Raw genomic sequence first — 226,355 nt, 5'->3', positions numbered from 1 at the left:
CAACGCGCACCCGCACCTGGCCGACGACGACAAGCTCGCGGTCATCCACAACGGCATCATCGAGAACTTCTCGGCCCTGCGCGAAGAGCTGCTCGCCGACGGCGTGGTGTTCCGCAGCGAGACCGACACCGAGGTCGCGGCCGCTCTGCTCGGGCGCGAGTACGCCGGCAACGGCGGCGACCTGCAGCTGGCTTTCCGCAGCGTCGTCAACCGCCTCGAAGGCGCCTTCACCCTCCTCGCGATGCACCAGGACCACCCGGGCCTCGTGGTCGGCGCCCGCCGCAACTCCCCGCTCGTGATCGGGCTCGGCGAGGGCGAGAACTTCCTCGGCTCCGATGTCGCCGCGTTCATCGAATACACCCGCAAGGCGCTGTCGATCGGACAGGACCAGATCGTCTCGATCACGCCGGAGGCCGTCACGGTCACCGACTTCGCCGGCACGCCCGTCGAGGCGGAGCCGTTCGACGTGTCGTGGGACGCCGCCGCCGCCGAGAAGGGCGGATGGTCGAGCTTCATGGCCAAGGAGGTCTCCGAGCAGCCCGAGGCCGTCGCGAACACGATCCGCGGACGCATCCAGGACGGCCAGGTCGTCATCCCCGAGCTCGACGGACTCGACGAGCTGTTCATCGGCATCAACCGCGTCATCATCACCGCCTGCGGCACCGCGTCCTATGCGGCGCTCGTCGGCAAGTACGCGATCGAGCAGTGGGCGCGCGTCGCGGTCGACGTCGAGCTCGCGCACGAGTTCCGCTACCGTGACCCGGTGATCGGAGCCGACACGCTCGTCGTCTCGATCAGCCAGTCCGGCGAGACCATGGACACGCTGATGGCCGTGAAGTACGCCCGCGAGCGCGGCGCACGCACGCTGTCGGTCTGCAACACGCAGGGCGCCACGATCCCGCGCGAGTCGGACGCCGTCGTCTACACCCACGCCGGACCCGAGGTCGCCGTCGCCTCGACCAAGGCGTTCTCGGCGCAGATCACCGCGCTGCTGCTGCTCGGCCTGCACATGGGCCGTGTGCGCGGGGCGATCGCCGACGCATCGACCGACGTGGCCGAGCTCGCAGCTCTCCCGGAGAAGATCGCGAAGGTCCTCGAGAGTGAGCAGGAGCACGTCACCCAGCTGGCCGGCTGGATGGCCGACACCCGTTCGGTGCTGTTCCTCGGTCGCCACGTGGGCTACCCGATCGCGCTCGAGGGTGCGCTCAAGCTCAAGGAGATCTCGTACATCCACGCCGAGGGCTTCGCCGCCGGCGAGCTCAAGCACGGACCGATCGCTCTCATCGAGCCGGGACAGCCGGTGTTCGTGCTGGTGCCGTCTCCGCGTCACTCCGCGCTCGTGCACTCCAAGGTCGTCTCGAACATCCAGGAGATCCGCGCCCGCGGCGCCCGCGTGATCGTGATCGCCGAAGAGGGCGACGCCGCCGTGCTGCCGTTCGCCGACGAGGTCATCCACATCCCGCTGGCCGGCGCGATGTTCGAGCCGCTGCTCGCCGTCGTCCCGCTGCAGATCTTCGCGATGGCGCTCGCCACCGCCAAGGGACTCGACGTCGACCAGCCCCGCAACCTCGCGAAGTCGGTCACGGTCGAGTAAGCCCCTCGACGCATCGCTGCGAATGGCCTCGTTTCCACGGAAACGAGGCCATTCGCACGATTCCGCCGGGATACAGGATCGGTAGGCTGAACGAGTGATCATCGGCACCGGCATCGACCTCGTGGACATCCCGCGATTCGAGCGGACGATGGCCCGCACGCCGCGCCTCCGGGAGCGGCTCTTCGCCCCCTCCGAGCGCACGCTGCGTCTTCCCTCGCTCGCGGCGAGATATGCCGCCAAAGAGGCGCTCATCAAGGCGCTCGGCGGTTCCGACGGCGTGCACTGGACCGAGATCGAGATCGCCTCCGAGCCGTCCGGCCGCCCGCACTTCGTCCTCACCGGTTCGACCGCCGCTGTCGTCGAGGAGCGGGGCATCCGCACGCTGCATCTGACCCTCACCCACGACGCCGGTCTCGCCGCGGCGTTCGTCGTCGCCGAAGGAGCCCCGCTGTGACCGTCCCCTTCCGCGAGGCGACCATCGACCTCGATGCCATCGCCGACAACGTGCGGCACTTCCGCCGACTCACCGGCGTCGAGGTCATCGCCGTCATCAAAGCCAACGCCTACGGGCACGGTGCTGCGGCCACCGCGGTCGCCGCACTCTCCGCCGGTGCCACGCGCCTCGGCGTCGCCGAGATCCCCGAAGCGCTCGAACTGCGCAGGCAGGGCGTGCACGCGCCCCTCATGGCGTGGCTGCACGCACCGGGGGAGAGGTTCGAGCACGCGGCCGCACAGGACATCGAGATCGGCATCTCCTCCTTCGACCAGCTCGAAGCGGCAGCCGCGGCCGCCTCGGTCGACCGCCCCGTGGGCGTGCACCTGAAGTTCGAGACCGGACTCTCGCGCAACGGCATCGCCCCGGCCGACTGGGGGCGCGTGCTCGCCGAGGCCGCACGCTTGGAACGCATCGGACGGCTGCGCATCGTCGGGCTGTTCAGCCATCTCTCGAACACCTCCGCGGACGACGACAGGGCGGCGCTCGCGAAGTTCGAGGAGGGCGTCGCCGCGGCGGCATCGTTCGGCATCCATCCGGAGATCCGCCACATCGCCGCCACCGCCGCGGCCATCGACCTGCCCGAGATGCGACTCGACGCCGTGCGCATCGGTGTCGGCCTGTACGGCCTGTCTCCGTTCGACGACCGCAGCTCCGCCGAGCTCGGATTGCGACCCGCCATGACGCTCCGCGGAGCGATCGCCGCCGTGCGCCGCGTGCCGGCGGGTACGGGCGTCTCCTACGGCTACGACCACCGCACCGACCGCGACACGACACTGGTGCTCGTTCCGCTCGGATACGCCGACGGCGTGCCGCGGAGCGCATCGGGGAAGCTCCCCGTCTCGATCGGCGGACGCCGTTTCGTGAACGTCGGGCGGATCGCGATGGATCAGTTCGTCGTCGACGTCGGCGACACCCCGGTCTCGATCGGCGACGAGGTCGTGCTCTTCGGCGACCCCACCCTCGGCGCGCCCTCCGCCGCCGATTGGGCTGCGGCGGCCGACACCATCAACTACGAGATCGTCACGCGCATCGGCCCCCGAGTTCCCCGGCGGGCATCATGAGCGTCGACCCGGCCTTCCTCGGCCGACGGGAGATCGCGACGACCGAGGCGATGGAACAGCTGGGGTTCCGCATCGGCGAGCAGCTGGAGGCGGGTGACCTCCTGATCCTCACCGGCCCCCTCGGCGCCGGGAAGACCACCTTCACCCGCGGTCTCGCCGAGGGACTCGGGGTGCGCGGGCCCGTGCAGAGCCCGACCTTCGTGATCGCACGCACCCATCCGTCCCTCATCGGCCGGGCCCCGCTCGTGCACGTCGACGCCTACCGCCTCGGGTCGGCAGCCGAGCTCGACGACCTCGACCTGGACCTGGAGCACTCGGTGGTCGTGATCGAGTGGGGACGCGGCATGGCGGAAGAGCTCGCCGATTCATGGTGGGACATCGAGCTGGAGCGGCCGGTCGGCACCTCCGACCTCGATCCCGCCGAGCTCGATCCCGCGGAGCTCGACGCCGACGCCCCGCGGATCGTGACCATCGTGCGCGAGGAGATCACGTGACGGCGGCTGAGCGAACCCCGCTCGTCGCGGTCATCATCGAAGACGACCCCGGGGTCCGCTCGCTCCTGGACGAGGTGTTCCTCGCCGCCGGATTCGAGACCCACCTCGCCGGGTCCGGCCCGGAGGGCATCGCAGCGATCGAGCAGCACCGCCCCGTGATCACCACGCTCGACATCAATCTCCCCGGCATCGACGGGTTCGAGGTCGCCCGACGCATCCGCCGGGTGAGCGACACCTTCATCATCATGCTGTCTGCGCTCTCCGACGAGTCGGACGTGGTCCTGGGGCTCACCTCCGGTGCCGACGAATACCTCGTCAAGCCGTTCCGGCCGCGGGAGCTGCGCGCGCGCATCCAGGCGCTCCTCCGGCGCCCCCACATCGCCGAGATCCACCCGGACACCTCGCCGGCCCCGACCCCGACCGTCGAGCACGAGCCGTCGACCGAAGGCGCCACCGTCCTGACGTGGCGAGGTCTGGTGCACCGCGACCTCAGCCTCGACCTGGACACGCATCTCGTGCTGGTCGGGCAGAAGCGGATCGACCTCACGCCGACCGAGTTCGACCTGCTCGCGGCGATCCTCGATGCCCGGCTCCGAGTGCTCAGCAAGGCGGATCTCGCGCGCGGACTGCGGGGCGCACCCGACGGCGCGAACGACTACGTGAGCGAACCCGACAAACGCGCGATCGAGACGCACATCGCGAATCTGCGGCGCAAACTCGGCGACAGCTCGTCGAGACCGCGCTACATCGAGACCGTGCGCGGAGTCGGCTACCGACTCGCCTCTGCCGACGACAGATCGGGCTGACCGGGGCGGAGCCGCGGTTCCCCAACCGCGGCCCCGATGCCTGCGAATCCCCATTCGCGTGGCCCCAGCTTCTGCGCTATTCCCCAGTCGCAGCGTCGGCCCCCACGTATGAATCTAGGGGTGCGGAGCCGCCTGAAGAGCGGGCTTGTCCGTTCTTTGAGTAATCTTGCGTTAAAGCTGAGGTTCTTGGGGGAGGGCGAGCGTCGATGATCCGCACCGTGTCGATCTGGCGCTGGCAATTGGTCTTCACCGGCAGCATGGTGGCCATCGTCGTGATGGTCGCCGCCTTCAAACCCCAGACCCTCGGAGTCCCCCTGTTCCTGGCGGGGATCACGCTCATCGTGGTCACGACTCTGGCGGCACTGCTCGTCCCCTGGCACCGTCTCCCGCGGACCGCCGTGACCGTCGTGCCCTTCCTCGACGCGCTCGCGGTCGGCCTCACCACCAACGCCCCCGACCTCCGGCTCGGCTTCCTCTGGGTGTTCCCGGTGGTCTGGCTGGCATCGTACTTCTCGATGCCCTGGGTGGTCGCCGGCATCGCCTTCATCAGCCTCTGCCTGGTGCTGTTCGCCGAACGCACCGGCACCCCGGCCGACGTGCTGCTGCGCGTCCTCACCGCGGTCATCACCCTGGGCTTCCTCGGCGTGACGGTGCGGATCGGGGCTCAGCGTGCGCGCGCCTCCCGGCGTCTGCTCCAACGGCGCTCGGAGCAGATCAACCGTGCCGCCGAGCGCGCGGAGACCAACCAGCAGCGGGTGACGCAGATCATCGACGCACTCGGGGTGGCGCTCGCCGTGGTCACGGCGGAGGGACGCATCCTGCAGATGAACGATGCCTACCGGGCCCTGTACGGGCGCGACCGCTTCGGTGCCGCACTGCCCACCGCGGCCGTCGAATACGACGGACGGCGCGGCGCGACAGTGCCACCGGAGCGCACGACGCTCGCTCGTGCGGCGCGAGGTGAGAAGCTGCAGGACGAGAGGGTCTGGCTGTTCGACGGCACCGGGCAGTGGCACGCGCTCGAGGTGACCACGCAGGCGGTGGCCAGCGCGAGAGCGAGCGATCAGATCACCCTCGTCATCATCGACGACGTCACGATGCTTCTGGAAGCAGCCGAGGAGCGGCGCGCGCTCACCGCGATCGTCTCGCACGAGCTGCGCAACCCGCTGACCGCGATCGTCGGCCATGTCGACCTGCTGCGCGAGCGCGAAGACCTCCCCGGTCGCGTGCCCGCGCAGCTCGAGGTCATCGCGAACGCGGGAGAGCGGATGCAGGAACTCGTCACGAACATGTTGGACCAGACGGGACGACCGGCGGAGGACCCGTTCGAGCCGGTGGACCTTCGTCAGGTATTCGAGGCCGCCGCCGCATCCTCCGCCCCGCTGATCACCGCCAACCGTCAGCGACTGGAGGTCACCGGCGTGGACTCGCTGGTGATCTACGGCGATGCGTTCCGGCTCCGTCAGGTGCTCGACAATCTGCTCGGCAACGCCGTCAAGTACACGCCGTCAGGCGGAAGCATCACGGCACGGTTGCGCGCGATGGGTGCGCAGGCCGAACTCGTCCTCTCCGACACGGGTATGGGTGTCGCACCGGACGAGCTTCCGCGACTGTTCCAGCCGTACTTCCGCTCCGACGGCGCCATCCGCGGCGGCATCGCCGGCACCGGTCTCGGCATGGGGATCGCCCGCGAGATCGTGGTCGCGCATGACGGCAGCATCGACGTCGCGAGCGAGCTCGGGCAGGGCACCACCATCACACTCCGCTTCCCCCGCCGTCGCAGGAAAGAGGTGCAGGCATGACGCCTCTCGTACCCGTCAACGTCGACATCACCACGAGCATGGTGGCGGTGGTGACCGTGTTGACCGCCCTGGTGCTGGGGCTGGCCACACTCGCCCGTCCGTCGCGGGCCACGATCGTCTGGGGAACGGCCTTCGGCCTCGGCATGCTCGGCGCCTACCTCTGGCTCGCCGGTCACCAGAGCGACTTCCAGCCGCTGCGCAGCGCGGCATCTGCTCTCCTGCTGTGCGTCGAGCCCTTGATCTGGCTCGGCCTTCGGATGCACTTCGGTCGGCGTGCTCCCTGGTGGCCCGTGCTGACATTCGTGGCCACCGCTCTCGTGCTGCTCGTCGCGACCTCCGACACGGCGTGGTACCTGCCTTCCTTCCACCTCGTCTTCCTCGGCAGCGGCGTCTTCGCCGGGCTGGTCGCCTATGAGCTGCTCCGTGGGCATCCGGTCACGCGAGACATCGTGCTGCCCCTCGCGCTGGCGTCGTGCGGCTTCGTCGTGGTGGCGGTCGCCAGCGCGATCAGCGCGCTCGCGGTGGGCCCTGCGAGCACCGATGAGCAGCTGAGCGCTCTGCGGGGCATGAACGCCGTCGGCACGCTCATCGTGAGTACCTGCGCGGCCTTCACGCTGGTGCTGCTGGTGCGGGTGGGAGCGCCGCAGCAGACCGAGGCCGACGGCGTCGCCCAGCGGGCTCGTCGCAGGCTCCGGAAAGCCGAGGCCCAGAACGATCACGGCTGGTCGGTGCTCGAGGTGCGCCTGGACGACCCCGCCGACCTTCGCGAGGCCACGACCGGCTCGGAGTTCGCCCGCATCGTCGATCGCTTCCACGCCGACATCGAGGAGGCCCTCCCGCCTCTCGCCGACGCCGAGCGGGTCGATGACGGCCGGGCGATCGTGGTGATCCGCGCCAGCGACGAGGCCGTCCGATTCCACATCCGGGCGGTGCTGAGCCGCATCTCCGACATCGATCGCGATGGTGCGGTCGACGGCATCCGCTGCTCGGCCAGCATCGGATGGGCGGCGGCGGACACCTGCGGTTACGACTACGACGCGCTCGTGGCGGAGGCGGCACGCGCGGCCGGACGCGCGCGTGAGGCGGGTGGCGACCAGTGGAAGCGGGCGACAGGGGTGGGCGCCGCCTCCGCCTGATCGGCGAGTGCGGCCGCGCCGATTAGGACGGGCGGGACTCGCGGCCCCTGGCGAGGGCGGCGACGATCGCGTCCTCGGCATCGGCTCCGGTCTCGGCCGCGGCCGACACGTTCTCGGCGACCACGGCTTCGATGATCTCGGTGCGCTGGATGCGCGTCTCTCGCGGCGCCTTCACGCCGATGCGCACGCTGTCGCCTTTGATCTCGAGCAGCGTGATCTCGATGTCGCCGTCGATGCGCACGCTCTCACCGATCCGCCTCGTCAAAACCAGCATTCGTTCAGCCTACTGCCGCGGAGACGGCGCCGATCGACGGCGCAGGCGCATCGCGGACGACACCGACCGTCTCGATCGTCAGCGCGGCGGAGGTCGCCTCCGTGTAGGAGAGCACCGGGAGGCCGTCGGTCTGTGCGGACACGAGTCGTCGCACCGCGGGACGCAGCGACGGGGCGCACACCAGCACCGGTTCGCCGCCTTCGCGCACCGAGGAGACGGCCTGCTTCACCGACTCGACGACGGATTCCATGCGCTGCGGGTCGAAGACGATCTGCGTGCCGTCGTCGCCGGGGCGCAGGTTCTCGAGCATGGCCTGCTCGAGGAGCGGATTGATCATCACCACGCGCAGGATGCCCGCATCGGCGAAGCGCGCGGCGATCGCGGGTCCGAGCGCGGCTCGTGCCGCCTCGATCAGCCCCTCGGGATCGGTCGACGTCCTCGCCCGCAACGCCAGCGCCTCGTAGATGCGGCTGAGGTCGTTGATCGGCACCCGCTCGGCGAGCAGGCCCTGGAGCACGCGCTGGATCTCGGCGAGGGACAGCAGCGCGGGAGTGAGCTCCTCGACGGCGGCCGGGGACGCCTGCTTGAGGGCGTCGGTGAGCTGACGGACATCCTCCCGGCTCAACAGTCGCGCGGCATGGGCATGGATGACGCTGGAGAGGTGCGTGATGATGACGCTGGCCCGGTCGATCACGGTGGCCCCGGCGAACTCGGCGCTGTGCCGCATCTCCAGGGGGATCCACTTGCCCTCCAGGCCGAAGACCGGGTCGAGGGTCGCCGTGCCCGGGAGCGACTCCAGGCCCTGTCCGAGCGCGAGCACAGACCCGACGGGGGCCGTGCCCCTCCCGGTCTCGACGCCGGCGATGCGGATGACGTACGTCGACTGCGCGAGCTCGATGCTGTCGCGCGTGCGCACCGGCGGGGTGATCAGGCCGAGGTCGAGGGCGATCCGACGCCGGAGCGCCTTCACCCGTGCCAGGAGGTCGTCCGGGCCGCCCGTGACCAGATCGACGATGTCGGGGGAGAGGAGGATCTCGAGCGGGTGCACGCGCATCTTCTCGATCAGCTCCTCCGGCTGGTCGGCCGGTAGGGCGGACGGCGTCTGGGCCGCGATCGCCTCCTCGCGCTGCTGGTTCGCTTTGATGCGCTGCGCCACGAACAGCAGGAGGGCGCCGATCGCGACGAACGGCAGCATCGGCATGTGCGGGATCAGCGACATGATGATCGCGGCGCATCCCGCGATGATGAGCGCGTTGCGGGACTGGCCGAGCTGCGCCGACGCCGCCGTCCCCATCTCGGCCTCGGCCGTGGAGCGGGTGACGATCATGCCGGTGGAGACGGCCATCAGCAGCGCGGGGATCTGCGTGACGAGCCCGTCGCCGATCGTGAGGAGGCTGTAGGTGCTCACGGCCTCGTCGATCGACATGCCGTGCTGCACGAGGCCGATCGCGATGCCGCCGACGATGTTGATGATGATGATGACGAGTCCGGCGATCGCATCGCCCTTCACGAACTTCGACGCACCGTCCATCGCGCCGTAGAAGTCGGCCTCGGCCGCGACCTCCGCGCGGCGCTCGCGCGCCTCGGCATCGGTGATGAGCCCGGCGTTGAGGTCAGCGTCGATCGCCATCTGCTTGCCGGGCATGGCGTCGAGGGTGAACCGCGCGCCGACCTCCGCCACGCGCTCCGCACCCTTGGTGACGACCACGAACTGGATGACGACCAGGATGAGGAACACCACGGCGCCGATGATGAGGGAGCCGCCGACGGCGATCGCGCCGAACGCTTCGATCACCTGCCCCGCATACGCCTCGCCGAGCACGAGTCGGGTCGAGGCGACGTTGAGCCCGAGTCGGAACAGCGTCGCCACCAGCAGCAGCGAGGGGAACACCGAGAAGTCGAGCGGCTTCTTCACGAACATCGACGTGAGCAGGATCACGAGGGCGAACATGATGTTCAGGATGATGAGGATGTCGAGCAGGAACGGCGGCACCGGGACGACGAGCAGCATGATGATGCCGACGACCCCGATGGGCACCATGAGCTTGACGAACAGCTGTCTCATGCGGTCCTCCGGTAGGGAAGGGTGTGGATGCCGCGGGCGGCGCCGCGCCGACGCAGGGCGTCGACGAACACGAGCACGCGCGCGACGGCGATGTACAGGTCTTCGGGGATCTCCTGGCCGAGCTCGCACGCGGCGTGCAGGGCGCGGGCGAGCGTGATCTCGCGCACGAGGGGCACACCGGCGCGCACGGCCTCGTCGCGGATGCGCTCCGCGATCACGCCGCTGCCCTTCGCGACGACCTTGGGGGCCGCGCGACCGGGCTCGTACCGGAGGGCGATCGCGATGTGCGTCGGGTTGACGACGACCACATCCGACCCCGCGACCGCGGCGATCATGCGGTTGCGGCTGACGGCGAGCTGCCGGGAGCGTCGCTGCTGACGGATCAGGGGGTCGCCCTCGGAGCTCTTGTTCTCGTCGCGGATCTCGCGCTTGGTCATGCGGGTGTGCTTGCGGTTGCGGCGCATCACGACGAACATGTCGATCGCGGCGAGGACCAGCCCCACGGCGATCGCGGTCTGCAGCAGGGCGGCCGTGCCCTCGGCCGCCGTGCCGAGCAGGCGCGAGATCGAATGGGCGCCGCTGGCGGTGAGCACCGGCATCAGCCCCGCGATGACGACCCAGAGCGCGAGGCCGATCGCCGCGGTCTTCAGGAGCGCCTTGGCGCCCTCCCACAGCGCCTGCAGCCCGAACACGCGACGGATGCCGGTGACGATGTTGAACTGCTCGAAACGTCCGGTGAGCGGTTTCAGGTGCACGCCGCCCTGCACGACGGCGCCGATCAGCGTGACGATCGCGACGGCGGCGAGCATCACCGCGAGGGTCGGCAGCACCGAGGCCAGACCGCGTCCGAGCGCGCCGAGCGCCGCCTCCGGCGTGGGGCTGAACACCAGGGAGGTGACCGTGAGGAGCTGCTCCGTTCCGGCCGCAGCACCGAGCGCGATGGCCGCCGGCATGGCGATGGCCGCGGCACCGATGCCGAGCCACGCCGTGAGGTCCTGGCTGCGTGACAGGCGCCCCTTCTTGCGGGCCTCGTTGAGGTGCTTGTCGGTCGCCTTCTCGCTGCGTTCGCCGGTGTCGGTGCCGCTCACTCGTGCACCCCCTGCATCATCTTCAGCGCCTGCCCGGAGAGGGCGTCGACGATGCCGGGGAGCACGGCGTACACGGCGCCGGCGAGCAGCAGGGTGAGCAGGATCTTCACCGGGAAGCCCATCGCGAACGCGTTGAGCGCGGGAGCGACGCGGGTGATCAGTCCGAGCCCGACATCGGCGAGGAACAGCACCAGCACGAGCGGGCCGGCGATCTGCACGGCGGCCAGGACCATCTGCGACACCCCCTCGATGAGGAGTTCCGCCGGGGCCGCCACCTCGAAGATGCCGTCGACGGGCACCGCCTCGAAGCTGCGGGCGAGGCCGGCGAGGATGAGCTGGTATCCACCGGAGGCGAACAGCAGCGTCAGCGCGGTGATGTGGAACAGCCGGGTGAACTGGGCGCCGTTCACGAGCGAGTGCGGGTCGAAGGCCTGAGCCAGCTGGAAACCGCCGAACACGTCGATCAGGCTGCCGGCGGCCTGCAGAGCCGAGAAGCAGAGCAGCACGAGGAAGCCGAGGAGCGCTCCGGTGAGCACCTGCAGCACCAGGGCGCCGAGGAAGGGCCCGGTGTCGAGGTTCTCGTAGCCGGGAGCGACGGCCGTGCCCGCGGCGAGGGACAGGCCGATCGCGAGCATCGCCTTCACCCGCACCGGGATCGCCCCGTAGGAGAACGGCGGGGCGATCATGATGAACGCCGTGATGCGCACCGCGGCGAGCATGGTCGCCTCGAGCCACGCGAAGTCGATGGGGATGTACACGTCGTCACCCGCTCAGCAGCGAGGGGATGCGGGCGAACATCTCGTTCGTGAAGGCGATCATCTCGGCGATCATCCAGTTGCCGGCGATGAGCAGTGCGATACCCACGGCGACGATCTTCGGCACGAACGACAGCGTCACCTCCTGCACCTGGGTGATGGACTGCAGCAGCGAGATCGCGAAACCCACCACGAGCGCCGTGACGAGCACCGGGGCGGCCAGTTTCGCCGCGATGATCAGGCCCTGGGTGCCGATGTCGATGACCGCTTCCGGGCTCATCCCACACCTCCGTAACTCTCCAGCAGGGCGCGGATGATGAGCCCCCAGCCGTCGACGAGGATGAACAGCAGGATCTTGAAGGGGAGCGAGATCATGACGGGCGGCAGCATCATCATGCCCATCGACATCAGCGCGGCGGCGACGACCAGGTCGATGACCAGGAACGGGATGAAGATGACGAAGCCGATGATGAAGGCGGCTCGCAGCTCGGAGATCATGAACGCGGGGATGAGCGTGTACATCGGCACGCTCGAGGGATCCTCGGGGTTGGGCTGGCCCGCCATCCGAGTCATCAGGGCGAGGTCCTCTTCGCGCGTGAAGCGCAGCATCCACTCCTGCAGCGGCAGCTGACCGACGTCGATCGCCTGAGTGAACGTGAGCGTGCCGTCGATGTACGGCTGCACGGCGACCGTGTTGATCTCGGTCAGCACCGGCCACATGATGAACAGCGACAGGAAGAGCGAGAGCCCGGCCAGCACCTGGTTCGGCGGGATCGTGGGCAGAGACAGGGCGTTCCTGGTCATCGCCAGCACGACGAAGATCTTCGTGAACGACGACATCATCAGCAGGAGCGCGGGGGCGACCGAGAGCAGCGTGATGCCCAGCAGCGTCAGGATCGATCCCGAAGGGCCGCCGTCGACGCCGTTGATGTCGATCGTGACGCCCTCGCCCGGGTCGTCGGGGGTGACCTCGGCGTGGGCGGCGGTGCCGGAGAGCAGCGTGAGCGCCGCGACCAGGACGAGGGCTGCGACGAGGATCAGTGCGACACGTCGCAGCGCGCGGCCGTCGACGACCCCACGGGACGCGCTCATCGCGTGCGCCGGATGGCCTCGGCGGTCTGGCGCCAGGTTTCGGGGGAGAGGATGGAGCCGCGCAGCGGATCGTTCCGGTGACGGACGCGCCGCTGCGGAGTGGGACCCGCCGGTGATGCCGCGGCCGTCTCGGTCCGAGCGGTCGCGGCGAGGATGCGGTCGAACTCCTCGGCATCGGATGCCGCCTCCGACGTCGCCGCCGACCACACGGGACGGGTGTCCTCGTCGGGCTGAGCCGCGGCCTTCACCGGCAGCTTGTCGACCACGCTCACGCCGTGCTCGGTGACACCGAGGACGTAGCGGGCGTCCTCCGTCTGGACCACGACGACCTGCGCCTTCGGACCCACGCCCTGCCGCCCGAGCACCGTGATCACCTCACCGTCGCGACGACGGGCCTGCGTGCGCGCGACGCGACGCTGCAGGAACCACAGCACCCCGAGCACTGCGGCGAGCGAGAGCACGACCCGCAGGCCGAGCAGGAGGTCGTCCAGGGTCAGGCCTCGACGTTCTCGAGGATGCGGGTGATCCGCACCGCGTAGTCCTGGTCGACCACGACCACCTCGCCGTGCGCGATGATGCGGCCGTTGAGCTTGATGTCGGCCGGCGCGCCGGCGGAGCGGTCGAGTTCGACGATGCGGCCCGGCTCCAGGTCGAGCACGTCGCGCACCGCCATCCGGGTGCGGCCGATCTCGACCGTGAGCTCCATCTCGACGCCGGCGATGCGGTGCAGTCGGCGGGACGGGCTCGATGCCGCTGCCGGGGTGCGCGTGACGACGACGGCGAGGCGGCCGATCGTGCGGTCCGTGTCGTCCTGCAGGTCGAACAGCTGCGCCGACGGGTTCGAGAAGAGCGGAGAGGCGTCGCCGATCACGGCCTCGCCCAGCGCGCCGGCTCCCAGCGCGCTCGTGGAGGCTTCCAGGGCATCGCGCAGACGGTCGGCCAGGGGCGCGCCCGCGAGTCCGTCGACCAGGGTCTCGGGGTCGAAGAGCTGCACGGCGAGCTGCGCGCTCGCCTCGCCGACGAACTGCACGATCACGGCGTCGCCGGTGTCTCCGGAGACCTGCGAGGCGCGAGCGGTCAGTGCAGCCGCGGTCGGCAGCGACGCGGCGAAGGCGGCGGCGACGGCGGACTCATAGGTGGTGGTGCTGGTCACGCGGGCTCCTCGGCGAAGACGGGATCGGGGACGGTGGTGGCGACGACGCACGCGAGACGGGCGCCGGCGCTGCCCACGGCGGCGGTGGCGACGGTCTGATCGCCCACGGCGAGCAGCATCGGGCGGTCGGCGGAGTGCGGGAAGGAGACGATGTCGCCGACGGCGAGGTCGAGCACCTCGCGGGGGAGCACCGCGCGCGGAGCGAGCCGCAGCGAGAGCTCGACGGGGGAGACCTCGACCTGGCGTCGGACCAGCCCGGGCGCTGCGGCGCGGTCGGCGTCGGAGGTGCGCACGGTGAAGCCGGCGAGGACCGACGCCGGCAGCATGACGCTCACCGGCACCGCCCGGCCCGCGAGGCGCATCGAGAAGCGGGCGACGATGACCGGTTCGCCCGATGCCGCGACCTGCGCGAACTGCGAGCTGTACTGGATGCCGCTCACGGTCACACCGGCGGGGAGCAGTCCGTCGAGGGAGCCGGTCAGGTGGTCGAGCGCGTCGACGATGAGCGAGCGGATCAGCGCCTGCTCGATCGGGGTGAAGGTGCGGTCCTCCGACGTCGACGATGCGCGCCCGCCGACCATCTGCACGATCCAGGTCGTGGCAGCGGAGGTCGGCAGCTGCACGATGAGCCGCTCGTCGGAATCGGGCAGTGCGCACACGATGAGGGTCGTCGTGGTCGGCAGCGAGGCGGCGTACTCGCCGTAGGTCAACATCCCGACATGCTCGACGGCGATGGTGGCACGCACGTGGATCTTCGCCGAGAGCTGCGCCGACCACTGCCGGGAGAACGTCTCGAAGGCCAGCTCCAGGGCGCGGGTGTGCTCGCGCGAGAGGGTCGCCGAACGGCCGAAGTCGTACACCTCGACTTCGGCGGTCTTCGTCGCCGTCGCTGTGCGCACGTCGGAGCGCACGCTGTCCTCGATCACCACGAACCCGACTATCGGGCGGTGATCGGCGTGCGTTAGGCGGGAACGGTCAGGAGGACGGCTGCGCGGCCTGCGCTTCGGGGATGAGTGCTCGCACCTCCTCCTTCGCATCCGAGAGGACGACGATGTCGACGCGCCGGTTCTGGGCCAGCGCCGCGGGCGAGGAACCCGCCGCGACGGGCCGCGTGTCGCCGAACCCGACCGACTTCAGGTGCCCCGGCGGCAGCCCGGACGACTCGACGAGGTGCCGCAGCACCTGGGTGGATCGGCCGGCCGAGAGCTCCCAGTTCGTCGGGAACGGGGCGACCGATCCGCGGACGTCGGCGTGACCTTCGACCGAGATCTCGTTCGGGGCGGTGACCAGGACCGAGCCGAGTGCATCGAGCACCAGAACCGCCTTCGAGCTGAGGGTGGTGCTGTTCGTGGTGAAGAACGTCTCGGCGCTGACGAGTCCGATCGTCAGGCCCCGCTCGTCGATCGTGAAGGTGACGTCGGCTTCGAGGCCGTTCTCGGCGAGCACCTGGCGCAGACGCTCACGGAGGGCGGAGAGCTCGTCGAACTCGGTCTGCGCGGCCGCCAGGTCGACGTCGGCGAAGTCCTCGCCCTTCTCGTCGACCAGCTCCGGAGGGACGACGACCCCGGTGACGGCATCCACGTCCTCCGACGGCTCCTGACCGAACCCGGTCGCGAGGGAGGCGCTGAGCGCCTCGAACTTCTCCTGGTCGACCGTCGACATCGCGAACAGCACGATGAACATGCACATCAGCACGGTCACCATGTCCATGTAGGACGCCATCCACCGCTCGTCCGGACCGCTGTGCTCCTCCTGGGGCACGCGGCGACGGGCCCGGACGCTCATGACCCCTGCTCCGTCTCCTCGGGTTCCGAGGTGCGAGCCTTCCGGCCGGAGCGGGCGGAGGGGCGCTCGGACACGAGGGCGCGCAGACGTTCGCCGACGAACTGCGGCGGGGCGCCGGCCTGTACGGCCAGCATGCCCTCCATGAGCACGGTCATGCGTTCGAGCTCGAGCTCGCCGAGACGCTGGAGACGTCCGCCGATGGGCAGCCAGATGAAGTTGGCCGACAGGAGACCCCACAGCGTCGCCACGAATGCCGTCGCGATCATGGGACCGAGGGTGTCCGGCTTGTCGAGCTTCTCCAGCACATGCGTGAGGGAGACGACCGTGCCGATGATGCCGACCGTTGGCGCGAAGCCGCCGAGCGTCATGTAGAAGCGTGAGGCGGTGCGGTTACGGGCAGCGGTCGAGGTGAGCTCATCCTCCAGCAGGGTTCGCAGGTCTTCGGCGTCCGTGCCGTCGGCGATGCTCTGCAGCGCCTGGCGCAGGAACGGGTCCTTCTCGTCCTCCAGCCCCTGCTCGAGGGCGAGGAGCCCTTCGGCGCGCGCCTTCTCGGCGTAGCCGACCACCGTGTCGATCATGCTCGACGCGGTGCGGCGCTCGCCGCGGAAGGCGCGGGGGAGCGACTTGACCGCATGCAGCGCATCGCGCACAGTGCCGCTCGCGATGCCGACGGCGATCGTGGCTCCGAAGACCAGCACCATCGGGGCGGGGATCAGCAGCGATCCGATGGTCGCGCCTTCGAGGTTGATCATGGCGATCAAAGCGCCGAACGCGAGGATCAGGCCGAGGATGAGGGACGGATCCATCAGAGACCGACCTCGGGAGTGCGGGAGTCGCCGTCGGGTGCGGCGATCAGGGCGGCAGCAGTGGCGAGCACTCCGGCCCGGAACCGGGTGATCTGCGCGATCACGTCGTCCATCGTCTCGGTGACGACGAACGTCGCACCGTCGACCATGATGAGCGTCGTGTCGGGCGTTGCCTGGACACGTTCGATCAGGTCGGGGTTCACCGCGAACCGGGAACGGTTCAGGCGCGTGAGGACGATCATGGGCTCCATCCTGGAAAGATCCGTCCGCGTTCCGGGGAGCGCGGACCCGACGGCCCGTCCTGGGCTGTCGGAGGTGACTGTCGGCCGGTAGGCGTCGAGCGTTAGCGACAGGACTCGCCGGGCCCGGAACCAGCGCGCTGGTGCCTTAACCCCGAGTACGGGCTCCGTTACTCGTGGTTAAGGGCGCTAAACCTTAGTTTCGAATGGAGCGTCCGTGATAGTGCCCGAACGCAGACCGGGAGGGCTCCCCGCGATCACGCGGAGAACCCTCCCGGGGAAGCAGCGAGCTGCCGCGACTCAGCGCTTGAGGTTCGTGAGCTCCTGCAGCACCTCGTCGCTCGTGGTGATGATGCGGGCGTTCGCCTGGAAACCGCGCTGGGCGACGATCAGGTTGGTGAACTCCTGCGAGAGGTCGACGTTCGACATCTCAAGCGCACCGCTGATGATGCCACCCAGTCCGTCGGTCCCGGCCTGACCGAGCGTCGGCTGGCCCGAGTTGCCGCTGGGACGGAACTGCGAGGACCCGGTCTTCTCCAGGCCGCCCGGGTTCACGAAGCCGGCCAGTGCGATGCGCGCGAGCACCTCGGTGTCGCCGTTGCTGAACGTGCCGACGAGGCTGCCGTCGTTCGTCAGGGCGTAGGAGCTCAGGGTGCCGGCCGGCTTGCCGTTCTGCTCCTTGATGGCGATGTCGCTGACGTCGGCGAAGCCGGTGACCGCCGACAGGTCGACCGTGATGCCGCCGGACACGATCGACGAGGCGCCCGCCTGCTTGCCGTCGGTGAAGGCCAGCGGGGTGCGCGCGCCGGCAGCATCGGTGACGTCCCAGCCGGCGGTCGTGCGGGTGAACGTGAGGCGCATCGAGGTCTCGGTGCCCTGTGCGTCGTAGGTCTTGATGTCGCGCACGAGCGTGTCGCCGATGGCCGCGCCCGAGGGCAGGTTGCCGGTCACCCGCGCGGTGGTCGTCGCGGCGGCGGGGCTCAGCGCGCCCACGGGGAGCGTGATGTCGCCGACGCCCTGACCGGGGACGATCGCTCCGTCGCGCGCGGTCCAGCCCTGCACGAGCGCGCCGTCGGCCGAGACCAGCTTGCCGCTCGCGTCGAACGAGAAGCCGCCGTTGCGGGTGTACAGCGTCTCGCCGCCGGAGCGGACCACGAAGAAGCCGTCGCCGGCGATCATGAGATCGGTGGGGACGCCGGTGGGCTGCGGTGCGCCCGAGGCGAAGTTGGTGCTGATGCCGGCGACCTGCACGCCGAGGCCGACCTGGGCGGGGTTCTGACCGCCGAGGTTCGTCTGCGGCATCATCGAGTTGCGCAGCAGCTGCGAGAGCGAATCCTGGAACTGCACGGCCGAGGCCTTGAAGCCGGTCGTGTTGACGTTGGCGATGTTGTTACCCGTGACGTCGAGCATGGTCTGGTGCGAGCGCAGGCCCGAGATTCCGGCGAAGAGGGAGCGGAGCATGGTGGTGCCTTTCTGGGTGCGGGGCTGATCAGGATTTGGGGACGAGGGAGACGCCGGAGACGGCGTCGAGGGCGATGGTGGCGTCGCCAATGATAACGAGGGGGACGGCGCCCGCATAGGAGACGGAGGTGACGATGCCCTTCTGAGTGACACCGTCTTCGTCGACGTACTGCGCTTCGTGGCCGATCAGGGCGGCGGCGGTCTGCCGCATGCTGAGCGCGAAGCTCTCGGTCGAGGTGGCCGACAGCGCGGTCAACTGCTCCATGGAGGCCAGCTGCGTGGTCTGCGAGATCATCTCGTTGGTGTTCATGGGAGAGCTGGGGTCCTGATTGGTCAGCTGGGTCACCAGCAGCTTCAGGAACACCTCCGAGTCGAGCGTCTTCTTGCGTTCGACCGGGGGCGTGGTGCTGCCGGTCTGCACGCCGCTGGGCGGGATGGTGCCGGTGATGGGGTCGACCGTGGTCATGGGGTTCCTCTCGGATCAGGCGAAGACATCGATGCCGCCGTGCGGCGAGACGAGGGGGACGGGCGGTGTGCCGTCGGGTGCGGAGGGTAGGACGGCCGGGTTCGCTTGTGCGCCCGCGTTCCGGTCGGCGGGTGCGTCGCCGCGGGTCTGCCCGCCGCCCGCGCTCGCCGCGTTGCCGTTCGCAGCGTTGCCGTTTGCTGAGCCGCCGTTCGGTGAGCTCTGCGGGTTCGCCGAGCCGGGGCCGTCGTCCGAGCTCGAGAGCATCAGGGAGGCGTGCGGTGCCGCTGCCGCGAGATCCCGTCGCAGGTCGGCGAGGACGGCACGCAGCGCCTCGCGCCCGAGGTCGTTCGGGGCGTGCAGCTCGATGTGGATGGCGCCTCCGGAGATATGCGCACGCACGGTCACCGGGCCGAGGTTCTCGGGCGACACAGTCAGCGTGAGGCTGTGATCGCCGTCTGCGGCCTGGGCGAGTGCGACGACCGGCGCCGAGATCTGGGGGAGCAGGACCGGCCGGGCGAGCGCCGCTGCGGCGGCAGGAGTGCTCGGGGCGACCGGGGGCGGTGATGCGGGTGCGGTGACGGCGGCGGTCGGGCCGGCGGCGTCTGCGGAGGCGGGTGCGGATGCGGCGGGAGCGGCGACGACCGGAGCCGAGCCGGCAGGGGACGCCACGGTGTCGGGTGCCGTGTCGGGTGCGGTGGCCGTCGCGACCCGGAGTGCCGGGTCGGCGTTCGACGCCGATGCCGGTGCGGGAGCCGCAGCGACGGCACCGTGCTCGCCGGCAGCAGCAGTTGCACTGGAGGGGACGCGGGCGAGGCGGAGAGCGGCATCGGCCGGGACATCGGCCGTCGTGCTGTTCATGTCGGACGCTCCCGCCACCGCGGCGGTGCTGACCGGAAGGGATGCGGCACCGACGCCGGGGCTAGACGAGGTGCGCGGCGATGCCCCGGGGACGGCGGGCGGCGCGGCTGATGCTGCCAGGGCTCCCGCAGATGCCGTGGCGCGTGCCGGATCGACCGATGCGGCGACCGTGCTGGACGCCGCGATCGGCGGGAGGTCGGCGGAGGCCGCAGCGGCATCCACCGCTCCCGCGTCTTCCGCAGCATCCACCGGCGGCTGCATCGGGTCGAGGTCGAGGTCGAGGGTCGCATCCGTGGTGCTTCCCTCGACGGGAGCCGCCGTGCCCGAACCGCTCGGGAGGGGGGCGAGGGGCGCCGGGACCACGGGGAGAACCTGGCCATCGGGCTCGGTGGGGGCTTCCGTCGTGGCGCTTCCCGTCGATGAACCCTCAGCAGGGATGCCGTCGGCGGGGGCGTCATCCGCGCGTTGAGCCCGGGCAGCATCCTGGATCACGTCGGCGAAGGCCGCGGCGCCCGGGGTGGTGCCGCGCGACGGCGAGCCGCCGGTCGGGCGCGACGCGCGAGCGTCGAGCATGTCGACGATGCCGAGGGCGGTCACGACTGCCCCTCCGTATCGGTGCGCGATCCGATCTCGTCGAGCTCCGCCTGCTCGGCGTGCAGCTCGGCAGCCCGCACCCGCGCGGCGTGCGCCTGGGCGAGACGATCGAGTCCGCGCATCGCCCGTCTCGCCTCGGCGTGTTCGGTGCGGGCGTCGTCGACGGTCTGCGCCTGCAGGTGCGACAGCGTCGTCAGGTCGGCGAGGAGCGTCCGACCGGCGACGCGGGCGGCAGCGAGCGCGGCGAGCGAGCGGACGTCGACCGCTTCGCTCCCGGCTCCGGAGAGGTGCGCGCGAAGGGATCGATCGCGTGCCTCGGTGTGCTGGGCGTCGAGCACCGCGCGGGACAGTCGCTGGGCGGCGGCCCGCTCCTGGATCTCGCGCACGCGCAGCAGGCCCGCCAGGGAGAAGGACCGTGTCATGAGAGACCTCCGAAGCCGGAGACGAGTTCGTCGAGGCGACGCCACGATTCGTCGATCCGGCTCGTCTCGTCGAGGGGCTGGGTGAGGAAGGCCGAGATCGCCCGTTCGTGGGTGATGGCCGCGTCGATGCGCGCGTCGGCTCCCGGCTGGTAGGCGCCGATATCGATCAGGTCGTTCGCCCGGCGACGCGCGGCGAGGACCGCTCGCAGCGTCGCCGCGTGCGACCGCTGTTCCGAGGCGGTGATCTTCCCCGCCACGCGAGAGACGGAGCCGAGCACGTCGATCGCCGGATGGTGTCCGGAGAGGGCGAGTGCACGATCGAGCACGACGTGGCCGTCGAGGATCGAGCGCACGGTGTCGGCGATCGGCTCGTTGTGGTCGTCGCCGTCGACGAGCACGGTGTAGACGCCGGTGATCGAGCCGCGTCGATCGGTGCCGGCGCGTTCGAGCAGCCCGGCGAGGAGCGAGAACGTCGACGGCGGATAGCCGCGGGTCGCGGGGGGCTCTCCGGCGGAGAGGCCGATCTCGCGCTGCGCCATCGCGACGCGGGTCAGCGAGTCCATCATGAGGATGGCGTGCGCCCCGTCGTCGCGGAAGGCCTCGGCGATCCTCGTCGCGGTGTACGCCGCCCGGATGCGGGCCATCGCGGGCTGGTCCGAGGTCGAGACGACGACCACGGAACGGGCGAGTCCCTCGGGACCCAGGTCGTCCTCGATGAACTCGCGCACCTCGCGGCCGCGCTCGCCGACGAGGGCGATCACGGTCACCTCGGCCTCGGTGCCGCGCGCGATCATCGACAGCAGCGACGACTTGCCGACCCCCGAGCCGGCGAAGAGCCCGACGCGTTGTCCCCGCCCCACGCTGACGAGCGTGTCGAGCGCGCGCACGCCGAGCGGAAGAGGGGCCTCGATCCGGTCACGCCCCATGATCGACGGCGGAGCGTGATCGAGGCTCACAGGGATCGCGCCCGTCAACGGCCCCTTGCCGTCGATCGGCCGTCCGAGCCCGTCGAGGACTCGTCCGAGCAGGGCTGCGCCGGTCGGCACGCGCAGCGGACCACCCCGTCCGCGCACCGGCGCCCCGACGGTCAGACCGGCGACGGCTCCGAGAGGCATGCACCGCAGGCCGCCCTCACCGATCGCGACGACCTCGGCATCGACCCCGTCGAGGGTCACGACGTCGCCGACGGCGCCGTCGAGGCCGCGCACCTGCACGCTCAGACCGCGCACCTGGGAGACGACGCCGATCCGCTCCGGCCGAACCGCCTCGCGCACGGCTGTCCAGGCCGTCATGACCCGGCCTCGACGAGTGCGCGGCGAGCGCGCTCGAGAGCGCTGCCGATCCGGGCATCGATGTGCCCGTGCGCGAGTGTCGCGACGGCATCCCCGCGCTCGAGCGTGTCATCGCCGACGAGGGCGAACGCGGTCAACTGCGCATCCGCGGTCTGCAGCGTGCGCAGGTCGTCGGGGTGCAGACGCACCTCGCGGATCTCAGCGGGTTCGGCGGCAGCGAGCACTCGCCGGGCTGCTGCCGCCGCAGACGCACCGGCATCCGAGAGTTCGGCGCCGAGGATGAGCTCGGCGAGTTCGATCGCACAGCGCAGCACCTCGTCGTGTGCGGCGCCGGAGAGCTCGCGCTCCCGGTCGCCGAACGAGCGGGCAGCGGCGTGCAGGGCGGACACGGCGGTCTCCATCTCGCGCGCGGCCGCCGCGTCGCGGGCTGCCTGCTCCGCGGCGGCGACCCGCTGCTCCGCCTCGGCTTCGGCCCGCCCGGCACGGTAGCCCTCGGCATGCCCTTCGGCATAGCCCCGCATGCGGGCACGCGCATGCTCCGCGCCGTCCGCGCGTCCGTCGAGACGCGGGAACAGCACGGGAGAGAACGCGTCAGTAGACATATTCATCCTCGTCGGCGCGCTGCACCGTGATGTCGCCGGCGGCCTCGAGCGCGCGGATCGTGCGCACGATCTCGGCTCTGGCCTCCTCGACCTGCGAGATGCGCACCGGCCCGAGGGTCCGTGCTTCCTCGTCCAGGTTCTCGCGGTTGCGCTCCGAGACGTTGCGGCGGATGAGGTCGACGATCGGCTGGTTCGCACCCTTCAGGGCGAGAGCCAACGAGCGGATGTCCATGCCGCGCAGCACCCGCTGCGTGTCGCGGTCGTCGAGCTTGACGATGTCGGCGAAGGTGAACATGCGCGACCGGATGTCTTCCGCGAGGGCGCTGTCGCGGTCCTCGATGCTCGCCAGCAGCGCCTTCTCGACGGTCGCTCCCGACCGGGCGATGATCTCGACGAGCGGCTCGACACCGCCGAGGGTGTCCGGAGCATCACGGCTCGCGAAGCTTCCGGTGCGGGCCTTCAGCGCGTCGGCCACGATAGCGATCGCCTCCTGCGACGCGGTGCCCATGGTCGCGATCGCGTGGGCGACATCGGTGCGGGTCGGATCGGGAAGAGCAGCCAGCACGGCGGCCGCCCGGTCGGTGGGCAGGTGCGCGAGCACCAGGGCGACGGTCTGCGGAAGCTCGCCGTCGAGGAGGGTCGCCAGCTGCGCCGGGTCGGCCGAACCGAGGAACTCGAACGACGAGTTCATCGACGCCGAACCCACCCTGCCGAGCACGGCCGCGGCGCGCTCCGCCCCGAACGAGGCCTCCAGCAGTCCGGCTGCGAGGTCGCGGCCACCGCGGGCGGGCGGCAGGTGCCCGGTCGCGATCCGGTGGAACTGGCCGAGCGCCTGGGCGGTGGTGGCGGCGTCCAGATCCTGCAGCTCGATGATCTCGGCGGCGACGGCCTCGGCCTCCGACTCCGAGAGGTGCTTCATCACCTCGATCGCCTGCGCGCGGTCGAGGTTCATCAGCACGACTGCCGCCGTCTGCCGGTCGGTCAGGCCGCTCATACGTGCTGCCTGTCGTCGATGAGGGTCCGCAGCAGCTCGGCCGTGCGCTTCGGGTCCTGACGCGTCAGCGAGTCGATCTCGGCGCGGCGGCGCTCGAGGCTCACCTGTGCGGGCTCGGGGTCCGGCTCCGGCTCGGGGTCGGGCGTCGTCTCCAGGAAGGCCAGCGGGGTCGTGGGCGCCTGCTCGATGGCGGTGGTGGCCGCACCGGGGTCGAGAGCCGCCGACAGCGGGGCGGGCCGCTCGCCGAACAGCTGGTCGAACTCGGTCGCCGAGTTGGCGCGACGCCGCATGCGAACGAGGGCCGCGATCACGGCCAGCAGCAGCGGCAGAGCGATCGCGGCGGCGATGATCGCGGTGTTCAGGAGCACGGCCTGACGCTCGGCGGCCTCGGCGTCCTTGGCAGCCTGGAGCGCGGCCTGAGCGGCTTCGGCATCCGTCTGGCTGAAGGAGACGAGCTCGACCGCGATGGAGTCTCCGCGTTCGGTGTCGATCCCGGCGGCGGTCTCGACCAGGTCGGTCAGCTGCGCGGTGCTCAGGTCGCCCCCGGCTCCCGCGTCGACGGCGACCGACACCGACTGACGCAGCACGTTCCCCGCCGGGGTCGAGGTGCTCTGGGTGCTCTTGTTGACGGCGTTGGTCTTCGAGGTCTCCGTGGATTCGGACGTGCCGTCCGCGCCGGCCGACGGCACCGCGATGTTGTCCGGTCCGAGCACGCCGGCGTTGGAGCTCGACCCGTTCTGGGTGTCCGTTCGCGACTGCTCGGTCAGCGGAGGTGCGCCCTCCGCCGGGGTGTAGGTTTCTTCGACGCGCTCGTTGACAGAGCGGTCGATCTCGGCGACGACCGTCACGGTGGCGTTGCCCGGTCCGACGACGGTGTCCAGCATCTGCTGCACGCTGGCCGTCACCCGCGCCTCGTAGTCGCCCGCCTGCTGGTCGACACCGCCGGTGGCCCCGACGCCGGCGGCCGAGAGCGTCTGGCCGCTCTGGTCCACGACGGCGACGTTCTCGGGCTTCATGCCGCTGACCGCCGCGGAGGTCAGGTGCACGATCGCCTCGACCTGCTTCGACGTGAGCGACGCGCTGCCGGACGTCTCCACGAACACCGATGCGGTGGAGTCCACCGTCTCCGAGACGAAGACGCTCTCCTCCGGGATGGCCAGCTGCACGGAGGCCGCGGTCACGCCCTCGATCGACGAGATGGTCGCGGCGAGCTCGCCCTCGATGGCGCGCTTGTAGGTCACGGACTGCTGGAACTCCGAGGTGGTCACGCCCATGTCGTCGAGCAGCGAGTATCCGCCGGAGCTCGCACCGGGGAGGCCGGCGGAGGCAGCCGCGAGCCGCTGGTCGTAGACGTCCTTCTCCGGCACGAGCACGGTGGCGCCGCCGTCGGCGAGCTCGTAGGGGACCGACGACGACCGCAGCTGCTCGACGACGGCGTTCGCGTCGGAGGCGCTCATCCCGGAGAACAGCGGGGTGTAGGTCGGGCGGCTCAGCCAACTGGAGAGCGCGACGATTCCGAGCGCGAGCACGGCGACACCGATGATCGCGATCGTGCGCTGCGCGAGGGTGAAGCCCGCGATCACACGTCCGATCCGCTGGAAGACATTGGTCACTGCCTGAGGCATCAGGCCTGCATCCGCATGATCTCGTTGAACGCGTCGACGCCCTTGTTGCGCACGGCGGCGACGAGTTCGAGGGTGACCGAAGCGCGCGAGGAGGCGATCATGGCCGAGTGGATGTCGTCGAGGTCGCCGGTGACGGCGGCGACCTTGAGCGCGTCGGATTCGGACTGCAGGGAGCGCAGTTCGTCGATCGCACCGGTGACGCTGTTCGCGAAGGCGGTGTCGTCCGCCGCCTTCACGGGAGCTGTGGGCGGGGCGAGGGTGAAGGCCGAGGAGATGCCCTCGACGCCGGAGAGGGGATCCATCAGCTGCGTCCGATCTGGAGGGCGGATTCGTAGGCGTTGCGGGCACGGTCGACGATGCCGGCGCTGGCCTGGTAGCCGCGCTGGGCGAGGATGAGCTGGCTCATCTGGTCGCCGAGGTCGATGTCGGGGTAGCGGACGTAGCCGTCGGCGTCGGCGAGCGGGTGGTCGGGCTGATGCACGAGACGGCCCTCGGCGCTGCCCTGCACGGCACCGGCCACATAGACCCCGGGCGACTGGTCGCTGGTCTGGGCGGTGATGTACCGGGCCCGGAAGGCCGCGCCGTCGGTCGCTGTGACGGTGTTGATGTTCGCGATGTTGTCGCTGATGGCGTCGAGCCACTTGCGGTGCACGGTCAGTCCGGTGCTTGCGATGCCGATCGCGTCGAAGGTCATGAGGTCCTCATCGCCGCGCGCATCGAGGCGAACGAGCCGTTCACGGCCTGCGTCGCGAACTGGTAGCGCAGCATCGTGTCGACGCTGGACAGGGTCTCGGTGTCGAGGTTGACGTTGTTGCCGTTCAGACGCGTCGGCTCGAGCGAGGCGCCGACCGTTGCGCCGACGCGTCCGTCGCCCGCCTGGACCGAGTCGGCGAGTGCCTCTTCGAAGCGCACCCGCTTGGCGTGATAGTCGGGGGTGTTGATGTTGGCGATGTTGTCGGCGATCGCCCGCTGACGCAGCGCGAGGCCGTCGAGCGCGCTCGTCAGCGCGTTGATGGTCACAGAATCGAACACGACCGCTCCCCGTGTGTGGTGGTGTGGCCGATCCCTGGCCGAGTCTTGCGAGCCATCCGTGCTCTCCCTGGTCTATCGGCAGGGTCGCGCGCGGCGTTAGGGAGCGGTCTCAGCCGTCCACGTCGAGGTAGGCGGGTGCGTCGGGGCGACGGGCTCCCGGGATTCGATCCACGGCGCCGAGGTGCTGGCGGAGGTCGTCGAGATCCGTGCGGGTGCGTTCCATCGCGAGGCGCTGGCGCTCGATCACTCGGCGGGCGCGGTCGGCGAGGTGCACGGGCAGGGGAGTGCTGGGCGGTGTCCACGGTTCGATGACGGCCGTGTCCGCGGTTCCGGGGGCAGCCGTCAGGATCCGGTCGGCGTCGAGCTCGAGACGATCCAGCAGGTCGGTCCACTCGTCGATGTTCCGCCGGCCGAACTCCTCGGCGGCGCTCACGCCCTGGTCTCCGCAACGGTTCGCGCTGCTTCGTGCCAGGCATCCCGCAGCGGGGCGACGATCCCGTGGCAGGCGCGCGTGCGTTCGGGATCGCGGCCGATGTTGGCACCGATCAGGGTCTGCGACAGGAACACGTACACCGAGCGCAGGCCGGCGCTGCCGTTCCAGTCGTCGGTGAGGGAGGAGGACAGCTCTGCCACGATGGCCTGCGCGTGCTGGAGCTGGGCGTTCGCCTCGGTCCAGTCCTCGGCCCGCTGCGCGGCCTCGCCGCGTTCGATGTCGATCATCAGCCGGTCGTAGAGCAGTGTCACGAGACGCTCGGGCGGTGCCGACAGGACGACGTCGTCCCGGTAACGCTGCTGAGCGCGCAGGGCGGAGTTCATGCTCACTTCCCCGAGCTCGAGGTCGGCAGCGCGGCGATCTGCGAGGACAGGTACGTCGACTGCGACTGCAGCTGTGAGAGCATGACCTCGAGTCGGGCGTAGGTGCGCTCCAGGTTCGCCTTGCGCTGGGCGAGACGCACGTCCCAGCGCTCCATCTGCTCGCCGAGGCTCTTCACCTCGCTCTCCTGTCCGGTGATGCGGGACGTGAGCAGGCCCTCGTACTTGTCGGAGTAGACCTTCGCGGTCTCCTGCACGCGCGAGGCGACGTCGGAGAACAGTCCGGCGACCGCATCCGGGTCCTTCGCGAGGGCTTCGGCGAACTTCTCCTCGTCGAAGCTCAGCACGCCGTACATGTCGGTCGAGATGCCGATGGAGGAGGGGGAGACACCGTCGATCGGATGCTGGATGGCGTCGGCGAGCGCCGTACGCAGCGAGCGGACCGTGCTGTCACCGGTGAAGACGCCCAGTGTCGTCTTCTCGCCCGCGTTCGCGGCGACGGTCGCCTTCGAGCCGTTGTCGATGCGCGTCAGGATGTCTTTGACCGCGGCGATGAACTCGGCGGAGGCTTTCGTGCGGGCCGCGGTGTCGACGGTCACGCCGATCGTGACGAAATCGGCGGATGCCGCGGAGACCGTGACGTCGACGCCGTCGAAGAGGTCGGTGAAGGTGTTGCTCGACGAGGTCAGCACCTGCTCGGCACTGGTGCCGGCCCAGAGCCGCAGCTGCGCGTCGGCGCCCACCGCGATGACGGCCGCTCCCGCTTCGGTGGCGAGGTCGGATGCGGTGCCCGCCTCGACCGCGGCGACATCTCCTCGGTAGGCGCGGAATTGAGCGGCCTCGCCCGAGTCGGCCGCGCGCAGCTGCAGGCGGTGCAGGGGGTTGCCGTCGGCGTCGCGGCCCGCCGGCACCGCCGAGGCGACGACTCCGAAGCCCGCCTCGTTGATGGCCTGGGCGACGTCCTGCATCGAGGCGCCGTCGGCCTCGATCTGCAGACGCTCTCCCTTGGCGTTCTCGAGGGTGATCACGGGCGGGTCGACGGGCCACCCGTTCGATGCGGCCGAGACGATGGTGTGGTTCTTCGCGATCTTGTCGATTACGATCTCCGCCGAGACCGGGGCGGCGCCGGTGCGGGTCGCGACCGTGACGGTGTTCGACGACGACGATGTCGTGAACCGGGCCAGACCGTCGGGCGACGCGGCCTTCCCTGCAGCGGTGGCGAGGTTCTGGATCGCGGTGTTCAGCGTCTGCAGCTGGGCGACGATGCCGTTCTTGTCATCCATCTTCGCCTTGAGCAGCGAGCGCGGGATGGCGTGCACGTCCATCAGGGCCTTGATGACCTCCGTGGTCTTCAGGCCGGAGACGAGGCCGTCGAGCGAGAGAGACATGATCGCCTTTTCAGGTCGGGAGCGGACAGGGTCCGGGCGACGGTCGCAGCCGCCGCCCGGACCCTATGGCGTGGATCAGCGCAGGAGCTGGAGAACGCCCTGGTTGGACTGGTTCGCCTGGGCCAGCATGGCCGTGCCCGCCTGCGACAGGATGTTCGCCGAGGTGAACTTGACCATCTCGGACGCCATGTCGGTGTCGCGGATACGGCTCTCGGCGGCGGACAGGTTCTCTGCCGACACGTTGAGGCTGTTGATGGTCGACTCGAAGCGGTTCTGCAGCGCACCGTAGCCGGCACGTGCGGTCGAGACCGCCTGGATCTGCGTGTCGATGCCCGCGAGCGCGGTGCCGTACGTCGCTGCGTCCGTCATCGTGGCCGCGAGCGTCTTGATGTCGGCACCGAGGGTGTCGAAGTCGGTCAGGGCGACCGAGATCTGGTCCTCTGCGGCGACCGCACCCGCACCGACCTGGAACGTCAGCGTCGTGCCGCCCGAGAGCAGCTTGATGCCGTTGAAGTTCGTGCTGTCGGCGACACGGGTGAGCTCGTCACCCAGGGTGTTGATCTCCTTCTGGATCGCCTCGCGCGACTTCGCGTTGTTCGAGTCGTTCGCGCCCTGAGCGGTCAGGTCGCGCACGCGCTGCAGGATCGAGTGGACCTCGGTCAGGGCGCCTTCCGCGGTCTGGATGACCGAGATGCCGTCCTGGGCGTTGCGGGCCGCGACGTTCAGGCCGTTGACCTGCGAGCGCAGGCCCTCGGAGATCGCGAGGCCGGCGGCGTCGTCCGCTGCACGGTTGATCCGCAGGCCGCTCGACAGCTTCTCGAGCGACTTCGACAGGTCGTTCTGCGTGTTGGACAGGTTGCGGTAGGCGTTGAGCGCCGACACGTTGGTGTTGATCTGCATACCCATAAGGGTTCTCCTCCGTGAATTTCGTTGTGCGGGAGACCATCCGTGGTCTCCCGCACACACCTATCGGCGGAGGGAGCGCGGGCGTTAGCCGAGCGGGTCGAGGCTCTGCGATCTCCCGGCGCTGGAGGCGGAGAGGCCGGTGCGGAACCCTTCCCGCCAGCTCGGGTACCGGGGCGTCCACCCGAGTTCGGCTTTCGCTTTCGCGTTGGAGGAGCCGCGGGCGGTCGTCATCCACGCGACGCCGAAGTCTCCGATGAGGAAACGCGCGAGCCAGGCCGGCACGCGCATCGGGCGCTTCCTGCCCACGATGCTCGCGAGAACGGGCAGCCACTCGGCGACCGGGGCGGGCTCGTCGTCGACGATGTTGTAGACGCCCGCGTCACCCTGCGTGATCGCCGCCACCGTCGCCGCGACGGCGTCGTCGATGTGGCAGAACGACCAGACTCCGGCGCCCGAGCCGACGATGGGCACCTGGCCCTTCTGCACCGACATGAGCATCTCCCCGCCCTCGCCGAGCGACTGCCCTGGCCCGTAGAAGTTGCCGAACCGCAGCGCGAGCCCGCCCGCTTCCACCGCGGCACGCTCGGCATGGGCGATCGCGGCGAGCGTGTTGCGCGCCGTCGGTACCGGGTTCGGGTCGAGGGGGTCGGCCTCGGTCTTCACGGCCGCCCCGGTGTGTTCGTTGGGCCACCCGGTGTAGCCCTGCACCACGATGCGGCCGGTCCCGGCCTCCTTCGCGGCCGCGATCAGCGCGTCGGTGCCGAGCGTGCGCAGCCGGTTGGTGACGGCGAAGGTCTCGTCCAGCCGCTTGAGGTCGAAGCTGCCCGACAGCGCGGTGAGCTGGTGCACGAGCACGTCGGGCTTCGCGTCGAGCACCGCACGGCGGATGGATGCCGGGTCGGTGCCGTCCATGATCACCCCGCGGCCGCCCGCCGCGGCGATCCGCGCCGCGCCCGCTTCGCTGTGCGCCGTCCCTGTGACCTCGTGTCCCGCCGCGACCAGCAGCGGAACCAGCCTCGAGCCGACGGCTCCCGAACCTCCTGCGATGAAGATCTTCATGATGCGTCCTTTCTCTCTCCTCACCCCCTTCGACGAACGACGATGCCGTGGTGTGACAGCCGACGCGAAAGTCGTGTGAAAAGCTGTGCGGATGGTCGATCTCGTCGTCGAGGCCTCTCGGCTCCGCCCCCTCATGTTCTCCATCGCGTACCGCATGCTCGGCAGCGTGAGCGAGGCGGAGGATGTCGTGCAGACCGGGCTCCTGCGCATGCACGAGCGCGTTCAGGGCGGCGTCGCGATCGATCGCGTCGACGCCTTCGCGTCCACTGTCGCGACCCGGCTCTCCATCGACGTGCTCCGCTCGGCGCGTCATACCCGTGAGACATACGTCGGCCCCTGGCTGCCGGAGCCGTTGCTCGCCGACGACGCCGACCCGGCGCACCGCATCGAGCACGACGAGACGTTGTCGTTCGCCGTGCTCACGTTGCTCGAGCGGCTCGGTCCCGTCGAGCGTGCCGTGTTCGTGCTGCACGAGGCACTGGGCTACGACTACGGCGAGATCGCAGAGATGGTCGATCGCGACCCGGCGGCGTGCCGCCAGATCATGCATCGAGCGAAGCAGCGAGTGGCTGCGGGCGACGTACGGTTCCCCGTGGATTCCTCGCATGCGGCTCGGCTCGCCAGCGATTTCCTCGGGGCGCTCCGCGGCGGCGACGTCGACGGCGTCATGCGGCTCCTCGCCGCCGACGTGGTGATGACGGCCGACGGCGGCGGCAACGCGCCCGCGATCCAGCAGCCGGTGTCGGGCGACCTGGCGGTGGCCCGGTTCCTCGTCGGCCTCATGCGGCGCGGCGAGGCGCTCGGCGTCCAGGTCGAGCCGACGATCGCGAACGGCGAGCAGACGCTGCTCTTCCGTGGTCGTGATGGAGCTCTGCTCTCGGTGCTCGCCCTGCACGTCGACAACGGCGCGGTGCGTTCCCTCGCAAACCAGTTGAACCCCGACAAGCTCGGACACCTCGGGCCGGTCGGCGACCTCTTCGCCCTGCTGCGCGACGGCGTCGCGGGCGTGAGTTGAGGCGAGACTCAGCGCACCGGGTCGAGGAAAGTCAGTTGTTGTCCCTCGAGATCAGGCGGGAGCCGATTCGCGGAAGACTCCGGCGATCCGCGCGCTGGCGGCGTCGGCGATCCGCGTGAAGTACGCATCGCGCGCGCTCGCCGACACCCGTGTGGTCGTGGCGGGGGCTGCCCCCTCGGCGAAGTACCGGTCCAGGGCGTCGCGCAGCAGGCGGATGGCTTCCGACCGCTGCTGCGATACGGCGGAATGCGTCACGCCGAGCTCCTCGGCGATCTCCTTCACGGGGCGTTCTTCGAAGTAGACGCTCTGGACGATCCGGCGCATGCGCTCGGGCAGCGCGGCTACGGCCTGCTCCAGCACCTCGCGCCGTTCGCCGACCAGCGCCGATTCCTCGGGCAGCAGGACCTCGGTCGCCACATCGCGTGCGGCGGGATCTTCCAGTGTGGTGACGGTGCGGGCGGCATCGCCGAGGGCTTCGAGGACGACATCCTTCGCGACACCCATGGCCGTGGCGACCTCGGCGGCTGTCGCCGTCCTGCCGAGACCGGCGGTGAGGGTTTCGCGGACGGCGACCGTCTCTTTGATGCGCTTGCGGATGCCGCGGGATGCCCAGTCCATGGAACGCATCTCGTCGGCGAACGCACCGAGGATGCGGCGGCGTGCATAGGCGCCGAAGGGCACGCCCAGAGCCGGGTCGAAGGCGTCGGCGGCGGTCACGAGCGCGAGCGCTCCGACCGACGCCAGCTCGTCACGGGGGATATGAGTGGCTCGAGCGTGCGTTTCGGATGCGAGGTAGCCGACCAGGGGGAGGTTGCTCTCGATGAGGAGATTGCGCTCAGCGCGCGACGACATGGGGGATGATCCACCTCTCTGGATTCACTCCGGAAGCTCCAAGGAGATGAGTAGATGCACATATCACACTTGTCGCGATCTGTACATGGGGAGAACTACCCACCGCCGTTCCACATAGTAACCTTAGGGGCGCGGCAGCCGATAGTGACCTTTGGCCGCGTTAACAGGCGTGGCGATCACTGGGGAAAAGGGGATCATGGGAGCCAACGAACTATCGATACAGCTGTGGCGAGAGCGTGAACTGCTCGAGATGCTGCTCTTCAAACTAGACGAACAGCAGCTGCTGCTCGCCGCCGGACGATCCCAGTGGATCCAGTTTGCCGCCCGCGAGATCGATCAGGTTCTCGATCGCCTGCGTGGTGCAGGACTCGCGCGCACCGTCGAGGTCGCCGCGGTCGCCGAGGAGTGGGGGGCTCCAGAGGGCGCGACGATCCGAGAACTGGTCGCGCATGCGCCGGAGGGAGCCTGGCAGGAGGTGTTCGCAGACCACATGCGGGCGCTGACCAGACTCGCCGCCGAGGTCGAGCAGCTGCGCGACGCCAACACGGAGCAGCTCAGCGGAGTGCTCCGCGCCACTCAGGAGACGCTCGCCGCGCTGGGGCACGAGACGGGCGAATACACGACGAACGGTGACCGCGCACGCGACGACGCAGCGCGCATCATCGACACCGAGATGTGACCGGAAGGGGATCATGTCGACCTTCAGTGGATTGAACACCGCAGCCAGCGGACTCGCGGCCGCGCGACGCGGTATGGATGTGGTCGGGCAGAACATCGCCAACCAGAAGACAGAGGGGTACACCCGTCAGCGGGTGCAGACCTCTGCGGTCGCCGCCATCGCCCAGTCGGGCCGATTCAGCGTCGGCGCCCTCCCCGGGCACGGCGTCTCGATCGACGGCGTGGCCCGGCTCGGTGATGCGCTGCTCGATGCTCGTGTCCGCGACTCGCTCGCCGCATCGGGCTTCTGGTCCACGCGCGCGGTGGCCGCGACCACGATCGAGGCTTCGCTCGCCGAGCCCACCGAGAAGGGACTGGCGGCCCGGCTGTCGAAGTTCTGGTCCGGATGGCAGGACCTCGCGAACACGCCGGACTCCGGCGCGGCGGCGTCCACCATCCTCGAATCCGCGAAGGAGCTCGCCTCCCACATCGCCGGCGGCTACCGCACCGTGGCTTCGCAGTGGAACGATGCGCGCGCGACGGCCGAGCGCACCGTGACCCAGGTGAACGCGGCTGCGGACCAGATCGCCGTGCTCAACGGCGAGATCCGCGACGCCCTCGCCTCCGGCCGCTCGGCGAACGAGCTCATGGACCAGCGCAGCGTCCTCGCGCAGAACGTCGCCCGGATGTCCGGGGCGGCGGCCACGATCGAGAGCGACGGGTCGATGACCCTCCGCGTCGGCGGCAACGCGCTGGTCTCGGGGTCCGATTCCCGACACCTCGCGCTCACCGGTCCGGCCTCGATCGACGCGGGTCAGCGCTTCACCGTCTCGTGGGAGTCCGCCCCCGACCTCCCGGCTTCGATCGACGGCGGCGAGCTCGGTGGTTCGCTCGCCGTGCTCGCACCGGCAGCGGACGGCGGGATGCTCGCTCAGCTCGCCTCGACCTACGACGCGGTGGCGACGGCACTGGCCGGTGCGCTGAACGCGCAGCACCGCGCGGGTGTCACCTCGTCCGGCCAGCCGGGCGGAGACTTCTTCACCCTCCCGACGACCGGTTCGGCCGCGCTCGGACTGCGGGTCGCCGTGACGAGTCCGTCTGAGCTGGCGCTCGCCGCACCGGGCGCCGGTGCGCTGGATGCGACGAATGCCGATCTGATCTCGCAGATCGGGCGGAGCGCCACCTCGCCCGACGCGCTCTGGTCCGATCACGTCACGCGCTTCGGGGTGGCGACGGCCGCCGACGTGCAGCGGGCGAAGGTCTCCGATTCGGCGGCGGTCGCCGCGGTCGGGGCGCAGCAGTCCGTGGCCGCCGTCGACGGCGACGAGGAGACCATCAGTCTGCTCACCTACCAGACCGCTTACCAGGCCGCAGCCCGCGTGATGACGGCGGTGGATGAGGCGCTCGACGTCCTCATCAACCGCACGGGCCTCGTCGGACGCTGATAAAGGAGCATCGTGATCTCTCGAGTGACATCGTCATCCATGACGCAGACGGCGATGCGCCAGCTGCAGTCGAACCTCACGGAGCTGGCACGTCTGCAGGAGCAGGCGACGTCGCAGCGCGCCTTCGCCACTCCGTCCGAAGACCCGGCAGCCGCGGCAGCCGCCCTCGCCCTGCACGCCGAGCAGCGCCGCAACGACCAGTACGCGCGCAACATCGACGACGGGCTCGCGTGGGTCACGGCGGCGGATGTCGCGATCACCGCGAGCACCTCGCTGCTGAGCCGGGTCCGCGACCTCACCTCCCAGGGTGCGAACGACGGTGCACTGGACGCGACCGCCAAGGAGGCCCTGGCCGTCGAGCTCGAGGGCATCCGCAAGGAGCTCCTCACGCAGGCGAACACCCGGCTGCTCGGCCGTTCGGTGTTCGCGGGTACCTCCGACACGGCGGCGTTCGCCGCGGACTACTCGTACAGCGGCGTGGCAGGGTCCGAGGTCAGCCGTCGCGTCTCCGACGCGGCATCCGTCCGGGTCGACACCGACGGCGCCGCGGTGTTCGGCACCGGTGACGACTCGGTGTTCGCGCTGGTCGACAAGATCGTCGCCGACCTGCGCTCCGGAACGAACGTCGGTCCGCGCCTCGCGGAGATCGACGACCGACGCACGGCCATGCTCGGGGTGCAGGGTTCCGTCGGAACCCGCCAGTCTCAGATCGAACGCGCCAAGGAGGCGGCAGTGCAGAATTCCGTGTCCCTCGAATCCCGCCGCACGGCGGTCGAGGACGTCGATTCGATCGAGGTGCTGGTGCGTCTGCAGGCGCAGGAGCTCGTGTACCGCTCCGCGCTCGCCGTCAACGCCCGCGTGCTGCAGCCCTCGCTGATGGACTTCCTGCGATGACCGCCGCACTCAGCTTCCTGACGCCCCCTCCGGGGCTCGCTCCGCACGTCGACTTCGCTCTCGCGCCGGTCGACGGTGCTGACGGTCTGTTCTCGATGCGGGCCGTGGACGACGTGGACCTGCGGCTGTACCTGGTCGACCCCCGGACCGTGCTCGGCGAGTACGCGCCGATCCTCTCCGACGAGCAGGCCGAGAGCCTGGCGCTCGGCTCGGCCGATGATGCGCTGGTCCTCGTGGTAGCCCACCCCTCCGCAGAAGGCGTGAGCGTGAACCTGATGGCTCCCGTGATCGTCAATCGCAGCACAGGAGCCGCGTCGCAGGTGATCCTCGAGGATCAGGACTACCCGCTCCGCGCTCCGCTGGGCTGAGGCGGCGGCAGCGGGCGGCCCGGGCCGCTCTCACAGCGCATGCACGGCTACCCTGGAGACGTGATCCTTGCCGTCGACACCTCCCTGGGTACTGCTGTGGCCCTCATCGATGCCGACGGGGCGCGACGCGCCGAGGCGGCAGCCGTCGACCCGCTGGGCCATGCCGAGGTGATCGGCGACCTGCTCGTCGAGGCGCTCGCCGATGCCGGTCCCGGTGAGGTGACGCATGTCGTCGCGGGCATGGGCCCCGGCCCCTTCACCGGTCTCCGCATCGGCATCGCCGCGGCCCGCGCCTTCGCGCTCGGACGCGACATCCCGGTCGTCCCGGTTCCCAGCCACCTGGCTGCCGCGCTCACCGCGCTCGAGACCGAGACACAGCCGTTCGCGATCGTCACCGACGCCCGCCGTCGCGAGGTCGCGATCACGGTCTTCGACGGGCTGGATGCCGATGGGATCCCGCACGTGGTCGCCGAGACCGTCCTCGTGCGGGCGGCGGACGCCGACGCCCACCTCGAGGGTGTTCGCCGCGTCGACGTCGCGACGCTGTCGGCGGTGGACCTGGCGCGCGTCGGAGCACGCGCCCTCGCCGCCGGCCGAGTGCTCACGGGCGACGAGCCGCTGTACATGCGCCACCCCGACGTGACGGTGCCCGGCGCGCCGAAGAAGGTCGGCTCATGACCCTCCGCGACGCCACCGTGGACGACCTCGACGCGATCATGACGATCGAGGAGCGGTCCTTCCCGACCGACGCGTGGAGCCGCGAGACGATGGCGGCCGAGCTCGCGAGCCCGCACGGCCGCTACCTCGTCGACGAGCACGACGACGCGATCATCGGCTACGGCGGAGTGCGCGCCCTGCGTGGCAGTGCCGACGCCGACATCCAGACCATCGCGCTCCTCGCCGAGCACCGGGGGCAGGGTCGGGGCCGCGCGCTCCTGCGTGCCCTCCTCGCCGCCGCAGCGGAGCGGGGCGCCCGTGAGGTGTTCCTCGAGGTCAGGGCCGACAACCCCGCCGCAGAGGGGCTGTACCTCGCGGAGGGCTTCGAAGAGATCGGCCGCCGTCCCCGCTACTATCAGCCGGACGACGTGGACGCGATCGTGATGCGTCTGGAACTGCGCCGACACCCGGCGTCGCACGACACTTCCGAGGAGGCGAAGGCATGAGCGAGCCGCTGGTCCTCGGCATCGAGACGAGCTGCGACGAGACGGGCATCGGCATCGTCCGCGGGCGCACCCTGCTCTCGAACACCATCGCGTCGAGCATGGACGAGCACGCCCGCTACGGCGGCGTCGTGCCCGAAGTCGCCGCTCGAGCCCACCTCGAGGCACTGCAGCCCGCGATCGATGCGGCGCTCGCCGAGGCGGGGGTGCGTCTCGACGACCTCGATGCCGTCGCCGTCACGAGCGGTCCCGGTCTCGCCGGCGCCCTGATGGTCGGAGTGGGAGCGGCGAAGGGCCTGGCCGTCTCGATCGACAAGCCGCTGTACGCCGTCAACCATCTCGTGGGACACATCGCCGCCGACATCCTCACGGCCGATTCCGCGCCGCTCGAGTACCCGACCATCGCGCTGCTGGTCTCCGGCGGCCACACGTCCCTGCTGCACGTCCGCGACCTCACCACCGACGTCGAACTGCTCGGGGAGACGATGGACGACGCTGCCGGCGAAGCCTTCGACAAGGTCGCCCGCCTGCTGTCGCTGCCGTACCCCGGCGGCCCGGAGATCGACCGAGCGGCGGCCGACGGAGACCCGGATGCGATCCGGTTCCCGCGGGGTCTCTCCCGCGCATCGGATCTGGCGAAGCATCGGTACGACTTCTCGTTCTCGGGGCTGAAGACCGCCGTCGCGCGGTGGGTCGAGCGCTGCGAAGCCGACGGGGTCGAGGTGCCGGTGGCCGATGTGGCCGCGAGTTTCCGCGAGGCGGTCGTCGACGTGCTGGTGACCAAGGCGCTCGCGGCCTGCGCCGATCTGGGGGTGCCGCGCCTGCTCCTGGGCGGCGGGGTGATCGCGAACCGTCGGCTGCGTGAGGTCGCGCTCCGACGTGCCGCCGAGGCGGGTGTCACGGTGAGGATCCCGCCGTTGTCGCTGTGCACCGACAACGGCGCGATGATCGCCGCGCTGGCCGCCGAGCTGATCTCTTCGGGCCGCCGACCGTCGACACTGGCGTTCGGGGCGGACTCGACCCTCCCGGTCACCGAGATCCAGATCGCCGAGGCGGTGCCCGCATGAGCGATGTCTCGGGCTCGCCCGACGCGAAGACTCCCCAGGCGCCGCGGGCGCGCGTCGAACGCGCCAGTCACGAGGTCGAGCAGCATCCCGGAGCAGCGCCTCGGCTGCCGGGCGCCCGGCGCGACGGCTACACGAAACTCCCCACCGGGCCCGTCGGCATCGAGCCGGTGGTGGTGAGCGGGCCCGATATCGATGCCCCGGGCGAGGCGGAGTGGGAGCCGACGACCGGTGCCATCCCCGTCGACGACACCCGGCTCGCACCCTGGGCACTGCTCGCCGCGATCGTCGCCCTCGGGGCGTCGTTCTTCGTCGGCTGGGGGATCCCCGTCGCAGTTGTGGCGGTGATCGCGGCGATCATGTCGCTGCGTCGTCCGCTCGAGAGTCGCGCGATCGCGATGTGGGCGCTCGTGCTCGGGCTCTGCGCGACGGTGTACAGCCTGGGCTGGTTGGTCTGGGCCGGCATGCAGTTCGAGAAGCTCGGCTGAGCGGATGCTCGAGCCGGAGGAGTCGGAGGAGCTGCGCTCCCTGCAGGCACGGGCGTACGGGCGCGATTCCTCGCTGACGGCGGCCGAAGCCGAACGTCTTCGGGAGCTGGAGGACCGTCGACTCGCACCGGCAGCCGGGGCCGGACCGGACGCCGAGCACGCCGTGTCCGACCAGCGCAAGTCGGATGAGGCACCGGCCGATGACGACGCCGATGTCTCCGTCGGCGAGGGTGAGGCGGAGGATGCGGCTGTGGCGGCGTCCGCCGATGCAGCGAGCGATGACGCGGTCGATGCAACCGCATCCGCATCGTCGTCCTGGCGCTCCCTGTTCTCCCTGCTGCGCACGCGCTGGCGGCCGGTCGCCCTCGCAGCCGTCGTGGTGCTCGCGATCGGGGTGGGTGTCGGCTGGCTCGCGTTCGGCCGGTCCGGAGCCGCGGCGGTGGAGCTGACCGCCGAGCAGCAGACATGGCAGAACGAGCTCGTCGCGGCCGGTGTGTACGACCCCGGCTCGATCCGCGCGCTCGGCGTCCAAGAGGACGTGGTCATCTGGACGGCGACGAAGGATGCGAAGGAGCGCACCTGCCTGATCCTGGGCACGGGTGAGGCGACGGTTCCGTCGTGCGACCGTACCGAGGTTCTCGCCGAGACCGGGATCTACGGTTCGATCTCGGTCAAGGGCGATGGAGCTCTGCAGCGAGAGGTCAGTGCGCAGCTGCTGTTCACCGCGTCGGGCGAACCCGCAGTCGCGGTGAGCGCCTACGATTTCGACCCGACCGACAGCGGCATCACCTACGCGAACGAGGCCGAATCGGAGACAGCGGCTCGACTCGCCGAGAACGGGTTCCAGGCCGGTTCGCTCTGGGTGGTCGGCTACGACGGCGACGTGCCCATCTGGACGGCGGTGCAGATCGAGTCGCAGAATCAGTGCCTCATCTACGACGGATCGACCGATGAGGCTCCGGTCGCCTGCGCCGACCCGCAGACCATGCAGGAGCAGGCCTCGAGTCTCGTGCTCAACGTCGTCGACGCCGAGACGGGTGGCGTGACGAACTTCGAGATGAGGTCGAATCAGGGGCCCGGGTATCTGGTGATCACCCGGGAGGGAGGCACCTCCGGTGCCGGGGGCGACTGACACCGCGGAGCTCCGGGCGCTGCAACGGAAGGCCTATGGGCGAGGCGGACAGCCGACGGAGGCGGAATCCGAGCGCCTGCGCGCGCTCGAGGGCGGGGGCACCGCGCAGCCGACCGCGGATGTGGCGGACGCTCCCGACCCGATCCAGCCCCACGGCGCGCCGGAGGCGAAGGCGGAGGAGGCGGAGGAGACGCAGTCGCAGACGCAGGATGCGCAGGAGACGCGGTCGCACACGCGGGGGAGCCGCTGGTCGCCATCCAGCGGTGGGGTGGGGTGGATTCGCTCACGGCCCAGTTCCCCGAAGAGGTGCGCGACCGCGCCGAGTCGCTGTTCACGGATGGCTTCGAACTCGGTCTCTCGCTCGTCGGGACGTTCCGCAGCGCGCCGGTGTGGCTGGCGGATCGGCTCTCGGATGCGGGAGTGACGGAGCGATGCCTGATCGTGGATGCCGCCGGTCCCGTGGTGTGCAAGGGCGTCGACACCGCGGTCGCGGAGGGGCTCGGCATGGAGCTCGTGTCGGTCGACCAGGCGACGGGCGGCACAGAAGCGGTCACAGCGCTCGACCTGCGGTTCACGAGCCAGCACACGCCGTATCTGACGGTCTCGGTCGAGGCCGAGGAACTCGAGACCGAGGAACTCGAGGCCGTCGACGACCCCTACATGATTCAGGTGTCGCCGGGTGAGCAGATCGAGATCCCGGACCCGGGCGACGACGGCTGACCGCGTCCGAGCGCGGTGGCGGTCAGCTTGCGGCAGGAACCCGATCGGCGAGGATCGCCCGCCGCTGGTCGCCGATGCGCGCGAGGATCAGCGTGGCCTCCTGATCGCCGCGCAGCACGAGCTTCTTCCGGAACGTCGCAGGGTCGATGTCGACGCCGCGCTTCTTGATCTCGATGCGACCGATGCCGTGCGCCTTGAGAGCGGCGCTGATGGCCTTGGGGTTGGCGGGCAGGGTCTCGCGCACGCGGAACGACTGCACGAACGGGCTCGTCAGCGCGGCATCCGACGTGAGGTAGGCGATGTGCTCGTCGAGCATCCCGGCATCGAGGCTCCGGGCGACATCGCCGATCAGGCGGGCACGGATCACGGCGCCGTCGGGCTCATGCAAGAAGGCCCCGAGCTCGCGCACCGGCTCGTCGGCGACGTCGGCCGGTGCGGTCATCTCATGCGACCGGTCGCCCCGGATCACGAGCGCCGAGCGCCGCACGCCGTCGCGGGCGAGGGCGCCGCTCCATACGACCAGCTCGACGACGCTGCCGTCGGCGCTCACCCACTGCGCCTCGGCGTCGGCGGGAAGCGCGTCGCGGTCGTGCGCGGGGCCGAGCTTGATGCCCGTCGGCACGCGCGCGGCGACGTCGAACGCCCAGTCCAGCGAGGGGGAGTAGTCGTCGGCGGACACGCGTCGGGTCTCGCTGTGCCCGGAGGTGCGCCGCGCGGGGTCCATCCAGGTCGCGCGCCCGGCCTCCGAGTCGTCGAAGGCGTCCTCCGCCGTGCTGTGCCGCACCACCGCACCCGCTCCGAAGGGCGCGAGGTTGTAGGCCGCGATGGCGGCGGTGACCTCGTCGGCATCGACGGCGAGCACATCGAGCCCGGCTCCGGCGAACGCGAGCGCGTCGCCGCCGATCCCGCACCCGAGGTCGGCCACGGCCGTGAAACCCGCGCTGCGGATCCGCTGTGCATGTCGTGCGGCCACCCCGAGCCGTGTCGCCTGCTCGAGCCCGGCTCTGGTGAAGAGCATCCGCGCGGCGAAGGGGCCGAACTTCGCCGACGCCTTGGATCGCAGATGCGCCTGACCGACGACCGCCGACACCAGCTCGGGGGAGTGACCGGCGGCGCGCAGCCGCGACACGGCGCGCGCGACGTCGGCCGTCGACTCGACGGCCCCGACCGCATCGAGCAGTTCGAGACCGGCGGGGGTCAGCAGGGCACGCAGCTCGGACATCTTCACGCCCTCAGCCTAATTCCCGCCCGTGCCCGTGAATCGCGGCGTGCGTTGGCACTCGCATTGCATGAGTGCCAGCCCAGCGCATAGACTGGATTAGCACTCTCGGGTTGAGAGTGCGAACAAGTCTTTCGTGTCAGTGTCAAGAAAGAAGAGGTAGACCGTGTCGGTTTCCATCAAGCCGCTCGAAGACCGCATCGTCATCCAGCAGGTCGAGGCCGAGCAGACCACCGCGAGTGGCCTGGTCATCCCCGACACCGCCAAGGAGAAGCCCCAGGAGGGCGAGGTCGTGGCTGTCGGCCCCGGCCGCATCGACGACAACGGCAACCGCGTTCCGATCGACGTCGCCGTCGGCGACCGTGTCCTGTACAGCAAGTACGGCGGCACCGAGGTGAAGTTCGGCGCAGACGAGTACCTCGTCCTGTCCGCTCGCGACGTCCTGGCGGTCGTTGTCCGCTGATCTGCTGAACCCGGTTCCGTGCCTCTCGAAGAGGGCGGGCCAGGTCCCAGAAGGGGCTCGGATGCGTGTGCATCCGAGCCCCTTCTGCATCCGCCATCGGGCATCCGATTCCTGCCGATCTCCGCGGGGCGGCCGACCGGCGCACTCCGCGCCTCCACCGCGGGAATAGGGTTGTGCGGTGACCCCCGAGACGACCCGCGCCACTCAGACCGCCGGAGTCGCGTACGCCGGATCCGCCTACCTCCTCTGGGGCGTGCTCCCGCTCTACTTCCTCCTCCTCGTCCCGACCGGTCCGTGGGAGGTCGTCGCGTGGCGGGTGCTGCTGTCGTTCGTCTTCTGCCTCCTGCTGCTCACGGTCACGCGCGGCTGGGCGCCGTTCGGTGTGATCCTGCGGCAGCCGAAGCTGCTGGGGTGGACCGCGCTCGCCGGTCTGCTGATCTACGTCAACTGGCAGGTGTTCCTCATCGGAACCCTCAGCGACAACGTGGTCGAGACGAGCCTGGGCTACTTCATCAACCCGATCACGACCGTGCTGCTGGGTGTCTTCGTGTTGAAGGAGCGCATCCGCAAGCTGCAGTGGGCCGCGATCGCCATCGCCGCGATCGCGGTGGTCGTGATCGTCGTGGCCTACCGCGCCTTCCCGTGGATCGCGCTGTCGCTGACCGCGTCGTTCGGGGTGTACGGGCTCATCAAGAAGAAGATCGGCCCGGCGGTGGACGCCGTCAGCGGTCTGACCCTCGAGTCGTTCTGGCTGATCCCGATCGCCGTCGTGCAGCTCATCGTGGTCGCCTCGACCCCCGCAGGCCTCACGATGGGCGGGAACGGATGGGCCCACGCGGTGCTGCTGGCATTCGCCGGCGTCGCGACGGCGGTCCCTCTGCTGCTGTTCGCGGCGGGCACCCGGAGGATCAACCTCACGGTGATCGGGATGATCCAGTTCATCACCCCGGTGATGCAGTTCGTGATCGGTGTCGCGGTCCTGCACGAGCCCATGCCGCCCGAGCGCTGGGCCGGGTTCATCATCGTCTGGATCGCGATCGGCGTCTTCGTCGTCGACCTGCTGATCGCCGCCCGCCGAGGGCGCAGGATCGCGCAGCCCGAACTGGTGTGAACCCGCGGTTCTCCGGCCCGGAAACCCGGTGTCGGATCGTTAACGCACCGAAATACTTGCACCCCCTGTGCGCGGGCCCCACGCCCTAGTGTTAGAGCACCCGCCCGTGGTCACAATCCACGTTCAGTTACGCAAGGGAGCATCATGAACGCATTGAAGGGTTCGCGCACCGCGAAGGTCTTCGCCGGGATCGCTTTGATCAGCGCATCCGCCATCGTCATCGCCGGCTGCAGCAGCACGCCGAACGCCGAGCCGAGCGAAGGCGGTGAGAAGCCGGCCGTCGATCTGACGCTCAAGCTCGGCTCGCTGCTTCCCGCGACCGGTTCGCTCGCGTTCCTCGGTGCACCGATGGAGGCCGGCGTCCAGCTGGCCGTCAACGAGATCAACGAGGCCGACGCCGGTGTGACCATCGACCTCACCACCGCCGACGAGGGCGACCTCGACAACAAGGCGTACGAGACGTCGATCACCAACCTCCAGAACGAGGGCATCACCGCGATGGTCGGCGCCGCATCGTCGAGCGTCACCAAGCTCATCCTCGACGGCAACGCCGGAGCGGGGATCCTCACCGTCTCGCCGTCGAACACCTCGCCGGACTTCTCGGGCATCAACCCGCTGTACTTCCGCACGGCACCGAGCGACAACCTGCAGGGTGAGGTCCTCGGCAACCAGATCGCCGAAGACGGTCACAAGACCCTCGGCATCATCTACCAGAACGACCCCTACGGCACGGGCCTGTTCGAAGCCATCAAGTCGACGTTCGAGGGCACCGGTGGCGAGGTCGTCGCCGATGCATCCTTCAACCAGGGCGACGGCCAGTTCAACGCTCAGGTCTCCGAGATCGCGGCTGCCAAGCCCGACGCGGTCGCCGTCGTCTCGTACGACCAGTTCGCGACCATCGCGCCGCTGCTCGGCAACGCGGGCGTCGACACGGGCTCGCTGTACCTCGTCGACGGCAACCTGAAGGACTGGGGCACTGACGTCTCGGTCAACCTCGAGGGCTCGAAGGGTACCCGCGCCGGCGCCGAGCTGCCGCAGGACTTCCTCGACCAGCTCAACGAGGTCTGGACCGCCGACGGCAACGACCCCATCGACGCCGTGACCTACTCGGCCGAGGCGTACGACGCCGTCATCCTCATGGCGCTGTCGGCTCTGGCCGCCGGCTCCGTCGAGGGCGCTGACATGGCCGAGCAGATGGCCACCGTGTCCGGCGGCGGCGACGAGGGCGAGAAGTGCACCACGTACGCCGAGTGCGCCGACATCATCAACGGCGGCGGCACGGCGGACTACGACGGCCTCTCCGGTGAGATCACGTTCGACGAGAACAACGACCCGAAGGGCGCCGCCATCGGCGTCTACGAGTTCGGCGCCGACAACACCACCACGCGCCTCAAGTAAGCGCACAGACGAGGCCCCGGATGCTCGGCATCCGGGGCCTTCGTCGTCCCCGGCTCGTCCCCGGCTCGTTCCGGCCCGGTCCGCGTCCGGCTCGTTCCCGGCTCGTTCCCGGCTCGTCCCCGGCTCGTTCCGGCCCGGTCCGCGTCCGGCTCGTTCCCGGCTCGTCCCGGGCTCGTTCCGTCCCGCCCGCGTCCGGTTCCCCGTCCCCGTCCATGTCCCCGGTTCATCCGTCGGGAGTTTGTACGGATGTCGGGAGAAACGCCGGGCGAGTACCCGACGGATGCGCGAACTCCCGACGGATGCGCGCGAGGGCGCCCGACGGATGCTCACGCGAGGGCGCCCGACGGATGCTCACGCATCGGGGGACACACACAGAACGGGGGGATGCCGCGCGGCATCCCCCCGTGTGACGCGCTCAGGCGGCGTCGGTGCCGAGTGTGCCGAGGTACAGACCGATGACCTTGGGGTCGTTCAGCAGTTCACGCCCCGAGCCCTCATAGGCGTCCTTGCCCTGATCGAGCACGTAGCCGCGGTCGCAGATCTGGAGGCAGCGCCGCGCGTTCTGCTCGACCATGATCGTCGTCACGCCCGCCTTGTTGATGTCGGAGACGCGGATGAACGCATCATCCTGACGCACGGGGGAGAGGCCGGCGGAGGGCTCGTCGAGCAGTAGAACAGATGGGTCCATCATCAGCGCCCGCGACATGGCGACCATCTGCCGCTCGCCGCCCGAGAGTGAACCTGCGCGCTGCTTGAGGCGCTTGCCCAGCTCGCCGAAGATGCTGCTGACGAACTCCAGGCGCTCGGCGAAGATCTTGGGGTTCTGGTACAGCCCCATCTCCAGGTTCTCCTGGATCGTGAGCGACGGGAACACGTTGTTCGTCTGCGGCACGAAGGCCACGCCACGGCGCACGAGCTTGTCGGCCTTGAGCCCGACGATGCTCTCGCCCTTCACCGTGACGTCGCCCGAGCGGATCTCGACCATGCCGAAGATCGCCTTGAGCAGCGTCGACTTGCCGGCGCCGTTCGGACCGATGATGCCGATCAGCTCGCCCTTGTGGGCCACGAGGTTGGCGCCGTTGAGGATGTTCACCCCGGGCAGGTACCCGGCATGCACATCGGTCAGCTCGACGATGACGTCGTCGTTCTTGATCTCATTGCGCTCGGCGGGTGCGGGCGCCGGAGTGGGCGCGGATGCGTCGGTCATGCCTTCTCCTCCTCGACGTCTTCGGCCTCGACCTCAGCCTCGACCTCAGCCTCGACCTCGGTCTCGATCTGCTCCCGGATGCGGATCGCGTCCTCCTCCGAGATCACGGGGAGGCGGCCGGTGACGGCCCCGAGATCGACGTCCTGGTGCGCGCCCAGGTAGGCGTCGACCACGGCCGGATCCTCCATGACCTGGTCGGGCGGACCCTCGGCCACCACGCGGCCCTCGGCCATCACGACCACCCAGTCGGCGATGTGCCGGACCATGTGCATGTCGTGCTCGACGAACAGCACCGTCATCCCCAGGTCCTTGAGGTCGAGGATGTGCTCCAGCAGCGACTGCGTGAGCGCGGGGTTCACGCCGGCCATGGGCTCGTCGAGCATCACCAGGGTCGGGTCGCTCATGAGGGCGCGGGCCATCTCGAGCAGCTTGCGCTGACCGCCCGAGAGCGATGCGGCGAAGTCCTGCTCCTTGGCGTCGAGTTTGAAGCGGGTGAGCAGCTCGTGCGCACGCGCCTCGATCTCCTGATCCTGCTTGCGCCAGAGGAAGGGGAACAGCCCCGCCCAGAAGCCCTCGCCGCGCTGATCCTTCGCACCGAGCTTCATGTTCTCGAGCACGGTGAGCAGCGACAGGGACTTGGTCAGCTGGAAGGTGCGGACCTGTCCCATCCGCGCGACCTTGAACGAGGGGATGCCCGACAGGTTGGTGCCGTCGAACGACCAGGTGCCGCTGTTCGGCTTGTCGAAGCCGCACAGCAGGTTGAACAGGGTCGTCTTGCCGGCGCCGTTCGGGCCGATCAGCGCGGTGATCGCGCCGCGCGGGATCTCCAGGTGATCGACGTCGACCGCGGTGAGACCGCCGAAGCGGCGCTCGACGGCATCGACGACGAGGATCGGGTCGACCTTCTTGACGCCCGGCGCTGCGGGTCCAGCGGCGAGCCCCTGGGTCTTCGCGCGGGGCGTGCTCTTCGCGGATGTGACAGCCGCGTCGTCATTACTTGACAAAGGTCATCTCCCTCTTGTTTCCGAGGATGCCCTGCGGGCGGAAAATGACGATCAGCATCAGCACGATGCCGATCACGATGTACCGCACGACGTCGGCCTGTGCGCCGGACATCGGCAGGTATCCGGCGTTCGCCATCGCGGGGAGGAGTGCGCCGAGGAAGGCGAACACCACCCAGAACAGCACCGCGCCGAGCGTCGGTCCGAGCACGGTGGCCGCGCCGCCGAGCAGGAGGATCGTCCACAGGAAGAACGTCAGCGACGTGGAGTAGCTGCCGGGGATCACCGCCGACGGCAGGATGAAGACGATGCCGCCGACGGCGCCGATCACACCACCGACCACGAGTGCCTGCATCTTGTACGCGAAGACGTTCTTGCCGAGCGAGCGCACCGCATCCTCGTCTTCGCGGATGCCCTTGAGCACGCGGCCCCACGGGCTGCGCATGAGCGCCCACACCACGAGCACGGCGATGACGAGCGCGATCAGTCCGACCACGCGCACCCACAGGTCAGTGGCGTTGTACGTCCACGGGCCGAAGCCGTAGGTTCCCGGCGGGAACGGGTTCGAGTCACGGAAGCTCTGGTGGTACCCGGAGAGTCCACCGGCGGAGTTCGTCCAGTCCTTGAAGAGCTCGGTCACGAACATGAGCCGCACCACCTCGGCGGCGGCGATCGTCGCGATGGCGAGATAGTCGGCGCGCAGGCGCAGGGTCGGGATACCGAGGATGAGCGCGAATGCCGCTCCGCCCAGCATGCCGACGAGGACGCCGGCCCACCACGGGAACCCGAAGGTCAGGATCGAGATCGCGTAGCCGTAGCCGCCGATGGCCATGAATGCGGCCATACCGAAGTTGAGCAGGCCGGTGTAGCCGAAGTGCACGGCGAGGCCGGTGGCCGCCAGGGCGTAGGCGATCGTCGTCGGGCTGAAGAGATAGGAGGCGGTGTTGCCGAAGATGCTTCCGAAGTCCATGCGTCAGCCCAACCTTTCCTTGCGTCCGAGGATGCCTTGCGGCCGCACCAGCAGAATGATGATCAGGGCGACGAGTGCCGTGGCGTACTTGAGATCCGACGGCACGCCCAGCAGGGTCGACACCTCGACGGCGAGCCCGACGATGATCGAGCCGATCAGGGCGCCGATCGCCGATCCGAGGCCGCCGAGCGTGATCGCGCAGAACATCAGCAGCAGCATCTGCATGCCCATGTCCCACTTCACGCCGGGGCGGAAGTACGCCCACAGGATGCCGGAGATCGCGGCGAGCGCCCCCGCGAGGATCCACACCGTGCGGATGACCTTGTCGACGTCGATGCCGGATGCCGCGGCCAGTTGCGGGTTGTCCGAGATCGCTCGGGTCGCCTTTCCGGTGCGGGTCCTGGTGAGGAAGAACGCGACACCGAGGATCACGATGATGCTGGTCGCCATCGCGATCATGTCGATGTACGACAGCGAGATGGGTCCGAGGCGGATGGGCTCGGGGCTCGCGCCCGGCAGCTGATAGGTGTTGCCGCCGATGAAGTACTGCATGCCGTATCGGAGGGCGAGGGAGAGGCCGATGCTCACGATCATGAGCTGGACCACACCGAGACCTTTTCGACGCAGGGGCTTCCAGATCCCGGCATCCAGCGCCCACCCGAGCGCGGCTCCGCCGATGACGGCGGCGATGATGCCGAGCCAGAGGGGGAGGTTCCAGAAGGTCGTGCACAGCAGCGCGACCACGGCACCCCACGTGACCATCTCGCCGTGGGCGAAGTTGGAGAGGCGAGTGGTGCCGTAGATGAGCGCGGCACCCATCGACGCGAGTCCGAGGAGGAGCCCGAAGTTCAAGCCGCCGACGATGCGTGACAGGAGCTGATCGAGGAACGACACGGTGACCCGCTCGCCCGCTCCGAGGAAGAAGTTGACGATCTTGGTGCCCGTGAGGCCGAATTCGAGCTCGAACGACGCGGTGGTCCCCGATACGGGCTGGATGCCCTCGGGGAGCTGGGTCGCGTCGACGATGACACCCTTCGGCAGCGTGGATTCGTCCACCGTGAGGGTGTACGTCTCCATCTCCGGCACATAGAGGCGCCATTTGCCTTCGGCGTCGGTCTCGGTCTCGGCTTCGAAGCCGTTGCCCTCGATGGACATGACGACGCCTTCTACCGGTTCATCCGCGTTGGTGACGACACCGGCGAAGTAGAAGTCCGTGACCTCCTGCCCGTCGTCCGTCGTCTCGGCCGACGCCGATGAGGGGGGCAGGAAAAGGAACGCCATGAGCGCCATGAGGATACCGAGGCAGATGACGGCCCAGGGGCGCCTTCGCTGCACGGCGATTGTTGTGGGTCCCACGCAACCTCCACTGTGAGTGCTGTCACTGCGGCATCGGGTATGAACCGCAGGGATGGACGACGCATTTGAGCGTAGTGTGCGATCTGCGAATCACCTACCGTCGGGTCCAACGGTCCGGTAACGGCCGGCTCCGGGAATGTTCTCGGGCGCGTCGCGCTTAGAATCTTCATACGGGCCGCGGCCCCGCAAAGGCCGACGTCGACCGCCCCCCTCGCACCCGGACATGCGCGACTCGCGCAGAAGGAGAATCCATGGAACAGCACGATCCCTTCGGCTTCGTCGGACTGACGTACGACGACGTGCTGCTCCTGCCGGGGCACACCGACGTCATCCCCAGCGAGGCGGATACCTCGTCGCGGATCACCCGCCGGATCTCGGTCGCCACCCCGCTGCTGTCGAGCGCGATGGACACGGTCACCGAGTCCCGCATGGCGATCGCGATGGCGCGCGAGGGCGGCATCGGCATCCTGCACCGCAACCTCTCCATCGCCGACCAGGCCGCGCACGTCGACCGCGTCAAGCGCAGCGAGTCCGGCATGATCACCGACCCGATCACGACGACGCAGGACGCGACCGTCGAAGAGGTCGACAACCTGTGCGCGAAGTACCGCATCTCGGGACTGCCGGTGGTCGACGACGACGGCAAGCTCGTCGGCATCATCACGAACCGCGACATGCGCTTCGTCTCGGGCTTCGAGCGTCAGAGCACCTTCGTGAAAGACGTCATGACGAGCGAGAACCTCGTCACCGCCCCCGTCGGGGTGGCCGCCGGGGAGGTCATCGCGCTCTTCGCGAAGCACCGCGTCGAGAAGCTGCCGCTCATCGATGAAGACGGCAAGCTCGCGGGCCTCATCACCATCAAGGACTTCGACAAGAGCGAGAAGTACCCCCTCGCCACCAAGGACGACCAGGGTCGTCTGCGCGTCGGTGCCGCGATCGGCTTCTTCGGAGACGCGTGGGAGCGTGCCGAGGCTCTGCGCGACGCCGGCGTCGACGTGCTCGTCGTCGACACCGCCAACGGGCAGTCCCAGGGTGTCATCGACCTCGTCCGCCGCCTGAAGGCCGACGCGTCGTTCGAGCACATCGACATCGTCGGCGGCAACGTCGCCACGCGTGAGGGTGCCCAGGCTCTGGTCGACGCGGGCGTCGATGCCGTCAAGGTCGGCGTGGGTCCCGGCTCCATCTGCACGACGCGCGTCGTCGCGGGTGTGGGCGTGCCGCAGGTCACCGCCGTCTACGAGGCCTCTCTGGCGGCTCGCCCGGCCGGCGTGCCGGTGATCGCCGACGGTGGGCTGCAGTACTCCGGCGACATCGCCAAGGCGCTCGTCGCCGGTGCCGATGCGGTCATGCTCGGATCGCTCCTGGCCGGAACCGACGAGTCCCCGGGCGAGATCGTCTTCCAGTCCGGCAAGCAGTTCAAGCAGTACCGCGGCATGGGCTCGCTGGGCGCGATGCAGACGCGTGGCAAGCAGACCTCGTACTCCAAGGACCGCTACTTCCAGGCCGACGTCCCCAGCGACGACAAGCTGATCCCCGAGGGCATCGAGGGGCAGGTCCCCTATCGCGGCCCGCTCGCCGCCGTGGCCTACCAGCTGGTCGGCGGACTCCGTCAGTCGATGTTCTACGTCGGAGCCCGCACGATCGAAGAGCTCAAGACGCGCGGCAAGTTCGTGCGCATCACCTCTGCGGGACTCAAGGAGTCGCACCCGCACGACGTGCAGATCGTCGTCGAGGCGCCGAACTACAAGAAGTAGTCGTCAGACAGCGAGAGGGGCCGGATGCTGTGGGCATCCGGCCCCTCTCGCTGTGTGTCGTCGGTGCAGGTCAGCCGCATCGGTAGGTGATGCCGTCGACCTCCCAGACTCCGGGCCCGAGGTCCGCGCACATGCCGATGAGCGCGGCGAAGGCGGTGAAGAGCACGATCAGGAGGATCACCCAGAAGATCGTGATGAGCGCGCCGACGATGATGCCGGCGATGGCGAGGCCCTTCGGCTGACCGGTCTTGCCGAGCTTCACGGCGGCGACGATGCTGATGATCAGTCCGACCGGTGCCACCACGAACGCGAGCACGAACCCGACGATCGACAGGATCCGCCCCGGAGGCGCGGAGGTGGGTTGCGCGTAGGCCGAGGTGCCGGGCGCCGGATAGTCGGCGGCAGGGGGAGCGGAGTACGTCGCGCCTACGGGGGCCGGGTGGTCGTCTGCGGGGGAGCCGACCCCGGCGCCCGGGACTCCGTCCGGTGCGGTGTTCCAGTCCGGCGTGGGCGCCGAGGGAACATGTTCGGTCGGCGCGGGCGCGGGCGCGGCTGGTGGCGGCGGCGGTGTCTCGGGGACCGAGGAATCGGGGTTGGGCTGTTCGGGGAACGGAGGGTTCGTCATGTTCTGTCCTGTCGACGAGGGAACGAGAAACGTGCTGCGGTTCCGATTGCCCCGAGCGTAGCGAGGGCGGTACCGGTCGCACCATCCCCTCCCTGCTGCGGTACCGGTGCCGCGACCTGCTCCTCTTCCGTCTGTCCGGGACGCGGCGTAGCGTGCCGGTATGTGCCGAAACATCGTCCCGCTGAACAACCTCGAGCCTGCCGCGACCGATGACGAGTGCCACGACGCGGCCCTCCAGTTCGTGCGGAAGATCTCCGGAGCGAACGCGCCGTCGCGTGCCAATCGCGCCGTGTTCGACCGTGCGGTCGCCGAGATCGCGCAGGCGACGAGAGTCCTCCTCGACGAGCTCGTCACGACCGCGCCGCCGAAGAACCGCGACGAGGAGGCGGCCAAGCGCCGCGCCCGCTCGGCCGACCGTTACGAGGCCATCCGCGTCTTCCAGCAGGAGAAGCGCGCTGCGGCGGCCGGATCCTGAGACAGCGCCACGCAGGAGGGGCACGATCGGCGGGTGCGTCGAGGATCGATCTCGTCCATGAACGCATGCGGATGCGCCTCCCTCGGTGCGTGCGGGCCTATGCCAGAATCGACATACCCCGCTCGACTTTCCCAGCGGCCCCGGTGATGAAGGCGCCGAGGTCGCACGACCGATCCCCATCGGTCAGGGAACCTCCCCAAGGAGAGCCGCACCTATGCCAGAGGATGCTCCTCGCGTACTCGTCGTCGACGACGACTCGGACGTCGCCCTGCTCGTGAAGACCGTGCTCGAGAGGCGGGCCGGCTGCATCGTCGACGTCGCCGAGGACGGGAGGGCCGCTGTCGAACGCGTGGCGCAGGTGCGGCCCGACGTCGTCGTGACCGATATCGAGATGCCCGGACTCAACGGGCTCGAGCTTCTCGCCGAGCTCCGTCGCACGGTTCCCACCGTGCCCGTCGTGGTGATGACTGCCCATGTGTCGGTGGAGTACGCGGTCTCGGCGCTGCGCGCGCAGGCGGATGAGTTCCTCACCAAGCCTCTCGACAACGCCAAGCTCGTCGAGTCGGTCACGCGACTGGTCGAAGAAGGCCGCCGCCGCCGCGAGGAAGCACGCCCGAAGGAGCGCGTGCTCGCGATCGGCGCCCATCCCGACGACGTCGAGATCGGGGTCGGGGGACTCCTCGCGGCGCACTCCCGGGCGCAGGACGAGATCACGATCCTCACCCTTTCCCGCGGAGCGCGCGGGGGCGATGCCGAAAGCCGGCAGGACGAGTCGCTGGCGGCGGCGGAGATGCTCGGTGCCCGGCTGTTCCTGAAGGATCTCGTGGACACCGAGATCTCGGGCGGCGGCTCGACGGTGCGCCTCATCGAGGAGGTCGTGCAGGAGATCCAGCCGACGATCGTCTACACGCACTCGAGCAACGACCGCCACCAGGATCACCGCGCAGTGAGCGAGGCCACCATCGTGGCGACCCGCCGAGTGGGAACGGTCGCCTGCTACCAGAGCCCGTCGTCGACGATCGACTTCCGTCCGACCCGGTTCGTGCGGATCGATCAGTATCTCGACGACAAGCTCCGACTGCTGGAGCGCTTCGGCTCGCAGACGGCGAGCCGCGACTATCTGGCGCCCGAGTTCGTCACCGCGACGGCGCGGTACTGGTCGCGGTTCGGGGGCGGAACAGCCGTCGAACCCTTGGAAGTGGTGCGCGAGACAGCCGAGTTCATCGGCGCCCATGAACTCAGCCGACGGGAGAGCTGATGACGAAGCGTGTGCTGGTGACCGGAGCAGGCGGACCGGCCGGAGTCGCCGTGATCCGATCCCTCCTCCGCCGATCCGATCTGACCGTGTTCGCCGCCGACATGGACGGCTGGGCGAGTGGTATCTACCTGGTGCCGGCGGAGCAGCGTCGCCTGGTCCCGCCGGGAAGGGATGACGACTTCGTGCCGGCGATCGCGCGGCTGGTCGAGGCCGATCAGCTCGACCTCGTGATCTCGACGGTCGATGTCGAGCTCATCGCCCTGGCCGAGCGGCGGGAGGAACTCGCGCCCGCCGTGCTCGCGGCCCCGTCGGCAGACACGCTCAACACCGCTCTCGACAAGCTCGCGCTCGCCGAACGGTGCGCGCCGACCGGGCTCACTCCGCGCACGGTCCTCGCCGGCCCCGATGCTCAGGCGGTCGACTGGGAGTTCCCGGTCTTCGCCAAGCCGCGTCAGGGCGCCGGCAGCCGCGGCGTGCGCCTCGTGCCCGACCGGGCGGCACTCGAGGCGCTCCCGACGGACGAGGGTCTCATCGTGCAGGACTTCCTCCCGGGGGAGGAGTACTCGGTCGACGTCATCGCGGATGCGGCGGGACACGTGGTCGCCGCGGTGCCCCGCACCCGCGCGCGGGTCGATTCCGGGGTCGCCATCGCCGGACGTACCGTGCAGAATCCGGAGCTCGAGGACGCGGCGGCAGCGATCGCCCGCGCCATCGGACTCGTCGGAGTCGCGAACGTGCAGCTGCGCCGGGACCGCGCCGACCGGGCCGTGCTGCTCGAGGTCCACCCGCGCTTCCCCGGCGCACTGCCGCTGACGATCGCGGCCGGTGTCGACATCCCGTCACTCGTGGCCGACCTGTTCCTCGGACGCGAGCTGCCGGTGCGCGTGCCGTTCCGCGAGGTCGCGTCGGTGCGCTTCCTGGAGGATGTGATCGTCGAGGTCGACGACGTGCTGGTCTCCGCCCACGCGGGCCATCAGGAGGAGCTGTGAGTCACGCCGTGCTGCGCGGTGACTTCCACGTGCACTCGACCTTCTCGGACGATGCGGTGTCGACCCTCGCCGAGAACGTCGAGGCGGCGGCGGCCGCCGGGCTGACCACACTGCGTCTCGTCGATCATGTGCGCCAGAGCACCACGTGGGTGCCGGAGTACGTGGCTGCCGTCCGCGGGCTGCGGCTGCCCGAGGGACTGACCGTGCTCACGGGCGTGGAGGCCAAGATCCTCGACGCCGCGGGGTCGCTCGACATCCCGGCTCTTCCGAACGGCATCGACCGGATCCTGATCGCCGATCACCAGTTCCCGGGCGTCGACGGCCCGCTCGGCCCCACAGCCGTGCGCGAACGGATGGCCGCGGGCTGGGCCCCCGACGACGTGCTGGACGAGCTGGTCGACGCGCTCATCGCGACGATGCGCCGGCATCCCGGCAACCAGCTCGCGCACTGCTTCTCGATCCTCCCCAAGATCGGTCTGTCCGAGCTCGATCTCGGGCGGGAGCGCACGGAGGAGTGGGCGCGCGCGGCGGCAGAGACCGACACTCTGGTCGAGGTCAATGAGAAGTGGGGGTGCCCCGGCGCCGACGCGCTGTCGGCTCTTCTGCGTGCCGGGGGGGCGATCGTCGCCTCCACCGACAGCCATGATGCCGCCGAGGTCGGCCGATACTCGCGTGTCATCCCCCTGCTCGACGCGGTGGAGGCCTCCTGATGGCCGACCTGACCTGGCTGCAGACCGTCTTCGTGGTCATCCTCCTGCTGTTCGTCCTGGTCGGCACGCTGCCGGTGATCAACACCGGGCTGCAGTTCCTCATGCTTCCGGTGCATGCCTTCCGCAACCACTACGGCAAGGCGGCGCCGTACCATCCGAACGTCGCCGTCATCATCCCGGCGTGGAACGAGGGGGCGGTCATCGGCCCGGCGATCGAGCGGCTGCTCCAGTTGGAGTACCCCGCCGAGCGCCTGCGCGTGTTCGTCGTCGACGACGCGTCCACCGACGACACCCCCGCCATCGTCGCGGCGAAGGCCGATGCCCACCCCGGACGGGTCGTGCACCTGCGTCGGGAGAAGGGTGGCGAGGGCAAGGCTCACACGCTCAACCACGGCCTGGACGTGGTGCTCGCCGATGCCTGGACCGAAGCCGTGCTCATCATGGATGCCGACGTGATCTTCGCGCGCGACTCCCTGCGCAAACTCAGCCGGCATCTCGCCGACGAGAAGGTCGGGGCCGTCACCGCCTATATCGCGGAGGGCAGCCGTGACCGGAACTACCTCACCCGCTTCATCGCGATCGAGTACGTGATCGGCCAGCTGTCCGCTCGCCGTGTGCAGAACGTGGGCGGCGCGATCGCCTGTCTCGCCGGGGGCGCCCAGCTGCATTCGCGGGCGAACCTGGAGGCGATCGGCGGGCGCATCCCGACGGGGACTCTCGCCGAAGACACGATGACGACGTTCGAGGGTCAGCTCAAGGGTCGTCGGATGGTCTTCGAGCCGCACGCCGTCGTGCTGGCCGAAGAGCCCCGGACGATCGACAGCCTCTGGAAGCAGAGACTGCGCTGGGCCCGCGGCAACGTGCAGCTCACCTCGATCTACCGCAAGCTGTGGTTCCGACCGAGCCGGGAGCACAACCTGGGCAGCTTCTCGTTCGGGCTGGCCTGGTTCACCATCCTGCTGCTCCCCGCGTTCATGCTCCTGGCGGCGGCGGGAATGCTCGCCCTGCTCTTCCTGCACAGCGACATCGCGGAGTTCGTCTTCCGCTTCATGTGGATCTCGGCGGCCTGCATCTACCTGTTCTCGATGCTGTACTCGGTGCAGCTCGATCCACGGACGGGCCGGCACTCCTGGCGCGAGGCGATCATGTTCCCGGGGCTGGGGGCGCTCATCCTGATGGCGATCGCCCTGTTCCCCTGGGCTTTCGAGTCCCTCCTCGCCGCTGTGGGGCTGGGCCTCACGGATCAGTCCCGCATCTTCTGGGCCGTGGTGTTCTACCTGTGGGGTCCGATCTCGATGCTCGGGATCTGGCTGGCGCGCGCGGTGGAGCCGCTCCCCGGCGGGCGGTTCTTCGCAGGGCTTCTGCTCTACGTCTGCGGCTACGGCTCCCTGCTGTGTGCCATCACCGTGGATTCCTACATCAAAGAGTGGCGTCGCGCAGACGCCTCCTGGATCAAGACCGAGAAGATCGGACGCGTCGACTCATGACCGCTGCACCGTCACCCGAAGCCGAGCGGGAGGAGATCGTCGCGGATGCCCGACGCGAGCGACGACTGATCCCGCAGGCGGCCCTCGCGCTCGCTGTCGTCATCGTCGTGGTCGTCGTGCGAGAGCTGTTCCTTCGATGACCGGGAGGCCGTTGGCTCTCGTCGTCGAGGACGCCCCCGATCAGGCTGCGCTCCTGCGCCGCTATCTCGAGCGCGAGGGCTTCGACGTCTTCATCGCGCATGACGCCGAGTCGGCGATCGCGGCATTCCCGGAGATCGATCCCGCGGTCGCCGTACTCGATCTGCTGCTTCCGGGGATCTCGGGGCAGGCGTGCGCGCGCCTGGTGCAGGAGCAGTTCCCCGACTGCTTCCTCGTGATCAGCTCGGTGCTCGATGCCGCCGACTACCCGCCGGCGGATGCCGCGCTGCCGAAGCCGATCACGGGCGCGGATCTGCATCGGATCGTGGAGCAGGTGAAGAAGTGAGGGCGACGGCCATCGACCGGGCCGAGAGCCGGTGGTACCGGATGTTCGACAACCCGAGCCCTCTGGTCAAGCAGCTGCCGTCCGCCGCCGCCATCGTCATCGCGGCGCTCCTGTCGTGGGGTAACGCGGACCTGCCGTTCACACATCTCGGCGTCGCCCTCCTGGGGCTCGGACTGGTCCTCGCAGCGACCGTGCAAGCCGTGGTGCTGAGCGCCCGCCATGTCTACGACGGCTGGGTCGTGCTGCTCATCCCCATGGTCGACATCATCGGGTTCGGGCTGTTCCGTGCCGGTACCGGTGGCGCCTCGTCGATCTTCGGCTCGCTGGTCATCCTCCCCGTGGTCTGGATCGCGGCTGCCCCGGGCATCCGCTGGGTCTTCGTCGTCGGCGGACTCACCTCCATCGCACTGCTCATGCCGTACTTCGCCGACCCGCCGTCGACCTCGGTCGAGTGGTTGCGCGGTGTCGTCGGGCCGCTGGTGTTCTCCGCGGTCGCCGCGGTCGTCAACGAGCTGTCCCGCCAGCAGCGCATGCGCGTGGAGCAGGCGGAGGAACTCGTCGTCGAGCGCACCAAGGCGCTGTCGGAGAACGTGGCGATGATCGTGCAGCTGCGCGACAAGGAGCGTCAGTACCGGGAACTGCTGGACTCCTTCGAGAGTCTGTGGGCGTCGATCACGGCGCAGGCGGTGATCGCGACGGACTGCAGCGGGAAGATCACGGCGTGGAACCCCGGAGCCGAGCGCCTGCTGGGGCTCTCGGCGGAGGAAGCGCGCGACGGCGTGCGCATCGACCGCTTCTTCTCCACGGCGGTCCTGTCGATGCTGGCGGCCGACAATGCGGACCGCCCCGGCTCGGACCACGAGCTTCTGCCCGGCTATGCGGATCTCTCGCCCGGAATCCAGGCGCTGTTCGCCCAGGCCGACGCCGGCCTTTCGGTCGACGGAGACATCGAGGTGACGACGGCGGGCGGCACGACGGTTCCCGCTCGGGTCACCGTCACCCCGCACAAAGACGGCGCGGGCGCGCAGCAGGGGTATCTGTTCGTCCTCACCGACGAGACCAGGGCTGTCGAGGTCGCGCGCATGAAGGACGAGTTCGTCGGGATGATCTCCCACGAGCTCCGCACGCCGCTGAGCGCGATCATCGGGTTCCTCGATCTGCTGCAGAACGATCCAGGACAGCCGCTGACCGAGGACCAGCAGGAGTTCGTCGGCATCATCGAGCGCAATGCGAAGCGTCTGCTCAACCTGGTCGGCGACCTGCTGTTCACCGCGCAGGTCGAATCCGGGCGGTTCCCGCTCGAGCGCGAAGAGGCGGATGTCGTCGAACTGGTGCGATCGGCTGTCGTCTCCGCGGGACCGCACGCGCAGCGCGAGGGCATCTCGATCGAAGCCGAGGTGGGGGCCGACGCGATCCCCCTCCTGATCGACTCCGGGCGGATCGGTCAGGCGCTCGACAACCTGCTCTCCAACGCCATCAAGTTCACCCCGCGTGGCGGGCGCGTCAGTGCCCGCGTCCGGGTGGTCGACGGGGGAGTGGAGCTCGCCGTGCAGGACACGGGTGTCGGGATCCCGGAAGACGAGCAGGGGATGCTGTTCACCCGCTTCTTCCGTGCATCGACAGCCACGCGCAACGCCGTGCCGGGTGTCGGGCTCGGTCTCACGATCACGCGGGCGATCGTCCTGGCGCACGGCGGGAGCATGGATGTGACCAGCCAGGAGGGCGTGGGCACCGAGTTCCGCTTCGTCCTGCCGTCCGCACCCCGCACCGAGGTGCTGACGAGTCTGAGCCGCGCCGACTGACCTCCCACCGCCTACTCGCGGGTGGTACCGTGGATGCATGGATACCACGTTCGTCGCACCGATGGGTGATCGCGGCCGTCTGGTCGTCCCCGCGGAGCTCCGCACCCGCCAGAATTGGGAGCAGGGCGTCCCGCTGCTGATGATCGAGACGGCGGGTGGGGTCATCCTCGTCACGCGCGAGCAGGCGAAGGCGCTCGTCAGGTCGCAGCTCGAAGGCAAGGACGCTCTGGAATCGCTCCTCGCCGAACGCCGGGCGGCCGCGAACTCCGAGGACGCCGCTGCGTGATCGTTCTGGATGCGTCCGCACTCCTCGCATTCCTGCAGGGCGAACCCGGAGCTGATCGCGTCGAGGAGGTTCTCGACGAAGCGGTGGTCGGGGCGGCGAACTGGTCCGAGGTCGCCCAGAAGGTGCGGGCTTCCGGTGCCGACTGGGGCGTGGCATCCGGACTGCTGCTCAGCTATCGACTGCGCGTCGAGCCGGTGTCGCACCGTGACGCCGAGGAGGCAGCCCGCCTGTGGAAGCGCGGGAGTGGACTCTCGCTCGGCGATCGACTGTGCCTCGCGGTGGCGGCCCGCCTCGACGCGGTCGCGCTCACGGCGGATCGCGCCTGGGGGGAGTCCGAACGCGTCGAGCAGCTTCGGCGTTGACCTGACGGCGGCGGCCATGCCTGATAGCCTGGTCGGCTCGGCATGCGCGGGCGGAAGGACGGCCACGCACCGTGGGCTACATCGATGTCTCCAGTGTCTCGCTGACGCTCCCCGACGGCAGACCGCTTCTCGACGAGGCGACCTTCCGCGTCCGCGCAGGCTCCACCAGTGCCTTGATCGGCCCGAACGGGGCGGGCAAGACCACGCTGCTGCGCATCATCCGCGGCGATCAGGCGGCCGATGACGGTGTCGTCACGATCGACGGCGGCCTCGGCGTCATGGACCAGTTCGTCGGACACGGCGAGGCGGGCGAGACCGTGCACCAGCTGCTGGTGCGGGTCGCGCCCCGGCGCATCCGCGCGGCGGCCGAAGCCCTGGAGGCGGCGGAGAACGCGCTGATCGAACGCGACGAGCATGACACGCAGATGGCGTACGCGTCGGCGATCGCCGAGTACGCGGATGCCGGCGGCTACGAGCACGAGACCGTCTGGGATCAGTGCACGGTGGCCGCGCTGGGCGTCCCGTTCGAGCGGGCGCGGTATCGCGAGCTCACCACGCTCTCCGGCGGCGAGCAGAAGCGGCTCGCGCTCGAAGCCCTGCTGCGCGGACCCGATGAGGTGCTGCTGCTCGACGAGCCGGACAACTACCTCGATGTGCCGACGAAGCGGTGGCTGGAGGAGCAGCTGCGCCAGACGCCGAAGACCGTGCTGCTCGTGTCACACGACCGTGAGCTGCTCGCGCGCGCCGTCGACCGGCTGATCACGCTGGAGCCGGGCGGCGCCGGTGCCACGGCATGGGTGCACGGCGGTGGCTTCTCGACCTATCAGCAGGCGAGGAGCGACCGGCTGGATCGGCTCGACGAGCTGCGTCGGCGCTGGGACGAACAGCATGAGAAGCTGCGCACGCTCGTCGCGAACCTCAAGGTCAAGGCCTCGGCGAACGACGGCTTCGCCTCGCGCTATCAGGCGGCGCAGACGCGCCTGCGCAAGTTCGAGGAGGCGGGTCCGCCCGAGGAGCGCCCGCCCGCGCAGGACTTCGACATGCGTCTGCGCGGCGCACGCACCGGCAAGCGGGCCGTGGTCGCGCAGCGGCTCGAGCTGACCGGGCTCATGCGTCCCTTCGATGCGGAGGTCTGGTACGGCGACCGGGTCGCGGTGCTCGGATCCAACGGGTCGGGCAAGTCGCACTTCCTGCGGTTGCTCGCCCGCGGCGGCAGCGACCCCGATGCGACTCTCGGTCATGTCACCTCGAGCGGGGAGCAGCTGGGCGCGGTCGAGCACACCGGCACCGCGACTCTCGGTGCCCGCGTCGCGCCCGGGCTGTTCGCCCAGACGCATGCGCATCCGGAGTTCGTCGGGCGCTCGCTCCTGGAGATCCTGCATCGGGGCGACGACCGCCGCGCCGGGATGCCGAGGGACGCCGCGAGTTCGGCGCTGGACCGGTACGGACTCGTGCGGCAGGCGCAGCAGACGTTCGACTCGCTGTCGGGCGGGCAGCAGGCACGGTTCCAGGTGCTGCTGCTCGAGCTCTCCGGGGCGACGCTGCTGTTGCTGGACGAGCCGACCGACAACCTCGACCTGGAGTCGGCGGAGGCGCTGGAGCACGCGCTCGCGCGATTCGAGGGGACCGTGCTGGCTGTCACCCACGACCGGTGGTTCGCCCGGTCGTTCGATCGCTTCCTGGTCTTCGGTGGCGACGGCGACGTCTATGAATCGGACGAGCCCGTGTGGGAAGAGAAGCGGGTGGCTCGCGCACGATGAGGGGTGGACCACGCTGACGCGGACCCACCTGTAAAAGGTGAAATAATACCGAGATGACAGATCTCGGGGACACTCATTCACGCGGGTCCGAGGCGGTTGCGTTCGTGCATCGCAGCGGCCTGGTCGACCGGCCTCGACTGCGGAAGATGTTCGACGCTCTCGAGCAGGGGTTCCGCATCGTGGGCATCTGGGCGCCTGCGGGCTCGGGCAAGTCCGCTCTTCTCGAGCAGTGGACGGCGACGCTCGACGGCGCCGTGTGGATCGCGGACGCCGGCGTCGAGGAACAGGCCCTCGACGCCATCGCGCGGAGCAGGGAATCGGGGGACCCCCGGGTGTACCTCGTCATCGACCAGCTGGATCGCGGGTCGGCGCGCGTGGTGGACGCCATCGCGTCGGCGATCGACAGCGGCGACGCCCGCCTTCGGGTGGTCCTGGCCGGACGATTCGACGCGCTTCCCGCGTCGCCCGCGAGATGGGCGCGGACGCGCGAGATATCCGGAGCAGATCTCGCGTTCACCGCCGAGGAGGCCGCCACACTGTTCGCCGGCGCGATGGATCCGGCCGGGAACACGCTGCGGGGACTCCTCGCACGCACCGGGGGATGGGTGACGGCGCTCGTGCTCGTGCGCCGGCTGCTGGAGACCGGCGACCGTGCGGCGATGGAACGCTTCGACGGCGACAGCCGCCCCGTCGCGGACTACCTCGTCGCCGAGGTGCTGGCCCCGCTCACGCCCGAGCAGGAAGAGGTGCTGGTCTGGTCGGCTGTCGCGAGGACGGTGTCGGCGGCTCTCGCGGTCGAGGTCACGGGGATCCCCGATGCCGGTCGTGTGCTCGATCGGCTCGCGCGGATCACCATGCTCGTGGTGCGCACGAAGGACGATTCCTTCCGTTTCCACCCGATCCTCTGGGCGTTCCTCGCAGCGGAGCAGCGTCGCCGTGACCTCCCGCGAGCGAACAGCGCTCATGCCGCGGCAGCCGAGTGGTTCTCGGCGAGAGGAGACCTGCGCCGCGCCCTCGATCAGGCTGTCCGGGCCTCCGACTCGACCGCTCTCGCTGCGTTCCTCGATCAGCATGGCTACGAGCTGATCTTCCGCGGCGAGTCCGGTTCCGTGATGCGCGCCGTTCGCGCGGTCGCGCAGAAGGATCGCGAGCGGCTGGAGGCGGATATGGGCCTCCTCCTCGCGGTCCCGTACTTCGACGACCGCCGCGGCGCTGCGCAGCTGCTGCGTGTGCGCAGTCGCGCCACGCAGAGAAGGCCTCCGAGCGTGGTGGACGAGATCGTGGACGCTCTCTGGGCGCACGCGAACCGACGGCAGGATGGCACCCGCGACGTGGCACTGCTGCCCGTCGCCGCACGCGTCTCGCGCGGAACCGCGCTCCTGCTCGAGTACGCGCAGGTGTGGACCGCAGGCGCGAGGGACGGCGAGATGGAGGAGAACAGGAGCGCGGCCCTCGTGCAACTCGGCTCGCCGACCGCAGACACCTCGGAACTGCGGTGGCTGCGGATGCTGATCCTGGAGAGTGCGCTGTCGATCGTCTCCCGGGCGCCGAGTCGGATCGGGATGGAGCCCGTCCTCCTTCAGATCGAACGAAACCCGCTCAGTGGTGCCGACGAACGCGACGACGTGGCAGCGCGGGTCGTGTGCCTCCAGGCGACGCAGGCGTACCATCGGGCCGAGCCTCTCGCGGTGAGCGTGCTGCGACGCTGGAGCCCGCGCGCCGGCGCGCGCGTCGATCATCTGACGCAGACGCTCCTCGCGCTCGACGAACTCGCTCGCCGCGGTGGCACCGACGCGCTCGCGCACGTTGCGGCTCTGATCGAGAACGATCTCGCCGACTCGGTCGTCAGCCTCGCCTACGCCGGCATCCCCGCCATGGGCTCCGCCGTCCGTCAGGGTGACGGCCCCCTGGCCGACCGTCTGCTGGCGCGCAGCCGACGCGTCCTCGGCGAGTACAGCATCGAAACGGCGACCGCCGCGTTCCTCCGTCATCCGAATCGGGAGGGCGATCACGCCCTCCGGGAGGCGCTGGCACACGGTGCCCCGCGCTCCGCTCCGCTGACTCTCGCCTCCGCGTGGGTCGCCCTCGCCGTGCACGCGGAGCGGCAGCGTCGCGACGCGTCGGCGACAGCGGCGATCCTGAACGCGCTGATGTGTGCGGCTCCGCTGAGGGCGGTGCGGCCGTTCCTCCAGGAAGGGCAGGAGCCGGCTGCCGTGCTGCGCGCACGCATCGAGCGACTCGGAGCCTGGCGGCCGATGGCGGAGGCGATCCTCGCCCATCCGGACCTGGCGATGTCGGAGCAGACCGCACCCGTCGAGATCGCCAAACTCACGACGCGGGAACACGAGCTGCTGCGTGAGCTTCCCGCGTATCAGAGCATCGCCGAGATCGCAGGACGTCGGTACGTCAGCGCCAATACCGTCAAGTCCCAGCTGCGCAGCATCTACAGCAAGCTGCAGGTCAACGGACGCGCCGAGGCGGTCGAGGCCGCTCGACGCGTGGGTCTCCTCTGATCTCACCGATCGGGGAGGGGCTCGCCGCCATGTGAGACCACGAGCCCCTTCTTCGCATCCGGTCAGCCCGCGAGTACGCGCGTCTTGATCTGCTCGTACTCCGCAGCGTTGATCGTGCCGGCATCGAGGAGGGCCTTCGCCTTCGCGATCTCGTCGCTCGGGCTGCTGCCGGCGACCGACCTGATGTAGTCGGCGGCGGCTGCTTGCGTGGCCTGCGTGTCGCGAGCACCGCGCTCCGCCATTCCGCCCCCACGGGCGATCAGGTAGATCAGGGCGGTGAGGAACGGAACGAAGACCAGGAAGATCAGCCAGGCCGCCTTCGCCCATCCGTTCAGCTTGTGATCGCGGAACAGGTCCGTGATGATCGCGAACAGCGCGAACAGGTACGCGAACAGGACGAACGCTGCCAGGAACCACCAGACGATGTCCCAGAAACCGGCCCAAAGGGTCATGAAGTCACCTCTCATAGAGAACGGGACCCACTCGGATCCCGCGGTCTCAGACTCGCTCCAGCCGATGAGGGGCGTCATCCCCTCATCGGGGTGAAAGGCGGCAGGCCCGCTTCCCGATGCCGTCGCGGACCTTCGCCGCTCCGCACCGTCTCGAGCTCTGCCCGAGGCGACGGCCGCGCCCGGGTAGGCTGGTCGGGTGACCATGGAGATCGAGCTCGGCCGAGGAAAGCGCGCACGTCGCGCGTACACGTTCGATGACATCGCGGTGGTGCCTTCCCGGCGCACGCGCAACCCGGAGGATGTGTCCACCGCCTGGACCATCGACGCCTTCGGGTTCGGCATCCCGGTGCTCGGCGCGCCGATGGATTCGGTCGTCAGCCCGCAGACGGCGATCATGCTGGGCCAGCTGGGCGGGCTGGGCGTGCTCGACCTCGAGGGACTGTGGACGCGGTACGAGAACCCGGAGCCGCTGCTCGCCGAGATCGCCGGCCTCGACGAGGGCACGGCCACGGTCCGCATGCAGGAGCTGTACGCCGAGCCGATCAAGCCCGAGCTCATCACGAGCCGCCTCGCTGAGATCCGCGAGGCGGGCGTCACGGTGGCGGGCTCACTGACGCCGCAGCGCACCCAGGAGTTCTACGACACCGTCGCCCGCGCCGGCGTCGACCTGTTCGTCATCCGCGGCACCACGGTCTCGGCCGAGCACGTGTCGAGCGTCGCCGAACCCCTGAACCTCAAGAAGTTCATCTACGACCTCGATGTCCCGGTCATCGTCGGCGGGGCCGCCACCTACACCGCGGCCCTGCACCTCATGCGCACCGGAGCAGCTGGAGTGCTCGTCGGCTTCGGCGGGGGAGCGGCGTCCACGACGCGTGCGACCCTCGGCATCCACGCGCCGATGGCGACCGCTGTGTCCGACGTCGCCGCCGCGCGACGCGACTACCTCGACGAGTCCGGCGGCCGCTACGTGCACGTGATCGCCGACGGTGGTGTCGGCACCTCCGGCGACATCGTCAAGGCGCTCGCCATGGGTGCGGATGCGGTCATGCTCGGCGTCGCGCTGGCTCGCGCCACCGACGCCCCCGGCCGCGGATTCCACTGGGGCCCGGAAGCCCACCACCCGAAGCTTCCGCGCGGCCGCCGGGTCGAGGTCGGAGGGATCGGCACGCTCGAGGAGATCCTCTACGGTCCCGCTCCGGTCGCCGACGGCACCGCGAACCTCATCGGCGCGCTGCGCAAGTCGATGGCGACCACCGGGTACTCCGACCTCAAGGAGTTCCAGCGGGTCGAGGTCGTGCTCGCGCCGTACGAGGCCTGAGGTTCAGCGCACCACCGTGACCACGCCCGCACTGTTCCCCCCGACCCTTCGTGAGGTCATGCTCCGGGGACGCTGGATCGGCATGCTGCTGCTGTGCCTCCTCGTCGCCGGCGTGTTCGCCTGGCTCGGGCAGTGGCAGCTCGAGCGGGCGATCGAGACGGATCCGCCCGAGCCCGGTGCGACCGAGCAGGTGCAGCAGCTCACCGAGGTCCTCGAGCCGGGGGAGTACCTTCCCGAGCCGCTGGTGGGACAGCGGGTCGAGACGTCCGGGGCCTGGGTGCCCGAGGACTTCATCGTCGTGTCGAGCCGGTTCAACGACGACGTCGAGGGCTACTGGGTCACCGGTCAGCTGCGCGTCGACGAACGGACATCGATCGCGGTCGCGATCGGATGGGCCCCGGATCGCGCGGCGGCGGATGCGGCAGTGACGGAACTCGAGGCCGGTGCCGACGGGTCGGTGGTCGAGATCTCGGGGCGCATCATCTCCGACGAGGGCCCCAAGGTTCCCCCGCACTCCGATCCGGAGCGGTTGGATCGGATGTCGCCGGCTGCTCTCCTCAGTCGTTGGCACGACATCGAGCAGCTCGACGTCTACCGCCCCTACCTGGCCTCGACGACGGCGACCGCCGGCCTGATCGACATCTCGTCGCCGGCGCCCGATGAGATGTCGCCGGTGAACTGGCTCAACGTCTTCTATGCGGTGGAGTGGGCGATCTTCGCGGGCTTCGCGTTCTACCTCTGGTACCGCCTGGCGAAGGATGCCTGGGAGCGCGAGGTCGAGGAGTTCGAAGACGCGGCTGCGGCGAAGACAGCCTGATCATCGCGCGCATCCGCGCGCGAATCGATGCGCAATTGCGTGCCGTCTCTCCGCGATAGCGACCTTCGTCAGGGGTCGTCGAGGCCATCCGGTGAGCGGTCGATGACGAATCGGAAAACTCCGTTGAGGATGTCCGGACCGCTACGTATGCTCGCACCATGTGAGCACGCTGGGAGTTCTCCCTGTGCGCCGTGACAGTCCTGAGAAGTGTCGAACCCGACCGAGGAGACAGCACCGATGATGTCCGCTTCAGACGACGAGAACCGCAGGGTTCCCGTCTCGCACCGTAGAAGTCGGGGGCGCATCGGCGCTCTCGCCGTGACCTGCGTCGCCGCGCTGGGCCTCGGCTCGCTGGCCGCTGTGCCCGCCGCAGCCGACACCACGGGTACGGGGGTGGTGATCAATGAGGCTTATCTCTCCGGCGGCAGCGCGGGGGCGGCGTTCAAGAACAAGTTCATCGAGCTCTACAACCCGACCTCGGCGCCGATCACGCTCGACGGCATGTCGCTGCAGTACCGGTCGGCGACCGGCACCGGCGCCTCCAATGGCGTCGCGCCGCTCACGGGCGTGATCCCGGCCGGCGGCCACTACCTCGTGCAGGGCAACAGCAACGGCGCGAACGGGGCGGAACTGCCGGCTCCCGATGCCACGAGCACCCTGACTCCGAGCGGCACGAACGGCACGCTCGCTCTCGTCAAGGGCACGGCCGCGGTGACTCTCACGCCCGGTTCGGTCGTGGGCGTCGACGGTGTGATCGACGTCCTGGGCTACGGCACGTCCAACACGTTCGAGACCAAGGCGGCGACCCCGCCCGCCGGCAACACCGACGTGAAGTCGCTGAACCGCACCGACGGTGTGGACACCGACGACAACAGCGCCGACTTCACGCTCTCGGCCACGATCACTCCGCAGAACTCCGGCGACACCGACCCGGGCACCGACCCCGGCGGCGAGCCGACAGAGGCGACGATCGCCGAGGTGCAGGGCACGACCGACGTGTCGCCGCTGAGCGGCAAGACCGTGCAGGTCGAGGGCGTCGTCACAGCCGACTACCGCACCGGCGGCTACAAGGGCATCGTCATCCAGACGCAGGGCTCCGGCGGTGCGACGGACGCGACTCCCGGCGCCTCGGACGGCGTGTTCGTCTTCTTGAACGCACTGGCTCCGAGCGTCGAGATCGGAGACCTCGTCTCGGTCACCGGCTCCGTGAGCGAGTACTTCGGGCAGACTCAGCTGAACCCCGCCGCAGCCGCCGACATCGAGGTGCTGACCGCCGGCGTCGGCGTTCCCGCCGTCACGCCGCTGCCCGCCACGGTGCAGGGTGCCGACCGCGAGCAGTACGAGAACATGTACGTCGCTCCCGAGGGCAGCTACCGTCTCGCCTCCAGCCACCAGCTGTTCAACTTCGGCACACTGTGGCTGAATGCCGGTGCCGATCTGGCCGTGAAGAGCACCGAGACCACGCGTCCCGGCGCTGAGGCGGCGGCCATCGCCGCGGCCAACCGCGCCAACCGCATCCTTCTCGACGACGGCTGGTCCATCCAGGTGTCCAACAGCGGGCACCCCGGAGAGCAGCCGTACTTCACCAAGGACACGGTGGTCCGAAACGGCGACACCGTCGACTTCGGCGACAACGGCTACGTGCTGCAGTGGGGCTTCAACGACTGGCGTCTGCAGCCGGTCGTGCCGATCGACGACTCCTCGTCCGCCGACCTCAAGGTCGGGTTCGAGGCGACGAACCCGCGCACCGACTCCGCGCCTGAGGTGGGCGGCGACGTGCAGGTCGCGTCCTTCAACGTCTACAACTACTTCACGACGCCGAAGAGCGAGAACTCCAACGCCCGCGGGGCCGCGAACGCGGCGCAGTTCGCGATCCAGAAGTCCAAGATCGTCGCGGCGATCAACGGACTCGACGCCGAGATCGTCTCCCTCATGGAGATCGAGAATTCGGTCAAGCTGGGCAAGCCCGTCGACACGGCCCTCAAGGACCTGGTCGCCGGACTCAACGCCGACGCCGGCAGCGAGGTGTGGGACTACGTGCCCACGCCCGCCGCGCTGAACGACGCGGCGACGACCGACTACATCACCAACGCGATCATCTACAAGAAGGACGCCGTCGAGACCGTGGGCGACAGCGCCACGGTGACCGACGAGACCGTGTGGGGCAACGCCCGCGAGCCGATCGCGCAGGCGTTCGACATCGACGGCCGCGTCGTCACGGTGGTGGCGAACCACCTGAAGTCGAAGTCGCCGCCCGAGGGCGCAGGTGCCGAGCCGGCAGACGGACAGGGCTTCTTCAACGCCGACCGCGTGAAGCAGGCGAACGCGATCCTGGCCTTCACCGCCGAGCTCGAGGAGACCACCGGCAGCAGCGACATGCTGCTGATCGGCGACTTCAACGCCTATGGCAAAGAAGACCCGATCGACGTGTTCACCTCGAAGGGGTGGAGCGACCTCGTCGCCGACAAGACCGATGGTCAGTACACGTACACGTTCGACGGTGAGCTCGGTTCGCTCGACCACGTGATCGCGTCGCCGTCGCTCACCTCGTCCATCACGGGCGCAGGCGTGTGGGGCATCAACTCGCCGGAGTGGAGCGATCGCGGCTACGCGTACGGCGCCACCGAGTCGGGAACGCCGTACCGGTCCAGTGACCACGACCCGATCATCGTCGGCGTCTCCTCGGAGATCCCGCCGGTGAGCATCGACGTCGTCACGGTCAACGACTTCCACGGTCGGATCGAGGCCGACGGCGCCGCCGCCGGTGCCGCCGTGCTGGCGGGAGCCGTGAAGCAGTTCCGCGACGCGAACCCGAACACGATCTTCGCCGGTGCCGGTGACCTGATCGGTGCATCGACGTTCACCTCGTTCATCAACGACGACAACCCGACGATCGACGCGCTGAACGCGGCCGGTCTCGATGTCAGCGCCGCGGGAAACCACGAGTTCGACCAGGGCTGGGAAGACCTGCGCGATCGCGTGCAGGAGCGCGCGGACTGGGAGTACATCTCCTCGAACGTCTTCGTGACCGAGACGGGCGAGCCCGCGCTCGCACCGGCCTGGGTGAAGGAGCTCGACGGCGTGAAGGTCGGCTTCGTCGGTGCCGTCACCGAAGACCTCGACTCGCTCGTCTCGCCCGAGGGCATCAAGGACCTCGAGGTCCGCAGCATCGCCGACTCCGTGAACGCGGTCGCCGACGATCTGCGCGACGGCGACGAGTCCAACGGCGAGGCGGATGTCGTCATCCTGCTCGTGCACGAGGGCGCTTCCAGCGTCGAGCTGTCGAGCATCACCCCGGATTCGCCGCTCGGCGAGATCGTCTACGGCGTCGACGACGACGTGGACGCGATCGTGTCGGCACACACCCACCTCGCCTACAACCACGTGATCGACGGCCGCCCGGTCGTCTCCGCGGGGCAGTACGGCGAGAACCTGGGCCTGATGAACATCAAGGTCGACCCGAAGACGAAGGACCTGATCTCGATCACCAACGAGATCAAGCCCCTCACCGCGGCGGGCAAGCCGCTGTATCCGGCGGTTCCCGAGGTGCAGGCGATCGTCGACAAGGCCAAGGCCGAGGCCGACGTTCTGGGCGCGATCAAGGTCGGTGACATCACGGCCGACTTCAACCGGGCGCGCCAGAGCGACGGCAAGACGGAGAACCGCGGTGGCGAGTCCACCATCGGCAACTTCGTCGCCGACGTGCAGCAGTGGTCCACGGGCGCCGACCTGGCGCTCATGAACCCCGGCGGCATCCGCGCGAACCTCACCTACGCGTCGTCCAACGCGAACGATCCCGCAGGCAACGTCACCTATCGCGAGGCGGCGACGGTACAGCCGTTCGCGAACACGCTGGTGACGCTGACGCTCACCGGTGCGCAGCTCAAGGGCGTGCTCGAGGAGCAGTGGCAGCCGGCGGGTTCGGCGCGTCCGTTCCTGAAACTCGGAGTCTCGGAGGGTCTGGTCTACACCTACGACCCCGCTGCGGCACAGGGAGCACGGATCACGTCGATCACGCTCAACGGCACGCCGGTGGACCCGGCGGCGAACTACACGGTCGCCGCCAACTCATTCCTCGCCGCGGGTGGAGACAACTTCTTCACCTTCAAGGAGGGCGCAGGCAAGCGCGACACCGGCAAGATCGATCTGCAGTCCATGGTCGACTGGTTCGACGCCAACAAGACCGCGAGCCCCGACTACGCCCAGCGCGCGGTCGGAGTGGCGGTCAGCCCCGCCGATGCCGACGGATACAGCGCCGGCGACCAGGTGACGGTGTCGCTCTCCTCGCTGGCCTTCAGCGCGGGCGAGCCGGCGCCGGGCGAGGTGACGCTCTCGCTGGGCGACACCGTGCTCGCCACCGGAGCCGTCGATCCGGCGGTCGTCGACACCACCGACGAGGGCGGTCGCGCGAGCCTCACCTTCACGGTGCCCTCCGGCGTCTTCGGGGAGCAGTCGCTCACCGTCGCCGTCGCCGGAACCGGGACGACCGTGCAGGTGCCGTTCGCGATCGCCGGTGAAGAGGAGTTCGCCGGCACGATCGCCCTCGGCTCGTCGAAGGTGACCGCGGGCAAGAGCCTCAAGGTCACCGGTGAGGGCTACGTGCCCGGTGAGACGGTGAGCATCGAGCTGCGTCCTAAGAAGGGCAAGCCTGTCCCGGTCGGCACCGTTCAGGTGGGTGCCGACGGCACGTTCAGCACCCAGGTCACCGTGCCGAAGAGCGCGCCGTCGGGCAAGTACACCGTCGCCGCGTCGCAGGCCGACGGGGATGCGGCGACCGCGACGGTCACGGTCAACCGTGCCGGCGGAATCGTCGGCGCGATCCTCGACTGGCTCTGGGAACTGCTCACGCGGTGGTTCTGATCCGGGACGAGTGGTTCTGATCAGATAGCCGGATGACACAGGCGGAGGCCGTCGGGAGTGATCCCGGCGGCCTTCGTCGCGCCCGCCGTCTCCGCCCCCGCTCCTCGGCACAACTTCGGAGTCCGAGGCAGACACGCCGGGCTGAACGCCCGAGGATCGGCGTGTGGCTTCCGATCTCCGAAGTTGTGTCGTCGCGGGTGGGGAGCGCGACCGTCTGCGGCCGGATTCGGCATGATTTCCCGGCGGCTAGACTGGACGCATGCCCGAACCGAAAGTCGCCAGCTTTCCGGCGATCCGCGGTGCGCTGAAGTTCTACCAGATCGCGTCGATCATCACAGGAGTCATGCTGCTCCTGCTGCTGACCGAGATGGTGCTGAAGTACACGCCGATCCACCTCGAGCTCTTCATGGGAGGCTCCGGAGGACCGCTCTGGTTCGCCGGCGTGCTCGCCGGGCCCGACTGCCAGTGGTGGTCGCTGTTCGCCCCGATGACCAACTCCTGCGAGATGACCTCGCTGGGCGACGGGTTCAACCTCTCGCTGTTCATCCTCGTGGCGCACGGCTGGTTCTACGTCGTGTACCTCTTCGCGTGCTTCCGCATGTGGAGCCTGATGCGCTGGCGCTTCCCGCGCTTCATCATGCTCGCGCTCGGCGGCGTCGTGCCGCTGCTGTCGTTCTTCATGGAGGCGGTCGTCGCCCGTGAAGTCAAGACCTATCTCGCCACCAGAGAGGCCGCCGAGGCCTCCACCCCCGCCCCGGAAGGTGTCCGTTGACCGAACAGTCCGAGACCCAGCAGCGTCCTGCGCTCGTCGTCGACTTCGGCGCGCAGTACGCGCAGCTGATCGCCCGTCGTGTGCGCGAGGCCGGCGTCTACAGCGAGATCGTGCCGCACACGGCCACGGCCGAAGAGATCGCCGCCAAGAACCCGGTCGCGATCATCCTCTCCGGCGGTCCCTCGTCGGTGTACGAGGAGGGCGCGCCGAAGCTCGACCCGGCAGTCTTCGACCTCGGGGTTCCGACCCTCGGCATCTGCTACGGCTTCCAGTACATGGCCCAGACGCTGGGCGGCGAGGTCGCGAACACCGGCCTGCGCGAGTACGGCGCGACGGATGCCGCGATCTCCGGCGACGGCGGCACGCTGCTCGGCGGTCAGCCGGTGGAGCAGAACGTGTGGATGAGCCACGGCGACCAGGTCGCCAAGGCCCCCGAAGGCTTCGACGTGCTCGCGACCACGGATGCGACCAAGGTCGCGGCGTTCGCGAATGAGGAGCGCGGGTTCTACGGCGTGCAGTGGCACCCCGAGGTCAAGCACTCCGACCACGGCCAGCGCGTGATCGAGAACTTCCTGCACAAGGGGGCGGGTCTCGCCTCCGACTGGAACAGCGGCAACGTGATCGCCGAGCAGATCGAGCGCATCCGCGAGCAGGTGGGTGACGCCCGCGTCATCTCGGCGCTCTCGGGCGGGGTCGACTCCGCAGTCTCCACGGCCCTCGTGCACAAGGCCATCGGCGACCAGCTCACCGCGGTCTTCGTCGACCACGGCCTTCTCCGCAAGGGCGAGCGCGAGCAGGTCGAGAAGGACTACGTCGAGTCCACCGGCGTGCGTCTCATCACCGTCGACGCGGCAGACACCTTCCTCGGTCACCTCCAGGGTGTGACCGACCCCGAGGAGAAGCGCAAGATCATCGGCCGCGAGTTCATCCGCGCGTTCGAGAAGGTGCAGCTCGATCTCGTCGCCGAGGCGAAGGCTTCGGGCGGCGCTCCCGTCAAGTTCCTCGTGCAGGGAACGCTCTACCCCGACGTGGTGGAGTCCGGCGGCGGTGCGGGCACCGCGAACATCAAGTCGCACCACAACGTGGGCGGTCTTCCCGACGACCTCGACTTCGAGCTGATCGAGCCGCTGCGGGCCCTCTTCAAGGACGAGGTCCGTGCGATCGGTCGCGAGCTCGGCATCCCCGAGGCGATCGTCGGACGCCAGCCGTTTCCGGGGCCCGGTCTTGGCATCCGGATCATCGGTGAGGTCACCGCTGACCGTCTCGAGATTCTGCGTGAGGCCGACGCCATCGCCCGCGAAGAGCTGACCAAGGCAGGGCTCGACCAGGAGATCTGGCAGTGCCCGGTCGTGCTGCTGGCCGACGTGCGCTCGGTGGGCGTGCAGGGCGACGGCCGCACCTACGGTCACCCGATCGTGCTGCGTCCGGTGTCGAGCGAAGATGCCATGACCGCCGACTGGACGCGTCTGCCCTACGACGTGCTGTCGAAGATCTCCAACCGCATCACGAACGGCGTGCGCGACGTGAACCGCGTCGTGCTCGACGTCACGTCGAAGCCGCCGGGGACCATCGAGTGGGAGTAGGGAGCGCGTTGCTCCCCGATGCGGCGCCGGGCCTTCCCGACGCCGAGTACCTGGTGCTGTCCAGCCGGCTGATCCCGGGCCTCGACGGCGGGTACACGATCGCGACGCTCGCGCGCGCCCGTCAGCTTGCCGGAGCGGGCGTCGCCGACGGTGCCGGTCCGCAGCTGCTCACGTTCGATCCGGGAACCGCGGCCGATCACGCCGCGCACCGGATGACGTTCGCGGAGCACGGTGCGCTGGCGGACCCGTCGCGGCTGCGCAACCTCTTCGACGAAGCGGTCGCGCCCGACGGGGGAGCGGTCGAGTGGCTGCGTGATGCGGCGGATGCTGCCGTCACCGCCGACCCAGATGTCGAGTATCGCGTACTGACCGATGCCGAAGGGCGCCCGTTCGCGGCGCTGCCCGTCATCCCGGGCAACCCCGACTGGCACCTCACCGACGAGCCGGTCCTCGTGTACGACGAGTCCGGCGAGGTCATCGGAGCGCTGCACGGCTTCCGCGGCCTCTACCGCGCCTGGCTGGAGCACGTGACGGCCGCGTTCGGCGACCGTCGCATCATCGTGATCTGCGAGTCCCGCCAGCTGGGCGAGCTCATCGCGGACTGGTCGGATCCGCGGGTGCGCATCGTCCACACGATCCACACCATGCACGTGGAGGCGCCTTACACGCCGGACGCGCCCATGAACACGCTCTGGACGCGCTGGTTCCGCCTGGCCGACCGCTTCGACGCCGTGATCTGGCCGACCGCCACGCAGCGCGATGACGTGGTCGCCCGGTTCGGGGAGTCGACTGTGCACGCGGTGGTGCCGAATCCGATCGCTCCCGTGGAGCCGCGGGACGAGCTTCGCGAACACGGTCTCGTCGTCGTGCTGGGCCGCCTCGCGCCCGGCAAGCGCATCGATCATGCGATCCGTGCCTTCCTGGCAGCCGACGTGCCCGGTGCCCGGATGGAGATCTGGGGCGGCGGTCCGGAGCAGGAACACCTGCGTGCCCTGATCGAGGATCTCGACGCCGGGGACCGCGTCGTGCTCGCCGGATACACCGATTCGCCTGCGACGGTCCTGGACCGCGCCGCGCTCGTCGTCACGTCGACCGCCTTCGAGGGGCAACCGCTCGGCGTCGTCGAGGCGCTCCTGCACGGCGCACCCGTGGTGGCGTACGACGCCCGCTACGGCATCCGCGACGTGCTGCAGCATGGCGGTGGCGTCCTGGTGCCGAGCGGAGACATCGACGCGCTGGGCGCGGCGATCCGTTCCCTCCTGACCGACCCCGACCGACTCGCGTCTCTGAGTGCAGAGGCGCCGTCGGTCGCCGCGGCGTGGAGCCCGCAGCGCTCCCTCGACGCCCTCACGGCAGTTATCGCTGAAGCGGCCTCCGCCCCTCCGCGTCGCTGAGCCGTCCGCTCCCGTAACCTGCGCTCCCGCTCCGGTCGCAGTTTCGGTCGCTTTCCCGCGCTGAAACCGACAGAAAGTGCGACCGGAGCGGCGTCCAGAAAAAAGTTCTCGCCGATGTCGATCTGTGGCATTCCCGTTCGACGTCTGTAGTGAGAGGGTCGAGAGACGGCCCTTCGAACAAGGAGAACATCATGAAGTTCATGCTCATCATGCGCGCAGACGACAGTGGCGTCGAGGCATACAAGGAGATGCCCTTCGAGCAGGTCATCGAGGCCATGGGGAAGTACAACGAGTCGATGATCAAGGCCGGCGTGCTGGTCGCCGGCGAGGGCCTGACCGACGCGGCCGAGGGCTTCGTCGTCGACTTCAGCGCCGAGAAGCCGCTCATCACCGACGGCCCCTACGGCGAGACCAAGGAGCTGTTCAACGGCTTCTGGATCCTCGAGGTCTCCTCACGCGAAGAGGCGGCCGAGTGGGCGAGCCGTGCCCCCCTCGGCCCCGGATCCTTCCTCGAGGTGCGTCGCGTGACCGGCGTCGAGGACTTCCCGGCCGACAACGAGTGGATCGAGAAGGAAGCCGGCTGGCGCGACGAGCAGGCCCAGCGCGCACAGCAGTGATGGACACTTCCGCACACAGCGAGACCGTGCGTTCCGCCCCCGATGACGGGTCGGCGGAGCGCGCGGTCGCCGCGGTGTGGCGCATCGAATCGGCCCGCATCGTGGGCGCGCTGACCCGCATGGTCGGTGACTTCGGTCTCGCCGAGGACCTCGCCCAGGAGGCACTGGTGGATGCGCTTCGGCAATGGCCGGTCGAGGGGGTGCCGCGCAACGCCGGGGCCTGGCTCACGGCGGTGGCGAAGCGCAAGGCGATCGACGGATGGCGACGCGCGGAGCGACTGGATGCCCGGGTCGCCGCTCTCGCCCACGACCTGGAGCGCGAACAGGCCGAGTCTCCGGACATGCTGTGGGACCCGGATGCCGTCGATGACGACGTGCTGCGCCTGATCTTCATCGCGTGCCACCCGGTGCTGTCGAAGGAGGCGCAGGTCGCTCTGACCCTCCGAGTGGTCGGTGGCCTGTCGAGCGAGGAGATCGCCCGCGCCTTCCTCGTACCGACGGCGACCGTGCAGCAGCGGATCGTGCGGGCGAAGAAGACCCTCGCGGCGGCGAACGCACCCTTCGAGGTGCCGCCTCGCGAGGAGCACGCCGCTCGTCTCGGCGCGATCCTGGGAGTGCTGTACCTGATCTTCAACGAGGCGCATGCGGCGAGCAGCGGGCCGGAGTGGATGCGCCCCGAGCTGAGCGACGAGGCCATTCGCCTCGGCCGGGTGCTCGCGGCGCTGATGCCGCGCGAGCCGGAGGTGCACGGGTTGCTCGCACTGATGGAGCTCACCGCGGCCCGGTTCGCCGCGCGGGTGGATCGGAACGGCGACCCCGTGCTGCTCGCCGATCAAGACCGCGGACGGTGGGATCGCGGGCGCATCGCCCGCGGCCGCGCGGCGTTGACGACCGCCGACGCGCTCGGTCGAGGCCGCGGTTCGTACTGCCTGCAGGCCGCGATCGCGGAGTGCCATGCGGTGGCGGCATCCGTCGACGACACCGACTGGGACCGCATCGTGCTGCTCTACGAGGCGCTCGGACGGATCTCGCCGTCGCCGGTCGTGGAGCTCAACCGTGCCGCTGCCGTGGCGATGGCCACCGGCCCCGCATCCGCGTTGCGGATCATCGATCAGCTGTCGAGCTCGGGGGCGCTGCGCGGCTACCACCTGCTGCCCGCCACCCGGGGCGAGCTGCTGCGGCGGCTCGGTCGCGAGGAGGAGGCGAGGAGCGAGTTCGCGGTCGCCGCGGGGCTCGCGGGCAACGATCGTGAGCGTTCCCTGCTCGAGCGGAAGGCCGCCGGGGCAGAGAAATGACCCGCCCCCTTCGGGAAGCGCGAGGCTGCCGAAGGGGACGGGCGTAGGGAAAGCGTGGTGTCAGTCGTTGACCTTCTGGCCACGACCGGCGATCAGGCCGTAGATCAGCAGCACGACGATCGAGCCGGCGATGGCGAGGAGCCAGGTGCCCAGGTCCCAGAATTCGGTCAGGGGCCGGTTGAGGATCAGGCTGCCGAGCCAGCCGCCGAGCAGGGCGCCGACGACACCGAGAAGGAGGGTGATGAACCACCCGCCACCCTGCTTGCCGGGCAGGATCAGCTTGGCGATGGCCCCGGCGATGAGGCCGAGGAGAAGAAAGCCGAGAAAACTCATGGTCAGCTCCTATGTGTCGGGAGCCCCGGGGTGCCGGGGCTTCGTGATGACAACACTGCCGGTCTTCGAGGCCGCGCGACAACCCCTTGCGCTCACCTCCCCGGGTATGCCAAAAGGCCCGCCTCCACGGGGGAGACGGGCCTTTCGAAGGGCGATTCGCGTCAGTTGTTGCCGCGTACGATCGCGATGATGCGCAGGATCTCGACGTAGAGCCACACGACCGTCACCATGATTCCGAAGGCGCCCAGCCAGCCGTACTGGCGCGGAGCGCCGTTGCGGACACCCTGCTGGATCTGGTCGAAGTCGAGCACCAGGGAGTATGCGGCCATGATCACGACGAGGACGCCGATGATGACGCCGAGCGGGATGCCCATGATGTTGGCGCTGAGGAGGCCGAACTCCTGGCCCTCGGGCAGCACGCCGGTCCACATGAGGACGAGGTTCAGCAGCGAGAAGACGAGGTAGCCGATCATCGCGATCATGAAGATCTTCGTCGCCTTCTTCGACGCGCGGATCTTGCCGTTCGCGAAGAGCGCCAGGGTCACACCGACGACCGAGACGGTCGCGAGGGTCGCCTGGAAGACGATGCCGGGGTAGATGACCTCGAAGAAGGCCGAGATGCCACCGATGAAGAGGCCCTCGAGCGCGGCGTAGCCGAAGATGAGCGCGGGGCGCACCTTCTTGCGCGAGGTGAAGGTGATGACCATCGCGAGCACGAAGCCGCCGAGCGCGCCGATGATCCACGGCAGCATGTTGACGGGCGCCGGGTTCTGCGGGTTGTACGGAGGGGCGTCGATGCCGCCGAGCGTCCACACCCAGCCGATCGCCGCAGTGACGAGAAGGATGGCGAACAGGCCGGCGGTCTTCCAGACGGTGTCCTCGACGGACATCCGGTCGGTCTCGATGGCGCCTGCCGGCGGGGCCGCGTACATGCCCTCGAGCTGTGCGTTGGCCGCGGCATCCATCGCCCCGTGCTGGAGCGAGGCGTTCTGCGCGCCCTGAGCAGCCTGCGGTCCGCCCGGGTATGTCGCGACATTGCGCGGGTCCTGCTGCTGGAAAGCAGGGTTGTTGAAAGCGAAGTTGCTCATTGGTGGGCCTCACTCCAAAGGGGGTTGTAGGTCTCTTTCCTCCACGATACTCGGGTGGTGCCGCTCCGGGCGTGTTCTACGCTGAGAGCGTGCCCAGGAAATCACCCCTCGTCATCGGGCACCGCGGTGCGCCCGGCTACCGCCCGGAGCACAGCCGCTCCTCCTACGAACTGGCGCTCGCCATGGGCGTGGATGCCGTGGAACCCGACGTCGTCGCCACCAAGGACGGCGTCCTCATCGTGCGGCATGAGAACGAGATCTCGGGCACGACCGACGTCGCCCTGCATCCGGAGTTCGCCGACCGCAAGACGACCAAGCGCGTCGACGGGCAGGCGCTGACCGGCTGGTTCACCGAGGACTTCACGTGGGCGGAGCTGTCGACCCTGCGCGGGCGCGAGCGGCTGCCCGAGGTGCGGGTCTCGAGTGCGAGCTTCGATGACTCGCAGGCCATCCTCCGCCTCCGCGACGTGCTCGACATCGTGCGCGACGGCTCGGCCGAGCACGGTCGGGAGATCGGCGTGGTGCTCGAGGTCAAGCACGCCACCTACTTCGCCAGCATCGGCCTCGACCTGGCTCCGCTGATCGAGCGTGAGCTGCGAGATGCCGGGTGGGCCGACGGCGAACTCCCGCTGGTGATCGAGTGCTTCGAGTCGACGGTGCTCGGGCAGCTGCGAGAGCGCGGCGTCTCCGCGTCGTACATCTACCTCATCGAGGCGAAGGGCCGCCCCTACGACCGGCTGGTGGCCGAGGGCAAGCAGGCGCTCACGTACAAGGCGACCGTCACGCCCCAGGGGCTCGACGGGTTGGTCGGCCGCGTCGACGGCATCAGCGTGAACAAGAAGATGCTGCTCGCCCGAGGCAACACGATCGTCGCCGATGCGCATGCCCGCGGCCTGCAGGTCTTCACCTGGACGTGCCGGCCGGAGAACGCGTTCCTGTCGCCGGAGTTCCGGGGTTCGGGTGGACGCTCCGAGTTCGGGGACTACGAGTCCGAGTGGGGCGTCATCGCGCGTCAGGGCGTCGACGGTGTCTTCGTCGACCACCCCGATCTGGGCGTCGCGTTCTTCCGCAGCTGAGCGGCGGCCTCGGCGGACAGCCGCGGCTCAGAGGGGACCGAGCACGCTCTTCACATCGTCGTCGAGTGCGAGCGCGCGCAGCGGTTCGAGGATCTCGCGCTCCTCGAAGCGGAAATGCGACTCCATGATCGCGGCGATGCCATCGAGGTGACCGGCGATCGTAGGCGCATCGTCACCGCGCTCGGCCGCGGTGCGCAGCGAGCCGAGCAGGTGCGCGAGCATCGAGTGGTCCTGCATCAGCTTGTCGATGACACCGCCGAGCTCGGGGTGCTCCGCGCGCAGCGCCGGCAACAGTGCGCGATCCTCGGCGCCGTGGTGACCGTCGAGCGCTGCGCAGAAGCCGATGCAGTAGAGCACGAGTTCGGAGGTCGCATCGGGGGCGGCGTCACCGCGGTCCAGCGCGTCACGGGTCGCGGCGAGTGCGGCACGGAGGCAGGAGTGGGCGGAGCGGAGTTCCTGATCCCAGGCGATCAGGCGGGCGGCATCCATCGCCCCAGTGTAGGTAGGCTCCCGGTCAGAGGGTGCGGTCGAAGGCGCCGCGGCGGGTCGAGACGATCTCCTTGCCGAGCGGCATGAGCGAGATCGGGACCATCTTGAAGTCGGCGATGCCCATGGGGATGCCGATGATCGTGATGCAGAGCAGGATGCCGGAGACGATGTGCCCGATCGCGAGCCACCAGCCGGCCAGGATCACCCAGAGGACGTTGCCGAGGAACGAGCCGACGCCCGCCGTCGGCTTGCTGACGACCTCGCGCCCGAACGGCCAGATCGCGTAGGCGGCGATGCGGAACGAGGCGATCGCCCAGGGGATCGTGATGATCGGGATGCACAGCAGGATGCCGGCCAGGACGTACCCGAGGAACAGGGCCCATCCGGCCAGGATGACCCAGATGATGTTGAGGATCGTGCGCATGGGGAGATTGTGTCACCCTCGTGACTCGCTGTCTGAGCATCCGCCCCGAGGTCCCCGGCCTCCGGTGTTCCCGATGCCAGACTGACCGCATGACCGGAATCGTGGTGCAAGACGTCAGTAGAGCGTTCGGGACGGTGCAGGCGGTGAGAGGGGCCACCCTGCGAGCCGAGCCGGGCCGCGTGACCGGACTGGTCGGGCCGAACGGCGCGGGCAAGACGACCCTGCTCCTGATGCTCGCCTCCCTCCTCGCGCCCGATTCCGGCTCGATCAGCATCGGCGGAGTCGACCCGTCGGTCGACCCGCTCGCCGCACGGCGTCTGCTCGGATGGATGCCGGATGCGCTCGGCGCCTGGCCCTCGCTCACCGCGAGGGAGACCATCGTCACGACGGCCCGCCTGTACGGCATCGAGAAACCGGATGCGGACGCTCGGGCGCAGCATCTGCTCGCCCTCGTCGGGCTCGCGGAGCTCGCGGACTCTCCCGCCAAGGTGCTCTCCCGCGGGCAGAAGCAGAAGCTCGGCCTCGCCCGCGCGCTCGTGCACGATCCGCAGGTGCTGCTCCTCGACGAGCCGGCCTCCGGCCTCGACCCGGAGGCGCGGGTCCAGCTCCGCGTGCTGCTGCGCCGACTGGCCGCCGAGGGCCGCACGGTCCTGATCTCGAGCCACATCCTCTCCGAACTCGAAGAGGTCGTCGACGACTCCGTCTTCCTGGTCGCCGGCGCCGTGGTGGATGCCGCGCCCGCGCAGACCTCGGTGCGCGCCTGGCGAGTCCGGCTGGCGGGCGCGACGCCGGAACGCCTGAATGCCGACACGTGGCAGGTGGCGTCGAACCTCGGCCTCGCACCCGAGTCGCTCGCCACCGACCGTGGCGGCGTCCTGGTCGGATTCGCCGGTGACGACGCGGCGGCGCAGTCGCTGCGCCGGCTCGTCGAGGCGGGGCTGCCCGTCGCGGAATTCGCCCCGGCGCAGAGCGACCTGGAGCACACGTTCCTCAACCTGCCGCAGGCGCCGGTGCCGCAGGCCACCGCCTCCGGCCTGCAGCATCCGGCGCCGCCGGCGGCATCCTCTCCCGCCGCGCCACCAGCGCCACCGGCTGCGCCACCCGCGGCACCGACCGGAACGGAGGCGGGAGCATGAGCCTCGCGAACATCGGGATCATCGCCCGACTCGAACTGACCCAGCGGCTGCGGAGCGTCGGCTGGTACGTCCTGTTGGGCGTGTTCGCCCTCATCCTGCTCGGGGTCACCGCACTCGCGTTCGCGGTGTACTCCTGGGGCGACTTCGTCGGTGCCGGCGTCTACTCGATCGTCGTCAACATCGTGCTGCTGCTGGTCGTGCTGGTCTCGCCGACCCTCAGCGGAAACGCGATCAACGGCGACCGCGATGCTGCGACCCTCGCCGCGGTCCAGGTGACAGCGGCTTCGACCGGTGACATCATGCTCGGCAAGCTCCTCGCCGCCGTCGCGACCGGAGGAGCGTTCCTCCTGGTCGCTGTGCCGTTCCTCGCACTGTCGCTGGTGGGAGGCGGAGCGGACGCGCTCGTGCTGCTGGTCTCGCTGCTCGTGCTCGCCGTCGAGATCATCGTGGTCGCGGCGATCGGCGTCGGCCTGAGCGGACTCATCGCCCGCCCGCTGTTCTCGGTCGCAGCGACGTACCTCGTGGTCGCCGGCCTGGTGTTCGGCACGCTCATCGCCTTCGGATTGGGCGGCATGGCCGTGCGCAGCGAGGCGACCACGTACTCCCGCCCCTACGACGCGAACGGTGCCCCCATCTGCGACGAGTGGGAGGTCGGCACCACCTACGAGGTGCCGCGGTTCGACTACGTCTGGTGGGCGCTGTCGGCCAACCCGTTCGTCGTGCTCGCCGATGCCACGCCCACGGAGTTCTCGCCGGAGGGCTACCCGGTCGATCTGTTCGGTCAGATCAAGCTCGGCGTGCGCAGCGCGCAGCAGTCGCCGCTCGAACAGCGCTGGGACGAGTGCGACCCCGACGGCGGCTACCGTACGCCGGAAGAGACCATGGAGTCCTCGGTTCCCAGCTGGTTCGTCGGACTCGGGGTGCAGGTCGTCATCGCAGGCTCGCTGTTCGCCGGGGCATGGGCGCGCACGCGGACGCCCGCGCGCCGCCTGCCGCCGGGAACCCGCATCGCCTGATCCGTTCCCCGGAGTGTTCCGGTCGCACTTTCTGCCGCTCTGATCCCCTTCAGGCGGCACAAAGTGCGACCGGAACGGGCGAGGCGTGACGGGGCGCCCGGAAGTCGCCACCTCCCGTTCACCTTCCGTGCACCGGGCGGACTCCCGGCGGCCACGCGGGATCGGTGGTCTGGGCTGGTACCCGACTGAGTCCGGTCGGCCCGCGTGGGCCCGCCGGCCGAGCCCCCCAGGAGTCCTCCATGCCCCGCCTGCAATCCGCAGCCGCGGTCGCGGCGGTGTGCGCACTGAGCGCCGCCGCCCTGCTCGCCACTCCCACCGCCGCCATCGGCGCCGATCCCGGCATCCGCCCGACTGAGACGGTCGCGGCCGCCCAGAGTCTCGTGCTGAACGAGATCGTCTACGACGACGCGGCGACCGGCCTCGCCGACCAGATCGAGATCTACAACGCCGGCACCGAGACGATCGACCTCGCGGGCTGGAAGGTCGCCGACGAGAAGCGCGACAGCTTCGGCGCGGCTCCCGCGGGCACGTCGCTGGCACCCGGAGAGTTCCTCGTGCTCGTGAAGGACGTCGACTTCCCGTTCGGTCTCGGCAAGGGTGACGAGGTCGTGCTCTTCGACCCGAGCGGCACCGAGGCCGACTCCTATGCATACGAGAACACCGCGCCGCTGTCGGTGTGGGCGCGCTGCGCCGACGGCACGGGCGAGTGGGCGCATGCCACGGCGGCGACCCCTGGTGCGGCCAACGACTGCTCGGTCGCTCCCGTATCGGGATCCATCGTGATCAACGAGGTCGACTCGCAGCCCGCCGACTGGGTCGAGTTCTACAACTCCGGTACCGAGGCGCTCGACATCTCGGGTTACGAGATCCGCGACAACTCCGACGATCACCGCTGGCGGTTCCTGGCCGGCACGAAGATCGAGGCGGGCGAGTTCCTCGTGGTCGACGAGGGCACGATCGGTCTCGTCGGAGGCGCGGAGGCGGCGTTCCGCGACCCGATCGGCATCGGCAGCGCCGACCGCATCCGCCTCTTCGACGTGGCCGGCGCGCAGATCGACGACACCCTCCCGTGGGAGGGGCATGCCGCGATCGACGGTGACTTCGCCGCAGCCACGCTTGCGCGCTGCCCGGACGGCGTCGGCGCGTTCGTGCTCGCCCACTCGACGCCCGGAGCAGCCAACTCGTGCATCATGCCCGAGGTCGTGATCAACGAGATCGAGTCGAACGGCGACACCACCGACTGGGTCGAGGTCACGAACACCGGCAGCACCGCTGTCGACCTCTCCGGCTGGACCGTCATGGACAGCGACCCCACCGGTCACGCGGTCGAGACGACACCGCTGCCGGCCGGAACGACGCTGCAGCCGGGCGCCTACTTCGTCTTCGACCAGCCCGCGAACTTCGTCTTCGGTCTCGGCAACGGCGACACAGTGACGATCCGCGACGCGAACGGCAACACGGTCGACGAGCACGTGTACACCGCGCACGCGGCGGGCGTCCTGGCGCGGTGCGCCGACGGCTCCGGCGACTTCGCCGATGTCGCGGTCTCGACCAAGGGGCTGCGCAACGCCTGCGGCAACCCGGTGCGCCTCAACGAGGTCGAGTCCGACGGCGGGTCGCCCGACGACTGGGTGGAGCTCGTGAACCCGACCGACGCGGCCATCGACGTCTCGGGCATCGTGGTGAAGGACGACGACGACACCCACGCGTACTCGATCCCGTCCGGCACCAGCATCGGCGCGGGGGAGTACCTCGTGATCGAGCGCGAGCAGCTCGGCTTCGGCCTGGGCGGCGGCGACGCGGTTCGCCTGTTCGACGGCGCGCTGGTCATCGACGAGACGACCTGGGGCGAGGGTCACGCGGCCGTCACCTGGGGCCGCTGCCCGGACACGACGGGGGCCTTCGCCGCCACGACCGAGTCCACGAAGGGCGCAGCGAACGTCTGCGCCGGCGAGGTCGCGGTCTCGCCGTGGCCCGGTTCGGCGGAAGTCCGCGTGCTCGACAGCGTCCCGACCTTCCTCGAGGACAGCTCGGGACTGGATGTGCAGGAGACGGCGGACGGCGCGTTCCTCTGGGCCGTGGACAACGGTGAGGGCCGCATCTGGAAGCTCGAGGCGCACGCCGACGGCTCGGTCGAGAAGGTCGACGGCTGGGATGCGGGCAAGCGCGTGCGCTTCCAGAAGGATGCCGCGGACGCGGGTGCCGCAGGTCCGGACACCGAGGGCATCACGGTCGACGGCGACGGCTTCGTCTACGTGGCGTCCGAGCGGGACAACAGCGCCAAGGGTGTGAACCAGAACGTCGTCCTGAAGGTCGACCCCGAGTCCTCGAACGGTGACCTCGTCGCCCAGCAGGAGTGGGACCTCACCGCGCTGCTGCCTGCCGTCGGTGCGAACCTCGGTATGGAGGCCGTGCAGTGGGTGCCGGATGCCGCGCTCGCCGGAAAGCTCTTCGACGACAACACCGGCGCGGCCTACAAGCCCGCGGACTACGCCGGCCACGGTGGCGGACTGTTCCTGGTCGCGGTCGAGGACAACGGTCACGTGTACGCCTTCGCGCTCGGCGGTGACGGCTCGGCGACGCTCGTGTCGGAGATCGCCCCCGGACTCGCGGGTGTGATGGCTCTCGACTACGACAGCGTGCGGGGCACCCTCTGGGCCGTCTGCGACGACGGCTGCCACGGCCGTTCGGCCGAGATCACCCTCAACGGCACTGCCAAGCCGGGCATCGCCCAGCACGACCGTCCGGCCGGCATGCCCGACATCAACAACGAGGGCTTCGCGACCTCGCCGGCATCGCTGTCGGTCGACGGCAAGCGTCCGGTGTGGTGGTTCGCCGACGGCTTCGCGTCCGAAGCGCTGCGCACCGGAACGCTTCCGGGCGTCGACGGCGAGAACCCCGGAGGCGAGAACCCCGGTGGCGAGAACCCCGGCGGCGAGAACCCGCCGCTGCCCGGTACGGATCTGATCGACGGCAACCGCAACGGCGTGACGGTCGATCCCTCGGTCGCCACCCGCGGTCAGAAGGTCACGGTCACCGTCGGAGCGGACGCGGCGGGCGAGGACATCTCGGTGTGGATGTACTCCGACCCGGTGCAGCTCGCGACCGGCGCGCTGTCTGCAGCGGGCGCGATCACGGTGACGGTGCCGACGGATGCCGCACTGGGTGCGCATCGGATCGCGGTGTACGACGCCGACGGCGCACTGCTCGGCTGGGCCGACATCCGCATCGCGGACGGTGCGGGCGGGCTCGCGGCGACCGGTTCTGAGTTCCCGGTCGCGGCGATCGCGCTGGCGCTGATGCTCCTGGTCGCGGGAGGCGTGGCGGTCCGACGCCGCACACGCACCGCCTGAGGCCGGACGGGTGCGCGGTCGAACCCGCGCACCCGTCCGCAGCGGTCTCCGGCGCCGCATCCTCGTGCCGCAGTGTCGGTGCCGACGCCTAGACTCATAAGGCCATGACCGAAGCTCCTCTCATCGTCCCCGGATCCGTCGGCCCCCGCTCCTCCGGGGCCCCGGGGCAGGACGACCTCCTCGCCGGCCTGAACCCCCAGCAGCTCGAGGCCGTCACCTACCGCGGCCCCGCGCTGCTCATCGTCGCGGGTGCCGGATCGGGCAAGACGAGCGTGCTCACCCGCCGCATCGCCTCGCTGCTCCGCGGGCGCGAGGCCTGGCCGAGCCAGATCCTCGCGATCACCTTCACGAACAAGGCGGCCGGCGAGATGCGCGAGCGCGTCGAGGGGCTGATCGGCGACGCCGCCCGCGGCATGTGGATCTCGACGTTCCACTCCGCCTGCGTCCGCATCCTGCGCCGCGAGGCCCAGCAGTTCGGCTACACGAAGTCGTTCACGATCTACGACTCCGGCGACTCGCGCGCCTTGCTGAAGCGCCTGGTCAAGGAGCACGAGGCCGACGCCTACGGCCTCACCCCGGCAGCCGTGCAGTCGCGCATCTCCAAGCTCAAGAACGAGCTGTCCGACGCCGAGTCCTATGCGCGTCAGGCCAACATGAGCGATCCGGCCGAGCGGGTCTTCGTCGAGGTCTTCGCCGACTACCAGCGGCAGCTTCAGAAGGCCAACGCCTTCGACTTCGACGACCTCATCGGACAGACCGTCTACCTGTTCCGGGCTTTTCCGCAGGTCGCCGACACCTATCGCCGCCGGTTCCGGCACATCCTGGTCGATGAGTACCAGGACACCAACCACGCGCAGTATTCGCTGATCCACGAGCTCACGCGCCCGGTCTCCGGCGCCGCGGGCTCTGCTCCCGACCCGTATGCCTCGAACGGCATGATGATCTTCGAGCCCGATCCCGAGCCCACGGCGGATGCCGGCGAACCCGGCGCCTCGCTCACCGTGGTCGGCGACTCCGACCAGTCGATCTACGCCTTCCGCGGCGCAGACATCCGCAACATCAGTGAGTTCGAGCGCGACTTCCCCGGCGCCCGCGTGGTGCTGCTCGAGCAGAACTACCGCTCGACGCAGAACATCCTCTCCGCGGCGAACGCCGTGATCGGCAACAACTTCGACCGCAAGGACAAGAAGCTCTGGAGCGACAAGGGCGACGGCGATGCCATCATCGGCTTCACCGGCTACTCGCAACACGACGAGGCGCAGTTCGTCGCCGATGAGGTCGAGGCGCTGCATCGCGCTGGCATGCCCTATTCCGAGATGGCCGTGTTCTACCGCACGAACTCCCAGTCCCGTGCGCTGGAAGAGATCTTCATCCGCTCGGCCGTGCCCTACAAGATCATGGGCGGCACGAAGTTCTACGACCGCGCCGAGATCAAGGACGCGCTCGCCTACCTCGTCGCGGTCGCGAACCCGGCCGACGAGATGTCGGTGCGACGCATCCTGAACAAGCCGCGGCGCGGCATCGGAGATGTGACCGAGACGGCCATCGCCCGTTTCGCCGAAGACCACGGCATCAGCTTCCGCGACGCGCTGTCGATGCCGGGTCAGCTCGGGGTCGGGCCGAAGATCCAGGCGGCGATCGGGCAGCTCGACGCCGTGCTCACCGAAGCCGCAGCGATCCTGACCCCCGCCACGGGCGAGGTGCCGCCACCCACGAGCGTGGCCGACGGCCTGGGCGTGCTGCTCGGCAAGAGCGGCTACCTCGATGCGCTGCGCGCGAGCCGCGACCCGCAGGACGAGGCCCGTGTCGAGAACCTCGACGAGTTCGTGGCCGTCGCCCGCGACTTCGCCCGCAACAACCCCGAGGGCACGATCGTCGACTTCCTCACCGAGGTCGCGCTGGTGTCCGACGCCGACGACCTCGACGACGAGTCCGGCTCGGTGTCGCTCATGACCATGCACACGGCGAAGGGCCTCGAATACGATGCCGTCTTCGTCACGGGTGTCGAGGAAGACCTCATCCCGCACCGCATCTCGGCCGGTGAGCCCGGCGGACCGCAGGAAGAGCGGCGACTCTTCTATGTCGGCATCACGCGGGCCCGCAAGCGGCTGCACCTGTCGCTAGCGATGACGAGGGCGCAGTTCGGCGAGGTCACCGTGGCGATGCCCAGTCGCTTCCTGCAGGAGATCCCGGCGAACCTGATCGACTGGCGGCAGTCGCCGGGAGACGTGAACTCCCGCGGGGGCATGCAGTCGCGGGCTCTGAACGCCCGTCGCCAGGGCGGGTTCGGCGGTTCGGGCTCCGGTGACCGGTTCGCCGTCAAGGCGCTGCCCGGTCGCGACTCCCTGAAGCCGCTGTCGACCGCGATGGACAAGTTCCCCAATCGGGTCACGGCCAAGATGCGCGACAACGGCGACCTCGAGCTCACCGCGGGCGACCGCATCCGTCACGTCGACTTCGGCGAGGGGCGGGTGGATGCCGTGACCGGCGAGGGCGCGAAGCGCATCGCCCACGTGCGGTTCGACTCGGCGGGGCAGAAGAAGCTGCTCATCAAGGTCGCGCCCATCGAGAAGATCTGACCGGCGCCGCGCCTCCGTCGACGGCGGAGCGCACAGGGGAATGCCGGTTAGGCTGGCTGATTATGGCCCTCTTCTCCCGCCGCAAGAAGTCCGCAGACGATGCCGTCGCTCCCGCCGCTGAGACGGAGGAGACGGCGGCCGGGTCGGATGCCGTGAACACCGATCAGGGCGCGACCGAGGTCGAGCAGCCCGTCGAGGCACCCTCGATCGGCATCTCGGTGCAGGCGTTCCGCGGTGTGGGCGCCGAGGCCGGGCCGGAGGTGGCGCTGCCGACCTCCGATGCGCCGTCCGAGACAGCATCACCCGCTCCGCGTCCGGCGCAGTCCGCTCCGGCCGCGCAGCCTGCAGCCCCCGCTCGGCCCGCCGCTGTCGAGGAACGGCGCCTTCCGCTCGCCTCGCCGCTGCCGCCCGAGCAGACCGAGACCGTCGCGGGGATGAAGGACAACGTGCTGCTCCGCGAGGCGCTCACCGAGATCGAGGCCGGTGCGTCCAACGACCAGCTGCTCGGTGTGATGCGCCAGGCGCTCCAGGGACACCTCTACATCCGTGTGAACGGCGACGCGCGTGCACAGATCAGCGAGGGCAAGCCGCTGTCGGTCGCCGTCGTGCGCGACAACGACGACCGGCAGTTCATGCTCGCGTTCAGCTCGGCGCGCGCGGTGCGCGACTCGGTGCAGCTCGAGGCCGATCCCGCGGCGACCTCCGCCGTCGCTCAGCCGGTGACCTCGGTGCTGCAGCAGGTCGTCTCCGGAGACTTCGCGGGTCTCATCGTCGACAACGCCTCCGCGCCCCACCGTGTGGTCTTCCCGACGGATCTGCTGCAGAAGACGCTCGAGCAGGCTGACGTCGAGATGACGGTCAAGAGCATCCTCGCCGCTCCCCGCGAGCAGGACTCGGCGCTCAAGGTCGGTGAAGCGCTCGCGGTGAAGCGGATGTGGGTGGCCGTGAACGAGGGCGACGGCAGCGGCCAGGCCGGCATCGCCGAGGCGCAGACCACCGACGGCCGCCGCTTCCTGCAGCTCTTCTCCCACCCTCTCGAGGTCATCGCGCTGGGCCGCGGCGACCGTCCGCTCCCGTTCGAACCGGAGCAGCTGGCGAAGGTCCTCTCGAGTCATTCGGACATGGCCGGAGTGATCGTCGACTCCGCGGGGCCGTCGATCATCGTCGAGCGGGATGCGCTCACTCCGGTGCTCGCGCTGGCCGTCGCGCTCGGCGACTGACGGATCACGCGGGGCAAGCGCGGGGGTTCCTTCCGTCGGAGCATCGCTCTAGGGTCGGAGCATGGCCTCAGAACGCGTGACTCTGACCGTCGCCGACTCCGATGGGGAACGCGAGGTCGCGCTGTCGAGTCCGAACCGCGTGGTCTGGCCAGACCTCGGCGTCACGAAGGCCGAGTTGGCCGAGTACGCGCAGCTCGTCGCGGAACCCTTCCTTGCGGCCAACGGCAATCGTCCGGTGTCGCTCGAGCGCTTCCGCGACGGCGTCGGCGCGTCCGGGGGGCCGCGGGCGGAGGGCTTCTTCTCGAAGAACCCGCCCAAGGGGACACCCGACTTCGTCGACGCTGTGACCGTCACGTACAACAGCGGACGCCAGCATCCGCAGATCGTGCTGAACAGGGCGAGCGCGATCGTCTGGGCCGTGCAGATGAACACGATCGTCTTCCACCCCTGGGCTTCTCTGGCCACCGACGCCGACAACCCCGTCGAGCTGCGCATCGACCTCGACCCGCAGCCGGGCACGGATTTCGCGGATGCCGTGACTGCCGCGCACACGCTGCGCGAGGTGCTGCGCGAGGCCGGGCTGGAGGCGTTCGCCAAGACCAGCGGCAACCGCGGCCTGCATGTCTTCGCACCGATCGAACCGACGCACGAGTTCCTGGACGTGCGGCATGGCGTGATCGCGGCCGGGCGCGAGTTGGAGCGACGGATGCCGGAACAGGTCACCACGAACTGGTGGAAGGAGGAGCGCGGGGAGCGGATCTTCGTCGACTTCAACCAGGCCAACCGCGACCGCACGATGGCCGGTGCTTACAGCCCGCGCGCGCTGCCGGGGGCGACGGTGTCCACTCCCGTCGAGTGGGACGAGCTCGACGGCCTGGACCCGCGCACGTTCACGGTGCGCAGCATCCCGAAGCGCCTCGAGGAGGTCGGCGATCCCTGGGCGACGATGCAGGCTTCCTCCGGCCGCATCGACACGCTGCTGGAGTGGTGGGAGCGCGACAAGGAGAACGGGCTGGGGGAGCTGCCGTTCCCGCCGGAATTCCCGAAGATGCCGGGGGAGCCCCCTCGGGTGCAGCCGAGCAAGAAGGTCGCCGCCAACTGGGACGAAGACGGCACTCCCGCCGAGAAGGACTGAACTTGCGGGCTGAGCATTTTCGTATGACAATATTTCTATGATCTCTCGCGAAACCATCGACGGCAGTCCGGTCACCGAGGAGCAGATCGCTGAATGGTCTGCAGAAGCGGAAGCCGGATACGACGCTGACGTTCTCAAGAAGCGTGGTCGCGGGCGGCCGGGACGTGGGGCGATGCCCTCACAAGTCGTGGCGCTGCGGCTTACTCTCGATGAGATTGCCGCGCTCGACGCCCGCGCGGAACGCGAAGGAAAAACTCGATCTGAGGTAATCCGCGAGGCGTTGTCGGCTGCAGCCGCGTGAAAGTCCATGCTGCCGCACTCAAGCACGGAGTCGAGCCTGACGACATCGTGCAGGCCGCAACCTGGGCCCTGTGGATAGAGGATCTGGACGATGACAGCCCTGCGCGTCAGCTGCGACTCGGATTCGATACGCGAGGGCGTCTGTTGGAAACCGTTGTTCTCGTGTTCGACAGCGGTCACGAACTCGTCATCCACGCGATGCCGGCGAGGCCTCAGATGATCGCTCTGCTCCCGTGAACGACGGAGGGCACGAGATATGTCGGGGGCTTCTCCGACGACCCCGTCAGCGGAGCACGTCCGCGAGGTCGTAGCCCGCGACCGTGTCGAGCTGGTCGTAGGTGCAGGAGCGGGCGTCGCGGTCGGGGCGCCAGCGCTCGAACTGCACCGTGTGGCGGAAGCGCGCGCCTTCGAGCTGGTCGTAGCGCACCTCGAGCACGCGCTCGGGGCGCAGCCGCACGAACGAGACGTCCTTGCTGCCGCTGAACCGGGAGCGCTCGCCCTCGGCGGTGACCGCTTCGCCGCTGTCGTCGCGCTCGACCAGGGGAGCGAGCTCGTCGACGAGCTGCTGACGCCGGACATCGCTCCAGGCGGCGACCCCGCCGACCTGTCGCAGCACTCCGTCGTCGCCGTACAGGCCGACCAGGAGCGACCCGACGCCCGAGCCGGACTTGTGGATGCGGTAGCCGAGCGCCACGACATCGGCCGTGCGGGCGTGCTTGATCTTGAACAGCGTCCGTTTCCCCGGCGCATACGGCTGGTCGAGGGGCTTGGCGACGACGCCGTCGAGTCCCGCCCCTTCGAACTCGGCGAGCCAGCGGACGGCCGCTTCACGGTCCCGGGTCGTCCGGGTGGTGTGCAGCGGGTGCTCGACGCCCTCCATGAGCGTCTCGAGGCGGGCCCGACGGGTCTCGAAGGCCTGCGTCAGCAGGTCCTCGTCGCCGTCGGCGAGCAGATCGAAGGCGATGAACATCGCCGGTGTCTCCAGGGCGAGCTTCGCGACGCGCGAGGCCGCCGGATGGATGCGCTGGCTCAGGGCCTCCCAGTCCAGGCGCTGCGAGCCGAGCGGTCCCGTGGCGACCACGATCTCGCCGTCGAGCAGGCACGGTCCCGGCAGCAGTTCCGGGATCGCCTCGACCAGCTCGGGGAAGTACCGCGTGAGCGGCTTCGCGCCCCGGGAGCCGATCTCCACGGTCTCGCCGTCCCACGCGATGAGGCCGCGGAAGCCGTCCCACTTGGGTTCGAACAGGAGTCCGCCCGGGGTCTTCGCCGGGTCGGGAACCGCCGGCACGGCCTTGGCGAGCATCGGCGCGGGGATCTCGTAGCGCATGGTCCCATCCTGGCCGCGGGCTTCCGATTCCGGTACCCCGGTGTCGCCGACCGGGGTCAGCCGAACAGCTCGTCGAGCCCGGCCGGCGTCCCGGCGTCGTGGAGCACCGTGCGGGCGGCGTGCCAGCCGGCCATCCCGTTCACGGCGGGGCCGGGCGGAGTCGACGCCGACGCCAAGTACACGCCCCGCATCGGGGTGCGCCAGGGGGTCGGGGACAGCACCGGACGCCGGAGAGCCTGCCGCATGTCGAACACGCCGCCGGAGATGTCCCCGCCGATCTCCGCGGGGTTGATGGCCTCCCGAGACGACGCGGGAACCGAGTGATGCGCCAGGATCAGGTCCCGGAAGCCGGGCGCGAAGCGCTCGACCTGTGCCGTGATGAGCTCGGTGGGATCGAGGTCGGAGCCGTTGGGGACATGGATGTATGCCCATAGAACGGCCTTGCCCTCGGGAGCCCGCGTCGGGTCGAAGACCGATGGTTGCACGGCGAGCACGTAGGGCTTCTCGCTCACATGACCCACGGCCACGGTGTTCTCGCTCGCCCATACCTCCTCTCGGGTGCCGCCGAGGTGCACGGTCACGGCGTTCCGCACCTCCGGGTTCGACCAGGGGATGGGGCCGTCGAGGGCGAAGTCGACCTTGGCCGCCGCGGCGCCGTAGCGGTAGCCGCGCAGCGCCCTGGCATATCCGGCCGGCACGTCGGGGTGAGTGAGTGCGAGCCGGGGCGAGGTGTTCAGCAGGAGCACGTCCCCGCGTGAGGGGTCGCCGGCGTCGAGGGTGCGCAGGTCGTTCACGCGGGCACCGGTCTCGACCGTTCCGCCGTGCGCTTCGAGGTCGGCCACCAGTGCATCGGCGATGGTCTGCGAACCGCCGCGCGGGTAGGGCCAACCGCCCGCATGCGCGAGAGCGGCGAGGAGCAGCCCTGCTGCGGCACCGGCGAGGGTCGGCTGCGGGGAGTTCGCGTGCGCGACGACGCCCGACATCAGGGCGGCGGCCTCCTCGGTCCGGAACGAGGTGCGGGCCAGGGGAGTGCCCTGGTCGAGCATCCGGATCGCGTAGCGCACCGCGGTGAGGGGCTCGGCGGGGATGCGGAGAAGCTGGTTGCCCGTGAAGTCGGTGACCCCGTCGATGTGGGTGCTGAGGGGGCGCAGGCGGGTGAGCCAGGCGTCGCGGTCGACTCCGAGGGCGGCAGCGGTTCGATCGATGTCACGCCAGGCGACGGCCGCAGCGCCGCCATCGAGCGGATGGGCGAAGGAGATGTCCGGGTGGATCCACTCGATGCGCTCGTCGAGCCGGAATGCGCGGAAGAAGGGCGAGGAGACGGCCGCCGGATGCACGGCGGAGCACACATCGTGGCGGAAACCGGGAAGCGTGCCTTCCCGGGTGCGCAGCCCGCCGCCGATCGTGTCGGCGGCCTCGAGAACGCGCACCTCGTAGCCGGCGCGTGCGAGCGCCACCCCTGCGGCGAGGCCGTTGGGTCCGGACCCGATGATTGTCGCGCGTGCCATGCCGCCAGTCTCGCACGCGTCGAGTGGTCGAAAGAGGGGGTTGCGGCGTGCGATCCTGGAACTGATGAAAGAAGTACAGGGGCCGACCCCCGCAGGCACCTCCCGTCCATACCGTTCGCTCCAGGAAGCGCTGCGCGCGCACCGCATCGACCCGTCGAACCACGCGTTCATCGCGGAGATCACCCAGGCGATCGGGATCAGCTCGTTCATCGACCGTGGTCGCTACATCGAGGCCATCCGTCGTGGTGAGGGCGCCCCGTTGCACATCGGTCGCACCTACACGAACGGCTTCACCGAGGATGAGCGACTCGTCGTCGGATCCGCGCCGTTGCGCCTGCAGCCGAGCGAGGGGCGGCCGCCGTACTTCTACGTCAGCCACCCGAGCGAGTTCATCCCGTTGACCGCACCGCGCGCGGCCAAGCGCACGACGACGCCTCGCGTCTCCGCGCCCCGCGCCGAGAAGGCGCCGAAGCCCGTCGAAGAGCGTGACTACGGCGTGTGCGACGTGTGCTTCATGGTGAAGACGCCGTCCGGCGGCTGCGGCTGCGACTGACGGTGAGCCCCGACGCGCACGGTCGGGTCGAGCGACCGATGATCCGCGTCGCGGATCTGACCGGCCCCGATGCGATCGCGGTCGGCTCCGCGGTGCGCCCGGTCTGACGAGACCGTACCCCGGCCGACCTCGGTCAGGCGAACGCGCTCATCCCGGTGATGTCACGCCCGAGAAGCAGCGCCTGCACGCTCTCCGTGCCCTCGTAGGTGTGGATCGCCTCGATGTCGGCCATGTGCTGGATGACGCCGTTCTCGAGCAGGATGCCGTTGCCGCCGAGCAGGTCGCGGGCGGTCGAGGCGATGCGTCGCGCGGCCCGCGTGTTGTGGAACTTCGCGAGCGACGCCTGGGTCGGACGCAGCTCGCCCGCGGTCTCCAGGTCGGCCATCCGCCGGCAGTACAGCTGCATGGCGGTGAGGTCTTCGAGCATGTGGGTGAGGCGCTCCTGCACCATCTGGAACTTCGCGAGCGGCTTGCCGAACTGCACCCGCTGGGTCGCGTAGGCGAGCGCGGCCTCGTAGCAGGCGGTCGCGTGCCCGAGCGCCGACCAGGCGACACCGGAGCGGGTCGCATAGAGCACGGTCGAGGCGTCTTTGAAGCTCTTCGTCCCCGGCAGCACGGCGTCGAGCGGCACCCGCACGTCGTCGAGGACGATGTGGGCCTGATGGATCGCGCGCAGCGAGGCCTTTCCGCGGATCACGCTGCCGGTGTAGCCCGGGGTGTCCTGCTCGACGAGGAAGCAGCGGACCGCTCCGTGCTCGTCGGCGCCCTCGTCGTCGACGCGGGCCCAGACGAACGTGATGCCCCCGGACGCGCCGTTCCCGATCCACTTCTTCGCGCCGCGGATGACCCAGGAGTCGCCGTCGCGGCGGGCGACGGTCTCGAGGGAGACGGAGTCCGAGCCGTGGTCGGGCTCGGTCAGCGCGAAGGCGCCGAGCACCGAGCCGTCGGCGAGAGCGGTGAGCCACTTCTCCTGCTGAGCGGGTGAGCCGAACAGGGCGAGCGTGCGCAGGGCGAGCCCGCCCTGCACGGCGAGGATCGTGCCCAGCGAGCCGTCGCCGCGGGAGATCTCCATATTCACGAGCCCGGCGGCCAACGGCGACAGGCTCGTGAGCGCGGGGTGCTGGAGACCGTCGACGACGAGGTCCATCTCACCCATCCGACGAGCCGCATCCAGCGGGTACTCGGCGCGGTCCCAGGCATCCGCCATCTGCGGTGCGACCTCGTCGACGTAGGACTTCGCGCGGTCCCACGCCTCGCGGTCGGCGGCGGGGATGTCGGTGAAGACGGCGTAGTAGTCGCTGTCCTGACGCGCGGTGATGTCGTACGACGAGACCCGCTCGCCGGGGAACGGGGTGGCTGCATCGCTCATGGGGCTCCTTCGTGGACCTGAGTATCGTACCTCTCGATACTCGGTTCCACGACCCAGGAGTGGCTAGTCGAGCTCCGACTGCAGGCGGCGGGACACCTCGGCGATCGGCATGGACCGCGGGAACACCGCGACGACCATGTCGTCCGGGGCGGTGGTGGCGTCGCCCGCCACACCGTAGCGACGGCGCACATCGGCCAGCGCCGTCTGCAGCGTGGCCAGCGGCACCTTCTTGCGTCCCCGCAGCAGCTGGCGCAGCACGTGGTTGTGCACGGCGGTCACGAGCGCGGCGAAGCCCACGGCATCCAGCGGGTCGACGCCGGGAAGCGCGCCGCGCAGGTACTCGTCGAACAACCGCTCGTAGCGGAACACCGTGATGATCTCGCGTTCGCGCAGCACGGGCACCTCACGCACGATCTGGTAGCGGCGCCGGGCGAGCTCCGGGTCGTGCGCGAAGTGCGCGAAGACCGACTCGGATGCCGCACACACCGCGCCCCACGGGTCGTCGTGCCCCTCGTCGAGGAACTCCCTGAGCTGCTCGAGGAGCACCTCGTGATCGGCGAACACCACGTCCTCCTTACCGCCGAACTGGCGGAAGAAGGTCGAGCGCGAGACGCCGGCGGCCTTGGCGATCTGCTCCACCGAGGTCTGGTCGAACCCCTGGGCGCTGAAGAGCTCGAGCGCTGCGGCCACGACGCCGGTGCGCAGTTCTGCGGATTCGTGCATGGCGAAAGCCTAGACCTCGGCAGGCGGAGACGCCGAGGCGAGACCGTCATACTGAGAGCGTGAGTGAGCGCGGGATTGCGGCCGGATGGTACGAGACACGCCGCCGCGGCACCCTGCGGTGGTGGGACGGTGCGCGGTGGACCGATCGCATCGCGGTGCGCGGTCGCGAGACGACGCTGGCGGAGGACAGTGCCTCCACACGCCGGCAACTCCTCATATGCGAACTCGTGCTCGCCGCCGTCCTCGTCGCGTCCATCCTCTTCGCGCTGTGGGGCTCGCTGCCGGTGGTCGTGATCCGTCCCGTGATCGTCGGGACCGGTGCCGCTCTGGTCTTCACCCCGTTCGTGATCTCCCGACAGCTCCGGCTGGTCGCACTTCCGGCGAGGCGCTGGGGCGTGCCGACGCTGCGCTGACCGGAGCGACCCGGTGGCCGCAGGAGCGTCCAGGCCGAGGTAGTAGGCTGGGGGACTGGTCGATGTCTCGACATCGAGAGAATTACCAGACAGCAGCCCAGTGAAGGAACCACAGTGGATCTGTACGAGTACCAGGCACGAGACGTTTTCGAAAAGTACGGAGTGCCGGTCCTCGCCGGCATCGTCGCGGACACCCCTGAAGAGGTGAGGGCGGCTGCCGAGAAGATCGGCGGAGTGGTCGTCGTCAAGGCTCAGGTCAAGACCGGCGGCCGTGGAAAGGCGGGCGGCGTCAAGGTCGCCAAGACCCCCGACGAGGCGTACGAGGCAGCGAAGGCCATCCTCGGCCTCGACATCAAGGGCCACGTCGTCAAGCGAGTCATGGTCGCGCAGGGTGCGCGCATCGCCGAGGAGTTCTACTTCTCCGTGCTGCTCGACCGCGCCAACCGCTCCTACCTGAGCCTCTGCTCGGTCGAGGGCGGCATGGAGATCGAAGAGCTCGCGGTGGAGCGCCCCGAGGCGCTCGCGCGCGTCGAGGTCAACCCGCTCACGGGCATCGACAAGGAGAAGGCCGTCGAGATCGCTCGCGCGGCGAACTTCCCGGAAGACCTCGTCGAGAAGGTCTCCGACGTCTTCGTCAAGCTCTTCGACGTCTACAAGGGCGAGGACGCGACGCTGGTCGAGGTCAACCCGCTGGTGCGCACGGAAGAGGGCGACATCATCGCGCTCGACGGCAAGGTCACGCTCGACGACAACGCCTCCGAGATCCGTCACCCCGAGCACGAGGCGCTCGAGGACAAGGACGCCGCAGACCCGCTCGAGGCCAAGGCCAAGCAGTCGGGCCTCAACTACGTGAAGCTCGACGGCGAGGTCGGGATCATCGGCAACGGCGCGGGGCTCGTCATGTCCACGCTCGACGTGGTCGCCTACGCGGGCGAGAACCACAACGGCGTCAAGCCGGCCAACTTCCTCGACATCGGCGGCGGCGCCTCGGCCGAGGTCATGGCCGCCGGCCTCGACGTCATCCTCGGCGACCCGCAGGTAAAGAGCGTGTTCGTCAACGTCTTCGGCGGCATCACGGCGTGCGACGCCGTCGCCAACGGCATCAAGGGTGCCCTCGAGACGCTGGGCGCCACGGCCTCCAAGCCGCTCGTCGTGCGCCTGGACGGCAACCGCGTCGACGAGGGTCGCGCGATCCTCGCCGAGTACGCGCACCCGCTTGTGACCCTGGCCGCCACCATGGACGAGGGCGCCGACAAGGCCGCCGAACTCGCCAACGCCTGAGACTGAAGGACGAGAAGAATGTCGATCTACCTCAACAAGGACTCCAAGGTCATCGTCCAGGGCATCACCGGCGGTGAGGGCACCAAGCACACCGCGCTGATGCTCAAGGCCGGCACCCAGGTCGTCGGTGGCGTGAACGCCCGCAAGGCCGGCACGACGGTCTCGCACACCGACAAGGACGGCAACGCCGTCGAGCTGCCCGTGTTCGCCTCGGTCGCCGAGGCCATGAAGGAGACCGGCGCCGACGTGTCGATCGCCTTCGTCCCCGGCGCCTTCACGAAGGACGCGATGATCGAGGCCATCGACGCCGAGATCCCGCTGCTCGTCGTCATCACCGAGGGCGTCCCCGTCGGCGACTCGGCCGAGGCCTGGGCCTACGCGCAGAGCAAGGGCAACAAGACCCGCATCATCGGGCCGAACTGCCCCGGCATCATCACGCCGGGCGAGGCGCTCGTCGGCATCACCCCCGCGAACATCACGGGCAAGGGACCGATCGGCCTCGTGTCGAAGTCGGGCACCCTGACCTACCAGATGATGTTCGAGCTGCGCGATCTGGGCTTCTCCACCGCCATCGGCATCGGCGGTGACCCGGTCATCGGCACCACGCACATCGACGCGCTCGCCGCGTTCGAGGCCGACCCCGAGACCAAGGCCATCGTGATGATCGGCGAGATCGGCGGCGACGCCGAAGAGCGCGCGGCCGACTACATCAAGGCGAACGTCACCAAGCCGGTCGTCGGCTACGTCGCCGGCTTTACGGCTCCCGAGGGCAAGACCATGGGTCACGCCGGCGCGATCGTCTCCGGCTCGGCAGGAACCGCTCAGGCGAAGAAGGAGGCCCTCGAGGCCGCCGGCGTCAAGGTCGGCAAGACGCCGTCCGAGACGGCAGACCTGATGCGCGCGATCATCGAGTCGCTCTGATCTGAGCTACGCTTGATCTGAAGGCCCCGGACTCCACTCCGGGGCCTTCTTTCATGCGCGCCGGCGGTGGGGCGTGGGGGAGTGCTGGACGAGTCAGCGCCGAGGAGCGACGGCGTCCAGGATGCCGTCGAGGGCTCCGTGGGCGTGCTCCCGGGCGTCGGCGTCGTTCGCATGCGCGGCCAGCCAGAGCGCGAGTTCGTTCATCGCTCCGGACAGCGCTGCGGTGAGCGGCTCGAGGAGCGCAGGGGAGACCCCGGCCTCGCGCAGCCCGGTGCGCAGCTCCTGCTCGGGGCCATCTGCGTCGAGCTGCCGCCACCCCTCCCACCCCAGCACCGCTGGTCCGTCGACGAGCAGTACGCGCGAGGCCGCTCCTCGGGTGATGGCGTCGAGGAAGGCGTGGCTGCCGTCGCGGAGTGCGGTGTCGGGTGTGCTGTCCGTGGTTGCCGCGACGATGGCTGCGGCGACGACCTCCTGCTGTGCGGCAGCGACGGCGGCGAAGAGCAGCGGCTTCGACGAGTAGTGGTGGTAGACGGCGCCGCGGGTGACACCGGCCGCCTGGGCGATCTCGTCGACGGACGCTGCGGCGTATCCGTGTTCGGCGAAGTGCGCGGTGGCGACGTCGAGGATCCGGCGTGCGGTCTCAGCCGCTTCTGCGGCGGATGCTCGGGGCATGGGGTTCCTTTACGTGCGGTGTGTATGTATCCTAGCCTAAGGATACAAACACACTGTATGTAAAGGGGAGATGATGGAGATCACGAGCTTCTATCCGGTGCTCATGGTGGACGACGTCGCCGAGGCGGCGCGATTCTATCGCGAGGAACTCGGGTTCGAAGTGGCCTTCGCGGCCGACTGGTACGTGAGCTTGCGCTTCGACGGCGGTGAGCTCGCGATCCTCGACCGCACGCACGAGACCATCCCGCACGGGTTCCGCCAGCCCGTGAGCGGACTGCTGCTCAACGTCGAGGTCCCCGATGCCGCAGCCGAGCATGCACGGCTGGTCGCGGAGCGGGGGCTGGCGGAGCGACTGCCGTTGCGGGACGAGGCCTTCGGGCAGCGGCACTTCATCGTCGAGGCTCCCGGCGGTGTGCTGATCGACGTGATCGAGCCGATCGAGCCGTCCGCCGAGTTCGCTGCCGCGTACGGGAGCTGAGCACGAAAGAGGGGCGGATGCCGCAGCATCCGCCCCTCCTGTGCGACTCCGGGTCAGATCCCGACGCCGAAAAGCGCCTCGATGGGCCCGCGGGCGAAGAAGATCAGGAAGCCGGCGCCGACGACCCACAGCAGCGGGCTGATGGTCTTGGCCTTGCCCGAGAACGCGTGGATGAGTACCCAGCTCACGAAGCCCGCGCCGATGCCGTTCGCGATCGAGTAGGTCAGCGGCATGACCGAAACGGTGAGGAACACCGGCAGCAGCACGCGGAAGTCGCTGAAGTCGATGTAGCGGATCTGGGCCATCATCATGGCTCCGACGATGATCAGCGCGGCCGCGGCGATCTCGGTCGGGACGATCGACGTCAGAGGCGTCAGGAACATCGCGATCAGGAAGACCACGCCGGTCACGACGTTCGCGAGACCCGTGCGCGCACCCTCGCCGATGCCGGCACCGGACTCGATGAAGACCGTGCTCGACGACGACGAGGTCGCTCCACCGGCGATCGCACCGACACCCTCGACGACCAGTGCCGACTTGATGCGGGGGAAGTCGCCGTTGTCGTCGGCGAGGTTGGCCTCCTTCGCAAGGCCGGTCATGGTGCCCATGGCGTCGAAGAAGTTGGTGAACAGCAGGGTGAAGACGATCATCACGATCGCCACGAGGCTGACCTTGCCGAGGTCGAAGCTGAAGTCGACCGCGCCGATCAGGCTGAGGTCGGGAATGCCCACGGGGGAGCCGTTCAGCGCCGGGACGGTGAGTCCCCAGCCGCCCGGATTGACCACGTTGCCCTCGTCGTCGAAGCCGCGGGCTCCGATGTGCCAGATCGCCTCGACGATCACGGCGAGCACCGTGCCGCCGATGAGGCCGATCAGCATGCCGCCCTTGATCTTGAGCGCGACGAGGATGCCCGTGAGCAGGAGCGTGATCACGAAGAGCAGCGTCGGCACGGTCGCGACCGAGCCGTTGACCCCGAGGCCGACGGGCGGCGACGAGGCGCCGGTCGCGGTGACGAAGCCGGAGTTGACGAAGCCGATGAAGGCGATGAACAGGCCGATGCCGACCGTGATCGCGATCTTCAGCTGGAAAGGCACGGCGTCGAAGATCGCCTTCCGGAGCCCGGTGGCGGCGAGCAGCACGATGACGACACCGTTGATCATCACCAGGGCCATGGCCTCGGGCCAGGTCACCTGGCCGACGACCGAGAACGCGACGAAGGCGTTGATGCCGAGGCCGGCGGCGAAACCGAACGGGAGGCGCGTGACGAGACCGAACAGGATCGTCATCACACCGGCGGTCAGCGCGGTGGCGGCTCCGACGGCGTTGAACTCGAGCATGTTCCCGGCGACGTCGGGCTTGCCGGAGAGGATGATCGGGTTCAGGATCACGATGTAGGCCATCGTGACGAACGTCACCAGACCCCCTCGGATCTCGGTACCGATCGTCGATCCGCGCTTGCTGATCTCGAAGAAGCGGTCGAGCGAGTTCTTGGGCTCGGTGGATGCCGGGGCGGGCGGGGCAGTTGTCATCGGGAAACCTCCGGAGAAACGCTATCGTGTCGCCGACCCCACGCGCGCCCCCAGGGCTTCGTCGGCAACTCGTCGTAGTCTCGAAACGCTATGCAACGCCTCCTCGTCGCGCTCCTCGCCGCCTTCGACGCCGCCATCGCCGCGGCGGTCGGTCTCGTCGTGCTGCTGGCACCGCTGACGCTGCTGTGGACGGTCGCCTTCGGGGTCACGGCCGACTGGGGGGCGCTCTGGCCGCTCACCGGGACCCTCTGGGAGTTCGGTCACGGAGTTCCGCTGACGATCACGATCCCGGACGCGCTCCTGGTCGCGCTCGCGATCCCACCCGCGGCGGCGAACTTCGTCGTGTCGATCACACCGCTCGCCTTCCTCCTGTTCACACTGCTCTTCGCCGCGCGTTCGGGCAGCAGGGCGGCGAAGGCGGGCGCGTGGCTGCTGGGCTCGCTCACCGGAGCCGCGGTGTTCACCCTCATCTCCGTGGCGGTCGCGCTGAGCGCACGGCTGCAGGCGGCGCAGACGCCGTTGGCGCCGGCGATCATCCTGCCTGCCGCGGTCTACCTCGTGGGTGTGCTCTGCGGGGCGGTGCGTGTCGCGTGGGAGGACGGCGACGGCGGCATCCCCGACCGCCTGCACGACTGGTTCGACGCCCGCGAGGACTGGGCGCCCGTTCCGGCGGCGATCGTGCGCGGGGCGGCCTTCGCGCTCGTCGGGGTCGCCGGCGCATCCGCCCTCGCCCTGGCTGTGACCGTCTTGTTCCGCGGCGGCGAGGTGGTGGCGCTGTTCCAGGCCGCCAGGGTCGACGCCCTCGGCGCGACGGTGATGACGCTCGCCCAGCTCGCCTACCTGCCGACCATGCTCGTGTGGACGGCGGCGTGGATCGCCGGTCCCGGCTTCGCGGTCGGTGCCGGAACGGCGGTGTCGCCCGCGGGCACGCAGCTCGGTGTGGTCCCCGGCATCCCCGTGTTCGGGCTGCTGCCGGAGAACAGCTCGATCTGGATGCTGATCGTCGTGCTCATCCCCATCGCCGCCGGTGCGTTCGCCGGCTGGGCGGTGCGCTCGCGCCTCGTCTGGGAGGGCACGCCGCTCGGGATGCTGCAGCGTGCGGTGATCGCCGTCGGCATCGCGGCCCTGAGCGCGGGGATCGGCGGTCTCGCCGCGGCCCTCGCGAACGGCTCGATGGGTCCGGGGCGGCTGGCGGTCGTCGGGCCGGCGGTCTATCCGTTCGCTCTCGCGCTCGGCGCGGAGGTCCTCGTGGGGGCTGCCATCCTCCTGCTCTCTCCTCGGAACCGCGAGGAGCTCGCCGAGGAACGGACCGACCGCTGGATCGCCGAGATGACCGAGCTCGACCCGAACGCCGTCGTCATCGCGGAAGAGGCATCCGGTGCGCCCTCCGCGGGCGTGTCCGCCGCGGACGACACGGCTCCGCTCGATGACGTGCGCGGGTTCCTCCCGCCGCCGCGGAATCCTGCGGAACCGCGCGACTGACGACGACATGCGAGCGGTCCGGACACCGGGCGGGAGCAGTATGCACACCCCGGTAGACTGGGCGCGTGCTCACGGTCGCCGTTCTCATCTCGGGCACCGGCTCGAACCTTCGCGCCCTCCTCGAGGCCGCTCGTCATCCCGATTTCCCCGCCAGGGTGATCGTCGTGGGTGCCGACCGCGAAGCCGACGGGCTGGCCCACGCCGAGGAGTTCGGCATCCCCAGTTTCACGGTGCCGTGGCACGAGCACGAGAGCCGTGAGGCCTGGGGTGAAGAGCTCGCCCGCCAGCTCGCCGTCTGGAACCCCGACCTCGTGGTGTTGAGCGGACTCATGCGCCTGCTGCCGCCGTCGCTCGTCGCGCAGTACTCGCCGCGCCTCATCAACACGCACCCGGCATACCTGCCGGAGTTCCCCGGAGCGCACGGCGTCCGCGACGCGCTCGCCGCGGGCGTCACCGAGACCGGTGCCAGCGTGATCGTCGTCGACGACGGTGTCGACTCCGGACCGATCCTCGCCCAGGAGCGCGTGCCCGTCCTCGAGGGTGACACCGAGCACAGCCTGCACGAACGCATCAAGCCCGTCGAACGACGTCTGCTCATCGACGTCGTCCGCGGGATCGCCACCGGCGACCTCCCACTCACCTCTTCTTCCTGACCCCCACCCGACGCCCCCGCACGAAGGAGCCCATCATGGCCGGCCCCCGCCACGACCCCACGCTCTACCGCGATCGCGACACCGTGCCGATCCGGCGCGCGCTCGTCTCGGTGAGCGACAAGACCGACCTGCTCGTCCTCGCGGCGGCTCTCGCCGAGGCCGGCGTGGAGATCGTCTCGACCGGGTCGACCGCCGCGACCATTCGCGATGCCGGCTTCGCCGTGACCGATGTGGCCGCCGTCACCGGCGTCGCCGAGATGCTCGACGGTCGCGTGAAGACGCTGCACCCGAAGGTCCACGGAGGCCTGCTGGCCGACCTGCGCCTCGAGGAGCACGAGCGTCAGCTCGAGGAGCTCGACATCGCGCCGTTTGAGCTCGTCGTGGTGAACCTGTATCCGTTCGTCGAGACCGTCGCCTCGGGCGCGGTCGGCGACGACGTGGTCGAGCAGATCGACATCGGCGGCCCCGCCATGGTGCGCGCCGCGGCGAAGAACCACGCCAACGTCGCGATCGTCGTGTCGCCGCAGTCATACCCCGCGATCGTCGAGGCCGTCGCCGCCGGCGGCACCTCCGTCGCGCAGCGTCGCGAGCTCGCCGCCCGCGCCTTCGCGCACACCGCCGCCTACGACACCGCGGTGGCCCAGTGGTTCGCCGAGGGCACGCTCACCGAGCCCGGCGACCTGCCCGCACACCTCACGATCCAGGCCGAGCGCCTCGCGACCCTCCGCTACGGCGAGAACTCGCACCAGCGCGGCGCGATTTACACCCGCGCCGGCGGTCACGGCATCGCCCAGGCCACCCAGCTGCAGGGCAAGGAGATGTCGTACAACAACTACGTCGACGCGGATGCCGCGCTGCGTGCCGCGTACGACATGGTCAAGCCGGCCGTCGCGATCATCAAGCACGCCAACCCGTGCGGCATCGCCACGACCGCCCCCAACGCCCTCGACCCGATCGCCAGTGCCCACCTGCGTGCGCACGAGTGCGACCCGGTCTCGGCCTACGGCGGGGTCATCGCCGCGAACGGCACCGTGACCCTCAAGATGGCCGAGAACCTCAAGGACATCTTCACCGAGGTCATCGTCGCGCCGTCGTTCGAGCCCGCCGCCCTCGAGGTGTTCAAGGCAAAGAAGAACCTGCGTCTGCTGCAGCTCCCGCAGGACTGGCAGCAGGAGCGCATGGACGTGCGCCTGGTCTCGGGCGGACTGCTGCTGCAGGATGCTGACCGCTTCCCGGACGACATCGGTTCCGTCGCGAAGAACTGGGAGCTCGTGTCGGGCGAGCGCCCGAGCGACGAGGAGATGGAGAACCTCATCTTCGCGTGGAAGGCCTGCCGCGCCGTCAAGTCGAACGCGATCGTCCTCGCGAAGGACAACGCCACGGTCGGCGTCGGCATGGGCCAGGTCAACCGCGTCGACTCGTGCCGCCTCGCGGTCGAGCGCGCCGGAGACCGTGCCGCCGGTTCGGTCGCCTCGTCGGACGCGTTCTTCCCGTTCGCCGACGGCGCGCAGGTGCTGATCGACGCCGGCGTCACGGCCATCGTGCAGCCCGGCGGATCGGTCCGCGACGAGGAGGTCATCGATGCCGCCCGCAAGGCCGGCGTCACGATGTTCTTCACGGGGGAGCGTCACTTCTTCCACTGAGCGGCCGGCGTCCGCGCCGAAACCCCCGCTTCTCGCCGAGACCCCGACCTGCCGACGCGTGCAGGCCGGGGTCTCGACGTTGTGACGGGGTCTCGGAACGGCAGGACGGACGCACCTCAGATGGCGACGATCGCGCACATCGCGACGGTGGACGCGGCCATGGTGACGTGATGAAGCCGATGCGGCCAGGAGCGCTCGGCGCGCAACGCCACCACGGTGAGGGCGAGCGTGCCCAGCGCCAGACCCGCGCTCACCAGCTGCGGCATCGTCGAACTCGCGCCGTGCGCGTGCGAAGGCGCGAGCACCGCAGGAGCCGATGACGTCATCGCCGGCATGAGGAGGATCAGCGCCGCGGTCGAGATCACTCCGAAGGCGAGGTGGGTGGAGAGCATCGCACCCGGCCGCGCGGTGGCGACGGGGCGCGCCCGGCGCCCTGCGGCGAGGGCGAGAGCCGTGGCGACCAGCGCGGCGAACCACACGACCGGCGGCAGGAGCGACAGCGTCATCGCATCCGCCATGCCCACGAGCATCAGTGCGGCCGCGAGGAGCTCGGCTCGACCGGCGTCTCTGCGCATCCGGACCAGGGTGCCGACCCCGATCGCGGCGGGGACGAGCGCACCGAGATGGAGGAGGCCGCTCACCGTCCGGCCGGGACGAGCTCATCCGCCACGCCGACCCGCCGCCACTCCGCGGTCGCGACATCGGCCGGCGCGGCGGCGGCGAAGGCGATCGCACCTCGTGCCACGTCGAGCGCGACCGTGAGCTTCGTCTCCCAGCGCAGGTGTTCTGGCTGCTCGGGCCGAGCGCGGACCGAGATCGGGGCCTCCGGGATCGCACCGAAGGCGAGCGCCCGTTCGCGGTCGTCGACGATGCGGGCGAGTTCCCCCGCATCGGTCAGACACCGGTACCGCGGAACGCTCGTCGTCTCATAGGGGGAGTACTCACCCGTGGCGAGGGTCTCATCGAGGAAGTGGTTCGTGTGCGCGAGCGTCCGTCCGCGCGGGGCGGACAGCACGGCCACGCCCGCCGGTGACACCTCCACGGCGGCGGCCTCGGGTGTCTCGCCGTCGAAGGAGACGACCGTGAGCACGCTGGAGGCGGCGAGAGGCACCGACCGGGCGATCGCGGCGGCCTCGGCCACTGTGCGCGCCCCGTCCAGGATCATCCGCGCGAGGACGTGCACGGGCACTCCCGCCTGAGTCCCGTCGCTGCGATGGTGGAGGATGTTGAAGTGCACGCCGAGGCCGCGGTCGTTGACACCGATCTTCGCGGGCTGACCGAATTCGGAGAAGGTCACCACCCGGGCGCCGGACGCCGAGTGCAGTCGCCGCACGACCGTCTCGTTCGAGAGTGTCTCGTGCCAGTCCCAGGTCTGCAGGGTGCGCGGCGGCGTCGCGTCATCCGGCACGTAGACGGCGGTCGAGCACTCCATCGACGGAGTCATCCGGGCGAGGATCTCGGTGCGTGCCGTGAGCAGGTGCACATCGGTGAGCGCGAGTCCGCTCCCTTCGGCGACGCCGCGGAACTCCTCCGCGACCTCCGGCGCGTGCGTCTCGATCATCTCGCGGCACTCGTCGGCCATGTTCCGCGCCTGCTCGGCGGAGACACCCGACTGCCCGAACAGTCGCAGGTACGAGTCGCGCGCGGCGAGCATCTGCGGCGCCCAGTGCGCGCCGAAGCGGCGACCCTCGTGGTGCTGGTCGGCCGTCTCCGACGTCCACTCGTGGACGATCATGCCTCTCCTCCGATGCGCTCCACGAGCTCGGCGACGTCGCCGTAGGGGCAGCCGCGTGCGCGCGATGCGGCCGCGACGCGCTGACGGACCTCGCGGGGCTTGTCCTGACTGACCTTGAACACGGCGCGCTGTTCGAGGATCTCGAAGCGGAACGACACGATCCCCCCGACGATGCGCTCGAACGTGGGGAGCGAGCTCGTCATGTCCCACGCAGTGGGTTCGAGGCTCTCCAGCTCCGCGACCGTGCGGGTCACGACATGCATCCCGTCGGCGGGGTCTTCCAGCACGGTCACCCGGGCGGTGAGGTGCACCGCGGCATAGTCCCAGGTCGGCACGTTCGGGTCGTCGGCATAGGTCGTGGGGGAGACGTAGTCGTGCGGCCCGGAGAACACCAGCAGAACCGCATCGCCGTCGGCGATCTGCTCCCACTGCGGATTCTTCCGCGCGATGTGCCCCAGGAGCTCACCGCCGACGAAGCCGCCGTCCTCCGCCATCCGCTCGATGATGATCGGCGTGTGCGTGACCGTCGGTGCGCCGGCCGCGCCGCCGCCGTTGGAGACGATCAGGGCGAACGGATGGCGACGCACGAGCTCGTTCACCTCGTGCTGCGAGGGGGCGAGGTACTTCTCGAACTCGTACACGATCAGCCCGCCGCGCAGAGGATCGCGTCCCACGCGGTCTCGCCCGCCAGGGTCGCGACCGCGGTGGAGTTCAACGAGAGCCGACCACGGGAGGTGCCCGGGTCTTCGGGGAGGGCGACCTCGTCGGTCGTGAGCGCGAACAGGGTGTCGCCGTCGAGAGGGGTGTGGAACGGCTGGATGCCGCGGTGCATCGAGCTGTGCACCTGCAGCCCGAACTGCCTGAGCTCGACGTCGGAGAGCTGCACGTTCGTGACCACGGCCGTGATCGTGGTGTTGCCGGACATGGAGTCGAGCAGGCGCGACTCGCCGATCGCCTCCTCGTAGTCGAGGGCGGGGTGGCGGCGCTCGCCGGTGGTGTCGTCGTAGTTGCCGCGGACGATGCGGCCTTGTCGGTCGAGGATCACACCGTACGGGTTGAGCACCGTCACCACGAGCACCTTCACATCGCCGACCTGGCGGAAGGCCACGCCCTGCCCGGTGAACTCGACACGGGCGGGATCGACCTTGCCGGAGGAGGCCGACGCTCCGCCGCCGACGCGTCCGACCTCGACCACACCCTGACGTGCCGCCTGCAGCGCAGCCTTGCCGAGCGCGGTGTCGGGGAAGACCGAGTTGTCGCGGACCGAGTAGTCGTAGATGATCGCGCCGGACACGAGCTGGAGCTGGTCGAAGCCGGATCGGTGATCCGCGCGCTCGAAGAGCGCCTCGGACACCCCGGCCACGGCCGACAGCCCGTAGACCGATCCGCCCGCGAGGCAGATCGCGTGGTTGTAACCGTAGAGGCCGCTCGCACCGACCGCCCCTCCGCGTCGGTCGGTGAACGTCCGCGCGCCTGCGGGGATCGACAGCACTGTCGCCCCGGTGGGTCCCTCCGCGTACTCGGCGGTCCCCACCAGCACCCCGGGGAAGTCGTATTCGACCTGCCCGCGGTCCGTGCCGTGCACGGGGGAGAGGGCGTAGTCGCCGTTGGAACGGCGCGGACCTGCGGGGACGACGGGGGCGAGGCGGTGGGTGTCGGTCACGATGAGAGCTCCTGGAACAGTTGACGCGAATAGGGATGGCTGGGGAGGTCGTAGAACACGTCGGTGGGCGCATGCTCGACGATCTCGCCGGCGCGCATCACCGCCACATGGTGGGAGATGTACCGCACGGCGGCCAGGTCGTGCGAGATGAACAGCGCCGCGAAGCCGTGCTCGGCCTGCAGGTCCTGGATGAGGTTGAGGATCTGCGCCTGCACGGATACATCGAGCGCGCTCACCGCCTCGTCGAAGACGATGAACGCCGGGTGGGTCACGAGCGCCCGCGCCACGCTCACCCGCTGCAGTTGACCGCCCGAGAGCTGATGCGGTCGGCGGGCGGCGAAGGACGCGGGGAGTCCGACACGGTCGAGCATGGCGATCGCTCGTTCCTCGACCGCGGCATTGCGCCGCTCGTGCACCAGGACGGGTTCGAGGACAGAGGAGAGCACAGTGGAACGGGGGTCGAGCGCCCAGCGCGGATGCTGGAGGACGGCCTGCATGCGGCCGGCCCGGGAGCGCAGGCTGCGAGCGAGCGGCGCGCCCTGGAATCGCACGTTCCCCGAGTCGGGGCGCTGCAGGCCGAGCACCACGGCGCCCGTGGTCGTCTTCCCCGAGCCCGATTCCCCGACGAGGCCGAGGGTCTCGCCGGGCCTCACCGCGAAGGAGACATGCGACATGGCCCTGACCTCGCGCCGCCCCGCTCCGAAGCCGGAGATGAAGGCGACGTCGACATCGTCGAGCTCGATGACGGGTGTGGCTGCGGGCGAGACGGCTGCATCTGCGGCGTTCATGCGGAGACCTCTTCCTCGGGCAGCAGTCGCGCCCGGCGATCGGCGTCGACGAGCTCGGCGGTGCGGATGCACAGGCTGTGCCGTGGAGGCACGGGTTCCGGACGGATCACGTCGCACGCGTCGATGCGGTGGGCGCAGCGCGCGGCGAAGGCGCAGCCCTCGGACTCGCCGTGCAACACGGGCGGGGAGCCGGGGATGCTGGACAGGCGCTCGCCGCGCCGGGCCCGGGAAGGATCGGTGGCGGCCAGGGCGCGGGCGTAGGGGTGGACCGGGCTGCCGAGTACTGCGGCTGCGGGTCCGCGTTCCACCACTCGACCCGCATACATCACGGCCACCTCGTCGCACCAGCGGGCGACAGCGGGGAGGTCGTGGCTCAGCCAGAGGATCGTCGTCCCCTGCTCTCGCGCCTGCGTGAACAGCAACCGGATCACCTCCTCGCGCACCTGGCTGTCGAGGGCGGCGGTGGGCTCGTCGGCGATCAGCAGCTTCGGTCGACGGCACATGGCCATCGCGATCGCCACCCGCTGCGCCATCCCGCCGGAGATCTGGTGGGGGAAGAGCCGCACCACGCGGCCGGGGTCGGCGATGCGCATCGATTCCAGCAGCTCGATCTGGCGCGGCAGGGAGCCGTCGTCGCCGACAGATCGGAGCACGAGCTTCAGCTGCGCGCCGATGCGCATGGTCGGGTCGAGCGAGCCGATCGGGTCCTGTGCGATGTAGGCCAGGGTGTCGCGGCGATAGGTACGCAGCGCCTCGTGCCCGAGTCCGAGCACGTCGATCCCGTCGACCTCGAGTTCACCGCGCACGATCCGCGCCGAGCGGGGCTGCAGGCGGCCGATGACCGCGGCCAGCGTGGACTTGCCCGACCCGGACTCGCCGACGATGGCGACGGAGCTGCCGGCGGCGACCTCGAGGTCGACGCCGTCGAGGGCGCGGACGGTCGTCGCCCCGGTGAACTCCAGGGCCAGATCGCTGATGTGTACGGCGGTCATCGGAGGGACCTCGTCTCTCGCGGTTCGAATCGGTCGCGGAGGCCGTCGCCGATGATGTTGATGCACAGGATCGAGATGACGAGCACGACGCCGGGGATGATGACCAGCTGCGGAGCCTGCGTCATGTAGAGCATGCCCTGCTGGATGAGCAGGCCGAGGGAGGCCTCCGGCACCTGCACGCCGAACCCGAGGAAGCTCAGCCCGCCCTCGACGAGGATCGCGACGGAGAGGGCGTAACTCGCCTGCACAGCGATGGTGCCGGAGATGTTCGGCAGGAGTCGGCGGGCGAAGATCACCGGTGTGCGCACGCCGCTGATGCGCGCCGACACGATGAAGTCCCGCTCGGCGACCGCGCGCGTCGCGATGCGGACCACCCTGGTCATGAGCGGGATCGTGATCACGACGATGCTGATGATCGCCGCCGGTCGCCCGGGACCGAGGAGCGCCGAGACGAGGATCGCGAGCACGAGCGCGGGGAAGGCGTAGAGCACGTCGGCGACGCGCATGACCGCTTCGTTCACCGCTCCGCCGTAGTAGCCCGCGAGCATTCCGAGCAGGGTGCTGACCACCGCCGAGCAGAGCACCGCGACGATCGAGACCACGAGCGTCGTCGCCGTTCCCTGGAAGAGCCGGGGCAGCAGCGACCGGCCGAGGTTGTCGGTGCCCAGCGGAGCGAGCGCGGACGGACCCTCGAGGCGGCCGGCCACCGTGGCATCCGTGGAACCGGTCAGCCCGGTGAGCACCGCGAACACGGTGACGACGACGATCACGCTCAGCACGACGATGGCGGTGCGCAGGACGGCGTCGCTGCGACGCCACGCGCCCCTGGACGCTTCTCCGGCGGCGCGGATGCGGTGCGTGGCCGTGGGTGCGATGGTCATCGGCTGCTCCCTCCGGTGAGGCGCAGGCGGGGATCCAGCGCGTTGGCGATGAGGTCGACGAGCAGGCTCGCGACGATGAAGACGATGGCGGCGAGCAGCACGGCGCTCTGCACGATGGCGTAGTCTCGCCTGCCGAGCGCGGTCTGCAGGTACGAGCCCATGCCGGGGATGTCGAACACGAACTCCACGATGACCGTGCCGCCGAGCAGCACCGCGACCAGTGCTCCGACGATGGTGAGGATGGGCGCTGCGGCGTTGCGCAGCACGTGGTGGCGGACGATGAATCCCGGAGTCTCGCCGCGCGCCACGGCCGCCTGCACGTGCGGTTCGACGAGCACGTTCATGACCGCATCCCGGGTGTTCCGTGCGACGACGGCCACGCAGCCTACGGCGAGGACCGTCACGGGAAGCACCAGCGAGCCGAAGAATCGTGCGGGGTCGACGGCGAACGGGGCGAACCGCCCGACCGACACTCCGAGCCCCAGCGTGGAGACGGCGAAGACGACGAGTCCGGCGAGGAGGAACTCCGGGATGCTGATGCCGAGCGCGCTGACGATGCGGCCGACCGCCCCGGCCGAGCCCTCGGAACGGAGCGCGGCGAGGAAGCCGAGCGGGATGCCGACCAGGAGCGTGACCACGATCGTCAGCAGCGCGATCGTCGCCGTGACGGGGAGCCGTGCGCCGAACTCCTCGGACACCGACACGTTCGACACGAACGAGTAGCCGAGGTCGCCGGTGAAGACGCCGAAGAGCCACCGGAAGTACTGCGCGACCACAGGATCGTCGAGTCCGGATGCGGCCACCGCCTGGGCCCGCTGCGCCTCGGTGGCGAGCGGACCCAGGACGAGGTCGATGTAGTCTCCCGGCATCAGACGCACCGACGCGAAGATCAGCACCGAGACGACGACCAGCGTCAGCAGTGCGGCGCCGATGCGCCGGAGGGACCACAGAGCGACGGTCATGTCAGCTGGCGCGGAAGTCGGTGATGTAGCGGAGGAAGTCGCCGTAGCCCTCGTCGCTGTTCAGCGTCGGGGAGAGCGACTCGGTGTTCCACCCGATCGTGGAGGGGCGCAGCACCAGCGGCACCATCTCGCTCTGCTCGTCGGCGAGTGCGCACAGGTCCTGGAAGACGGCTGCGCGGTCGTCGCCGGGCGCGGTGGTGTACCCGTCCGAGATCAGCGCGTCGAGCTCATCGCTCCCCTTCATGAAGACCGCGGAGAATCCGGCGACCTCGGGGTTCCACCAGGTCGTCACCATCGCCGGGTCCGCGTATCCGGCGAACCAGCTGAGCGCGAGGTCGAAGTCGGCCGGGCTGCCGTACACCTGGTCGGAGTACGTCGCATAGTCGACCTGCTGGATCTCGACCTTCACCCCGATCTCCGCCAGGTTCTGCTGCATCACCTGCGCGATCTGCGCGAGCACCGGCTCGTCCGTGTACACGACGAGGTCGAGTTCGAGCCCGCCGACCCCGTCGATCACGGCCTTCGCCGCGGCGACGTCGCGCTTAGCCGACGGCAGATCGGCTGCGATGCAGGCGTCGGGCAGGCCGGCGGGCGTGACCCCGGTGGCCGCCGTCGATCCGCCGAAGGCGAGCTCGTTGATCGCGTCACGGTCGATGGCGGTGTTGATCGCGAAGCGCACCTCCTGATCCTGCAGTGCCTCGTCGCCGGTCAGGGAGTTGATCATCAGATAGTGGAAGTCGGTGTTCCGCTGCCCGACCACCGTGACGTCCGCGGCATTCGCGAGCAGCTCGGCGGAGTCGATGGAGTTCAGCACGGCGAAGTCGGCGGATCCGTCACGGAGGGCCGCAGCACGCGTCGCCTCGTCGCCGACGATGTCGATCGTGAGCGTCGAGAAGCCGAGCGCCTCGGCATCCGGGTGGTGGGTGTTCGGCTCGAACGTCCACTCCTCGTCCTGGCGGTGTGCGGTCGCGACGAGCGGCCCTGTGCCGACCATCTCGGTCGTGATGTCGATCTCGCCGGCCTCGATCTCGGCCATGGGCAGGATGGCGGCCGGAGTGTTGGCGAGTGCCGCGAGGAACGGCGCATACGGGCTGGACAGGGTGACCGTGACCTCGAGATCCCCGGTCTCCTCGATCGAGGCGATCGGGCCGAGCTGGCCGGTCCACGTGGTCGGGGTGTCGACCAGGCGCTGCAGACTTCCGACGACGTCTGCCGCGGTCATCGGGCGGCCGTTGGAGAACACGGCGTCGTCGGCGAGCGTGAACACGTACTCGGTGTCGCTCGGGGTCTCCCACGAGGTGGCAAGCTTCGGGGCGACGTCGAGGTTCTCATCGATCGAGGTGAGGGTCTCGTACGAGAGCCCTTCCAGCATCCAGGACCTTGCCGTGGCGGCCCCCTGCGGGTCGAGGCCGCTCGCCTCGGCGGTGTCGTAGTCGACCTGGACGACGAGATCTCCGCCGGCGTCGAATCCCTCGTCGGCGACGGCGAGGAAGCCGGGGGCCGCCTCGTCCTGTGTCGGTTCGGCGTCGGGTGATGCACCGGCGGCGCATCCGGTGAGGGCGAGGATCGCGACGGTGGCGGCGGCCACTCCCGCTCGAGCTGCTGTGTGCATGTCGGTGTTTCCCTTCGGGATGTCGGACGCGCCGGGTCAGGCGTCGTGCGACGACGGGCGGACAGAGAGGTGATGCAGATGGTGCTCGGGTGGTGCATCGCCGACGCCTGCGTGGTCGCAGGCGCATGCGCGGGGGGAGACCGGGACGTCGAGGGTCGGGTTCCGGTCGAAGAAGTCGTGGGGCTTCAGCGTGAACCCGCAGGTGTCGACCGGCATGATCGGCCAGTCCTCGGTGCGCGGGAAGTGAGTGAGGCCGAACGTGTGCCACAGCACCAGGTCGGCGCCGTCGAGGGACGCATCGTCGGCGACGAACGCGGGAAGGCCCTGCTCCGGTGCCGACTGGTTGACGACTTCGCCGGCGGGGTAGCGCTCGTCGGGATCGTAGGCCGTGACCCAGAGGTCGGCGGTCGCGAAGCGCGCACGCGAGGCGATGACCGACTCGGGCTGCGCGAGGAGCACGGGCTTGCTCTCGGGGGTCAGGACGTAGGAGGTGGGACGGCCCAGCCGGTTGGTGGCCGTCGCGCTGCTCACCCGCCATGTGCGGTCGACCCGGGCATCCGCTCGCCGTCGACCTTCGAGCTCGCTGCGCAGACGCGTCTTCGTGAAGCCGATCGCGCTGCCGTGGAGGTTGTCGTCGTCGACGGGGAGGGCGTGCACGTCGACCTCGTCGATGACGGCCGGCCCGTCGTCGACCGCCATGTCGAGTCGGGCGCAGAACAGGTGCTGGTGGTACGGCGCGGCGAGACCGGGGGCGAGTTCGCTCGCGAACCTGCTGGTGCGCTCGTCGTAGGCGGCCGTGAACACGAGCCCGGTGGCCTTCGCCTCGAACTCGATCTTGCCGTCCAGGTAGAGGTACCAGTAGAAGCCGTAGTCGTAGTTGCCCACGGTGACGAAGAAGGAGATCACGAGCCGGCGCTGGCGGCGGACGTCGCTCGATCCGGTGAACTGCTCGGTGTGCTTCCAGAGCACTCCGGCATCCTCCTCGTGCACGCAGATCACGTTCGGCAGGATCTTCACGTTGCCGCGCGCGTCGGCGATCGGGACGTCGAGGTAGGTGATGTCTCCGACGCAGTCGCAGCCGAGTTCGAGGGAGTTGGCGAGCCGGCCGAGCAGGTACTCGCCGGTGTCGAAGTAGTTCTGCCAGAACCGCACCGGTCCGGGGTCGCCGTACGGCACCAGCATCTCGGCGATCGATGCGCGGTGCACGATGGGGCGGACCCGCCCGTCGTCCTCGAAGCCGATGCCGTGGAGGATCAGCCCTTCCCGCATGTCGTAGCCGATGCGCAGGGACCACTTCTCCCAGGAGATCACGTCGCCCTCGAAGGAGAAGCTCGGACCTTCGGGCTGCGTGATGACGAGGGGCTTCTGCGTGGTCCGCTCCGGACCGAACGTGCCGGGCACGTGGTAGTCGCCGGTCTCCTGCGGGATCGGCATGACGCCCACGTCGATGACGTCGACCACGGTGCGGCTCGCGACGTCGACGTAGGCAACCAGCCCGTCGATCGGGTGCGCCCAGGGCATGGTCTGCGGAGTGGGCTGGTGGTGCCCGAGCACGCGAGCGAGCCGTCGCCCGCTCTCTCCCTCGATCGGGAAGCGGCCTGCCGACAAGCCGGCCAGCGCGACCGTGCTCGGGTCGTCGATGCCGCGGGCGGCGAGGGCGGTGGCCCAGCGCTCGTCGGTGCCGATCAGCTCGCGGATGATCGCGTGCTCCTCCTGGAGCAGCGGCACCTGCCCGTCGTGCTCCGGGTCGATGTCGACGTCCGTCGCGAGCTCGCCGGTGCCGATGTCGACCGAGATCGCGCGAGCGCGCCCGGTGTCGGTCTCGAGGAGCTGCACCCGGGCACGGCGGGGGACCGGACGTCCGGCGGCGACCTCGTGGCGGTCCGGCTCGTCGAGTCCGACGTACGCGATCCGGTGCGCCTCGTCCAGCGCACCGTGGGCGCGCAGCGTCTCGGCGACCCGCTGCAGTTCGTCCGCCGAGAGGGTCGCATACGGCGCACCGGACTCGTCGCCGAGTGAGCGCGAGCGCGAGGCGTGGTCGGACGGGGAACAGCTGCAGTTCATGGAGTCTCCATCGGATGTCGGTTCGGGAACGTCTGTGTGCCGGAACGTTCCGGCAAAAGTATGCGATGAACGTGTTACAGCGCAAGACCCGAACTGTTTCGAGTGGATTACGGCTCGCCGCGTGTGGTTAGACTCGGCCGCATGCAAGAGCCACGGCGCGCCCGATTGATCGACGTCGCACGGCGCGCAGGGGTCGGAAAGACCACCGCGTCCGATGCGCTGAGCGGTGGCGGTCGCGTCTCCCCGGCCACGCGGGAGGCGGTCCTGGCGGCGGCGGCCGAACTCGGATACTCCGTGAACACCGCCGCACGACACCTGCGCGGGGGCAGTATCGGCACGATCGGGATCGTGCTCCCCGAGGTCGTGTCCCGGTCGTCGTACTACATGGCTTTCACATTCGGCATCGTCACCAGTGCGGCCGCCCACGACATCGACGTGACCATCGTGAGCCCGTCCGTGTCGTCCGGACGATCGCGACCCATCCGCGCCGACGGGCTCATCATCGGAGACCCGCTGTCCGGCGATCCCGGTCTGCCCTCGCTCATGGGGTCGGGAATCCCCGTCGTCACGCAGGAGCACCTCCCCGAAGACGTCGCCGGCACGCCAGCCGGCGTGGTCTGGTCCTCTCACGAGGCCGGGATGCTGCGGCTGTTCGACGAGATCGACGTCACCGGTGCGCGGCATCCGGCGCTGCTCGTCGCCCCGGATGCGACCGACTGGTCGCGTCAGCTGGTGTCGGGCTATCGCGCCGGATGTGCGGCGCGCGGTCTCGAACCGGTCATCGCTCCGGTGTCGTTCGAGGCATCGTGGCCCGCGGTGCGCGCGGCCACGGAGCGCGTCCTGCAGACGCATCCCGAGACCGACGTGATCATCTGCGGCCCGGACTCGAGCGCGATCGAGGTGGCCGCCGTGCTGGGGCGGCAGGGGCGGACGATCGGGGAGGACATCACGGTCGTCTCCTGTGTCGACCACCCTTCGCTGCCCTTCCTGACGCCCTCGATCACCTCGATCGACCTTCGTCCGCGGGACTCGGGCGTCGCCTGTGCCGAGCTGCTCATCGATCTGCTCGAGGGGCGGGCCGAGCCCGGGGCGGACGTGGAGTTCCCGATCGCTGTCGTCGCGAGGGACTCCACCGCGCATCCGCTGCGGGTGCGCGCATGACCGCGCCGCTCGACGGCATCATCGTCGCGGATTTCTCCCGCGTGCTCGCCGGCCCGCTGGCGACCATGACGCTCGCCGACCTGGGGGCACGGGTGATCAAGGTCGAGCGCCCCGGGACCGGGGACGACACGCGGGCGTGGGGACCGCCGTATGCCGAATCCGGCATGACCACGTACTTCGAGTCGGCGAACCGGGGCAAGGAGTCGGTCACGCTCGACCTCACCGACCCGGCGGATCGCGCCAGGGCGCTCGAACTCATCGCGCGCAGCGACGTGGTGATCGAGAACTTCCGGCCGGGGCTGTTCGCCAAACTCGGCTTCGACGGGGAGACCCTCTCCGCAGCCCACCCCCGCCTCATCTCCGTGTCGGTCAGCGGCTTCGGCCTGGGTGCGGGTGCGGACCTCCCCGGCTACGACTTCGTCGCGCAGGCGGTCGGCGGACTCATGCACATCACGGGCGAGCCGGACGGCGAGGCCATGAAAGCCGGGGTGGCGCTCGTCGACGTGCTCACCGGCAAGGACGCCGTGATCGGCATCCTCGCCGCGCTGCGCCGACGCGAGCTGACCGGACGAGGTTCGAGGGTCGAGGTGAACCTGCTCTCCAGCCTCCAGGCCGCACTCGTCAACCAGGTGTCCGCGCATCTCGGAGCCGGAACGGAGCCGGGAAGGCTCGGCAACAGGCACCCCTCCATCGCCCCGTACGAGTCGCTGCAGTGCGCGGATGCGCCGATCGCGGTCGCGTGCGGAAACGACGCGCAGTTCGCGAAGATGGTCGCGGAGCTCGGCCGGCCCGAGCTCTCGGTCGACGAGCGCTTCCGCCGGAACTCCGACCGGGTCGCCCACCGTGAGGAGCTGGTGATCGAACTCGAGGAAGCACTGGTCGGCGACACCGCGGCGGTCTGGGCGGAGCGCCTGAACCGCGTCGGCGTCGCCGCCGGAGTGGTGAACAGCGTGGGGGAGGGCATCGCGCTGGCGGAACGCCTCGGTCTCGACCCCGTCCGCGACGCCGTGGGCGAGGACGGTCGGCGCTCGCGCCAGATCCGGTCGCCGCTCACCTGGATCCCGGAGATCCCGGTGGTCGCGGCCGCCCCACCGCGCCTCGGTGAGCATGACGAGCGAGTGCGCGCCTGGCTCGACAATCCCGCCTAGACCGCGCGATCCCGCAGCGCGAGCCACAGCTCGGCCGCGACATCCGGGTCGTCCAGCGAGACGTCGAGGAGCCGCTCGACCGCGGCGATGCGCGGCCGCACGGTGTTGCGGTGCACGCCGAGTTCGCGCGCTGTTCGCTCGGCCTGCTGACGGTGCCGGAGATAGGCGATCACGGTGCGCTGCAACATCGGGTCCGCGTCGCCGAGCGCGGCAGCCCAGCGGGTCGCTCTCGGTTCGGACTCGATCACCAGGGCGGTTCCCGACGCGCGACGGTGCAGGGCGAGGGCCCTGGCGAATGCGGTGGGGACATCGTCGAGCACGACGGGAGCGCTGAGTACGCCGGTGCTCGCCCGGATTTCGGCGTCGGGGTCCCCATCGGCGGGGACGAGGGCGACGCGCACGCCGTCGTGCACCGCTCCGAAGCCGGTCGGAACGTCGCTGCCGACGAGCACGCGGAACTCGAGCGGCAGCGTGAGATCGGCCGCGGCGGCCAGTGCCCGCGCAGCCGCCACCTCGCCGCGGAGTGCGAGCATCGTGAACCACCCTCCCGCGTCCGGCGTCGCGGTCGCCCGCACGGTGAGGAGTCGCAGGAGAGCGGTGGCCGTGAGCGCGAGCTGGCGGTCGGCGTTCGCCAGCGGCCTGCCGGCTCCGAGCGCCAGTGCGCCACGGGTGCGCTCGCCGTCGGTGACGGCGTGGGCCATCACGATCGAACCCTGGGACACGAACGACGCGGCCTCGACGCCGGAGCGCAGGAGTGATCTCTCGACATCCGCGCGCACCGCCGGCAGCAGGCCTTCCAGGGAAGCGGGATGCAGCGTCCCGCCCGACGCTCCGGGATCGAAGGGCAGCCACGCCACCCATCCGCCGATGGCCTGCGCCATCTGGCGGACGATCCCGGCGATCGGATCGGCGGTCGTCGCGGTCTGGACCAGCCGCGTGTGCGCGTGGGCGGTGCGCAGCGCCTCGTCCTGGCCGCTGCGCCCGGTGATCGACCAGAACGCCCGGGAGACATCGAGGAACGGCGCACCGTCCGGCACGGCGAACACCGGGATCCCGACCGCGCGACAGCGCTCGACGAGGGCAGCGGGCGCATCGTCCCAGCCCTCGCCGAGCCCGATCCCGATCGCGCCGATCCCCTGCGCCTCGAGTCTGTCGACGTAGGCGTCCGCCGGCCGGCCGTGCAGCGGGATGCCGGTGGTGAGCAGCAGCTCGCCGCCGTCGAGATAACGACCGGGGTCGTCGAGTTCCGACACGTGCACCCCGGTGATCGTCCGCGCGGCATCGAACGGAGCGAGAGGGCGCAGGGAACTGCCGGCCGTGCGCACGAGTTCGCCGAGGGAGACCATGCGTCCAGTGTGCGTGATGCACAGTCGCATCGCCAACACTGGGCGAAGTGTTCTCCCGGAGAGTGCGTGCACCTTCTAGCGTCGTCCCCATGACGACAGCTCCCCTCCTTCGCACCGAGATCCCTGGACCGCGGTCGCGCGAGCTCCACGCCCAGCGCGAAGCCGCGGTCGCCGCCGGCTTCGGCATCACCCTCCCGGTCTTCATCGCGCGAGCCGGCGTCTCGACGCTCGAGGACGTCGATGGGAACACCCTGATCGATCTCGCATCCGGCATCGCGGTGACCAGCGTGGGGGCGGCGAATCCGCAGGTGCGGGCCAGCGTCGCCGCGCAGCTCGAGCTCTTCACCCACACCTGCTTCATGGTGACCGAGTACGAGGGCTTCGTGCGCGTCGCCGAGTGGCTCAACGAGCACGTCCCCGGCGACTTCGACAAGCGCACCGCACTGTTCAGCACCGGTGCCGAGGCGGTGGAGAACGCCGTGAAGATCGCGCGAGCCCACACCGGCCGCCCCGCCGTCCTCGTCATCGACGAGGCGTACCACGGGCGCTCTCTGCTCACCATGGCGATGACGGCGAAAGAGCATCCGTACAAGACATCCTTCGGACCCTTCCCCGACGCCGTGGTGCGCGCACCCAACGCGAATCCCCTGCGCGGAGAGGGGGCCGAGCCCGCGCTCGCCGAGGTCGAACGCCTCATCCTCGAGCACGGTCCCGAGCACTTCGCGGCTCTGGTCGTCGAACCGATCCAGGGCGAGGGCGGCTTCGTCGTCCCCGCGCCGGGTTTCCTCCCGGGGCTCCGTCGCATCGCGGACGAGCACGGGATCGTCCTGGTCGTCGACGAGATCCAGTCCGGGCTCGGACGCACCGGCCGGCTGTTCGCGAGCGAGCACGAAGGCGTTGCCGGCGACATCACGCTGACCGCCAAGGCGCTGGGCGGCGGGCTGCCGTTGAGCGCGGTGACCGGGCGGGCGGAGATCATGGATGCCGCGCACCCCGGCGGCCTCGGCGGCACCTATGCGGGCAACCCGTTGGCCTGCGCGGCCGCCCTCGCGGTGTTCGACGTGCTCGACGAGCCGGGTCTGATGCCGCGGGTCGTCGGCATCGAGCAGACCATCCGCCGTCATCTCGAGCCACTGCGCGCCGAGATCGATGTCATCGCCGAAGTCCGCGGACGGGGAGCCATGATGGCCGTCGAGTTCGCAGACCCGCACACCCTGGCCCCGAGACCGGACCTCGCGCAGCGGGTCGCGGCGGCGTGCCACGCGGCGGGCGTCCTGGCGCTCACGTGCGGCACATACGGCAACGTCATCCGGCTGCTGCCACCCCTCGTGATCGAGGAGCATGTCCTGAACGCCGGTCTGGAGATTCTCACCGCGTCCATCCGATCCATCGCCGCCGAGGAGGCCGCCGCATGAGCACCGTTCCCGATCTGCTCGACTTCGACGAGCTCCTGAGCGACGACGAGCGGGCGACGCGCGACCGCGTGCGGGCATTCGTCGACGCGAGGGTCCGTCCGCACATCGCCGATTGGTATGACCGGGCCGTCTTTCCGACGGAGCTCGTCCCGGAACTCGCCGAACTCGGCGTGCTGGGCATGCACCTGGACGGTTACGGCTGCGGTGGTCGGAGTGCCGTCGAATACGGACTGGCGGCCATGGAGCTCGAAGCGGGGGATTCGGGGCTTCGCACCTTCGTCTCGGTGCAGGGCTCGCTCGCCATGAGCGCGATCCACAAACACGGCAGCGAGGCCCAGAAGCAGGAGTGGCTTCCGCAGATGGCGCGGGGAGAGGCCATCGGCTGCTTCGGCCTCACAGAACCGAACTCCGGCTCGGACCCGTCGAGCATGACGACGTTCGCGCGACGGGACGGTGACGGCTGGGTGATCAACGGCGCCAAGCGCTGGATCGGACTCGCCTCCATCGCGCAGGTCGCGATCATCTGGGCGCAGACCGACGAGGGGGTGCGCGGATTCCTCGTCCCGACGGACTCGGCCGGATTCGTGGCGACACCCATCGCCCCCAAGCTCTCGATGCGGGCCTCGATCCAGTGCGACATCACGCTGACCGATGTGCGACTCCCCGCGGAAGCCCGACTTCCCGAGGCCAGGGGTCTGCGCGCGCCCTTCTCCTGTCTGAACGAGGCGCGCTACGGCATCGGCTGGGGCGTGATCGGCGCCGCCCGCGACAGTTACGCCACGGCGCTGTCCTATTCGCAGACGCGCATCCAGTTCAACCAGCCGATCGGGGCGTTCCAGCTCACCCAGCAGAAGCTCGTCGACATGGCCGTCGAGATCGAGAAGGCGCAACTGGTCGCGCTGCGGCTCGGCAGGCTCAAGGATGCCGGCAGGCTTCAGCCCCACCAGATCTCCGTCGCCAAGCTCGGCAACACGCGCGCGGCGATAGCGATCGCCCGAGAGGCGAGGACGATCCTCGGCGGCAACGGGATCTCGGGCGACTACTCGCCGCTGCGCCACGCGGCGAACCTCGAGTCGGTGCGCACATACGAGGGCACCGACGAGGTCCACACGCTGGTGCTCGGCGCCCACATCACCGGTTTCTCCGCCTTCCGCAGCACCGCCTCCGAGGGAGCATGATGAGCACCACATTCGATATCCGGCACTTCATCGACGGCGCCTGGGTGGAGGGTGCAGGCGACCCTCTCATCGACGTGAACCCGAGCCGACCCGACGACGTCGTCGGCGAGGGGCCGGGAGCATCCGATGCGGATGTCGACCTCGCCTGTGCCGCCGCGCGCGCAGCTTTCGACGGGTGGCGCAGGACCCCCGCGCGCTCGCGTGCTGCGATCCTGCTGCGGGCGGCCGACATCATCGAGGCCCACCGCGACGAGTGGGGGCGTCAGCTGGCGCGCGAGGAGGGGAAGACGCTCGTCGAGGCGATCGCCGAGACCGGGCACGCCGCCAACATCCTCCGTTTCCATGCGCAGGAGGTCGAGCGTCAGAGCGGTGGCCTGTTCGAGTCGCCGAGTCCGGGGGAGCGCATCCTCGTGATCCGTCGCCCGGTCGGGGTGATCGGAGCGATCACGCCCTTCAACTTCCCGATCTCCATCCCGGCCTGGAAGCTCGCCCCCGCCCTCGTATGGGGGAACACCGTGGTCTGGAAGCCGGCGACCTTCGTCCCCGTGCTGGCGATGCGCTTCGCCGAGGCGCTCGAGCAGGCCGGGCTCCCGAAGGGGGTGCTCAACCTCGTGAACGGCACCGCCGCCGTCGGGGAGGCGATCGTGTCGCACCCGGAGGTGGACGCAGTGACCTTCACCGGTTCCACGAAGGTCGGGCGCATCATCGCCGCGCAGCTCGCGGCACGCGGCATCCCGTTCCAGGGCGAGCTGGGCGGCAAGAACGCCGCACTCGTGCTGGCAGACGCCGACCTCGACGTGGCCGTCGAGCAGGTGGCGCTGGGGGCTTTCCGTGCGGCGGGGCAGAAGTGCACGGCGACCTCGCGGGTGATCGTGCACGAGGCCGTGGCCGACGAGTTCCTGCGGCGACTCGCGATCCGCACCGAGCGCATGGTCGTGGGCGATGCGCAGGACGAGCGCGTCGAGGTCGGGCCCGTGGTCAACGCCGGTGCCCGAGACCGCGTGGCCGCGGCCCTCGTCCGCGCCCGGTCCTCGGCGAAGGTGGTCGTCGCCCCGGAGCCGTACTCCGACGGCGATCTCGCCGAGGGCTACTTCATCCCGCCGTCCATCTTCGAGCTCGACGAGGAGGACCCGGGCGAGCTGTGGACGGAAGAGCTGTTCGGCCCGGTGGTCGGCGTCCGACGCGTCTCGTCCACCGCCGAGGGCATCGCGCTCGTGAACGACAGCGAGTACGGGCTCTCCACCGCCGTCTTCACGACGGGGCTGGCGGAGGCGCTCACCGCGATCGAAGACATCCGCGTAGGCGTGGTCCACGTGAACTCGGCCTCGGCCGGCGCCGACCTGCACGTTCCCTTCGGCGGGAGCGGGTCGAGCGCCCTCGGCCCCAAGGAGCAGGGCGCGGCGGCCAGGGAGTTCTTCACGGAGACCGCGACGGTCTACCTCCGCGGTTGAGTCGCGGGCAGCCTCCGCCCCCGACCCGCGCCGAAACCCCCGCTTCTCGCCGAGACCCCGACCTGCCGACGTGTGCAGGCCGGGGTCTCGGCGTTGTGACGGGGTCTCGGCGCGGCTCGCCGGACTCCGCTACAGCCATGTCCGATTTCCGCCAGTCGACGTCGGAGGCCCGTGACAGCATGGAGACATGAGCTTCCCCGTGATCGACTTCGACGAGCGCTACCGTGCCATCAGCGCGCGCGACACCCGCTTCGACGGGCAGTTCGTGACGGCAGTGCGCTCGACCGGGATCTACTGCCGTCCGAGCTGCCCTGCGCGCACGCCGAAGCCGCAGAACGTGACGTTCTATCCGACGAGCGCGGCCGCGCACGAGGCCGGATACCGTGCGTGCAAGCGCTGCCTCCCCGAAGCCGCCCCCGGGTCGCCGGCGTGGGACATCCGCGGCGACGTCGCGGCCCGCGCCATGCGGCTCATCTCCGACGGCGTCGTCGAGCGCGAGGGTGTGCCGGGACTCGCCGCGCGCCTCGGCTATTCGAGCCGGCACCTCACGCGTCTGCTGACCACCGAGCTCGGCGCCGGACCCCTCGCCCTCGCCAGGGCGCACCGCGCGCACACGGCGCGGATGCTGCTCGTCGGCACCGACATGCCCATCTCCGACGTCGCCTTCTCGGCGGGCTTCGCCAGCATCCGCCAGTGCAACGACACGATCCGCGAGGTCTTCGGCCTCACCCCCGGCGAGCTCAGGGCGCGTCGACGACTGCCGGCATCCGCGGTTCCCGGCGCCATCGACCTGGTCCTGCCGTACCGCGGTCCACTCGACGCGAGCGGCATCTTCACCTGGATGGCGGCACGTGCCGTCCCCGGCGTCGAAGAGACCACGGCGACGTCGTTCTCCCGGCACCTCCAGATGGCGGGCGGTCCTGCCTGGTTCGAGGTGAGTCAGGATGCGACCCAGCGTCTGCACCTGCGCGCCCGTGTCGCGCGCCTGGGCGATCTGGCGCCGCTGGTGTCGACCGTGCGGCGCATCTTCGACCTCGACGCCGACCCGCTGGCGATCGACGAGGCACTCTCCGCGCACCCCGAGCTCGCACCGCTCGTCGCCCGCACGCCCGGTATGCGCGTTCCCGGCTCGGCAGACCCGCACGAGATGCTCATCCGCGCCATGATCGGGCAGCAGATCACGGTGGTCGCCGCCCGCACGGCACTCATCGCGCTCACCGAGGCGCTGGGGGAGCGCACCGAGCACGGGCTGCTCTTCCCCACGATGGCGGCGATCGCCGAACGCGGGGCCGAGGTGCTGCGTGGCCCCGCCGCGCGCATCCGCGCGATCACCGGCGCGGCAGCGGCCCTCGCCGACGGCTCCCTGACCCTGACCGTCGGTGATGACGGCGTCGAGCAGCGCGAGGCCCTCCTCGCGATGCCGGGCATCGGACCGTGGACAGCCGACTACGTGCGCATGCGCGTGCTCGGCGACCCCGACATCCTGCTCCCCGGCGACGTCGCGCTGCGTGCGGGAGCTGCGGCCTCCGGGCTTCCGGGCGAGGCCCGAGCGCTCACCGCCTGGGCCGAGCGCACGGCCCCCTGGCGCAGCTATCTGAGTGCGCATCTCTGGCGCGCCGCCCCGGTGCGACCGGCAGGACCCCGACGGGCAGCATCCACCGCCCGCGCGGCCGCCACAGCCCACACGACATCGAAGGAGACCTCATGACCGCTCTCATCCAGACTATCGAGACCCCGGACGGGGCCTTCACGATCCTCGCCGACGAGCGCCAGCGGGTGCTGTCGTCAGGGTGGACCTCCGACGTGGAGGCGATCCTCGCGCGACTGTCGCCGGCGCTCCGCCCCGAAGAGCTCCGCGAGGGCGAGACGGATGCCGCCGACGCCGCGCTGGCCTTCTATGCGGGCGACCTGTCCGCGATCGACGCGGTCGCGGTGAAGCAGTCGGGCACCGCCCTGCAGCTCGTGGGGTGGTCGGCGCTGCGGGCGATCGAGCCCGGAGCACCGCTCACCTACACCGGCTTCGCGGAGCTGCTCGGCAACCCGAACGCCGTACGTGCGGCCGCCTCGATCTGCGCCAGGAACGCTCCGGCGCTGTTCGTGCCGTGCCACCGCGTGCTGCGCACGGACGGCACCCTCGGCGGTTTCGCCTGGGGGCTGGACGTGAAGGAGAGCCTGCTCGCGCGCGAGAGCATCGCTGCCTGAACGACTCATGTTCGCCGCGCTGCCGGTATCCGGCGGCGCGGCGAAAGCATGCTCGGACACAGGACGCCGGCCCCGACGCAGGAAAGACGCCGAACAAATCGGGAATGCGTCTTGTGTTCAGCTGGTTCACAGCAATAGGCTGGTGGGCTGTCGCGCCAACCGGACGACACAGCCGAGCCCCTGAGGAGGACACCATGACCACGATCGCCACCGCGCGGATCGCAGCTCTCGGCTCGACCCCGGCGCGTCCGCTCTCCTAGAGCCACCCCGCCCCTTCTTCGTCGGATGCCGGACTCTGCGAGTCCGCTCTCGCATCCGTCCCCTTCCGCAACCGCATTCCATACGAAACTCGTCTGAGAGACATGTCTTCCTCGCCTTCCGCGCAGAATCCCTCGCCCTCGTCCACCCTCTCCACCCCGGCCGCGCTGTGGCGGCTGAAGCCCTTCGTGAAGCCCGTCATCTGGCGGCTCGCCGGCGGCGCGGCCAGCGCGCTCATCGCGGCGATCATCGCCCTGATGATCCCGATCGTCCTCGAGCAGATCATCAGCGGGCCGGTCCGCACCGGCGAGATCAACGCCATCGTCTGGGGCGCCCTCGCGGTCTTCGCGCTGGCCCTCGGCGAGGCGCTGATGGTCTGGCTGCGTCGCCAGTTCGTGCTCAACCCCTCGACCGAGGTCGAGTACAAGATGCGCACCGAGCTGTACTCGCGCCTGCAGACCCTTCCGGTCTCGTTCCACGACAGGTGGGGGTCCGGCCAGCTGCTCAGCCGCATGATGCAGGACATCGGCCTCATCCGCCGCTGGCTGGCCTTCGGTCTCGTGCTGCTCGTCGTCAACGTCCTCACCATCATCATCGGATCGGTGCTGCTGTTCCGCTGGCACTGGCTCCTCGGCACGATCTTCCTGGTCACCGCGATCCCGCTGTGGATCCGCGGCTACCTGTTCGAGAAGCGCTACGGCGCGCTCACCCGCCGCAGCCAGGACCAGGCCGGCGACCTCGCGACCAGCGTCGAGGAGAGCGTGCACGGTATCCGCGTGCTGAAGGCGTTCGGCCGTGGCAAGCACGCGCTCAGCCGATTCAGCCGTCAGGCCGAGACTCTGCGCGAGACCGAGATGAGCAAGGCCGGCGCGATCGCGTCGATCTGGTTCTGGCTCGACATGATGCCGCAGATCGCGTTCGGGCTCAGCCTGATGTCCGGCATCTGGCTGATCTCGCAGGGGCAGATCGATGAGGCGCAGCTGTTCGCGTTCTTCGCGATGGCCGTCGTGCTCCGCTGGCCCATCGAGTCGATCGGCTTCCTGTTCTCGTTCATGCTCGACGCCCGCACGGCGACCGACCGCGTGTTCGACATCTTCTCCGAGACCAACACGATCACGGACCCGGAGAACCCCGTGCACATCGAGAACCCGCGCGGGGAGCTGGCGTTCGTGAACGCCCATTTCCGGTATCAGGACGCAGGGTCGCACGAACGCGATCTGCTCGACGGCATCGACCTGGTCCTCCGCCCCGGCGAGACCATGGCGCTCGTCGGTCTCACCGGCAGCGGCAAGACCACGCTCACGACGCTGCCCACGCGCCTGTACGACGTGACGGGCGGCAAGGTCACGCTCGACGGCGTCGATGTGCGCGATCTTCCGCTGTCCGAGCTGCGCCGGCACATCGCGATGGCCTTCGAGGATGCGACGCTGTTCTCGGCGACCGTGCGCGAGAACGTGCTGCTCGGCCGCGCCGACCTCGACGTGCACAGCGAAGAGGGCGAGCGCGTGCTGCGTGAAGCGCTCGACGTCGCGCAGGCGTCGTTCGTGGACTCGCTGCCCGACGGCGTCGAGACCGTGATCGGCGAGGAGGGGCTCAGCCTCTCCGGTGGGCAGCGTCAGCGTCTCGCCCTCGCCCGCGCGGTGGCGGCGGCGCCGAAGGTGCTCGTGCTCGACGACCCGCTGTCGGCGCTCGACGTCGACACCGAGGCGCTCGTGGAAGAGGCGCTGCGGCACGTCCTCGCAGAGACCACGGCTCTGATCGTGGCGCACCGTCCCTCGACCGTCGCGCTCGCCGACCGGGTCGCGCTGCTCGAGGCCGGTCGCGTCACCGCGGTGGGCACCCACTCCGAGCTGCTGAAGACGAGCCGGCACTACCGCCACGTGATCTCCAGCCTGGAGGCCGAGGAGGCGGCGCGGACCGGGGCGATCCCGATCATCCGCGACGAGCAGCTCGAGGTCGAGGACGAGGTCCGCGAGGGCCGCAGAGCCGAGGCCGCCGACGATGCTTCGACTGGCTCAGCAACCACGTTCGATGAAGAGAAGGAGGTGCAGCGATGAGCTCCGCCATCACCGGAACCCAGGACGAGGATCGTTCCGAGTACACCCGCGAGGAGAGCCGGGAGATCCGTCGTCGGTCGCTCCGGCTGCTCGGATCGCTGGTGCGCCCGCTGAAGCCGCAGATCGTGCTGGCCGCCGCCGTGCTGATCATCTCGACCGCGCTGCAGGTCGCAGGTCCCATCCTGATCAGCATCGGCCTCGACCGTGCCCTGCCGGCAGCCATCGACCAGGCCGACTGGATGCCGACATTCATGATCGGCGGCATCTACCTGGCCGCCGGCATCCTGGCCGCCGTGATGATCGCCTGGTACGTCATCATCGCCGCCAAGCTGACGCAGGCGGTGCTGCTGGACCTCCGCAAGCGGATCTTCCTGCACACCCAGCGCCTCAGCCTGGAGTTCCACGAGTCGTACACCTCCGGGCGCATCATCTCGCGCCAGACGAGTGACCTCGATTCGATCAAGGAGCTCCTCGACGGCGGCCTGAACGAGCTCGTCTCCGGCGTGCTGTTCGGTCTCTTCACCTTCATCGCGCTGTGCTTCTGGGACTGGCAGTCCGGCCTGATCCTCGCGATCGGCGGCGTGCCGCTGTTCTTCCTGATGAAGTGGTTCTACTCGCGCTCGCAGCTGGTCTACCGCGAGTCGCGCGTGATCAGCGCGAAGGTGATCGTGCAGTTCGTCGAGACGATGACGGGTATCCGTGCCGTCAAGGCATTCCGCAAGGAGCCGCGCAACGACAAGTCGTTCCAGGAGATCGCGGGGGAGTACCGCGATGTCAACCGCCGCTCGATGCTGCTGTTCGGCACGTTCGAGCCCGGTCTCATGGGCGTCGCAGCTCTCGTGCTGGGCATCGTCGTGCTGTGGGGCGGCATCCGCGTCTCGGAGGGGGCGCTCACCGTCGGTGTGCTGCTGTCGGCAGTCCTGTACGTCCGGAACTTCTTCGCTCCGATGCAGGAGATCGCGATGTTCCTGAACTCCTACCAGTCGGCCACGGCCGCGCTGGAGAAGGTGTCGGGCGTGCTCGAGGAGGTGCCGACGGTTCCGGATCCCGAGAAGCCGGTCGACCTGTGGGAGTCTCGTGGTCACATCCGGTTCGACGAGGTGACCTTCGGCTACAACGGCGAGAAGACGATCCTCCCGAACTTCTCGCTCGACATCCCCGCCGGGGAGACGATCGCCCTGGTGGGCACGACCGGCGCGGGCAAGTCCACGCTCGCCAAGCTCATCTCGCGGTTCTACGACCCCTCCGAGGGACGGGTCACGCTCGATGACATCGACCTCCGCTCGCTGCACCCGAAGGACCTCCGCCGCGCGATCGTCATGGTCACGCAGGAGGCCTACCTGTTCAGCGGAACGGTGGCCGACAACATCGCACTCGGCAAGCCGGATGCGTCGCTCGACGAGATCAGGGCGGCCGCACGTGCGGTGGGAGCGGACGAGTTCATCTCCTCGCTGCCCGACGGCTACGGCACCGATGTGAACAAGCGCGGTGGGCGAGTCTCGGCCGGCCAGCGTCAGCTCATCTCGTTCGCCAGGGCGTTCCTCGCCGACCCCGCGGTGCTGATCCTCGACGAGGCCACCGCCTCGCTGGACATCCCGTCGGAGCGGCTGATCCAGGATGCGCTGCAGACCCTGCTCAAGGACCGCACCGCGATCATCATCGCGCACCGCCTGTCGACGGTCGCGATCGCCGACCGGGTGCTGGTGATGGAGCACGGACGGATCATCGAGGACGACACTCCGGCCGCGCTCATCGGCGGTACCGGCAAGTTCGCCCAGCTGCACGCGGCCTGGCAGGAGACACTGGTCTGATGACGCCGATCACCTCACCTCTGCGGGCACGGGAACACCCCGTGCTCGCAGGGGTGGGGATCGGCCCCGTGCTCGCAGGGGTGGGGATCGGCCCCGGGCGCGCGGCACAGGGGATCCGTCGGTCGCCACGGCTGGGTAGCATCGGATTATGGATCCTTTGCTGCTCGCCGCCGAGTGGTGGTGGATCGCGCCGACCGCAGTCGCTGCGGGAACGGCCGGTGCGATCGGTCTGCGTCGCCGGAGCAGCACGATGAGCGGGCGCCGGCTCGAGGTCGATGCAGCGCGTCAGGACCTCAGGACCGCGCAGCGGATCGCGTCCGAGCGACGCATCGCGCTGAAGATCGCCCGTGCAGACCTCGCCCGTGTCACGGCGGAACGTGCGGCGCAGCGCGCGACGGCCGAGCAGGTCGCCGGAGCGCGACGGATGCTCAAGGAGCGGGAGCGCGACGCCAAGGCGGCCTCGGCCGACGTGCGCGCCCGGCAGGTGCGCCTGAACGCCGCACGTGCGGCGGTGCCGACATCCTCCGAGCCCGGCCCCGTGGAACGGCTGCATGCCGCGCACGATGCCGTGACGGTCCGGTGGATGCGGTACGAGACCGACCCCGCGCTCCAGATCGCCTATCCCGCGATGACCGACGTCAAGCTCCCCGCCACGGCGGCGTACCTGCGGGCAGCCGGACACGCGGCCGAGATGCGGCGCGCGGTCTCGGGCAAGACCACCCCTGCCGACTTCGCGGCCTACCGCGACGCCGTCTCCGAGCTCGAGCGCGCCTTCGAGGCGGCGGAGCATGCGGCGAGGGTCCAGGCCGGTGAGGCCCCGCCGAACGCGGCCTGGCAGGATGCGGCGCAGGACATGCTGAGCCGCTCGGCCGAGGCGATCGACCGTGCTGCCGGTGCGGCGGCATCCGCCATCGCCGCCTGGACCAACCGCAAGAAGCCCGGCAAGTCGGACGACCGTCCCTGACGGCCGCCCGGCGACGCCCGGTGCGAGGTCAGCCCTCCACGGTGCGGGTGCGGATGAGTTCCCGGTACCAGAGGCCGGAGTCCTTCACGGTGCGTGCGAGGTCGTCGAAGTCGACCCGCACGATCCCGAACCGCTTGGCGTAGCCGTATCCCCACTCGAAGTTGTCGAGCAGCGACCACACGAAGTACCCCCGCAGGTCCACACCGCGTTCGATCGCCCGGTGCGCCGCGGTGAAGTGGCGGCGCAGGTAGTCGGTGCGCTCGACGTCGTGAACCGCACCGTCTGCGGCGACCTCGTCTTCGAATGCGGCGCCGTTCTCGGTGACCATGAGCGCCTGCTCGGGGAACTGCTCGGAGAGTGACACCAGCAGCTCCTCGAGGCCCTCCGGAGCGATGTTCCAGCCCATCGCGGTGTAGGGGCCGGGCTGCTCCACGAACTCGACCAGCTGGTCGCTGCCGGGCCAGGCCGTTCCGCCGGCGGCACCCTTGTGTCCGTCGTTCTGCTGCTTCGGCGAGACGCCGTCCCAGAGGCGCACGGTCGCGGTCGAGTAGTAGTTCACGCCGAGCACGTCGATCGGCTGGGCGATCGTGGCGAGGTCACCGTCCTGCACGAAGCCCCAGTCGGTGACCGATGCGGTGTCCTCGAGCAGATCGGCCGGGTACTCGCCGCGCAGCATCGGGCCGGTGAACGCGCGGTTGGCGAGAGCGTCGATGCGGCGCATCGCCTCCGCGGCGCCGTCTCCCTGTCCGCGCAGCACGTGGAAGTTCAGGGTGACGGAGTAGTCGGGGTCGCCGGTGGAGGTCGCGCGAAGCGCCTGCAGGGCGCGCCCGTGGGCGAGGTTGAGGTGGTGGACGGCCGACAGCGCCGATGCCGGTTCGTGGCGTCCCGGTGCGTGGCCGCCCTGGCCGTAGCCGAGATAGGCGGAGCACCACGGCTCGTTGAGGGTCGTCCAGGTGTGCACGCGGTCGCCGAGTGCCTTGCCCATGATCTCGGCGTAGCGCTCGAAGGCGTCGGTGGTCGCCCGAGAAGTCCACCCACCGGCGTCCTCGAGGTACTGCGGGAGGTCCCAGTGGTAGAGGGTCGCCACCGGGCGGATGCCGCGCTCGAGCAGCCCGTCGACCAGGCGGGAGTAGAAATCGATCCCGGCCTGGTTCACTTCGCCGGACGCCGCGGGGACGATACGCGGCCAGGCGATCGAGAACCGATAGGCCTCGAGCCCGAGGTCGGACATCAGATCGAGGTCCTCGTCCACGCGATGGTAGTGATCGCACGCGACGTCGCCCGTGTCCCCGTTCCAGACCCGACCCGGTGTCTTGCTGAAGGTGTCCCAGATCGACGGGGTCCGGCCGTCTTCGGCTGCCGCTCCCTCGATCTGGTACGAGGCCGTGGCGGATCCGAACGTGAACCCATCGGGGAACACCAGGCCGGAGCCGCGGTAGTCATCGCGGGGCGTGAGCAGGCTGGTCATGCGGTGATCTCCTCGAGGTCGACGGTGTAGTCCTCGGCGCGGCCATCGGGGTCCGTCACCGTGACCGTAGTGCTGCCGGCGCCGCCGGGGAAGACCCGGAGCCGCAGTCCGTCATGGTAGTCGTAATCCGGGCGGTCGACCCGTGCACCCCAGGGGAGCGCCGTGCCCGGCCGCACGTACAGCGGCAGCGAGTCGAACCCGTGCTTCTCACGTCGCCAGCCGCCGCCGGTCACGGTCTCGCCCGTGAGCAGCGAGGTCCACTCCCCGGCGGGGAGGTAGAAGTCGACCTCTCCGTCTTCGGTGAACACCGGAGCGACGAGCAGGTCGGACCCCAGCATGTACTGCCGGTCGAGGTAGGCGGTGGCCGGATCCTCGGGGAACTCCAGCATCATCGGACGCATCAGCGGCACGCCCGTCGCCGCGGCGTCCAGCCCCTGCTGGTACAGGTACGGCATGAGGCGCATCTTGAGGTGCGTGAACTGGCGCGTCACCTCGACGGCCTCCTCGTCGAACGCCCACGGCACCCGGTACGAGCTCGACCCGTGGAAGCGTGAGTGCGAACCGAGCAGCCCGAACGCCGTCCAGCGCTTGAAGACACCGGCATCCGGCATGCCCTCGAACCCGCCGATGTCGTGGCTCCAGAAGGCGAAGCCCGAGAGGGCGAGCGACAGCCCTCCGCGCAGCGTCTCGGCCATCGACGTGTAGGTCGAGGTGGAGTCGCCGCCCCAGTGCACGGGCATGCTCTGCCCGCCCGCGGTCGCCGAGCGCGCGAACAGCATCGCGTCGCCCTCCCCGCGCGTCTCGGTGAGCACGTCGAACACCGCGCGGTTGTAGAGCTCGGTGTAGAGGTTGTGCATGCGCTCGGGGTCTGCGCCGTCGGCCCAGACGACATCCGTGGGGATGCGCTCGCCGAAGTCGGTCTTGAAGCAGTCCACGCCCTGGGCGACGAGGCCCCGCAGCTTCGACTGGTACCAGGCTGTGGCGTCGGGATTCGTGAAGTCGACCAGGCCCATGCCGGCCTGCCAGAGATCCCACTGCCACACCGAGCCATCGGCGCGCTTGACGAGGAAGCCCTGATCGGCGGCTTCGCGGAACAGCGGGGAGCGCTGGGCGATGTAGGGGTTGATCCACACGCAGACCCGCAGATCCTTGTCGTGCAGGCGCCCGAGCATCCCCTCGGGGTCGGGGAACACCCGCGGATCCCACTCGAAGTCGCACCACTGGAACTCGCGCATCCAGAAGCAGTCGAAGTGGAAGACGGAGACCGGCAGCTCGCGTGCGGACATCTCGTCGATGAACGAGTTCACGGTCTGCTCGTCGTAGTCGGTCGTGAAGCTCGTCGACAGCCACAGCCCGTACGACCAGGCGGGGACCACGGGCGGGCGGCCGGTGAGGGCCGTGTAGCGACCGAGCACGTCCTTCGGCGTCGGGCCCGCGATCACGAAGTACTCGAGCACTTCGCCGGAGACCGAGAACTGCACGCGCTCGACGGATTCCGAGCCGATCTCGTACGAGACGTGGCCCGGGTCGTTCACGAGCACGCCGTAGCCGCGATCGGAGAGGTGGAACGGGACGTTCTTGTAGGCCTGCTCGCTGGAGGTGCCGCCGTCGGCGTTCCAGATCTCCACGGTCTGACCGTTCTTCACCAACGGTCCGAAGCGCTCGCCGAGCCCGTACACGTGCTCCCCGACGCCCAGGTCGAGCTGCTCGTGCACGTAGGCGGATGCTCGGGGCGCCGCGCCGCCCTGGCGCCCGTTGCCGACGATCCCGCGATCGACCTGCGCGTCGTCCGCCAGCCGTACGTAGCCCTGCGCCTTGTGGCCGCTGCCGGTCACTCGGCGGCCGTCGACCTCGAACGACAGGTCCCACGGATCGCCGGGGGCGATGCGGGCGACCAGCGACCCGGCGTCCAGCACGCCCCCCTGGTCGCCGAGGGAGATCGAGGCAGTGCTGGCGCCCGCGCCCGGCAGCGTGAATCCGCCGTGCCATCGACCGCCGGCGTGATGCGCGATGCGCACGCGGATGACGCCCTCGGCGGGGGAGGAGAGGGTGGTGGTGAGCACGGGCCGGTTGAGGGTGTCGCCGCGCTTCGCGATGACCATCGTGGGTGCCGTGATGACGATGCCGGCCCCGTCGGGAGTCTCATCGGTCTCGGCGATGTCGTAGGCCTCCTGCGCGTAGAGCGCCGTGACCCCGGGGCGCAGCTGCCAGAACCCGTCGGTGAACTTCATTACTTGACTGCTCCTGCGGTGATGCCCCTGGTGAGGGTGCGTTGGAAGATGAGGAAGAAGATGAGCGTCGGGATGATGCCGAGCAGCGCCGAGGCGCTCGTGGTGGTCACGTCCATCAGCCGGTCGCCCTGGAGCACGCTGATGGCCACCGGAACCGTCTGATTCGCGTTGGAGGCGAGGAACGTCAGCGGGATGAGGAACTCGTTCCACGTCCAGATGAAGAAGAAGATCAGGAGCACCGAGAGCGTCGGACGACTGATCGGGAAGATCACGCGCCACAGGATCTGCCAGCGGCTGGCACCGTCGAGCGACGCGGCCTCGAGGACCTCCCTGGGGAAGGTGCCGTAGACGGACGAGAGCAGGTAGGTGCCGAACGCCGCCTGGATGACCGTGAACACGATGATCACCGACCACACGTTGTCGTACAGTCCGACGGATTTGAACATGTAGTACAGCGGGTAGAGCAGCGCCTCCTGCGGCAGGAGGTTCGCCATGAGGAAGAGCAGCACGATCCACGAGCGACCGCGCACGCGGCCGATGCCGATCGCGAAGGCGTTGAGCATCGAGATGACGACCGCGAGCACCGACACGATCCCGGCGATGAAGATCGAGTTCCACACCTTCTCCGGGAAGTTCACCCGCTCCCAGAACTTGACGATGCCGCCGAAGTCGAGCGACTCGGGGAGAGCGAGAGGGCCGGAGGTGGCGTAGTCGACCGGCGACTTGAAGGAGTTCACGAGCACCAGGTAGAACGGCGCGATGACGAGCAGCGCGCCGACGATGACGAGCGCGAGCAGCAGCCAGTCGATCGGGCGCTTCTTGGTCATGCCGCCTCGCGGACGCGTCTTGGCGGGCTTTCCGGTGACGATGGCGGTGGTGGCGTGCATCACAGACCCGCCCTTTCCTTGCGCTCGAGGGAGTTCTGGACGCGGATGAAGATGATCGACACGATCACGACGACGATGGTGAGGACGGTGGCGATCGTGGCGCCGTAGCCGACGTTCCGCTTCGTGAAGAACTCCTGGTAGGCGTAGTAAGCAGGCACCAGAGTGGCGCCGGCCGGGCCTCCGCGGGTGATGATGTAGACCGGACCGAACACCTTGAGCGCGGCGATCGTGCAGGTCAGGGTGACGACGAAGATCTCCGGGCGGATGATGCTCATCGTGATCGCCGAGAACCGCTGGAACCAGTTCGCGCCGTCGAGCTCCGCGGCCTCGTACAGCTCGGGGTCGACGCGCTGGAGTGCCGCCATGAAGACCACGACGGGGTAGCCGAGCTGCACCCACACCATCACGACCATGAGCACGATGAGCGCTGACGGCATCTGGCCGAGCCAGTCGTAGGCGGGCAGGCCGAACCAGCCGAGCATCTGGTTGAGGGCACCATCGCTGCCCGGGCGCACGATCCAGCCGATCACGATGCCGGCGACGGCGATGGGGAGGATCTGCGGAAGGTAGTAGGTGGCCCGGAGGAAGCTGCCGACCTTGCCGCCGAACTTGCGTCCGACGACGTCGAACAGCAGTGCGGCGACGACGAGCCCCACGATCGTCGGCACCACGACCATCGCGATGATCATCCACACCGAGTTCGTGAACGAGGTCCAGAAGTCGCTGTCGGTGAGGATCTTCTGCCAGTTCTCGAGCCCGATGAACTCCGGTGCGCGCACCCCCTTCCACTTCGTGAAGGTGAGGTACACGTTCCAGATGAGCGGAACGATCACGACGATGAGCAGGAGCACGAAGCCGGGGAGCAGGTAGAACCAGTAGGCACCGGTCCCACCGCTGCGCTGCGGGATCGACGGCTGTTCGGGCGGCAGCTTGGTGCGGCCCTCGCGGCGGGTGGCGAGTGACATCTTCATCTCCAGGAGGTGCGGGGGCGGCATCCGTGGATGCCGCCCCCGCAGGTCGATCAACGGAATTCGGCGGTGCCCTCGTCGTACTGCTCGCCGAGGTTGCTGTTCGTGGTCTTCACGTCCTGCACGCCGGTGACGAGGCCCTGCAGCTCCTGCACGATCACGTCGTAGAAGCCCGGTGCGGGCCAGTCCGGGTAGAAGGAGAGGCCGTCGGCGTCGAGGACCCCGTTGAAGGTCTCGATGAGGGCCGCGCTCTTCTCGTCGGTGATGTCGGCGGTGTCGGCCGCGACGGGCAGGCCGCCGTTGTTGCCGATGATCGCCTGGATCTCGGGGCGCATCGTGATGTCGATGAACTCGTAGGCGAGGTCCTTGTTGGCGGCGTTCTCGGGGACGACCCAGAGGTTGCCCGAGGAGCCGAGCGAGAGGTCGGCTCCGGGGAATGCGGCCATCGACCAGTCGAAGCCGGTGGCCTCGGCGACGAAGCGGCCGAACCACCACGAGCCGGAGACGAAGATCGGTGACGAGCCGTTGATGAACGAGACGCCCGCGTCCTCCGCCTTGACCGATGACACGTCGGAGGCGATGTAGCCCTTGTCGACGTACTCCTTCAGGGTCTCGGTGGCAGCCGTGACCTCCGGGCCCTGCCAGTCGACGGGGTTCTCGTAGAGCTGGTAGTCGTCGACGAAGCCGCGGTCGGCCTCGAGCAGGGCGAGCTGGTACCAGAGCTGTCCCAGCGGGTATTCAGCGCCGGCTTCCGCGAGGGGCGTGACGCCCTGGGCGACGAAGGCGTCGAGCACGTCGACGAACTCCTCGTACGTCGTGGGGATCTCGAGTCCCGCTGCGGCGAACGCATCCTCGTTGTAGTAGACGCCCACGAACTCGCCGTAGTTCGGAACTCCGAACCAGGTGTCACCGCCCATCACGCCGTCTTCCGAGTACTTGGCGGTGGTCTGCAGCGACGGTGCCAGCTTCTCGTCCCACCCGTACTCCTCGACCGCGTCCGAGATGTCGGCGATCAGGCCGGTGGAGGCGAGGAAGCCCGCGGTCGCGTTGCCCTTGTTGAACTCCATCAGGTCGGGCGCGGCATCCGTGTCGAGCACCTGGCTGGCGGTCTTCTGGATCTGCTCGAAGGACTTCTCCTCGAACTCGACCTTCGCTCCGGTCTCCTCCTCGAAGATCTTGATGGATTCGGCCCAGGCCTTGCCCATCGCACTGTCGGCGCCTTCGTAGTGCCAGAGCTTGAGGGGCTGGCCGTCGCCGCCGTCGTCACCGGAACCGGCTGTACAGCCGCTCAGCGCGATGCCGGTCGTCGTGAGCGCGGCCACCAGGGCCAGCGCCTTCGTCCTGCGGGTGGTGCGTGCCATCGTCGGCACTCCTTTCTCAATGGCCCCAAGGGCCGGACACTTCACTGGGTCGGATTGTTCAGTTGTGAGCGAGACATTCGTCGAAGCGTTTCGACCGCGACCATGCCTGCGGGAGCGTGGAGAGACGGTCAGTCTCGGGCGGGGGAGGAGACGGAGCCGACCGAGCGATACTCGGGCGGGATGAGATGGATCTCGGCGGGTGCGAGCGGGTCGTCCAGATGGCGGACCGCCAGGTCGACCGCGAGTTCGCACGATCGCTGCGGAACGAGAGGGATGGTGTCGACGGGAACGGGCAGCGCCGATGTGTCGAAGGACGCGGCGGCAGAGACCACCGAGACGTCGTCGCCGACGTGGAGGCCTTGTTCGGCCAGCACGGACAGCAGCACCTGATGCACGTCGTCGACGGCGTGCACGATGAACGCGCGATCGCCGCGAGCGAGCGCCGCCTCCACGGATGCGCGCACGGCGGCCGCATCCGTGACCGATGCGCCCGACTCCGACCAGTCGAGAGCCACCCCGCGGGCGGTTGCCTGCTCCTGCACGCCACGGAGCAGCCGGCGCGGGAAGTTCGACTTGCGGTACGAGACCTCGGTCTGACCGAGCAGGGCGATGCGTCGATGACCCGCGTCGGCGAGACGGTCCACTGCCAGCTGACCGGCCGCCTCGAAGTCGAGGTCGACGCAGGTCAGGCCGGCGCTGTCGTCGGGCAGGCCGATGAAGATGGTGGGCGTTCCGATGGAGCGGGCGATGGGGACGCGTTCGTCGTCGGGAGCGACGTCGAGCACGAGGATCGCGTCGACGAGGTTGCTCGCCGCCACGCGGTTCATGCCCTCTGAGGCCTGCTCGTCGGTGAGGAGGAGGATGTCGAAGCCCTGTCGTCGCGCGGCGACCGCGGTCGCGAGCACGAAGGCCATGTGGGTCGGTGCATGCGTGTCCGCGCGCAGCGGCTCGGTCAGAGCGAAGATGTGCGTGCGGCGACCGGCCAGCATGCGCGCACCGGCATCGGGCTCATACCCGAGCGCGTGCACGGCGTCCTCGATGCGCAGGCGGGTCTTCTCCGAGACCGGACGCTTGCCGCTGAGCGCGTAGGAGACCGTGCTGATCGACACGCCGGCGGCGCGTGCCACCTCATGGATCGTCGTCATCGGGACTCCATCGTCAACGTGCGGGAAGTAATCGTCGAAGCGTTTCGCTCAACTTCTCCAGCGATGATAGGCACGACCCGATGCGGGACGCAAGCCTTTTGTGGTCATGCGCAACAAATCCGGGTTCGTGACCATGGGAGCGATCCCGCGGTCAGGGGCGACGAGGTCTCGATGGGGGAGGGGATTCGAGACCCCGCCGCCGGCCCTAGGACGTGACGCGGATCTCGGCGATGACCTCGCCGTACTCGGTCTCTCCGACAGGCGTGAAGCCGACGCGGTGGAAGAAGGTCTCGGGCCCGCCCTCGCCGGCCTCGTAGATCACGTTCACGTGGTCGACGCCGCGCGCCTTGGCCTCGTCGACCAGCGCCTCGACGGCGAAGCGGCCGACGCCCCGACCCTGATCGTCGGCGTCGACGTTGATGCGCCACAGCACGGAGCGGAAGTGCTCCTCCGGCGCTTCGGGATCGAAGTTCGCGCTGACGAAGCCGACGACCTCGTTGCGATCGAGGATCACCCGCTGCCAGGACGTCTGCGGGTTGATGACTGTGGCTGCGATCCCGTACGAGACGGGAGCGAGGAACTGCTCCTGCCCGGGCTTGAGCGACAGGTTGTTCACGGCGACGATCGTCGCAGCGGAGAGTTCGACCATGCGCAGTTCGGACATGGACCCAGGCTAACGCCTCGCGGCGGACCCGACACGGTTCGGTCGAACTTTTCGTCCAGATCTGGCCGTTCGTCCCCACTCCTCGGACGGCGTGGAGAGGCCGGGGCCACGGGCTCGAGGCCACTCAGGTATCTTGGTATCGAGACAAATAGACCACAAGAGCGGAGAACCTCCCGGTGACCGACGAAGCCATCATCTACACCCACACAGACGAGGCGCCGGCACTGGCCACCGCCTCGTTCCTGCCGATCATCCAGGCCTACACGGGTCAGGCGGGCATCGACTTCGAGACCCGCGACATCTCGCTGGCCGGCCGCATCCTGGCCGCCTTCCCGCAGAAGCTCACGCCGGAGCAGCAGGTGGGTGACGCCCTCGCCGAGCTGGGTGGCCTGGCCACGCTCCCCGAGGCGAACATCATCAAGCTGCCGAACATCTCGGCATCGATCCCGCAGCTCAAGGGCGCCATCGCGGAACTGCAGGAGCAGGGCTACGACATCCCCGACTTCCCGGACGAGCCGTCGTCGCTCGAAGAGAAGGACGTGCGCGCGCGGTACGACCGCATCAAGGGCTCCGCCGTGAACCCGGTGCTGCGTGAGGGCAACAGCGACCGCCGTGCGCCTCTCGCGGTGAAGAACTATGCGAAGAAGCACCCGCACCGCAACAAGCCGTTCGCCGAGGGATCGAAGACGCGCGTCGCCACTCTGGGGCACGATGACTTCAAGCACAACGAGCGGTCCTGGGTCGCGGCCCACGACGACGTCCTGAGCTTCCGCCACACGGCGGAAGACGGAACGGTCACCGTGCTGAAAGAGGGGCTCAAGGTCCTGCCGCGCGAGATCGTCGACGCGACGTTCCTCTCCGCCACCGAACTCGACGCGTTCCTCGCCGAGACTCTGGCCACGGCGAAGGCCGACGACGTGCTCTACTCGGTGCACCTCAAGGCGACCATGATGAAGGTCAGCGACCCCATCATCTTCGGTCACGTGGTGAAGGCATTCTTCGCCGACGTGTTCGCGCAGTATGGCGACAAGCTGGCTGCAGCCGGACTCAGCGCGAACGACGGTCTCGGCTCGATCCTCGCAGGGCTCGCGAACGTCACGGGCGGCGACGAGATCGCCGCGGCGTTCGATAAGGCCATCGCCGAGGGCCCTCGCCTGTCCTACGTGAACTCCGACAAGGGCACGACCAACCTGCACGTGCCCAGCGATGTCATCGTCGACGCCTCGATGCCTGCGCTCGTGCGCAACGGTGGCAAGCTCTGGGGCAAGGACGGTGAGGAGGCGGACACCCTCGCGGTCATCCCCGACTCCTCGTACGCGAGCGTCTACCAGGCCGTGATCGATGACGTCATCGCGAACGGACCGCTCGACCCCGCCACGATCGGCACCGTCCCGAACGTGGGGCTCATGGCGCAGGCGGCCGAGGAGTACGGCAGCCACGACAAGACGTTCGAGATCGCGGCGGACGGCATCGTCCAGGTGCTCGACAGCGAGGGCACGGTGCTCATCGAGCACGCGGTCGGCAAGGGTGACATCTGGCGGGCGACGCAGACCAAGCACATCCCGGTGATGGACTGGGTCAAGCTCGCGGTCACCCGCGCCCGCGCGACCGGCGTGCCGGCCGTGTTCTGGCTCGACGCGAACCGCTCGCACGACGCGCAGATCATCGCGAAGGTGCACCAGGGTCTGGCGACGCTCGACACCAAGGGCCTCACGATCACGATCCTCGCGCCCGAGGAGGCGACGCGCTACACGCTCGCCCGCATGCGTCACGGGCTCGACACGATCTCGGTCACCGGCAACGTGCTGCGCGACTACCTCACCGACCTGTTCCCGATCCTCGAGGTCGGCACGAGCGCCAAGATGCTCTCGATCGTTCCGCTGCTCGCGGGCGGCGGCCTCTTCGAGACGGGTGCGGGCGGCTCCGCCCCCAAGCACGTGCAGCAGCTGGTCGAGGAGAACTACCTGCGCTGGGACTCGCTCGGCGAGTTCTTCGCGCTGGCCGCATCGCTCGAGCACTTCGCCGACCGCACGGGCAACGAGAAGGCCCGCGTGCTGGCTGAGACGCTGGATGCCGCGACCGGCATCTTCCTCGAAGAGGACCGCTCCCCGGGCCGTGCGCTGGGCACGATCGACAACCGTGGCAGCCACTTCTACCTGGGCCTGTACTGGGCGCAGGAGCTGGCCACGCAGACGAAGGACGCCGAGCTCGCCGCGTCCTTCGCGCCGATCGCCGCCACGCTCGCCGAGAACGAGGAGAAGATCGTCTCCGAGCTCAACGCGGTGCAGGGCAAGCCGGTGGAGATCGGCGGCTACTACCGTCCCGACGAGAAGCTCGTCGCCGCGGTCATGCGTCCGTCCGAGACGCTGAACGGCATCGTCGACGCGCTGCGCTGACACACGAGAAGGGGGTGGATGCTTCGGCATCCACCCCCTTCTTCATGTCCGCGCCAGGGCGGCTCAGTAGTAGACCGACACCTCGAGGCCGACCGGCGACCAGTCGTAGACGTACTTGGCGAGGTCGATCGGGAGGTTCACGCAGCCGTGGCTCATGCGCTGGCCGAAGTTGTTGTGCCAGTAGGTGCCGTGGAACCCGATGTTCGGTGCGAACCAGGTGATCCAGGGGACGTCTTCGGTGCAGTAGGGCGCGCCCTCGTAGCAGCCCATGTCCTGGATGGACGTGTGCGCGAACACCTTGAAGTTTCCGGCCGGGGTCAGCGTGCCGGGCAGGCCGGTCGACACGGCCCAGGACTGGACGACCTCGTTGTTCTGGAACAGGTAGGCGCGCTGCGAGCTCAGGTTGATCTCGATGCGGCGGAACAGGTTCACCGTCTCGAACGCGGTCTCGCCCACGGTGAGCTTGAACACCCCGTCGCCGGCGGCGAGCTGCTGCGCGAACTGCTCGGCGACACCCGACGTGTCGCCGACGGCGCGGCCGACGACACCCTCCTGCTCGGCCCGCAGCACGGTGCCGGCGGAGTCGACGATGTTCGTGGCGTTGACAGGTGCCCGGTCGACGAGACCCGGAAGCGTGTCGACCGTGGCCTGGATGGCCTGCGGATCGGCTTCGATGCGCAACTGACCGTCTTCGGCGACCACGGTCAGCCAGGTGGCGGCGACCGCGGGCTTGACCGGTACGGTGCGTTCGTCGCCGACGTAGAAGCCGATCGTCCCGAGCATCGTGTTCAGCCCGGTGGCGGTCGCGGTGGCGTCGTCGTCGGAGACGGCAGGCAGGGCCTCGGCCGGACCGCCGGGGTATTCGAGAGACGTCTTCCCCTCGGCTACCGCGTCGGTGAAGGCGGCGGTGAGATCGTCGACGTCGATTCCGGTGCCGGGCTCCGAGGCCGTGACGATGTACTTTCCGCTGGCGGGGTCGAATGCGACGCCGGCGTCCACCGGGTCTTGGAAGCTCGTCGGAACGGCGCTGCGCAGCGCCGTAGAAGCCTTCTCCGCATCGAGGGCGATGTCGGCGGGAACCGGATCGCCCATCCACATGCCGAGGTTCCACAGGGGGCGTTCGGCGAAGGCGGCATCGGCGAGAGCGGTCGCATCGAGGGACGCGCCGAGGTCGGCGCCCGTCAGCACCGCGTCGTCTCCCTCGCCGGTGAGTGTGACCTCGGTCTCGGCGAGATGCGTGCTGATCGCTTCGGCAGCGGCGCCGGGGGTCATCCATCCGACCGGGATCCCGGCGACGGTGGTTCCCGGCGCGATGAGGACCAGCGAGGCGGCTCCTGCGCCCAGCGCGACGACACCGAGTCCGAGCCCGATCCAGAGCCCGAGGCGACGCTTCTTCGGTGCCGGCTCGACAGGCGCCCACGCCAAGGGCTGCTCGCCCGTGGTGGGCGGCTCGGTGTCGGAACCCGGCTCTCGCGGCGTGAGTACTGCGGTGGGCGTGGCGTCGTCGCCGTGCGCCTCTGCTGCTGCGCCCGGCGCGGAAATCAGATCGGTCACGAACTCACCCCCCGGCTCTCAAACGTGTCCTAGACGTCCAATGGTACGGGATGGGAGGTAACGGGGAGGCAACGGTCCGTGATATCGTCCCTCCCCGCGCCGGCGGTCAGTCGACGATGGCGATGCCGTCGATCTCGACGAGCATCTCCTCGCGGGGCAGACCGGTGAAGACGGTCGTGCGCGACGGGAGGATCCCGCTGGGGGTGTTCGCCGTCACGAAGGCGCCGTAGGCATCGTTCATGATCGGGAAGTCCTCACGCTTGGTGAGGTACACGCGCAGCATCACGACGTCGTCGAAAGTCGCGCCGGATGCCTCGACGATGGCCTTGACGTTCTCGAGTGTGCGCGTGGTCTGCGCGGCGACATCGCCCGGGAAGAGGTACTCGTTCGTCTGCGGGTCGACCGGGCCCTGGCCGGACACCTGAACGAACGCCCCCTTGCGGATCCCCTGAGAGAAGGTGTGCGCGGGAGCGGGGGCGGCATCGGTGGAAACTCGGATCTTCGCAGTCATGTCATCCAGCCTAGTAGCCTTGTTAGATGCCTCTACAAATTCCGGATCCCGTTCTCGGCGCCTGGACGAAGGGCTTCCCGGCGCATGCTGCGGGACTCCGACTCTCGGAGGTCGCCGGCGCTGATCTGCACCTTTCCGACCTGGTCACGCCGGTGCTCACGGTGCACGAGGGGGCGCTCGACCACAACGAGAGGACCGTCTTCGCGTGGGCGCGGGAGCAGAGGGTGCTGCTCGCGCCGCACGGCAAGACCACGATGGCGCCCGCCCTCTGGCAGCGGCTGCTCGATGCCGGTGCGTGGGGTATCTCGGTCGCGACACCGTGGCAGGCCGAGGTCGCCGTCGACGCCGGTGTCCCGACGGTGCTGATCGCCAACGCCGTCACGGACGCCGCCGCGGTGCGGCGACTGAGTGCGCTGCTCGCCGCCGATGAGGGGCTGCGGGTGCTGTGCTGGGCGGACTCCCTCGACGGCGTCGCGATCCTGGCGGACGGGATGCGCGGTGCCGCGCGGCCGCTCGACGTGCTGGTCGAACTCGGTGGGGCGCAGGGCCGGACCGGCGCGCGCAGCGTGGACGAGGGAGAGCGGATCGCGCAGGCGATCTCGGAGTCTTCCGGGCTGCGACTCGCCGGCGTCGCCGGATACGAAGGTCCGTTCGGGCCGGATCGCAGCGCTGCCTCCGTCGCGGCCGTCGACGCGTATCTCCGGACGATCGTCGAGCTCCACACGCGGCTGGTGTACCCCGAGGGTGTCCGTCCCGTGCTCAGCGCGGGCGGCAGCTCTTTCCCCGACCGCGCCGCGGCGGTCCTCGCGCCCGAGGGCGCCGATGCCGATGTCGTGCTGCGCTCGGGTGCCTTCCAGATCCACGACGACGGCTTCTACTCCCGCATGTCGCCGTTCGGCCCGTTGACCGGAACCGCTCGGCTCAGTTCCGCGATGCACGCCTGGTCGCGCGTCGTCTCTCAGCCGGAGGAAGGCCTCGCCCTGTTGGATGCGGGCCGACGCGATGTGCCGTTCGATCTCGATCTGCCGGTCCCGCAGTCGGTCGACGGCGAGATCACGGCGCTCAACGATCAGCATGCGTTCCTGCGGTTGGCGGAGGGCGCGTCGGCGGCGGTCGGCGACGTGGTGCGTCTGGGACTCTCGCACCCCTGCACGGCGTTCGACAAGTGGCGCGTGGTCGCGGTGATCGATGATCCCGATGCCGAGGATCCGCGCGTGATCGGAGCGGTCGCGACATGCTTCTGAGCGCGGAGAAGGCCGCTGCCGGCCTGGTGCGGGTGTACCGCGGAGCGACGGTCGTCGATGGGACGGGGTCGGCGCGCTACGTGGCCGACGTCGCCGTCGAGGGCGCGAGGGTGGCGGCGGTTCTGCCACTCGGGAGCGCCGGGGTCCTCGAGCTTCCGGAGGGTGCGGTGGAGATCGACGCGGCCGGTCTCGTGCTGGCGCCGGGATTCATCGACATGCACGCGCACAGCGACCTCGCCGTGCTGAGCGGCGCCGATCACGACGCGAAGATCCGGCAGGGCGTCACCACCGAGGTGCTCGGTCAGGACGGCCTCGGCTACGCCCCGCTCGATGACGACGCGGCCGCCACCATCCCCGGGCAGATCGCCGGATGGAACGGCATGCCGGCCGAGGTTCCGTGGCGGACGATGGGCGACCTGATCACTGCGATCGATGCGGCAGCCGTGGCCAACGCCGCGGTGCTCGTGCCGCAGGGGAACCTCAGGCTGATGGTCGTCGGGCACGAGAACCGCCCGGCGACAGCGGTCGAGATCACTGCGATGGCGGACCTGCTCGGTGCAGCGCTGGACGCCGGCGCCTTCGGGATGTCGAGCGGCCTCACCTACACGCCGGGAATGTATGCCGACACGGCAGAACTCGAAGCGCTGTGCCGCGTGGTCGCGGAGCGCGGCGGCTACTGGGCGCCGCACACCCGCAGCTACGGCGGGGGAGCACTCGACGCCTACCGGGAAGTGCTCGACATCGGTCGCCGCACCGGATGCCCCATCCACCTCACCCACGCCACGATGAACTTCGCCCCGAACCGGGGGCGGGCAGCGGAGCTCCTGGCCCTGATCGACGAGGCCATCGCGGATGGCGTCGACGTGACCCTGGACACCTATCCCTATCTGCCGGGAGCAACGACGCTCGCCGCGCTGCTGCCGAGCAGGCTCGCCGCGACGGGTGACCTGTTGCGGGCCGTCTCCGAGCTCGACGCGGCCGGCCGGGAGGCCGTTCGCGTGGAACTCGAGGAGATCGGGTGCGACGGCTTCCACGGCGAGAGGGCCGACTGGACGCAGATCCAGATCTCGGGCACGGCCCATCCTGCTCTCGCAGACCTGGTCGGTCGGACGGTGGCCGAGGTCGCCGAGACGACGGGGCGCCGAGCGGTCGACGTCGTGCTCGACACGATCGTCGCCGATGCCGGTGCCACGGGCATCCTGATGCACATCGGCGATGAGGAGAACGTCCGCGCGATCATGCGCCATCCGCGGCACACGGGAGGAAGCGACGGGATCCTGATCGGCGCGCGGCCGCATCCCCGCGGTCGGGGCACGTTCCCGCGGTATCTCGGACACTACGTGCGCGAACTGGGCGTGCTCACGCTGGAGGAGGCCGTGCAGCATTTGACGGGGACGCCCGCCAGGCGGCTGGGCCTCGACCGCGACGATGCTCCGCGCGGTGTGATCCGCTCCGGTGCGACCGCCGACCTCGTGCTGTTCGATCCCGAGACCATCGCGGCCGGGGCGACATTCGAGGAGCCGTTCGCCGCACCGCTCGGCATCGTCGAGGTGCTGGTTGGCGGAGTGCCCGTCGTCTCCGACGGCGAGCCCACCGGCGCGACGCCGGGCCGGGCGCTGCGGATGCCGCCGGCGCCCCACCGGGCCACGGTGCCCCGCATCGACGCGCGCATCGACCCGATGGCGCCCGGGTTCGCCTGGTCGGGGAAGACGCCCGTGCTCGCCCCCGCGGAGCTCACGGCCGCTGCAGCCACGCTGGGCGGTCTCGGTGATGACGACGGAGGGCCGTGCATCCGCCTCGTGGTCGACGAGACGCTCGGCGACGATGCCGCAGCGGTCGGGCGCATCGGAGGCGAGGCGTTCCGCGTCAGCGTGAGCGAATCGGGCATCGAGGTCCGTGGCGCGACTCCCGCCGGCGTGTACCGCGGCGCAACGGTGCTGCGGCAGCTGCGCGACCCGGAGGGAGCCGCGACGCCGATCCCGGCCGGCGTGTGGGAGGGAGCACCCGCCTATGCGTGGCGGGGCGCGATGCTCGACGTCGCACGCCACTTCCGGACCGTAGAGGAGGTGCGTCGGCTCATCGACCTTCTGGCCGATCATCACCTCAACGTCCTGCACCTGCATCTCACGGACGATCAGGGGTGGCGGTTCGAGGTGCCGGGGTTCCCCCGGCTCACCGAGGTCGGTGCCCGTCGAGCGGCGACGCAGCGCGGTCACGGTCCGCTCGCGACCGTCGAGCCGGGCATCCACGAGGGCTTCTACACGACGGCCGAGCTGCGGGATCTGGTGAGATACGCCGCCGATCGCTTCGTGACGCTGGTCCCGGAGGTCGAGCTGCCCGGTCACGTCCAGGCCGCGCTCGCCGCGTATCCCGAGCTCGGGAACACCGATGTCGGAGATCCGGTCGACTCGCCGTGGGAGCGGTTCGGCGTGAACCCGCGCACGCTCGCTCCGACCGAGGCCTCGCTGGTATTCGGCCGTGCAGCCATCGACGCCCTGTGCGACGTGTTCGACTCGGAGTGGATCGGCATCGGCGGGGACGAGGTGCCCGTGACCGAATGGGAGCAGAGCGCTGCAGCCGCCACCCGGATGCAGGAGCTCGGACTCGCCTCGGCGCACGACGTGCAGCCCTGGTTCACGGCCCACTTCGTCGCACATGTCCGCGCGAGAGGTCGCACGGCGCTGGCGTGGGACGAGGTGCTCGAGGGGGATGTCCCCGACGGGGTCCGGATCCTCGCCTGGCGCGGCCCGGTCGCGATGCGTGCCGCTCTCTCGCGCGGCATCGAGGTCGTGGCCTGCCCCGACCTCGAGGTGTACCTCGACTACCCCCAGTCCGAGTCCGCGGAGGAGCCCATCAGGGTCGGCCCTCCGCTGACGATCGAACGCGCCTACACGCTGCGTGTCGAGGATGGAGCGGTCGGCGGCCAGGCCAACGTCTGGAGCGAGCATCTGCCCACCCGTGATCGGGTCGACTTCGCGATGTTCCCGCGGCTGGCGGCGATCGCCGAACGGCTCTGGGAGGGTGGCGAGCCGGCACCCTACGCGGACTTCGGACGACGTCTGTCGACGCACCTGCGCCGCCTCCGTGCGGCGGGGGTGCGGTATCGTCCACTGGACGGACCTGCGCCCGATCAGCGGCGTCCCGGCGTGCCGGGCAAGCCCCTGACGATCGAGGCGCGCGAGCACATCGTCGCCGGTCTGGTGGCACGCCTTCTCGAGCGATCGCACAACGCCTCCGCCGAGTATCGAAATTAATGTAACGTTTCGGTAACCCTCCCCGCGCGTCTGCGGGGAGAGGTTGCACAAATTTTGTTCGTAAGGTCTACTAACAAACATGTCCGTTTCGGATGAACAGCGTCCCGCGCCGCAGGTGGAGTACCTCGGCGCGAACACGCATGCCTTCGGTCCTGGGCGCCACCTGCGCTCGCGCGCGAAAGTGCTCCCCGAGCATGCCCGCGGCCACAACCGTGCACTGGTCCTGCAGACGCTGTATCACGCCGGGGCGATGAGTCGTGCCGACCTCTCGCGCGAGACAGGCCTGACCAGGGTCACGATCTCCGATCTCGTCGCGGAGTTCATCGCCGACGGCATCGTCGTCGAAATGGGCGTCCGCGAGGCCGTCGGGCCCGGCAAGCCGCCGATCCTGATCGACATCGACCGCGTGGGCCATCAGATCCTCGGCCTCGATCTCTCGGGTCCCAGTGCTTTCACCGGGGCCGTGCTGAGCCTGGACGGCGACGTGCTCGAGCGGCGTGAAGTCCCGCGGCCGGAATCGCCCGACGGCGAGGCGGCGTACGCCGCCCTGCACGAACTCGCGAAGACCCTGGTCGCCGCCTCCACGCAGCCCCTGTTGGGCGTCGGCATCGGCACCCCCGGGGTCGTGCGGCCCGATGGACTCGTGCTCAGCTCGCCGAACCTCGGCTGGACGAACTTCCCCCTCGAGGCGAAGCTGGGCATCGACCTCGATCTGCCCGTGCTCGCCAGGAACGACGCCAACGCGGCGGTGCTCGCCGAATACACCTTCGGGGACGCGAAGGCCGACTTCATGCTGATCAAGATCGGCAAGGGCGTGGGCGCCGGGCTCATCACCGGCAGCCAGCCGTTGCTGGGCAGCCGCTTCGCGGCGGGGGAGATCGGGCACGTCGTCGTCGGCACCGACGGCGGTCCCCGGTGCGCCTGCGGCAAGGACGGCTGCCTCGAAGCCTGGCTGAGCGTCAGCCGCCTGCGCGCGGCATTGGAGTCCGACCCCGACGCCCGCGACGAGATCCTGCGCGACGCCGGAACCCGCATGGCGATCGCCATCGCTCCGATCGTCGCGGCCCTCGATCTCTCCGAGGTCGTGCTCTCCGGACCCGCGGATCTGCTCGACGGCATCCTGATCGACGCCGCGATCGAGACGCTGCACGCCCGCACGCTCGAGGGCGTCTTCGAGGACGTCGTCGTGCGCCGGACACATCAGGAGGACATCGTCCTGCGCGGTGCTGCGGTGATGGTGCTCTCCGGTCAGCTGGGCGTGTCGTGACGCTCCTCTGCACCACTGTCGAGACCGCCGGGAGCGGCATCCGATGAACGGTGCGAGTGTTGCCGACCACACCGGTCGGCCGATTCGAGTGGGCCTGGACGTCGGTGGAACGAAGATCGATGCGGTGGCCGTCGACCCCTCCGGTGAGATCGTCGGGCGACTCCGCCGGGTCACCGGCTGGGGAGACGACGCCGTCGTCGAAAGCATCGTGGCGGCTGTCAGCGCTCTCGCCGATGAGGTCGGCTTGCCGTCGTCCGACATCGGCTCCGTAGGGATCGGCATCCCCGGGCTGGTCGATGCCGACGCCGGGCGGGTCGATCATGCGGTCAATCTCGGCGTGGAGTCGCTGGAGCTCGCCGACCGCGCGGAGCAGGCCCTCGGCATCCCGTTCCGAGTTGAGAACGACGTGAAGGCCGCAGCGCTCGGAGCGGCGGCCCTGAGCGGGGTCACCGGGTCGATGGCGTATCTCAACCTCGGCACCGGCGTCGCGGCAGGCATCGTGATCGACGGTCGCATCTGGCGCGGTTCCCGTGGCACCGCGGGGGAGGTGGGGCACCTCTCGGTCGACCCGAACGGCCGTCTGTGCGGATGCGGCCAGCACGGCTGCGTCGAGACGTTCTGCGGGGGCGGAGCGCTCGCCAAGGCGTGGGGGCGACCGGGTGCACTGCCGATCAGAGACATCTTCGATGCCGCCGACGCCGGCGATCCGCTCGCCCTCGCGCTCCGCACCGACCTCTTCCACGGCGCCGCCGCTGCGGTGCGGGTTCTCGTGCTCTCCGCCGACGTCGAGACGGTCGTGATCGGGGGAGGGCTCACGGCTCTCGGCGACCGACTGGACGGCGGCATCCGCGCAGCGTTGCACGCGGGCGCCGAGGCATCGCCGTTCATGCAGTCCCTCCGCCTGGATGAGAGAATCGAACTGCTTCCGGCCGGGTCTCCCGCTGCCGCTTTCGGCGCCGCACTCGTCGGCGCATCCATCACCGAGAAGGAGATCGTCCCGCATGGCTGAGGTCGTCATCGTCGAGAATGCCGAGGCCGCAGGCGCCCTGGTCGCCACCGAGATCGTCGAGCTGATCGTACGCCGCGCGGATGCAGTGCTCGGGCTCGCGACCGGGTCCACTCCACTCCCCGTCTACCAGGCGCTGCGCACGCAGCTCGCCGGTCGCGACGTCTCGCAGGTGCGCGGTTTCGCCCTGGACGAATACGTCGGCATCGACCCGGCTCATCCGGAGAGCTACCGATCCGTCATCACGCGCGAGGTCGTCGAACCGCTCGGGCTCGACCCGGAGCGCATCCACGTCCCGAACGGCGCTCTCGCGACGATTCAGCACGCCGGCGACGACTACGAGGCAGCCATCGAGGCCGCCGGTGGGGTCGACCTGCAGATCCTCGGGATCGGCACCGACGGACACATCGGCTTCAACGAGCCGGGGTCGTCGTTCGCCTCGCGCACTCGCGTGAAGACCCTCACGGAGCAGACCCGCGAGGACAACGCACGCTTCTTCGACTCGATCGACGACGTGCCGATGCACTGCATCACGCAGGGCCTCGGCACCATCCTGAAGGCGCGGCACCTGGTGCTGCTCGCGTTCGGCGAGGGCAAGGCAGAGGCGGTCGCCGGCGCGGTCGAGGGGCCGCTCACGGCGCTCCTGCCGGGTTCCGCCATCCAGCTGCACCCGCATGCGACCATCGTGGTCGACGAGGCCGCAGCCTCGCGTCTCCAGCTCGCCGATTACTACCGTTACACGTTCGCGAACAAGCCGGCTTGGCAGGGCATCTGACGCCTGTCCGGCGCGCTCAGCCCGCCAGCGCGGGCCAGGCGATCGGCAGCAGGTGCTCGACGCTCAGGGGTGCCAGGGGGAGTGTCGCGACGTCCGCCGGAGTGATCCACCGCAGCTCGGCGAGTTCCGCCTGGACCGTGGCGGCTCCGGGGTCGACGGATGCCGCGAAGGCCGCGGCGACGACACGGTGACCGGGTTCGTTCGCGGCCGCGGAGACGAAGGTCCCGAGCGGCTGAAGCTCACTCTCGTCGAGCGTCAGCCCCAACTCCTCGTGGAGCTCGCGGATCAGGGTCTGCACGGCGGACTCACCGGGCTCGGGCTTGCCTCCCGGCTGCATGAACCGAGTGGTGCCCTGTTTGCGGACGACCAGCACCCGCCCTTCGGCGTCGACGATCACGGCAGCGCTCACGTGGATGTCAGGCATCGGGGCTGAACACCTTTCCCGGGTTGAGGATGCCGAGGGGATCGAACACCGCGGCGATCTGTCGCTGCAGCAGCCACTGGTCTTCTCCGAGCTCGTCGGCGAGCCAGCGGCGCTTCAGGACGCCGATGCCGTGCTCTCCGGTCAGCGTCCCGCCGAGGGCGATCGCCGCGCGGAACAGCTCGTCGGCCGCCGCCCACACCTCGGGTGGGACGTCGGGGCCCTCGAAGAGGAAGTTGGGGTGCAGATTGCCGTCGCCCGCGTGCGCCACCGTCGGGATCGTGAGTCGGTATTCGCGTTCGATACGCGCGATCTCGTCGAACATGGCGGGCATCGCGCTGCGGGGCACGGAGACGTCTTCGATGAGCGTCGTACCCAGCGACGCCATGGCCGCGTGCATGGATCGGCGGATCGCCAGCAGCTGCTCTCCCTCCGCGCGGTCGTGCGAGACGACCGTCACCCCACGGTGAGCGCGAAGGATCTCCGCGATGGTATCGGCTTCGACGCGAGCGGCAGGGCCGTCGGTCTGGATGGTGAGCTGGGCCGCTCCCGGTGTCGGTGCGGGAAGGCCGAGGAGCGCGTGCACCGCGGTGAGGCTCGCGGCGTCCATCAGCTCCATGATCGCCGGCTGCACTCCCGCGGCGGTCACCGCAGCGGAGGCGGAGGCGGCGGCACGCACGCCGGGGAAGGTGGCGACCACCGTGCAGGTCTCTCCCGGCACGAGCCTGCGCAGCTTGAGGGTCGCACCCACCACGACGCCGAGCGTGCCTTCGGAGCCGACGACCAGCGCCGTGAGGTCGAGGCCGGTGACGCCCTTGACGCTGCGGTGCCCGAGGTGCAGCAGCCGCCCGTCGGCGAGGACCAGGTCGACGCCGAGCACGGCATCGCGGACCACGCCGTATTTGGCGCAGAGCAGCCCGCCGGCGCCGGTGGCGATGTTGCCGCCGACCGTGGAGATGTCGCGGCTGGCCGGGTCGGGTGCCCACCACAGCCCGTGTCGCGCGAGCTCTGCATTGAGGTCGGCATTCAGGATGCCGGGTTCGACGACGGCGAGCAGATCGTCTGGCCGCACCTCCCGGATCGCGGTCATCCGCCGCAGGGACAACACGATCTCGCCGCTGCCGGCGTTCGCCCCACCGGCGAGTCCGGTGCCGGCTCCGCGGATGACGACCGATGTGCGCGCGGCCGACGCGATGCGCATCGTCTGCTGCACGTCCTCGACCCGTTCGGCGTGGACGACGGCGATCGGGCGTCCGGCTGCGGCATGACCGGAGCGATCGGCTCTGGCCTGCTCGAGAACAGCCTCGTCGGTGTCGACGAGCGCGCCGAGCGACTCCTTCAGCTGTGTCAGGACGCTCATGGCTGCGCGCTCACGACGGGAGGCTCACGACAGGGCGCGCCGACCGCTGAGGACGCCCGCGACGACGGCCACCAGGGCGAAGGCGGTGCCGATCAGCGCCTGACCCATCGACCACCAGGCGATCGTCACGCCGACATAGATCAACAGCTCGACGGCGGCGCGGAGGAACGGGTGCACGCGCAGGACCGGACGCGGCGACAGGAAGAGTGCCCAGATGAGGATCACGATCACCGGTGCCCCGATGCCGAGGATCACGTTCCACGGGAGATCCCAGCTGGCGAATCCCCACAGCGCGAGAGAGGCGACGGCAGCGACCAGGACGACGGTGCGGACGACATCGAGGGCGGAGATGTTCGGGCGCTCGACGCCGGGAACGGGTGCGGGATCCGAGGACATGCAACCAGTCTATTCGGCGGCCGGAGCGTCCTCGGCCGGGGCGATGGCGGCGGTGTCGGTGGCGGGAGCGGCCGCAGCAGGTGCGGGCTCGGCGGGCGCCTCGGGAGCGGGAGCGGGAGGAGCCGGTGCTGGTGCGGGAGGAGCCGGAGCGGCCGGAGCAGGTGCCGGTGCGGCGGGCTCGACGGGTGCGGGTGCCGGTGCGGCGGCCGGTGCGACGGGTGCGGCCGGTGCCGGCTCGGTCTCCGCTGCTGCGTCGGCGGTCGCGGGGTATTCGCCCTCGAGAGCCTGTTCCGCTTCCTGCAGGACGGCCTCGACAGCGGCACCGGACTCGAGTGACAGCAGAGTCGTGTCGGCGGACGGACCGACCTTGTCCGCCAGGACGTAGCGGAACGTGACGACGGTCGTGTCGGCGTACAGGACCTGCCAGAAGTCCGGACGAAGGTCGATCGTGCCGGTGCCCGCGTCGTCGAGGACGATGGTGTCGCCACCGCCGCTGCTGCCGTCGAGGAGCGCTTCGACCGTCGTCCCCGGTGCACCGGTGACCGGCACGCTGTAGTGGATGGTGAAGCCGCTGAACCAGATGGTCGCACCGGACCAGGTGGGCGCTTCCGTCGGGTCGACGGGGTCGACAGGATCGACCGGGTCCACGGGATCGACCGGGTCGACGGGATCGACGGGGTCGACAGGATCGACCGGGTCCACGGGATCGACCGGGTCGACGGGATCGACCGGGTCGACGGGATCGACCGGGTCGACGGGATCGACCGGGTCGACAGGATCAACCGGGTCGACGGGGTCCACCGGATCGACGGGGGCGGCGGGAGGAATCGGCGGAGCGACGACGGGACCTGCGTCTTCCTGCGGCTGCTCCACCGAGGACTCTTCGACAGGCGGGAGCACAGGCGCCTCGTCCGGCACGGTCTCCGGCTCATCGATGACGATCGGCTCTTCGAGGTTCAAGGATGCGTCAGGCCCGACCTGCGACGTGATCGACGACGGGTCGGCGTCTCCGGCGCTCGGCTGCGAGGTGGCCGGCTCGGCACCGGAGAGCCCGGGGATGATGGTGGCCGCGGCCACGACGCCTGCGACGACCAAAGCTGCGGAACCCGCACCGACGAGCGCCCCGATCCCCGTGAAGGCTCCGCCGGTCGACGATGCTCCGGCAGCGCCGCCGGTGCCACCGGCGGCACCGCCCGACCCGGTGCCGCCACTCGAGGAGGCGATGCCCGTCGCCGCAAGGCCCGTCGGGTCTCCGGCGAACACGGCGCCCGGGATGCTGGAAGGCATGGCCGCCAGAGCGACGATGGGAGTTCCGGCACCCTGCAGCGTCGCAAGGTATCCCGCCGCGCCGGTGACGCCCAGCACGAGGGGGAGCAGGACGAGGGCGAGGCGCTTGGAGACGTCTTTGGCCTCGGCGGCGACGATCATGCAGCGAGCGCACTCGTCGAGGTGCAACTCGAGGCGCTTGTGGTCGCGAGTGCTGAGGTTGCCGCGCGAGTAGGCGCCCAGGTGCTCGATGGTCCACTGGCACTCGGAGCCGTCTTCGGCGCTGCGCAGATGCGCCTGGATCCAGGCCTCGCGGAGTCCCTCGCGAGCGCGGAAGGCCAGCTGCGACACCGCGCCGGACTTCATGCCCAGCAGGTGTCCGACTTCCTGCGGCTTCATCTGCTCGATCTCGGTGTACCAGAGCACTTCCTGCCAGCGGGAGGGAAGGCTGCGGAACGCCTGTGCGGTGAGGCTCCGATCGAGGGCCTCGTTCGCGGCCTGGTCGGTGGTGTCGGGGTCGGCGACCGTGTCGAGCTCGTCGATCGCGGTCTCGCGGCGGGCACGGCCCCACCCTGCGGCAGTGTTGCGGATGCTGGTGAAGAGATAGGCGCGGAACGAGCCGTTGGGGCCCCCGCCCTTGAGGATGGCCTGGTAGATGCGGGTGTACGCCTCCTGCACCAGGTCGTCCGCGTCGATCGACGAGGTGACCGAGCGTGCGACCGCGATGCCGGACGGGTAGTGGCGGCGCCAGAGTTCGCCGAACGCGCCTGTGTCGCCCGAGCGGGCGCGCAGGATCAGGTCGGCGTCACCGATCGGTTCGTCGTGAGTCGTGTTCTCTTCGTGCACAATCATCCATCTGTCGCGGGCGCAGGTACGTCTCTACAAGGTGAGATGCGTGAGGGCGCCGCTCATCACGCGACTTCACCATTCTCTCGCGAATCTCCCAGGTAAGCCACCCTTCTCTGCGAATTCTGAACCGATATGGGGGTTCTGGACAGGCGCGGGTCGCACCGGCTCGGCTCGGGCATCCACGGTCTCTCGAAGTTTTTCTGGAAGTCGCGTAATGAACCCTTGGGGTCGCCGTCTCATCCCATAGAGACAGCCGTACGAACTCCTCCGGGGGGCGGAGTTCAGGTGCTGGTGCGAAGGATGTGCACCGGTCGGGCGGGTCGGGATCCTCGGGGGAGGAGAGCCCGGCCCCCCATCTCTGCACACGAGGAATGAGACCGCCGATCTGGGGGCCGGCGGTCTCCCCGCGTGGGTCGGTCTTCGGACCGGAAGAACTTCTCGAAGATTTTCGACGAGTCGCGTAATGAATCGGTGGGGATGCCGTCTCATCCCATAGAGACAGCCGTACGAATCCCTCCGGGGGGCGGGATTCAGGCAGCGGTCGGTCGGGATCCTCGGGGGAGGAGAGCCCGGCCACCGGCTCTGAGAGGGGAAACGGGGCCGCCGATCTGGGGAACGGCGGCCCCCCACCCTGAACAGGAACGACCGGAGAGCGCAGGGTTGCGCGTCGCGCGATGCTCTGCCGCCTCTAGGCGAGCAGCCGTGGTCCCGACCACACTCGTGCGACGCGCAGCTCGGCATCCAGCAGCACGGCATCTCCGAGCATGCCGACGGCGAGCCCGCCGAGTTCGGCCGAGCGGCCGATCGCCCGCGCCGGCGTCGCGGTGAGAGCCCGCACCGCTTCTGTGAGCTCCACGCCCGCGGCCACTGCGCGTCGCAGCGCCACATCCTGAGTGAGGGTCGAACCGGCGATCGAGCCGGTGTCATCCGCTCGGGCCACGCCGTTCTCGACCGTGACACCGACCGCTCCGAGGTCGTAGTGGCCGTCGGCGCTTCCGGCCGCGGCCATGGCGTCGGTGATGAGAGCCACTCGGCCGGGGGCGGAGTCGAAGAGCAGCTTGACGACGTGCGGGTCCAGGTGCACGTCGTCGGCGATCGCCTCCAGCACCACCCGATGATCGGCGGCGGCGGCGAGCACCGGTCCGGGAGCGCGATGGTGGATGCCGGGCATGGCATTGAACGCATGGGTGAGGATCGACGCACCGGCCTCGAACGCGGCCACGGCCATCGCCGCATCGGCATCGGTATGGCCCACCGCTGCCGCGGATCCGGCGGCCACGATCTGCCGGATCGCATCAAGTCCACCGGGGAGTTCGGGGGCGATCGTCACCTGGCGGACCGTGCCACGGCCGGCTTCGAGCAGGCGCGCGACGTCGGATGCGACCGGGTGGCGCAGGAGCGTGGGCTCGTGCGCGCCGTGGTGACCGGGGTCGAGGAAAGGCCCTTCGAGGTGCGAGCCGAGGATGTCCGCATCGGTCTCGGTCAGGTCCGCGATCGTCGCGACGTTGCGCGCGAGCGCATCGATCGATGCCGTCACGAGTGACACCACCGCTCGGGTGGTGCCGTGCGCGCGGTGCAGATCACGCCCGGTGCGAATCGCCTCCACCCCGTCGTCGAACGATGCACCGGCACCGCCGTGCCCGTGGATGTCGATGAAACCCGGGGTGAGCAGGGCGCCGGGGCTGGCATCCGCCGCCGCATCGACGACCGCAGCGGCGGGCGACCAGTCGGTGCCGGTGCCGCGAGCGGTGACGATGCCGTCCTCGATGCGGATCCAGCCGTCTTCGGTGATCTCGCCGCGATCGATGATCCTGGCCGAATGGATGACCAGCGAACCGGTCGCGGAGGAGTGGGTGCTCAACGTTCGCTCCAGGGGATCTCGTCTGCGGGGTGGAAGTCGACCCCCTCAGCCTTCCACAGCGGTGCGAGTGACCCGACCCGCACCCGGAAGGACTCCCAGACCCGCTCGGGACCGTGCTGCGGTGACCATGCCACCTCTGCCTGGGCGGCTGCGCGGGGGAAGACCAGCTGCTCGACATCGCCGAACGTGCGCGTGGTCTCGGACCACAGCGGCGCCTCGACGCCGAGGATGGCGGCATCCGGCACGTCGAGGACGGCGGTCGGCTCCCACTCGTAGGCTGACCGGACATCGATGATCGCAGCCCACGTCAGTCCGAGGGGGAAGTCCTCGGTGTACTTCATGTCGAGGTAGGTGACGTCCGCTGCGGACATGATCAGTGCGCCACCGCGCTCGACGAAGTGCGCGGCCTCTTCGGCATGGGTGCCCTCCGGGGTCGTCTTGCCCCAGTACTGCCCGACCGTTCCCTCGGCGATGTTCGCCGCGGATCCCATCTCGTGCCACGCGACCGGGGTCTTGCCGGCCTCGACGACGATCGCGGTGGCACGCTCGGCGAACAGGTCGAAATCGGCCTGCGGGGTGCCGAGCGACTCGTCGCCGCCGACGTGGATGTACGGACCCGGGGTCATCTCCGCCAGCTCGCGCACGACGTCGCGCACGAAGTCGTACGTGCGCTCTTCGTGGATGCGCACGCTGGAGTGCCCGACCCCCCAGCCCAGGTAGCTCTCGCCGGCGACCGGCAGCGCCTGGCCGAGGCGTTCCGAATCCGCGATGAGGTTGTCGTTCATGACGGGCTTCTCGACCAGCTCCGGGTAGGCGACGCCGATCGCGTGCGTGTGACCGGGGAGGTCGATCTCGGGGATCACGATCATGTGGCGCGAGGCGGCGTACGCGACGATCTCGCGGTAGTCGTCCTTCGTGTAGAAGCCGCCGGGGTCGCCGTTCGCCGACGTGGCGGCGGACAGCTCGGTGAGCTTTGGCCAGGAGTCGATGTGCACGCGCCACCCCTGGTCGTCGCTGAGGTGCAGGTGCAGGTGGTTGAGCTTGAGCGCGCTCGTGCTGTCGATGAACTTCTTGACGTCGTCGACGCCGAAGAAGTGCCGAGCCACGTCGAGCATCACTCCCCGTCGGGCGAAGCGCGGAGAGTCCGCGACATCGGCTCCGAGGAGCGCCCAGCCGGAGTCGTCCTGACGGAGCAGCTGCAGCAGGGTCTGCACGCCGTAGAACAGTCCGGCCTCATCGGCGCCGACGATGACCGCACGATCGCCGATCTCGAGCGTGTAACCCTCCGGCGCCGACGAGTTCGGGTCGACGAACAGCTCGATCTCGGCGGGGGCCTCGTCGGCGACGGAAAGACGGATGCCTGTGCGGCGCTCGACCGCGTCGATCAACTGGGCGGCGGCGGGGGAGGAGCCGAGCACGCGCGTCGTCGCGGTGACCGGCATCCGCCCTTCTCGTGCGATGGCGGACACGGGCGCGGGCACGAGCGGAAGAGGATGAGGAAGGACCATGAACAAAACGTACCGGTCAGCGCGGTCGAGTGGAATGGGAGAAGTCGAATCGATTCTGCGGCGGGGGGTCGAGACGTCCGTGTCCGCCGCCTCCGGCATCGGCTATGCTCGTAACCGTCGCGACTGGCGTCTGGGTGGACTACCACCGGGGAGCGACTGACCACGGAATTCGACCGCGCGCCTGGGCCGATTGGAACACCCCTTTCGAATCCGTCGTCAAAGGAGCATGTCACCATGACCGACCGTTACTTCAACGCCCCGCTCGCCGAGGTCGACCCGGAGATCGCCGAGGTCCTCGATCGCGAGCTGAAGCGTCAGCAGACCTTCCTCGAGATGATCGCCTCGGAGAACTTCGTTCCCGTCTCGGTGCTGCAGTCGCAGGGCTCCGTGCTCACGAACAAGTACGCCGAGGGCTACCCCGGTCGCCGCTACTACGGTGGCTGCGAAGAGGTCGACGTGGCGGAGTCCCTCGCGATCGAGCGCGCCAAGAGCCTGTTCGGCGCCGAGTTCGCGAACGTGCAGCCGCACTCCGGTGCATCGGCGAACGCCGCTGTCCTGCACGCGATCGCGCGCCCCGGCGACACTCTGCTCGGCCTTTCGCTCGACCAGGGCGGCCACCTCACGCACGGCATGAAGATCAACTTCTCCGGCCGGCTCTACGACATCGTCGCGTACGGCGTCGACCCCGAGACCTCGACCATCGACATGGCCGAGGTCCGTCGCCTCGCGATCGAGCACAAGCCCAAGGTCATCATCGCCGGCTGGTCGGCCTACCCGCGCACCATGGACTTCGCGGCCTTCCGCGAGATCGCCGATGAGGTCGGCGCACTCCTCTGGGTCGACATGGCGCACTTCGCCGGTCTGGTCGCGGCGGGTCTGCACCCGAACCCGGTTCCCCACGCGCACGTCGTCTCCTCGACCGTGCACAAGACGATCGGCGGCCCGCGCTCCGGCTTCATCCTCACGAACGACGCCGAGCTCGCCAAGAAGATCAACACCGCGGTCTTCCCCGGGCAGCAGGGCGGCCCGCTCATGCACGTGATCGCCGCCAAGGCGACCGCGTTCAAGCTCGCCGGCACCCCGGAGTTCAAGGAGCGTCAGGAGCGCGTGCTGCGCGGTGCGAAGCTCATCGCCGAGCGCCTGTCGCAGCAGGACGTGAAGGATGCCGGCATCGCGGTGCGCTCCGGCGGCACCGACGTGCACCTGGTGCTCGTGGACCTGCGCGATGCCGAGATCGACGGCAAGCAGGCGGAAGACCTCCTGCACGACATCCACATCACCGTGAACCGCAACGCCGTCCCGAACGACCCGCGTCCGCCGATGGTCACTTCGGGTCTGCGCGTCGGCACCCCGGCGCTCGCGACCCGCGGCTTCGGCGACGCCGAGTTCACCGAGGTCGCCGACATCATCGCCCTCGCGCTGCTCCCCGGTGCCGATGTGGAGTCGCTGCGCGCCCGCGTCGACGCTCTCGCCGCCGCGTTCCCGCTCTACCCGGACCTGCAGCAGTAGCCCCGCACCCCGCACCCCGCACCCCGCACTCGCGAGTGCACGGATGCCGCCGAGTGCACGGGATGCTGCCGAGTGCAGGGCCTATCGACGTGAACGGGCCGTGCACTCGACGAGAAGCCGTGCACTCGGCGGCGACGGCGGGGGATGTGACGACGCACGACTTGGACGCACGAGGTAAGGAAGAACACATGACGGCGAAGATCCTGGACGGGAAGGCGGCGTCGGCCGCGATCCGTGCTGAACTCACCGAGCGCGTCGCCGCGCTGAAGGAGCGGGGCATCACGCCCGGCATCGCGACGGTGCTCGTGGGCGCCGACCCGGCATCGCAGCTGTACGTGGGGATGAAGCACCGGCAGTCCGAGGCGATCGGGATGAACTCGATCCAGCGCGAGCTGCCGGCGGACGCCACCCAGGCCGAGGTCGAAGCACTGATCGACGAGCTCAACGCCGATCCGGCGTGCCACGGCTACATCGTGCAGCTGCCGCTGCCGAAGCACCTCGACACCGATGCCATCCTCGAGCGGATCGACCCTGCCAAGGATGCCGACGGCCTGCACCCGACCAACCTCGGCCGGCTCGTGCTGAACGTCAACGCCCCTATCCACACGCCGCTGCCCTGCACACCTCGTGGTGTGATCGAGCTGCTGCTGCGCAACGACTACGACCTCAAGGGCAAGCACGTGGTGGTGGTCGGCCGCGGAGTGACGATCGGCCGTTCGATCGGGCTGCTGCTCACCCGCCGCGACCTCAACGCCACGGTCACGCTCACCCACACCGGCACCGTCGACATGCCGCGGTACCTGCGGGAGGCCGACGTGATCGTCGCCGCCGCCGGTGTGAAGCACCTGATCCGCGCCGAAGACGTCAAGCCCGGTGCCGCTGTGCTCGATGTGGGCGTCACCCGCGAGAGCGATCCGGAGACCGGCAAGAGCCTGGTGTTCGGCGACGTCGCGCCCGGAGTCGCGGATGTCGCGGGCTACATCTCACCGAACCCCGGAGGTGTCGGTCCGATGACCGTCGCCCTGCTCATGACGAACGTCGTCGAGGCAGCGGAGCGTCTCGGCTAGCCCCCTCGGGGCACCGCAGATACGCACGACGTCGCAGGAATCGGTGAGATTCCTGCGACGTCGTCGTCTGACTGCGGCGTGAGGCCGGTCAGCCGAGTTCGTCGAGCATCCGGCGCTGCTCGGGCGTGAGACCGTCACTCAGCTCGTCGCGGGCAGCGCGTGTCTCAGGGGACTCCGATGCGGTGGTGGTCGTGGAGGTCGTCGCGGGTGCGGACTTCGAGCGCCCGCCCTTCACCCGCGCCTGCACGGAGTCGTAGATCTCCGCGGTCTTGGCCCGCATCCGGTCGTCGATCTGGTCGTAGATCATCCAGCCGAACAGCAGCGCCAGCGGCGGCAGCACGAATGCCCACAAGCCCGAGGCGCGCACACCGCTGAACCACACCGTGAGCACCCAGATGATGAGCTCGACCAGATACACGAGGACGTACTGGACGATCTTCTCGCCGGTCTTGGTGCGCTCGGCGGCCGATTTCGCCGCGGACCTGCGGAAGGCTCCGGCGAGCAACGGCTTCACGAACAGGGCGGCGAGGGTCAGGATCACCGAGGCCCACAGCGCGTTCCATCCCACGGAGACGCCGGGCAGCAGCAGGCCGATCAGGAGCAGCACTGCGACGTTGAACACGTAGAGCGCGACGAACCGGACGATTCCGTTCTTCATGCGACCAAGAATCCCACAGATCACGTTCGCGCGGCCACGTCGAGCGGCCCTCGCGAGCGGTCAGTTCTGCGCGTGCAGCGTGCTCTCGATGCCGCTGATGCGGGCCTGCTCATCGAACCGGAACGTGGCAGTACCGGAGGAGTCCGACACGGAGGCGCCGGAGAATGCGTCATCTGTCCAGGTGAGCGTCCAGCCGGCGAGCCGCGCGAGATCCCAGACGGCGGTGCGCGCGTCGGGCAGGTCCGCGCCGGTGAGCACCCGGGGGAGGGCGACGACCGCGTCGGCGACCGTGAGCGGTGCGAGCGGCGCGTCGAGCAGGAACACCGCGCGGGTGCCGTTGCCGACGGGGGCTGAGTAGTACGGCGAGCGTCCGGTCAGCTCGACGGCCACCCCGCCGACCGTGTGAGCTGCCTGCGCGATCCACTCGTCGTCGCCGGCTCCCTCGGGGAACGGTACCTCCGAGGTCGTCAACTCTGCGATCCCGTGCTCGGTGCCGTATGCGTGCAGCTGAGCGGCCACGCCCTGCGGGTCGCCGCTGGGGTGCGCCCAGGCCCACAGCAGCGAACGGGGCCCCGGCGCGATCGTCGCGATCAGGTGTGCGCGGGTGACGAGCTGCCGCGAGGGGTCGTCGTTCGCCGTGAAGGTGAGCGTCCCCGCAGCCATGTCCGCGTCCCAGCGGTGCTCGCCGAGAGCATCGGCGGCGGCGGCGAGGGCGTCCTGTCGGAGTGCGACGAAGAGGGCGGCACGGTCGGCGAGGGGCTGGAGAGCGGCGAAGGTCATGCCGACAGTCTCGCCGGAAATGCTATGAATCCGCTAGCTCACGGGGATGCGCCGGGTGCTCGAATCGCGCGGATGGTCGGTGCGGCGACCCGGATCGAACCATTCGCGCGATTCGAACGGTTCAGTAGCTCGCGCGCGCCGCCCCGTCCGCGGCGATGAAGCGGGCGGCCAATGCCTCGGACGCTCGGGCGAGCAGGGCGACGTCGGCTCCCACCGCCACGAAGTCCGCGCCCGCGGCGAGGTAGGCGTCGGCGGCGACAGGGTCGAACGCGTTCACGCCGACGGCCTTGCCGGCGGCCTTGACCGCCGCGAAAACCTTCTCGACGGCCGCCGTCACGTCGGGATGGGTCTGCTGACCCAGGAGCCCCATCGATGCGGAGAGGTCGGACGGTCCGACGAAGACGGCATCCACGCCGTCGACCGCGGCGATGTCGGCTGCGGCCTCGACCCCTGCGGCCGTCTCGATCTGCACCGTCAGCGAGACGTGCTGCGCGGACTCCTGCAGGTACCGGTCGACGCGGTTCCACCGGGCGCTCCGGGCGAGGGCGCTTCCCACTCCGCGCACGCCCTCCGGCGGGTAGCGGGTGGCGGCGACGGCGGCGCGGGCCTCGTCGGCGGAGGAGACCATCGGCACGATCAGATTCTGTGCCCCGAGATCGAGGATCTGCTTGATCGCGACCGTGTCATTCGACGGCACGCGCACGAGTGGGGCGATCGGATAGGCGGCGACGGCCTGCAGCTGCTGCAGCACGGAATCGAGCGTGTTCGTCGAGTGCTCCATGTCGATCAGCAGCCAGTCGAGCCCGGACCCTGCGGCGACCTCCGCGAGAATCGGGCTGCCGGAGCACACCCACATGCCCACGAACGGGTGATCGGAGTCCGCGAGCTGTTCGCGGAAGGAGGGGTCTAGACGAAGCGGCATGCAATTGTTCCCATCGGTCCGTAATCGCACAGCACTTCATCGCCACGCGACACCCACATCGGGCGCGTGAACGATCCTGCCAGGATGATCTCCCCGGCTTCGAGACGCGCGCCGTGCTGATGGAACTTGTTCGCGAGCCAGGCCACGCCGGTCGCCGGGTGGCCGAGGACTCCGGCCGCGACCCCGGTCTCCTCGATCTCGCCGTTGCGGGACAGGACACCCGGCACCCAGCGCAGATCGATCTCGTCCGGGCGGCGATGCTCTGTGCCGAGCACCATCGCACCGTAGGCGGCGTTGTCGCTGATCGTGTCGACGATCGTCCGCCCCTCGAGCTCGATGTGGGAGTTGAGCACCTCGAGGGCAGGGACCGCGTAGTCGATCGCCGCGAGGGCGTCGTCCAGCGTGCAGTCCGGCCCCTCGAGCGGGTGCTTCAGGACGAACGCCAGCTCGACCTCGATGCGCACGTTCGAGAAGTGGTCGACCGGGATCTCGGCGCCGGACTCGTACACGGTGTCGTCGAACATCACGCCGTAGTCCGGTTCGGTGATGCCCGTGGCCTGCTGCATCGCCTTGGACGTCAGGCCGATCTTGCGCCCGACGAGCCGGCGACCCGCGGCGAGGTTCTGGTCGCGCCAGACCCCCTGGATCGCGTAGGAGTCCTCGACGGTCGCCTCCGGGTACCGGGCGGTGATGCGCGGGATCACGCTGTGCGTGCGGTCGGCCTCGGCGAGCTCGGCCGCGATCCGCGTGATGGTCTCGTCTGACAGCATCCGTGCCTCCTAGAGCTGGTGGCCGAGCTTGTACTCGCCCTGCTTGTACTCGGGCATGTCCTTGTCGTCATCGGCACGTGTGTACGAGAAACCGTCGGCGCCGATGGTGACGGCCATCTCGCTCGAGTCGGTGCGCGCGACGACGGGCTGCGGGTTGCCGTCGAGGTCGAGCACGAGCGAGGCATCCGTGTACCAGGAGGGGACGACGGGATTCCCCCACCAGTCGCGGCGCTGGTTGTCGTGCACGTCCCAGGTGACCACCGGGTTGTCGGGGTCGCCGGTGTAGTAGTCCTGCGTGTACACCTCGACACGGTGGCCGTCGGGGTCGCGCAGGTAGAGGTAGAACGCGTTCGAGACGCCGTGACGGCCGGGACCGCGCTCGATGGAGTCGGAGCGGCGGAGAGCCCCGAGCTTGTCGCAGATCGCGAGGATGTTGTGCTTCTCATGCGTGGCGAAGCACACGTGGTGCATGCGGGGGCCGTCGCCGCCGGTCATGGCGGTGTCGTGCACGGTGGGCTTGCGGCGCATCCAGGCGGCGTAGACCGTGCCCTCCTCGTCCTGGATGTCTTCCGTGACGCGGAAACCGAGGTCCTGCATGAACCCCACGGCGCGCGGCACATCGGGGGTGACCTGGTTGAAGTGATCGAGGCGCACCAGCTCGCCCGGGATGTGCAGGTCGTAGCGCCACGACATCCGTTCGACGTGCTCGGTGGCGTAGAAGTACTCGTACGGGAAGCCGAGCGGATCGACCACGCGGACGGAGTCGCCGATGCCCTTGACGAACCCGTTCTCGTTCCGGCGCACGTCGCAGCCGAGCTCCGTGTAGAACTCGACGGCGCGGTCGAGGTCTTCGGGCGTGCGTACCCGGTACGAGAACGCGGCGACCGCGGCGAGGGATCCCTTGCGCAGCACCAGGTTGTGGTGGATGAACTCCTCCGTCGAGCGCAGGTAGATCGCCTCGTCGTCCTCCTCGGTCACGTACAGACCCAGGACATCGACGTAGAACTGACGCGACGCCGCGAGGTCGGTGACCACGAGCTCCATGTATGCGCAGCGGAGGATGTCCGGCGGTGTGCTCTTCGGCGTCGCCACGGGGTTCTCGGAGCGGATCGGCGCCTCCTGGGAGACGTAGAAGCCGGAGGAGGTCAGGGTCATGTCTTCGCGGTGTGTCATGTCAGCGTCCTTGCGTGAGGTTCCGGTCGCACTTTCTGTCGCATTCGCGCCGGCGAGGCGACAGCAAGTGCGACCGGAACGAGACAGTGTGGTCAGTTCTTGCCGAAGGTCGGGTTGTGGGCGGGGCCTAGCGTGATGTGCACGCTCTGCTGGTCGGTGTAGAAGTCGATCGAGCGGTACCCGCCCTCATGACCGAGACCCGAGGCTTTGACGCCGCCGAACGGAGTGCGCAGGTCGCGCACGTTGTTGCTGTTCAGCCACACCATGCCCGCCTCGACCGACTGCGCGAAGTTGTGCGCGCGCTTGAGGTCGTTCGTCCAGATGTACGCGGCGAGCCCGTACTTCGTGTTGTTCGCCAGCGACAGCGCCTCCTCGTCGGAGTCGAACGGCGTGATCGCGACGACCGGGCCGAAGATCTCCTCCTGGAAGATCCGGGCGTCGGGGGAGACGTCGGCGAACACGGTCGGCGCGACGAAGTTGCCCTCCTCGAAGCCCTCCGGACGACCGCCGCCGGCGACCAGGCGCCCCTCGGTCTTGCCGATCTCGACGTAGCTCATCACCTTGTCGTAGTGCTCGGGGTGCACGAGCGCACCGACCTCGGTAGCCGGGTCGTGCGGGTAGCCGACCTTGACGCGCTTCGCCTGCGCGGCGTAGCGCTCGACGAACTCCTCGTAGATCGACCGCTCGACGAGGATGCGGGAACCGGCGGTGCAGCGCTCGCCGTTGAGGGAGAAGACGCCGAAGATCGTAGCGTCGACCGCGGCCTCGAGGTCGGCGTCGGCGAAGACGACCGCGGGCGACTTGCCGCCGAGTTCCATCGACAGGCCTTTGAGGAACGGAGCGGCGTTGCCGAAGATCAGCTGTCCCGTCGAGCTCTCGCCCGTGAACGAGATCAGCGGCACGTCGGGGTGCTTCACGAGCGCGTCGCCCGCGTCTTCGCCGAGGCCGTTCACGAGGTTGAAGACGCCCTGGGGGAGCCCTGCCTCTTCGAAGATTCCGGCCCAGAGGGATGCCGAGAGCGGCGTGAACTCGGCGGGCTTGAGCACGACCGTGTTGCCGGTCGCGAGCGCGGGACCGAGCTTCCAGGACTCGAGCATGAACGGCGTGTTCCACGGCGTGATGAGGCCGGCGACACCGATCGGCTTGCGGTTGACGTAATTCATCTGGCGGCCCGGCACCTTGAAGGCATCATCGGACTGCGCGACGATCAGGTCGGCGAAGAAGCGGAAGTTCTCGGCGGCGCGGCGGGCCTGACCCAGCGCCTGCGTGATCGGGAGCCCCGAGTCGTAGGACTCGAGCTCGGCGAGGCGGGCGTCGCGGGACTCGACGATGTCGGCGATGCGGTGCAGCACGCGAGAGCGCTCGCGCGGGAGCATCCGAGGCCAGGGGCCCTCTTTGAACGCGCGCGTGGCGGCGGCGACGGCGAGCTCGATGTCGGCCTTCTTACCGGCGGCGGCCGTCGTGTAGGTCTGGTTGGTGACCGGGTCGAGCACGTCGAACGTGTCGCCGTCGACGGAATCGACGAACGCGCCGTCGATGTAGTGCTGGATGTGGTCGGGGAGGTCGGCGGGGATGCGCGAATCGGTCATGAGTCTTCTCCGGTGGTCTGGGCGGAAGTCGTCGGTGCGGAACGGGTGTGCAGAGCGTCGAGGAACGCGTCCATCGTGCGCCAGCGGTGGTTGCGGGCGGCGAGTTCGATCTCGAGCGGGTCGGCGCCCGCACGGATGAGGTCGAGGATCTCGGTGTGCTCTTCGACCGAGTGCTGGGCGCGTCCGGGGATCGACGCGAACGTCGTGTCGCGGATGCCGGAGAGCCGCGACCAGCCACGGTGCACGAGGTCGAGCAGGTGCGGGTTGGGGCACGGCTCGAACAGCACCGAGTGGAACTGGCGGTTGAGTTCGGTGAAGGCACGCGCGTCGAGGTGGTCGAGCATCTGCGCCATCCGCTCGTTGATGCGGGCGGCTTCGTCGAGGGCGGCCTCATCGAGCAGGGGAGCGGAGAGCGCGGTGGCGCAGCCCTCGACCAGGCCGAGTGTCTGCATCGTGTGCGCGTACTCGCTCTCGTCGACGAGTGTCACCCGTGCGCCGACATTGCGCTCGAACGTCACGAGGCCCTCGGCCTCGAGGCGGCGGATCGCCTCGCGCACGGGGACGACGCTCATCTTGAGGTCTTCGGCGATCGAGCCCAGCACCAGGCGGTAGCCGGGACTGAACATGTGTCCCGTGATGCGCGAGCGGATCCACTCGTACGCGACCTCGGACTTGCTGGCCGCCGTCGTCGTGGTCGTCGCCGTCATCGTTCGCTCCGGCGGGCTGTGGCCTCCTCGTAGCGGGCTCGCCACTCGGCGTTGAGCGGGAACAGGCCGTCGACGGGGTGGCCGGCGGCGACCTGCTCGGCGATCCAGGCGTCTTCGATCTCCTGCGCGACGGCGCTCGCCGCGACCTCGGCGGCCAGGGCAGGGGGGATCACGATCACGCCGTCGCTGTCGCCGACGATGATGTCGCCCGGCTGCACGGTCGCCCCGCCGCAGGAGATCGTGACATCCACGTCCCACGGCACGTGCTTGCGGCCGAGCACCGAGGGGTGGGCGCCCTGCGAGAACACGGGGAGTCCGATCTCGGCGACCGCGTCGAAGTCGCGGACCCCGCCGTCGGTGACGACGCCGGCAGCACCACGGGTTTTCGCGCGGAGGGCGAGGATGTCGCCGAGGGTTCCGGTCGTGGCGTCGCCTCGGGCTTCGATGACGATGATCTCGCCGTCTTCCACCGCGTCGAATGCGCGCTTCTGGGCGTTGTAGCCGCCCCCGTGCGTGGCGAAGAGGTCTTCGCGGAACGGCACGAAGCGCAGCGTCTTCGCGGTGCCGACGATCTTGCGGCCGGGGATGTTCACCGATACCCCGTCGATGAAGCAGGAGTGGTGTCCGCGCTTGCGGAGTTGTGCGGAGAGTCCGGCCGTCGGAGCTTCGAGCAGCTGGGCGCGCAGCTCGGGGGAGAGGCGCGAGGGGTCAGGAATCGCCACGTCGGCAGGGGGGCGCGCGGCATTCTGCGACCCCTCACCGGTAGGGGGCGCGAGCCCGGCGGCCTCGGCCGAGCCCCAGGCCTCGGTGCGCTGCAGGTCGTCGACCGCGGGGAGCGAACCGAGGTCGCCGTCGAACGGAACCTCGCCCTGGGTCACGGTGGTCACGAGGCGGCCCGATGTCGGGGAGCCTGGGGCATCGGGAGCGTCCACCTCGACCTCGACGACATCGCCGGGGACGATGACGGAGGAGCCGGCGGGGGTGCCCGTGAGGATGACATCGCCCGGTTCGAGCGTGAAGTGCTGGGACAGGTCGGCGACGAGCTGCGCGAGGGGGAAGATGAGCCCGGCCGTGGTGTCGTCCTGACGGAGTTCGCCGTTGACCCAGGCGCGGACGCGAAGGGCCGCCGGGTCGACCGTGCGGGCATCGATCAGGTCGGGGCCGAGAGGTGTGTAACCGTCGCCACCCTTGGAGCGGACGTTGGAGCCCTTGTCGTTCGCGCGCAGGTCGTACAGTCCGAGGTCGTTCGAGGCGGTGACCCACCCCACATGAGCCCAGGCCTCGTCGAGCGAGACGCGGCGGGCGGCGGTGCCGATCACGAGCGCGATCTCGCCTTCGAAGGCGAGCAGTTCGGTGCCGGCCGGTCGCTCGACGGTGCCGCCGGAGAAGCCGACGGAACTGGCCGGCTTGAAGAAGTAGGAGGGGGAAGCGGGGCGCCTGCCGCGCTGATCGGCGCGGGACGCATAGCTCAGATGGATCGCGATGACCTTGCCGGGGCGGTCGATGGTATCCGTCACGGGGCGCCTCCTCGCGCTCGTCTGCGTTGTCGTGCAGGACGCCTTGTGCGTCGTATTCGAAATCATATATCATCGGTTCACCCCTCGGCAAGCACTCCGGATCCGCATCCGCTGCACGCCGTGACAATGCGGTCACAACCAAAGGAGACACCCCATGAGCGGGCAGTCACAGGGTGGGTTCACGCCCACCGGAACCATCGCGACAGCGGCCGATCGGCGCCGCGTCGTCTTCGCCACCGTCGTCGGCACCACGGTCGAGTGGTACGACTTCTTCATCTACGCCACGGCGGTCGGGCTGGTGTTCGGCCAGTTGTTCTTCGAGCCGCTCGGTGCGAACAGCGCGCTCGTCGGCTTCGCCACGGTCGGCGTGAGCTTCCTGTTCCGGCCGCTCGGCGCCTTCCTCGCCGGTCACTACGGCGACAAGCTCGGACGCAAGGCCGTGCTGATGTGGACGCTGATCCTGATGGGAGCGGCGACCGCACTGATCGGTCTGCTGCCCACGTACGAGACGATCGGCATCATGGCTCCGATCCTGCTGGTGCTCCTGCGCATCGTCCAGGGCATCTCGGCCGGTGGCGAGTGGGGCGGTGCCGTGCTGATGGCGGTCGAGCACGCTCCGCGCAAGAAGCGCGGCATCTTCGGCGCCTCGCCGCAGATCGGTGTGCCCCTCGGACTGCTGCTCGCGTCCGGTGTGATGGCGCTGATGACCGTGGTGGCTCCCGGCGAGCAGTTCGCCGCCTGGGGCTGGCGTGTGCCGTTCCTCCTCAGCGTGGTGCTGATCCTCATCGGCTACTACGTGCGACGCAAGGTGGAGGAGAGCCCGGTCTTCACCGAGCTCGCCGAGCGCAAGGAGAAGGCGCGGATGCCGATCGCGCAGCTCTTCCGGAAGCACCTGCTGCTCGTGATCGTCGCCGCGTTCGTCTTCGCCGGCAACAACGCGGTCGGCTACATGACCACCGGCGGATACATCCAGGGCTATGCCACCAACCCCGAGGGGCCGATCGGCCTCGAGCGCGGTCCGGTGCTCTGGGCAGTCGCCGGTTCCGCGGTCACCTGGCTGCTCACGACGCTGCTCGCCGGGTGGATCTCGGACCGGATCGGTCGCCGCACGACATACATCATCGGCTGGGTCATGCAGCTCGTCGGAGTGTTCACGCTGTTCCCACTGGTGAACACGGGCGAGATCGGCCTGCTGTTCGCCGGGCTTGCGATCCTGACCATCGGCCTCGGCTTCACCTACGGCCCGCAGGCGGCGCTCTACGCCGAGCTGTTCCCCGCGAGCATCCGGTTCTCGGGAGTCTCGATCTCGTACGCGATCGGTGCCATCGCGGGTGGGGCCTTCGCGCCGACGATCGCCACGGCCATCGTGAGTGCCACGGGCTCGACCGACGCGGTCACCTGGTACCTCGCCGGGATGACGGTGCTCGGCCTGATCGCCACGCTCCTACTGCGCGACCGCTCGGGCATCCCGCTCGGTCCGGACCACGAGGAAGAGCAGTCGGTCAGCCCGATCCGTGGCCTCGCTAAGGTCTGATTCCTTCCGCGCGCTGACCTCGCTCCCGTCGCACTTCCTGTCGCTCTCCGTTGCGGGGACCGACGGAGAGCGCGACGGGAGCGTTCTGCAGTGCGGGGGGAGGCAAAGGCCGGGACGGCAGAGGGCTCAGCCGTCGAGGGCCTCGCGGATGACGGCCGCCGAGCGGTGCAGGCGCGCGGCGATCTGGGCGTCGTCGAGATCCGTTGCGACATGCACCACGGCGATCGCGGCCAGGCGCTGGTTGCGCAGGACGAGAGGCACGGCGACGGACTGCACGGTGGGGATGACCTCGTCGTGGCTGGTGGCGTAGCCGCGGAGCCTGGTCGCTTCGACGTCGGCGGACAGTGTCGCGGGCGCGTCGGCTGGCCACTCGCCCACGGGCAGTTGGGCGAGGATCGCCTTGCCGGGCGCACCGACCGTGACCGCGTGCCGCGCGCCGGGACGCTGGGCGACGCTCGCGACCGCGTGCCGCGGTTCGACGCTGGCCAGTGTGATGCACTCGGCGCCGTCGAGCACGGCGAGGAAACACGTCATCCCGAGCTCGTTGGCGATCGCGGTGAGCTCGGGGAGAGCCTCGGCCTGCAGGTCGTGCGCGACGCCGGCCGCGAGGGCCGCCATACGAGCGCCGAGGCTCACCGCCCCCGCCGCGTCCCGCGTAACGAGGCCGTGGTCCTCGAGCGTGCGCAGCAGGCGATAGGCGATCGAGCGGTGCACGCCGAGACGAGCCGCGATCGCGTCGATCGTGAGGGCGCCGCGCGCGTCGGCGAGGACTTCGAGGATGCGGATGCCGCGACTCAGCGTCTGCGAGGCGGGAGAGACGCTCGGGCTCTCGGGCATGCGTGCGCTCCTCCTTGCGATCGTCAGCGTGGCGGTTTACGCTGTGTTCAATAGTAGAACAGTGTGTTCGAATATAGAACACGCATCCGCTGAGCGCAATACCCGAAGCACAGGACCGACGAAGAAGTCCGGAAGGAATCGACGACGATGCAGTTCCACCACCACGGCTACGTCTCCGCTGACCCGCGCGTGCAGGACGCCGCCGGCGTCGGGCTCGACCGACCGACCGACCTCCCCGATGAGATCGACGTGCTGATCGTCGGCTCCGGGCCCGCCGGGATGCTCCTCGCCGCCCAGATGTCGCAGTACCCCGGCATCTCCACCCGCATCATCGAGAAGCGCGACGGCCGTCTTCCGCTGGGACAGGCCGACGGGATCCAGCCGCGCAGCGTCGAGACCTTCCAGGCGTTCGGGTTCGCCGAGCGGATCATCGCCGAGGCCTACAACATCGGCTGGATGAACTTCTGGGGCCCGAACCCAGACAAGCGCGACGAGATCATCCGCACCTCGCGCACCGCCGACTACGCGTACGACATCTGCGAGTTCCCGCACCTGATCGTCAACCAGGCGCGCGTGCTGGACTACTTCGCCGAGGCGGCCGCGAACGGACCCGGCCGCATCGCGCCCGACTACGGGGTCGAATTCGTCGGCCTGACCGTTCACGACGAGGGCGAGTTCCCGGTCGAGGTGCGCATCCGCTACGTCGCGGGTGAGCGCGCGGGCGAGGAGCGGACGATCCGCACCAAGTTCGTCGCCGGCTGCGACGGCGCTCGCAGCGGCGTGCGACAGGCGATCGGACGCACCCACGTCGGCGCCTCCGCCGCACACGCGTGGGGCGTGATGGACGTGCTCGTCAACACCGACTTCCCGGACTGGCGGACCAAATGCGCCATCAATTCCGAGGCGGGCAACATCCTGCACATCCCGCGCGAGGGCGGCTACCTCTCCCGCATGTACATCGACCTCGGCGAGGTCGCCGCCGACGACGACCACCGCGTGCGGCAGACGCCGATCGAGGAGATCATCCGTCGTGCCAACGAGATCCTCCACCCGTACACGCTCGATGTGCGCGAGGTCGCCTGGCACAGCGTCTACGAGGTCGGTCACCGCGTCACCGACGGGTTCGACGACGTGATCGACGAGTCGGGGCGCACACCGCGCGTGTTCCTCACCGGTGACGCCTGCCACACCCACAGCGCCAAGGCCGGCCAGGGCATGAACGTCTCGATGCAGGACGGCTTCAACCTCGGCTGGAAGCTCGGCTCGGTGCTCACCGGCCGCGCTCCCGAAGCACTCCTCGCGACGTACGGTGCCGAGCGGCGTCCGGTGGCGCAGCAGCTCATCGACTTCGACCGCGAGTGGTCGAGCCTCATGGCACGCAAGCCCGAGGAGATCTCCGACCCCGACGACCTCGCGACCTACTACCTCGCCACCGCCGAGTTCCCGTCGGGCTTCATGACGCAGTACACCTCGTCGATGATCACCGGCAGCGACGCGCACCAGGCTCTCGCGGCCGGCTACCCCCTCGGCAAGCGCTTCAAGTCGGCCGAGGTCATGCGCGTGGGCGACGGCAACGTCACCCACCTCGGACACCATGCGAAGGCGGACGGCCGCTGGCGCGTGTACGCCTTCGGCGACCGCACCGGGGAGGCGCTCGCGGTCTGGGCCGCCGAAGCCGAGCCCCTGTTCGCGCGCTTCACGCCGACGGATGCCGACGTCGACGCCGTGTTCGATGTGAAGGCCGTGTACCAGCAGCCTTTCGAGGAGGTCGAGGTCACCTCGGCGCCGGCGCTGTTCCAGCCGAAGACCGGTCCGCTCGGGCTCACCGACTGGGAGAAGGTCTATGCGGCGGGCCCCAGCAAGTGGACCGAGACCGACATCTTCGCCGCGCGCGAGCTCTCGCGCGACGGCGTGGTGGTCGTCGTGCGACCCGACCAGTACGTGGCGGCGATCCTGCCGCTCGACGCGGTGGACGAGCTCGCGGGCTTCCTCGACGGGGCGCTGCTCCCGGCACGCTGAGTCTCCTCGGCATGACACGTGTCATGCCGAGGAGATGACACCTCCCTCCGGCGCGGGGAAGCTCCTCCCGCGAGGCTGGAGGCATGAACAACACCTCCGTGGACGGGTCGGCGACGCAGGTCACCGCGCGTCCGGCATCCGAAGCCCCGAACCATGATCCGGTCGTGCTCGAGCTGAACGGCGTCACGCGCCACTTCGGCTCGGGCGACCGCCGCGTGCAGGCCGTCGGCGGGGTCGACCTCTCGATCCGTCGCGGCGAGGTCGTCGCGCTGCTCGGCCCGAACGGTGCGGGCAAGACGACGACGCTCGACATGCTCCTGGGGCTCACGCAGCCCAGCAGCGGCAGCGTCCGGGTGCTCGGCGTGGCTCCCGAGCAGGCGACCTCGAGTGGGGCGATCGGCGCCGTGCTGCAGACCGGCGGCCTGCTGGGCGACTTGACCGTGGGCGAGACCGTGCGCCTCATCGCTTCGCTGTACGGAGCGGAAGCAGCCGCGCGGGTGCCGGAGGTCATGGCCCGTGCCGACCTGGAGCACCTCGCCCGCCGCCGCGTGTCGAAGTGCTCGGGGGGAGAGCAGCAGCGGGTGAAGTTCGCGCTCGCGATGGTGTCCGATCCCGACATCCTCGTGCTCGACGAGCCGACGGCCGGAATGGACGTCACGGCTCGGCGGCACTTCTGGGACGTGATGCGGGCCGATGCGGATGCCGGGCGCACGATCATCTTCGCCACCCACTACCTGGAGGAGGCGGAGCAGTTCGCGCGGCGCACCGTGGTGATGCACCGCGGCGCGGTGGTCGCGGATGCGCCGACGGCTCTGCTGCGAGCGAGCCTGGGGGAGCGGACCGTGTCCGCGACGGTCGGCGAGACCGGTGCGGCCGGTGCGGCGCTCGTCGCGACGCTGAGCGCGACGGACGGCGTCGTCGACGTGCGGCTGGACGGCGACCGCCTCAGCCTGCGCGCCGCGGACTCCGACGCCGCCGCCCGCATCCTTCTCGACCACGGCGCTCACGACCTCGAGATCGCCGCACCCACCCTCGAAACCGCCTTCACGGCTCTGACGGAGAACTGACATGCTCGTCTCACCCACCATGCTGCGCATCGAAGGCGTCCGCCAGCTGCGCAACCCCTACACGCTCGCGTTCACCCTGGCGATGCCGGTCGCGATGTATCTGCTGTTCGGTGCCGGGATGGGCTACGGCTCGCTCTCGGCCGGGCACGGCAACGTCTCGTTCTATGTGATGACCTCGATGGCCGCATACGGCACGGCGGTCGCGATGAGCTCGCTGACCTCGCTCGCCGCGACCGAGGCGAAACAGGGCTGGGGCCGCCAGCTCGCCATGACACCGCTGACGACAGCGGGCTACGCGCTGACCAAGCTGCTCACGGCGGTCGCCTTCGCGGCGCTGGCATTGGTGGCGGTCTTCGCAGCGGGGATGATGACCGGCGCGGAGGTCGAGGACGGCTGGCGCTGGGTGGCGACCGCGGGCATCATCCTCGGCATCGGTCTGATGTACGGTCTGTTCGGCCTCGGCGTCGGGCTGTTCTTCAGTTCCGACTCGGCGGCCGCGCTCGCGTCGATCTCGATGACGTTCTTCGCGTTCTTCGGCAACGTCTTCATGCCCCTCGACGGGGTCATGCTCGACATCGCCCGATTCACACCTCTCTACGGCTTCGTCGCCCTGAGTCGCTGGCCGCTGACCGACGGCACCCTCACCACGGGGCAGACGGATGAGCTGTGGATGCTGTTCCTCAACGTCGCCGTGTGGCTCGCGCTGTTCGTGCTGCTGGTCACCATGGGCATGAAGCGTTCGCGGGCACGGCAGTAGCCGAGCCGGCAGCATCGCGGGACGACAGTAGGTTGGACGGATGACGCAGCACTCGAAGCGGGCCTCCTCGGAACCATCCGGGGAGGCCCGGCGGTTCGCCGCCCTGGGAGCGCCGCCCGCCGCATGGTCGGCTCCGGGAGCGAGGTCGTCGCGCGGAGCGGTCGGGAAGGACCCGTGGGCGCGATTCGGCTGGTTGATGGCCGTGATCTGGCTGGTCTTCCTCGTCTACCCGGTGATCGCGCTGCTGCGCTCCGAGGCGCCGCTCGCGTGGATCGTCGTGGGCTGGATCGCGCTGGTCACGTTCGTCGTGCTGTACGTCAGCGGCTTCATCCATGGCATGCGCGGCGGCGGAGGGTTGGGTCGGCCGCCGTCGGTGCGGCAGTGGGTCACGTTCGCGATCCTCATCGTGTGCGCTCTGGTCTCGGTGCCGGCGGAGGGCGGATCGGCGCTCAGCTTCCTGCCGTTCGTCATGTCGTTCGCCTCGTACGGGCTCACGCGCGTGTGGCACTGGATCGCTACGGTCGGCGCCTTCGCCGTCACGGCCCTCTGTGTCTTCCTGCTGCCCGGCGGACTGAACTACCTTTCCGTCCTGGCGATCGTCGGACTGCTCGGCGTGGTCAACACGGTGTCCACCTGGCTCATCATCCGCTCCGGTGAGGCGGAGCAGCTCGGTCTCGAGTTGGCCACCAGCGAGGGGCGCGAAGCCGTCGCCCGCGACGTGCACGACCTGATCGGTCACTCGCTGACGGTCGTCGGACTCAAGGCACAGCTCGTGCGCCGCCTCATGGACTCCGATCCGGAGCGCGCCAAGGCCGAGCTCGCCGACATCGAGCGACTGACCGCGGAGGCGATCGCCGGGGTGCGGTCGTCAGTGGCGGGTGCGCGGGCGACGACGCTGGTCGAGCAGCTCGCGTCGTCGCGGGACACGTTCCGGGCGGCCGACATCGACCTGCGGGTCGAGGGGGAAGCCGATGCCCTGTCGCCGGTCCAGGCCATCACGGCGGGGTGGATCCTGCGCGAGGCGACGACCAATGCGCTGCGTCATTCCGAGGCGCGTACCGTGCGGGTGCTGCTGGCGCCGGGGCGGCTCGTGGTCGAAGACGACGGGGTCGGCATGAAGGAGGGCGCGGGGCGCGAGGCGGGCAACGGCATCCGTGGCATGCGCGAGCGTGCGGCAGCGGCGGGGGCGGGTTTCGTGATCGCCGCGGCGCGTGAAGCCGATGGCTCGGGAACCCGCGTGGAGGTGACCTGGTGACGGCCACCGGTGAGGGCACCGGCATCCGCCTGCTGATCGCCGACGACCAGGCGCTGGTGCGCGGTGCTCTGGGTGCACTGCTCGACCTGGAGCCCGATCTCACGGTGGTCGGCATGGCCTCCGACGGCGCGGAGGCGCTGCGGCTCGCGGAGGAGCTGCGGCCCGAGGTGTGCCTGATGGACGTCCAGATGCCGGGCATGGACGGGGTGGAGGCGACGCGACGCATCCGCGAGGCGAGTCCGCAGACCCGCATCCTCGTCGTGACCACCTTCGCGCGCCCGGGTTACCTGCGTGCGGCGCTGGATGCCGGAGCCAGCGGCTTCATCGTGAAGGACACTCCTGCCGAGCAGCTCGCGGAGGCCGTTCGTCGCGTGCATTCCGGATTGCGCGTACTGGACCCCGTTCTCGCAGCCGACAGTCTGTTCGAGGGGGCGAACCCGCTGAGCGACCGGGAGCGTCAGGTGCTGCGCCTCGCCGCGGACGGGCGCTCGGCCGCGGACATCGCGGCGGAGGTGTTCCTGTCCGCGGGAACCGTGAGGAACCACCTCTCCGCGGCGATCGGCAAGACCGGTGCGGCGAACCGGGCACAGGCCGTGCGGATCGCGGTCGACAAGGGCTGGATCTGACCTTCAGTCGTCCGACGGGGGTCGGGTGATCCGTCGGGATCTGGTCCGTCGGAGCTCTGGTGCGACGTCGGTGGCCGCGCGTACGGTGGACGCCGACGGGCGACGGCGCCCGACAGGAGGAGTGCGTGATGGATTGGAAGATCGAACTCATCTTCGTCCCGGTCTCGGACGTCGACCGGTCGAAGGCCTTCTACGAGAAGATCGGCTTCAACGCCGACTGGGACCAGACGCCCGTCGAGGGTCTGCGGTTCGTGCAGATGACTCCGCCGGGGTCGGCCTGCTCGATCGCGTTCGGCACCGGTCTCGGCATCGATCTCGAGCCGGGACAGCAGAATACGATCCAGGTCGTGGTTCCCGACGCCGATGAGGCGTTGGCGCATCTGCAGGGGCTCGGCGTCGAAGCCCGAGGCGTGGAGAACATGGACTGGGGGCGGTTCGTGTCCTTCGACGACCCGGACGGCAACAGCTGGACGCTGCAGGAGCTCCCGGATTACGGCGCTCAGAGCTAGACGGCAGAGGTGGTCGCCGGCATCGACGCGGTGTCGGCGACCACCTCGACCTTGAAGCCTGCGGCGTTCTCGAGCCACCCCGCGTAGTGCTGTTCGCCGCCGGCGTGCGGGTAGCGCTCGGCGTAGAGCGGGTGCCAGCCGTGCGCAGGAGCCTCGGCGATGAGCGCATCCACGGTAGCGGGGGTGCCACCGTGGAACGCCAGATGATTGAGTCCCGCGCGACGACGGTCGTGTGCGGCATCCGACAGATTCGGAGAGGTCGTGAAGGTGAGGTAGGTGCCGCCCGCGGCCCAGGATTCCCCGCCGCCCCATTCGCTGTCGAGCGTGAAGCCCAGGCGATCGAGGATCCAGCGCCATTCCGTGCGCACGGCATCGAGGTCGGCGACCCAGAGTTCGACGTGATGGAGACCCGGCATCCTCCGAGTCTGCCAGTCGCGTCAGGAGTTCACGCGGATGATCTCCTGCTGGTACGGCGCGATGACGTCCCCGGAGATGCGCAGGTCGAGGAGGAGGAAGCGGCGGGAAGCGGCATCCTCGGCGGTCCAGCTCTCGAGGCGGTCGAGGTCGGCGAGCGTGCGCACGACGATGCCCTCCGCTCCGACGGCTGCACCGAACGCGGCGAAGTCCACCTCGGGGATGCGCATCGGTCCCTCGGCCAGCCCCTTGAGGCCGTAGAGGTTGACCTCGGCCCCATAGGCCGCGTCATTCCAGACGACGGCCATGCCCCGGCCACCGGCCGCGCGGACAGCGGATTCGAGATCGGCGATCGCCATCAGCCCACCGCCGTCGCCCGAGGTGAGCACCACGGTCGATTCGCGCCGAGCCAGGGCGGCCCCGACGACGCTCGGCCAGCCCTGCCCGATCGACTGGAAGGCCGTGCCGATCATCATCATCCGATCGGGCGCGGCGACCGGCCAGTACATGTTCGCCCAGCCGATGAAGTGGCCGCCGTCGGACACCACGATGCGGTCCTCGGGAAGAAGCTCCGCGATGCGACGCGCGGCCGACCGCGGGTCGAGGCGTCCGTCGGCGGCGAGGTCGTCACCGGCCTCATACGCCCGGGCCGCCGCGACGTCGACGGTCTCCCGCCACGGGCTCGACGACACAGCTTCGGACATCGAGGGCGACACGCGGGCAGGTGCGGCCGCGGACTCGGCGTGGCGGCCGGCATCTCCGAAGTTGTGCGGGCTGGAAGCGGGAGTGGATGCGGAAGTGGGAGTGGATGCGGAAGCGGGAGTGGAGGCGGAAGCGGGAGTGGAGGCGGAAGCGGGCGCGGATGTGGAAGCGGCGGAGGGAGTGGCGAGCCGGGACACGAGGGCCTCGGCGGCCAGACGCGCGTCGGCGCGCACGAACCCGCCGACGTGGGCATGGGTCGCCGCGGGGGAGATGTCGACCTGGAACACCTTCGTCCCCGGCGCGAAGAGCTCGCCGAAGCGCATCGTGAACTGGTTCAGCGAGGCGCCGAACACCACGGCCACGTCGGCCGTGCGGACGAGTTCCATCGCACCATCGGCACCGAAGCCGCCGGTGACGCCGAGGTCGTACCGCGTGTCGGGGAAGACGCCCCGGCCGAGAGCCGACGATGCTGTCAGAGCTCCGGTCGCCGCGGCGAGCTCGCCCAGAGTGGTGCTGGCGCCGGAGAGCCACGCCCCGCGGCCCGCAAGGAGGAACGGCCGCTGCGCCGTGCGCAGGGCGTCCGCGATCTCGTCGAGCATCCCCTCGGCGAACTCGCCACGCGGCGCGAGCGGAGCGGGCACCCGCGGCGACGGGGCTGCAGGAACGTCGCCGGCTTCGAGAGCCGCGACGTCGTAGGGGATGGCGAGGACCACGGGGACGCGATAGGTCAGCGCGTGCTCGATGGCGATGACCGTCGTGGCGGCCGCATCCGCTCGACCGACCGTATAGGTGCGGGCGCCGACGGCGGAGGCGAGCGCGATCTGGTCGACATCCCACGGGCGCGGGCCCGACGTGGGCTCGTCGCCGACCACGAGCACGAGCGGCACGTGCGCCTGCACGGCCTCGGCCAGAGCGGTCAGCGTGTTGGTGAATCCGGCGCCGTACGTCGAGGTGCCGGCGGCGATGCGCCCGGACGCGCGGAAGTGGGCGTCAGCGGCGACCACGGCGCCCTGCTCGTGGCGGACGGCGGTGAAGGAGGCGTCCGTCTGCGTCTCGATCGCGTCGAGGAAGTAGGCGTTGCCGTTGCCCATCACGCCGAAGACGGAGTCGATGTGCTGGGCGAGGGTGAGAGCGACGTGTGCGGAGACGGTGGGCATGCAAAAGCCTTTCGAGACAGGGACGGAGGAACTGCGGGATCCGTATGTGTCTCGCCTCCGCGTCTTCGCGGAGTGCTTCGTGCCTCTTTTTCAGGCACCGGCCGGGCCGGACCCGCTCAGTCTAGCGGCGAGAGTGCATACCGGGATGCGGGAGAATGCAGAGATGACGGATGCGGCGCTCGAGCGCGAGACACTGACCTGGGACGGCTTCGGAGCGGCGACACGAGAGCTGGCGCGGAACATCCTCGCCACGGGCTTCGAGCCGGAGGTGGTCGTGGCGATCGCCCGCGGCGGGCTGCTCCCGGCCGGCGCCATCGCATACGGTCTCGGGGCGAAGAACTGCGGCGCGATCAACGTCGAGTTCTACACCGGGATCGGCACGGTGCTGGATGCGCCCGAGGTGCTTCCGCCCGAGCTCGACATGGCGTATCTCGACGGCCGCCGGGTGCTGCTCGTCGACGATGTGGCCGACTCCGGGCGCACGCTCGCGCTGGCGGTGCAGCTGCTGCAGGAGAAGGGGGCCGACGTGCGGTCGGTCACGATCTACACCAAGCCCTCGACGATCATCCAGCCCGACTTCGCCTGGAAGGACACCGACCTGTGGATCAACTTCCCGTGGTCGTTCCAGGGCACGGTGCGCGAAGAGGACCTGGGGCTCACGCCCTCGGCCTGAGCCGCCCTCACCCGGCGGGTCATCCGCGCAGCAGTGACCGCAGCGTCTGGATCGTGTCGGCCTCTGCCGCGGTCTTGTCCGGACGGTAGCCCTTCACCCGGGCGAAGCGCAGCGCGATGCCACCCGGATACCGCGGGGAGCGCTGCACGCCGTCGATCGCGATCTCGACGACGATGTCGGAGCGCAGGAACACGGTGGACGCCGTGCGATGCGACTCGTGCTCGGGGAACTCGGAGGTCTGCCACCGCAGCAGCTCGTCGGTGAGCCCCTTGAAGGTCTTGCCCACCATCACGAACCCGCCGGAGTCGCCGAACTCGCCGTCGGGATCGCGCGCACCGAGGTGCAGATTCGAGAGCCACCCCCGACGACGCCCTGAGCCCCACTCTGCGCCGAGCACCACCAGGTCGAAGGTCAGCACCGGCTTGACCTTGACCCACGACTTCCCTCGGCGCCCTGCGGCGTAGGGCGCATCGATCGCCTTGACCACGACACCCTCGTGCCCGGCGGCGAGGGCCTCACGCGACAGCTGCTCGGCGGCATCCGCGTCGGCCGTGACGACGCCGGGCATCCGCCATGCACCGGCCACCCGTTCCAGCTCGGTCAACCGGGTCGAGAGCGGCTCGTCGAGCAGGTCGCGCCCATCGATGTGCAGCACGTCGAAGAACCACGGCCGCAGCACGAGCTCCCGCGAGACCTCTGCCCCGAACCGCGACATGGTCTCCTGGAACGGTCGCGGCCCGCCGTCTTCGTCGAGCGACAGCGTCTCGCCGTCGAGGATGATGTCGTGCACCGGCAGCGACCGCACGATCTCGACGATCTCGGGCACTCGGTGCGTGATGTCGGCGAGGCTCCGCGTGTAGACGCCGACCGCGTCACCGTGGCGGTGCACCTGGATACGGGCGCCGTCGAGCTTGTATTCCACGGATGCCTCGCCGGTGACCTGCAGTGCCTCCGACGCCGTCGCCGCCGTCGAGGCCAGCATCGGCAGGACCGGACGCCCCACTTGGAGCCCGACCGCCTCGAGGTCACCGGGTGCTCCGGTGAGGGCGATGCGCGCGGTCTCGCCGAGGTCGCCCGACAGCATCGCGGCCCGTCGGACGACGGCCGCCGGACGGTCGGACGCTCGGGCGATCGCGTCGAGGAGCACGCCCGACAATGCACCGGTGCGCAGCTCGCCGAGCATCGCGCGCATCAGGAAGTCCCACTCGGCGGCCGTGGCGCGGGAGGCGAGATCGACGAGGATGCCGGTGCGTCCCGCCGCCGAGCCCGAACCCGACGTCGCGGCGAGGGCATCGAGAGACGCGTCGACATCGTCGACGGTGAGTGCGGACTCGTCGGCGTGCGCGATGTCGATTGCCGAGAGCCCGCGCCATCCGACGCCCAATCTGCCCTGGCGTGGTGAGGCGAGGAGCAGGCCCATGACGACCGGAAGCTCGGATGGGTCGGCACGTGCGAGCAGTTCGGCGAGGGCATCGATCTTGGCGAGCCGGGACGACGTGGCCCCGACGCGGTCGGTCGTGGTGACCAGCTCTGCGAGCTTCATCCGAGCATTCTCGCACCGGCCTCCGACATCGGAAGGTTCCGTAGACCGGGGCGGACGTCGTGGACAGGCAAAGGCCCCGCCTCAGGCCGATTCGCGGACGAATGGCCTGATGCGGCGTGATGGCCTGATGCGGCGTGGTGGCCTGCTGCGCGCGTGCATGCGGGCCGACGTCGCGCCCTCAGCGCCCGTGGAACTCCGGTTTCCGCTTCTCCTGGAACGCGGCGAAACCCTCGCGGTAGTCGTCGGTGTCGCACAGGGCGGCCTGCGCGGCGTTCTCGATGCCGACCGCATCCCACAGCGCGAGCCGCTCGTCGCGGATCCGCGCGATCAGCTCCTTGCTCGCGAGGAAGGCCGCCGTGGCGCCGCGGGCGGCCGTCGCGGCAGCGTCCGTCGTCGCCTGCACGACATCGTCGTCGGGGAAGACCCGCGAGAAGAGACCCGAAGTCACGGCCTCGGCCCCGCTCATCAGGCGCCCGGTGTAGATGAGGTCGAGCGTCTTGTGGGCACCGAGCCGGTCGAGGAAGAGCGCATGGCCGCCGGAGTCGAGCGTCGCACCGAGGGCCGCGAACGGCGAGCCGACCTTCGCGGACTCGGCGACGTACACGACATCGGTCGCGATCAGGAGGCCGAGGCCGACGCCGAGGCAGGCGCCGTGCGCGACCGCGAACGTCGGCGCGGGGAACCGGGCCATGCGCTGAAGCAGCGGGGTGACGAGGCCGCCGAGATAGCCGAGCACGTCGTCGTCTCTCGGGTCGACGCCGGAGATGTCGCGCCCGGCGCAGAACGCCCGTCCCTCGCCACGGAGCACGAGCGCCCGCACCCCTGCGGCCTCCGCCGCATCGTACGCGGCATCCAGCTCGTCCAGCGCCTGCTCGTCGAGGGCGTTCCGCTTCGCCGGTGCGTTCAACACGATGGTGGCGACGTCGTCGGCGATGGTGAGGTCGATCATGAGGGCCTCCGGGGGTCAGACGTCGTAGTCGACGACCACACGGTCGCTGGTGGGGTGGGACTGGCAGGTGAGGACGAACCCGCGCTCGAGCTCGTCGGGCTCCAGGGCGTAGTTCTCGGTCATGGTGACACTGCCCTCGAGCACCCGCGCTCGACAGGTACCGCAGACCCCGCCCGCGCAGGCGAAGGGGGCGTCGGGGCGCACGCGCAGGGCGGCGTTCAGCACCGACTCGTGCGCGTCGACGGGGCTCTCCACGGTCGAGGAGACGCCGTCGAGGGTCACCTCGATCCGCACGGTCTTCTCGCCGGCGCGCACCTGCACCGGTCGAGCGGCGCGCGCGGGCTCATCGCCGGTCGTGAACAGCTCGAAGCGGATGTGCGAGCGGTCGACGCCGACGTCGGCCAGCACTTCGCGGCAGAGGTCGACGAGAGCGAGCGGGCCGCACAGGAACCATTCGTCGACGGTGGCGGGAGGGATCAGCGTGCCGAGGATCGTGCGCAGCTTCTCCTCGTCGATGCGGCCCGACAGCACCGGTGCCGCCCGCTGCTCCCGCGAGAGCACGTGGTGCAGCACGAGCCGGGTCGGGTACCGGTCCTTGAGGTCGGCGAGATCTTCGAGGAACATCACGTCGAGCGTGGCGCGATTCGTGTACAGCAGCGTGAACCGCGAGGAGTCGGAGCGGGTCAGCACCGTGTGCGCGAGCGCCATCAGCGGCGTGATGCCGGAGCCCGCGGCGATGCCGACGACATGCCGGTGGTCGAGGTCGTCGAGCCCGGAGGTGAACGTGCCCTGCGGGCTCATCACGTCGATCTGGAACCCCGCGTGCAGGCCCGTCTGCGCCCATGTGGAGAAGAGCCCGCCCTCGTCGCGCTTGACGGCGACGCTGAGGCGCGTGTCCTGCCCGTCGTCACGATGCTCCGGTGCGCGGCACAGCGAGTAGGAGCGCCGCACCTCGATCCCGTCGAGCGTGGTGCGGAGCGCCACGTACTGGCCGGGGAGGTGGTCGTACTCGTCGGCGAGGGCGGCGGGCACCGTGAACGTCACCTCGACCGCGTCGTCGGTGAGCGGGCGCACGTCCTCGACGGTGAGCGTGTGGAAGCGGGCGCGCTTTCGGGGAGCGGTCTCGCGCGCTGTCGTCGCACGGGGGACGACAGCGGGCGCGGAGGTGAAGAGCGACATGTCAGTGCACCTTGAAGTGGTCGAAGGGCTCGAGGCAGGCGCGACATTCGAACAGCGCCTTGCACGAGGTGGAGCCGAAATGGGAGACCTCCCGGGTGTCGAGGGAGCCGCAGCGGGGGCAGCGCACGCTGAGCGCGAGCCGGATGGGACCGGTCGACACCGCGGCACGGCCGGACGGCGGGGCGATCCCGTAGGCGGCGAGCTTGGCCCTGCCGGCATCCGACATCCAGTCCGTCGTCCAGGCGGGGGAGAGGACCAGGCGCACCTCGACCCGGTCGAACCCGGCGGCCGTGAGCGCGAGGATCACGTCGTCGCGGATCGTGTCCATCGCGGGGCAGCCGCTGTAGGTCGGGGTGATGTCGACCCAGACGCGATCGCCGTCGGCCTCGACTGCCCGGAGCACACCGAGGTCTTCGATCGTGAGCACGGGGACCTCGGGGTCGGGCACACCGGCGGCGATGCGCCAGGCCGCCTGGGTCGGGGTGAGGGTCACCATGACGCCCCCGGATGCCGTCGCGCGAGCACCTGCATCTCGGCGAGGATGTGGCCGAGCGGCGTCGCGTGGGCGCCGTGCCGTCCGCCGGCGGAGGAAGCCGCGACCGCGGGCACCGACAGCTCCGCCTCGGCGAAGACCGTGGCGACCACACCGTCGAATCCGGGTCGCAGACTCGACGGGCGCACCGCCGCATCGCCGAGTCGCTCGATCAGGTCGTCGTCGCGGAACAGCTCATCGACGTAGGGCCAGACGTCTCCGATCGCCCGGATGATCCGCGCGCGGGACTCCTCGGTGCCTCCGGCGAGGCGCAGCATCCACTGCACCGCGTGATCGCGGTGGTAGTCGACCTCTTTGAGTGACTTCTCCGCGATCGCCGCGAACGTCTCGTCGCTGCTCTCGCGGAGCGCCGAGTAGAGCTCGAACATGTAGGTGGCGACCACGAACTGCCGGGCGATGGTCTGGGCGAAGTCGCCGTTGGGCTGCTGCACGATCCAGGCGCACCGGAACTCGGGCTCGTCGCGGAAGAAGGCGAGGTCGTCTTCGCTGCGGCCGTCGTACGACCCGGCGTAGTGCAGGAAGGAGCGCGCGTGCCCGAGCAGGTCGAGGGCGATGTTGCCCAGAGCGACGTCCTCCTCCAGCTCGGGGGCGCGGGAGATCCATTCGCCGAGCTGCTGGGAAAGGATGAGCGCGTCGTCCCCGAGGCGCAGCGCGTACTCCGCGATGTCTGCCGATGCCGCGACCGCGCCGGTGCCGGAGAGCTCCTGCGAGAGGCGGAGCTCGTCGACCGAGACGTCGCCGTGCACGTCGCCGTGGACGTCGGTGTCTTCGTGCGCGGTGTTCAGGTGTGGCGCGCTCACAGGTGCGGCACCCCCTCGGAGGCGGTGTAGTAGACGGCGTGGCGGTAGTTCTTGCCGGCCGGGCTCTCGAAGTAGGCGCCCTTGGCGTCGGGGTCGCTCGTCGTGATCGCCTCGGCCGGCGCGACCCAGATCGAGACGCCCTCGCCGCGGCGCGTGTAGAGGTCACGGGCGTTGCGGATCGCCATCTCGGCGTCGGGCGCGTACAGCGATCCGACGTGGACGTGGCTCAGCCCGCGATTGGCGCGGACGAACACCTCCCACAGCGGCCACAATTCCCCACCATGGGTCCCTGAGCCTGCCGAAGGGTCGGCTCCCGGAGTAGCCATCACGCCACCGCCTTCGTCTTCAGGGACTGCTTGCGGGCGTATTCGGCTGCGGCCTCGCGCACCCAGGCGCCCTCTTCGTGCGCGGTGCGTCGGCGCTCGAGCCGCTCGGCGTTGCAGGGGCCGTTGCCGCGGAGCACCTCGAAGAACTCGTCCCAGTCGATCTCGCCGATCACGTACTGCCCCGTCTCCTCGTCGAAGCGCAGGTCGGGGTCGGGGAGGGTCACGCCGAGGATCTCCGCCTGCGGCACGAGCATCCCGACGAAGCGCTGGCGGAGCTCGTCGTTAGAGAACCGCTTGATCTTCCACTTCATCGACTGCGCCGAGTTCGGGGACTGGTCGTCGGGCGGCCCGAACATCGCCAGGCTCGGCCAGTACCAGCGGTTCACGGCATCCTGCGCCATCTCGCGCTGCTCGTCGGTGCCGCGCATGAGGGAGAGGAGGATCTCGAAGCCCTGCCGCTGGTGGAACGACTCCTCCTTGCAGACCCGGACCATCGCGCGTCCGTAAGGGCCGTAGGACGCTCGGCACAACGGCACCTGGTTGCAGATCGCGGCACCGTCGACGAGCCAGCCGATCGCACCCATGTCGGCCCAGGTGGGCGTGGGGTAGTTGAAGATCGACGAGTACTTGGCCTTGCCGCTGATGAGCTGGTCCATCATCTCGTCGCGGGTGGTGCCGAGCGTCTGTGCGGCGGAGTAGAGGTAGAGGCCGTGGCCCGCTTCGTCCTGCACCTTCGCCATCAGGATCGCCTTGCGCTTGAGGCTCGGGGCGCGCGTGATCCAGTTGCCCTCCGGCTGCATGCCGATGATCTCGGAGTGCGCGTGCTGGGAGATCTGGCGCACCAGGGTCTTGCGGTACGCGTCGGGCATCCAGTCGCGCGGCTCGATGCGCTGCTCGTTCGCGATGAGCTCGTCGAACAGGCGCTCCTCATCGGAGATCTCGCCCACGAGGGACAGGTCTGCGGGACTGGTCATCATCGACTCCTCGGCATCGGGCCATCTTTACTGACCGATCGTTAGGTAATTCTGACACAGAGGATGGCGCGTTTCAAGACGGCCCCGCAGCGCGGCTCAGTGCGAGCGGGAGATCAGCTCCAGCAGCGCGCGACCGTACGCTTCGGACGGGTCCGGATGCTCGAAGATCTCGGAGCTGTCCGCGATCTCGATCTCGACGCGGAAGGCGTCTTCGACGCGCGTGAGCGAGCGGAAGGTGCCGCGCAGCAGCTCGCGCAGCTGGTCCTCGCGCGGCAGCCAGACCGCGTCGGCGAGCGTCACCGCGTCCAGCGCCCACTCGGTCGTGCCGTTGAAGGCGAGGTCGGTTCCGCTCGGGGTCTGCCTGGCCTCGATCGTCATCTCGCTGACCGTGAAGACCTCGGCCTCCGCCTCGAGCTCTACCTCGTCGGGAAGATCGAGCTGGAAGCGGTCGCCCTCCGCCGGGTGCCAGACGAGTCCGGCCTCTCGAAGGGTGACGGCGAGCTCGCGAGTGATCATCCCTTCACGCTAGACGACGGAGGATCGCCCGGGATGCGAGCGGGCTGGGATGAGGGCCGGCCGTGTCGGCGGGGTGAGGCAGAGTGGAGGCATGACCTCCCCAGCTCCTGCCGACACCCGCGATGCTGCACTGTCGGCCCTGCGCGAGCTCGTCGGCCGCCCGGACGCCGACTTCCACGACGGCCAGTACGAGGCCATCGAGGCGCTGGTCGAGGGACGCCGGCGTGCGCTCGTGGTGCAGCGCACCGGATGGGGCAAGTCCGCGGTCTACTTCGTCGCGACGCTGCTGCTGCGACGCCAGGGCGCGGGGCCGACCGTGCTCGTCTCGCCGCTGCTTGCGCTCATGCGCGACCAGATCGCCGCCGCCGAGCGCGCGGGTGTGCGCGCGGTCGCCATCAACTCCACCAACGCGCACGAGTGGTCCGACGTGCTCGCCCAGCTCGATCGCGATGAGGTCGACGTGCTGCTGGTCTCCCCGGAGCGGCTCAACAACCCGGCCTTCCGCGAGCAGCAGCTGCCGGCACTCGTCCGCCGCATCGGCATGCTCGTGGTCGACGAGGCGCACTGCATCAGCGACTGGGGGCATGACTTCCGCCCCGACTACCGGCGGCTGCGCGACCTGATCGCGCAGATGCCCGCCGATGTGCCGGTGCTCGCGACCACCGCGACCGCGAACAGCCGGGTCGTGGCCGATGTCGCCGAGCAGCTCGGCAGTCTTCATGCCGGCGAGGGCGAGGCGGCGCCCGTGCTCACGATCCGCGGACCCCTCGCGCGGACCTCGCTGCGGCTGGGTGTGCTGCGGCTGCGCGACTCGGCGAGCCGCCTGGCCTGGTTGTTGAGCCACCTCGACGACCTGCCGGGGTCGGGCATCATCTACACGCTGACCGTCGCCGCTGCGGTCGACACCGCCCGGCTGCTGCGTGATCACGGGCACGACGTCCGCGCATACACCGGGCAGACCGACACCGACGAGCGCGCGGAGTCCGAGGGGATGCTCAAGCGCAACGAGGTCAAGGCGCTGGTCGCCACGAGCGCGCTCGGCATGGGGTTCGACAAGCCCGATCTGGGCTTCGTGCTGCACCTCGGTGCGCCGTCGTCGCCCGTGGCCTACTACCAGCAGGTCGGCCGTGCCGGTCGAGCGAGCGAGAGCGCCGACGTGCTGCTGCTCCCCGGCGTCGAGGACCGCGACATCTGGCACTACTTCGCCACCGCGTCGATGCCCGACCGGGAGCGGGCGGAGCGCGTGATCAGTGCGCTCAGAGACGCCCCGATCTCGACGCCGGCGCTCGAGGCGATGGTCGACATCCGGCGGACGCCGCTCGAGCTGCTGCTCAAGGTGCTCGACGTCGACGGTGCGGTGCGACGCGTACAGGGCGGCTGGGTCGCGACGGGCGACCCCTGGACCTACGACGCGGAGCGCTACGAGCGCATCGCCGCCGAGCGCCTCGCCGAGCAGCAGCACATGATCGACTACGAGCAGACCGACGGATGCCGCATGGAGTTCCTGCAGCGCGCTCTCGATGACGACACCGCGGCTCCCTGCGGGCGGTGCGACAACTGCGCGGGCGGATGGTTCCCGCGCGAGATCGGGGAGTCCGCGACCACGCAGGCCGCGGAGTCGCTCGACCGGGTGGGCGTTCCGATCGAACCCCGTCGCGCCTGGCCGACGGGTGCCGATCGGTTGGAGGTGCCGGTCAAGGGGCGCATCCCCGCCGACGAGCAGGCGGGAGAGGGGCGGGCGCTGGCTCGACTCACCGATCTCGGATGGGGCGGTGCGCTGCGTGAACTCTTCGCCGCGGGTGCATCGGATGCCCCGGTGACGCCGCAGCTGCTCCAGGCCTGCATCCGCGTGCTCGCCGGATGGGGCTGGGAGGAGCGCCCGGTGGCCGTGGTCGCCCTGCCCTCGCGGTCGCATCCGCTGCTCGTGGACTCGCTCGCGCGCGGCCTCGCCGACGTCGGACGACTGCCCTATCTCGGGGCGCTCGAACCGCTCGGCGGCGGCCCGACCGGGCAGCCGGGAGGGAACAGCGTGTTCCGCCTCGGCGGCCTCTGGGATCGGTTCAGTGCCGAGCACCTCGACGTTCCGACGGGACCGGTGCTGCTCGTGGACGACCTCGTCGACAGCCGATGGACGATGACGGTCGCCGCCCGAGTACTGCGGCAGGCCGGTGCGACTCAGGTGCTGCCCTTCGCCCTGGCGCTGCGCGGCTGAGGAGGGCCGGACCGGCGGTCTGAGTCAGTCGTCGGCGGGCGCGACGCGGGGCGGCCACGAGGTCGCGCCGAGTTCCCGCGAGATGTTCCTGGCGGTCTCCCTCAGGGCGTTCATGATCGCGTCGGATGCCGGCGTCTGCGAGGTCGGCAGGACCACCGCGACCGCCGCGACGATGGCGTTCGAGGCATCGGCGACGGGGGCGGCGAGCGAGGACTCGCCCAGCACGGCCTCGTCGAACTCGCCGGCGGTGCCGCGCTCCGCGATCGCGGGCAGTTCCAGGGTCAGACGGGCGACGTCGGTGATCGTGTCCCCGGTGAGGCTGCGCAACGGCTGCTCGAAGACGGTCTGCTGGAAGCCCTGGTCGTAGGCGAGCAGCACCTTGCCCATGGCGGAGGCGTGCGCGGGGATGGCGACACCGGTCTCCAGCATCTGCTGGCTGTCATCGGGGCGCAGGTTGTGGTGGATGACGAGCACGTCGGTGAAGTGCGGGGCCCCCAGTCGCACGGAGAGGTCGGTGCGACGAGCGAGCTCCTGCGTCCAGCGCATCGCCCGCGCACGCACGTCGAGGGTGTCGAGGTACACGTTGCTCAGGCGCAGCAGCGTGGGCCCGAGCATGTAGCGCTGCCCGCCGCGCTCCTTCGCGACGAGGCCGTGCGAGCGCAGCGACTTGACGATCCCGTGCACGGTCGACGGCGGCAGGCTGAGCGCTGCGGCGAGGTCGGTGATGCCGAGGTGGCGTGCTCCCTGGAGCAGTTCGAGGATCTTCGCCGCGCGGTCGATCGCCTGGATCACGGGGGAGCCTCCTTCCGGTGCGTCGTCGAGCCGGTGCGTATGCCGTGCCGGTCTTCAGGATGATCTTGACAACCCGGCAGGCTCCGAGCATATTCGACATTAACGAATTGCTTTCGGATTATGCGAAAGAAATCCCGAGGATCAAAGGAGATCGAACGATGAAGAAGCTCATCAACGCCCCCGAGGACGTTCTCGTCGAATCCCTGAAGGGGGTGGCTCTCGCTCATCCCGAGCTCTCCGTCGACCTGGAGAACCACGTCATCACGCGGGCGACGCCCAAGGCCCAGGGCAAGGTCGCGATCGTCTCGGGCGGCGGGTCCGGCCATGAGCCGCTGCACGGCGGCTTCGTCGGTACCGGGATGCTGGATGCCGCCGTCGCCGGCGAGGTCTTCACCTCTCCGACGCCCGACCGCGTCCAGGTCGCCACGAAGGCCGTCGATCGCGGAGCCGGCGTGCTCCACATCGTGAAGAACTACACCGGCGACGTGCTGAACTTCGAGATGGCCGCCGAGCTCGCCTCCATGGAGGGGATCGAAGTGGGCAGCATCACCGTGGACGACGACGTCGCCGTGCAGGACTCGCTCTACACGGCAGGTCGTCGAGGGGTGGGCCTGACGGTGCTGCTCGAGAAGATCGTCGGGGCCGCAGCCGAAGAGGGCCGCGACCTCGCCGCCGTCGTCGAGCTGGCCCAGAAGGTCAACGGCCAGGGCCGCTCGATGGGCATGGCGCTCACCAGCTGCACGGTTCCGGCCGCGGGCAAGCCCACCTTCGACCTCCCGGACGACCAGATGGAGATCGGCATCGGCATCCACGGGGAACCGGGGCGTCATCGTGAACCGCTCGCTCCGGCCTCCGAGATCGCCCGACAGCTCGTCGAGCCGATCCTCGCCGACATCGACGCGGCGGGCCCGGCGATCGTGATGCTCAACGGCATGGGGGCGACGCCGCTGATCGAGCTGTACCTGATGTACGGCGAGGTCGCGGCGATCCTCGAGAAGTCCGGGGTGCAGATCGCCCGGAACCTGGTGGGCAACTACATCACCTCGCTCGACATGGCGGGCTGCTCGGTCACGGTGCTCAAGGCCGACGACGAGCTGCTGCGCCTCTGGGACGCCCCCGTGAACACCCCCGGCCTGCGGTGGGGTGCGTGATGGCAGCTGTCGACACCGCCGTCCTCACGAATTGGGTCTCCCGTTTCGGTGCGGCCGTCACGGAGGAGCGCGACTGGCTCACCGAGCTCGACTCGGCGATCGGCGACGCCGACCACGGCGCGAACATGGCCCGGGGGATGAACGCCGTGAGCGAGAAGCTCGCGGCGGGCGCTCCCGCCACGGTCGATGAGCTGCTGAAGACCGTGGGCATGACGCTGGTGAGCTCCGTGGGCGGGGCCAGCGGACCGCTCTACGGCACGTTCTTCCTGCGGATGGGGATGGCGGCCGGTGCCGTGTCCGAGCTCGACGGTCCGGCGCTCGCCGCCGCCCTGCGCGCAGGCCTCGACGGCATCGTGGCGCGGGGGAAGGCCGAGGCGGGCGACAAGACGATGTTCGACGCGATGGCTCCGGCCGTCGATGCGCTCGATGCCGCGCTCGCCGGAGGCGCGTCCGTCGCCGATGCCGTCAGGACGGCAGCGGATTCGGCAGTCGACGGTCGCGACGCCACGCTCCCGCTCGTCGCCCGCAAGGGCAGGGCCAGCTACCTCGGCGAACGCAGCGCCGGGCACCTCGACCCGGGGGCCGCATCGACGGCGATCCTGTTCGACACGCTCGCCGCAGCCGTGGCGGACGGCGCCGGATGATCGGGATCGTCGCCGTCTCCCACAGCGCTCGGCTCGGGGAGGCGGCTCTGGAGCTTGCCCTGCAGATGGTGCAGGGTGACGGGGTGCGCGTGCAGGTCGCCGCCGGCGCGGGAGTGGACGGTGACGGCGCACCGATCCTCGGGACGGATGCGGTGGCGGTGGCTGCCGCGATCGACGAGCTCGCGGCGGACTGCGACGGCGTCCTGGTCCTCATGGACCTCGGATCGGCCGTGCTGAGTGCTGAGCTCGCGCTCGAGCTGCGGTCGAGCGACGTCCCCGTGCGGCTCGCGCCCGCTCCGTTCGTGGAGGGACTGCTCGCCGCCGTCGTCTCCGCCGCGGCGGGCGGAGGGTTGGACGCGGTCGCTGAGGAGGCGACCGCGGCACTCGGCGCGAAGACCGGGCAGCTCGGAGGTCCCGACGATGCGGGCCCATCGCCGGAACCAGAGAACGAGCCCGCCGGCGAGGAGCTCGTCCGGCGGGTGCGGGTGCGGAATCCGCTGGGTATCCATGCGCGCCCCGCCGCGCTGATCGCGGAAGCCTCGGCCGGGACCGATGTGCGGCTGCGTCGTCTTCCCGACGGTCCGGATGCGTCGGCCGCGAGCCTCTCGCGACTGCTGATCCTCGGGGCTCGGCAGGGCGACGAGCTGGAACTGGTCGCGCGCGGCCCGGAATCGGCCGCGGTCCTGGAGAAGCTGTCGGCGCTGTTCGACGACGGATTCGGAGAGGGGACGGACGAAGCGACGCCGACGGCCACTTCGGCGGCTGCGGGATCCGCGGCTCCGGTGTCCGACGCCCCGGTGTCCGACGCTCCGGTGCCCGTCATCGCGCCCGGGGCGGTGCTGCGGGGACGCGGCGTCAGTCCCGGCCGGGTGGCCGCGCCGCTCGTGCATCTCGCGCCGGCGGTCGGCGAGCCGGCGGCGGGCGCTGTGGTCGCTGTGGAGGACCGTGACGCCGAGGTCTCGGCGATCGAGTGGGCAGCCGTGGCCGTGGCGGATCAGCTGCGTGCGCGGACGTCCCAGGCGACGGGGGAGACCAGGGCGATCCTCGATGCGTCGCGCCTGCTGGCCTCCGACCCCGAGCTGGTGTCGGAGGCGACGGCGCTCGTCCGGTCGAAGGGCCGCACCGCGGCGCGCGCGATCTGGGAGACCGCAGCAGCGCACGAGAAGGGTGTGGCCGCGCTGGGAGGCCGGATGGCGGAGCGTGTCGCCGACATCCGCGACGTGCGCGACCGGATCATCGCCGAGATCCTGCAGGTCGACATGCCGGGGGTGCCCGAGCGCGATGAGCCGTTCGTGCTCGTGGCGACGGACCTCGCGCCCGCCGACACCGCAGCCCTCGCCGGAGGGCACTGCGTCGCGCTCGTCACCGAGCAGGGCGGGCCCACGTCGCACACCGCGATCATTGCGCGATCGCTCGGTCTTCCCGCGGTCGTCGGCGTCGCCGGTGCGGTCGGCATCCCGGTCGGCTCGACCCTCCTCGTCGACGGCGGGCGCGGAACGGTCGAGGTCGATCCGCCGGCATCCCGCATCTCGGAAGCGCAGGCGGCCGCGACCGTGGTGGAGTTCGACGGATCAGGGCGCCTCGCCGACGGGCACCGCGTGGCGCTGCTGGCGAATGTGGGCGGCACCCCGGACGCGGTGACCGCCGCGGCCGCACGAGCAGAGGGCATCGGCCTGTTCCGCACCGAGTTCTGCTTCCTCGACCGGGCCGAGGCTCCGACGGTCGCGGAGCAGACCGCCGCGTATCGCGGGGTTCTCGCCGCATTCCCCGACCGCAAGGTCGTCGTGCGCACGCTCGATGCGGGGAGCGACAAGCCCCTCCCGTTCGCGAACTCCGACAAGGAGGACAACCCGGCGCTCGGGGTGCGGGGGCTCCGGATCGCACGCCGTCGGCCGCAGCTGCTCGACGATCAGCTACGTGCACTCGCGCTCGCCGCGGCGGAGGAGGCGGCCGAGGTCGAGGTCATGGCCCCGATGGTGGCCACCGTCGAAGAGGCCGGGGAGTTCGCCGAGCTCGCGCGCGCGGCGGGTATCGGCCGCGTCGGCATCATGATCGAGACGCCGTCGGCAGCACTGCTCGCCGCCGAGCTGTTCGAGGTGGTCGACTTCGTGAGCCTCGGAACCAACGACCTCGCGCAGTACACGCTGGCCGCCGACCGGCTGCTGAGCGACCTGGGTGATCTCAACGATCCGTGGCAGCCGGCGGTGCTGCGCCTGATCGGTATGGTCGGTGCGGCGGGGCGTGCGGCCGGAAAACCGGTGGGCGTCTGCGGCGAGGCGGGCGGGGACCCGGCCCTCGCCCCGGTGCTCGTGGGACTCGGAGCGACTTCGCTCTCGATGACCCCGCGGTCGCTCGGACGAGTGGCCGACGCGCTCCGTGACGTGACCGAGGAGGAGTGCCGTCGCGCTGCTGATGCCGTGCTCGGGGCCGCGACGGCGGCGGAGGCCAGGGCCGTGGGAGCCGCCGCTCTGCAGCGTGCCGATGCCCGGTGATCGCGCCGTATATGCGTGCCCCGGCATGTTCAGAATCTCATTCTGATCTCGACATGGAGCGAGAACCTCGTGAGGCCGGGGCGAGGCCCTAGGCTCGGCCGCACGGGGGTGCGCCGATGCCGGCGCCGAGTGTGGATCGGAGTGGGACATGTCGCGGTCGAAGACGTTCGTGAGGGGCCTGATCGGTGTCGTCGCGGCAGGGGCGTTGGTGGCGTTGTCGGGGTGCGCCCCGACTCCGCAGTCCACGCCCACCCCCGAGCCCACGGTCTCGGAATCCCCAGCTCCTGATCCGTATGCCGGACCGATCGCCTTCGTCGGTGACGAGCTGGACTGGTTCCTGCTGAGCGCCGAGGAGATCTCCGGTCTGCTTCCCGATGTGGGTGATGTCAGTCCGGCGGTGCCCTCTCTGATCCAGGTGTCCGACGGCGGTGGCTACGAGCCGGACCCGGCGATCTGCAACGCGGTCTACGCCGAAGCCTCGCTCGGCTCCATCGGCGCACGCTCCGTCACGTGGACGAGCACGATTCCCGAAGGGCGCGAGGGCTGGCTTCACGTGCTGCAGTTCGCCGATGAAGCGGCTGCCACGGCGCGCATGGACCAGTATGCCGAGGCCGCGGAACAATGCGGATCCTTCGAGTACGGTGGGGCGCCTTCTTCCTTCGCCTCGTCGACGGTCGAGGGCGACGGGGGCGTCCGTGCCATCGCCGGCTCCCTCGTGCTCACCTATCCCGAGGGCGGTGGCTACAGCCTCTACAAGAGCTACTCCTCGGTCGGAAACGTGATCGTCGAGATGTGGCAGCCCTTCACTGGTGAACCCGCGTTCGACACCGAGGCCGCCGCAGCGCTGCTGCGCGACCGAGCAAGCGAGGCCACGGCGAAGCTGATCGACGAGTTGCCGGAGAACCCGCCGGTTTCCGTGGACGTCCCTGCCGCCGACCCCGCTGCGCCCTGGAGCGAGTGGGAGATCACGACTGCGGGGGTCGGCCCGGTGCGCCTGGGGGCCGAGCTCGATGAGGCCATCGCCGCCGTTCCCGGAGCGCGGGTCGCGGAGCCCGAGTGGCCGGGGGCGCCGACGCGATTGATCTCGGCCGATGGGTCGGCATCCCTGGTGCTCTGGACGCAGGACGAGTCGACCGTCGTCGCCGGGGTCTCCGTCGGCATCGCGAACGTCGCAGGTGACCTGACCCACGATGGCGCGTCTCTTCCGTCTGCCGACGGTGTGCGCGTCGGCGATCCCCTGAGCGCCGCGGTGTCCGCCTTCCCCCAGGGCACGGCATTGCGCATCGTCTCCTCGGGAGAGTACTTCTACGAGTGGTCCAGCCGCGAGGGGGTCGTGATGCGGTTTCGACTCGATCGCGACTCGACCCTCGACGCCGCTGCGGTGATCACCGGCGTCATGGTCGAGGACGCCACGCTCCGCAAGGGACTGATCTTCGGCTGACCCGCGCGCGGCGAGCCGCCGCGGACAACCCTTCTTTACCGATCGATCGGTCAGTTAGTATGGGCCGCGCGGATGCTGTCGCTGCGGCGTCCGCGCGACGAGGAGGTCGACGATGACGGATGCGACGCCGCGGGCCACGGACGCCGTGCGCCCCAACCGCGCCATGATGGAGCGCGACCGCGCCTCCGCCTCGCTGGGTCTCGTCGTCGAACGCGATGATCCCGGTCACGCCGTGGTCTCGATGCGCGTGCGCGACGACATGACCAACGGGTTCCACATCACCCATGGCGGCTTCGTCTTCGCCCTGGCCGATACGGCGTTCGCGATCGCCTGCAACGAGGCCGATCGGGTCACGGTGGCCGCGGGCGCCGACATCTCGTTCCTGAAGTCGACCGTCGCCGGACAGACGCTGACCGCGACGGCCGTGCGGCGCACCCGCAGCGGACGCTCCGGCATCTACGACGTGACGGTCGTCGACGAACTCGGCGATCCGGTCGCGGAGTTCCGTGGCCGCTCGCGCACCACCGATCAGACCTTCTGACCTCGCGCGGCCGCTCCCGGCCGACCGCGCGATCCGATGCGAGACTGTGGGGATGTCCGAGATGCAGAGCACGCGACGAGGCCGCCCCGGTTACGACCAGCAGGGCATCCTCGCCGTCGCCGTCGCCGCGTTCAACGAGCACGGGTACGACGCGACCTCGATCGGGAAGCTGGCCGAGCGCCTCGGCCTGTCGAAGTCGGCGATCTACCATCACTTCGGTTCGAAGGACGAGATGCTCGATCTCGCGCTCGACGCGGCGCTCAGCGGGCTCGAGGCGGTGGTGGACGACCCGCTTCCGGCCACGGTCGATCGTGAGGGGTCCCGCGCGGTCGCCCGCCTCGAGCACGTGCTCCGCGGGGCCGTGCACGTGCTCGTCGACCAGCTTCCCGCCGTCACGCTGCTGCTGCGGGTGCGTGGCAACACCGATGTCGAGCGCCGGGCGCTCACCCGCCGTCGCGCGTTCGACCGCCGGATCACGGCGCTCGTCTCCGAGGCGCAGGTCGAGGGTACGCTGCGCGCCGACATCGATGCCAGCGTCGTGGCCCGCCTGGCGTTCGGAATGATCAACTCGATCGTGGAGTGGTACCGTCCGGGAGGACGCGAGGGCGCGGCCCGGCTCGCCGACGACGTCGTCGCCATCGCCCTCGACGGCCTGCGCCGCCGCTGAGGCCGTCCGCCGAGACCCCGTCTTCCCGCCGAGACCCCGTCGTATTCGAGTCGGAAGGACGGGGTCCCGGCGACAGCCCGGGGTTTCAGCCGGGCTACACCGCGGCGAGTTCCTTCGCGACGAGGGTGAGCACGTCGTACGTGGCCACGATCTCGTCGCGCTGGTTCTTCAGCACCGCGTCCCAGCGCACCTCGCCGTACTCGTCGGTCTCACGCGGAGTGATCTGCTTGGCGGTGAGCTCGACGCGGATTTCGTCGCCAGGGGAGACCGGGGTCAGGAAGCGCAGGTTCTCCAGGCCCGAGTTGGCGAGGACGGGTCCGGGTGCGGGGTCGACGAACAAACCGGCAGCCCACGACACCAGCAGATACCCGTGGGCGACGCGACCCGGGAAGAACGGGTTGGCGGCGGCGGATTCCTCATCCATGTGCGCGTAGAAGCTATCGCCGGTGAAGGTCGCGAAGGTCTCGATGTCTTCCAGCGTCACCGCGCGGGAGCCGCTCGCGACCTGGTCGCCGATGCGCAGCTCGGCCAGCGACTTGCGGAAGGGGTGCACGCCACCGCTCTCCTCGTACGGCCGTGCCGCCGTGCCCTGATGCCACACGCCGGTGAGGGCGGTCAGCATCGCGGGGGAGCCCTGCACCGCGGTGCGCTGCATGTGGTGCAGGACGGCGCGGATGCCGCCGAGCTCCTCGCCGCCGCCGGCGCGGCCCGGGCCGCCGTGCACGAGGTTCGGCAGCGGCGAGCCGTGACCCGTCGAGCTGCGGGCGTCGTCGCGGTCGAGGAAGAGCACCCGTCCGTTGTAGGCGGCCATGCCGGTGGCGAGCGCCACGGCGACGTCGGGGTCGTGCGTGGCGACACTCGTGACCAGCGAACCTCCGCCGCGCGCGACCAGGGCACTGGCCTCGTCGAGGGTGCGATAGCCGACGATGCTCGAGACCGGACCGAACGCCTCGATCTCGTTGACGGCTGCGCTCTCCGGGTCCGGGAAACGCAGCAGCATCGGGGCGAGGAAGGCGCCATCCGGGGCGGGTCCCTCTGTTCCGTCGCCGTGCCGCACGTCCGGAGCATCGGTCGAGCCGATGACCAGGTCACCACCGCCGTCTTGCAGCCGTGCCACCTGGCGCAGCACCTCATCGCGCTGTGCGGTCGAGGCCAGCGGCCCCATCGTCACGCCTTCCGCCCGTGGGTCGCCGAGCACGATGCGCTCGGAAAGTCGTGCCCGCACGGCATCGATCACGTCGTCGACGACACCGGTCGGCACGATCGCGCGTCGGATCGCCGTGCACTTCTGCCCGGCCTTGCTGGTCATCTCCGCCACGAGCTGCTTGACGTAGGCGTCGAACTCCGGGGTGCCCGCGACCGCGTCGGTCCCCAGGATCGACGCGTTGATGGAGTCGGTCTCGCTCGTGAAGCGCACCCCGCCCGTCTGCACCGCATCGTGCGCCCGCAGCCGTTCTGCGGTGGACGCCGACCCGGTGAACGCCACGAGATCCCCCAGGCGGAGCTCGTCGAAGAGGCCGGGAACACTGCCCGAGACGAGCTGCAGGGAGCCCTCGGGCAGCAGCCCGGAGTCGACCATGATCCGCACCATCGCCTCGGCGAGGTACCCGGTCGGCGTCGCGGGCTTCACGACGGTCGGCACGCCGGCCAGGAACGCCGGGGCGAACTTCTCCAGCGAGCCCCAGACCGGGAAGTTGAAGGCGTTGATCTGCACGGCGACACCGGGGAGGCGCGTGTAGATGTGGCGCCCGAGGAAGGAGCCGTCCCTGGACAGGTTCTCCACCGCGCCGTCGACGAAGACCTTCGCGTTCGGCAGCTCCCGCCTGCCCTTGCTGGAGTATGCGAACAGCACGCCGATGCCGCCGTCGATGTCGACCCACGAATCCTGTGCGGTGGCGCCGGTGCGGCTCGAGATCTCGTACAGCTCCGCCTTGCGCTCGGTGAGGGCGAGCGCCAACTGCTTGAGCCGCACTGCGCGCTGGTGGAAGGTCAGCTGGGCGAGCGAGGCCTGCCCCGCGGAGCGCGCATGGGCGAGAGCCCCGGCGAGGTCGATGCCCTCGGTCGACACGCGGGCGACGAGTTCGCCCGTCGATGCGTCGCGCACCTCGGTCGCCTCGGCGCCGGCATCCGGCGACCACCAGGATCCCTGCAGATAGCTGGGGAGGATCTCGGTCATGTCAGTTCCCTTCATGAGGCGTCCCATTCGTAGAAGCCGCGTCCGCTCTTGCGCCCGAGGTGACCCTCGGCGACGAGACGGCGCAGCAGAGCCGGCGGTTCGAAGCGCTCGCCGAGATTCGCGGCGAGGTACTCGGAGATGCCGAGCCGCACATCGAGTCCGACGATGTCGGTGAGGCGGAGCGGTCCGACCGGATGCTTGTAGCCCAGCGTCATGGCGGTGTCGATGTCTTCGGCGGAGGCGACGCCCTCCTCGAGCATCCGGATCGCCTCCAGGCCGATCGCGACGCCGAGCCTCGACGACGCGAACCCGGGGGCGTCGGTCACGACGATCGGGGTCTTGCCGAGGGCTTGCACCCAGCTGCGCGCATCGTCGACGAGCGGGGGAGCGGTGGCCGCGCCCCGCACGATCTCGACCAGGGTCGATGCCGGCACCGGGTTGAAGAAGTGCATTCCGAGGAACCGCGACGGCCGATCGAGCACCGCTGCGAGCTCATCGATCGAGATCGAGGAGGTGTTCGAGGCGAGGGCCGCGTCCGGTCCGATCTGCGCTTCGACGCGGGTGAGTGCGTCGACCTTCAGGGCCAGATCCTCCGGCACCGCTTCCACGACGAGGTCGCACGGCGCGAACGACCCGACGTCCGTGCCGGTGCCGAAGCGTGTCCGATAGGCGTCTCCCGGTTCCGCTGCCGCGCCTCGGACGATCGAGGCGTCGACCGATTCGAGCACGCGATGTGCGGCGGCCTCGGCGCTCTCCGGATCGCGTTCGACCACGGTGACCCGGGAGCCGGCCAGCAGGAACGCGTGAGCGATGCCGGCGCCCATGCGTCCGCCGCCGAGCACCCCGACGTGCGCGGGAGCGAGGTGAGTGGCCCCGGTCATCGGTCTCTCCGTTCCAGGAAGTCGGTCATGCGTCGGAACTTCTCCGGGCTCTCGAAGAGCTCGGCCTGGGCTTCCAGATCGGCGGCGGGGTGGCGGTCGCGGGGTGCGCGGAACACCCGCTTGGTCGCGATGGTGGCGGCCGGGTCGTTGCGGGCGATCCGGTCGGCGATCGCCTCGGCTGCGGCCAGCAGCTCCTCGGCGTCATGGATCGCCGAGACGAGACCGATCCGCAGCGCCTCCTCGGCCCTGACCGTGCGCCCGGTGAGCAGCAGCTCGATCGCCCTGGCATCGCCGACGATCTCCTTCAGTCGCCAGCTCGCACCGGCGGCGGCGAGGATGCCGAGTCCCGTCTCCGGGTTGCCGATCGCGAGCGTGGGAGTGGCGATGCGGATGTCGGCGGCGTAGGCGAGTTCGGCGCCGCCGCCCAGGGCATAGCCGTCGATGGCCGCGATGACGGGCATCGGCAGCTCGGCGACCCGCACGAAGGCGTGGGCGTTGATGCCGCGCAGCGCATCGGCGGCCCGGCGTTCGCGCAGTTCGGCGATGTCGGCGCCCGCCGCGAAGACGCCGTCGGCGCCGACGAGGATGAGGGTGCGCGGAGCCTCCTCGAGTTCATCGCAGAGGAGGTGCAGGGCATCGATCGTGGCCTGGTCGATCGCGTTGCGCTTGTGCGGGCGGTTGAGCGTCGCGATCACACAGTCGGGGCGCCGCTCGACGAGCAGCGGCTCTTCGGCGGCTGCGTGCTCGGCTGGCGATTCCGCGTGCATCACACCTTCTCCAGGATCACGGCCGCACCCTGTCCGACCCCCACGCACATCGTGGCCAGGCCGTGCCGCGAGCCTTCGCGCTCCATGCGTCCGAGCAGCGTGATCAGCAGACGGGAGCCGGACGAGCCGAGCGGGTGACCGAGGGCGATGGCCCCGCCGTCGGCATTGACCCGCTCGTCGTCGAGACCCAGTCGACGGATGCAGGCGATCGACTGCGTGGCGAAGGCCTCGTTGAGCTCGACGGAGCCGATGTCGTCGATGGTCAGTCCGGCGCGGCGGAGCGCCTTCTCCGTGGCGGGCACGGGGCCGAGGCCCATGACCTCGGGGGCGAGACCGGCGCTGGTGCCGACGACGATCCGGGCGCGGGGCACGAGGCCGTGTCGCTCGACGGCCTCGGCGCTCGCCACGACGATCGCCGAGGCGCCGTCGTTGAGGGCGCTGGAGTTCCCGGCCGTCACGACGCTGCCGCCGGCGACCACGGGGCGCAGTCGGGCGAGTGCGTCGAGTGTCGTCTCGGGCCGCGGCCCCTCATCGACCCGCACCTCTCCGGTGGCGGTCGGCACGCCGACGATCTCGGGTGCGAAGCGTCCGGCCGCGATCGCCGCGGCGGCGCGCTGCTGCGAGCGGAGCGCGAAGGCGTCGGCCTCGTCGCGCGTGATCCCGTCGGTGCGGGCGACCTCCTCCGCGGTCTCGGGCATCGCGAAGGTCGCCTTGTCGCGGGCGACGAGCCGGGGGTTCGGGAAGCGCCAGCCGATCGAGGTGTCGAATGCCGGGCCGGGCTTGGACCAGGCCTTCTCGGGCTTGGCCTGCACCCAGGGCGCTCGGGTCATCGACTCGACGCCGCCGGCGACGATGAGGTCGGCGTCTCCGGCGCGGATCGCCTGCGCGGCCATCGTCACGGCGGACATGCCGGAGGCGCAGAGCCGGTTCACGGTGATGCCGGGAACGCTGTCGGGGAGTCCGGCGAGCAGCACCGCCATCCTGGCGACGTTGCGGTTGTCCTCGCCGGCCTGATTCGCCGCACCGAGGATGACCTCGTCGATGTCGATCCGTGCCGCATCGATTCCGGCCCGACGTACGGCCTCGGCCACCACGATCGAGGCGAGGTCGTCGGGGCGGACGGTGGCGAGCGCGCCGCCGTAGCGTCCGACCGGGGTGCGCGCCCCTCCGACGAGGAATGCCTCGGTCATGCGGATCTCCTGACTTCGTCGTCTCGGCGGGTCGTAGCCCGGCTCTTCGGCCCGGAATTACTGACCGATCGTATGGTAATTATGGCACAGGCGCGATGCCCGCCCGGGGGACGCGGTGGTGTCAGACCCGCCCGAAGGCACGCAGCGGATTCTCGATGAGCTCGGTGACGCGCCGCAGGAACCCCGCCACATATCCGCCGTCGCACACGCGATGGTCGAACGCGAGTGAGAGCTGGACGATACGACGGGCGACGATCGCGCCGTCGACGACCCACGGCCGCTCGATGATCCGGCCGATGCCGAGGATCGCGACATCCGGGTGGTTGATGATCGCCGCGGAGCCGTCGACGCCCAGCCCGCCGTAGTTGTTGAGCGTGAAGGTCGACCCGCGCAGGCGCTCGGGAGGCATCGTGCCGGCCCTGGCCGTGGCGGCGAGTTCGCGCAGTGCCGCGTCGAGCTGCTCCACGGTGAGGGCGTGCGCACGGGGGACGACGGGGACCAGGAGACCGCGCTCGGTGTCGGCGGCGATTCCGAGGTTCACGCCGTCGAACGAGATCAGCTCTTCACCGCTGTCGTCGAGTCGCGAGGCGAGCACCGGGTAGTCCTCGAGGGCGAGCAGCACGAAGCGCGCGAGCAGTGCCGTGATCGAGGGGGCCTTGCCGCCCGCCGGCGCCATCTGCGCGCGGAGATCCCACAGCGACGTGGCGTCGACGTCGACCCAGACGGTCGCCTCGGGGATCTCGGTTCGACTGCGCGTCAGCTTCGCGCTGACCGCGCGCCGCAGCGGCGACATGCGCTCTCGGGAGACGACGTCGAGTCCGTCGACCGACTCTCCGGTCCCGTTCGCGGCACGGTGATGCGCGGCGGCGCCGTCGACGGCGTTCTCGACCGCGGCTTGCAGCACGTCGGCGCGGGTGATCGCCCCGTCGGGGCCGGTCGCCGTGATCGTGTGCACGTCGAGCCCCAGGTCGCGTGCCAGACGACGGACGAGAGGGGAGCGCACGGCCACCGGGCGGCGGACGGATGCTGCACCGGCGGAGGTCGCGGCGGGGTCGACGGCGGCGGCCCTCGGTGCCGGTGCCGGTGCCGGTGCCGGTGCCGGTGCTGCTACGGTCGGGCGGTCGGCTCGGACCGGCGTGGCGGCCGGGCGGCGACGCCCCTTCGTCGTGTGCGCCGTGGTGCCGTAGCCGATCAGCACGTTCCCCGATCCGGCGCGTTCCTCCTCGCGGTACGCCTCGTGCTCGGGGGTGCTCGATGCCGCGGCCCCCGCGGAATCCGGAGTCGTACCCTCCGTACCCGCCTCCGATGTCGATCCGGGGTCGGCCACCTCGAGCACCGGCGCGCCGACATCGATCGTGTCCCCGGCGGTGCCGTGCAGGGCGGTGACGACGCCGGCGAACGGCGACGGCAGCTCCACCACGCTCTTCGCGGTCTCGACCTCGGCGATCGGCTGGTCCGTCGTGATGGTGTCGCCCACTGCGACGAGCCACTGCACGAGACCCGCTTCGGTGAGTCCTTCGCCGAGGTCGGGCAGGCGGAAGATCTGCGTGGCCGGCTTCAGTGGGGCGCTCATACGTCGTCCTCCCAGTGCAGGGTGTCGATCGCATCGAGCACGCGGTCGACATCGGGCAGGTACCAATGCTCGAGCTTCGGGGGTGCGTAGGGGGTGTCGAAGCCGGTGACGCGTCGTACCGGCGCAGCGAGGTATTCGAAGCAGCGCTCGAACACGCGGGCCTGGATCTCGGAGGCGACGCTCACATATCCGGGGGCCTCGGCGATGACCACGGCGCGGCCGGTGGACTTCACCGCGGCGGTCACGGTCGCATCGTCGAAGGGGGAGAGCGAGCGCACATCGACCACCTGCACGCTGCGACCCTCCGCGGCGGCGACCTCCGCGACCTCGAGCGCGAGCGGCACCGAGGCGCCGTAGGCCAGGAGCGTCACGTCGGTGCCGTCGCGGGCGATCCGGGCGGTGCCGAGCTCCGTGGTGAGGGAGGTGTCGACTTCGCCCTTCGACCAGTACAGCTTCTTCGGCTCGAGGAAGATCACGGGGTCGGGTGAGGCGATGGCCGCGCGCAGCAGCGAGTAGGCGTCCTGCGGCGTCGACGGGCTGACGACCGTGAGGCCGGGGGTGTGGGCGTAGTACGCCTCGGACGAGTCGCAGTGGTGCTCCACGCCGCCGATGCCGCCGCCGAACGGGATGCGGATCACCAGCGGCATCCGCATCCCTCCGCGCGTGCGGTTGCCGAGCTTCGCGACATGGCTGACGACCTGCTCGAACGCCGGCAGGGCGAACGCGTCGAACTGCATCTCCACCACGGGACGCATCCCGTTCATGGCCATGCCGACCGCGGTGCCGACGATGCCGGACTCGGCCAGGGGAGTATCGAAGCACCGGCCCTCGCCGAACCGCGCGGTGAGTCCGTCGGTGATGCGGAAGACGCCGCCGAGCGCCCCCACGTCCTCGCCGAAGACGACCACATCCGGGTCTGACTCGATGGCATCCGCGAGTGCTCTGTTCAACGCGGCCGCCATGGTCATGGTCGTCGCAGCGGCGGCCTCGACCTCGGCGCGGGTGTCGTCGTGTGCGATCGTCATCGGTGGCCTCCGTTCGGGGTGGTCCCTGCGCCCGCGTCGGCGAGGCGCGAGCGTTCGATCTCGTCGCGCAGCAGGTGCCATTGCTCGTCGAGCTGCGGCGAGCGTGTCGCGGTGACGAAGCGGAACAGATCCTCCGGGTCGAGGTCGGCGTCGGTGTTCAGCGCAGTCCGCATCGCGACGGCGATCTCTTCGGCTCCGGAGGCGAACCGCTCCTCGGCGTCGGCGTCGAGGGCGCCGATGCCGGTCAGGTGGGTGCGCAGGCGCAGCAGCGGGTCACGGGCGATCCAGGCCTGCACCTCGTCGCGCTCCCGGTAGCGGGTGTCGTCGTCGGCGTTGGTGTGCGCCTGCATCCGGTAGGTGTGCGCCTCGATGAGGGAGGGGCCGCCGCCGGCGCGGGCGCGGTTCACCGCCTCGCCGAGCACGGCGAGCACGGCGGCGACGTCGTTCCCGTCGACGCGCTGTCCCGGCATCCCGTAACCGATCGCCTTGTGGGCGAGAGAGGGAGCCGCGGTCTGCCGTGAGAGCGGCACCGAGATCGCGAACCCGTTGTTCTGCACGAAGAAGACGACCGGCACCTGGAAGACGGCGGCGAAGTTCATCGCCTCGTGGAAGTCGCCCTCGCTGGTGGCGCCGTCGCCGCACAGCGCGAGCACGACCGTGTCCTCGCCGCGATGCTTGGCCGCCTGCGCGAAGCCGACCGCGTGCAGCAGCTGGGTGGCGAGGGGAGTGGCCTGCGGTGCGACCCGGTGGGCACGCACGTCGTAGCCCGAGTGCCAGTCGCCCTTGAGGAGCACCATCGCATCGGCGGGTTCGACTCCGCGCGCGATGACGGCGACCGAGTCGCGATAGGTCGGGAACAGCCAGTCCGTGTCTCCGAGCACCATGGCGGCGGCGATCTGGCACGCTTCCTGGCCGTGCGAAGACGGGTAGACGGCGAGGCGTCCTTGACGGACGAGCGCGCCGGCCTGGTCGTTGATCCTCCGGCCCTCGACGAGTCCGCGATAGGCGGCCAGCAGGGTCGCGCTGCCGGGGAGTGCGTAGTGCTCGTCCACGACAGGCTGTCCGTCCGCGTCGATCAATTGCACCGCGGTGTCTCGCGGAAGCATGTCGGTGTGCAGCATGCGTTCGCCCTCCTTGCCGAACTCGATGGGGACAGCATGCCCCTGTCTGCGACAGTCATCCAAGATCATCCGCGAAATACTGGATGAACGAGCGACTCGTGGGGCATTCTTGATCGAAGTGTCAGAGTTTCTGGCTCGAGGAGAGGGGTGCCATGGCTGCGCTGGACGACACCGACCGAGCGATCATCGAAGAGCTGCGCCGCGACGGTCGCTCATCGATGACGGCGATCGCGGATGCCGTGCACATCTCGCGCGCCGGTGCGCACGCGAGGATCAAGCGCCTCACGGATGCGGGTGTCATCACGGGCTACACGGTGCGCACGGATCCCGTACTGCTCGGGCACCATGCGAGTGCCTACGTGACCCTCGCCATCGAACAGGCGACCTGGCAGGCCGTGAGCGACCGGCTGCGCGCGATCCCCGAGATCGAGCACATGGCCCTCGTCGGCGGCGACTTCGACGTGATCCTGCTGGTGCGCGCCAACGACGCCCGCGACCTGCGTCGCATCGTGCTCGAAGACATCCAAGCGATCCCTTCGATCCGCTCGACCCGGACCACGCTGATCTTCGAGGACTACACGCGGGACTGAAGGGGGGCTCGGGCGGGTTTCGCGGGGTGGGATCTGTGGGGTGGGTTCTGCGGGGCTGGGTTCTGTGGGGCTGGTTCTGCGGGATGGTTCTGCGGGGTGGGTTCTGCGGGATGGTTCTGCGAGGAGTGTGGAGAAGTGCTCTGGCGGTGTTTCTGTGGAGGGCGTGACGGTGGTTCGCGTGTTTCGGAATATTGCTCTGAACGGGGGTTATTCGGGGTTCGAATGTCGGTGGCCCTCGGTTGACTGGGGGTATGAACAACCCCGTGGAGGTGCTGGACCGGGTCGTCGCCGACCTGGATTCGGTGCTGCGCGCGGACGTGATCGCGGCGCTGAGTGACGACGCGAAGATGGAGCTGTTGCGGGTCGCGGGGGAGGTGCAGCGGCGGGTGGATGCGGTGGTTGTGGAGACGGTCGCGTCGGTGGATGGGCGTCCGGCGGGGTCGGGGGAGCTGGCGTTCTGCGGGCGGTTCGGGTGTCGCACGGTGAACGAGTTGCTGCAGCGGGTGCTGCGCACCGACGGCCCGGGTGCGGCCCGGGTGGTGAAGGCTGCGAAAGCGGTGCGGCGGGAGGTGGAGTTGTCGTCCGGGGCGTGGTTGCCGGCGCGGTGGCCGGCGTTGCGGGAGGCGTTGCTGGACGGGACGATCGGGGTGGCGGGGCTGTTGGCGGCGATCGGGCCGATCGAGCAGGCCGGGTCCCGGATCGGGACCGCGGACCGGTTGCGGGCGGACGCGGAGTTGGCCGCATACGCGCGAGGAGTCTCTGTTGCTGACCCGGACACGGGTGCGGACACGGATGCGGACACGGATGCGGACACGGACGCGGGGGTCGGGGATGTTGCGCCGGCGGCGACGCCGGAGGATCTGCGGTTGTTGGCGCAGGTGATCGTGCAGTACCTCGACCCGGACGGTGCGGAACCGGCGGAGGACATCGCGATGCGGGCACGGGGTCTGGCCCTCGGGCGGGCGAAAGACGGGGTGATCCCGATCCGGGGACGGTTGCTGCCGGAAGTCGCAGGACAGTTGCAGCGCCTGTTCGACGCGTACCTGAACCCGAAAGTCGACGGACCACCCGTCCCCGGGGTCGCGTTCCGGCCCTCGGACGAGACCGACACCGACACCGGGACCGACGCCGGGACCGACGCCGGGATCGGCACCGGGACCGGGACCGGCGCCGAAGCCAGCATTGACACCGAGGTCGGCGCGGGCGAGACCAGAGGGCTGGACGATGATGTCCTCCCGTCCGGTGACCCGGGGCGGATGATCGACCCGCGTTCCCGGTCGCAGAAGCAGCACGACACCCTCGCCGCGATCCTCGGCATCGCCGCCCGCCACGACGACACCCCACGCCTCGGCGGTGGGGCCCCCACCCTGGTCGTGTCCGTCACCGCCGACGACTACACCACCGGGCACGGGTGGGCGCACATCGACGGCATCGACACCCCCGTCTCCCCCCGTGTCGCCGCACACACCGCGTGCGCGGGCGGCGTGCAACGAGTGCTGTTCGACCCGAACGGGCGCATCATCGGCATCAGCACCACCGACCGGATCTTCACCGCCCACCGACGCCGCGCGATCACCCTCCGCGACCGCGAATGCCTCATCCCCGGCTGCCACGTCCCCGCAACCTGGTGCGAGATCCACCACGTCCACGAACACGCCAGAGGTGGACCCACCCACACCGACAACGGCGTCGCCCTCTGCTGGCACCACCACCGCACCCTCACCACCTCCGGATGGGAAATCCGCATGATGGACGGCACACCACACGTCCGCGGACCCGCCTGGTGGGACCCCACCCGACAATGGCGCACACCACGACCAGCAGCGCGACGACCCGCGACGCGACGACCTGCGACGCGACCGACGACGACCTCGTCGCGACACGACGGGCGCTCTTTTCCGTTGCGGGTGTGACGCCAGGGTGCCGGTATGAAGGGGGAGGGCGAAGCGTCCTCGGATCGCGGCAAACACCTAACCCACGGGAGGGTTGAAGTGACGGCCGTCGCCCTCCGACCCTTCGCAACGCGATCTAGGGAACGAGAAGTGACACCGCGACGATGGCGAGGGACACGAGACCGAAGCCAGTGGCGAGCATCGTGAAGGCGAGAAGCATCCCGCCTCCGGGCATCGCCGCGCCCGAGGGACCCGGCGGTGTCGAGCGTTCCGGGGGTGTCGAGGACTGCAGCGCGCCGGTCGTCTGCAGCTGTCGGCGTCGGGCGGCCACCCAGAAGGCGCACGCGGCGCCGATACCGATCACACCCGGCGCGAACCCCCACGCTGCGGCGTCGGAGGGCAGCAGGAGGGGGAAGATCCGCAGCGACACGACGGAGCCGATCGCGATCGCGAGCGCAGTCCGTCGCCACGCGAGTTCGGTCCGTTCCGGCTGCAGTCCCGGGTCGAACGGCCCCTGGGCGGTCTGCCCCTGATCGGTCACCGCCAGAGCACTCCGGCCAGCACCAGCAGACCCACGACCGTCACGACGACTGCCAACACGATCGCCGAGAAGGCTCCCGGGAGCGGGCGTGACTGCCGCAGGGCCCGCTCGGCACGCATCCACTCCCACCAGGCGAGTGGAGCGACCGCCGTGCCTGCGAGCATGAGCAGAAGCGAGGCGGCGAGGCGGAACCCGGCATGCAGGTCGAGCCCCAGGACTTCGAGAGCGACGCCACCCGCGATCAGCGCGAGCCCGGTGCGCGTCCAGGCCAGGAACGTCCGCTCGTTCGCCAGGGAGAAACGCGGATCGGGTTCTTCGCCGATGCCGTACACCGAGGCGGGGAAACGTCGCATCGCCTCATCGTAGCGGCCGACGTGCGGCGGTCGAGGGAGGGATTCTCGTCAGGAGATCGTGATCTCGAACCCGTTCGCGGTGGGGGCCACGGCCACCTGGGAGAGGTCCGTCACCAGGACCGTCGGGTTGTGCGCCGCGGCGTGCTTCCCGACCCCGACGACCCGCATGCCGGCTGCGAGACCCGCCTGGATCCCCGCGCCCGAGTCCTCGAACACGATGCAGTCGGCAGGGTCGATCCCCAGCAGACCCGCAGCGCGGACGAACCCCTCCGGATCGGGCTTGGAGGCGGACACGTCTTCCGCGGTCACGCGACGCTCGGGGACAGTGAGCCCAGCCGCCTGCATCCGCGCAGTCATGAGAGCCACGTTGGCGGAGGTGACGATCGCGTGCGGGAACGGCTGCAGAGCCTCGAGCAGCGCGCGCGCACCCGGGATCTCGATCACCCCGTCGACATCGCCGGCCTCGGTGGCGAGCATGATCTCGTTCTCGTGGAGATTGATGGCGTGGTCGCGGTCGGGCAGCATGATCGCCATGCTCTGGTGGCCCTGTCGGCCGTGCACGACACGGAGCACCGTCTCGGGATCGATGCCGTGCGGCTCCGCCCAGGCGAGCCAGAGCCGCTCCACGACAGCAGTCGAATCGACCAGGGTCCCATCCATGTCGAGAAGGACGGCGCGGGCGGCGAGAGTCTGAGGCACCTATCCAGGCTAGTGCGGGCCGGTTGCGACACCGCCGACTTCTATGATGTGGACCGGGAGGCTCGGATGATGAATGCGCTCGCGACGAGAGTCATGAGGGTCCTGCGGCAGGTGCGGGGTCCAGAGACAGCGGATGCCGTCTTCGAGGCGACCGCATTGATCGTCGGCGCGGGCTTCCTCGTGATCGGCTTCGTCATCGCGCTCCCTGTGTTCTGGGGCCACGAGCTGGCGATCAGCGGCAGCGGTTCGATCGGTGTCTTCGCCGCGTTCGGCGGGGCGATCACCGCGGCCGTCTCCTTCGCGCTCGGGCGCATAGCGGTGCGGCCGGAACAGGTCGATCCGGGCGCCGTCCGCGACGGCTTCAGCGTGCCGGGCGACCGACTGCGTTGGTACGACCTCGCCGCCATCGCCTTCGCGCACGCGGCGATCGCCTACCTCGGCTGGCTCGGCGTCGCTGAGCTGCTCGAGCGGAGTTTCACGGATGCGCCGGTGTTCCCCTTTCCCGGCGCGGTGCTGGTGGCGGTCGCCTCCGCCCTCACCGGCTACGTCTCCTTTCTCAGCGCTGTCGCCCTGACCCCGATGGTCCTCTCTCTGGTGCTCGCGGTCTTCCTGGTGGTCGGTGCATTCGCCAGCATGCTCGCCTCCAGCGACGTGCACTGGTGGCGCGACAATCTGTCGGCGCTCGGGATGAGCAGCAACAGCTCGTCGGTCGCCTTCAACGCGACGCTGATCATCGCCGGTGTCATGGTGACGACCATCGCCCGCTACGCGACAGCCGGACTCCCCGCAACCGACCCCGCCGACCGCCGTGGACGGTTCCTCGTGCGCGGAGGTCTGATCCTCTTGGGGATCTTCCTCGCCTGCGTCGGGCTGTTCCCCGTCGACGAGTTCTTCCTCCTGCACAACACCGTCGCCACGGGCATGACCGTCGTCTTCGGAGTGATCGTGGTGGGGCTGCCGTGGTTCCTGCCCAGCATCCCGAAGGTGTTCGTGGGTTTCGGCTGGGCCTTCGTGCTGGTGATCATCCTGCTCGCCGCGTTCTTCGCGGTGGGCTACTACAACCTCACAGCGGTCGAACTCATCGCCGCGGTGCTGATCTTCAGCTGGATCATCGTGTTCCTGCGGACGGCGGGCTCGATCGGAACATCGTCGCCCGAGCCGTCCTCGGCATCCGCGTCGACTCCGTCGGCCGGAGCGGTGTCGGCCGCTGCGCCCGCGGCCGCAGCGGATTGACGTACGCTTCGCAATCGCGCTGAGGCGTCAGTCGCGCAGCTCCTGCATCGCCTCGTGCGTGCGTCGCAGGGCATCGACGGTCTCGTGGAACCGCCGTTTGGCGACCCCGACGAAGAGACAGTCGACGAGCGTGAGCTGTGCGATGCGACTCACCATCGCACCCGCGCGGAACGTCGATTCCCGCACTTCGGTGAACAGGGCGTGATCGGCCGCCCGGGCGAGTGGCGAGTCCTTCGCCGAGGTCACCGCGATCGTCGCCGCACCGTGCGTGCGTGCGGTGTCCAGGAACCGCACGGTCTCGATCGTCGCGCCGGAGTGCGAGAACCCGATCGCGACCGTGGGCGCCGTCTGCAGCACGGTGGCGGCGACGGCCTCGTGCGGGTCGGCGAGGACATGGGCGTTGCGCCCGACGCGCAGCAGCTTGTGGGCGAGGTCTTCCGCGACGAACTGGCTGGCGCCGATCCCGTAGAGGAGGACGCGGTCGGCGCCGTCGATCGCGGTGATCGCTGCTTCGAGCGCGCCGAAGTCGAGCCGGGCGACGGTCTCCTCGATCGCGAGCAGTTCGAGTGCGGCAAGCTTCGACACCGCCTCCTGAAGCGTGTCCTCATCGGAGATCTCGGACCCGAAGGCGCCCCGTGCGGAGAACTGGGCAGCCTCCTTGCCGAGTTCGGTCGCCAGGGCCATCCGCAACGCGGCGTAGCCGGCGAAACCGATCGCCCGGCAGAAGCGGACCACGGATGCCACCGACGTCCGGCACTCCTGGGCCAGCTCGTTGATCGTCATGTCGATCACGATCGACGGGTTCTCGCGGATCGCTGCCGCGATGCGGGAGAGCGAAGGCGGCAGCGTCGAGGCAGCGGCTTCGATGGTCGATTGGATGCTCACACGGCCCTCCGGTCGTACGTTTTCCGAGATGTCTCGAGAGTGCGGCGGGGTGGTAAATTCTTTCCGGTGAGTCTACTTCGTATGTAGTCTCTTTCCATAGCTCTGCGACCGCGTCCGTGAGGAGAACCGATGCCCGTCCATCCGATCGCGTCCGTCGATCTCGGCAAATCCCGCTGCCGCATCACGATCACGGGCGACGGTGGACGGATCGAAAGATCAGGCGTCGGAGCGCCCGGTCTCGCGGCGGCCGGCGGCGTCAGCGCATCGTTCGAGGCGATCATGCCCCTGCTCGAGGGGAGTTCCGGCCTGGGATGCATCGGCGTCGGTGCCGCCGGGGCCTGGCTCGCGCCCGAAGCCGCCCGTGAGCTGGCCGAACGACTCGCCGTCGCGACCGGCGCCCGCACCGTCGTGGCCTCCGATGCGGTCACCGCCCACGTGGGAGCGCTCGACGGCGGGACGGGTGTGCTGCTCATCGCGGGAACCGGCGCGGCCGCGCTCGGCATCGACGACGGTGCACGACTCATCGACGGCTGGGGACCCGAACTGGGCGACCTCGGCAGCGGTTCCTGGCTCGGACGCGAGGCGCTGCGTGCGGTGCTGCGCGCCGCTGACGGGCTCGCGGCGCAGACCGGCCTCACCGAGGCGATCAACGGTCCGGTCGGAGCCGTGTCGGACATCCAGGAGTGGATCGCCCGGAGTGAGCCGTTGCCGCGGCGCCTCGCGACGCTGGCCCCTCTCGTGCTCGACGCCGCGGAGGCCGGCGATCCCGTCGCCCATCAGATCGCGACGGAAGCCGTGCGCCTGCTCACCGCCACGGCCGTCGCGGCCTCCACGCTGACCAGCGATGTCGCGCTGCACGGCGGCCTCACTGACCACGCCTGGTTCCGTGACTCCCTCGTCTCCTCCCTGCACGCTGCCGGCCGCCGGGTCGTCCCCGCCACCGGCGATGCTCTCGACGGCGCGCTGCTGCTTGCCCGCCGCACCGACCTCCCTCACGAAAGGTTCGTCCACCGTGCCGAATGACTCGCGCCTCGCCTCCCTCCTCTCCGTGCTCGAGGGCCTCGACACGGAGGCGTCGACGACGGAGCGGGGAGATCTGGACCTGTTGGACACGGCCGAGCTCGTGCGTCGGATGAACGCCGAAGATCGGCGGGTGCCCGAGGGCGTCGCCGAGCGCACGGACGAGATCGCCGCGGTGGTCGACGCCATCACCGAGCGATTCCGACGTGGCGGTCGACTGATCTATATCGGTGCAGGCACAGCAGGCCGCATCGGCGTGCTGGATGCCAGCGAGTGCCCGCCCACCTTCGGCACGGATCCCTCGATGGTGGTCGGGCTGATCGCGGGCGGCGAGACCGCGATCCGCTCGGCCGTGGAGAACGCGGAGGACGATGAGGCCGCCGCAGGGGAGTCGCTGCGTGAGCTCGGACTCTCCGTCGATGACACGGTGGTCGGCATCTCGGCTTCCGGACGCACTCCGTACGTGGTCGGCGGCCTGAACTACGCCCGTAGCGTCGGCGCGTTCACGGCGGCGATCGCCTCGAACGCGCACTCCGAGATCGGGGCGGTGGCCGACGTCGCCATCGAGGTCGTGACCGGGCCCGAGTTCATCTCCGGGTCCACGCGACTCAAGGCCGGCACCGCGCAGAAGCTCGTGGTGAACATGCTCACGACCCTGTCGATGATCAAGCTCGGCAAGACCTACCGCGGGGTGATGGTGGATCTGCTCGCCACGAACGAGAAGCTCCACGCGCGCTCCATCCGCACGGTGTCGCAGCTCGCGGGTGTCGACATCGACGTCGCGGCCGCCGCGCTGCAGGGGGCCGACGGCTCGGTCAAGCGGGCCCTGCTGATGCTGGCGGTCGACGCCACCCCGCAGGAGGCGGCAGCTGCGCTCGACGAGGCCGACGGCGTGCTGCGCGACGCGATCGCCGCTCTCGCCTGACTCGGTGCGATCGCGGCCGTCGTGGTGTGCCTCGGCACGTGAGCGAGCCCCGCTGACGCGCTGCCGGTGGTCCGATAGCGTGACGGGATGCCCCTCGCTCTGATCACCGGCGCCGCCCGCGCGAACAGCATCGCCGCCGGCATCGTCCCCCGCTTGCGCGCAGCCGGCTGGACCGTCGTGACGAGCGACCTCCGCGACGCCGACCATCCCGCCGACCTGTCCACCCCGGAAGGGCCGGAAGCTCTGGTCGCCGAGGTCGTGGCCGCGCACGGCCCGATCTCCGCGCTCATCCTCAGCCATGCGCACGACGTGCAATCCGGCATCCTCGACACCACGGCCGAGAGCTTCGACCTGCACGTCGCCGTGAACGCACGGGCCAGCCTGCTGCTGATCGCGGCCTTCGCGCGGCAGGTGAGCGAGGACGGGGGAGTGATCCTGGCCCTCACCAGCGATCACGTGACGGGAAACCTCCCGTACGGCGCATCGAAGGGCGCTCTCGACCGTCTGGTCATCTCGGCAGCCCGCGAGCTGGGTCCGCGCGGCATCTCGGCGAACGTGCTGAATCCCGGACCCATCGACACCGGGTGGATGGACGACGAGACGCGCACGAGCCTGGGCGGCATGACGCCGCTCGGACGGCTCGGACAGCCCGCCGACGTAGCCGCGGTGGTGGAGTTCCTCGTGTCGGACGAGGGCCGCTGGATCTCGGGACAGCTGCTGAAATCGGACGGGGCGTTCTCGGCGCAGTACTGACCGAGCGCGCTCGGCACGCCTCGCGTCAACGCGCGCGCCGCCGATTCGGCTCGTCATCTCGCGGCTTGTACGCTGGTGGCATCCCCCGATCCACCCGGCACATTCGCGCGCCGGCGATCTCGGCGCGCGCTCACACATGCAAGGATGCAGATGAACGATTCCGCGGCACACCGCGACGACTGGGCTGAGAGCGAAGAGCTGGCGGAGCGGATGATCCCGCTCATCGGGGCGCTTCGACGCGAACACGATGTGGTCACCTCGCTGCACGGGCACCGACTGCTCGGACTCTCGGCGACGGGATTGGTCGAGGTGCACGAGCGCGTCGCGCAGCTCGGACACGAGCGCCTCCCCATCGAAGACACACTCGCCGTGCTGGAGGCGATCCACGCGCTCGCTCCCGGTGCCTCGTCCCTCGATGTCGCGCGCCTCGTCGCCGGGCACGCCGAGAGCGACCAGCCGCTGGATGCCTACCTCGCCGAGGAGCTCGCACCCGCCATGGGAGCCGTCGCCGCCGAGCCCACCGATGTGGTGCTGTACGGCTTCGGACGCATCGGGCGCCTCCTCGCCCGCATTCTCATCGCCCACACCGGCGGCGGCAGCGGACTGCGGCTGCGCGCCATCGTCGTCCGCCGCGGTGCGGAGAACGACCTCGCGAAGCGCGCCTCGCTGCTGCTGCGCGATTCGGTGCACGGCCGCTTCGCCGGCTCCGTCACCGTCGACGAGGAGGCCGAGCAGATCATCGCGAATGGCACCCGCATCCAGGTGATCTACTCCGACGACCCGGCATCCATCGACTACACCGCCCACGGCATCCAGGATGCGATCGTGGTCGACAACACCGGACGCTGGCGCGACGAAGAGGGCCTCTCGCAGCACCTGCGCTCGAGGGGCGTGGCCCGCGTGCTGCTCACCGCCCCGGGGAAGAGCCCGCTCAAGAACATCGTGCACGGCATCAACGACGAGACGATCGCCGACTCCGACCGCATCCTCTCCGCGGCCTCCTGCACGACGAACGCCATCACCCCGGTGCTCGCCGCGATCGACGAGGCGTACGGCGTGGTCAAGGGGCACGTCGAGACGGTCCACTCGTTCACGAACGACCAGAACCTGATCGACAACTTCCACAAGGGCGACCGCCGCGGCCGCTCGGCGGTGCTCAACATGGTCATCACCGAGACCGGAGCCGCGAAGGCCGTCGCGAAGGCGCTGCCGCAGCTGGAGGGCAAGCTCACCGGCAGCTCGATCCGCGTGCCCACCCCCGACGTGTCGCTCGCAGTGCTGCACCTGACCATCGAGCGCCCGGCGACGAAGGACCAGGTCAACGACTACCTGCGCCGGGTCTCGCTGCACTCGAAGCTGCGCCAGCAGATCGACTACGTCGAGAGCCCCGACGTCGTCTCCACCGACTTCGTCGGCTCGCACCGCGCCGGCATCGTCGACGGCCTCGCCACGATCGCCGACGAGGACACCCTGATCCTCTACGTCTGGTACGACAACGAGTTCGGCTACTCGTGCCAGGTGATCCGCGTGCTCGAGGTCATGGCGGGGTCGCACCCGATCGTGCTGCCGGAGCGTCGTGAGGTGACGCTGCAGGGCTGAGGCTCCTGCGCCGCGTCGGTGGCGCCCGGCATGATGGGGGCATGAAGACCGCGCCCCTGCTCGCCGAGCGCCTCCGATCGCATCGTCTGAGCGCACCCACGCGCACGGTGACGGATGCGGCGCACCACATGCTCGCGGTGCAGAGTCAGGACTTCACCGCGGGCCGCTGGGCGCTCGCCGCGCGCACCCGAGGACAGGTGCGACTCCGGGATGTCGATCGCGCCTTCGATCGCGGCGACCTGGTGCGGGGCTGGACGATGCGCGGAACACTGCACACCGTCCCGGCGCGTGACCTCGGCTGGATGCTCGAAGTCACCGCCGCCCGACAGCGGCAGCAGGCGGTCTCCCGTCACCGCCAGCTGGGCATCGATGACGATATGGTCGCGACGGCGGCGCGCGCGCTGACGCCGCAGCTGCGCGACGGCGGCCGCACGCGCGCCGAAGTGTTCGAGATCCTCGAGGGCGTCGGAATCGACCCCACGGGGCAGCGCGGCATCCACCTGCTCTTCACCCTCACGATCGACGGCCTCATCTGTCAGGGGCCCGTCGCGACGCGGTCGGGCATCACGAGGGACCAGCGGTTCGTGCTGGTCGAAGAGCACATCCGCGAGCACACGCGTCCGGCAGACCCGCTCGCCGAGCTGTTCGTGCGGTACATCGACGGACACGGACCGGCGGGTGTCACCGACTTCGCCTGGTGGTCCGGACTCACTCTCGGTCAGTCACGCGAGGCGGTCGAGCGCGCGGCGGGTCGGGTCGATGAGGTGGACGAGGGGCTGTTCGTGTCGCTCCAGCGCCCGCGGCGCGCGACAGGCGCGGCGACGGTCCACGCCCTCCCCGCGTTCGACGAGTACTACATCTCCTACGCCGACCGCACGACCGTGTGCGCACCCGAGCACCTCGCCATCGTCGGACCGGGCAAGAACGGCATGGTGCGGGCCACGATCGTCGAGCAGGGACGCGTCATCGGATGCTGGACGCACGCGAGCGCGACCCGCGACGCGCCACCGGAGCTGTTCGTGCAACCCGCAGATCCGACAGCCGTCGAGGCCGCGCTGGCGCGCTTCGCCCACTTCACCGGCGACTGAGCGCGCCGCCGGTGACGGAGCGCGAGTCCGCGGCTACTCGCTCGCGTGCCGACCGAGGAAGTTGTAGACCTCGTTGTCGTCGACGCCGGGGAACGCGCCGCGGGGGAGAGGCGAGAACATGTGCGTGTGCACGCGGGCGCTCGGCCACGCCTTGCCGTTCCAGCGCTCGGTGAGTTCGGCCGAGGGTCGCCGGCAGCACGACTCGTCTGGGCAGGTCGACACGGCGCGATCGCTGGTCTCGCGGCCGCGCCACCAGCGGGCGTCGTCGAACGGCACGCCGACCGTGATGGAGAACTCCCCCTCACTCGACGAGCCGGTCTGCGTCGAGCACCAGAACGTGCCGGAGGGCGTGTCGGTGTACTGGTGGTGCTCCGTGGTGCGGTTCTGCTGTGTGAACGCGGCACGCGCCTGGAATTTGCGGCACACCCGCTGTCCCTCCACCGCGCCGGTCACGTCCATCGGCAGCGGCAGGCCGTCGTTCTCGTACACGCGGGTGATCGCGCCCGTGGCGTCCACGCGGAGAAAGTGCAGAGACATCCCGAGGTGCTGCGTGAGCAGGTTCGTCATGCGCATGCCCGCACCTTCGTGCGTCACGCCGAATGCGTCGCGGAAATCCTCGACCGCGAGGTTGCGATCCTTCTTTGCCTGCTGCAGGAACGCGACGGCGGCCGTCTCCGGCATCAGGCAGCACGCGGCGAAGTAGTTGATCTCGAGTCGCTGCTGGAGGAAATCGGCGTAGTCGGTCGGCGGTGTGTGCCCGAGGTAGCGGTGCGCCATGGCCTGCAGTGCCATCGAGCGCAGGCCGTGTCCGCCGGGGATCGACGCCGGCGGCAGGTAGATGCGCCCGTTCTCGAGGTCGGTGACCGATCGGGTGGAATGCGGCAGGTCGTTCACGTAGATCAGTTCGAAGCCGAGCTTCTCGGCCATGATGCTCACCGTGCGGTGGGTGAGCGCGCCCTGCACGTGTCCTGCGGCCTTCAGGTGCTTCTCGGCGAGCTTCTCGATCTCGGGGAGGTAGTTGTTCTGCGCGCGCATGCGCAGCCGCATCTCGGTGTTCGCTCGCCGCGCCTCCTCCGGGGTGGCGATGGCTTCGCGCTCGCGGCGCTGCAGTTCGCGGTGCAGTCCGAGGACCGACTCGATCGTCTCGTCGCTCATGCCCTTGGTCACGCGCACCGGCGCGACGCCGAGCTGGCGGAAGACCGGGCTCTCCTGTGCGCGCTCGAGCTCGATCTCGAGGGCGGCGCGACGGTTCGGCGGCTCACCCGAGATGAGGTCGGTCACTTCGGTGCTCGTGGCGTGCGCGATCGCCTGCAGCAGCGACAGCTTGGGTTCGCGCTTGCCGTTCTCGATCAGGCTCAGCTGTGATCCGGCGACGCCGACGAGTGCGCCGAGCTCGTCGAGGGTGAACCCCTTCTCCAGCCGGTGGTGTCGGATGCGGTGGCCGAGAGTCGTGAGGTGAATGCCGGAGGACGCCATTCCTTGAGTGTAGCGAAAGAATCGTGGTTCTTATCGCCCGATTCGTCCGAAAGTCCGGCCGGAAGCGGAAGAAGATAGGTGCAACGCCCCACAGTTCAAAGGAGCACACGTCATGGCCTTCGCCGAAGTCTTCACCCCCCGCACGTCTCCCGTCGCACCGACGCGTACGTTCGGCGCGGCTCCGACGTATGACACCCCCGCCATGGCCGAGCTGGCCGCGTGGGTCGAGGAGATCCGCGCGCTCACCCAGCCCGACTCCGTGCACTGGGTCGACGGCTCCCGCGCCGAGAACGACTGGCTGCTGCGCGGCCTGGTCGACGAGGGCAAGCTCATCAAGCTCAACCCCGAGTGGCGTCCCGGCTCCTACCTCGCCCGCTCACACCCCAGCGACGTGGCCCGCACCGAGGGGCGCACCTTCATCGCCTCCGAGCGCGAAGAGGATGCCGGCCCCACGAACAACTGGGCGGACCCCGCCGAGATGCACACCAAGATGGACGAGATCTTCGAGGGTTCGATGCGCGGGCGCACGATGTACGTCGTGCCGTTCTCGATGGGACGCGTCGGCGGCCCGCTCTCGCACATCGGCGTGCAGATCACCGACAGCGCCTACGCGGTCGCCTCGATCGGCATCATGACCCGCGTCGGCGACGCCGTCACGCGTCAGATCGCCGAGGGCGCGCCCTGGGTCAAGACGGTGCACACGGTCGGCGCCCCTCTCGGCCCGGGCGAGCAGGATGCCGAGTGGCCCTGCAACGACGACAAGTACATCGTGCACTTCCCCGAGACGCTCGAGGTGTACTCCTACGGTTCGGGCTACGGCGGCAACGCGATCCTCGCCAAGAAGTGCTTCGCCTTGCGCATCGCCTCGGTCATCGCCCGTGACGAGGGCTGGCTCGCCGAGCACATGCTGCTCATCCGCGTGATCGACCCGCAGGGCAAGGCCTACCACGTCGCTGCGGCGTTCCCCTCGGCGTGCGGCAAGACGAACCTCGCCATGCTCAGCCCCACCATCCCCGGGTGGAAGGTCGAGACCCTCGGCGACGACATCGCCTGGATCCGTCCGGGCGAAGACGGTCGCCTGTGGGCGATCAACCCCGAGGCCGGCTTCTTCGGTGTCGCCCCCGGCACCGGCGAGTCGACCAACGTCACCGCGGTCGAGACGCTGTGGGGAAACACGATCTTCACCAACGTCGCGCTCCGCCCCGACGGCGACGTGTGGTGGGAGGGTCTGACCGACGAGGCTCCCGCGAACCTGGTCGACTGGGAGGGCAACGACTGGACGCCCGACTCCGGTCGTCCGGCCGCGCACCCCAACTCCCGCTTCACGGTGTCGGCGGCGCAGTGCCCGCAGATCTCCGACGACTGGGAAGAGGCCGTGCCGCTCGATGTCATCCTCTTCGGCGGGCGCCGCGCCAGCAACGTCCCGCTCGTCGTCGAGGCCACTGACTGGACGCATGGCGTCTTCCTCGGTTCGAACATCTCGTCCGAGCGCACCGCTGCTGCCGAGGGCACGGTCGGTGAGCTCCGCCGCGACCCGTTCGCGATGCTCCCGTTCTGCGGCTACAACATGGCCGACTACTTCGGTCACTGGCTGAAGGTCGGTCGTGGTCTGCGCTTCGACCGGGCGCCGCGCATCTTCCAGGTGAACTGGTTCCGCCGCGGTGACGACGGCCGGTTCCTGTGGCCCGGCTTCGGCGACAACTCGCGCGTCGTCGACTGGATCATCCGCCGCATCGCCGGCGACGTGCCCGCGGTCGACAGCCCGATCGGACGCCTGCCGCGCGTGGAAGACCTCAACCTCGACGGGCTCGACATCCCCGCCGCCGACCTCGACGAGCTGTTCGCCGTCGATGCCGAGGCGTGGCAGACCGAGGCCGACCTGACCGAGGAGTTCTACGACACCTTCGGCGACAAGGTTCCGGCGGCGCTGCGCGCCGAGCTGGCCTCGCTGCGCTACCGCCTCGCGAAGGCGTAACCCCCAGACCGGTGCCGGTTCGGGGGAGCCGGCACCCTCACACCCGCGAAGGCGGGACATCAGAGACGAACCCATGGCTGAGTGGTCTCCGACGTCCCGCCTTCGTGTTGCGTGTGCTCCGCCCCATCGCCGAGACCCCGCTTTGTCGCCGACACCCCGTGTTGCTGCGGTGAGTAGGTCGGGGCGTCGGCGTGAACCCGGGGTCTCGGCGGGAACGGCGTGCGTCAGGTGAGCAGCTGGTGCCGGGCGAGGTCGCGATAGAGCGGCGTCGTCTCGACGAGCTCGGCGTGCGTGCCCTGACCGACCACGACGCCGTCCTGCAGCACCACGATCAGATCGCTGTCGACGACGGTCGAAAGACGGTGCGCGATGACGATGAGCGTGCGGTCGCTGGAGACGGCATCGATGGCCTCACGCATCCGCTGCTCGTTCACGCCGTCGAGCGATGACGTCGATTCGTCGAGCAGAAGGATCGGTGCGTCGGTGAGCAGGGCGCGCGCGATCGCGAGGCGCTGACGCTCACCGCCGGAGAGCATCACTCCGTCCTCGCCGACGGGTGCCTCGATGCCGAGCGGGTTGCGCTCGAGCACGTCGCCGAGGTTCACGGCACGCAGCACGCGCTCGCAGTCGGCGTCGGAGGCTTCGGGTGAGGCGAGACGCAGGTTCTCGGCGAGCGTGCCCGCGAGGGTCGGTGCATCCTGCTCGACGTATCCGAAGTTGGCGCGCAGGTCGTCACGCGGGTAGCTGCGCGCATCGTGACCGTGCAGGCGGATCGATCCGCCGGTCGGGTCGTAGAAGCGCTCGATGAGCGAGAGGATCGTGCTCTTGCCTGCGCCGCTGGGGCCGACGAGGGCGACGCGGGAACCGTGCGGAACGGCGAACGAGACTCCGCGGAGCACCTCGTGGTCCTGTACGGTCGGCGCCGCGTCCTCGGCGGATTCCAGATGCGCGTCGGCCAGCAGGTTCCGTGCTTCCTTGGCCGCGGCCTGGCGGGCTGCCACGACGTTCGCGGGGTAGTGGAAGCGCACGTCGCGGAACTCGATGGCGGGCGCGCCGGGGGCTGCGTCTTCGTGAGGGAGTGCGGCGGCGATGGCCTCGTCGTCCTGGGACTCCGTCGGCAGGTCGAGCACCTCCTGGATGCGCCCGAGCGCGCCGAGTGCCTGGTTCACCGAGGTGATGGCGCCGAAGGTCGTGGCGAGCGGCATCACGAGCAGGAACAGGAACATGATGAACGAGATCAGCGAGGCGATGGTGATCGCGCCGGCGGCCACCCGGAACCCGCCGACGCCGAGCACCACCAGCAACGACAGCTGCAGCGCGATGCCGGAGACGGGCACGACCATCGAGGAGATCTTGGCGATGCGCACGCCGATGCCGTACGCGTCGGAGGCGAGCTCCGACACCGAGGCCGTCTCGCGCTCGGTGGCCCCCGAGGCGCGGATGGTGCGGATCGAGCCGACCGCGCGCTCCACACCGGAGGCGAGCTCGCCGACCTTCTCCTGCTGGGCGGTCGAGGCGGTGCGGATGCGGCCGCTGAGCAGCACGACGACCGTGACGGAGATGCCGATCACGACGACGATGAGCAGCAGCAGGATCGGGTCGATCACGAGCATCGCGATCAGCGCGCCGAGGAACAGTACGGCGCTGCCGACGGCATCCGCGAGCCCCTGCGTGAGCACGGCGTAGAGGAGGGTCGTGTCGGTGCCGACGCGCGAGACGAGATCGCCGGTGCGGCGGGCGTCGAACTCGGAGGTCGGGAGGTGCAGGATGCGGGCGATCAGCTTGCGGCGACTCGAGTGCACGACCGCGGTGCCGGTGCGCTGGAGCAGATAGTGCTGGAAGCCGGAGATGACGGACGACACGATCACGAAGCCGACCAGCAGCCACACGAGGATTCCGATGCCGGTGTCGGACTGCACCGCCTCGATGACCTGGCCCACGAGCAACGGCTGCACCAGCGAGGTGGCGGCACCGACGACGCTGAGCACGGCGACCACGATGAGGGTGCGCTTGTGTTCGAAGAGGAAGGGGAGGAGCTGGCGGAAGGTGGCGCGCGGGCCTTCGGGCTGTGCGCCACGTCCGCGGCGGCGTGCTGTCGCCGAACCGGACATGCGGGACCTCGATCTGGAGATGGTACTTCGACCGTACTTCGTGCGCGGCCGAATCCTATGGGCGGGCTGTAAGGGGTGTGCGGTGCCGGGGTCGGCGTCAGGAGCGACCGAACCGCCGGTGCGCGGCCTGCTTGCTCACGCCGAGCGCGCTCGCGATCGCCTGCCAGGAGTACCCGAGGTTCCTGGCGCGGCGCACGTTCGCCTCTTCGGCGCGGGCGATCTCCTTGCGCGTCTCTGCGAGCCTGTGCAGCGCGGCCAGCGGCTCGCTGCCATCGTCCTGTGCGATCGCGGTGGGTAGCTTCATGATGGACCTCCTGCGTCAATAGTTGTTGACTGCTGCAGAAATGTCAATGTCTGTTGACGTGTGAGACTTGAGGGATGCTGACCGCTCCGAAGCTCGTTCCCGGCGATCGCGTCGCCATCCTCTCGCCCGCGTTCGCGGCGCCCGCCGTCGCGCCGGAACTCCACGCACAGGCTCTGCGCCGCCTCGAGAAGCACACCGGGCTGATTCCGGTGGAGTACCCAACCACGCGTGAGCTCGACGCGAGCCCGCAGGCACGCGCCGCCGACGTGAATGCGGCGTTCGCCGACCCGGGCATCCGGGCGATCCTCACCACGATCGGCGGCGATGACCAGATCCTCGTCGTCCCGCACCTCGACCCGACGCTCCCGGTGGTCGATCCGAAGCCCTTCGTGGGCTACAGCGACAACACGAACATCCTCAACTGGCTCTGGGGTCTCGGCGTCCAGGGTCACTACGGCGGATCGACAGCCGTGCACCTCGGGCCCGGACCGCAGGTGGACAGCATCCACCTGCGGTCGCTGCGCGCGCTGCTGCTGGACGGCGGCGCGCTGGAGATCACCGAACCGGGGGAGTCGGAGGATGTCGGTCGGAGGTGGGCGGACCCGCGAGCGCTCGTGGAGTTCGGTGACCGCATCCCGACCGAGTCGTGGACCTGGGCCGGGCCCGCCGTGCGCGTCGAGGGCACGACCTGGGGCGGATGTCTCGAGGTGATCGATGGTCTCGCATTCGTCGACCGGCTTCCGGCGGCGGCGCAGCTCGAAGGGGCGATTCTGCTGCTGGAGACGAGCGAGGAGCGTCCGCCGGCCGGTTGGGTCTCACGGTGGCTGCGTGGTCTCGGGGAGCGGGGGATCCTCAGCGCGGTCTCTGCGGTCGTGGTCGCGCGTCCGCCGGTGAGCGACTTCGAATTCCACCCCGGTCCTGCGGAGGCTGCGGCGCTCCGCGCGGCGCAGCGGGACGCGGTCGTCGACGTCGTGACCCGGTACAACTCCGAGGCGGTCATCTGCGTCGGTCCACCGTTCGGGCACACGCGCCCGCAGTGGGTTCTGCCATATGGCGGCACGATGGTCGTCGACGGCGCCACGCGGACGATCGTCGCCGAGTACTGATCGGAGCTAGACGGCGCGACTTATCCACAGATCCTTCTTTCGCGCATGTGCAGCGCATGCGATCCTGGAACGGTGGGTCGGATGCTGCAGGTACGAAATCTCCCGGACGACGTTCATTCACGCCTCAAGGAACGCGCCGCCGCGGAGCGAATGTCGCTGTCCGACTATGTCGCCCGCGAACTCGCGGACCTCGTGCAATACCGGACGAACGCGGAGATCATCGCGGCTGCGCGCGAGCGGTCGGCGGAGCAGGGAAGCGCGCTCACGCGCAGGCAGATCCTCGCGGCGCGTGACGCGGCTCGTGCCGACAGAGACGATGAGCTCGCTCCGTGACCACCGCGGTCGTGCTCGATGCCTCCGCGGCGATCGATGCGCTGTTGGGCACAAGTGAGTGGGTGCACGGTGACGACTTCCACGCGCACGCCGGACTCGACATCGAGGTGCTGTCGGTGCTGCGGCGGCAGACGCTCCACGATGGTCTGCCCGCCCACCGTGCACGGGAGGCGCTCGACCTCTTCGGTGAGCTGCAGATCACGCGGCACCCGCTGCGTCGACTGATACCGCGGATCTGGATGCTGCGAGACGATGTCACCGCCTACGACGCCGGGTATGTCGCTCTTGCCGAGGCCCTCGGCATTCCGCTGCTCACGCTCGACCGGAAGCTCGCGAAGACGGCGGCGCGCTACTGCGAGGTCATCGTCCTCTGACGGGCGTCACGCCCGCGTGCTGATCTGAGTCCTGCGGGAGCGGCAGCCCCGACGCCGACGCCGGCGGCTGCCGCTCTCCGTGATCAGAGCTCGACGGCGGCGGCGACCCCGAGGTCGTCGTCGTAGTCGTGGTCCTTCGTCTCCGGGGAGAGGAGCAGTGCGATGAAGGTCAGCACACCCATCGCGGATAGGTAGAGGCCCACCAGCCACGGCGCGCCGTCGCCGAGCGCCCACAGCCAGAGCGCGATCAGCGGTGCCACGGCCGCGCCGA

At 69.8% G+C, this 226,355-nt stretch carries 211 protein-coding genes and 1 riboswitch (2 of these 212 only partly in view); of the genes, 104 read left to right on the top strand and 107 right to left on the bottom strand.

The annotated features are described in order from the left end of the window. The 7 genes from glmS to ACWGO6_RS05075 all read left to right on the top strand — a co-directional run. A protein-coding gene (gene glmS / locus ACWGO6_RS05105; protein WP_136042820.1) for a glutamine--fructose-6-phosphate transaminase (isomerizing) crosses the window boundary here: on the top strand, positions 1–1,594 show its 3' portion. The gene continues 254 nt to the left of window position 1, outside the view; the window shows 1,594 of its 1,848 coding nt (coding positions 255–1,848); its start codon lies off the left edge, out of view; the stop codon is at positions 1,592–1,594. A 94-nt stretch (positions 1,595–1,688) separates the two neighbouring features. Continuing rightward, positions 1,689–2,048, top strand: coding sequence for a holo-ACP synthase (locus tag ACWGO6_RS05100; protein WP_091035074.1), 360 nt, complete (start codon positions 1,689–1,691; stop codon positions 2,046–2,048). Then, complete coding sequence (gene alr / locus ACWGO6_RS05095; protein WP_452326020.1) at positions 2,045–3,151, top strand: alanine racemase; 1,107 nt, start codon at positions 2,045–2,047, stop codon at positions 3,149–3,151. The genes ACWGO6_RS05100 and alr overlap by 4 nt, the downstream gene beginning before the upstream one ends. Further along, positions 3,148–3,645: a tRNA (adenosine(37)-N6)-threonylcarbamoyltransferase complex ATPase subunit type 1 TsaE gene (tsaE, locus tag ACWGO6_RS05090; protein ID WP_452326019.1), complete on the top strand. Its 498-nt coding sequence runs from the start codon at positions 3,148–3,150 to the stop codon at positions 3,643–3,645. Before alr ends, tsaE begins: the two co-directional genes overlap by 4 nt. Further along, positions 3,642–4,451 carry a response regulator transcription factor gene (locus ACWGO6_RS05085; protein WP_452326018.1) on the top strand — a complete coding sequence of 270 codons (810 nt, stop codon included), beginning with the start codon at positions 3,642–3,644 and terminating at the stop codon, positions 4,449–4,451. Before tsaE ends, ACWGO6_RS05085 begins: the two co-directional genes overlap by 4 nt. A 206-nt stretch (positions 4,452–4,657) precedes the next feature. After that, the gene (locus ACWGO6_RS05080) at positions 4,658–6,253 is read left to right on the top strand and encodes an ATP-binding protein (protein ID WP_452326017.1); all 1,596 of its coding nucleotides are present in this window, start codon (positions 4,658–4,660) and stop codon (positions 6,251–6,253) included. Then, positions 6,250–7,389 (top strand): hypothetical protein, encoded by a 1,140-nt coding sequence (locus ACWGO6_RS05075; RefSeq protein WP_452326016.1) that lies wholly within the window; start codon positions 6,250–6,252, stop codon positions 7,387–7,389. The genes ACWGO6_RS05080 and ACWGO6_RS05075 overlap by 4 nt, the downstream gene beginning before the upstream one ends. Positions 7,390–7,411: 22 nt before the next feature. On the opposite strand, the gene csrA is transcribed toward ACWGO6_RS05075, so the two are convergent. The 28 genes from csrA to ACWGO6_RS04935 all read right to left on the bottom strand — a co-directional run bounded on the left by csrA (position 7,412) and on the right by ACWGO6_RS04935 (position 30,158). Next, complete coding sequence (gene csrA, locus ACWGO6_RS05070; RefSeq protein WP_105711647.1) at positions 7,412–7,663, bottom strand: carbon storage regulator CsrA; 252 nt, start codon at positions 7,661–7,663, stop codon at positions 7,412–7,414. Between the two features lie 4 nt (positions 7,664–7,667). After that, the gene (locus ACWGO6_RS05065) at positions 7,668–9,728 is read right to left on the bottom strand and encodes a flagellar biosynthesis protein FlhA (RefSeq protein ID WP_452326015.1); all 2,061 of its coding nucleotides are present in this window, start codon (positions 9,726–9,728) and stop codon (positions 7,668–7,670) included. Then, positions 9,725–10,816, bottom strand: coding sequence for an EscU/YscU/HrcU family type III secretion system export apparatus switch protein (locus ACWGO6_RS05060; RefSeq protein ID WP_452326014.1), 1,092 nt, complete (start codon positions 10,814–10,816; stop codon positions 9,725–9,727). Before ACWGO6_RS05060 ends, ACWGO6_RS05065 begins: the two co-directional genes overlap by 4 nt. Next, on the bottom strand, positions 10,813–11,574 hold the full coding sequence (locus ACWGO6_RS05055) for a flagellar biosynthetic protein FliR (protein WP_452326013.1): 762 nt from the start codon (positions 11,572–11,574) through the stop codon (positions 10,813–10,815). Before ACWGO6_RS05055 ends, ACWGO6_RS05060 begins: the two co-directional genes overlap by 4 nt. 4 nt (positions 11,575–11,578) lie before the next feature. Then, positions 11,579–11,851 (bottom strand): flagellar biosynthesis protein FliQ, encoded by a 273-nt coding sequence (fliQ, locus tag ACWGO6_RS05050; protein ID WP_017828226.1) that lies wholly within the window; start codon positions 11,849–11,851, stop codon positions 11,579–11,581. Further along, a complete protein-coding gene (gene fliP / locus ACWGO6_RS05045; protein WP_136042809.1) occupies positions 11,848–12,663 on the bottom strand; it encodes a flagellar type III secretion system pore protein FliP in 816 nt (271 codons plus the stop codon). Before fliP ends, fliQ begins: the two co-directional genes overlap by 4 nt. Continuing rightward, positions 12,660–13,124: a FliO/MopB family protein gene (locus ACWGO6_RS05040; RefSeq protein WP_452326012.1), complete on the bottom strand. Its 465-nt coding sequence runs from the start codon at positions 13,122–13,124 to the stop codon at positions 12,660–12,662. The genes fliP and ACWGO6_RS05040 overlap by 4 nt, the downstream gene beginning before the upstream one ends. A 32-nt stretch (positions 13,125–13,156) precedes the next feature. Beyond that, complete coding sequence (gene fliN / locus ACWGO6_RS05035) at positions 13,157–13,816, bottom strand: flagellar motor switch protein FliN (protein ID WP_136042807.1); 660 nt, start codon at positions 13,814–13,816, stop codon at positions 13,157–13,159. Next, positions 13,813–14,745, bottom strand: coding sequence for a flagellar motor switch protein FliM (locus tag ACWGO6_RS05030; RefSeq protein ID WP_136042806.1), 933 nt, complete (start codon positions 14,743–14,745; stop codon positions 13,813–13,815). Before ACWGO6_RS05030 ends, fliN begins: the two co-directional genes overlap by 4 nt. A 46-nt stretch (positions 14,746–14,791) precedes the next feature. Then, a complete protein-coding gene (locus tag ACWGO6_RS05025) occupies positions 14,792–15,601 on the bottom strand; it encodes a flagellar motor protein MotB (protein ID WP_452326011.1) in 810 nt (269 codons plus the stop codon). Beyond that, positions 15,598–16,407, bottom strand: a complete 810-nt coding sequence (locus ACWGO6_RS05020; protein WP_136042804.1) for a motility protein A — start codon at positions 16,405–16,407, stop codon at positions 15,598–15,600. The genes ACWGO6_RS05025 and ACWGO6_RS05020 overlap by 4 nt, the downstream gene beginning before the upstream one ends. Then, a complete protein-coding gene (locus tag ACWGO6_RS05015) occupies positions 16,407–16,649 on the bottom strand; it encodes a flagellar FlbD family protein (protein ID WP_136042803.1) in 243 nt (80 codons plus the stop codon). Before ACWGO6_RS05015 ends, ACWGO6_RS05020 begins: the two co-directional genes overlap by 1 nt. Before the next feature lie 297 nt (positions 16,650–16,946). Further along, positions 16,947–18,107: a flagellar hook protein FlgE gene (locus tag ACWGO6_RS05010; RefSeq protein ID WP_452326010.1), complete on the bottom strand. Its 1,161-nt coding sequence runs from the start codon at positions 18,105–18,107 to the stop codon at positions 16,947–16,949. A gap of 28 nt (positions 18,108–18,135) precedes the next feature. Continuing rightward, positions 18,136–18,573 carry a flagellar hook capping FlgD N-terminal domain-containing protein gene (locus ACWGO6_RS05005; protein WP_452326009.1) on the bottom strand — a complete coding sequence of 146 codons (438 nt, stop codon included), beginning with the start codon at positions 18,571–18,573 and terminating at the stop codon, positions 18,136–18,138. Positions 18,574–18,588: 15 nt separating this feature from the next. Continuing rightward, a complete protein-coding gene (locus tag ACWGO6_RS05000; RefSeq protein WP_452326008.1) occupies positions 18,589–20,028 on the bottom strand; it encodes a flagellar hook-length control protein FliK in 1,440 nt (479 codons plus the stop codon). Next, positions 20,025–20,447 carry a flagellar export protein FliJ gene (locus tag ACWGO6_RS04995; protein ID WP_136042799.1) on the bottom strand — a complete coding sequence of 141 codons (423 nt, stop codon included), beginning with the start codon at positions 20,445–20,447 and terminating at the stop codon, positions 20,025–20,027. The genes ACWGO6_RS05000 and ACWGO6_RS04995 overlap by 4 nt, the downstream gene beginning before the upstream one ends. Then, the gene (locus ACWGO6_RS04990; protein ID WP_452326007.1) at positions 20,444–21,739 is read right to left on the bottom strand and encodes a FliI/YscN family ATPase; all 1,296 of its coding nucleotides are present in this window, start codon (positions 21,737–21,739) and stop codon (positions 20,444–20,446) included. Before ACWGO6_RS04990 ends, ACWGO6_RS04995 begins: the two co-directional genes overlap by 4 nt. Next, positions 21,736–22,341 carry a FliH/SctL family protein gene (locus ACWGO6_RS04985; RefSeq protein ID WP_452326006.1) on the bottom strand — a complete coding sequence of 202 codons (606 nt, stop codon included), beginning with the start codon at positions 22,339–22,341 and terminating at the stop codon, positions 21,736–21,738. The genes ACWGO6_RS04990 and ACWGO6_RS04985 overlap by 4 nt, the downstream gene beginning before the upstream one ends. Next, positions 22,331–23,335, bottom strand: a complete 1,005-nt coding sequence (gene fliG / locus ACWGO6_RS04980; RefSeq protein WP_452326005.1) for a flagellar motor switch protein FliG — start codon at positions 23,333–23,335, stop codon at positions 22,331–22,333. The genes ACWGO6_RS04985 and fliG overlap by 11 nt, the downstream gene beginning before the upstream one ends. After that, positions 23,332–24,960 carry a flagellar basal-body MS-ring/collar protein FliF gene (gene fliF / locus ACWGO6_RS04975; RefSeq protein ID WP_136042795.1) on the bottom strand — a complete coding sequence of 543 codons (1,629 nt, stop codon included), beginning with the start codon at positions 24,958–24,960 and terminating at the stop codon, positions 23,332–23,334. Before fliF ends, fliG begins: the two co-directional genes overlap by 4 nt. Beyond that, positions 24,960–25,262, bottom strand: a complete 303-nt coding sequence (fliE, locus tag ACWGO6_RS04970; protein ID WP_452326004.1) for a flagellar hook-basal body complex protein FliE — start codon at positions 25,260–25,262, stop codon at positions 24,960–24,962. Before fliE ends, fliF begins: the two co-directional genes overlap by 1 nt. Beyond that, the gene (locus ACWGO6_RS04965) at positions 25,262–25,654 is read right to left on the bottom strand and encodes a flagellar basal body rod protein FlgC (RefSeq protein ID WP_136042793.1); all 393 of its coding nucleotides are present in this window, start codon (positions 25,652–25,654) and stop codon (positions 25,262–25,264) included. Before ACWGO6_RS04965 ends, fliE begins: the two co-directional genes overlap by 1 nt. Beyond that, positions 25,651–25,992 carry a flagellar basal body rod protein FlgB gene (locus ACWGO6_RS04960; RefSeq protein ID WP_136042792.1) on the bottom strand — a complete coding sequence of 114 codons (342 nt, stop codon included), beginning with the start codon at positions 25,990–25,992 and terminating at the stop codon, positions 25,651–25,653. The genes ACWGO6_RS04965 and ACWGO6_RS04960 overlap by 4 nt, the downstream gene beginning before the upstream one ends. Positions 25,993–26,101: 109 nt before the next feature. Further along, positions 26,102–26,425 carry a hypothetical protein gene (locus ACWGO6_RS04955; protein ID WP_452326003.1) on the bottom strand — a complete coding sequence of 108 codons (324 nt, stop codon included), beginning with the start codon at positions 26,423–26,425 and terminating at the stop codon, positions 26,102–26,104. Next, entirely contained in the window at positions 26,422–26,808 is a 387-nt protein-coding gene (locus ACWGO6_RS04950; RefSeq protein ID WP_452326002.1) for a flagellar export chaperone FliS, read from the bottom strand. The genes ACWGO6_RS04955 and ACWGO6_RS04950 overlap by 4 nt, the downstream gene beginning before the upstream one ends. Before the next feature lie 2 nt (positions 26,809–26,810). Then, complete coding sequence (gene fliD, locus ACWGO6_RS04945) at positions 26,811–28,193, bottom strand: flagellar filament capping protein FliD (RefSeq protein ID WP_452326001.1); 1,383 nt, start codon at positions 28,191–28,193, stop codon at positions 26,811–26,813. Positions 28,194–28,268: 75 nt separating this feature from the next. Then, positions 28,269–29,099, bottom strand: coding sequence for a flagellin N-terminal helical domain-containing protein (locus ACWGO6_RS04940; protein ID WP_136042788.1), 831 nt, complete (start codon positions 29,097–29,099; stop codon positions 28,269–28,271). A gap of 84 nt (positions 29,100–29,183) precedes the next feature. Continuing rightward, complete coding sequence (locus ACWGO6_RS04935) at positions 29,184–30,158, bottom strand: NAD-dependent epimerase/dehydratase family protein (RefSeq protein ID WP_452326000.1); 975 nt, start codon at positions 30,156–30,158, stop codon at positions 29,184–29,186. Between the two features lie 91 nt (positions 30,159–30,249). Here ACWGO6_RS04935 and sigJ point away from each other — a divergent pair, with 91 nt between their 5' ends. Then, positions 30,250–31,173 carry an RNA polymerase sigma factor SigJ gene (gene sigJ, locus ACWGO6_RS04930; protein WP_136042786.1) on the top strand — a complete coding sequence of 308 codons (924 nt, stop codon included), beginning with the start codon at positions 30,250–30,252 and terminating at the stop codon, positions 31,171–31,173. 51 nt (positions 31,174–31,224) lie between these two features. Here the strand turns inward: sigJ and ACWGO6_RS04925 are convergent, their stop codons facing one another. Next, positions 31,225–32,025, bottom strand: a complete 801-nt coding sequence (locus ACWGO6_RS04925) for a sigma-70 family RNA polymerase sigma factor (protein ID WP_136042785.1) — start codon at positions 32,023–32,025, stop codon at positions 31,225–31,227. A gap of 196 nt (positions 32,026–32,221) precedes the next feature. Between ACWGO6_RS04925 and flgN the strand changes: the two genes are divergently transcribed. The 10 genes from flgN (at position 32,222) to ACWGO6_RS04875 (ending at position 39,953) form a co-directional block, all read left to right on the top strand. Continuing rightward, positions 32,222–32,704, top strand: a complete 483-nt coding sequence (gene flgN / locus ACWGO6_RS04920) for a flagellar export chaperone FlgN (protein ID WP_136042784.1) — start codon at positions 32,222–32,224, stop codon at positions 32,702–32,704. Between the two features lie 13 nt (positions 32,705–32,717). Continuing rightward, a complete protein-coding gene (flgK, locus tag ACWGO6_RS04915; RefSeq protein WP_136042783.1) occupies positions 32,718–34,127 on the top strand; it encodes a flagellar hook-associated protein FlgK in 1,410 nt (469 codons plus the stop codon). A gap of 12 nt (positions 34,128–34,139) precedes the next feature. Further along, positions 34,140–35,021 carry a flagellin N-terminal helical domain-containing protein gene (locus tag ACWGO6_RS04910; RefSeq protein WP_136042782.1) on the top strand — a complete coding sequence of 294 codons (882 nt, stop codon included), beginning with the start codon at positions 34,140–34,142 and terminating at the stop codon, positions 35,019–35,021. Further along, positions 35,018–35,389, top strand: a complete 372-nt coding sequence (locus ACWGO6_RS04905; RefSeq protein ID WP_136042781.1) for a flagellar assembly protein FliW — start codon at positions 35,018–35,020, stop codon at positions 35,387–35,389. The genes ACWGO6_RS04910 and ACWGO6_RS04905 overlap by 4 nt, the downstream gene beginning before the upstream one ends. 60 nt (positions 35,390–35,449) lie before the next feature. After that, the gene (tsaB, locus tag ACWGO6_RS04900) at positions 35,450–36,067 is read left to right on the top strand and encodes a tRNA (adenosine(37)-N6)-threonylcarbamoyltransferase complex dimerization subunit type 1 TsaB (protein ID WP_136042780.1); all 618 of its coding nucleotides are present in this window, start codon (positions 35,450–35,452) and stop codon (positions 36,065–36,067) included. Next, a complete protein-coding gene (rimI, locus tag ACWGO6_RS04895) occupies positions 36,064–36,552 on the top strand; it encodes a ribosomal protein S18-alanine N-acetyltransferase (RefSeq protein WP_452325999.1) in 489 nt (162 codons plus the stop codon). Before tsaB ends, rimI begins: the two co-directional genes overlap by 4 nt. Continuing rightward, on the top strand, positions 36,549–37,616 hold the full coding sequence (gene tsaD, locus ACWGO6_RS04890) for a tRNA (adenosine(37)-N6)-threonylcarbamoyltransferase complex transferase subunit TsaD (protein ID WP_136042778.1): 1,068 nt from the start codon (positions 36,549–36,551) through the stop codon (positions 37,614–37,616). Before rimI ends, tsaD begins: the two co-directional genes overlap by 4 nt. After that, the gene (locus tag ACWGO6_RS04885) at positions 37,613–38,101 is read left to right on the top strand and encodes a hypothetical protein (RefSeq protein ID WP_136042777.1); all 489 of its coding nucleotides are present in this window, start codon (positions 37,613–37,615) and stop codon (positions 38,099–38,101) included. The genes tsaD and ACWGO6_RS04885 overlap by 4 nt, the downstream gene beginning before the upstream one ends. Before the next feature lie 4 nt (positions 38,102–38,105). Beyond that, entirely contained in the window at positions 38,106–39,233 is a 1,128-nt protein-coding gene (locus ACWGO6_RS04880; RefSeq protein ID WP_136042776.1) for a hypothetical protein, read from the top strand. A gap of 273 nt (positions 39,234–39,506) precedes the next feature. After that, positions 39,507–39,953 carry a hypothetical protein gene (locus ACWGO6_RS04875; RefSeq protein WP_452325998.1) on the top strand — a complete coding sequence of 149 codons (447 nt, stop codon included), beginning with the start codon at positions 39,507–39,509 and terminating at the stop codon, positions 39,951–39,953. 22 nt (positions 39,954–39,975) lie between these two features. Here the strand turns inward: ACWGO6_RS04875 and ACWGO6_RS04870 are convergent, their stop codons facing one another. Then, positions 39,976–41,175, bottom strand: a complete 1,200-nt coding sequence (locus ACWGO6_RS04870) for a THUMP-like domain-containing protein (protein ID WP_452326113.1) — start codon at positions 41,173–41,175, stop codon at positions 39,976–39,978. Positions 41,176–41,338: 163 nt separating this feature from the next. Here ACWGO6_RS04870 and groES point away from each other — a divergent pair, with 163 nt between their 5' ends. The 3 genes from groES to ACWGO6_RS04855 all read left to right on the top strand — a co-directional run bounded on the left by groES (position 41,339) and on the right by ACWGO6_RS04855 (position 44,144). Then, complete coding sequence (groES, locus tag ACWGO6_RS04865; protein WP_028502311.1) at positions 41,339–41,635, top strand: co-chaperone GroES; 297 nt, start codon at positions 41,339–41,341, stop codon at positions 41,633–41,635. Positions 41,636–41,813: 178 nt separating this feature from the next. Continuing rightward, positions 41,814–42,746 carry an EamA family transporter RarD gene (gene rarD, locus ACWGO6_RS04860; protein WP_452325997.1) on the top strand — a complete coding sequence of 311 codons (933 nt, stop codon included), beginning with the start codon at positions 41,814–41,816 and terminating at the stop codon, positions 42,744–42,746. A 144-nt stretch (positions 42,747–42,890) separates the two neighbouring features. Then, entirely contained in the window at positions 42,891–44,144 is a 1,254-nt protein-coding gene (locus ACWGO6_RS04855) for an ABC transporter substrate-binding protein (RefSeq protein WP_136042772.1), read from the top strand. Between the two features lie 415 nt (positions 44,145–44,559). Here ACWGO6_RS04855 and ACWGO6_RS04850 read toward each other — a convergent pair whose 3' ends face one another. Genes ACWGO6_RS04850 through ACWGO6_RS04835 form a run of 4 tightly spaced genes read right to left on the bottom strand, consistent with a single transcriptional unit; the run spans position 44,560 to position 48,678 of the window. Then, the gene (locus tag ACWGO6_RS04850; RefSeq protein ID WP_240745119.1) at positions 44,560–45,351 is read right to left on the bottom strand and encodes an ABC transporter ATP-binding protein; all 792 of its coding nucleotides are present in this window, start codon (positions 45,349–45,351) and stop codon (positions 44,560–44,562) included. Next, complete coding sequence (locus ACWGO6_RS04845; RefSeq protein ID WP_136042771.1) at positions 45,348–46,355, bottom strand: ABC transporter ATP-binding protein; 1,008 nt, start codon at positions 46,353–46,355, stop codon at positions 45,348–45,350. Before ACWGO6_RS04845 ends, ACWGO6_RS04850 begins: the two co-directional genes overlap by 4 nt. Then, the gene (locus tag ACWGO6_RS04840; protein ID WP_136042770.1) at positions 46,345–47,322 is read right to left on the bottom strand and encodes a branched-chain amino acid ABC transporter permease; all 978 of its coding nucleotides are present in this window, start codon (positions 47,320–47,322) and stop codon (positions 46,345–46,347) included. The genes ACWGO6_RS04845 and ACWGO6_RS04840 overlap by 11 nt, the downstream gene beginning before the upstream one ends. Positions 47,323–47,325: 3 nt before the next feature. Next, positions 47,326–48,678, bottom strand: coding sequence for a branched-chain amino acid ABC transporter permease (locus tag ACWGO6_RS04835; RefSeq protein WP_376103852.1), 1,353 nt, complete (start codon positions 48,676–48,678; stop codon positions 47,326–47,328). Between the two features lie 251 nt (positions 48,679–48,929). Between ACWGO6_RS04835 and guaB the strand changes: the two genes are divergently transcribed. After that, the gene (guaB, locus tag ACWGO6_RS04830; RefSeq protein ID WP_136042769.1) at positions 48,930–50,432 is read left to right on the top strand and encodes an IMP dehydrogenase; all 1,503 of its coding nucleotides are present in this window, start codon (positions 48,930–48,932) and stop codon (positions 50,430–50,432) included. Positions 50,433–50,502: 70 nt separating this feature from the next. On the opposite strand, the gene ACWGO6_RS04825 is transcribed toward guaB, so the two are convergent. Continuing rightward, on the bottom strand, positions 50,503–51,057 hold the full coding sequence (locus tag ACWGO6_RS04825; RefSeq protein WP_136042768.1) for a DUF4190 domain-containing protein: 555 nt from the start codon (positions 51,055–51,057) through the stop codon (positions 50,503–50,505). 160 nt (positions 51,058–51,217) lie between these two features. On the opposite strand from ACWGO6_RS04825, the gene ACWGO6_RS04820 reads away from it, so the two are divergent. The 12 genes from ACWGO6_RS04820 to ACWGO6_RS04765 all read left to right on the top strand — a co-directional run bounded on the left by ACWGO6_RS04820 (position 51,218) and on the right by ACWGO6_RS04765 (position 63,183). After that, positions 51,218–51,532 (top strand): DUF2277 domain-containing protein, encoded by a 315-nt coding sequence (locus ACWGO6_RS04820; protein WP_136042767.1) that lies wholly within the window; start codon positions 51,218–51,220, stop codon positions 51,530–51,532. 214 nt (positions 51,533–51,746) lie between these two features. After that, entirely contained in the window at positions 51,747–52,790 is a 1,044-nt protein-coding gene (locus tag ACWGO6_RS04815) for a response regulator (protein ID WP_136042766.1), read from the top strand. Further along, positions 52,790–53,779 carry an ATP-grasp domain-containing protein gene (locus ACWGO6_RS04810; RefSeq protein WP_452325996.1) on the top strand — a complete coding sequence of 330 codons (990 nt, stop codon included), beginning with the start codon at positions 52,790–52,792 and terminating at the stop codon, positions 53,777–53,779. The genes ACWGO6_RS04815 and ACWGO6_RS04810 overlap by 1 nt, the downstream gene beginning before the upstream one ends. Continuing rightward, positions 53,776–54,489 carry a PHP domain-containing protein gene (locus tag ACWGO6_RS04805; RefSeq protein ID WP_452325995.1) on the top strand — a complete coding sequence of 238 codons (714 nt, stop codon included), beginning with the start codon at positions 53,776–53,778 and terminating at the stop codon, positions 54,487–54,489. Before ACWGO6_RS04810 ends, ACWGO6_RS04805 begins: the two co-directional genes overlap by 4 nt. Continuing rightward, positions 54,489–55,976: a glycosyltransferase family 2 protein gene (locus tag ACWGO6_RS04800; RefSeq protein WP_452325994.1), complete on the top strand. Its 1,488-nt coding sequence runs from the start codon at positions 54,489–54,491 to the stop codon at positions 55,974–55,976. Before ACWGO6_RS04805 ends, ACWGO6_RS04800 begins: the two co-directional genes overlap by 1 nt. Beyond that, the gene (locus tag ACWGO6_RS04795) at positions 55,973–56,116 is read left to right on the top strand and encodes a hypothetical protein (RefSeq protein ID WP_168429499.1); all 144 of its coding nucleotides are present in this window, start codon (positions 55,973–55,975) and stop codon (positions 56,114–56,116) included. The genes ACWGO6_RS04800 and ACWGO6_RS04795 overlap by 4 nt, the downstream gene beginning before the upstream one ends. Before the next feature lie 11 nt (positions 56,117–56,127). Then, entirely contained in the window at positions 56,128–56,460 is a 333-nt protein-coding gene (locus ACWGO6_RS04790; RefSeq protein WP_240745118.1) for a response regulator, read from the top strand. Next, on the top strand, positions 56,457–58,262 hold the full coding sequence (locus ACWGO6_RS04785) for a sensor histidine kinase (protein WP_452325993.1): 1,806 nt from the start codon (positions 56,457–56,459) through the stop codon (positions 58,260–58,262). Before ACWGO6_RS04790 ends, ACWGO6_RS04785 begins: the two co-directional genes overlap by 4 nt. A gap of 37 nt (positions 58,263–58,299) precedes the next feature. Then, the gene (locus ACWGO6_RS04780; protein WP_452325992.1) at positions 58,300–58,548 is read left to right on the top strand and encodes an AbrB/MazE/SpoVT family DNA-binding domain-containing protein; all 249 of its coding nucleotides are present in this window, start codon (positions 58,300–58,302) and stop codon (positions 58,546–58,548) included. Further along, positions 58,545–58,910, top strand: a complete 366-nt coding sequence (locus ACWGO6_RS04775) for a type II toxin-antitoxin system VapC family toxin (RefSeq protein ID WP_136042759.1) — start codon at positions 58,545–58,547, stop codon at positions 58,908–58,910. Before ACWGO6_RS04780 ends, ACWGO6_RS04775 begins: the two co-directional genes overlap by 4 nt. A gap of 71 nt (positions 58,911–58,981) precedes the next feature. Next, the gene (locus tag ACWGO6_RS04770) at positions 58,982–60,670 is read left to right on the top strand and encodes an ABC-F family ATP-binding cassette domain-containing protein (RefSeq protein ID WP_452325991.1); all 1,689 of its coding nucleotides are present in this window, start codon (positions 58,982–58,984) and stop codon (positions 60,668–60,670) included. Positions 60,671–60,816: 146 nt separating this feature from the next. Further along, positions 60,817–63,183 (top strand): LuxR C-terminal-related transcriptional regulator, encoded by a 2,367-nt coding sequence (locus ACWGO6_RS04765; RefSeq protein WP_452325990.1) that lies wholly within the window; start codon positions 60,817–60,819, stop codon positions 63,181–63,183. A gap of 62 nt (positions 63,184–63,245) precedes the next feature. Here ACWGO6_RS04765 and ACWGO6_RS04760 read toward each other — a convergent pair whose 3' ends face one another. Beyond that, complete coding sequence (locus ACWGO6_RS04760) at positions 63,246–63,635, bottom strand: SHOCT domain-containing protein (RefSeq protein WP_136042756.1); 390 nt, start codon at positions 63,633–63,635, stop codon at positions 63,246–63,248. 202 nt (positions 63,636–63,837) lie between these two features. Here ACWGO6_RS04760 and ACWGO6_RS04755 point away from each other — a divergent pair, with 202 nt between their 5' ends. The 8 genes from ACWGO6_RS04755 to ACWGO6_RS04720 all read left to right on the top strand — a co-directional run bounded on the left by ACWGO6_RS04755 (position 63,838) and on the right by ACWGO6_RS04720 (position 76,291). After that, on the top strand, positions 63,838–64,953 hold the full coding sequence (locus ACWGO6_RS04755) for a GuaB3 family IMP dehydrogenase-related protein (RefSeq protein ID WP_136042865.1): 1,116 nt from the start codon (positions 63,838–63,840) through the stop codon (positions 64,951–64,953). Positions 64,954–65,011: 58 nt separating this feature from the next. Continuing rightward, positions 65,012–65,770 carry an SURF1 family protein gene (locus ACWGO6_RS04750; RefSeq protein WP_452326112.1) on the top strand — a complete coding sequence of 253 codons (759 nt, stop codon included), beginning with the start codon at positions 65,012–65,014 and terminating at the stop codon, positions 65,768–65,770. A 237-nt stretch (positions 65,771–66,007) separates the two neighbouring features. Further along, on the top strand, positions 66,008–70,630 hold the full coding sequence (locus ACWGO6_RS04745) for an ExeM/NucH family extracellular endonuclease (RefSeq protein ID WP_452325989.1): 4,623 nt from the start codon (positions 66,008–66,010) through the stop codon (positions 70,628–70,630). 259 nt (positions 70,631–70,889) lie between these two features. Further along, the gene (locus ACWGO6_RS04740; RefSeq protein WP_136042753.1) at positions 70,890–71,402 is read left to right on the top strand and encodes a DUF3817 domain-containing protein; all 513 of its coding nucleotides are present in this window, start codon (positions 70,890–70,892) and stop codon (positions 71,400–71,402) included. Then, the gene (guaA, locus tag ACWGO6_RS04735; RefSeq protein WP_452325988.1) at positions 71,399–72,985 is read left to right on the top strand and encodes a glutamine-hydrolyzing GMP synthase; all 1,587 of its coding nucleotides are present in this window, start codon (positions 71,399–71,401) and stop codon (positions 72,983–72,985) included. Before ACWGO6_RS04740 ends, guaA begins: the two co-directional genes overlap by 4 nt. Before the next feature lie 8 nt (positions 72,986–72,993). Then, positions 72,994–74,379: a glycosyltransferase gene (locus ACWGO6_RS04730; RefSeq protein ID WP_452325987.1), complete on the top strand. Its 1,386-nt coding sequence runs from the start codon at positions 72,994–72,996 to the stop codon at positions 74,377–74,379. A gap of 191 nt (positions 74,380–74,570) precedes the next feature. Further along, positions 74,571–74,996 carry a YciI family protein gene (locus ACWGO6_RS04725; protein ID WP_452325986.1) on the top strand — a complete coding sequence of 142 codons (426 nt, stop codon included), beginning with the start codon at positions 74,571–74,573 and terminating at the stop codon, positions 74,994–74,996. Continuing rightward, the gene (locus tag ACWGO6_RS04720; RefSeq protein WP_452325985.1) at positions 74,996–76,291 is read left to right on the top strand and encodes an RNA polymerase sigma factor; all 1,296 of its coding nucleotides are present in this window, start codon (positions 74,996–74,998) and stop codon (positions 76,289–76,291) included. Before ACWGO6_RS04725 ends, ACWGO6_RS04720 begins: the two co-directional genes overlap by 1 nt. 60 nt (positions 76,292–76,351) lie before the next feature. Here ACWGO6_RS04720 and ACWGO6_RS04715 read toward each other — a convergent pair whose 3' ends face one another. Further along, positions 76,352–76,624 (bottom strand): GlsB/YeaQ/YmgE family stress response membrane protein, encoded by a 273-nt coding sequence (locus ACWGO6_RS04715; protein WP_028502343.1) that lies wholly within the window; start codon positions 76,622–76,624, stop codon positions 76,352–76,354. A 161-nt stretch (positions 76,625–76,785) separates the two neighbouring features. Then, the gene (locus ACWGO6_RS04710) at positions 76,786–77,712 is read right to left on the bottom strand and encodes a Bax inhibitor-1/YccA family protein (RefSeq protein ID WP_136042748.1); all 927 of its coding nucleotides are present in this window, start codon (positions 77,710–77,712) and stop codon (positions 76,786–76,788) included. A gap of 89 nt (positions 77,713–77,801) precedes the next feature. On the opposite strand from ACWGO6_RS04710, the gene ACWGO6_RS04705 reads away from it, so the two are divergent. Beyond that, positions 77,802–78,788, top strand: a complete 987-nt coding sequence (locus ACWGO6_RS04705) for a glycerophosphodiester phosphodiesterase family protein (protein WP_452325984.1) — start codon at positions 77,802–77,804, stop codon at positions 78,786–78,788. Between the two features lie 27 nt (positions 78,789–78,815). Here ACWGO6_RS04705 and ACWGO6_RS04700 read toward each other — a convergent pair whose 3' ends face one another. Both ACWGO6_RS04700 and ACWGO6_RS04695 read right to left on the bottom strand, forming a co-directional pair. Further along, positions 78,816–79,277: a hemerythrin domain-containing protein gene (locus ACWGO6_RS04700; RefSeq protein WP_452325983.1), complete on the bottom strand. Its 462-nt coding sequence runs from the start codon at positions 79,275–79,277 to the stop codon at positions 78,816–78,818. 25 nt (positions 79,278–79,302) lie between these two features. Then, positions 79,303–79,701: a YccF domain-containing protein gene (locus ACWGO6_RS04695; protein WP_136042745.1), complete on the bottom strand. Its 399-nt coding sequence runs from the start codon at positions 79,699–79,701 to the stop codon at positions 79,303–79,305. An 89-nt stretch (positions 79,702–79,790) separates the two neighbouring features. Between ACWGO6_RS04695 and ACWGO6_RS04690 the strand changes: the two genes are divergently transcribed. The 8 genes from ACWGO6_RS04690 (at position 79,791) to ACWGO6_RS04655 (ending at position 90,677) form a co-directional block, all read left to right on the top strand. Beyond that, positions 79,791–80,837 (top strand): ABC transporter ATP-binding protein, encoded by a 1,047-nt coding sequence (locus ACWGO6_RS04690; RefSeq protein ID WP_452325982.1) that lies wholly within the window; start codon positions 79,791–79,793, stop codon positions 80,835–80,837. After that, on the top strand, positions 80,834–81,853 hold the full coding sequence (locus ACWGO6_RS04685) for an ABC transporter permease (RefSeq protein WP_136042743.1): 1,020 nt from the start codon (positions 80,834–80,836) through the stop codon (positions 81,851–81,853). Before ACWGO6_RS04690 ends, ACWGO6_RS04685 begins: the two co-directional genes overlap by 4 nt. 239 nt (positions 81,854–82,092) lie before the next feature. Further along, a complete protein-coding gene (locus ACWGO6_RS04680; protein ID WP_452325981.1) occupies positions 82,093–85,206 on the top strand; it encodes a lamin tail domain-containing protein in 3,114 nt (1,037 codons plus the stop codon). Positions 85,207–85,310: 104 nt separating this feature from the next. After that, positions 85,311–87,785 (top strand): ATP-dependent helicase, encoded by a 2,475-nt coding sequence (locus ACWGO6_RS04675; RefSeq protein ID WP_452325980.1) that lies wholly within the window; start codon positions 85,311–85,313, stop codon positions 87,783–87,785. Positions 87,786–87,847: 62 nt separating this feature from the next. Next, a complete protein-coding gene (locus tag ACWGO6_RS04670; protein ID WP_452325979.1) occupies positions 87,848–89,005 on the top strand; it encodes an SseB family protein in 1,158 nt (385 codons plus the stop codon). Positions 89,006–89,066: 61 nt separating this feature from the next. Beyond that, positions 89,067–90,140, top strand: a complete 1,074-nt coding sequence (gene ligD, locus ACWGO6_RS04665; protein WP_136042739.1) for a non-homologous end-joining DNA ligase — start codon at positions 89,067–89,069, stop codon at positions 90,138–90,140. Between the two features lie 37 nt (positions 90,141–90,177). Next, the gene (locus ACWGO6_RS04660; RefSeq protein ID WP_136042738.1) at positions 90,178–90,441 is read left to right on the top strand and encodes a ribbon-helix-helix protein, CopG family; all 264 of its coding nucleotides are present in this window, start codon (positions 90,178–90,180) and stop codon (positions 90,439–90,441) included. After that, complete coding sequence (locus ACWGO6_RS04655) at positions 90,438–90,677, top strand: toxin (protein WP_136042737.1); 240 nt, start codon at positions 90,438–90,440, stop codon at positions 90,675–90,677. The genes ACWGO6_RS04660 and ACWGO6_RS04655 overlap by 4 nt, the downstream gene beginning before the upstream one ends. A gap of 46 nt (positions 90,678–90,723) precedes the next feature. Here the strand turns inward: ACWGO6_RS04655 and ACWGO6_RS04650 are convergent, their stop codons facing one another. Together ACWGO6_RS04650 and ACWGO6_RS04645 are read right to left on the bottom strand one after the other, a co-directional pair. After that, a complete protein-coding gene (locus tag ACWGO6_RS04650) occupies positions 90,724–91,767 on the bottom strand; it encodes an ATP-dependent DNA ligase (protein ID WP_452325978.1) in 1,044 nt (347 codons plus the stop codon). A gap of 56 nt (positions 91,768–91,823) precedes the next feature. Next, complete coding sequence (locus ACWGO6_RS04645) at positions 91,824–93,275, bottom strand: phytoene desaturase family protein (protein ID WP_452325977.1); 1,452 nt, start codon at positions 93,273–93,275, stop codon at positions 91,824–91,826. Between the two features lie 64 nt (positions 93,276–93,339). Here ACWGO6_RS04645 and ACWGO6_RS04640 point away from each other — a divergent pair, with 64 nt between their 5' ends. Beyond that, positions 93,340–93,828, top strand: coding sequence for a hypothetical protein (locus ACWGO6_RS04640; protein ID WP_452325976.1), 489 nt, complete (start codon positions 93,340–93,342; stop codon positions 93,826–93,828). A 133-nt stretch (positions 93,829–93,961) separates the two neighbouring features. On the opposite strand, the gene ACWGO6_RS04635 is transcribed toward ACWGO6_RS04640, so the two are convergent. After that, complete coding sequence (locus ACWGO6_RS04635) at positions 93,962–95,197, bottom strand: acyl-CoA dehydrogenase family protein (protein ID WP_452325975.1); 1,236 nt, start codon at positions 95,195–95,197, stop codon at positions 93,962–93,964. Positions 95,198–95,260: 63 nt separating this feature from the next. Further along, the gene (locus ACWGO6_RS04630; protein ID WP_136042732.1) at positions 95,261–95,920 is read right to left on the bottom strand and encodes a TetR/AcrR family transcriptional regulator; all 660 of its coding nucleotides are present in this window, start codon (positions 95,918–95,920) and stop codon (positions 95,261–95,263) included. Between the two features lie 59 nt (positions 95,921–95,979). Here ACWGO6_RS04630 and ACWGO6_RS04625 point away from each other — a divergent pair, with 59 nt between their 5' ends. The 3 genes from ACWGO6_RS04625 to sucD all read left to right on the top strand — a co-directional run bounded on the left by ACWGO6_RS04625 (position 95,980) and on the right by sucD (position 98,535). After that, positions 95,980–96,333 carry a DUF2510 domain-containing protein gene (locus ACWGO6_RS04625; protein ID WP_452325974.1) on the top strand — a complete coding sequence of 118 codons (354 nt, stop codon included), beginning with the start codon at positions 95,980–95,982 and terminating at the stop codon, positions 96,331–96,333. Between the two features lie 114 nt (positions 96,334–96,447). Then, complete coding sequence (gene sucC / locus ACWGO6_RS04620) at positions 96,448–97,614, top strand: ADP-forming succinate--CoA ligase subunit beta (protein ID WP_029262293.1); 1,167 nt, start codon at positions 96,448–96,450, stop codon at positions 97,612–97,614. A gap of 18 nt (positions 97,615–97,632) precedes the next feature. Further along, a complete protein-coding gene (sucD, locus tag ACWGO6_RS04615; RefSeq protein ID WP_136042730.1) occupies positions 97,633–98,535 on the top strand; it encodes a succinate--CoA ligase subunit alpha in 903 nt (300 codons plus the stop codon). 93 nt (positions 98,536–98,628) lie between these two features. Here the strand turns inward: sucD and ACWGO6_RS04610 are convergent, their stop codons facing one another. Next, entirely contained in the window at positions 98,629–99,207 is a 579-nt protein-coding gene (locus tag ACWGO6_RS04610; protein ID WP_136042729.1) for a TetR/AcrR family transcriptional regulator, read from the bottom strand. A gap of 73 nt (positions 99,208–99,280) precedes the next feature. On the opposite strand from ACWGO6_RS04610, the gene ACWGO6_RS04605 reads away from it, so the two are divergent. Next, positions 99,281–99,685 (top strand): VOC family protein, encoded by a 405-nt coding sequence (locus ACWGO6_RS04605; RefSeq protein ID WP_452325973.1) that lies wholly within the window; start codon positions 99,281–99,283, stop codon positions 99,683–99,685. Positions 99,686–99,738: 53 nt separating this feature from the next. Here ACWGO6_RS04605 and ACWGO6_RS04600 read toward each other — a convergent pair whose 3' ends face one another. After that, positions 99,739–101,214 carry an NCS2 family permease gene (locus ACWGO6_RS04600; protein ID WP_136042727.1) on the bottom strand — a complete coding sequence of 492 codons (1,476 nt, stop codon included), beginning with the start codon at positions 101,212–101,214 and terminating at the stop codon, positions 99,739–99,741. 90 nt (positions 101,215–101,304) lie between these two features. On the opposite strand from ACWGO6_RS04600, the gene ACWGO6_RS04595 reads away from it, so the two are divergent. The 3 genes from ACWGO6_RS04595 (at position 101,305) to purH (ending at position 104,992) form a co-directional block, all read left to right on the top strand. Next, a complete protein-coding gene (locus ACWGO6_RS04595; protein WP_452325972.1) occupies positions 101,305–102,696 on the top strand; it encodes a cell division protein PerM in 1,392 nt (463 codons plus the stop codon). 65 nt (positions 102,697–102,761) lie between these two features. Then, a complete protein-coding gene (gene purN, locus ACWGO6_RS04590) occupies positions 102,762–103,349 on the top strand; it encodes a phosphoribosylglycinamide formyltransferase (protein ID WP_136042725.1) in 588 nt (195 codons plus the stop codon). A gap of 35 nt (positions 103,350–103,384) precedes the next feature. Next, complete coding sequence (gene purH / locus ACWGO6_RS04585; protein WP_452325971.1) at positions 103,385–104,992, top strand: bifunctional phosphoribosylaminoimidazolecarboxamide formyltransferase/IMP cyclohydrolase; 1,608 nt, start codon at positions 103,385–103,387, stop codon at positions 104,990–104,992. Positions 104,993–105,108: 116 nt separating this feature from the next. Here the strand turns inward: purH and ACWGO6_RS04580 are convergent, their stop codons facing one another. From ACWGO6_RS04580 to ACWGO6_RS04535, 10 genes are read right to left on the bottom strand one after another with little or no spacing between them, the layout of a single operon-like run. Then, positions 105,109–105,633, bottom strand: coding sequence for a hypothetical protein (locus ACWGO6_RS04580; RefSeq protein ID WP_136042723.1), 525 nt, complete (start codon positions 105,631–105,633; stop codon positions 105,109–105,111). Then, positions 105,630–106,727 carry a C45 family autoproteolytic acyltransferase/hydolase gene (locus tag ACWGO6_RS04575; RefSeq protein WP_136042722.1) on the bottom strand — a complete coding sequence of 366 codons (1,098 nt, stop codon included), beginning with the start codon at positions 106,725–106,727 and terminating at the stop codon, positions 105,630–105,632. The genes ACWGO6_RS04580 and ACWGO6_RS04575 overlap by 4 nt, the downstream gene beginning before the upstream one ends. After that, positions 106,724–107,401, bottom strand: coding sequence for an FMN-binding negative transcriptional regulator (locus ACWGO6_RS04570; RefSeq protein ID WP_136042721.1), 678 nt, complete (start codon positions 107,399–107,401; stop codon positions 106,724–106,726). Before ACWGO6_RS04570 ends, ACWGO6_RS04575 begins: the two co-directional genes overlap by 4 nt. Next, on the bottom strand, positions 107,371–108,390 hold the full coding sequence (locus ACWGO6_RS04565) for a P1 family peptidase (protein WP_452325970.1): 1,020 nt from the start codon (positions 108,388–108,390) through the stop codon (positions 107,371–107,373). The genes ACWGO6_RS04570 and ACWGO6_RS04565 overlap by 31 nt, the downstream gene beginning before the upstream one ends. Continuing rightward, entirely contained in the window at positions 108,387–109,178 is a 792-nt protein-coding gene (locus tag ACWGO6_RS04560) for an ATP-binding cassette domain-containing protein (protein ID WP_452325969.1), read from the bottom strand. The genes ACWGO6_RS04565 and ACWGO6_RS04560 overlap by 4 nt, the downstream gene beginning before the upstream one ends. Beyond that, positions 109,175–110,170 carry an ABC transporter ATP-binding protein gene (locus ACWGO6_RS04555; RefSeq protein ID WP_452325968.1) on the bottom strand — a complete coding sequence of 332 codons (996 nt, stop codon included), beginning with the start codon at positions 110,168–110,170 and terminating at the stop codon, positions 109,175–109,177. The genes ACWGO6_RS04560 and ACWGO6_RS04555 overlap by 4 nt, the downstream gene beginning before the upstream one ends. Continuing rightward, positions 110,167–111,051, bottom strand: coding sequence for an ABC transporter permease (locus ACWGO6_RS04550; RefSeq protein WP_452325967.1), 885 nt, complete (start codon positions 111,049–111,051; stop codon positions 110,167–110,169). Before ACWGO6_RS04550 ends, ACWGO6_RS04555 begins: the two co-directional genes overlap by 4 nt. Beyond that, positions 111,048–112,013, bottom strand: a complete 966-nt coding sequence (locus ACWGO6_RS04545; protein ID WP_452325966.1) for an ABC transporter permease — start codon at positions 112,011–112,013, stop codon at positions 111,048–111,050. The genes ACWGO6_RS04550 and ACWGO6_RS04545 overlap by 4 nt, the downstream gene beginning before the upstream one ends. A gap of 1 nt (position 112,014) precedes the next feature. Then, positions 112,015–113,625 (bottom strand): ABC transporter substrate-binding protein, encoded by a 1,611-nt coding sequence (locus tag ACWGO6_RS04540; RefSeq protein ID WP_452325965.1) that lies wholly within the window; start codon positions 113,623–113,625, stop codon positions 112,015–112,017. A 36-nt stretch (positions 113,626–113,661) separates the two neighbouring features. Further along, a complete protein-coding gene (locus tag ACWGO6_RS04535; RefSeq protein ID WP_452325964.1) occupies positions 113,662–115,689 on the bottom strand; it encodes a primary-amine oxidase in 2,028 nt (675 codons plus the stop codon). A 141-nt stretch (positions 115,690–115,830) separates the two neighbouring features. Between ACWGO6_RS04535 and ACWGO6_RS04530 the strand changes: the two genes are divergently transcribed. Continuing rightward, the gene (locus ACWGO6_RS04530; protein ID WP_136042713.1) at positions 115,831–116,850 is read left to right on the top strand and encodes a LacI family DNA-binding transcriptional regulator; all 1,020 of its coding nucleotides are present in this window, start codon (positions 115,831–115,833) and stop codon (positions 116,848–116,850) included. Further along, entirely contained in the window at positions 116,847–117,998 is a 1,152-nt protein-coding gene (locus ACWGO6_RS04525) for a CaiB/BaiF CoA transferase family protein (RefSeq protein ID WP_452325963.1), read from the top strand. Before ACWGO6_RS04530 ends, ACWGO6_RS04525 begins: the two co-directional genes overlap by 4 nt. On the opposite strand, the gene ACWGO6_RS04520 is transcribed toward ACWGO6_RS04525, so the two are convergent. Beyond that, positions 117,995–119,344, bottom strand: a complete 1,350-nt coding sequence (locus tag ACWGO6_RS04520) for a PucR family transcriptional regulator ligand-binding domain-containing protein (protein WP_452325962.1) — start codon at positions 119,342–119,344, stop codon at positions 117,995–117,997. The two genes, ACWGO6_RS04525 and ACWGO6_RS04520, sit on opposite strands and share 4 nt — an antisense overlap. 89 nt (positions 119,345–119,433) lie before the next feature. On the opposite strand from ACWGO6_RS04520, the gene gabT reads away from it, so the two are divergent. From gabT to ACWGO6_RS04480, 8 genes are all read left to right on the top strand, one after another. After that, positions 119,434–120,759, top strand: coding sequence for a 4-aminobutyrate--2-oxoglutarate transaminase (gene gabT, locus ACWGO6_RS04515; RefSeq protein ID WP_452325961.1), 1,326 nt, complete (start codon positions 119,434–119,436; stop codon positions 120,757–120,759). Further along, a complete protein-coding gene (locus ACWGO6_RS04510; RefSeq protein WP_452325960.1) occupies positions 120,756–121,937 on the top strand; it encodes an acyl-CoA dehydrogenase family protein in 1,182 nt (393 codons plus the stop codon). The genes gabT and ACWGO6_RS04510 overlap by 4 nt, the downstream gene beginning before the upstream one ends. Further along, positions 121,937–123,388 carry an aldehyde dehydrogenase family protein gene (locus ACWGO6_RS04505; RefSeq protein WP_452325959.1) on the top strand — a complete coding sequence of 484 codons (1,452 nt, stop codon included), beginning with the start codon at positions 121,937–121,939 and terminating at the stop codon, positions 123,386–123,388. Before ACWGO6_RS04510 ends, ACWGO6_RS04505 begins: the two co-directional genes overlap by 1 nt. A 187-nt stretch (positions 123,389–123,575) precedes the next feature. Beyond that, positions 123,576–125,096 (top strand): AlkA N-terminal domain-containing protein, encoded by a 1,521-nt coding sequence (locus ACWGO6_RS04500; RefSeq protein ID WP_452325958.1) that lies wholly within the window; start codon positions 123,576–123,578, stop codon positions 125,094–125,096. Beyond that, positions 125,093–125,590 (top strand): methylated-DNA--[protein]-cysteine S-methyltransferase, encoded by a 498-nt coding sequence (locus ACWGO6_RS04495; protein ID WP_452325957.1) that lies wholly within the window; start codon positions 125,093–125,095, stop codon positions 125,588–125,590. Before ACWGO6_RS04500 ends, ACWGO6_RS04495 begins: the two co-directional genes overlap by 4 nt. Positions 125,591–125,952: 362 nt before the next feature. Then, complete coding sequence (locus tag ACWGO6_RS04490) at positions 125,953–127,905, top strand: ABC transporter ATP-binding protein (RefSeq protein WP_452325956.1); 1,953 nt, start codon at positions 125,953–125,955, stop codon at positions 127,903–127,905. Then, a complete protein-coding gene (locus tag ACWGO6_RS04485; protein WP_452325955.1) occupies positions 127,902–129,716 on the top strand; it encodes an ABC transporter ATP-binding protein in 1,815 nt (604 codons plus the stop codon). Before ACWGO6_RS04490 ends, ACWGO6_RS04485 begins: the two co-directional genes overlap by 4 nt. A gap of 148 nt (positions 129,717–129,864) precedes the next feature. Beyond that, positions 129,865–130,680, top strand: a complete 816-nt coding sequence (locus ACWGO6_RS04480) for a hypothetical protein (RefSeq protein WP_452325954.1) — start codon at positions 129,865–129,867, stop codon at positions 130,678–130,680. 28 nt (positions 130,681–130,708) lie between these two features. Here the strand turns inward: ACWGO6_RS04480 and ACWGO6_RS04475 are convergent, their stop codons facing one another. From ACWGO6_RS04475 to ACWGO6_RS04445, 7 genes are all read right to left on the bottom strand, one after another. Beyond that, positions 130,709–132,148, bottom strand: a complete 1,440-nt coding sequence (locus ACWGO6_RS04475) for a GH1 family beta-glucosidase (RefSeq protein WP_452325953.1) — start codon at positions 132,146–132,148, stop codon at positions 130,709–130,711. Further along, positions 132,145–134,379, bottom strand: a complete 2,235-nt coding sequence (gene yicI / locus ACWGO6_RS04470) for an alpha-xylosidase (protein WP_452325952.1) — start codon at positions 134,377–134,379, stop codon at positions 132,145–132,147. Before yicI ends, ACWGO6_RS04475 begins: the two co-directional genes overlap by 4 nt. Further along, positions 134,379–135,266 (bottom strand): carbohydrate ABC transporter permease, encoded by an 888-nt coding sequence (locus ACWGO6_RS04465; protein ID WP_452325951.1) that lies wholly within the window; start codon positions 135,264–135,266, stop codon positions 134,379–134,381. The genes yicI and ACWGO6_RS04465 overlap by 1 nt, the downstream gene beginning before the upstream one ends. Next, entirely contained in the window at positions 135,266–136,231 is a 966-nt protein-coding gene (locus ACWGO6_RS04460; protein ID WP_136042700.1) for a carbohydrate ABC transporter permease, read from the bottom strand. The genes ACWGO6_RS04465 and ACWGO6_RS04460 overlap by 1 nt, the downstream gene beginning before the upstream one ends. Positions 136,232–136,287: 56 nt before the next feature. Next, entirely contained in the window at positions 136,288–137,595 is a 1,308-nt protein-coding gene (locus ACWGO6_RS04455) for an ABC transporter substrate-binding protein (RefSeq protein ID WP_452325950.1), read from the bottom strand. 128 nt (positions 137,596–137,723) lie between these two features. After that, the gene (locus ACWGO6_RS04450; RefSeq protein ID WP_452325949.1) at positions 137,724–138,740 is read right to left on the bottom strand and encodes a LacI family DNA-binding transcriptional regulator; all 1,017 of its coding nucleotides are present in this window, start codon (positions 138,738–138,740) and stop codon (positions 137,724–137,726) included. Positions 138,741–138,945: 205 nt separating this feature from the next. Continuing rightward, positions 138,946–139,404 (bottom strand): GNAT family N-acetyltransferase, encoded by a 459-nt coding sequence (locus tag ACWGO6_RS04445; protein ID WP_136042698.1) that lies wholly within the window; start codon positions 139,402–139,404, stop codon positions 138,946–138,948. A gap of 176 nt (positions 139,405–139,580) precedes the next feature. Between ACWGO6_RS04445 and ACWGO6_RS04440 the strand changes: the two genes are divergently transcribed. Continuing rightward, positions 139,581–141,800, top strand: a complete 2,220-nt coding sequence (locus tag ACWGO6_RS04440; RefSeq protein ID WP_452325948.1) for an NADP-dependent isocitrate dehydrogenase — start codon at positions 139,581–139,583, stop codon at positions 141,798–141,800. Positions 141,801–141,863: 63 nt separating this feature from the next. On the opposite strand, the gene ACWGO6_RS04435 is transcribed toward ACWGO6_RS04440, so the two are convergent. Further along, entirely contained in the window at positions 141,864–143,354 is a 1,491-nt protein-coding gene (locus ACWGO6_RS04435; RefSeq protein WP_136042696.1) for a L,D-transpeptidase family protein, read from the bottom strand. 106 nt (positions 143,355–143,460) lie between these two features. Continuing rightward, complete coding sequence (locus tag ACWGO6_RS04430; protein WP_136042695.1) at positions 143,461–143,865, bottom strand: RidA family protein; 405 nt, start codon at positions 143,863–143,865, stop codon at positions 143,461–143,463. A 26-nt stretch (positions 143,866–143,891) separates the two neighbouring features. On the opposite strand from ACWGO6_RS04430, the gene ACWGO6_RS04425 reads away from it, so the two are divergent. The 5 genes from ACWGO6_RS04425 to nagB all read left to right on the top strand — a co-directional run bounded on the left by ACWGO6_RS04425 (position 143,892) and on the right by nagB (position 151,411). Continuing rightward, positions 143,892–145,109, top strand: coding sequence for a type III PLP-dependent enzyme domain-containing protein (locus tag ACWGO6_RS04425; RefSeq protein ID WP_136042694.1), 1,218 nt, complete (start codon positions 143,892–143,894; stop codon positions 145,107–145,109). Then, the gene (locus tag ACWGO6_RS04420) at positions 145,100–148,363 is read left to right on the top strand and encodes a family 20 glycosylhydrolase (protein ID WP_452325947.1); all 3,264 of its coding nucleotides are present in this window, start codon (positions 145,100–145,102) and stop codon (positions 148,361–148,363) included. The genes ACWGO6_RS04425 and ACWGO6_RS04420 overlap by 10 nt, the downstream gene beginning before the upstream one ends. Before the next feature lie 79 nt (positions 148,364–148,442). Further along, complete coding sequence (locus tag ACWGO6_RS04415; protein ID WP_136042692.1) at positions 148,443–149,630, top strand: ROK family transcriptional regulator; 1,188 nt, start codon at positions 148,443–148,445, stop codon at positions 149,628–149,630. A gap of 43 nt (positions 149,631–149,673) precedes the next feature. Next, complete coding sequence (locus tag ACWGO6_RS04410) at positions 149,674–150,639, top strand: ROK family protein (protein ID WP_452325946.1); 966 nt, start codon at positions 149,674–149,676, stop codon at positions 150,637–150,639. Beyond that, on the top strand, positions 150,632–151,411 hold the full coding sequence (nagB, locus tag ACWGO6_RS04405) for a glucosamine-6-phosphate deaminase (protein WP_452325945.1): 780 nt from the start codon (positions 150,632–150,634) through the stop codon (positions 151,409–151,411). The genes ACWGO6_RS04410 and nagB overlap by 8 nt, the downstream gene beginning before the upstream one ends. A 16-nt stretch (positions 151,412–151,427) precedes the next feature. Here the strand turns inward: nagB and ACWGO6_RS04400 are convergent, their stop codons facing one another. From ACWGO6_RS04400 to ACWGO6_RS04375, 6 genes are all read right to left on the bottom strand, one after another. Next, entirely contained in the window at positions 151,428–151,835 is a 408-nt protein-coding gene (locus ACWGO6_RS04400) for an NUDIX hydrolase (RefSeq protein WP_452325944.1), read from the bottom strand. Next, a complete protein-coding gene (locus ACWGO6_RS04395) occupies positions 151,828–153,192 on the bottom strand; it encodes an FAD-binding oxidoreductase (protein ID WP_452325943.1) in 1,365 nt (454 codons plus the stop codon). Before ACWGO6_RS04395 ends, ACWGO6_RS04400 begins: the two co-directional genes overlap by 8 nt. Positions 153,193–153,216: 24 nt before the next feature. Next, the gene (locus tag ACWGO6_RS04390) at positions 153,217–153,588 is read right to left on the bottom strand and encodes a YrdB family protein (protein WP_136042688.1); all 372 of its coding nucleotides are present in this window, start codon (positions 153,586–153,588) and stop codon (positions 153,217–153,219) included. A gap of 9 nt (positions 153,589–153,597) precedes the next feature. Further along, positions 153,598–155,700, bottom strand: a complete 2,103-nt coding sequence (locus tag ACWGO6_RS04385) for a sigma-70 family RNA polymerase sigma factor (protein WP_452325942.1) — start codon at positions 155,698–155,700, stop codon at positions 153,598–153,600. A 691-nt stretch (positions 155,701–156,391) separates the two neighbouring features. Then, positions 156,392–157,564 (bottom strand): N-acetylglucosamine-6-phosphate deacetylase, encoded by a 1,173-nt coding sequence (locus ACWGO6_RS04380; RefSeq protein ID WP_452325941.1) that lies wholly within the window; start codon positions 157,562–157,564, stop codon positions 156,392–156,394. Beyond that, on the bottom strand, positions 157,561–159,072 hold the full coding sequence (locus ACWGO6_RS04375) for a family 20 glycosylhydrolase (protein ID WP_452325940.1): 1,512 nt from the start codon (positions 159,070–159,072) through the stop codon (positions 157,561–157,563). The genes ACWGO6_RS04380 and ACWGO6_RS04375 overlap by 4 nt, the downstream gene beginning before the upstream one ends. Before the next feature lie 109 nt (positions 159,073–159,181). Continuing rightward, positions 159,182–159,266: riboswitch (ZMP/ZTP riboswitch) on the top strand. Positions 159,267–159,306: 40 nt separating this feature from the next. Here ACWGO6_RS04375 and glyA point away from each other — a divergent pair. Together glyA and ACWGO6_RS04365 are read left to right on the top strand one after the other, a co-directional pair. Further along, positions 159,307–160,581, top strand: a complete 1,275-nt coding sequence (glyA, locus tag ACWGO6_RS04370) for a serine hydroxymethyltransferase (protein WP_136040519.1) — start codon at positions 159,307–159,309, stop codon at positions 160,579–160,581. A 188-nt stretch (positions 160,582–160,769) separates the two neighbouring features. Next, complete coding sequence (locus tag ACWGO6_RS04365; protein ID WP_136040518.1) at positions 160,770–161,648, top strand: bifunctional methylenetetrahydrofolate dehydrogenase/methenyltetrahydrofolate cyclohydrolase; 879 nt, start codon at positions 160,770–160,772, stop codon at positions 161,646–161,648. Positions 161,649–161,736: 88 nt separating this feature from the next. On the opposite strand, the gene ACWGO6_RS04360 is transcribed toward ACWGO6_RS04365, so the two are convergent. The 8 genes from ACWGO6_RS04360 to ACWGO6_RS04325 form a co-directional block, all read right to left on the bottom strand. Further along, positions 161,737–162,306, bottom strand: a complete 570-nt coding sequence (locus ACWGO6_RS04360) for a hypothetical protein (protein WP_452325939.1) — start codon at positions 162,304–162,306, stop codon at positions 161,737–161,739. A gap of 60 nt (positions 162,307–162,366) precedes the next feature. Beyond that, positions 162,367–163,086, bottom strand: coding sequence for a DUF6882 domain-containing protein (locus ACWGO6_RS04355; RefSeq protein ID WP_452325938.1), 720 nt, complete (start codon positions 163,084–163,086; stop codon positions 162,367–162,369). 121 nt (positions 163,087–163,207) lie between these two features. After that, positions 163,208–164,008, bottom strand: coding sequence for an HpcH/HpaI aldolase family protein (locus ACWGO6_RS04350; RefSeq protein WP_136040515.1), 801 nt, complete (start codon positions 164,006–164,008; stop codon positions 163,208–163,210). Continuing rightward, positions 163,993–164,778 carry a 2-keto-4-pentenoate hydratase gene (locus tag ACWGO6_RS04345; RefSeq protein WP_136040514.1) on the bottom strand — a complete coding sequence of 262 codons (786 nt, stop codon included), beginning with the start codon at positions 164,776–164,778 and terminating at the stop codon, positions 163,993–163,995. The genes ACWGO6_RS04350 and ACWGO6_RS04345 overlap by 16 nt, the downstream gene beginning before the upstream one ends. Before the next feature lie 9 nt (positions 164,779–164,787). Then, on the bottom strand, positions 164,788–165,951 hold the full coding sequence (gene hpaD / locus ACWGO6_RS04340) for a 3,4-dihydroxyphenylacetate 2,3-dioxygenase (RefSeq protein ID WP_136040513.1): 1,164 nt from the start codon (positions 165,949–165,951) through the stop codon (positions 164,788–164,790). A 92-nt stretch (positions 165,952–166,043) separates the two neighbouring features. Continuing rightward, positions 166,044–167,540, bottom strand: coding sequence for a 5-carboxymethyl-2-hydroxymuconate semialdehyde dehydrogenase (gene hpaE, locus ACWGO6_RS04335; protein WP_136040512.1), 1,497 nt, complete (start codon positions 167,538–167,540; stop codon positions 166,044–166,046). Next, positions 167,537–168,247: a GntR family transcriptional regulator gene (locus ACWGO6_RS04330; RefSeq protein ID WP_452325937.1), complete on the bottom strand. Its 711-nt coding sequence runs from the start codon at positions 168,245–168,247 to the stop codon at positions 167,537–167,539. The genes hpaE and ACWGO6_RS04330 overlap by 4 nt, the downstream gene beginning before the upstream one ends. Further along, positions 168,244–169,764: a fumarylacetoacetate hydrolase family protein gene (locus ACWGO6_RS04325; RefSeq protein WP_452325936.1), complete on the bottom strand. Its 1,521-nt coding sequence runs from the start codon at positions 169,762–169,764 to the stop codon at positions 168,244–168,246. The genes ACWGO6_RS04330 and ACWGO6_RS04325 overlap by 4 nt, the downstream gene beginning before the upstream one ends. Before the next feature lie 154 nt (positions 169,765–169,918). Here ACWGO6_RS04325 and ACWGO6_RS04320 point away from each other — a divergent pair, with 154 nt between their 5' ends. Continuing rightward, positions 169,919–171,298, top strand: coding sequence for an MFS transporter (locus ACWGO6_RS04320; protein WP_136040509.1), 1,380 nt, complete (start codon positions 169,919–169,921; stop codon positions 171,296–171,298). A 126-nt stretch (positions 171,299–171,424) separates the two neighbouring features. On the opposite strand, the gene ACWGO6_RS04315 is transcribed toward ACWGO6_RS04320, so the two are convergent. Next, on the bottom strand, positions 171,425–172,135 hold the full coding sequence (locus ACWGO6_RS04315; RefSeq protein ID WP_136042360.1) for an IclR family transcriptional regulator: 711 nt from the start codon (positions 172,133–172,135) through the stop codon (positions 171,425–171,427). 147 nt (positions 172,136–172,282) lie between these two features. Between ACWGO6_RS04315 and ACWGO6_RS04310 the strand changes: the two genes are divergently transcribed. The 6 genes from ACWGO6_RS04310 (at position 172,283) to ACWGO6_RS04285 (ending at position 178,368) form a co-directional block, all read left to right on the top strand. Continuing rightward, positions 172,283–174,154, top strand: coding sequence for an FAD-dependent monooxygenase (locus ACWGO6_RS04310; protein ID WP_452325935.1), 1,872 nt, complete (start codon positions 172,283–172,285; stop codon positions 174,152–174,154). A gap of 83 nt (positions 174,155–174,237) precedes the next feature. Continuing rightward, positions 174,238–175,221 carry an ABC transporter ATP-binding protein gene (locus ACWGO6_RS04305; RefSeq protein ID WP_452325934.1) on the top strand — a complete coding sequence of 328 codons (984 nt, stop codon included), beginning with the start codon at positions 174,238–174,240 and terminating at the stop codon, positions 175,219–175,221. Between the two features lies 1 nt (position 175,222). Beyond that, on the top strand, positions 175,223–175,978 hold the full coding sequence (locus tag ACWGO6_RS04300) for an ABC transporter permease (RefSeq protein ID WP_376104095.1): 756 nt from the start codon (positions 175,223–175,225) through the stop codon (positions 175,976–175,978). 40 nt (positions 175,979–176,018) lie between these two features. Beyond that, positions 176,019–177,233, top strand: coding sequence for a sensor histidine kinase (locus ACWGO6_RS04295; RefSeq protein ID WP_452325933.1), 1,215 nt, complete (start codon positions 176,019–176,021; stop codon positions 177,231–177,233). Continuing rightward, entirely contained in the window at positions 177,227–177,859 is a 633-nt protein-coding gene (locus ACWGO6_RS04290; protein ID WP_376107162.1) for a response regulator, read from the top strand. The genes ACWGO6_RS04295 and ACWGO6_RS04290 overlap by 7 nt, the downstream gene beginning before the upstream one ends. Positions 177,860–177,987: 128 nt before the next feature. Continuing rightward, entirely contained in the window at positions 177,988–178,368 is a 381-nt protein-coding gene (locus ACWGO6_RS04285) for a VOC family protein (RefSeq protein ID WP_136042354.1), read from the top strand. Here ACWGO6_RS04285 and ACWGO6_RS04280 read toward each other — a convergent pair. Further along, positions 178,365–178,784 carry a VOC family protein gene (locus ACWGO6_RS04280; protein WP_452325932.1) on the bottom strand — a complete coding sequence of 140 codons (420 nt, stop codon included), beginning with the start codon at positions 178,782–178,784 and terminating at the stop codon, positions 178,365–178,367. The genes ACWGO6_RS04285 and ACWGO6_RS04280 overlap by 4 nt on opposite strands. A 21-nt stretch (positions 178,785–178,805) precedes the next feature. Then, positions 178,806–180,641, bottom strand: coding sequence for a thiamine pyrophosphate-binding protein (locus ACWGO6_RS04275; protein WP_452325931.1), 1,836 nt, complete (start codon positions 180,639–180,641; stop codon positions 178,806–178,808). Positions 180,642–180,804: 163 nt separating this feature from the next. Between ACWGO6_RS04275 and ACWGO6_RS04270 the strand changes: the two genes are divergently transcribed. Next, entirely contained in the window at positions 180,805–181,314 is a 510-nt protein-coding gene (locus ACWGO6_RS04270; RefSeq protein WP_376104108.1) for a phosphoribosyltransferase, read from the top strand. A gap of 19 nt (positions 181,315–181,333) precedes the next feature. On the opposite strand, the gene ACWGO6_RS04265 is transcribed toward ACWGO6_RS04270, so the two are convergent. The 8 genes from ACWGO6_RS04265 to ACWGO6_RS04230 form a co-directional block, all read right to left on the bottom strand. Then, positions 181,334–182,857, bottom strand: a complete 1,524-nt coding sequence (locus ACWGO6_RS04265) for an ATP-dependent DNA ligase (protein ID WP_452325930.1) — start codon at positions 182,855–182,857, stop codon at positions 181,334–181,336. Between the two features lie 178 nt (positions 182,858–183,035). Next, positions 183,036–183,806, bottom strand: a complete 771-nt coding sequence (locus ACWGO6_RS04260) for an enoyl-CoA hydratase/isomerase family protein (protein WP_452325929.1) — start codon at positions 183,804–183,806, stop codon at positions 183,036–183,038. A 15-nt stretch (positions 183,807–183,821) separates the two neighbouring features. After that, positions 183,822–184,985, bottom strand: coding sequence for a 1,2-phenylacetyl-CoA epoxidase subunit PaaE (gene paaE, locus ACWGO6_RS04255; protein WP_452325928.1), 1,164 nt, complete (start codon positions 184,983–184,985; stop codon positions 183,822–183,824). 1 nt (position 184,986) lies between these two features. Next, on the bottom strand, positions 184,987–185,481 hold the full coding sequence (gene paaD / locus ACWGO6_RS04250) for a 1,2-phenylacetyl-CoA epoxidase subunit PaaD (protein WP_452325927.1): 495 nt from the start codon (positions 185,479–185,481) through the stop codon (positions 184,987–184,989). Beyond that, the gene (gene paaC, locus ACWGO6_RS04245) at positions 185,475–186,338 is read right to left on the bottom strand and encodes a 1,2-phenylacetyl-CoA epoxidase subunit PaaC (protein WP_452325926.1); all 864 of its coding nucleotides are present in this window, start codon (positions 186,336–186,338) and stop codon (positions 185,475–185,477) included. The genes paaD and paaC overlap by 7 nt, the downstream gene beginning before the upstream one ends. Next, the gene (gene paaB / locus ACWGO6_RS04240) at positions 186,335–186,664 is read right to left on the bottom strand and encodes a 1,2-phenylacetyl-CoA epoxidase subunit PaaB (RefSeq protein ID WP_452325925.1); all 330 of its coding nucleotides are present in this window, start codon (positions 186,662–186,664) and stop codon (positions 186,335–186,337) included. Before paaB ends, paaC begins: the two co-directional genes overlap by 4 nt. Continuing rightward, positions 186,664–187,638 (bottom strand): 1,2-phenylacetyl-CoA epoxidase subunit PaaA, encoded by a 975-nt coding sequence (gene paaA / locus ACWGO6_RS04235; protein ID WP_452325924.1) that lies wholly within the window; start codon positions 187,636–187,638, stop codon positions 186,664–186,666. The genes paaB and paaA overlap by 1 nt, the downstream gene beginning before the upstream one ends. 96 nt (positions 187,639–187,734) lie before the next feature. Then, the gene (locus ACWGO6_RS04230) at positions 187,735–188,154 is read right to left on the bottom strand and encodes a pilus assembly protein CpaE (RefSeq protein ID WP_136042338.1); all 420 of its coding nucleotides are present in this window, start codon (positions 188,152–188,154) and stop codon (positions 187,735–187,737) included. A gap of 91 nt (positions 188,155–188,245) precedes the next feature. On the opposite strand from ACWGO6_RS04230, the gene ACWGO6_RS04225 reads away from it, so the two are divergent. Continuing rightward, positions 188,246–190,366 carry a RecQ family ATP-dependent DNA helicase gene (locus ACWGO6_RS04225; protein ID WP_452325923.1) on the top strand — a complete coding sequence of 707 codons (2,121 nt, stop codon included), beginning with the start codon at positions 188,246–188,248 and terminating at the stop codon, positions 190,364–190,366. A gap of 24 nt (positions 190,367–190,390) precedes the next feature. Here ACWGO6_RS04225 and ACWGO6_RS04220 read toward each other — a convergent pair whose 3' ends face one another. After that, entirely contained in the window at positions 190,391–191,158 is a 768-nt protein-coding gene (locus ACWGO6_RS04220) for an IclR family transcriptional regulator (RefSeq protein ID WP_136042334.1), read from the bottom strand. Positions 191,159–191,316: 158 nt separating this feature from the next. Between ACWGO6_RS04220 and dhaK the strand changes: the two genes are divergently transcribed. The 6 genes from dhaK to ACWGO6_RS04190 all read left to right on the top strand — a co-directional run bounded on the left by dhaK (position 191,317) and on the right by ACWGO6_RS04190 (position 198,094). Next, positions 191,317–192,309 carry a dihydroxyacetone kinase subunit DhaK gene (gene dhaK, locus ACWGO6_RS04215; protein ID WP_452325922.1) on the top strand — a complete coding sequence of 331 codons (993 nt, stop codon included), beginning with the start codon at positions 191,317–191,319 and terminating at the stop codon, positions 192,307–192,309. Next, on the top strand, positions 192,309–192,953 hold the full coding sequence (dhaL, locus tag ACWGO6_RS04210) for a dihydroxyacetone kinase subunit DhaL (RefSeq protein WP_452325921.1): 645 nt from the start codon (positions 192,309–192,311) through the stop codon (positions 192,951–192,953). Before dhaK ends, dhaL begins: the two co-directional genes overlap by 1 nt. Continuing rightward, complete coding sequence (ptsP, locus tag ACWGO6_RS04205; protein ID WP_452325920.1) at positions 192,950–195,445, top strand: phosphoenolpyruvate--protein phosphotransferase; 2,496 nt, start codon at positions 192,950–192,952, stop codon at positions 195,443–195,445. The genes dhaL and ptsP overlap by 4 nt, the downstream gene beginning before the upstream one ends. A gap of 148 nt (positions 195,446–195,593) precedes the next feature. Beyond that, positions 195,594–196,886 (top strand): hypothetical protein, encoded by a 1,293-nt coding sequence (locus ACWGO6_RS04200; RefSeq protein WP_452325919.1) that lies wholly within the window; start codon positions 195,594–195,596, stop codon positions 196,884–196,886. A 112-nt stretch (positions 196,887–196,998) separates the two neighbouring features. Further along, a complete protein-coding gene (gene paaI, locus ACWGO6_RS04195) occupies positions 196,999–197,427 on the top strand; it encodes a hydroxyphenylacetyl-CoA thioesterase PaaI (protein ID WP_452325918.1) in 429 nt (142 codons plus the stop codon). A 52-nt stretch (positions 197,428–197,479) separates the two neighbouring features. Next, positions 197,480–198,094 carry a TetR/AcrR family transcriptional regulator gene (locus tag ACWGO6_RS04190; RefSeq protein ID WP_452325917.1) on the top strand — a complete coding sequence of 205 codons (615 nt, stop codon included), beginning with the start codon at positions 197,480–197,482 and terminating at the stop codon, positions 198,092–198,094. 94 nt (positions 198,095–198,188) lie between these two features. On the opposite strand, the gene paaZ is transcribed toward ACWGO6_RS04190, so the two are convergent. The 7 genes from paaZ to ACWGO6_RS04155 all read right to left on the bottom strand — a co-directional run bounded on the left by paaZ (position 198,189) and on the right by ACWGO6_RS04155 (position 206,827). Then, on the bottom strand, positions 198,189–200,270 hold the full coding sequence (gene paaZ, locus ACWGO6_RS04185; RefSeq protein ID WP_452325916.1) for a phenylacetic acid degradation bifunctional protein PaaZ: 2,082 nt from the start codon (positions 200,268–200,270) through the stop codon (positions 198,189–198,191). A gap of 11 nt (positions 200,271–200,281) precedes the next feature. Further along, positions 200,282–201,151 carry a 3-hydroxyacyl-CoA dehydrogenase family protein gene (locus ACWGO6_RS04180; protein WP_452325915.1) on the bottom strand — a complete coding sequence of 290 codons (870 nt, stop codon included), beginning with the start codon at positions 201,149–201,151 and terminating at the stop codon, positions 200,282–200,284. Then, complete coding sequence (locus ACWGO6_RS04175) at positions 201,148–201,918, bottom strand: enoyl-CoA hydratase/isomerase family protein (RefSeq protein ID WP_452325914.1); 771 nt, start codon at positions 201,916–201,918, stop codon at positions 201,148–201,150. The genes ACWGO6_RS04180 and ACWGO6_RS04175 overlap by 4 nt, the downstream gene beginning before the upstream one ends. Further along, a complete protein-coding gene (locus ACWGO6_RS04170) occupies positions 201,918–203,108 on the bottom strand; it encodes a thiolase family protein (protein ID WP_452325913.1) in 1,191 nt (396 codons plus the stop codon). Before ACWGO6_RS04170 ends, ACWGO6_RS04175 begins: the two co-directional genes overlap by 1 nt. A gap of 121 nt (positions 203,109–203,229) precedes the next feature. Next, positions 203,230–204,681: a dihydrolipoamide acetyltransferase family protein gene (locus tag ACWGO6_RS04165; RefSeq protein WP_452325912.1), complete on the bottom strand. Its 1,452-nt coding sequence runs from the start codon at positions 204,679–204,681 to the stop codon at positions 203,230–203,232. After that, the gene (locus tag ACWGO6_RS04160) at positions 204,678–205,706 is read right to left on the bottom strand and encodes an alpha-ketoacid dehydrogenase subunit beta (RefSeq protein ID WP_452325911.1); all 1,029 of its coding nucleotides are present in this window, start codon (positions 205,704–205,706) and stop codon (positions 204,678–204,680) included. The genes ACWGO6_RS04165 and ACWGO6_RS04160 overlap by 4 nt, the downstream gene beginning before the upstream one ends. Next, on the bottom strand, positions 205,703–206,827 hold the full coding sequence (locus tag ACWGO6_RS04155; protein WP_452325910.1) for a thiamine pyrophosphate-dependent enzyme: 1,125 nt from the start codon (positions 206,825–206,827) through the stop codon (positions 205,703–205,705). The genes ACWGO6_RS04160 and ACWGO6_RS04155 overlap by 4 nt, the downstream gene beginning before the upstream one ends. A 152-nt stretch (positions 206,828–206,979) precedes the next feature. Here ACWGO6_RS04155 and ACWGO6_RS04150 point away from each other — a divergent pair, with 152 nt between their 5' ends. After that, on the top strand, positions 206,980–207,417 hold the full coding sequence (locus tag ACWGO6_RS04150) for an Lrp/AsnC family transcriptional regulator (RefSeq protein ID WP_452325909.1): 438 nt from the start codon (positions 206,980–206,982) through the stop codon (positions 207,415–207,417). Between the two features lie 251 nt (positions 207,418–207,668). Further along, positions 207,669–209,330 carry a DUF222 domain-containing protein gene (locus ACWGO6_RS04145; RefSeq protein WP_452325908.1) on the top strand — a complete coding sequence of 554 codons (1,662 nt, stop codon included), beginning with the start codon at positions 207,669–207,671 and terminating at the stop codon, positions 209,328–209,330. 115 nt (positions 209,331–209,445) lie between these two features. On the opposite strand, the gene ACWGO6_RS04140 is transcribed toward ACWGO6_RS04145, so the two are convergent. Genes ACWGO6_RS04140 through ACWGO6_RS04130 form a run of 3 tightly spaced genes read right to left on the bottom strand, consistent with a single transcriptional unit; the run spans position 209,446 to position 210,902 of the window. Continuing rightward, complete coding sequence (locus tag ACWGO6_RS04140) at positions 209,446–209,850, bottom strand: DUF202 domain-containing protein (protein WP_452325907.1); 405 nt, start codon at positions 209,848–209,850, stop codon at positions 209,446–209,448. Beyond that, the gene (locus ACWGO6_RS04135) at positions 209,847–210,203 is read right to left on the bottom strand and encodes a YidH family protein (protein WP_452325906.1); all 357 of its coding nucleotides are present in this window, start codon (positions 210,201–210,203) and stop codon (positions 209,847–209,849) included. The genes ACWGO6_RS04140 and ACWGO6_RS04135 overlap by 4 nt, the downstream gene beginning before the upstream one ends. A gap of 48 nt (positions 210,204–210,251) precedes the next feature. Continuing rightward, entirely contained in the window at positions 210,252–210,902 is a 651-nt protein-coding gene (locus ACWGO6_RS04130; protein WP_452325905.1) for an HAD-IA family hydrolase, read from the bottom strand. Positions 210,903–210,995: 93 nt separating this feature from the next. Here ACWGO6_RS04130 and ACWGO6_RS04125 point away from each other — a divergent pair, with 93 nt between their 5' ends. Next, positions 210,996–212,135 (top strand): DUF998 domain-containing protein, encoded by a 1,140-nt coding sequence (locus tag ACWGO6_RS04125; RefSeq protein WP_452325904.1) that lies wholly within the window; start codon positions 210,996–210,998, stop codon positions 212,133–212,135. Between the two features lie 27 nt (positions 212,136–212,162). On the opposite strand, the gene ACWGO6_RS04120 is transcribed toward ACWGO6_RS04125, so the two are convergent. Beyond that, positions 212,163–213,020, bottom strand: a complete 858-nt coding sequence (locus ACWGO6_RS04120; RefSeq protein WP_452325903.1) for a MurR/RpiR family transcriptional regulator — start codon at positions 213,018–213,020, stop codon at positions 212,163–212,165. A gap of 129 nt (positions 213,021–213,149) precedes the next feature. On the opposite strand from ACWGO6_RS04120, the gene ACWGO6_RS04115 reads away from it, so the two are divergent. The 5 genes from ACWGO6_RS04115 (at position 213,150) to ACWGO6_RS04095 (ending at position 218,405) form a co-directional block, all read left to right on the top strand. Then, complete coding sequence (locus ACWGO6_RS04115; protein WP_452325902.1) at positions 213,150–214,043, top strand: N-acetylglucosamine kinase; 894 nt, start codon at positions 213,150–213,152, stop codon at positions 214,041–214,043. Continuing rightward, positions 214,033–214,965, top strand: a complete 933-nt coding sequence (gene murQ, locus ACWGO6_RS04110) for an N-acetylmuramic acid 6-phosphate etherase (RefSeq protein WP_452325901.1) — start codon at positions 214,033–214,035, stop codon at positions 214,963–214,965. The genes ACWGO6_RS04115 and murQ overlap by 11 nt, the downstream gene beginning before the upstream one ends. 87 nt (positions 214,966–215,052) lie before the next feature. Further along, entirely contained in the window at positions 215,053–215,718 is a 666-nt protein-coding gene (locus ACWGO6_RS04105) for an SDR family oxidoreductase (RefSeq protein ID WP_136043464.1), read from the top strand. Between the two features lie 150 nt (positions 215,719–215,868). After that, positions 215,869–217,317 (top strand): glyceraldehyde-3-phosphate dehydrogenase, encoded by a 1,449-nt coding sequence (locus ACWGO6_RS04100; RefSeq protein WP_136043465.1) that lies wholly within the window; start codon positions 215,869–215,871, stop codon positions 217,315–217,317. A gap of 41 nt (positions 217,318–217,358) precedes the next feature. After that, positions 217,359–218,405 carry a winged helix DNA-binding domain-containing protein gene (locus tag ACWGO6_RS04095; RefSeq protein WP_452325900.1) on the top strand — a complete coding sequence of 349 codons (1,047 nt, stop codon included), beginning with the start codon at positions 217,359–217,361 and terminating at the stop codon, positions 218,403–218,405. Positions 218,406–218,438: 33 nt separating this feature from the next. On the opposite strand, the gene ACWGO6_RS04090 is transcribed toward ACWGO6_RS04095, so the two are convergent. Beyond that, positions 218,439–219,881 (bottom strand): XRE family transcriptional regulator, encoded by a 1,443-nt coding sequence (locus ACWGO6_RS04090; protein ID WP_136043467.1) that lies wholly within the window; start codon positions 219,879–219,881, stop codon positions 218,439–218,441. A gap of 112 nt (positions 219,882–219,993) precedes the next feature. Between ACWGO6_RS04090 and ACWGO6_RS04085 the strand changes: the two genes are divergently transcribed. Beyond that, positions 219,994–221,856 carry a phosphoenolpyruvate carboxykinase (GTP) gene (locus tag ACWGO6_RS04085; protein ID WP_205820406.1) on the top strand — a complete coding sequence of 621 codons (1,863 nt, stop codon included), beginning with the start codon at positions 219,994–219,996 and terminating at the stop codon, positions 221,854–221,856. A gap of 224 nt (positions 221,857–222,080) precedes the next feature. Here ACWGO6_RS04085 and ACWGO6_RS04080 read toward each other — a convergent pair whose 3' ends face one another. Both ACWGO6_RS04080 and ACWGO6_RS04075 read right to left on the bottom strand, forming a co-directional pair. Next, a complete protein-coding gene (locus tag ACWGO6_RS04080) occupies positions 222,081–223,967 on the bottom strand; it encodes an ABC transporter ATP-binding protein (protein ID WP_452325899.1) in 1,887 nt (628 codons plus the stop codon). 97 nt (positions 223,968–224,064) lie between these two features. Beyond that, on the bottom strand, positions 224,065–224,271 hold the full coding sequence (locus tag ACWGO6_RS04075; RefSeq protein WP_452325898.1) for an AsnC family protein: 207 nt from the start codon (positions 224,269–224,271) through the stop codon (positions 224,065–224,067). A 74-nt stretch (positions 224,272–224,345) separates the two neighbouring features. Between ACWGO6_RS04075 and ACWGO6_RS04070 the strand changes: the two genes are divergently transcribed. The 3 genes from ACWGO6_RS04070 (at position 224,346) to ACWGO6_RS04060 (ending at position 226,084) form a co-directional block, all read left to right on the top strand. Then, complete coding sequence (locus tag ACWGO6_RS04070) at positions 224,346–225,377, top strand: LD-carboxypeptidase (RefSeq protein WP_452325897.1); 1,032 nt, start codon at positions 224,346–224,348, stop codon at positions 225,375–225,377. An 81-nt stretch (positions 225,378–225,458) separates the two neighbouring features. Further along, entirely contained in the window at positions 225,459–225,710 is a 252-nt protein-coding gene (locus ACWGO6_RS04065) for a FitA-like ribbon-helix-helix domain-containing protein (RefSeq protein ID WP_452325896.1), read from the top strand. Continuing rightward, positions 225,707–226,084: a type II toxin-antitoxin system VapC family toxin gene (locus ACWGO6_RS04060; protein WP_452325895.1), complete on the top strand. Its 378-nt coding sequence runs from the start codon at positions 225,707–225,709 to the stop codon at positions 226,082–226,084. Before ACWGO6_RS04065 ends, ACWGO6_RS04060 begins: the two co-directional genes overlap by 4 nt. An 83-nt stretch (positions 226,085–226,167) precedes the next feature. Here the strand turns inward: ACWGO6_RS04060 and ACWGO6_RS04055 are convergent, their stop codons facing one another. After that, a protein-coding gene (locus tag ACWGO6_RS04055) for an MFS transporter (protein WP_136043472.1) crosses the window boundary here: on the bottom strand, positions 226,168–226,355 show its 3' portion. Its footprint extends 1,273 nt past the window's final position; 188 of the gene's 1,461 nt are visible here — the last part of the coding sequence; the start codon falls outside the window, past its right edge; its stop codon occupies positions 226,168–226,170.

It is taken from the genome of Microbacterium sp. NPDC055665 (assembly GCF_053618035.1).
This window is presented reverse-complemented; position numbering and strand designations above follow the sequence as displayed.

Coding starts and splice junctions, on each gene's coding strand:
- tsaE (WP_452326019.1), top strand. CDS start 3,148: ATGAGCGTCGACCCGGCCTTCCTCGGCCGACGGGAGATCGCGACGACC.
- ACWGO6_RS05080 (WP_452326017.1), top strand. CDS start 4,658: ATGATCCGCACCGTGTCGATCTGGCGCTGGCAATTGGTCTTCACCGGC.
- ACWGO6_RS05075 (WP_452326016.1), top strand. CDS start 6,250: ATGACGCCTCTCGTACCCGTCAACGTCGACATCACCACGAGCATGGTG.
- csrA (WP_105711647.1), bottom strand. CDS start 7,663: ATGCTGGTTTTGACGAGGCGGATCGGTGAGAGCGTGCGCATCGACGGC.
- ACWGO6_RS05065 (WP_452326015.1), bottom strand. CDS start 9,728: ATGAGACAGCTGTTCGTCAAGCTCATGGTGCCCATCGGGGTCGTCGGC.
- fliQ (WP_017828226.1), bottom strand. CDS start 11,851: ATGAGCCCGGAAGCGGTCATCGACATCGGCACCCAGGGCCTGATCATC.
- fliP (WP_136042809.1), bottom strand. CDS start 12,663: ATGAGCGCGTCCCGTGGGGTCGTCGACGGCCGCGCGCTGCGACGTGTC.
- ACWGO6_RS05025 (WP_452326011.1), bottom strand. CDS start 15,601: ATGAGCGTCCGGGCCCGTCGCCGCGTGCCCCAGGAGGAGCACAGCGGT.
- ACWGO6_RS05020 (WP_136042804.1), bottom strand. CDS start 16,407: ATGGATCCGTCCCTCATCCTCGGCCTGATCCTCGCGTTCGGCGCTTTG.
- ACWGO6_RS05015 (WP_136042803.1), bottom strand. CDS start 16,649: ATGATCGTCCTCACGCGCCTGAACCGTTCCCGGTTCGCGGTGAACCCC.
- ACWGO6_RS05010 (WP_452326010.1), bottom strand. CDS start 18,107: ATGCTCCGCTCCCTCTTCGCCGGAATCTCGGGCCTGCGCTCGCACCAG.
- ACWGO6_RS05005 (WP_452326009.1), bottom strand. CDS start 18,573: ATGACCACGGTCGACCCCATCACCGGCACCATCCCGCCCAGCGGCGTG.
- ACWGO6_RS04995 (WP_136042799.1), bottom strand. CDS start 20,447: ATGACACGGTCCTTCTCCCTGGCGGGCCTGCTGCGCGTGCGCGAGATC.
- ACWGO6_RS04990 (WP_452326007.1), bottom strand. CDS start 21,739: ATGACGGCCTGGACAGCCGTGCGCGAGGCGGTTCGGCCGGAGCGGATC.
- ACWGO6_RS04985 (WP_452326006.1), bottom strand. CDS start 22,341: ATGTCTACTGACGCGTTCTCTCCCGTGCTGTTCCCGCGTCTCGACGGA.
- fliG (WP_452326005.1), bottom strand. CDS start 23,335: ATGAGCGGCCTGACCGACCGGCAGACGGCGGCAGTCGTGCTGATGAAC.
- fliF (WP_136042795.1), bottom strand. CDS start 24,960: ATGCCTCAGGCAGTGACCAATGTCTTCCAGCGGATCGGACGTGTGATC.
- fliE (WP_452326004.1), bottom strand. CDS start 25,262: ATGGATCCCCTCTCCGGCGTCGAGGGCATCTCCTCGGCCTTCACCCTC.
- ACWGO6_RS04965 (WP_136042793.1), bottom strand. CDS start 25,654: ATGACCTTCGACGCGATCGGCATCGCAAGCACCGGACTGACCGTGCAC.
- ACWGO6_RS04950 (WP_452326002.1), bottom strand. CDS start 26,808: ATGAACTCCGCCCTGCGCGCTCAGCAGCGTTACCGGGACGACGTCGTC.
- fliD (WP_452326001.1), bottom strand. CDS start 28,193: ATGTCTCTCTCGCTCGACGGCCTCGTCTCCGGCCTGAAGACCACGGAG.
- ACWGO6_RS04940 (WP_136042788.1), bottom strand. CDS start 29,099: ATGGGTATGCAGATCAACACCAACGTGTCGGCGCTCAACGCCTACCGC.
- ACWGO6_RS04935 (WP_452326000.1), bottom strand. CDS start 30,158: ATGAAGATCTTCATCGCAGGAGGTTCGGGAGCCGTCGGCTCGAGGCTG.
- sigJ (WP_136042786.1), top strand. CDS start 30,250: ATGGTCGATCTCGTCGTCGAGGCCTCTCGGCTCCGCCCCCTCATGTTC.
- ACWGO6_RS04925 (WP_136042785.1), bottom strand. CDS start 32,025: ATGTCGTCGCGCGCTGAGCGCAATCTCCTCATCGAGAGCAACCTCCCC.
- flgN (WP_136042784.1), top strand. CDS start 32,222: ATGGGAGCCAACGAACTATCGATACAGCTGTGGCGAGAGCGTGAACTG.
- flgK (WP_136042783.1), top strand. CDS start 32,718: ATGTCGACCTTCAGTGGATTGAACACCGCAGCCAGCGGACTCGCGGCC.
- ACWGO6_RS04905 (WP_136042781.1), top strand. CDS start 35,018: ATGACCGCCGCACTCAGCTTCCTGACGCCCCCTCCGGGGCTCGCTCCG.
- rimI (WP_452325999.1), top strand. CDS start 36,064: ATGACCCTCCGCGACGCCACCGTGGACGACCTCGACGCGATCATGACG.
- tsaD (WP_136042778.1), top strand. CDS start 36,549: ATGAGCGAGCCGCTGGTCCTCGGCATCGAGACGAGCTGCGACGAGACG.
- ACWGO6_RS04885 (WP_136042777.1), top strand. CDS start 37,613: ATGAGCGATGTCTCGGGCTCGCCCGACGCGAAGACTCCCCAGGCGCCG.
- ACWGO6_RS04880 (WP_136042776.1), top strand. CDS start 38,106: ATGCTCGAGCCGGAGGAGTCGGAGGAGCTGCGCTCCCTGCAGGCACGG.
- ACWGO6_RS04870 (WP_452326113.1), bottom strand. CDS start 41,175: ATGTCCGAGCTGCGTGCCCTGCTGACCCCCGCCGGTCTCGAACTGCTC.
- ACWGO6_RS04855 (WP_136042772.1), top strand. CDS start 42,891: ATGAACGCATTGAAGGGTTCGCGCACCGCGAAGGTCTTCGCCGGGATC.
- ACWGO6_RS04850 (WP_240745119.1), bottom strand. CDS start 45,351: ATGACCGACGCATCCGCGCCCACTCCGGCGCCCGCACCCGCCGAGCGC.
- ACWGO6_RS04840 (WP_136042770.1), bottom strand. CDS start 47,322: ATGGACTTCGGAAGCATCTTCGGCAACACCGCCTCCTATCTCTTCAGC.
- guaB (WP_136042769.1), top strand. CDS start 48,930: ATGGAACAGCACGATCCCTTCGGCTTCGTCGGACTGACGTACGACGAC.
- ACWGO6_RS04825 (WP_136042768.1), bottom strand. CDS start 51,057: ATGACGAACCCTCCGTTCCCCGAACAGCCCAACCCCGATTCCTCGGTC.
- ACWGO6_RS04820 (WP_136042767.1), top strand. CDS start 51,218: ATGTGCCGAAACATCGTCCCGCTGAACAACCTCGAGCCTGCCGCGACC.
- ACWGO6_RS04815 (WP_136042766.1), top strand. CDS start 51,747: ATGCCAGAGGATGCTCCTCGCGTACTCGTCGTCGACGACGACTCGGAC.
- ACWGO6_RS04810 (WP_452325996.1), top strand. CDS start 52,790: ATGACGAAGCGTGTGCTGGTGACCGGAGCAGGCGGACCGGCCGGAGTC.
- ACWGO6_RS04800 (WP_452325994.1), top strand. CDS start 54,489: ATGGCCGACCTGACCTGGCTGCAGACCGTCTTCGTGGTCATCCTCCTG.
- ACWGO6_RS04795 (WP_168429499.1), top strand. CDS start 55,973: ATGACCGCTGCACCGTCACCCGAAGCCGAGCGGGAGGAGATCGTCGCG.
- ACWGO6_RS04780 (WP_452325992.1), top strand. CDS start 58,300: ATGGATACCACGTTCGTCGCACCGATGGGTGATCGCGGCCGTCTGGTC.
- ACWGO6_RS04765 (WP_452325990.1), top strand. CDS start 60,817: ATGTTCGACGCTCTCGAGCAGGGGTTCCGCATCGTGGGCATCTGGGCG.
- ACWGO6_RS04760 (WP_136042756.1), bottom strand. CDS start 63,635: ATGACCCTTTGGGCCGGTTTCTGGGACATCGTCTGGTGGTTCCTGGCA.
- ACWGO6_RS04755 (WP_136042865.1), top strand. CDS start 63,838: ATGGAGATCGAGCTCGGCCGAGGAAAGCGCGCACGTCGCGCGTACACG.
- ACWGO6_RS04750 (WP_452326112.1), top strand. CDS start 65,012: ATGCTCCGGGGACGCTGGATCGGCATGCTGCTGCTGTGCCTCCTCGTC.
- ACWGO6_RS04745 (WP_452325989.1), top strand. CDS start 66,008: ATGATGTCCGCTTCAGACGACGAGAACCGCAGGGTTCCCGTCTCGCAC.
- ACWGO6_RS04740 (WP_136042753.1), top strand. CDS start 70,890: ATGCCCGAACCGAAAGTCGCCAGCTTTCCGGCGATCCGCGGTGCGCTG.
- ACWGO6_RS04725 (WP_452325986.1), top strand. CDS start 74,571: ATGAAGTTCATGCTCATCATGCGCGCAGACGACAGTGGCGTCGAGGCA.
- ACWGO6_RS04720 (WP_452325985.1), top strand. CDS start 74,996: ATGGACACTTCCGCACACAGCGAGACCGTGCGTTCCGCCCCCGATGAC.
- ACWGO6_RS04715 (WP_028502343.1), bottom strand. CDS start 76,624: ATGAGTTTTCTCGGCTTTCTTCTCCTCGGCCTCATCGCCGGGGCCATC.
- ACWGO6_RS04710 (WP_136042748.1), bottom strand. CDS start 77,712: ATGAGCAACTTCGCTTTCAACAACCCTGCTTTCCAGCAGCAGGACCCG.
- ACWGO6_RS04700 (WP_452325983.1), bottom strand. CDS start 79,277: ATGGATGCCGCCCGCCTGATCGCCTGGGATCAGGAACTCCGCTCCGCC.
- ACWGO6_RS04695 (WP_136042745.1), bottom strand. CDS start 79,701: ATGCGCACGATCCTCAACATCATCTGGGTCATCCTGGCCGGATGGGCC.
- ACWGO6_RS04690 (WP_452325982.1), top strand. CDS start 79,791: ATGACCGGAATCGTGGTGCAAGACGTCAGTAGAGCGTTCGGGACGGTG.
- ACWGO6_RS04685 (WP_136042743.1), top strand. CDS start 80,834: ATGAGCCTCGCGAACATCGGGATCATCGCCCGACTCGAACTGACCCAG.
- ACWGO6_RS04680 (WP_452325981.1), top strand. CDS start 82,093: ATGCCCCGCCTGCAATCCGCAGCCGCGGTCGCGGCGGTGTGCGCACTG.
- ACWGO6_RS04675 (WP_452325980.1), top strand. CDS start 85,311: ATGACCGAAGCTCCTCTCATCGTCCCCGGATCCGTCGGCCCCCGCTCC.
- ACWGO6_RS04670 (WP_452325979.1), top strand. CDS start 87,848: ATGGCCCTCTTCTCCCGCCGCAAGAAGTCCGCAGACGATGCCGTCGCT.
- ligD (WP_136042739.1), top strand. CDS start 89,067: ATGGCCTCAGAACGCGTGACTCTGACCGTCGCCGACTCCGATGGGGAA.
- ACWGO6_RS04660 (WP_136042738.1), top strand. CDS start 90,178: ATGATCTCTCGCGAAACCATCGACGGCAGTCCGGTCACCGAGGAGCAG.
- ACWGO6_RS04650 (WP_452325978.1), bottom strand. CDS start 91,767: ATGCGCTACGAGATCCCCGCGCCGATGCTCGCCAAGGCCGTGCCGGCG.
- ACWGO6_RS04645 (WP_452325977.1), bottom strand. CDS start 93,275: ATGGCACGCGCGACAATCATCGGGTCCGGACCCAACGGCCTCGCCGCA.
- ACWGO6_RS04640 (WP_452325976.1), top strand. CDS start 93,340: ATGAAAGAAGTACAGGGGCCGACCCCCGCAGGCACCTCCCGTCCATAC.
- ACWGO6_RS04635 (WP_452325975.1), bottom strand. CDS start 95,197: ATGAGCGATGCAGCCACCCCGTTCCCCGGCGAGCGGGTCTCGTCGTAC.
- ACWGO6_RS04630 (WP_136042732.1), bottom strand. CDS start 95,920: ATGCACGAATCCGCAGAACTGCGCACCGGCGTCGTGGCCGCAGCGCTC.
- sucD (WP_136042730.1), top strand. CDS start 97,633: ATGTCGATCTACCTCAACAAGGACTCCAAGGTCATCGTCCAGGGCATC.
- ACWGO6_RS04610 (WP_136042729.1), bottom strand. CDS start 99,207: ATGCCCCGAGCATCCGCCGCAGAAGCGGCTGAGACCGCACGCCGGATC.
- ACWGO6_RS04605 (WP_452325973.1), top strand. CDS start 99,281: ATGGAGATCACGAGCTTCTATCCGGTGCTCATGGTGGACGACGTCGCC.
- ACWGO6_RS04600 (WP_136042727.1), bottom strand. CDS start 101,214: ATGACAACTGCCCCGCCCGCCCCGGCATCCACCGAGCCCAAGAACTCG.
- ACWGO6_RS04595 (WP_452325972.1), top strand. CDS start 101,305: ATGCAACGCCTCCTCGTCGCGCTCCTCGCCGCCTTCGACGCCGCCATC.
- purH (WP_452325971.1), top strand. CDS start 103,385: ATGGCCGGCCCCCGCCACGACCCCACGCTCTACCGCGATCGCGACACC.
- ACWGO6_RS04575 (WP_136042722.1), bottom strand. CDS start 106,727: ATGATCGTCCACGAGTGGACGTCGGAGACGGCCGACCAGCACCACGAG.
- ACWGO6_RS04560 (WP_452325969.1), bottom strand. CDS start 109,178: ATGAACGCCGCAGATGCAGCCGTCTCGCCCGCAGCCACACCCGTCATC.
- ACWGO6_RS04555 (WP_452325968.1), bottom strand. CDS start 110,170: ATGACCGCCGTACACATCAGCGATCTGGCCCTGGAGTTCACCGGGGCG.
- ACWGO6_RS04550 (WP_452325967.1), bottom strand. CDS start 111,051: ATGACCATCGCACCCACGGCCACGCACCGCATCCGCGCCGCCGGAGAA.
- ACWGO6_RS04545 (WP_452325966.1), bottom strand. CDS start 112,013: ATGACCGTCGCTCTGTGGTCCCTCCGGCGCATCGGCGCCGCACTGCTG.
- ACWGO6_RS04540 (WP_452325965.1), bottom strand. CDS start 113,625: ATGCACACAGCAGCTCGAGCGGGAGTGGCCGCCGCCACCGTCGCGATC.
- ACWGO6_RS04535 (WP_452325964.1), bottom strand. CDS start 115,689: ATGAACTGCAGCTGTTCCCCGTCCGACCACGCCTCGCGCTCGCGCTCA.
- ACWGO6_RS04530 (WP_136042713.1), top strand. CDS start 115,831: ATGCAAGAGCCACGGCGCGCCCGATTGATCGACGTCGCACGGCGCGCA.
- ACWGO6_RS04525 (WP_452325963.1), top strand. CDS start 116,847: ATGACCGCGCCGCTCGACGGCATCATCGTCGCGGATTTCTCCCGCGTG.
- ACWGO6_RS04520 (WP_452325962.1), bottom strand. CDS start 119,344: ATGGTCTCCCTCGGCGAACTCGTGCGCACGGCCGGCAGTTCCCTGCGC.
- gabT (WP_452325961.1), top strand. CDS start 119,434: ATGACGACAGCTCCCCTCCTTCGCACCGAGATCCCTGGACCGCGGTCG.
- ACWGO6_RS04510 (WP_452325960.1), top strand. CDS start 120,756: ATGAGCACCGTTCCCGATCTGCTCGACTTCGACGAGCTCCTGAGCGAC.
- ACWGO6_RS04505 (WP_452325959.1), top strand. CDS start 121,937: ATGAGCACCACATTCGATATCCGGCACTTCATCGACGGCGCCTGGGTG.
- ACWGO6_RS04500 (WP_452325958.1), top strand. CDS start 123,576: ATGAGCTTCCCCGTGATCGACTTCGACGAGCGCTACCGTGCCATCAGC.
- ACWGO6_RS04495 (WP_452325957.1), top strand. CDS start 125,093: ATGACCGCTCTCATCCAGACTATCGAGACCCCGGACGGGGCCTTCACG.
- ACWGO6_RS04490 (WP_452325956.1), top strand. CDS start 125,953: ATGTCTTCCTCGCCTTCCGCGCAGAATCCCTCGCCCTCGTCCACCCTC.
- ACWGO6_RS04485 (WP_452325955.1), top strand. CDS start 127,902: ATGAGCTCCGCCATCACCGGAACCCAGGACGAGGATCGTTCCGAGTAC.
- ACWGO6_RS04480 (WP_452325954.1), top strand. CDS start 129,865: ATGGATCCTTTGCTGCTCGCCGCCGAGTGGTGGTGGATCGCGCCGACC.
- ACWGO6_RS04475 (WP_452325953.1), bottom strand. CDS start 132,148: ATGACCAGCCTGCTCACGCCCCGCGATGACTACCGCGGCTCCGGCCTG.
- yicI (WP_452325952.1), bottom strand. CDS start 134,379: ATGAAGTTCACCGACGGGTTCTGGCAGCTGCGCCCCGGGGTCACGGCG.
- ACWGO6_RS04465 (WP_452325951.1), bottom strand. CDS start 135,266: ATGCACGCCACCACCGCCATCGTCACCGGAAAGCCCGCCAAGACGCGT.
- ACWGO6_RS04460 (WP_136042700.1), bottom strand. CDS start 136,231: ATGTCACTCGCCACCCGCCGCGAGGGCCGCACCAAGCTGCCGCCCGAA.
- ACWGO6_RS04455 (WP_452325950.1), bottom strand. CDS start 137,595: ATGGCACGCACCACCCGCAGGACGAAGGCGCTGGCCCTGGTGGCCGCG.
- ACWGO6_RS04450 (WP_452325949.1), bottom strand. CDS start 138,740: ATGACGACGATCCATGAGGTGGCACGCGCCGCCGGCGTGTCGATCAGC.
- ACWGO6_RS04445 (WP_136042698.1), bottom strand. CDS start 139,404: ATGTCCGAACTGCGCATGGTCGAACTCTCCGCTGCGACGATCGTCGCC.
- ACWGO6_RS04430 (WP_136042695.1), bottom strand. CDS start 143,865: ATGACTGCGAAGATCCGAGTTTCCACCGATGCCGCCCCCGCTCCCGCG.
- ACWGO6_RS04425 (WP_136042694.1), top strand. CDS start 143,892: ATGCCTCTACAAATTCCGGATCCCGTTCTCGGCGCCTGGACGAAGGGC.
- ACWGO6_RS04420 (WP_452325947.1), top strand. CDS start 145,100: ATGCTTCTGAGCGCGGAGAAGGCCGCTGCCGGCCTGGTGCGGGTGTAC.
- ACWGO6_RS04415 (WP_136042692.1), top strand. CDS start 148,443: ATGTCCGTTTCGGATGAACAGCGTCCCGCGCCGCAGGTGGAGTACCTC.
- ACWGO6_RS04410 (WP_452325946.1), top strand. CDS start 149,674: ATGAACGGTGCGAGTGTTGCCGACCACACCGGTCGGCCGATTCGAGTG.
- nagB (WP_452325945.1), top strand. CDS start 150,632: ATGGCTGAGGTCGTCATCGTCGAGAATGCCGAGGCCGCAGGCGCCCTG.
- ACWGO6_RS04400 (WP_452325944.1), bottom strand. CDS start 151,835: ATGCCTGACATCCACGTGAGCGCTGCCGTGATCGTCGACGCCGAAGGG.
- ACWGO6_RS04395 (WP_452325943.1), bottom strand. CDS start 153,192: ATGAGCGTCCTGACACAGCTGAAGGAGTCGCTCGGCGCGCTCGTCGAC.
- ACWGO6_RS04390 (WP_136042688.1), bottom strand. CDS start 153,588: ATGTCCTCGGATCCCGCACCCGTTCCCGGCGTCGAGCGCCCGAACATC.
- ACWGO6_RS04375 (WP_452325940.1), bottom strand. CDS start 159,072: ATGGTCCTTCCTCATCCTCTTCCGCTCGTGCCCGCGCCCGTGTCCGCC.
- glyA (WP_136040519.1), top strand. CDS start 159,307: ATGACCGACCGTTACTTCAACGCCCCGCTCGCCGAGGTCGACCCGGAG.
- ACWGO6_RS04365 (WP_136040518.1), top strand. CDS start 160,770: ATGACGGCGAAGATCCTGGACGGGAAGGCGGCGTCGGCCGCGATCCGT.
- ACWGO6_RS04360 (WP_452325939.1), bottom strand. CDS start 162,306: ATGAAGAACGGAATCGTCCGGTTCGTCGCGCTCTACGTGTTCAACGTC.
- ACWGO6_RS04355 (WP_452325938.1), bottom strand. CDS start 163,086: ATGACCTTCGCCGCTCTCCAGCCCCTCGCCGACCGTGCCGCCCTCTTC.
- ACWGO6_RS04350 (WP_136040515.1), bottom strand. CDS start 164,008: ATGCCGCTTCGTCTAGACCCCTCCTTCCGCGAACAGCTCGCGGACTCC.
- ACWGO6_RS04345 (WP_136040514.1), bottom strand. CDS start 164,778: ATGCTGTCAGACGAGACCATCACGCGGATCGCGGCCGAGCTCGCCGAG.
- hpaD (WP_136040513.1), bottom strand. CDS start 165,951: ATGACACACCGCGAAGACATGACCCTGACCTCCTCCGGCTTCTACGTC.
- hpaE (WP_136040512.1), bottom strand. CDS start 167,540: ATGACCGATTCGCGCATCCCCGCCGACCTCCCCGACCACATCCAGCAC.
- ACWGO6_RS04330 (WP_452325937.1), bottom strand. CDS start 168,247: ATGACGGCGACGACCACGACGACGGCGGCCAGCAAGTCCGAGGTCGCG.
- ACWGO6_RS04320 (WP_136040509.1), top strand. CDS start 169,919: ATGAGCGGGCAGTCACAGGGTGGGTTCACGCCCACCGGAACCATCGCG.
- ACWGO6_RS04315 (WP_136042360.1), bottom strand. CDS start 172,135: ATGCCCGAGAGCCCGAGCGTCTCTCCCGCCTCGCAGACGCTGAGTCGC.
- ACWGO6_RS04310 (WP_452325935.1), top strand. CDS start 172,283: ATGCAGTTCCACCACCACGGCTACGTCTCCGCTGACCCGCGCGTGCAG.
- ACWGO6_RS04305 (WP_452325934.1), top strand. CDS start 174,238: ATGAACAACACCTCCGTGGACGGGTCGGCGACGCAGGTCACCGCGCGT.
- ACWGO6_RS04300 (WP_376104095.1), top strand. CDS start 175,223: ATGCTCGTCTCACCCACCATGCTGCGCATCGAAGGCGTCCGCCAGCTG.
- ACWGO6_RS04295 (WP_452325933.1), top strand. CDS start 176,019: ATGACGCAGCACTCGAAGCGGGCCTCCTCGGAACCATCCGGGGAGGCC.
- ACWGO6_RS04285 (WP_136042354.1), top strand. CDS start 177,988: ATGGATTGGAAGATCGAACTCATCTTCGTCCCGGTCTCGGACGTCGAC.
- ACWGO6_RS04280 (WP_452325932.1), bottom strand. CDS start 178,784: ATGCCGGGTCTCCATCACGTCGAACTCTGGGTCGCCGACCTCGATGCC.
- ACWGO6_RS04275 (WP_452325931.1), bottom strand. CDS start 180,641: ATGCCCACCGTCTCCGCACACGTCGCTCTCACCCTCGCCCAGCACATC.
- ACWGO6_RS04270 (WP_376104108.1), top strand. CDS start 180,805: ATGACGGATGCGGCGCTCGAGCGCGAGACACTGACCTGGGACGGCTTC.
- ACWGO6_RS04265 (WP_452325930.1), bottom strand. CDS start 182,857: ATGAAGCTCGCAGAGCTGGTCACCACGACCGACCGCGTCGGGGCCACG.
- ACWGO6_RS04260 (WP_452325929.1), bottom strand. CDS start 183,806: ATGATCGACCTCACCATCGCCGACGACGTCGCCACCATCGTGTTGAAC.
- paaE (WP_452325928.1), bottom strand. CDS start 184,985: ATGTCGCTCTTCACCTCCGCGCCCGCTGTCGTCCCCCGTGCGACGACA.
- paaD (WP_452325927.1), bottom strand. CDS start 185,481: ATGGTGACCCTCACCCCGACCCAGGCGGCCTGGCGCATCGCCGCCGGT.
- paaB (WP_452325925.1), bottom strand. CDS start 186,664: ATGGCTACTCCGGGAGCCGACCCTTCGGCAGGCTCAGGGACCCATGGT.
- paaA (WP_452325924.1), bottom strand. CDS start 187,638: ATGACCAGTCCCGCAGACCTGTCCCTCGTGGGCGAGATCTCCGATGAG.
- ACWGO6_RS04230 (WP_136042338.1), bottom strand. CDS start 188,154: ATGATCACTCGCGAGCTCGCCGTCACCCTTCGAGAGGCCGGACTCGTC.
- ACWGO6_RS04225 (WP_452325923.1), top strand. CDS start 188,246: ATGACCTCCCCAGCTCCTGCCGACACCCGCGATGCTGCACTGTCGGCC.
- dhaK (WP_452325922.1), top strand. CDS start 191,317: ATGAAGAAGCTCATCAACGCCCCCGAGGACGTTCTCGTCGAATCCCTG.
- dhaL (WP_452325921.1), top strand. CDS start 192,309: ATGGCAGCTGTCGACACCGCCGTCCTCACGAATTGGGTCTCCCGTTTC.
- ptsP (WP_452325920.1), top strand. CDS start 192,950: ATGATCGGGATCGTCGCCGTCTCCCACAGCGCTCGGCTCGGGGAGGCG.
- ACWGO6_RS04200 (WP_452325919.1), top strand. CDS start 195,594: ATGTCGCGGTCGAAGACGTTCGTGAGGGGCCTGATCGGTGTCGTCGCG.
- paaI (WP_452325918.1), top strand. CDS start 196,999: ATGACGGATGCGACGCCGCGGGCCACGGACGCCGTGCGCCCCAACCGC.
- ACWGO6_RS04190 (WP_452325917.1), top strand. CDS start 197,480: ATGTCCGAGATGCAGAGCACGCGACGAGGCCGCCCCGGTTACGACCAG.
- paaZ (WP_452325916.1), bottom strand. CDS start 200,270: ATGACCGAGATCCTCCCCAGCTATCTGCAGGGATCCTGGTGGTCGCCG.
- ACWGO6_RS04180 (WP_452325915.1), bottom strand. CDS start 201,151: ATGACCGGGGCCACTCACCTCGCTCCCGCGCACGTCGGGGTGCTCGGC.
- ACWGO6_RS04175 (WP_452325914.1), bottom strand. CDS start 201,918: ATGCACGCGGAATCGCCAGCCGAGCACGCAGCCGCCGAAGAGCCGCTG.
- ACWGO6_RS04170 (WP_452325913.1), bottom strand. CDS start 203,108: ATGACCGAGGCATTCCTCGTCGGAGGGGCGCGCACCCCGGTCGGACGC.
- ACWGO6_RS04165 (WP_452325912.1), bottom strand. CDS start 204,681: ATGAGCGCCCCACTGAAGCCGGCCACGCAGATCTTCCGCCTGCCCGAC.
- ACWGO6_RS04160 (WP_452325911.1), bottom strand. CDS start 205,706: ATGACGATCGCACACGACGACACCCGCGCCGAGGTCGAGGCCGCCGCT.
- ACWGO6_RS04155 (WP_452325910.1), bottom strand. CDS start 206,827: ATGCTGCACACCGACATGCTTCCGCGAGACACCGCGGTGCAATTGATC.
- ACWGO6_RS04150 (WP_452325909.1), top strand. CDS start 206,980: ATGGCTGCGCTGGACGACACCGACCGAGCGATCATCGAAGAGCTGCGC.
- ACWGO6_RS04145 (WP_452325908.1), top strand. CDS start 207,669: ATGAACAACCCCGTGGAGGTGCTGGACCGGGTCGTCGCCGACCTGGAT.
- ACWGO6_RS04135 (WP_452325906.1), bottom strand. CDS start 210,203: ATGCGACGTTTCCCCGCCTCGGTGTACGGCATCGGCGAAGAACCCGAT.
- ACWGO6_RS04125 (WP_452325904.1), top strand. CDS start 210,996: ATGAGGGTCCTGCGGCAGGTGCGGGGTCCAGAGACAGCGGATGCCGTC.
- ACWGO6_RS04115 (WP_452325902.1), top strand. CDS start 213,150: ATGCCCGTCCATCCGATCGCGTCCGTCGATCTCGGCAAATCCCGCTGC.
- ACWGO6_RS04105 (WP_136043464.1), top strand. CDS start 215,053: ATGCCCCTCGCTCTGATCACCGGCGCCGCCCGCGCGAACAGCATCGCC.
- ACWGO6_RS04100 (WP_136043465.1), top strand. CDS start 215,869: ATGAACGATTCCGCGGCACACCGCGACGACTGGGCTGAGAGCGAAGAG.
- ACWGO6_RS04095 (WP_452325900.1), top strand. CDS start 217,359: ATGAAGACCGCGCCCCTGCTCGCCGAGCGCCTCCGATCGCATCGTCTG.
- ACWGO6_RS04090 (WP_136043467.1), bottom strand. CDS start 219,881: ATGGCGTCCTCCGGCATTCACCTCACGACTCTCGGCCACCGCATCCGA.
- ACWGO6_RS04085 (WP_205820406.1), top strand. CDS start 219,994: ATGGCCTTCGCCGAAGTCTTCACCCCCCGCACGTCTCCCGTCGCACCG.
- ACWGO6_RS04080 (WP_452325899.1), bottom strand. CDS start 223,967: ATGTCCGGTTCGGCGACAGCACGCCGCCGCGGACGTGGCGCACAGCCC.
- ACWGO6_RS04075 (WP_452325898.1), bottom strand. CDS start 224,271: ATGAAGCTACCCACCGCGATCGCACAGGACGATGGCAGCGAGCCGCTG.
- ACWGO6_RS04070 (WP_452325897.1), top strand. CDS start 224,346: ATGCTGACCGCTCCGAAGCTCGTTCCCGGCGATCGCGTCGCCATCCTC.
- ACWGO6_RS04065 (WP_452325896.1), top strand. CDS start 225,459: ATGCTGCAGGTACGAAATCTCCCGGACGACGTTCATTCACGCCTCAAG.